This window comes from Ruegeria sp. CF3, from assembly GCF_056537365.1.
The window spans coordinates 509,102-734,959 of record NZ_JBQFRK010000001.1 but is presented as its reverse complement, the minus strand read 5'-3'; the positions used below and the strand labels follow the sequence as shown (position 1 = coordinate 734,959).

General features: G+C 57.5%; 218 protein-coding genes and 7 tRNA genes (2 of these 225 only partly in view). 115 read left to right on the top strand and 110 right to left on the bottom strand.

Annotated features, from left to right (window positions below; all coding sequences use genetic code 11):
* The 3 genes in view from speB (ACR0KC_RS03720) to ACR0KC_RS03710 are tightly spaced (at most 60 nt apart) and all read left to right on the top strand, a layout consistent with a single transcriptional unit that may run on beyond the window.
* A protein-coding gene (gene speB / locus ACR0KC_RS03720) for an agmatinase (RefSeq protein ID WP_170509509.1) crosses the window boundary here: on the top strand, positions 1-527 show its 3' portion. 442 nt of this gene lie to the left of the window's left edge; 527 of the gene's 969 nt are visible here — the last part of the coding sequence; its start codon lies off the left edge, out of view; its stop codon occupies positions 525-527.
* A gap of 60 nt (positions 528-587) precedes the next feature.
* Positions 588-1,535 (top strand): agmatinase, encoded by a 948-nt coding sequence (gene speB, locus ACR0KC_RS03715; protein ID WP_480705014.1) that lies wholly within the window; start codon positions 588-590, stop codon positions 1,533-1,535.
* Between the two features lie 45 nt (positions 1,536-1,580).
* The gene (locus ACR0KC_RS03710; RefSeq protein WP_480438606.1) at positions 1,581-1,994 is read left to right on the top strand and encodes a DUF1499 domain-containing protein; all 414 of its coding nucleotides are present in this window, start codon (positions 1,581-1,583) and stop codon (positions 1,992-1,994) included.
* On the opposite strand, the gene ACR0KC_RS03705 is transcribed toward ACR0KC_RS03710, so the two are convergent.
* Positions 1,920-2,222 (bottom strand): hypothetical protein, encoded by a 303-nt coding sequence (locus ACR0KC_RS03705; protein WP_170406248.1) that lies wholly within the window; start codon positions 2,220-2,222, stop codon positions 1,920-1,922. The genes ACR0KC_RS03710 and ACR0KC_RS03705 overlap by 75 nt on opposite strands.
* Before the next feature lie 62 nt (positions 2,223-2,284).
* Between ACR0KC_RS03705 and prfA the strand changes: the two genes are divergently transcribed.
* The 3 genes from prfA (at position 2,285) to ACR0KC_RS03690 (ending at position 5,003) form a co-directional block, all read left to right on the top strand.
* A complete protein-coding gene (prfA, locus tag ACR0KC_RS03700; protein ID WP_170646597.1) occupies positions 2,285-3,340 on the top strand; it encodes a peptide chain release factor 1 in 1,056 nt (351 codons plus the stop codon).
* Positions 3,337-4,194 (top strand): peptide chain release factor N(5)-glutamine methyltransferase, encoded by an 858-nt coding sequence (gene prmC, locus ACR0KC_RS03695; RefSeq protein WP_480705012.1) that lies wholly within the window; start codon positions 3,337-3,339, stop codon positions 4,192-4,194. The genes prfA and prmC overlap by 4 nt, the downstream gene beginning before the upstream one ends.
* Before the next feature lie 227 nt (positions 4,195-4,421).
* Positions 4,422-5,003: a DUF4167 domain-containing protein gene (locus tag ACR0KC_RS03690; RefSeq protein ID WP_170396747.1), complete on the top strand. Its 582-nt coding sequence runs from the start codon at positions 4,422-4,424 to the stop codon at positions 5,001-5,003.
* Positions 5,004-5,061: 58 nt separating this feature from the next.
* On the opposite strand, the gene rsmA is transcribed toward ACR0KC_RS03690, so the two are convergent.
* The 5 genes from rsmA to lptG all read right to left on the bottom strand — a co-directional run bounded on the left by rsmA (position 5,062) and on the right by lptG (position 11,458).
* Positions 5,062-5,904: a 16S rRNA (adenine(1518)-N(6)/adenine(1519)-N(6))-dimethyltransferase RsmA gene (gene rsmA / locus ACR0KC_RS03685; protein ID WP_170734905.1), complete on the bottom strand. Its 843-nt coding sequence runs from the start codon at positions 5,902-5,904 to the stop codon at positions 5,062-5,064.
* Between the two features lie 82 nt (positions 5,905-5,986).
* Positions 5,987-6,952, bottom strand: a complete 966-nt coding sequence (pdxA, locus tag ACR0KC_RS03680; protein WP_480705010.1) for a 4-hydroxythreonine-4-phosphate dehydrogenase PdxA — start codon at positions 6,950-6,952, stop codon at positions 5,987-5,989.
* On the bottom strand, positions 6,949-8,202 hold the full coding sequence (locus ACR0KC_RS03675) for a peptidylprolyl isomerase (RefSeq protein ID WP_480705008.1): 1,254 nt from the start codon (positions 8,200-8,202) through the stop codon (positions 6,949-6,951). The genes pdxA and ACR0KC_RS03675 overlap by 4 nt, the downstream gene beginning before the upstream one ends.
* Positions 8,193-10,358: an LPS assembly protein LptD gene (locus ACR0KC_RS03670; RefSeq protein WP_170422029.1), complete on the bottom strand. Its 2,166-nt coding sequence runs from the start codon at positions 10,356-10,358 to the stop codon at positions 8,193-8,195. Before ACR0KC_RS03670 ends, ACR0KC_RS03675 begins: the two co-directional genes overlap by 10 nt.
* Entirely contained in the window at positions 10,358-11,458 is a 1,101-nt protein-coding gene (gene lptG / locus ACR0KC_RS03665; protein WP_170646596.1) for an LPS export ABC transporter permease LptG, read from the bottom strand. The genes ACR0KC_RS03670 and lptG overlap by 1 nt, the downstream gene beginning before the upstream one ends.
* Positions 11,459-11,677: 219 nt before the next feature.
* Between lptG and ACR0KC_RS03660 the strand changes: the two genes are divergently transcribed.
* From ACR0KC_RS03660 to ACR0KC_RS03650, 3 genes are read left to right on the top strand one after another with little or no spacing between them, the layout of a single operon-like run.
* A complete protein-coding gene (locus tag ACR0KC_RS03660; RefSeq protein ID WP_480771489.1) occupies positions 11,678-13,144 on the top strand; it encodes a leucyl aminopeptidase in 1,467 nt (488 codons plus the stop codon).
* A 4-nt stretch (positions 13,145-13,148) separates the two neighbouring features.
* A complete protein-coding gene (locus ACR0KC_RS03655; RefSeq protein WP_170567077.1) occupies positions 13,149-13,607 on the top strand; it encodes a DNA polymerase III subunit chi in 459 nt (152 codons plus the stop codon).
* Between the two features lie 31 nt (positions 13,608-13,638).
* Positions 13,639-14,685: an aldo/keto reductase gene (locus ACR0KC_RS03650; RefSeq protein WP_480771488.1), complete on the top strand. Its 1,047-nt coding sequence runs from the start codon at positions 13,639-13,641 to the stop codon at positions 14,683-14,685.
* A gap of 75 nt (positions 14,686-14,760) precedes the next feature.
* On the opposite strand, the gene ACR0KC_RS03645 is transcribed toward ACR0KC_RS03650, so the two are convergent.
* Entirely contained in the window at positions 14,761-15,747 is a 987-nt protein-coding gene (locus tag ACR0KC_RS03645) for a GlxA family transcriptional regulator (protein ID WP_480705003.1), read from the bottom strand.
* A 132-nt stretch (positions 15,748-15,879) separates the two neighbouring features.
* Here ACR0KC_RS03645 and bcoG point away from each other — a divergent pair, with 132 nt between their 5' ends.
* From bcoG to ACR0KC_RS03630, 3 genes are all read left to right on the top strand, one after another.
* Entirely contained in the window at positions 15,880-16,797 is a 918-nt protein-coding gene (gene bcoG, locus ACR0KC_RS03640; protein ID WP_480705001.1) for a 3-dehydrocarnitine:acetyl-CoA trimethylamine transferase BcoG, read from the top strand.
* A gap of 63 nt (positions 16,798-16,860) precedes the next feature.
* On the top strand, positions 16,861-18,342 hold the full coding sequence (locus ACR0KC_RS03635) for a carnitine 3-dehydrogenase (RefSeq protein WP_480704999.1): 1,482 nt from the start codon (positions 16,861-16,863) through the stop codon (positions 18,340-18,342).
* Entirely contained in the window at positions 18,339-19,100 is a 762-nt protein-coding gene (locus tag ACR0KC_RS03630; protein ID WP_480771487.1) for an SDR family oxidoreductase, read from the top strand. The genes ACR0KC_RS03635 and ACR0KC_RS03630 overlap by 4 nt, the downstream gene beginning before the upstream one ends.
* A gap of 1 nt (position 19,101) precedes the next feature.
* Here the strand turns inward: ACR0KC_RS03630 and ACR0KC_RS03625 are convergent, their stop codons facing one another.
* A complete protein-coding gene (locus ACR0KC_RS03625) occupies positions 19,102-19,284 on the bottom strand; it encodes a hypothetical protein (RefSeq protein ID WP_170396771.1) in 183 nt (60 codons plus the stop codon).
* Between the two features lie 76 nt (positions 19,285-19,360).
* The gene (locus tag ACR0KC_RS03620; protein ID WP_170396773.1) at positions 19,361-20,227 is read right to left on the bottom strand and encodes a helix-turn-helix domain-containing protein; all 867 of its coding nucleotides are present in this window, start codon (positions 20,225-20,227) and stop codon (positions 19,361-19,363) included.
* Positions 20,228-20,335: 108 nt separating this feature from the next.
* Here ACR0KC_RS03620 and ACR0KC_RS03615 point away from each other — a divergent pair, with 108 nt between their 5' ends.
* The 3 genes from ACR0KC_RS03615 to ACR0KC_RS03605 are packed head-to-tail and all read left to right on the top strand — an operon-like array spanning position 20,336 to position 22,358.
* The gene (locus ACR0KC_RS03615) at positions 20,336-20,539 is read left to right on the top strand and encodes a DUF2061 domain-containing protein (protein WP_039535902.1); all 204 of its coding nucleotides are present in this window, start codon (positions 20,336-20,338) and stop codon (positions 20,537-20,539) included.
* Positions 20,532-21,434 (top strand): fatty acid desaturase, encoded by a 903-nt coding sequence (locus ACR0KC_RS03610; RefSeq protein WP_480704997.1) that lies wholly within the window; start codon positions 20,532-20,534, stop codon positions 21,432-21,434. Before ACR0KC_RS03615 ends, ACR0KC_RS03610 begins: the two co-directional genes overlap by 8 nt.
* Before the next feature lie 21 nt (positions 21,435-21,455).
* Positions 21,456-22,358: an EamA family transporter gene (locus ACR0KC_RS03605; RefSeq protein WP_480704995.1), complete on the top strand. Its 903-nt coding sequence runs from the start codon at positions 21,456-21,458 to the stop codon at positions 22,356-22,358.
* Here ACR0KC_RS03605 and ACR0KC_RS03600 read toward each other — a convergent pair.
* The 3 genes from ACR0KC_RS03600 to ACR0KC_RS03590 form a co-directional block, all read right to left on the bottom strand.
* Positions 22,355-23,707 carry a DEAD/DEAH box helicase gene (locus ACR0KC_RS03600; RefSeq protein ID WP_480771486.1) on the bottom strand — a complete coding sequence of 451 codons (1,353 nt, stop codon included), beginning with the start codon at positions 23,705-23,707 and terminating at the stop codon, positions 22,355-22,357. The two genes, ACR0KC_RS03605 and ACR0KC_RS03600, sit on opposite strands and share 4 nt — an antisense overlap.
* 183 nt (positions 23,708-23,890) lie before the next feature.
* Positions 23,891-24,796, bottom strand: coding sequence for a glycosyltransferase family 2 protein (locus ACR0KC_RS03595; protein ID WP_170610967.1), 906 nt, complete (start codon positions 24,794-24,796; stop codon positions 23,891-23,893).
* 41 nt (positions 24,797-24,837) lie between these two features.
* Entirely contained in the window at positions 24,838-26,442 is a 1,605-nt protein-coding gene (locus ACR0KC_RS03590; protein ID WP_170396785.1) for a peptide chain release factor 3, read from the bottom strand.
* 109 nt (positions 26,443-26,551) lie between these two features.
* Here ACR0KC_RS03590 and ACR0KC_RS03585 point away from each other — a divergent pair, with 109 nt between their 5' ends.
* The 8 genes from ACR0KC_RS03585 (at position 26,552) to ACR0KC_RS03550 (ending at position 33,960) form a co-directional block, all read left to right on the top strand.
* Entirely contained in the window at positions 26,552-26,914 is a 363-nt protein-coding gene (locus ACR0KC_RS03585; RefSeq protein ID WP_170396787.1) for a SnoaL-like domain-containing protein, read from the top strand.
* A gap of 72 nt (positions 26,915-26,986) precedes the next feature.
* The gene (locus tag ACR0KC_RS03580; protein ID WP_170396789.1) at positions 26,987-27,766 is read left to right on the top strand and encodes an SDR family oxidoreductase; all 780 of its coding nucleotides are present in this window, start codon (positions 26,987-26,989) and stop codon (positions 27,764-27,766) included.
* Between the two features lie 2 nt (positions 27,767-27,768).
* Positions 27,769-28,881: a hypothetical protein gene (locus ACR0KC_RS03575; protein WP_480704991.1), complete on the top strand. Its 1,113-nt coding sequence runs from the start codon at positions 27,769-27,771 to the stop codon at positions 28,879-28,881.
* A 96-nt stretch (positions 28,882-28,977) separates the two neighbouring features.
* The gene (locus tag ACR0KC_RS03570; RefSeq protein WP_480704990.1) at positions 28,978-30,024 is read left to right on the top strand and encodes a methyltransferase domain-containing protein; all 1,047 of its coding nucleotides are present in this window, start codon (positions 28,978-28,980) and stop codon (positions 30,022-30,024) included.
* Positions 30,025-30,104: 80 nt separating this feature from the next.
* A complete protein-coding gene (locus ACR0KC_RS03565; protein WP_170396795.1) occupies positions 30,105-31,190 on the top strand; it encodes an ABC transporter ATP-binding protein in 1,086 nt (361 codons plus the stop codon).
* Between the two features lie 118 nt (positions 31,191-31,308).
* The gene (gene surE / locus ACR0KC_RS03560) at positions 31,309-32,091 is read left to right on the top strand and encodes a 5'/3'-nucleotidase SurE (RefSeq protein WP_170610958.1); all 783 of its coding nucleotides are present in this window, start codon (positions 31,309-31,311) and stop codon (positions 32,089-32,091) included.
* Positions 32,088-32,738: a protein-L-isoaspartate(D-aspartate) O-methyltransferase gene (locus tag ACR0KC_RS03555; RefSeq protein WP_170509978.1), complete on the top strand. Its 651-nt coding sequence runs from the start codon at positions 32,088-32,090 to the stop codon at positions 32,736-32,738. Before surE ends, ACR0KC_RS03555 begins: the two co-directional genes overlap by 4 nt.
* Positions 32,739-32,796: 58 nt before the next feature.
* Positions 32,797-33,960: a peptidoglycan DD-metalloendopeptidase family protein gene (locus ACR0KC_RS03550; RefSeq protein WP_170406164.1), complete on the top strand. Its 1,164-nt coding sequence runs from the start codon at positions 32,797-32,799 to the stop codon at positions 33,958-33,960.
* A gap of 63 nt (positions 33,961-34,023) precedes the next feature.
* Here the strand turns inward: ACR0KC_RS03550 and ACR0KC_RS03545 are convergent, their stop codons facing one another.
* Both ACR0KC_RS03545 and ACR0KC_RS03540 read right to left on the bottom strand, forming a co-directional pair.
* Positions 34,024-34,695, bottom strand: a complete 672-nt coding sequence (locus ACR0KC_RS03545; protein WP_170509576.1) for a helix-turn-helix transcriptional regulator — start codon at positions 34,693-34,695, stop codon at positions 34,024-34,026.
* A gap of 21 nt (positions 34,696-34,716) precedes the next feature.
* Positions 34,717-35,022: a hypothetical protein gene (locus tag ACR0KC_RS03540; RefSeq protein WP_170406158.1), complete on the bottom strand. Its 306-nt coding sequence runs from the start codon at positions 35,020-35,022 to the stop codon at positions 34,717-34,719.
* A 218-nt stretch (positions 35,023-35,240) separates the two neighbouring features.
* Here ACR0KC_RS03540 and ACR0KC_RS03535 point away from each other — a divergent pair, with 218 nt between their 5' ends.
* The 4 genes from ACR0KC_RS03535 (at position 35,241) to ACR0KC_RS03520 (ending at position 37,754) form a co-directional block, all read left to right on the top strand.
* Positions 35,241-35,456, top strand: a complete 216-nt coding sequence (locus ACR0KC_RS03535; protein ID WP_010440381.1) for a twin-arginine translocase TatA/TatE family subunit — start codon at positions 35,241-35,243, stop codon at positions 35,454-35,456.
* A gap of 6 nt (positions 35,457-35,462) precedes the next feature.
* Positions 35,463-35,921 carry a Sec-independent protein translocase protein TatB gene (gene tatB / locus ACR0KC_RS03530; RefSeq protein ID WP_170396807.1) on the top strand — a complete coding sequence of 153 codons (459 nt, stop codon included), beginning with the start codon at positions 35,463-35,465 and terminating at the stop codon, positions 35,919-35,921.
* Entirely contained in the window at positions 35,918-36,796 is an 879-nt protein-coding gene (gene tatC, locus ACR0KC_RS03525; RefSeq protein ID WP_170396809.1) for a twin-arginine translocase subunit TatC, read from the top strand. The genes tatB and tatC overlap by 4 nt, the downstream gene beginning before the upstream one ends.
* 115 nt (positions 36,797-36,911) lie before the next feature.
* The gene (locus ACR0KC_RS03520) at positions 36,912-37,754 is read left to right on the top strand and encodes an ATP-binding protein (protein ID WP_480791084.1); all 843 of its coding nucleotides are present in this window, start codon (positions 36,912-36,914) and stop codon (positions 37,752-37,754) included.
* A gap of 61 nt (positions 37,755-37,815) precedes the next feature.
* On the opposite strand, the gene ACR0KC_RS03515 is transcribed toward ACR0KC_RS03520, so the two are convergent.
* From ACR0KC_RS03515 to ACR0KC_RS03480, 8 genes are all read right to left on the bottom strand, one after another.
* Complete coding sequence (locus ACR0KC_RS03515) at positions 37,816-38,460, bottom strand: SDR family NAD(P)-dependent oxidoreductase (RefSeq protein WP_170396811.1); 645 nt, start codon at positions 38,458-38,460, stop codon at positions 37,816-37,818.
* Positions 38,461-38,502: 42 nt separating this feature from the next.
* The gene (locus ACR0KC_RS03510; protein WP_480771484.1) at positions 38,503-38,751 is read right to left on the bottom strand and encodes a hypothetical protein; all 249 of its coding nucleotides are present in this window, start codon (positions 38,749-38,751) and stop codon (positions 38,503-38,505) included.
* A 238-nt stretch (positions 38,752-38,989) separates the two neighbouring features.
* The gene (gene purF / locus ACR0KC_RS03505) at positions 38,990-40,510 is read right to left on the bottom strand and encodes an amidophosphoribosyltransferase (RefSeq protein WP_170396815.1); all 1,521 of its coding nucleotides are present in this window, start codon (positions 40,508-40,510) and stop codon (positions 38,990-38,992) included.
* Positions 40,511-40,526: 16 nt separating this feature from the next.
* A complete protein-coding gene (locus ACR0KC_RS03500; protein WP_480771483.1) occupies positions 40,527-40,682 on the bottom strand; it encodes a hypothetical protein in 156 nt (51 codons plus the stop codon).
* A 471-nt stretch (positions 40,683-41,153) separates the two neighbouring features.
* Positions 41,154-41,726 carry a CvpA family protein gene (locus tag ACR0KC_RS03495; RefSeq protein ID WP_170595435.1) on the bottom strand — a complete coding sequence of 191 codons (573 nt, stop codon included), beginning with the start codon at positions 41,724-41,726 and terminating at the stop codon, positions 41,154-41,156.
* Positions 41,727-41,766: 40 nt separating this feature from the next.
* On the bottom strand, positions 41,767-43,131 hold the full coding sequence (gene radA / locus ACR0KC_RS03490; protein WP_480771482.1) for a DNA repair protein RadA: 1,365 nt from the start codon (positions 43,129-43,131) through the stop codon (positions 41,767-41,769).
* 121 nt (positions 43,132-43,252) lie between these two features.
* Positions 43,253-44,029, bottom strand: a complete 777-nt coding sequence (locus ACR0KC_RS03485) for a DNA repair protein (RefSeq protein WP_170421961.1) — start codon at positions 44,027-44,029, stop codon at positions 43,253-43,255.
* A gap of 148 nt (positions 44,030-44,177) precedes the next feature.
* The gene (locus ACR0KC_RS03480) at positions 44,178-44,630 is read right to left on the bottom strand and encodes a paraquat-inducible protein A (protein WP_170396825.1); all 453 of its coding nucleotides are present in this window, start codon (positions 44,628-44,630) and stop codon (positions 44,178-44,180) included.
* A 103-nt stretch (positions 44,631-44,733) separates the two neighbouring features.
* Here ACR0KC_RS03480 and ACR0KC_RS03475 point away from each other — a divergent pair, with 103 nt between their 5' ends.
* Positions 44,734-45,162 carry a thioesterase family protein gene (locus ACR0KC_RS03475; RefSeq protein WP_170470693.1) on the top strand — a complete coding sequence of 143 codons (429 nt, stop codon included), beginning with the start codon at positions 44,734-44,736 and terminating at the stop codon, positions 45,160-45,162.
* Here the strand turns inward: ACR0KC_RS03475 and ACR0KC_RS03470 are convergent.
* The 9 genes from ACR0KC_RS03470 to ACR0KC_RS03430 form a co-directional block, all read right to left on the bottom strand.
* Positions 45,159-45,905 (bottom strand): ABC transporter ATP-binding protein, encoded by a 747-nt coding sequence (locus ACR0KC_RS03470; RefSeq protein WP_480590171.1) that lies wholly within the window; start codon positions 45,903-45,905, stop codon positions 45,159-45,161. The genes ACR0KC_RS03475 and ACR0KC_RS03470 overlap by 4 nt on opposite strands.
* Positions 45,902-46,684, bottom strand: coding sequence for an MlaE family ABC transporter permease (locus ACR0KC_RS03465; protein WP_480613397.1), 783 nt, complete (start codon positions 46,682-46,684; stop codon positions 45,902-45,904). The genes ACR0KC_RS03470 and ACR0KC_RS03465 overlap by 4 nt, the downstream gene beginning before the upstream one ends.
* Positions 46,681-47,715, bottom strand: coding sequence for an alanine racemase (gene alr / locus ACR0KC_RS03460; RefSeq protein ID WP_480771481.1), 1,035 nt, complete (start codon positions 47,713-47,715; stop codon positions 46,681-46,683). Before alr ends, ACR0KC_RS03465 begins: the two co-directional genes overlap by 4 nt.
* A 47-nt stretch (positions 47,716-47,762) precedes the next feature.
* Positions 47,763-48,701 (bottom strand): isopenicillin N synthase family dioxygenase, encoded by a 939-nt coding sequence (locus tag ACR0KC_RS03455; RefSeq protein ID WP_480704974.1) that lies wholly within the window; start codon positions 48,699-48,701, stop codon positions 47,763-47,765.
* Positions 48,702-48,874: 173 nt separating this feature from the next.
* Positions 48,875-50,365, bottom strand: coding sequence for a replicative DNA helicase (locus tag ACR0KC_RS03450; RefSeq protein ID WP_170421945.1), 1,491 nt, complete (start codon positions 50,363-50,365; stop codon positions 48,875-48,877).
* Positions 50,366-50,566: 201 nt separating this feature from the next.
* Positions 50,567-51,244 carry an orotate phosphoribosyltransferase gene (locus tag ACR0KC_RS03445; RefSeq protein ID WP_170406124.1) on the bottom strand — a complete coding sequence of 226 codons (678 nt, stop codon included), beginning with the start codon at positions 51,242-51,244 and terminating at the stop codon, positions 50,567-50,569.
* Positions 51,245-51,574: 330 nt separating this feature from the next.
* On the bottom strand, positions 51,575-52,057 hold the full coding sequence (locus ACR0KC_RS03440; protein WP_170662710.1) for a CinA family protein: 483 nt from the start codon (positions 52,055-52,057) through the stop codon (positions 51,575-51,577).
* The gene (locus ACR0KC_RS03435) at positions 52,054-52,551 is read right to left on the bottom strand and encodes a phosphatidylglycerophosphatase A family protein (protein WP_170406118.1); all 498 of its coding nucleotides are present in this window, start codon (positions 52,549-52,551) and stop codon (positions 52,054-52,056) included. The genes ACR0KC_RS03440 and ACR0KC_RS03435 overlap by 4 nt, the downstream gene beginning before the upstream one ends.
* Complete coding sequence (locus ACR0KC_RS03430; protein ID WP_170662706.1) at positions 52,548-53,678, bottom strand: bifunctional 2-C-methyl-D-erythritol 4-phosphate cytidylyltransferase/2-C-methyl-D-erythritol 2,4-cyclodiphosphate synthase; 1,131 nt, start codon at positions 53,676-53,678, stop codon at positions 52,548-52,550. Before ACR0KC_RS03430 ends, ACR0KC_RS03435 begins: the two co-directional genes overlap by 4 nt.
* A 179-nt stretch (positions 53,679-53,857) precedes the next feature.
* Here ACR0KC_RS03430 and dusB point away from each other — a divergent pair, with 179 nt between their 5' ends.
* The 7 genes from dusB (at position 53,858) to ACR0KC_RS03395 (ending at position 62,902) form a co-directional block, all read left to right on the top strand.
* A complete protein-coding gene (gene dusB / locus ACR0KC_RS03425) occupies positions 53,858-54,841 on the top strand; it encodes a tRNA dihydrouridine synthase DusB (RefSeq protein WP_480704971.1) in 984 nt (327 codons plus the stop codon).
* Positions 54,838-55,917 carry a two-component system sensor histidine kinase NtrB gene (locus ACR0KC_RS03420; RefSeq protein WP_480771480.1) on the top strand — a complete coding sequence of 360 codons (1,080 nt, stop codon included), beginning with the start codon at positions 54,838-54,840 and terminating at the stop codon, positions 55,915-55,917. The genes dusB and ACR0KC_RS03420 overlap by 4 nt, the downstream gene beginning before the upstream one ends.
* Positions 55,917-57,284: a sigma-54-dependent transcriptional regulator gene (locus ACR0KC_RS03415; RefSeq protein WP_170396851.1), complete on the top strand. Its 1,368-nt coding sequence runs from the start codon at positions 55,917-55,919 to the stop codon at positions 57,282-57,284. The genes ACR0KC_RS03420 and ACR0KC_RS03415 overlap by 1 nt, the downstream gene beginning before the upstream one ends.
* Before the next feature lie 162 nt (positions 57,285-57,446).
* Positions 57,447-59,672, top strand: coding sequence for a sensor histidine kinase NtrY-like (locus ACR0KC_RS03410; protein WP_480453723.1), 2,226 nt, complete (start codon positions 57,447-57,449; stop codon positions 59,670-59,672).
* Positions 59,669-61,078: a nitrogen assimilation response regulator NtrX gene (ntrX, locus tag ACR0KC_RS03405; protein ID WP_170396856.1), complete on the top strand. Its 1,410-nt coding sequence runs from the start codon at positions 59,669-59,671 to the stop codon at positions 61,076-61,078. The genes ACR0KC_RS03410 and ntrX overlap by 4 nt, the downstream gene beginning before the upstream one ends.
* Positions 61,075-61,665 (top strand): helix-turn-helix transcriptional regulator, encoded by a 591-nt coding sequence (locus ACR0KC_RS03400; RefSeq protein ID WP_255612092.1) that lies wholly within the window; start codon positions 61,075-61,077, stop codon positions 61,663-61,665. Before ntrX ends, ACR0KC_RS03400 begins: the two co-directional genes overlap by 4 nt.
* 43 nt (positions 61,666-61,708) lie before the next feature.
* A complete protein-coding gene (locus ACR0KC_RS03395) occupies positions 61,709-62,902 on the top strand; it encodes an MFS transporter (protein ID WP_480771479.1) in 1,194 nt (397 codons plus the stop codon).
* Here the strand turns inward: ACR0KC_RS03395 and ACR0KC_RS03390 are convergent.
* Positions 62,867-63,346 (bottom strand): hypothetical protein, encoded by a 480-nt coding sequence (locus ACR0KC_RS03390; protein ID WP_170396863.1) that lies wholly within the window; start codon positions 63,344-63,346, stop codon positions 62,867-62,869. The genes ACR0KC_RS03395 and ACR0KC_RS03390 overlap by 36 nt on opposite strands.
* A gap of 96 nt (positions 63,347-63,442) precedes the next feature.
* Between ACR0KC_RS03390 and trkA the strand changes: the two genes are divergently transcribed.
* The 4 genes from trkA to hflX all read left to right on the top strand — a co-directional run bounded on the left by trkA (position 63,443) and on the right by hflX (position 68,002).
* On the top strand, positions 63,443-64,819 hold the full coding sequence (gene trkA, locus ACR0KC_RS03385) for a Trk system potassium transporter TrkA (RefSeq protein WP_170396865.1): 1,377 nt from the start codon (positions 63,443-63,445) through the stop codon (positions 64,817-64,819).
* Positions 64,819-66,360, top strand: a complete 1,542-nt coding sequence (locus tag ACR0KC_RS03380; protein ID WP_170396867.1) for a TrkH family potassium uptake protein — start codon at positions 64,819-64,821, stop codon at positions 66,358-66,360. The genes trkA and ACR0KC_RS03380 overlap by 1 nt, the downstream gene beginning before the upstream one ends.
* A gap of 131 nt (positions 66,361-66,491) precedes the next feature.
* A complete protein-coding gene (gene hfq / locus ACR0KC_RS03375) occupies positions 66,492-66,731 on the top strand; it encodes an RNA chaperone Hfq (protein ID WP_005982826.1) in 240 nt (79 codons plus the stop codon).
* A complete protein-coding gene (hflX, locus tag ACR0KC_RS03370) occupies positions 66,731-68,002 on the top strand; it encodes a GTPase HflX (RefSeq protein WP_170396869.1) in 1,272 nt (423 codons plus the stop codon). Before hfq ends, hflX begins: the two co-directional genes overlap by 1 nt.
* Here hflX and ACR0KC_RS03365 read toward each other — a convergent pair.
* The 4 genes from ACR0KC_RS03365 to hemB all read right to left on the bottom strand — a co-directional run bounded on the left by ACR0KC_RS03365 (position 67,999) and on the right by hemB (position 72,840).
* A complete protein-coding gene (locus tag ACR0KC_RS03365) occupies positions 67,999-68,394 on the bottom strand; it encodes a nuclear transport factor 2 family protein (RefSeq protein ID WP_170567134.1) in 396 nt (131 codons plus the stop codon). The two genes, hflX and ACR0KC_RS03365, sit on opposite strands and share 4 nt — an antisense overlap.
* A gap of 103 nt (positions 68,395-68,497) precedes the next feature.
* Positions 68,498-70,960 (bottom strand): penicillin acylase family protein, encoded by a 2,463-nt coding sequence (locus tag ACR0KC_RS03360; RefSeq protein ID WP_170567136.1) that lies wholly within the window; start codon positions 70,958-70,960, stop codon positions 68,498-68,500.
* A gap of 165 nt (positions 70,961-71,125) precedes the next feature.
* A complete protein-coding gene (locus tag ACR0KC_RS03355; protein WP_170396874.1) occupies positions 71,126-71,698 on the bottom strand; it encodes a lipid-binding SYLF domain-containing protein in 573 nt (190 codons plus the stop codon).
* Between the two features lie 143 nt (positions 71,699-71,841).
* Positions 71,842-72,840 (bottom strand): porphobilinogen synthase, encoded by a 999-nt coding sequence (gene hemB, locus ACR0KC_RS03350; protein WP_480704964.1) that lies wholly within the window; start codon positions 72,838-72,840, stop codon positions 71,842-71,844.
* A 120-nt stretch (positions 72,841-72,960) separates the two neighbouring features.
* Here hemB and ACR0KC_RS03345 point away from each other — a divergent pair, with 120 nt between their 5' ends.
* On the top strand, positions 72,961-73,485 hold the full coding sequence (locus ACR0KC_RS03345) for a component of SufBCD complex (protein WP_170396878.1): 525 nt from the start codon (positions 72,961-72,963) through the stop codon (positions 73,483-73,485).
* Positions 73,486-73,506: 21 nt separating this feature from the next.
* Positions 73,507-76,962, top strand: a complete 3,456-nt coding sequence (mfd, locus tag ACR0KC_RS03340) for a transcription-repair coupling factor (protein WP_480771478.1) — start codon at positions 73,507-73,509, stop codon at positions 76,960-76,962.
* Here the strand turns inward: mfd and ACR0KC_RS03335 are convergent.
* The 5 genes from ACR0KC_RS03335 to ACR0KC_RS03315 all read right to left on the bottom strand — a co-directional run bounded on the left by ACR0KC_RS03335 (position 76,959) and on the right by ACR0KC_RS03315 (position 82,811).
* A complete protein-coding gene (locus ACR0KC_RS03335) occupies positions 76,959-77,636 on the bottom strand; it encodes an SH3 domain-containing protein (RefSeq protein ID WP_480704962.1) in 678 nt (225 codons plus the stop codon). The genes mfd and ACR0KC_RS03335 overlap by 4 nt on opposite strands.
* Positions 77,633-79,297, bottom strand: coding sequence for a hypothetical protein (locus tag ACR0KC_RS03330; protein ID WP_480704960.1), 1,665 nt, complete (start codon positions 79,295-79,297; stop codon positions 77,633-77,635). The genes ACR0KC_RS03335 and ACR0KC_RS03330 overlap by 4 nt, the downstream gene beginning before the upstream one ends.
* A gap of 58 nt (positions 79,298-79,355) precedes the next feature.
* Positions 79,356-80,564, bottom strand: coding sequence for a multidrug effflux MFS transporter (locus ACR0KC_RS03325; protein WP_170406074.1), 1,209 nt, complete (start codon positions 80,562-80,564; stop codon positions 79,356-79,358).
* Between the two features lie 73 nt (positions 80,565-80,637).
* Positions 80,638-81,297, bottom strand: a complete 660-nt coding sequence (locus ACR0KC_RS03320; RefSeq protein ID WP_170406071.1) for a DsbA family oxidoreductase — start codon at positions 81,295-81,297, stop codon at positions 80,638-80,640.
* Entirely contained in the window at positions 81,294-82,811 is a 1,518-nt protein-coding gene (locus ACR0KC_RS03315; protein WP_480771477.1) for a class I adenylate-forming enzyme family protein, read from the bottom strand. The genes ACR0KC_RS03320 and ACR0KC_RS03315 overlap by 4 nt, the downstream gene beginning before the upstream one ends.
* 65 nt (positions 82,812-82,876) lie before the next feature.
* On the opposite strand from ACR0KC_RS03315, the gene ACR0KC_RS03310 reads away from it, so the two are divergent.
* Entirely contained in the window at positions 82,877-83,500 is a 624-nt protein-coding gene (locus tag ACR0KC_RS03310) for a helix-turn-helix domain-containing protein (RefSeq protein ID WP_170646197.1), read from the top strand.
* Here ACR0KC_RS03310 and ACR0KC_RS03305 read toward each other — a convergent pair.
* From ACR0KC_RS03305 to ACR0KC_RS03285, 5 genes are all read right to left on the bottom strand, one after another.
* Positions 83,489-83,725: a hypothetical protein gene (locus ACR0KC_RS03305; protein ID WP_170396893.1), complete on the bottom strand. Its 237-nt coding sequence runs from the start codon at positions 83,723-83,725 to the stop codon at positions 83,489-83,491. The two genes, ACR0KC_RS03310 and ACR0KC_RS03305, sit on opposite strands and share 12 nt — an antisense overlap.
* Before the next feature lie 187 nt (positions 83,726-83,912).
* Positions 83,913-84,572 (bottom strand): MIP/aquaporin family protein, encoded by a 660-nt coding sequence (locus tag ACR0KC_RS03300; RefSeq protein ID WP_170421892.1) that lies wholly within the window; start codon positions 84,570-84,572, stop codon positions 83,913-83,915.
* Positions 84,569-85,045 (bottom strand): arsenate reductase ArsC, encoded by a 477-nt coding sequence (locus ACR0KC_RS03295; RefSeq protein WP_170421889.1) that lies wholly within the window; start codon positions 85,043-85,045, stop codon positions 84,569-84,571. Before ACR0KC_RS03295 ends, ACR0KC_RS03300 begins: the two co-directional genes overlap by 4 nt.
* 26 nt (positions 85,046-85,071) lie before the next feature.
* Positions 85,072-85,896, bottom strand: a complete 825-nt coding sequence (locus ACR0KC_RS03290; RefSeq protein WP_170595469.1) for an arsenate reductase/protein-tyrosine-phosphatase family protein — start codon at positions 85,894-85,896, stop codon at positions 85,072-85,074.
* A 32-nt stretch (positions 85,897-85,928) separates the two neighbouring features.
* Positions 85,929-87,755, bottom strand: coding sequence for an extracellular solute-binding protein (locus ACR0KC_RS03285; protein ID WP_480771476.1), 1,827 nt, complete (start codon positions 87,753-87,755; stop codon positions 85,929-85,931).
* A 296-nt stretch (positions 87,756-88,051) separates the two neighbouring features.
* Here ACR0KC_RS03285 and ACR0KC_RS03280 point away from each other — a divergent pair, with 296 nt between their 5' ends.
* Both ACR0KC_RS03280 and ACR0KC_RS03275 read left to right on the top strand, forming a co-directional pair.
* A complete protein-coding gene (locus ACR0KC_RS03280; protein ID WP_170421879.1) occupies positions 88,052-88,825 on the top strand; it encodes a 3-hydroxybutyrate dehydrogenase in 774 nt (257 codons plus the stop codon).
* A 64-nt stretch (positions 88,826-88,889) separates the two neighbouring features.
* Positions 88,890-89,915 carry a patatin-like phospholipase family protein gene (locus ACR0KC_RS03275; protein ID WP_480585181.1) on the top strand — a complete coding sequence of 342 codons (1,026 nt, stop codon included), beginning with the start codon at positions 88,890-88,892 and terminating at the stop codon, positions 89,913-89,915.
* Here the strand turns inward: ACR0KC_RS03275 and ACR0KC_RS03270 are convergent, their stop codons facing one another.
* The 4 genes from ACR0KC_RS03270 to ACR0KC_RS03255 form a co-directional block, all read right to left on the bottom strand.
* Positions 89,916-90,593 carry a DUF502 domain-containing protein gene (locus ACR0KC_RS03270; RefSeq protein ID WP_170396909.1) on the bottom strand — a complete coding sequence of 226 codons (678 nt, stop codon included), beginning with the start codon at positions 90,591-90,593 and terminating at the stop codon, positions 89,916-89,918.
* 63 nt (positions 90,594-90,656) lie between these two features.
* Positions 90,657-91,571 (bottom strand): pseudouridine-5'-phosphate glycosidase, encoded by a 915-nt coding sequence (locus ACR0KC_RS03265; RefSeq protein ID WP_480585179.1) that lies wholly within the window; start codon positions 91,569-91,571, stop codon positions 90,657-90,659.
* A complete protein-coding gene (locus ACR0KC_RS03260; RefSeq protein WP_170509655.1) occupies positions 91,568-92,461 on the bottom strand; it encodes a PfkB family carbohydrate kinase in 894 nt (297 codons plus the stop codon). Before ACR0KC_RS03260 ends, ACR0KC_RS03265 begins: the two co-directional genes overlap by 4 nt.
* Before the next feature lie 55 nt (positions 92,462-92,516).
* Positions 92,517-93,137 (bottom strand): thiamine phosphate synthase, encoded by a 621-nt coding sequence (locus ACR0KC_RS03255; protein WP_170396915.1) that lies wholly within the window; start codon positions 93,135-93,137, stop codon positions 92,517-92,519.
* 164 nt (positions 93,138-93,301) lie between these two features.
* Between ACR0KC_RS03255 and ACR0KC_RS03250 the strand changes: the two genes are divergently transcribed.
* Genes ACR0KC_RS03250 through ACR0KC_RS03240 form a run of 3 tightly spaced genes read left to right on the top strand, consistent with a single transcriptional unit; the run spans position 93,302 to position 96,724 of the window.
* A complete protein-coding gene (locus ACR0KC_RS03250; protein ID WP_170396917.1) occupies positions 93,302-94,045 on the top strand; it encodes an RNA methyltransferase in 744 nt (247 codons plus the stop codon).
* 59 nt (positions 94,046-94,104) lie between these two features.
* Positions 94,105-95,250, top strand: coding sequence for a heme A synthase (gene ctaA / locus ACR0KC_RS03245; RefSeq protein WP_480771475.1), 1,146 nt, complete (start codon positions 94,105-94,107; stop codon positions 95,248-95,250).
* Positions 95,251-95,254: 4 nt separating this feature from the next.
* Complete coding sequence (locus ACR0KC_RS03240) at positions 95,255-96,724, top strand: carboxypeptidase M32 (protein WP_480704946.1); 1,470 nt, start codon at positions 95,255-95,257, stop codon at positions 96,722-96,724.
* Positions 96,725-96,747: 23 nt separating this feature from the next.
* On the opposite strand, the gene trhA is transcribed toward ACR0KC_RS03240, so the two are convergent.
* Both trhA and gyrA read right to left on the bottom strand, forming a co-directional pair.
* Complete coding sequence (gene trhA, locus ACR0KC_RS03235; protein WP_170406032.1) at positions 96,748-97,416, bottom strand: PAQR family membrane homeostasis protein TrhA; 669 nt, start codon at positions 97,414-97,416, stop codon at positions 96,748-96,750.
* A gap of 126 nt (positions 97,417-97,542) precedes the next feature.
* Positions 97,543-100,266 (bottom strand): DNA gyrase subunit A, encoded by a 2,724-nt coding sequence (gyrA, locus tag ACR0KC_RS03230; protein ID WP_170509667.1) that lies wholly within the window; start codon positions 100,264-100,266, stop codon positions 97,543-97,545.
* A gap of 194 nt (positions 100,267-100,460) precedes the next feature.
* Between gyrA and ACR0KC_RS03225 the strand changes: the two genes are divergently transcribed.
* Positions 100,461-100,730 carry an usg protein gene (locus tag ACR0KC_RS03225; RefSeq protein WP_480771474.1) on the top strand — a complete coding sequence of 90 codons (270 nt, stop codon included), beginning with the start codon at positions 100,461-100,463 and terminating at the stop codon, positions 100,728-100,730.
* Positions 100,731-100,733: 3 nt separating this feature from the next.
* On the opposite strand, the gene ACR0KC_RS03220 is transcribed toward ACR0KC_RS03225, so the two are convergent.
* Positions 100,734-101,687 carry a radical SAM protein gene (locus tag ACR0KC_RS03220; RefSeq protein ID WP_480771473.1) on the bottom strand — a complete coding sequence of 318 codons (954 nt, stop codon included), beginning with the start codon at positions 101,685-101,687 and terminating at the stop codon, positions 100,734-100,736.
* A gap of 163 nt (positions 101,688-101,850) precedes the next feature.
* Between ACR0KC_RS03220 and zwf the strand changes: the two genes are divergently transcribed.
* The 4 genes from zwf to ACR0KC_RS03200 all read left to right on the top strand — a co-directional run bounded on the left by zwf (position 101,851) and on the right by ACR0KC_RS03200 (position 107,315).
* Positions 101,851-103,305, top strand: coding sequence for a glucose-6-phosphate dehydrogenase (gene zwf, locus ACR0KC_RS03215; RefSeq protein WP_170817818.1), 1,455 nt, complete (start codon positions 101,851-101,853; stop codon positions 103,303-103,305).
* On the top strand, positions 103,302-103,973 hold the full coding sequence (gene pgl, locus ACR0KC_RS03210) for a 6-phosphogluconolactonase (RefSeq protein ID WP_480704941.1): 672 nt from the start codon (positions 103,302-103,304) through the stop codon (positions 103,971-103,973). The genes zwf and pgl overlap by 4 nt, the downstream gene beginning before the upstream one ends.
* Before the next feature lie 5 nt (positions 103,974-103,978).
* Positions 103,979-105,589 carry a glucose-6-phosphate isomerase gene (gene pgi, locus ACR0KC_RS03205; protein ID WP_480704939.1) on the top strand — a complete coding sequence of 537 codons (1,611 nt, stop codon included), beginning with the start codon at positions 103,979-103,981 and terminating at the stop codon, positions 105,587-105,589.
* Positions 105,590-105,695: 106 nt separating this feature from the next.
* Positions 105,696-107,315: a long-chain-fatty-acid--CoA ligase gene (locus tag ACR0KC_RS03200; RefSeq protein ID WP_480704937.1), complete on the top strand. Its 1,620-nt coding sequence runs from the start codon at positions 105,696-105,698 to the stop codon at positions 107,313-107,315.
* 18 nt (positions 107,316-107,333) lie between these two features.
* Here ACR0KC_RS03200 and ACR0KC_RS03195 read toward each other — a convergent pair.
* From ACR0KC_RS03195 to ACR0KC_RS03185, 3 genes are all read right to left on the bottom strand, one after another.
* Positions 107,334-107,408 (bottom strand) — tRNA-Asn (locus ACR0KC_RS03195).
* Positions 107,409-107,525: 117 nt separating this feature from the next.
* Positions 107,526-107,600 (bottom strand) — tRNA-Asn (locus tag ACR0KC_RS03190).
* Between the two features lie 73 nt (positions 107,601-107,673).
* A complete protein-coding gene (locus tag ACR0KC_RS03185; RefSeq protein WP_170421846.1) occupies positions 107,674-108,588 on the bottom strand; it encodes an MBL fold metallo-hydrolase in 915 nt (304 codons plus the stop codon).
* A gap of 44 nt (positions 108,589-108,632) precedes the next feature.
* Between ACR0KC_RS03185 and ACR0KC_RS03180 the strand changes: the two genes are divergently transcribed.
* A complete protein-coding gene (locus ACR0KC_RS03180) occupies positions 108,633-109,952 on the top strand; it encodes an ATP-binding protein (protein ID WP_170421844.1) in 1,320 nt (439 codons plus the stop codon).
* 2 nt (positions 109,953-109,954) lie between these two features.
* Here ACR0KC_RS03180 and ACR0KC_RS03175 read toward each other — a convergent pair.
* Positions 109,955-110,031, bottom strand: a tRNA-Ile gene (locus tag ACR0KC_RS03175).
* A 107-nt stretch (positions 110,032-110,138) separates the two neighbouring features.
* Here ACR0KC_RS03175 and purM point away from each other — a divergent pair.
* From purM to rnd, 3 genes are all read left to right on the top strand, one after another.
* Positions 110,139-111,185, top strand: coding sequence for a phosphoribosylformylglycinamidine cyclo-ligase (purM, locus tag ACR0KC_RS03170; RefSeq protein ID WP_480705730.1), 1,047 nt, complete (start codon positions 110,139-110,141; stop codon positions 111,183-111,185).
* Positions 111,182-111,778 (top strand): phosphoribosylglycinamide formyltransferase, encoded by a 597-nt coding sequence (purN, locus tag ACR0KC_RS03165; protein WP_170817811.1) that lies wholly within the window; start codon positions 111,182-111,184, stop codon positions 111,776-111,778. Before purM ends, purN begins: the two co-directional genes overlap by 4 nt.
* Before the next feature lie 110 nt (positions 111,779-111,888).
* Positions 111,889-113,046 (top strand): ribonuclease D, encoded by a 1,158-nt coding sequence (gene rnd, locus ACR0KC_RS03160; protein WP_170406001.1) that lies wholly within the window; start codon positions 111,889-111,891, stop codon positions 113,044-113,046.
* Here rnd and ACR0KC_RS03155 read toward each other — a convergent pair.
* Complete coding sequence (locus ACR0KC_RS03155) at positions 113,043-113,567, bottom strand: hypothetical protein (RefSeq protein ID WP_170392961.1); 525 nt, start codon at positions 113,565-113,567, stop codon at positions 113,043-113,045. The two genes, rnd and ACR0KC_RS03155, sit on opposite strands and share 4 nt — an antisense overlap.
* Before the next feature lie 141 nt (positions 113,568-113,708).
* Between ACR0KC_RS03155 and ACR0KC_RS03150 the strand changes: the two genes are divergently transcribed.
* A complete protein-coding gene (locus tag ACR0KC_RS03150; protein ID WP_170392962.1) occupies positions 113,709-114,119 on the top strand; it encodes a SufE family protein in 411 nt (136 codons plus the stop codon).
* Between the two features lie 3 nt (positions 114,120-114,122).
* On the opposite strand, the gene ACR0KC_RS03145 is transcribed toward ACR0KC_RS03150, so the two are convergent.
* Positions 114,123-114,788 carry a DUF1638 domain-containing protein gene (locus tag ACR0KC_RS03145; protein ID WP_170392963.1) on the bottom strand — a complete coding sequence of 222 codons (666 nt, stop codon included), beginning with the start codon at positions 114,786-114,788 and terminating at the stop codon, positions 114,123-114,125.
* Positions 114,789-114,889: 101 nt separating this feature from the next.
* On the bottom strand, positions 114,890-115,588 hold the full coding sequence (locus tag ACR0KC_RS03140) for a corrinoid protein (protein WP_170392964.1): 699 nt from the start codon (positions 115,586-115,588) through the stop codon (positions 114,890-114,892).
* A 315-nt stretch (positions 115,589-115,903) separates the two neighbouring features.
* Here ACR0KC_RS03140 and ACR0KC_RS03135 point away from each other — a divergent pair, with 315 nt between their 5' ends.
* The gene (locus ACR0KC_RS03135; protein ID WP_170405992.1) at positions 115,904-116,971 is read left to right on the top strand and encodes a PA0069 family radical SAM protein; all 1,068 of its coding nucleotides are present in this window, start codon (positions 115,904-115,906) and stop codon (positions 116,969-116,971) included.
* Between the two features lie 9 nt (positions 116,972-116,980).
* Here the strand turns inward: ACR0KC_RS03135 and ACR0KC_RS03130 are convergent, their stop codons facing one another.
* From ACR0KC_RS03130 to gltX, 3 genes are all read right to left on the bottom strand, one after another.
* Positions 116,981-117,922, bottom strand: a complete 942-nt coding sequence (locus ACR0KC_RS03130) for an autotransporter outer membrane beta-barrel domain-containing protein (RefSeq protein ID WP_480771472.1) — start codon at positions 117,920-117,922, stop codon at positions 116,981-116,983.
* 170 nt (positions 117,923-118,092) lie between these two features.
* Positions 118,093-119,388, bottom strand: a complete 1,296-nt coding sequence (gene gltA / locus ACR0KC_RS03125; protein ID WP_170392967.1) for a citrate synthase — start codon at positions 119,386-119,388, stop codon at positions 118,093-118,095.
* Positions 119,389-119,502: 114 nt separating this feature from the next.
* Positions 119,503-120,909: a glutamate--tRNA ligase gene (gene gltX, locus ACR0KC_RS03120; RefSeq protein WP_480759479.1), complete on the bottom strand. Its 1,407-nt coding sequence runs from the start codon at positions 120,907-120,909 to the stop codon at positions 119,503-119,505.
* 78 nt (positions 120,910-120,987) lie between these two features.
* Here gltX and ACR0KC_RS03115 point away from each other — a divergent pair, with 78 nt between their 5' ends.
* Positions 120,988-123,015 carry a ComEC/Rec2 family competence protein gene (locus ACR0KC_RS03115; RefSeq protein WP_480771471.1) on the top strand — a complete coding sequence of 676 codons (2,028 nt, stop codon included), beginning with the start codon at positions 120,988-120,990 and terminating at the stop codon, positions 123,013-123,015.
* Here the strand turns inward: ACR0KC_RS03115 and lexA are convergent.
* The 6 genes from lexA to ACR0KC_RS03085 all read right to left on the bottom strand — a co-directional run bounded on the left by lexA (position 123,009) and on the right by ACR0KC_RS03085 (position 127,826).
* On the bottom strand, positions 123,009-123,707 hold the full coding sequence (gene lexA / locus ACR0KC_RS03110; protein WP_480771470.1) for a transcriptional repressor LexA: 699 nt from the start codon (positions 123,705-123,707) through the stop codon (positions 123,009-123,011). The two genes, ACR0KC_RS03115 and lexA, sit on opposite strands and share 7 nt — an antisense overlap.
* A 70-nt stretch (positions 123,708-123,777) precedes the next feature.
* Entirely contained in the window at positions 123,778-124,950 is a 1,173-nt protein-coding gene (locus tag ACR0KC_RS03105) for a molybdopterin molybdotransferase MoeA (protein WP_170392971.1), read from the bottom strand.
* Positions 124,947-125,420: a cyclic pyranopterin monophosphate synthase MoaC gene (moaC, locus tag ACR0KC_RS03100; protein ID WP_480704925.1), complete on the bottom strand. Its 474-nt coding sequence runs from the start codon at positions 125,418-125,420 to the stop codon at positions 124,947-124,949. Before moaC ends, ACR0KC_RS03105 begins: the two co-directional genes overlap by 4 nt.
* Positions 125,420-126,232, bottom strand: coding sequence for an indole-3-glycerol phosphate synthase TrpC (gene trpC, locus ACR0KC_RS03095; RefSeq protein ID WP_480704923.1), 813 nt, complete (start codon positions 126,230-126,232; stop codon positions 125,420-125,422). Before trpC ends, moaC begins: the two co-directional genes overlap by 1 nt.
* The gene (trpD, locus tag ACR0KC_RS03090) at positions 126,229-127,248 is read right to left on the bottom strand and encodes an anthranilate phosphoribosyltransferase (RefSeq protein WP_170465332.1); all 1,020 of its coding nucleotides are present in this window, start codon (positions 127,246-127,248) and stop codon (positions 126,229-126,231) included. Before trpD ends, trpC begins: the two co-directional genes overlap by 4 nt.
* On the bottom strand, positions 127,245-127,826 hold the full coding sequence (locus ACR0KC_RS03085) for an anthranilate synthase component II (protein ID WP_170392975.1): 582 nt from the start codon (positions 127,824-127,826) through the stop codon (positions 127,245-127,247). The genes trpD and ACR0KC_RS03085 overlap by 4 nt, the downstream gene beginning before the upstream one ends.
* A 197-nt stretch (positions 127,827-128,023) precedes the next feature.
* Here ACR0KC_RS03085 and ACR0KC_RS03080 point away from each other — a divergent pair, with 197 nt between their 5' ends.
* Positions 128,024-129,505, top strand: a complete 1,482-nt coding sequence (locus ACR0KC_RS03080; RefSeq protein ID WP_480771469.1) for a divergent polysaccharide deacetylase family protein — start codon at positions 128,024-128,026, stop codon at positions 129,503-129,505.
* 24 nt (positions 129,506-129,529) lie between these two features.
* Here ACR0KC_RS03080 and trpE read toward each other — a convergent pair whose 3' ends face one another.
* The 5 genes from trpE to fabI form a co-directional block, all read right to left on the bottom strand.
* Complete coding sequence (gene trpE / locus ACR0KC_RS03075) at positions 129,530-131,041, bottom strand: anthranilate synthase component I (protein WP_480771468.1); 1,512 nt, start codon at positions 131,039-131,041, stop codon at positions 129,530-129,532.
* A 12-nt stretch (positions 131,042-131,053) separates the two neighbouring features.
* Entirely contained in the window at positions 131,054-132,895 is a 1,842-nt protein-coding gene (locus tag ACR0KC_RS03070) for a peptidyl-prolyl cis-trans isomerase (RefSeq protein ID WP_480771467.1), read from the bottom strand.
* Between the two features lie 81 nt (positions 132,896-132,976).
* Positions 132,977-134,152 (bottom strand): aminotransferase, encoded by a 1,176-nt coding sequence (locus ACR0KC_RS03065; protein WP_480771466.1) that lies wholly within the window; start codon positions 134,150-134,152, stop codon positions 132,977-132,979.
* A 39-nt stretch (positions 134,153-134,191) separates the two neighbouring features.
* Positions 134,192-134,701: a xanthine phosphoribosyltransferase gene (gene gpt, locus ACR0KC_RS03060; RefSeq protein WP_170421803.1), complete on the bottom strand. Its 510-nt coding sequence runs from the start codon at positions 134,699-134,701 to the stop codon at positions 134,192-134,194.
* Positions 134,702-134,707: 6 nt separating this feature from the next.
* Positions 134,708-135,514: an enoyl-ACP reductase FabI gene (gene fabI / locus ACR0KC_RS03055; protein WP_170405951.1), complete on the bottom strand. Its 807-nt coding sequence runs from the start codon at positions 135,512-135,514 to the stop codon at positions 134,708-134,710.
* A 134-nt stretch (positions 135,515-135,648) separates the two neighbouring features.
* On the opposite strand from fabI, the gene pdxH reads away from it, so the two are divergent.
* The 4 genes from pdxH (at position 135,649) to ACR0KC_RS03035 (ending at position 137,494) form a co-directional block, all read left to right on the top strand.
* Positions 135,649-136,254: a pyridoxamine 5'-phosphate oxidase gene (gene pdxH / locus ACR0KC_RS03050; protein ID WP_170405948.1), complete on the top strand. Its 606-nt coding sequence runs from the start codon at positions 135,649-135,651 to the stop codon at positions 136,252-136,254.
* Between the two features lie 117 nt (positions 136,255-136,371).
* Positions 136,372-136,899, top strand: a complete 528-nt coding sequence (locus ACR0KC_RS03045) for a cold-shock protein (RefSeq protein WP_170392983.1) — start codon at positions 136,372-136,374, stop codon at positions 136,897-136,899.
* Positions 136,900-136,906: 7 nt separating this feature from the next.
* Complete coding sequence (locus ACR0KC_RS03040) at positions 136,907-137,374, top strand: DUF192 domain-containing protein (RefSeq protein WP_170392984.1); 468 nt, start codon at positions 136,907-136,909, stop codon at positions 137,372-137,374.
* A gap of 43 nt (positions 137,375-137,417) precedes the next feature.
* Positions 137,418-137,494: transfer RNA gene (locus tag ACR0KC_RS03035), tRNA-Pro, on the top strand.
* An 8-nt stretch (positions 137,495-137,502) separates the two neighbouring features.
* Here ACR0KC_RS03035 and ACR0KC_RS03030 read toward each other — a convergent pair.
* On the bottom strand, positions 137,503-137,937 hold the full coding sequence (locus ACR0KC_RS03030) for a hypothetical protein (RefSeq protein ID WP_170392985.1): 435 nt from the start codon (positions 137,935-137,937) through the stop codon (positions 137,503-137,505).
* 544 nt (positions 137,938-138,481) lie between these two features.
* Between ACR0KC_RS03030 and ACR0KC_RS03025 the strand changes: the two genes are divergently transcribed.
* Positions 138,482-142,099 (top strand): vitamin B12-dependent ribonucleotide reductase, encoded by a 3,618-nt coding sequence (locus ACR0KC_RS03025; RefSeq protein WP_480771465.1) that lies wholly within the window; start codon positions 138,482-138,484, stop codon positions 142,097-142,099.
* A 543-nt stretch (positions 142,100-142,642) separates the two neighbouring features.
* Positions 142,643-142,888 carry an EF-hand domain-containing protein gene (locus ACR0KC_RS03020; protein WP_480771464.1) on the top strand — a complete coding sequence of 82 codons (246 nt, stop codon included), beginning with the start codon at positions 142,643-142,645 and terminating at the stop codon, positions 142,886-142,888.
* A gap of 54 nt (positions 142,889-142,942) precedes the next feature.
* Here ACR0KC_RS03020 and ACR0KC_RS03015 read toward each other — a convergent pair whose 3' ends face one another.
* Complete coding sequence (locus ACR0KC_RS03015) at positions 142,943-144,487, bottom strand: trimethylamine methyltransferase family protein (protein ID WP_480704910.1); 1,545 nt, start codon at positions 144,485-144,487, stop codon at positions 142,943-142,945.
* 412 nt (positions 144,488-144,899) lie between these two features.
* On the opposite strand from ACR0KC_RS03015, the gene ACR0KC_RS03010 reads away from it, so the two are divergent.
* A complete protein-coding gene (locus ACR0KC_RS03010; protein ID WP_170510161.1) occupies positions 144,900-145,418 on the top strand; it encodes an outer membrane beta-barrel protein in 519 nt (172 codons plus the stop codon).
* A 17-nt stretch (positions 145,419-145,435) separates the two neighbouring features.
* Here the strand turns inward: ACR0KC_RS03010 and ACR0KC_RS03005 are convergent, their stop codons facing one another.
* Positions 145,436-146,611 (bottom strand): pyridoxal phosphate-dependent aminotransferase, encoded by a 1,176-nt coding sequence (locus tag ACR0KC_RS03005; RefSeq protein WP_480561451.1) that lies wholly within the window; start codon positions 146,609-146,611, stop codon positions 145,436-145,438.
* A gap of 57 nt (positions 146,612-146,668) precedes the next feature.
* The gene (locus ACR0KC_RS03000) at positions 146,669-147,013 is read right to left on the bottom strand and encodes an MmcQ/YjbR family DNA-binding protein (RefSeq protein WP_480771463.1); all 345 of its coding nucleotides are present in this window, start codon (positions 147,011-147,013) and stop codon (positions 146,669-146,671) included.
* Positions 147,014-147,231: 218 nt separating this feature from the next.
* Here ACR0KC_RS03000 and cysS point away from each other — a divergent pair, with 218 nt between their 5' ends.
* Genes cysS through ACR0KC_RS02985 form a run of 3 tightly spaced genes read left to right on the top strand, consistent with a single transcriptional unit; the run spans position 147,232 to position 151,041 of the window.
* On the top strand, positions 147,232-148,632 hold the full coding sequence (cysS, locus tag ACR0KC_RS02995; protein ID WP_480704907.1) for a cysteine--tRNA ligase: 1,401 nt from the start codon (positions 147,232-147,234) through the stop codon (positions 148,630-148,632).
* Positions 148,629-150,263 (top strand): citramalate synthase, encoded by a 1,635-nt coding sequence (gene cimA, locus ACR0KC_RS02990; RefSeq protein WP_480704905.1) that lies wholly within the window; start codon positions 148,629-148,631, stop codon positions 150,261-150,263. The genes cysS and cimA overlap by 4 nt, the downstream gene beginning before the upstream one ends.
* A 1-nt stretch (position 150,264) precedes the next feature.
* Positions 150,265-151,041: a phytoene/squalene synthase family protein gene (locus ACR0KC_RS02985; protein WP_480771462.1), complete on the top strand. Its 777-nt coding sequence runs from the start codon at positions 150,265-150,267 to the stop codon at positions 151,039-151,041.
* 2 nt (positions 151,042-151,043) lie between these two features.
* Here ACR0KC_RS02985 and ACR0KC_RS02980 read toward each other — a convergent pair whose 3' ends face one another.
* Positions 151,044-152,270, bottom strand: a complete 1,227-nt coding sequence (locus tag ACR0KC_RS02980; protein ID WP_480771461.1) for an MFS transporter — start codon at positions 152,268-152,270, stop codon at positions 151,044-151,046.
* 98 nt (positions 152,271-152,368) lie between these two features.
* Here ACR0KC_RS02980 and ACR0KC_RS02975 point away from each other — a divergent pair, with 98 nt between their 5' ends.
* Genes ACR0KC_RS02975 through ACR0KC_RS02965 form a run of 3 tightly spaced genes read left to right on the top strand, consistent with a single transcriptional unit; the run spans position 152,369 to position 153,993 of the window.
* Positions 152,369-153,001: a DNA-3-methyladenine glycosylase family protein gene (locus ACR0KC_RS02975; RefSeq protein WP_480569806.1), complete on the top strand. Its 633-nt coding sequence runs from the start codon at positions 152,369-152,371 to the stop codon at positions 152,999-153,001.
* On the top strand, positions 152,998-153,663 hold the full coding sequence (locus tag ACR0KC_RS02970) for an alpha/beta fold hydrolase (protein WP_170392997.1): 666 nt from the start codon (positions 152,998-153,000) through the stop codon (positions 153,661-153,663). Before ACR0KC_RS02975 ends, ACR0KC_RS02970 begins: the two co-directional genes overlap by 4 nt.
* Positions 153,664-153,690: 27 nt before the next feature.
* Complete coding sequence (locus tag ACR0KC_RS02965; protein WP_170421777.1) at positions 153,691-153,993, top strand: putative quinol monooxygenase; 303 nt, start codon at positions 153,691-153,693, stop codon at positions 153,991-153,993.
* 4 nt (positions 153,994-153,997) lie between these two features.
* On the opposite strand, the gene ACR0KC_RS02960 is transcribed toward ACR0KC_RS02965, so the two are convergent.
* Both ACR0KC_RS02960 and ACR0KC_RS02955 read right to left on the bottom strand, forming a co-directional pair.
* Positions 153,998-154,423 (bottom strand): VOC family protein, encoded by a 426-nt coding sequence (locus ACR0KC_RS02960; RefSeq protein ID WP_480704899.1) that lies wholly within the window; start codon positions 154,421-154,423, stop codon positions 153,998-154,000.
* Between the two features lie 31 nt (positions 154,424-154,454).
* A complete protein-coding gene (locus tag ACR0KC_RS02955) occupies positions 154,455-155,060 on the bottom strand; it encodes an rRNA large subunit pseudouridine synthase E (protein WP_480704897.1) in 606 nt (201 codons plus the stop codon).
* Positions 155,061-155,271: 211 nt separating this feature from the next.
* Here ACR0KC_RS02955 and ACR0KC_RS02950 point away from each other — a divergent pair, with 211 nt between their 5' ends.
* A complete protein-coding gene (locus ACR0KC_RS02950; protein WP_170405905.1) occupies positions 155,272-155,859 on the top strand; it encodes an HNH endonuclease in 588 nt (195 codons plus the stop codon).
* Between the two features lie 3 nt (positions 155,860-155,862).
* On the opposite strand, the gene ACR0KC_RS02945 is transcribed toward ACR0KC_RS02950, so the two are convergent.
* Positions 155,863-156,327 (bottom strand): disulfide bond formation protein B, encoded by a 465-nt coding sequence (locus ACR0KC_RS02945; protein WP_480704895.1) that lies wholly within the window; start codon positions 156,325-156,327, stop codon positions 155,863-155,865.
* A complete protein-coding gene (locus ACR0KC_RS02940; protein WP_170393003.1) occupies positions 156,324-156,902 on the bottom strand; it encodes a YqaA family protein in 579 nt (192 codons plus the stop codon). Before ACR0KC_RS02940 ends, ACR0KC_RS02945 begins: the two co-directional genes overlap by 4 nt.
* Before the next feature lie 145 nt (positions 156,903-157,047).
* On the opposite strand from ACR0KC_RS02940, the gene ACR0KC_RS02935 reads away from it, so the two are divergent.
* Positions 157,048-157,133: transfer RNA gene (locus ACR0KC_RS02935), tRNA-Leu, on the top strand.
* A 33-nt stretch (positions 157,134-157,166) separates the two neighbouring features.
* On the opposite strand, the gene ACR0KC_RS02930 is transcribed toward ACR0KC_RS02935, so the two are convergent.
* From ACR0KC_RS02930 to ACR0KC_RS02920, 3 genes are read right to left on the bottom strand one after another with little or no spacing between them, the layout of a single operon-like run.
* Positions 157,167-158,201, bottom strand: coding sequence for a lipocalin-like domain-containing protein (locus ACR0KC_RS02930; protein ID WP_480704893.1), 1,035 nt, complete (start codon positions 158,199-158,201; stop codon positions 157,167-157,169).
* Positions 158,191-160,605: an ABC transporter permease gene (locus ACR0KC_RS02925; protein ID WP_480771459.1), complete on the bottom strand. Its 2,415-nt coding sequence runs from the start codon at positions 160,603-160,605 to the stop codon at positions 158,191-158,193. Before ACR0KC_RS02925 ends, ACR0KC_RS02930 begins: the two co-directional genes overlap by 11 nt.
* Positions 160,602-161,249, bottom strand: coding sequence for an ABC transporter ATP-binding protein (locus ACR0KC_RS02920; protein WP_480771458.1), 648 nt, complete (start codon positions 161,247-161,249; stop codon positions 160,602-160,604). Before ACR0KC_RS02920 ends, ACR0KC_RS02925 begins: the two co-directional genes overlap by 4 nt.
* Between ACR0KC_RS02920 and ACR0KC_RS02915 the strand changes: the two genes are divergently transcribed.
* A complete protein-coding gene (locus ACR0KC_RS02915) occupies positions 161,248-161,850 on the top strand; it encodes a potassium channel family protein (protein WP_480569791.1) in 603 nt (200 codons plus the stop codon). The two genes, ACR0KC_RS02920 and ACR0KC_RS02915, sit on opposite strands and share 2 nt — an antisense overlap.
* Here the strand turns inward: ACR0KC_RS02915 and cls are convergent.
* From cls to ACR0KC_RS02900, 3 genes are read right to left on the bottom strand one after another with little or no spacing between them, the layout of a single operon-like run.
* Complete coding sequence (gene cls / locus ACR0KC_RS02910) at positions 161,847-163,259, bottom strand: cardiolipin synthase (RefSeq protein WP_480771457.1); 1,413 nt, start codon at positions 163,257-163,259, stop codon at positions 161,847-161,849. The genes ACR0KC_RS02915 and cls overlap by 4 nt on opposite strands.
* Positions 163,260-163,282: 23 nt before the next feature.
* The gene (locus ACR0KC_RS02905; RefSeq protein ID WP_170732262.1) at positions 163,283-164,257 is read right to left on the bottom strand and encodes an HAD family hydrolase; all 975 of its coding nucleotides are present in this window, start codon (positions 164,255-164,257) and stop codon (positions 163,283-163,285) included.
* A gap of 60 nt (positions 164,258-164,317) precedes the next feature.
* On the bottom strand, positions 164,318-165,928 hold the full coding sequence (locus tag ACR0KC_RS02900; RefSeq protein WP_255612093.1) for an arylsulfatase: 1,611 nt from the start codon (positions 165,926-165,928) through the stop codon (positions 164,318-164,320).
* 275 nt (positions 165,929-166,203) lie between these two features.
* Between ACR0KC_RS02900 and ACR0KC_RS02895 the strand changes: the two genes are divergently transcribed.
* The gene (locus ACR0KC_RS02895; protein WP_480613503.1) at positions 166,204-166,800 is read left to right on the top strand and encodes a Crp/Fnr family transcriptional regulator; all 597 of its coding nucleotides are present in this window, start codon (positions 166,204-166,206) and stop codon (positions 166,798-166,800) included.
* A gap of 7 nt (positions 166,801-166,807) precedes the next feature.
* Here the strand turns inward: ACR0KC_RS02895 and ACR0KC_RS02890 are convergent, their stop codons facing one another.
* Entirely contained in the window at positions 166,808-167,899 is a 1,092-nt protein-coding gene (locus ACR0KC_RS02890; RefSeq protein WP_170393011.1) for an AI-2E family transporter, read from the bottom strand.
* Between the two features lie 158 nt (positions 167,900-168,057).
* On the opposite strand from ACR0KC_RS02890, the gene ACR0KC_RS02885 reads away from it, so the two are divergent.
* From ACR0KC_RS02885 to ACR0KC_RS02875, 3 genes are all read left to right on the top strand, one after another.
* Complete coding sequence (locus ACR0KC_RS02885) at positions 168,058-168,915, top strand: YihY/virulence factor BrkB family protein (protein WP_170393012.1); 858 nt, start codon at positions 168,058-168,060, stop codon at positions 168,913-168,915.
* The gene (locus ACR0KC_RS02880) at positions 168,915-170,819 is read left to right on the top strand and encodes a cytochrome c3 family protein (RefSeq protein WP_480705728.1); all 1,905 of its coding nucleotides are present in this window, start codon (positions 168,915-168,917) and stop codon (positions 170,817-170,819) included. The genes ACR0KC_RS02885 and ACR0KC_RS02880 overlap by 1 nt, the downstream gene beginning before the upstream one ends.
* A 91-nt stretch (positions 170,820-170,910) precedes the next feature.
* Positions 170,911-171,105: a hypothetical protein gene (locus ACR0KC_RS02875; protein ID WP_170393013.1), complete on the top strand. Its 195-nt coding sequence runs from the start codon at positions 170,911-170,913 to the stop codon at positions 171,103-171,105.
* 6 nt (positions 171,106-171,111) lie between these two features.
* On the opposite strand, the gene ACR0KC_RS02870 is transcribed toward ACR0KC_RS02875, so the two are convergent.
* On the bottom strand, positions 171,112-171,828 hold the full coding sequence (locus tag ACR0KC_RS02870; protein ID WP_170393014.1) for an RlmE family RNA methyltransferase: 717 nt from the start codon (positions 171,826-171,828) through the stop codon (positions 171,112-171,114).
* A complete protein-coding gene (locus ACR0KC_RS02865; protein ID WP_170393015.1) occupies positions 171,828-172,940 on the bottom strand; it encodes a Ppx/GppA phosphatase family protein in 1,113 nt (370 codons plus the stop codon). The genes ACR0KC_RS02870 and ACR0KC_RS02865 overlap by 1 nt, the downstream gene beginning before the upstream one ends.
* 241 nt (positions 172,941-173,181) lie before the next feature.
* Here ACR0KC_RS02865 and ACR0KC_RS02860 point away from each other — a divergent pair, with 241 nt between their 5' ends.
* The 4 genes from ACR0KC_RS02860 to ACR0KC_RS02845 all read left to right on the top strand — a co-directional run bounded on the left by ACR0KC_RS02860 (position 173,182) and on the right by ACR0KC_RS02845 (position 175,690).
* Positions 173,182-173,478: a virulence factor gene (locus ACR0KC_RS02860; protein WP_170393016.1), complete on the top strand. Its 297-nt coding sequence runs from the start codon at positions 173,182-173,184 to the stop codon at positions 173,476-173,478.
* A 26-nt stretch (positions 173,479-173,504) separates the two neighbouring features.
* Positions 173,505-174,431 carry a methylenetetrahydrofolate reductase gene (locus tag ACR0KC_RS02855; protein WP_170596104.1) on the top strand — a complete coding sequence of 309 codons (927 nt, stop codon included), beginning with the start codon at positions 173,505-173,507 and terminating at the stop codon, positions 174,429-174,431.
* A 9-nt stretch (positions 174,432-174,440) separates the two neighbouring features.
* Positions 174,441-175,505, top strand: a complete 1,065-nt coding sequence (locus ACR0KC_RS02850; RefSeq protein WP_170393018.1) for a methyltetrahydrofolate cobalamin methyltransferase — start codon at positions 174,441-174,443, stop codon at positions 175,503-175,505.
* Positions 175,506-175,616: 111 nt separating this feature from the next.
* A tRNA-Gly gene (locus ACR0KC_RS02845) sits at positions 175,617-175,690 on the top strand.
* Between the two features lies 1 nt (position 175,691).
* On the opposite strand, the gene ACR0KC_RS02840 is transcribed toward ACR0KC_RS02845, so the two are convergent.
* Both ACR0KC_RS02840 and ACR0KC_RS02835 read right to left on the bottom strand, forming a co-directional pair.
* On the bottom strand, positions 175,692-176,549 hold the full coding sequence (locus ACR0KC_RS02840) for a class I SAM-dependent methyltransferase (RefSeq protein ID WP_480771456.1): 858 nt from the start codon (positions 176,547-176,549) through the stop codon (positions 175,692-175,694).
* Between the two features lie 24 nt (positions 176,550-176,573).
* Positions 176,574-178,619, bottom strand: a complete 2,046-nt coding sequence (locus ACR0KC_RS02835; protein ID WP_480771455.1) for an ASKHA domain-containing protein — start codon at positions 178,617-178,619, stop codon at positions 176,574-176,576.
* A 215-nt stretch (positions 178,620-178,834) separates the two neighbouring features.
* Between ACR0KC_RS02835 and guaB the strand changes: the two genes are divergently transcribed.
* The 3 genes from guaB to ACR0KC_RS02820 all read left to right on the top strand — a co-directional run bounded on the left by guaB (position 178,835) and on the right by ACR0KC_RS02820 (position 183,902).
* Positions 178,835-180,283, top strand: a complete 1,449-nt coding sequence (guaB, locus tag ACR0KC_RS02830; protein ID WP_480704881.1) for an IMP dehydrogenase — start codon at positions 178,835-178,837, stop codon at positions 180,281-180,283.
* A 60-nt stretch (positions 180,284-180,343) separates the two neighbouring features.
* Positions 180,344-181,507 (top strand): RsmB/NOP family class I SAM-dependent RNA methyltransferase, encoded by a 1,164-nt coding sequence (locus ACR0KC_RS02825; RefSeq protein WP_480771454.1) that lies wholly within the window; start codon positions 180,344-180,346, stop codon positions 181,505-181,507.
* Positions 181,508-181,610: 103 nt separating this feature from the next.
* Positions 181,611-183,902 carry an ATP-binding protein gene (locus ACR0KC_RS02820; protein ID WP_480771453.1) on the top strand — a complete coding sequence of 764 codons (2,292 nt, stop codon included), beginning with the start codon at positions 181,611-181,613 and terminating at the stop codon, positions 183,900-183,902.
* Positions 183,903-183,907: 5 nt separating this feature from the next.
* Here ACR0KC_RS02820 and ACR0KC_RS02815 read toward each other — a convergent pair whose 3' ends face one another.
* Complete coding sequence (locus tag ACR0KC_RS02815) at positions 183,908-184,501, bottom strand: gamma-glutamyl kinase (protein ID WP_480704877.1); 594 nt, start codon at positions 184,499-184,501, stop codon at positions 183,908-183,910.
* Positions 184,502-184,691: 190 nt separating this feature from the next.
* On the opposite strand from ACR0KC_RS02815, the gene recA reads away from it, so the two are divergent.
* From recA to ACR0KC_RS02795, 4 genes are all read left to right on the top strand, one after another.
* Complete coding sequence (gene recA, locus ACR0KC_RS02810; RefSeq protein ID WP_170393025.1) at positions 184,692-185,756, top strand: recombinase RecA; 1,065 nt, start codon at positions 184,692-184,694, stop codon at positions 185,754-185,756.
* Between the two features lie 180 nt (positions 185,757-185,936).
* A complete protein-coding gene (alaS, locus tag ACR0KC_RS02805; protein WP_480705726.1) occupies positions 185,937-188,609 on the top strand; it encodes an alanine--tRNA ligase in 2,673 nt (890 codons plus the stop codon).
* 1 nt (position 188,610) lies between these two features.
* A complete protein-coding gene (locus ACR0KC_RS02800) occupies positions 188,611-188,898 on the top strand; it encodes a DUF1330 domain-containing protein (protein ID WP_480704875.1) in 288 nt (95 codons plus the stop codon).
* 359 nt (positions 188,899-189,257) lie between these two features.
* Positions 189,258-189,878 (top strand): transglutaminase-like cysteine peptidase, encoded by a 621-nt coding sequence (locus ACR0KC_RS02795; RefSeq protein ID WP_480704873.1) that lies wholly within the window; start codon positions 189,258-189,260, stop codon positions 189,876-189,878.
* 53 nt (positions 189,879-189,931) lie between these two features.
* Here ACR0KC_RS02795 and ACR0KC_RS02790 read toward each other — a convergent pair whose 3' ends face one another.
* The 3 genes from ACR0KC_RS02790 to ACR0KC_RS02780 all read right to left on the bottom strand — a co-directional run bounded on the left by ACR0KC_RS02790 (position 189,932) and on the right by ACR0KC_RS02780 (position 193,133).
* Complete coding sequence (locus ACR0KC_RS02790; RefSeq protein WP_480771452.1) at positions 189,932-190,630, bottom strand: hypothetical protein; 699 nt, start codon at positions 190,628-190,630, stop codon at positions 189,932-189,934.
* Positions 190,631-190,903: 273 nt separating this feature from the next.
* Complete coding sequence (typA, locus tag ACR0KC_RS02785) at positions 190,904-192,721, bottom strand: translational GTPase TypA (RefSeq protein WP_170393029.1); 1,818 nt, start codon at positions 192,719-192,721, stop codon at positions 190,904-190,906.
* 76 nt (positions 192,722-192,797) lie between these two features.
* Complete coding sequence (locus ACR0KC_RS02780; RefSeq protein WP_480438560.1) at positions 192,798-193,133, bottom strand: DMT family transporter; 336 nt, start codon at positions 193,131-193,133, stop codon at positions 192,798-192,800.
* Between the two features lie 186 nt (positions 193,134-193,319).
* On the opposite strand from ACR0KC_RS02780, the gene ACR0KC_RS02775 reads away from it, so the two are divergent.
* Entirely contained in the window at positions 193,320-193,451 is a 132-nt protein-coding gene (locus ACR0KC_RS02775) for a hypothetical protein (protein ID WP_255612097.1), read from the top strand.
* 72 nt (positions 193,452-193,523) lie between these two features.
* On the opposite strand, the gene ACR0KC_RS02770 is transcribed toward ACR0KC_RS02775, so the two are convergent.
* Positions 193,524-193,769, bottom strand: a complete 246-nt coding sequence (locus ACR0KC_RS02770) for a hypothetical protein (RefSeq protein ID WP_170393030.1) — start codon at positions 193,767-193,769, stop codon at positions 193,524-193,526.
* Entirely contained in the window at positions 193,769-194,422 is a 654-nt protein-coding gene (locus tag ACR0KC_RS02765; RefSeq protein ID WP_008758207.1) for an alpha/beta hydrolase, read from the bottom strand. The genes ACR0KC_RS02770 and ACR0KC_RS02765 overlap by 1 nt, the downstream gene beginning before the upstream one ends.
* Positions 194,423-194,600: 178 nt before the next feature.
* Here ACR0KC_RS02765 and iscR point away from each other — a divergent pair, with 178 nt between their 5' ends.
* From iscR to ACR0KC_RS02715, 10 genes are all read left to right on the top strand, one after another.
* A complete protein-coding gene (iscR, locus tag ACR0KC_RS02760) occupies positions 194,601-195,059 on the top strand; it encodes a Fe-S cluster assembly transcriptional regulator IscR (RefSeq protein WP_170393031.1) in 459 nt (152 codons plus the stop codon).
* Positions 195,060-195,113: 54 nt separating this feature from the next.
* Positions 195,114-196,157, top strand: coding sequence for a cysteine desulfurase family protein (locus tag ACR0KC_RS02755; protein WP_480704868.1), 1,044 nt, complete (start codon positions 195,114-195,116; stop codon positions 196,155-196,157).
* Between the two features lie 18 nt (positions 196,158-196,175).
* Positions 196,176-197,696, top strand: a complete 1,521-nt coding sequence (gene sufB / locus ACR0KC_RS02750) for a Fe-S cluster assembly protein SufB (protein WP_170393033.1) — start codon at positions 196,176-196,178, stop codon at positions 197,694-197,696.
* A complete protein-coding gene (locus tag ACR0KC_RS02745) occupies positions 197,696-197,899 on the top strand; it encodes a hypothetical protein (RefSeq protein WP_170405842.1) in 204 nt (67 codons plus the stop codon). Before sufB ends, ACR0KC_RS02745 begins: the two co-directional genes overlap by 1 nt.
* A 51-nt stretch (positions 197,900-197,950) precedes the next feature.
* A complete protein-coding gene (gene sufC, locus ACR0KC_RS02740; RefSeq protein ID WP_170393035.1) occupies positions 197,951-198,706 on the top strand; it encodes a Fe-S cluster assembly ATPase SufC in 756 nt (251 codons plus the stop codon).
* Entirely contained in the window at positions 198,706-199,986 is a 1,281-nt protein-coding gene (gene sufD / locus ACR0KC_RS02735) for a Fe-S cluster assembly protein SufD (RefSeq protein WP_170393036.1), read from the top strand. The genes sufC and sufD overlap by 1 nt, the downstream gene beginning before the upstream one ends.
* A complete protein-coding gene (locus ACR0KC_RS02730; protein ID WP_170393037.1) occupies positions 199,986-200,471 on the top strand; it encodes a YIP1 family protein in 486 nt (161 codons plus the stop codon). The genes sufD and ACR0KC_RS02730 overlap by 1 nt, the downstream gene beginning before the upstream one ends.
* Positions 200,468-201,034: a Yip1 family protein gene (locus ACR0KC_RS02725; RefSeq protein WP_170510265.1), complete on the top strand. Its 567-nt coding sequence runs from the start codon at positions 200,468-200,470 to the stop codon at positions 201,032-201,034. The genes ACR0KC_RS02730 and ACR0KC_RS02725 overlap by 4 nt, the downstream gene beginning before the upstream one ends.
* Before the next feature lie 13 nt (positions 201,035-201,047).
* Positions 201,048-202,268, top strand: a complete 1,221-nt coding sequence (locus ACR0KC_RS02720) for a cysteine desulfurase (RefSeq protein ID WP_480771451.1) — start codon at positions 201,048-201,050, stop codon at positions 202,266-202,268.
* Positions 202,269-202,324: 56 nt separating this feature from the next.
* A tRNA-Arg gene (locus tag ACR0KC_RS02715) sits at positions 202,325-202,401 on the top strand.
* Between the two features lie 129 nt (positions 202,402-202,530).
* On the opposite strand, the gene mepK is transcribed toward ACR0KC_RS02715, so the two are convergent.
* Positions 202,531-203,100: a peptidoglycan L,D-endopeptidase MepK gene (gene mepK / locus ACR0KC_RS02710; RefSeq protein WP_170393040.1), complete on the bottom strand. Its 570-nt coding sequence runs from the start codon at positions 203,098-203,100 to the stop codon at positions 202,531-202,533.
* A 345-nt stretch (positions 203,101-203,445) separates the two neighbouring features.
* Between mepK and ACR0KC_RS02705 the strand changes: the two genes are divergently transcribed.
* The 4 genes from ACR0KC_RS02705 to ACR0KC_RS02690 are packed head-to-tail and all read left to right on the top strand — an operon-like array spanning position 203,446 to position 207,680.
* Complete coding sequence (locus tag ACR0KC_RS02705) at positions 203,446-205,047, top strand: L,D-transpeptidase family protein (protein ID WP_480771450.1); 1,602 nt, start codon at positions 203,446-203,448, stop codon at positions 205,045-205,047.
* A gap of 34 nt (positions 205,048-205,081) precedes the next feature.
* Positions 205,082-206,173, top strand: coding sequence for a UDP-3-O-(3-hydroxymyristoyl)glucosamine N-acyltransferase (lpxD, locus tag ACR0KC_RS02700; RefSeq protein ID WP_480771449.1), 1,092 nt, complete (start codon positions 205,082-205,084; stop codon positions 206,171-206,173).
* A 32-nt stretch (positions 206,174-206,205) separates the two neighbouring features.
* On the top strand, positions 206,206-206,463 hold the full coding sequence (locus ACR0KC_RS02695) for an acyl carrier protein (protein WP_170393043.1): 258 nt from the start codon (positions 206,206-206,208) through the stop codon (positions 206,461-206,463).
* An 8-nt stretch (positions 206,464-206,471) separates the two neighbouring features.
* Positions 206,472-207,680: a beta-ketoacyl-[acyl-carrier-protein] synthase family protein gene (locus ACR0KC_RS02690; RefSeq protein WP_480771448.1), complete on the top strand. Its 1,209-nt coding sequence runs from the start codon at positions 206,472-206,474 to the stop codon at positions 207,678-207,680.
* Between the two features lie 52 nt (positions 207,681-207,732).
* Here ACR0KC_RS02690 and ACR0KC_RS02685 read toward each other — a convergent pair whose 3' ends face one another.
* The gene (locus ACR0KC_RS02685) at positions 207,733-208,332 is read right to left on the bottom strand and encodes an invasion associated locus B family protein (protein ID WP_480704861.1); all 600 of its coding nucleotides are present in this window, start codon (positions 208,330-208,332) and stop codon (positions 207,733-207,735) included.
* 440 nt (positions 208,333-208,772) lie between these two features.
* Here ACR0KC_RS02685 and ACR0KC_RS02680 point away from each other — a divergent pair, with 440 nt between their 5' ends.
* On the top strand, positions 208,773-210,320 hold the full coding sequence (locus ACR0KC_RS02680) for a helicase HerA-like domain-containing protein (protein ID WP_170636120.1): 1,548 nt from the start codon (positions 208,773-208,775) through the stop codon (positions 210,318-210,320).
* 45 nt (positions 210,321-210,365) lie between these two features.
* Here the strand turns inward: ACR0KC_RS02680 and ACR0KC_RS02675 are convergent, their stop codons facing one another.
* The 6 genes from ACR0KC_RS02675 to ACR0KC_RS02650 all read right to left on the bottom strand — a co-directional run bounded on the left by ACR0KC_RS02675 (position 210,366) and on the right by ACR0KC_RS02650 (position 216,134).
* Positions 210,366-210,578 (bottom strand): hypothetical protein, encoded by a 213-nt coding sequence (locus ACR0KC_RS02675; RefSeq protein WP_480438555.1) that lies wholly within the window; start codon positions 210,576-210,578, stop codon positions 210,366-210,368.
* Positions 210,579-210,805: 227 nt separating this feature from the next.
* Entirely contained in the window at positions 210,806-212,119 is a 1,314-nt protein-coding gene (locus tag ACR0KC_RS02670) for a branched-chain amino acid ABC transporter permease (RefSeq protein ID WP_170421678.1), read from the bottom strand.
* Positions 212,116-213,126 (bottom strand): branched-chain amino acid ABC transporter permease, encoded by a 1,011-nt coding sequence (locus ACR0KC_RS02665; protein WP_480771447.1) that lies wholly within the window; start codon positions 213,124-213,126, stop codon positions 212,116-212,118. The genes ACR0KC_RS02670 and ACR0KC_RS02665 overlap by 4 nt, the downstream gene beginning before the upstream one ends.
* 85 nt (positions 213,127-213,211) lie before the next feature.
* Positions 213,212-214,042, bottom strand: coding sequence for an ABC transporter ATP-binding protein (locus ACR0KC_RS02660; protein ID WP_480771446.1), 831 nt, complete (start codon positions 214,040-214,042; stop codon positions 213,212-213,214).
* Positions 214,039-214,827, bottom strand: coding sequence for an ABC transporter ATP-binding protein (locus ACR0KC_RS02655; RefSeq protein WP_170562704.1), 789 nt, complete (start codon positions 214,825-214,827; stop codon positions 214,039-214,041). The genes ACR0KC_RS02660 and ACR0KC_RS02655 overlap by 4 nt, the downstream gene beginning before the upstream one ends.
* A gap of 125 nt (positions 214,828-214,952) precedes the next feature.
* Positions 214,953-216,134, bottom strand: coding sequence for an ABC transporter substrate-binding protein (locus tag ACR0KC_RS02650; RefSeq protein WP_170393052.1), 1,182 nt, complete (start codon positions 216,132-216,134; stop codon positions 214,953-214,955).
* A gap of 170 nt (positions 216,135-216,304) precedes the next feature.
* Here ACR0KC_RS02650 and ACR0KC_RS02645 point away from each other — a divergent pair, with 170 nt between their 5' ends.
* Positions 216,305-217,399, top strand: a complete 1,095-nt coding sequence (locus ACR0KC_RS02645; RefSeq protein ID WP_480771445.1) for a PQQ-dependent sugar dehydrogenase — start codon at positions 216,305-216,307, stop codon at positions 217,397-217,399.
* A gap of 88 nt (positions 217,400-217,487) precedes the next feature.
* Positions 217,488-218,015 (top strand): GNAT family N-acetyltransferase, encoded by a 528-nt coding sequence (locus ACR0KC_RS02640; RefSeq protein WP_480704850.1) that lies wholly within the window; start codon positions 217,488-217,490, stop codon positions 218,013-218,015.
* A gap of 20 nt (positions 218,016-218,035) precedes the next feature.
* Here the strand turns inward: ACR0KC_RS02640 and ACR0KC_RS02635 are convergent, their stop codons facing one another.
* On the bottom strand, positions 218,036-219,040 hold the full coding sequence (locus ACR0KC_RS02635; RefSeq protein WP_170393055.1) for a GlxA family transcriptional regulator: 1,005 nt from the start codon (positions 219,038-219,040) through the stop codon (positions 218,036-218,038).
* A gap of 169 nt (positions 219,041-219,209) precedes the next feature.
* On the opposite strand from ACR0KC_RS02635, the gene ACR0KC_RS02630 reads away from it, so the two are divergent.
* A complete protein-coding gene (locus ACR0KC_RS02630) occupies positions 219,210-220,580 on the top strand; it encodes a class II 3-deoxy-7-phosphoheptulonate synthase (RefSeq protein WP_223118039.1) in 1,371 nt (456 codons plus the stop codon).
* Positions 220,581-220,635: 55 nt separating this feature from the next.
* Here the strand turns inward: ACR0KC_RS02630 and ACR0KC_RS02625 are convergent, their stop codons facing one another.
* Entirely contained in the window at positions 220,636-221,307 is a 672-nt protein-coding gene (locus ACR0KC_RS02625; protein WP_480704848.1) for a PAS domain-containing protein, read from the bottom strand.
* A 232-nt stretch (positions 221,308-221,539) separates the two neighbouring features.
* On the opposite strand from ACR0KC_RS02625, the gene ACR0KC_RS02620 reads away from it, so the two are divergent.
* The 5 genes from ACR0KC_RS02620 to ACR0KC_RS02600 form a co-directional block, all read left to right on the top strand.
* Positions 221,540-222,430 carry a YicC/YloC family endoribonuclease gene (locus ACR0KC_RS02620; protein ID WP_480771444.1) on the top strand — a complete coding sequence of 297 codons (891 nt, stop codon included), beginning with the start codon at positions 221,540-221,542 and terminating at the stop codon, positions 222,428-222,430.
* A gap of 15 nt (positions 222,431-222,445) precedes the next feature.
* On the top strand, positions 222,446-223,087 hold the full coding sequence (gene gmk / locus ACR0KC_RS02615; RefSeq protein ID WP_170421654.1) for a guanylate kinase: 642 nt from the start codon (positions 222,446-222,448) through the stop codon (positions 223,085-223,087).
* Entirely contained in the window at positions 223,084-223,605 is a 522-nt protein-coding gene (locus tag ACR0KC_RS02610) for a gamma carbonic anhydrase family protein (RefSeq protein ID WP_480704845.1), read from the top strand. Before gmk ends, ACR0KC_RS02610 begins: the two co-directional genes overlap by 4 nt.
* Positions 223,606-223,611: 6 nt before the next feature.
* Positions 223,612-224,643: an ATP-binding protein gene (locus ACR0KC_RS02605; RefSeq protein ID WP_170625901.1), complete on the top strand. Its 1,032-nt coding sequence runs from the start codon at positions 223,612-223,614 to the stop codon at positions 224,641-224,643.
* A gap of 181 nt (positions 224,644-224,824) precedes the next feature.
* On the top strand, positions 224,825-225,858 hold the 5' portion of the coding sequence (locus tag ACR0KC_RS02600) for a substrate-binding domain-containing protein (protein WP_170393061.1). The gene runs 7 nt beyond the window's last position; 1,034 of the gene's 1,041 nt are visible here — the first part of the coding sequence; it begins with the start codon at positions 224,825-224,827; its stop codon lies off the right edge, out of view.

The following is a 225,858-nucleotide window of genomic DNA, read 5'->3' as shown; positions in this document are numbered from 1 at the left end:
ATGCCGAGAAATATGGGCCAATGTCACTGCTGCAATTCGATGCGCATACCGACACCTGGGCAGATGACGACATGTCCCGCGTGGACCACGGAACGATGTTCTACAAGGCGGTAAAATCGGGGTTGGTTGATCCGAAACGCTCGGTTCAGGTGGGCATTCGCACCACCAACGAAGACACGTTGGGCGTCAACATCATCGACGCGCGCGAGGTTTACGAATCCGGCCCAGCCGCGGTGGCGCAGAAGATCAGGGGTATTCTGGGCGACAGCCCCGTGTACCTGAGCTTCGACATCGACGGTCTGGACCCTGCTTTTGCGCCCGGTACTGGTACGCCGGTCTGGGGTGGGCTGAGCTCCATCCAGGCGCAAATCATCCTGCGCGACATTGCCGGGATCAACATCAAGGGCGGCGATGTGGTTGAGGTATCTCCGCCATACGATACCTCTGGTGCGACGGCGATTGCGGGGGCTCATGTGGCAACACAGATCATTTGCCTTTTGGGGTGGAACAAGCTGGTGAAGCCTTAACCTTTGGTTAGGCATAATCCCGGTATCTGCTTGGTTAAGGCACCGGATCGGAGACATCACATGACCCAATACAACCAACCGATTGGCGGCAATGATCTGGCACGGTTTTCGGGGCCGAACACGTTTATGCGGTTGCCACAGGCGTCGTCGCTGGACGGGCTGGATGTGGCGATCCTCGGGGTTCCGATGGATATCGGCACTTCGTGGCGGTCGGGCACACGGTTCGGACCCAAGCAGATTCGCAGTGAAAGTGCGATGATCCGGCCCTATAACATGTCCAATGGCGCGGCACCGTTCGACCATTTGCAGATCGCAGATATCGGCGATCTGGCGATCAACACTTTCTCGCTCGCCGATAGTCTTAGGATCATCAAGGAAAGCTATGACGGCATTTTGGCGCAAGGTGTTGTACCAGTGGCGATAGGTGGGGATCACTCGATCACTTTGCCGATCCTGCGGGCGATGGCAGCCAAGCACGGGCCTGTGGCTCTGGTGCACGTGGACGCTCATGCTGACGTGAATGATGAGATGTTCGGTGAAATGGAAACCCACGGCACTGTCTTCCGGCGCGCCTATGAGGAAGGGCTGATTGTCCCTGACAAGACCTTTCAGATCGGCATTCGAGGCTCGGGTTACGCCGCCAGCGACTTTACCGAGGCACAGGGTTGGGGGTTCCGTCAGTACCCGGCGTGGGAGCTGTGGCAACAGAACCTGACCGAAATCGGCTCTTTGATCCGTAAAACTGTTGACGATCACCCGGTCTATATCACCTACGATATCGACAGCCTCGATCCGGCCTATGCACCCGGAACAGGCACGCCCGAGATCGCAGGTCTGACCACTCCGCAGGCGCTGCAGTTGATCCATGCGCTGGCGGGCATGAACGTGGTGGGCTGCGATCTGGTCGAAGTATCTCCACCCTATGATCCGTCGGGCAATACGGCACTGACCGCAGCCAATCTACTGTTCGAGATGCTGTGCATTCTGCCCGGAGTGACGTCACGATAGGGGTGCGACGCCATCCTCTGACCGAGTAAGCAGGGCATAGCGGGAATGAATGGGCAGATGAAAATGGTGCTGTGGCTGTTGATTGCGGTGGGCCTTGCAATGGGTGCCTATATCAGACTTGCGCCTTCAGATCCTGTGCGCTGGCATGTGGCCCCTGAAGACGCGGAACGAGACCTGAAGGGTGGTGTCGTTCGAGTCGTCGAAACCGGTCCTGATGGGCTGGCGCGTCTCGATAAAATTGCGCGCGCAACACCACGCACCAGTGTTCTGGCCGGATCTCTAGAAGAGGGCATGATCACCTATATCACCCGTACCAAGGTATTCGGGTTTCCCGACTACACCACCGTGCAGCAAGACGGTGATACGCTGCGTATCTATGCCAGATTAAGATTTGGCCGGAAAGATTTCGGCGTTAATCGGGACCGGGTCACCCAATGGCTTGCTTTGCTGCAACCCTGACGACAAACAGCCCTCTTGCACCTCGCGCCACATGGGCACGTTCAGCGACATCTGGCATTGGGCCATGAACATGCGGCCGTCGACCTGCAGGCATATCATCTCTCCCAACTCGATGCGGGTGCCGGATTTGTCGGTGCAATAGCAATCTTGCACCTTGCCTCCGGGGCCAACAACATCGGCCATTCCGGGCGTCGCAATGAGTGTCAGGGCTAAGATCAGTCGCTTCATGGCCCAAGCCTAGCACAAGGCAGGGCCTTGACCAAAGCCTCTGGATGATAGACACCGCGCGGATGATCCCCGAAGAACGCCTTGAACAGATAACTCAGCGATTCCAATACCTCGAAGCGGCCATGGCGGATGGTGCCTCGGGCGGGGATATTGCAGTTTTGGCAAAGGAATATTCCGACCTCAAGCCGGTGGTCGATCAGATCATGGCGTGGCGTCAGCTGGTTTCAGATCTGGCCGAGGCCGAGGCAATGCTGTCCGACCCGGACATGAAAGAGCTAGCCGAAGAGGAAATTCCAGAACTGCAGGCGCGTATCCCCGAGGCGGAGCATGCCTTGCAGCTGGCGCTGTTGCCCAAAGATGCGGCTGATGCGCGCCCGGCAATGCTGGAAATTCGCCCCGGCACCGGCGGGGATGAGGCCGCGCTGTTCGCCGGAGACCTGTTGCGCATGTATCAACGCTATGCCGAAGCGCGGGGCTGGCAGTTCGAGATCATCGAGGAACAAGCGTCTGATCTTGGTGGGGTCAAAGAGGTGGTGGCACATATCAAGGGCGACAATGTCTTTGCGCGGATGAAGTACGAATCCGGCGTGCATCGCGTGCAACGCGTGCCCGAAACCGAAAGCGGTGGGCGCATTCATACCTCGGCGGCGACGGTGGCGGTTTTGCCAGAGGCCGAGGATGTGGACATTCAGATCGATGCCAATGACATCCGTATTGACACGATGCGCAGCTCGGGCGCTGGGGGGCAGCACGTGAACACGACGGATTCTGCTGTGCGGATTACCCACTTGCCCAGCGGTATCGTGGTGACCAGTTCCGAGAAATCCCAGCACCGAAACCGTGAGATAGCGATGCAGGTGCTGAAAACGCGCCTTTATGATCTTGAACGGCAGCGGATCGACAGCGAACGCTCGGCGGATCGCGCCAGTCAGGTCGGTTCAGGTGACCGGTCGGAACGGATTAGGACGTATAACTTCCCGCAAGGCCGCATGACGGATCACCGCATCAACCTGACGCTTTATAAGCTGGATCAGGTGATGCAGGGCGATCTTGATGAGGTGATCGACGCGCTGACCGCAGATGATCAGGCTCGGCTTCTGGCCGAAATGGCGCAATGATTGCGGCGCTGACAGCCGCGCAGGCCATGGTCGCTGCAACCGCACGTTTGCGCGCAGCCGGTGTGCCTGATCCAGCGCGGGATGCGCGGGTGCTGCTGGCGCATGCGGCGCGGATCGAGGCCAGCCGGGTGACTCTGATCGCGCCCGAAGAACTGCCTGTCGATATTGCGGAACGCTATGACCAGCTAATTTCGCTGCGGGCCATCCGTGTGCCGGTGTCGCATCTGTTGGGCGAGCGGGAATTCTATGGCCGCCGGTTCCGGGTCAGCCGCGATGTGCTTGATCCACGCCCCGAAACCGAGGCTTTGATCGAGGCGGCGCTGAGTGAGCCGTTTGACCATGTACTCGATTTGGGTGTGGGCTCGGGCTGTATCCTGATCACCTTGCTGGCCGAGCGGGCGAGTGCCTCGGGCGTCGGCGCCGACCTCAGCGAAGCTGCCTGTCTGCAGGCCAGCGCCAATGCGGTTCAGCATAAGGTACAGGCGCGCGCCGAGATTCGGCAATCTGACTGGTTCGAAAACATTGAGGGTCAGTTCGATCTGATTGTTTCGAATCCGCCCTATATTTCAGCGGACGAGATGCATGCGCTTTCCCCTGAAGTGCGCGAACATGAGCCGCGCATGGCGCTGACGGATGAGGGCGACGGTTTGGATGCCTATCGCCGTATTGCGGCGTCGGCCCCGGATTATCTGATGCCCGGCGGGCGTATCCTGGTTGAAATTGGCCCGACACAGGGCGCTTATGTTTCTGCCCTTTTTGATGCCGCTGGTTTGACCGGCGTAAAGGTGATCCCAGATCTGGACGGGCGTGATCGTGTTGTGGGGGCCAGAATGCCGCCTTCTAAGCGAAACTGAGGCCGAAAAATGCCGATTGATGTAAAAAAGCTGCGACATTTTCGAGAATCCCCTTGTCTGAACGCTCAGGACATGTTTACTCAGGATTAGTCGGCGAGGTTGACGCTGTTTCAGCGCACCCCTGACGCCAAGCCCAAAAAGTCGATAGCGCGTAACGGCACAAGCCACTGAGCAGCGTTAGATACGGGTTGATCGACAGTGAATTGATAAGGCTGACGTAAAGTAAGATGAGATCTTCCAAATCCCGCTCGCGGGCCAAGAACAACCGCAATCGTCCTTCTGGCGGAAACGTCGTAAACCGGGTTTTTGACAGCTCGGGCCCCGAAGGCAAGGTGCGTGGCACACCGCAGCAGATCATTGACAAATACAACCAATTGGCGCGCGACGCCCAGTTGTCGAATGACCGCGTGGCGGCTGAGAACTTTCAGCAACACGCCGAGCACTATCTGCGCATGCTAAGCGAAGCGCAGCGCGAGATCGAAGCGCGCCGCGAAGAACAAGAGCGCCAGAACCGCGAACGACAGGCTGAGCGTGATCGTGAACGCGCCGAGCGTCAGGAACGCGAAGCAGCCCGTCAGGCCGATCCGGCCGAGGCTCCGCAGCCGGACGTTGTGGATTTCGGGAATGAGGCGGCTGCGCCCGATACAGGGCTGGTCGAGACGCCGGAAAGCAAGGATGCCGAGCAACCCGAAGCGACCGAGCGTAAGGAAAAGCCGCGCCGCCCGCGCACCCGGAAGCCAAAGGCTGCCACCCCTGCGGCTGAGGATGCACCCGCTGACAAGGGCGACGCACCCGAGGCAGCTGAATAAGCGCTTTTTGATCATGAATTGAATGAAAACCCCGGGCAAAGGCCTGGGGTTTTTTCGTTCAGGGTTTGCGAATTTCGCGCGCGAGCGCGCAGAAGGCTTCGAGCGGGATCTGCTCGGCACGGTCGGTGGGTTTGATACCGGCTGCGATCAGGCGGTCCTCGATATCTGGCGCTGCCCCTTTCAGTGAGGCCCGCAGCATTTTGCGGCGCTGATTGAAGGCTGTGGCAACCACGCGCGACAGGGTTGCGGCGTCAGCGGGATAGCGGGGTTCGGGCAGGGCAGTCAGGTGAACCACGGCGCTTGAGACCTTGGGCGGTGGAGTGAAGGCTCCGGGTGGCAGGGACATTGCAATGCGCGCTTCGGCCCGCCATTGGGCAAGGATGGCGAGGCGGCCATAGGCCTTGCTGCCGGGTTGGGCGACGATCCGCTCGGCCACTTCACGTTGAAACATAAGGGTCAGGCTCTGCCAGAAGGGCGGCCATTCGGGCGGGGTGAGCCAGCGGACCAGAAGCTCGGTCCCGACATTGTAGGGCAGGTTGGCGGCCACCCGGATCGGAGGCGTCAGATGGGCCAGCGGGTCGATTTCCAGCGCGTCGCCGTTGATCACTTCCAGCTGGCCCGGATAGGCGGTGGCGATGTCGTTCAGGGCGGCGATGCAGCGGGTGTCCTTTTCCACGGCCACGACCTTGCGCGCGCCTTCGGACAGAAGCCCGCGAGTCAGACCTCCGGGGCCTGGGCCGATTTCAAGGACATCGCATTGAGTCAGGTCACCCGCCTGCCGCGCGATCTTGGCTGTCAGGTTGAGGTCGAGCAGGAAGTTTTGGCCCAGCGACTTGCGGGCCGAAAGCTGGTGAGTTGCGATAACCTCGCGCAGCGGGGGAAGGGAGTCGATGGCGCTCATGACTTTACCGTCGCGCGGGTTGCGGGGAGAGCGCCAGAGATTTTTTTGCCTCCGGCGGAGGTATTTGGGGCCAGATGAAGCATTAGCGGGACTGCGCCATTCGCTGGGCGAGTTTCAGGGCCTCGATCAGGCTGGTGGCGGTCGCGCGGCTTTGGCCCGCGATGTCCAGAGCGGTGCCGTGATCCGGCGAGGTCCGGACGAAGGGCAGGCCCAAGGTTACGTTCACACCGCGGTCGAAATCCAGTGTCTTGATCGGGATCAGGGCCTGGTCGTGATACATCGCGATCGCGGCATCATATCGCGTGCGCGCCGCGGCGTGGAACATAGTGTCTGCCGGGTGGGGTCCGGTCACGGTGCAATCGACTGGATTGAGGTCTGCGATCAGTGGCGCGATCCAGTCAAGCTCTTCCGTACCCATTTTCCCGCCTTCGCCAGCATGGGGGTTCAGCCCCGCGATGGCGATGCGAGGGTGGGGGATGCCGAATTGGGTGCGCAGGCCTTGGGCGGTGATCTCGATGGTTTCTTGCAGCACTTCTGGGGTGAGTGCGCTTGGGACCTGGGAGAGCGGGATGTGGATGGTGGCCGGAACCACGCGGAGCTGTTCGCTGGCAAGCATCATTACCACGCGCGACCGGCCTGCCAACGCCGCAAGAAATTCGGTATGGCCAGGGAAGGCAAAGCCCGCACCGTCGATCAGCGCCTTTTTGTGGATCGGCGCGGTACAAAGTGCAGAAGCTGCACCGGAACTCACCAACTCAACACCCTTTTCAATAGAATCGATGACCGAAAGTGCGTTAGCCGGATCAGGGTGGCCGGGCGTGTTCGGGGCGGGGAAGTCGAAATGCAGAACCGGGAGGGCCGAGGCGCTGGCCGATATTGCCTCAGACGGGTCGGCGATCCGGGTAATGGGTGTTCCATCGGGCAAATGTGATGCGTCGCCGATGTAGAAGAACGGACAGGTATCGCGCAGGGCTGCCCAAGCTTTGGCTGCGATTTCGGGTCCGATCCCGGCGGGCTCACCACAGCTTAGCGCGATTGGGGCGATCATTGTTCGATGATGACAGCGTCGGCCCTCAGCTGTTCCAGCAGGCTGTTTGCAAGGGCCTGTAACCGTTGCTGGGTCAGTGCGTTTGCCACGTCCACACGGGTGGTATCTTCGCCCAGGTTGCGGGTGCGATTGCACAGCATCAGGAACATCAGCGTCTGCCCGTTGTTGCGCGTCAGCGTGGCCGATGCCTCATTTGGATCAAGCTTGGCCAGCTCAAACACTACGTCGCGTGGAATCGCCGAGGGGCTTTGGGTAAGGCGTTCCAGCACGTCGGGCGATTGATCTTTGGCGATGCCGTAGAGGTCATCGCAGGTGTCGATCTCTTCCTTGAGCTTTTCGGCTTTTGCAAGCGTTTCGGCGCTGCGGCCGCCGGGAAGGTAGTAGATCGCGTAGTCGATCTCGGAATAGGTTGGGGCACCTGCGGCAACTTCGCGGATGCCGCGCATCTGGAACAGAGCCACGGCGTTCGGGAGCGAAAGTGGGTCAGTGATCTCACCGTTTTTCAAGCCCAGAATGACGGGTTGCAGGGCCGGAGGCAGGTTGTTGAGCGACAGCCAATCCAGTCGCCCGCCATTCTCGCGTGTGGCAGCGGCAGAGTATTGCGTAGCAGCCGAAGAAAAGCTGTCTTGATCGGGAAGCTGTGAGATTTCATCGGCCAGGGCTTCAGCCTGCGCCAGGGTCTGCGGTGTTACCGGAATGATAATTTCGGACAACAGAACCTGCAGGCCGCCGCCGCCACCCTGACCCAAAGCACGGTTGATCTCATCTTCCGAGGGGCGAGCCTGCGACAGAAAGCGGGTACTGACAAAGTCGCGCCAGGACAATTGATCGGCGACAAAATCCCGTACGGTTTCCTTTGATACGCCCGCATCGTTGAGCAGTTGCAGAAACTCTTCGCTGCTGAGGTTGCCACGCGAGGCGAATTCATCAATCCCGGTCTGGATATCTTCGGGCGCGGCTTCGATGCCGGCATCGCGCATCGCCTGTTTGCGCAAACGATCCTCGATCAAGGCTTCGCGGACTTCGCGCTCGGAACTGCCCGGAACGCCGAGCAGTTCGAGAAACTGCTGACGTTGTTGAAGCTCATACCAGGTGACAATGTCCTGATTGACCCGGATTGCAGGCGAGAACAGGCTTTGAGCCTGGACCTGTGGTGTGGCCATTGCAACAAGCGCGGCAGCCAGCACCGGCAGCACCGATCTACGGCAGCCAGAGCGGAGAGATTTTGTGAAACCTGAGATCAACTGCATCTTCTCTTAAACTTCTGTCCATCGCCTTCGACGGAATACCCTGTCAGGGCAACGGTAAAGCCGAATTCTGTCGAAGGCTCAATACTTGATGTGGAGGTAAAGCGTCTGTTGACGTTCACATTTACCTGCACACACTCATTTTCGTAGGTCACGCCGAACCCAAGGCGGAGTGGTTCAGATTCGCTGAAATCATAGCGTGCGTTGGCTCGGGTCAACCAATTCTGATCTACGCGGTAGCGACCGCTCACCCGTAATTCCGAGATTTCATCATTATTCGCTTCAGCAGGATCAGGTTCGAGCCAGATGTAACCGCCGGAGATTGCCGTATCTCCACTAGACCAGCCTGCACGAATTTCAGCTTTGGTAAAACTGAAATCGCTGTTTAAAAGCCCACGCGCGGCCAATGTCAGCCCCTTGCCGTTATTCAATTGCCCGGCAAGCAGAATGTCGGACTTGGTACCCTGCAGCCCCGATGTGAGCGTGAAATCCGGATCCGCATCGGACCGGAAGACCTGTCCGATTGTCGCCAGCGCCCGCCAGCCGTCAGCGTTGTACCGAGACCAGTTCAGGCCCACAACGGCTGTTGCACCGTCTTCGCGGCGGTCGGGGGCCGGAAAGCGCGAAAGGGACAAAAGATTGCCCTGATCGAGTTCCTGAAAGGTACTTTCATCGTTGGGAACGTCATTGTTCGAAACATGCGTCCAACCAATTTGCGCGATTGGCTCAAGGATTTGTGTTGCACCGGACTGCTCGCGGCGCAGCATGGGGTAGCGCAGGGTAAAAGCTGCACGCGGGGTCGAGCGGGTTACATTGTTCGGAAACTCGCTGTCATTGCGGATATTGAACGTATCCACTGACGCGCCCACCAATGCTTCTGCACGTAATCCGGTCGCAAAGGTCCAGTTGCGCAGCCATTCCGCATCGAATGTTGCCCTGGCGACGTCGCGACCAATAATATCTTCGTCACTGGTTCGCGTGTGGGTGTGACCATCGAGGCTTAGTTCAACTTCACCTCCTAAGGTGCTGGGGAAGAGTCGCTTTCGATAGTTGATGTCGAAGACACGCGATGGGATTTCATCCTGATTTTCGCTATCCCGAAGGGACTTGTAGTGGATGAAGCTGGTTCTGAACGCCGTATCACGCTTGATCCGCTCAAGTGCAATTTCGCTACGAAGGCGGTCAAAATCGGGCAAGCCGTAATCTGCCAGATACGAGTCATCCGAAGTTGTTTTGATGTCGAATGTCAGCCGGTAGTCATTTCCAAGACCGAACCGGCCATCGGCGAAGAAATACCCCCGATCCTGACCGGGCTGCAGGTCGTCGCGTGTATAAGAGCCCCGCAGCCGAATGCGCCCGCGTTTGAATGCCTGTCGGTAACGAAACCCAAGTGTGCGGGTCTTGGACGACAGATACGGCGTCAGAGTCAGGTCCTTGTGATCTCCGATCTTGAAGAAATACGGCACCTGAACGCCAGTGCCCAGTTGCGAAGTGGTGCGGATCGACGGCACGAGAAAGCCGGTCGCCCGCTCAAGTGTCGGGTCGGGTAGGCGCAGCGTGGGAAAGTAGAAGACCGGGACATCAAGTATTCGGAACTGTGCGCCTTCGAAATAGAGCTGCCGTTCAAGCTGGTCATGGGTCACTTTACGGGCGCGAATTTGCCAGATCGGGGGTCTGCCATTCGCGCAGACATGACATGAGGTTGCGGCGACCTTGCTGAATTGCGTGTAGCGACCTGCCGCACGGGTGGCCTGGACTGAGGCGATCTGCACTTGCTGGTCAAAGACCATGCGCGCACCCATCAAAAGGCCATTTTGTATCCCGCTGTCCAACTGCGCGGAATCGGCCAGCAATGTGCTGTTTCCGCCCTGATCGATCCGGATTGGGCCGGTCAGGGTCAACTCGCCGGTTTCGCGATCATAGGTGACGCTTTGCGCTGTCAGTTTGACGTCGCCTTGGAAGGCCTCGACATTCCCCTCTGCGACCAGTTTGCGATCCGGGGTAATGAATATCTCATCGGCCACCAGTAGGGCGGGTTGATTCTGTTCAGTCGCGTCAGCCTCGCTGGCGGCACCTTCTGGTTCGGACTGTGCGGCAACTGCTGCTGGCAGCGAGAGGATCAGTGCGCTCGACAGCAACAAAGACAGGACGGAGCGCATCAGCCATCCTCCGCATGGAGCAACAGGCCCAGAGACAGTAGAATGCCCGCAAAGGGTGGGGCCCAGGCCGAGACCAGAATAGGTAATTGCCCGTTTTCGCCAAGAATTTGGGCGAAATTCCGGATGAAGTAGATACCGAACCCCAGCAATACAGCGGTCAGCACGGCAACTCCGGTGCCGCCGAACCGGACATGGCGCATTGTGAAGGCGGCCCCGATCAGAACCATCGAAACCAGAAACAGGGGTCGCGCAAGTTGTACTTGCAGCCAGACCTCATATTGCTTGGTTGAAAATCCCGCCTCGCCCAGATCACGAATCAACTGCGGCAGATCATAGACCGAAACTGAATCCTTTTGCCCGAGAGTGTCCAGAATCCGGTCTCTGGTCAGCGTTGTGGGTAGGTTCAGGATCTCATGGCTGGTGGCATTTGCTTCGGGATTGAGGTCGTCCTGAATGGGCCAGATTTTGGCCTGATGCAAGGTCCAGAATCCATCCTCCAGATCAGCTTTCTGGGCCGAGATTTGCTGGTTCGGCTTGCCGTCGGATGAGAACGTTGTGATGGTCACGTTCCGCAGGGCGAACCGGTCGCCATTGACAGTGCCGGTTGCGTGAATCACCGACTGACCGTTGGCTGAGCTCTGGCGCAACCACAACCCCTCGCGGCTGATGGACAGGGCTGAACCACCCTGGTTGCGATAGCCATCGGACAAACGTTGGAACTCTTCCGACGTCGCGGCCGCGATGGGATTCAGCAAAGTCACAGCAAGTGCGCCGATGGTCAGCGCAAGCAACACGGGCGCTAGCAGGGCTCGGATACCGGATCGCCCGATTGCGCGGGTCACCACCAGTTCGGAGCTGCGGGCGAGGCCGACAAACAGCGCGATGGTGGCCAGGATCATCAGCAGGGGTAACATCTCGCTGATCGCGGCCGGTGTGTTCAGCAACGTCAGTTGCAGCAACTGGCCAAAGGATAGGTCAACACCATCGAACCGCCGCACCTGTTCGATCAGATCGATCAGGATCATCAAGGTCAGAAAAATACCGCCGATAACAAGAAAGCTTTGAATAAAGCGGCGGGCAAAATAGCGGTCGAGGATCACGTGGGCATCCCCGTCAGACCCCGGCATCCAAGAATCACAATCGGGCATGGAATCATGCGCGACGGCCTGTAACTGCCGATTGGTGTCACGTTCTCTCCCCCGAGCCTGCCGTTATTTTCGCGCGACCATAATGCAATTGCCCGGCGGGGAAAACTGCTATCTGGTCAACGGTGGCTGCGCGGGCTAGGTCTTGGGCAACGCATTTTTCAGGAGAATGATATGAGCAGTCTTGTGCCCGTCCGATTCACCCCCTTTGACCTTGATGCGATAGCGCAAACCGAAGGGCGCGTGGCCATTCTCATTCCCGCCGATGGCAAGATGAGCCCCGCCGCGCGTCGAGCCAATCGCCTGACCAAAGGCGCGGTTGCGCGGCTGGTCGAAAGCGAGCGGTTCAGCAAGGTCAAATCGGGTAATGTTATTTCGCTGGCCTGGCCTGCCGGAATGGTGGCCGAGGCGCTGGATATTCTGGTGTTGCCGCGTCGCCCCGACTCTGACGAGGCACGCAAGGCCGGGGCCAATCTGGCGAAAGCTGTAGCGGGCAAACCCGTGCTGGTCATGGCCGCCAATCACGCGCGTATCGAAGAGGTAGCCTTGGGCATGGTACTGCGTGCCTACGATTTCGATGTCCACAAATCCAAGGACTCAGACCCGGCGGGTGAGATCACCATCGGTCACTCCAAGCCGGAGGAGACCGAAGCTGACTTTGCGCCGCTCTATGCCGTCGCAGACGGTGTGCGCATGACACGAGATCTGACAAATGAACCCGCGAATGTGCTGACGACAACTGAGTTCGCGGACAGATTGGTCGAGATGGAATCGCTGGGCCTGAAGGTCGAGGTTCTGGAAGAGGACAAGCTGGCCGAACTGGGCATGTGTACGCTGCTGAGCGTCGGGCAGGGCTCGGTCAGCCCCTCAAAAGTTGTGGTGATGCAATGGGACGGCGGCGACAAGGATGACGCGCCGCTGGCCTTGGTCGGTAAGGGCGTCGTGTTCGATACCGGCGGTATCTCGCTTAAGCCGGCCGGAGGCATGGAAGACATGACCATGGACATGGGCGGCGCGGGTGTTGTTGCCGGAACCATGCGAGCGTTGGCCAAGCGCAACGCCAAAGCCAATGTCGTGGGGCTGGTCGGGTTGGTCGAAAACATGCCCTCGGGCAATGCCTCTCGCCCGGGCGATGTGGTCACTTCGATGAAAGGCGACACTGTCGAGATCATCAACACCGATGCCGAGGGTCGTTTGGTTCTGTGTGACGTCATGTGGTACGCGCAGGATCGGTTCCAGCCGGTGGGCATGATCGATCTGGCCACACTGACGGGCGCGGTCATCATTGGTCTTGGGCATGAGAATGCCGGTGTGTTTTCAAACAATGACACCTTCTGCGACGCCTTCCTGAAGTCGGCCAAGGCCGAGGACGAGGGCGCATGGCGGCTGCCCTTGGGTGAAGGCTACGACAAACAACTTAAATCGCGCATTGCGGATATGAAGAACGTGGGCGGGCGGCCCGCAGGTTCGATCACCGCAGCGCAGTTCCTGCAGCGTTTCGTCAAGGAAGAGACGCCGTGGATTCACTTGGATATCGCAGGTGTGGCCTCTGTCTCTTCCGAGACCTCTTATGCGCCGAAAGGGGCCACGGGCTGGGGCGTCCGCGCGCTAAGCCGGTTCGTGCAGGACAATTTCGAGTAAGCGCATGGGTGCCGTCTATTTCTACCACCTGACCCGTCAGCCGTTGGAGCACACATTGCCTGTGCTGCTCGACAAGGCACGGCAGGCCGGATGGCGGATTGCCGTGCGGGGTGTCGACCCTGCGCGGATGGACTGGCTGGATGAGAAGTTGTGGCTGGGACCTGAGGACGGGTTCCTGCCGCATGGCCGCGAAGGTGGCCCGCACGACGCGGCACAGCCCGTTCTGCTGACGACCGGCCAAGGGGCAGCAAATGGCGCGACCTGTGTAATGGCTGTCGATGGGGCAACGGTTGAGGCGGAGGAAGTTTCGACCATGGAGCGTGTCTGCATTCTGTTCGACGGGAATGATCCGGAGGCGGTTCAACATGCGCGCGGGCAGTGGAAGGCTCTGACCGGGGCGGGGTGTTCGGCACAGTATTGGTCCGAGGAATCCGGACGATGGGAGAAAAAGGCCGAGGCTTGATCGGCCACAAATATATTTTAGGAGATTTCAAATGGATATGAAGCCTTTGGGCCGCACCGGGATCATGGTGTCGGATTTATGTCTTGGGACAATGACCTTTGGTACTCAGACCTCGGAAACTGAGGCGCACCGCCAGATGGACATGGCGCTTGCGGGTGGGATCAACTTTGTCGACGCGGCTGAGATGTATCCGGTGAACCCGATCTCGGCAGAGACGGTCGGGCGGACCGAAGAGATTCTTGGCAATTGGAATGCCGCCAATCCTTCGCGGCGCGGGGACTATGTGCTGGCCACGAAACACTCTGGTGAAGGGTTCGTGCATGCGCGCAATGGCGCCCCAATCTCGAAAGAGACCATACCTGAGGCGATAGAGGGTTCACTGCGTCGTCTACAGACTGACTGTATAGATCTCTATCAGTTCCACTGGCCAAATCGTGGCAGCTACATGTTCCGACAGAACTGGGACTATGCACCCTCGGGTCACAACCGGGACGAGATTATGGACGAGATGCGCGAAAGCCTGATCGCTCTGCAGGCGCAGGTGGACAAGGGCAATATCCGCGCCTTTGGTCTGTCGAATGAAAGCGCTTGGGGTACCGCTCAGTGGTTGCGGGCATCGGATGAGGTTAGTGGACCTCGGGTCGCGTCGATCCAGAACGAATATTCTTTGCTCTGCCGGTTATTCGATACCGACCTGGCTGAATTGTGTCTTCTGGAAGATGTCGGGTTACTATCATTCTCACCGTTGGCGGCAGGTTTCCTGACTGGGAAATATCAAGGTGGTGCTGTTCCAGAAGGATCACGCATGGCGCTGGTGCCGAATATGGGCGGGCGCAAAACAGATCGCGTTTTTGATGCAGTGGCGGCTTATCTGGATGTCGCCGCGCGGCATGGGCTGGACCCGATCCACATGTCACTGGCGTGGTGTTGCAGCCGTCCGTCCATGGCCTCAACCATCTTTGGCGCGACAAATGTAGCGCAGCTAGAACATATTCTGGCGGGTAAGGATTTGAAGCTGTCGTCCGAAGTGATGGCCGAGATCAGTGCGGCGCATCGGGCGTTTCCGATGCCATATTGAAGGGATGGGGGCTCTGCCCCCGTCGCCTTTGGCGACTCCCCCGAGGTATTTTATGCCAGATGAAGTTGGATCGTGTCAGTGATGGGTTGGTTGCGTACGGTCTTGCCTGAGGTCGCGAGCCGTGAGGCCGTGGGCGGTTCGGAACGCGCGGGCGAAGCTGGATTGCGAGGCGAAGCCGGTGGCCAGCGCCACGTCCATCAGCGGCAGGTCGGTATCGGTAACCAGACGGCGGGCCTCGGCCAGTCTGAGTTGCAGGTAATGATCCTGTGGAGTTGTATTCAGGCGCAGGCGGAACTGCTGCTGCAGGGTGCGCGTACTAGTGCCGAGTCTATCGGCGATGTGCGCAAGGGACAGGGGGTCGTCCAGTGAGGATTCCATCAATGAGTTGGCTTTGGCAGTGAGCGCGGTGTGACGGTGCGGCGCACCGGTGCGGCTTTGTGGTTTTGAGGGCTGAGACGTACCTTCATAGAGGAATAGCCCGGACACGCGGGCGGCAAAGCCCGCGCCATGACGTGCAGCAATAATATGGAGCATCATATCGATCGCCGGGACGGCGCCGCCGGAGGTTAGGCGTGTATCGGAGACGGTAAATCGGTCAGGGCGCACATCGACATTGGGAAAGCGCGCAGCGAAGTTCTCCAAATCCTCCCAATGGGTCGTCGCCGCGTGACCGTCGAGCAATCCAGCCTCAGCCAGTAACCAGGGGCCGCCATCTATCCCGGCGATTGTTGCACCGGTGGCCGCGATCCTGCGGAGCCCGGCGAGCAGGCTGGGCGTCGCATGACGGGCCAATTGGAATCCGGCAACTACGATCAAGAGATCGCAGCCCTGCAACCGGGCCAGGGGAATGCCCTGCACATTCAGAGCGCTGGTCAGCAACGCGGGTTCTGCGGTTGCCGTGACGTAGTCCCAATCAAAAGCGGGCCGATCCGCCAGTCGGTTGGCAGCACGCATCGGATCGACGGCGGCCGCGAAGCTGAGTGTGTTGCATTCGTCCAGCACCAGCACCGCCGTTTTCAGGGCGCGATGTTCGGGCTGCAGTATGTTTTTTGCGGATTTCATCAAGTCTGATTCGCATTTTGCTAAGTGGTTCCCTCAAGGCTGCGTCAGAGTTGGCGTTGACGCAAATCGGAATCCGGGGAGAAGCCTGGGGAAAACCCACGGTAAAACCGGGTATAAGCTGGGGATAACGCCATGCCTTTGGAAATGAACCGCGAAGTCTTTATCACCTGTGCCGTCACCGGCTCGGGCGGGACACAGGATCGCAGCCCACATGTGCCGCGTTCGCCGAAGCAGATTGCCGATAGTGCAATTGCTGCAGCGAAAGCCGGTGCGGCCGTGGTGCACTGCCATGTGCGCGACCCCGAGAGCGGTGCGCCTTCACGTGATCTGGCGCTGTACCGTGAAGTCACGGACCGCATTCGCGACGCCGAAGTAGACGCGGTTCTGAACCTGACGGCGGGCATGGGCGGAGACATGGTGTTCGGCGGGATCGAAAATCCGCTGCCTTTGGCAGAGGCCGGAACAGATTTGGTCGGCGCGACTGAACGTGTTGCACATGTAGCGGAGTGCTTGCCTGAAATCTGTACTCTGGATTGTGGCACGATGAACTTTGCCGAGGCCGATTATGTGATGACCAATACGCCCGGCGCCTTACGGGCGATGGGGCAGATGATGACCGATCTGGGCGTGAAGCCCGAGATCGAGGCCTTCGACACCGGCCATCTGTGGTTCGCCAAGCAGCTGGTGAAAGAGGGGGTTCTGGAACCGAACGCTCTGGTCCAGCTATGTATGGGGGTGCCGTGGGGGGCTCCGGATGATCTCAACACCTTTATGGCGATGGTGAACAATGTGCCGGAGGACTGGACGTTCAGCGCGTTTTCGCTGGGGCGCAATGAGATGGCGTATGTCGCGGCCTCGGTTCTGGCGGGCGGTAATGTGCGCGTCGGGCTGGAGGACAACCTGTGGCTGGAAAAGGGTGTTCTGGCCGAAAACTGGCAGTTGGTCGAGCGTGCAGGCAGCATCATCGAAAACATGGGCGCGCGGGTGATCGGGCCGCAGGAAGTACGTGAAAAGCTGGGGCTTACTAAGCGGGCTCCGGTTGCGAAGTAGTCGCGGATTGGGGGCCAGCCCCCAAACCCCCGAGATATTTTTGGCCAGATGAAGAGGCGGATCGTGGGCAAAGAACAGCAAGCAAAAGCAGCAGCAATCATCGGAGGCGGAGTGATCGGTGGCGGGTGGGCTGCCCGGTTCCTGCTGAACGGATGGGATGTTCGGGTATACGATCCCGACCCTGAAGCCGAGAGGAAGATCGGTGAGGTGTTAGATAACGCGCGTCGTTCTTTGCCGGGGTTGAGCGATGTACCTCTGCCTCTCGAAGGGACGCTGAGCTTTCATGACGATCTCAGTGAGGCAGTTCAGGGTGCGATCTGGATTCAGGAGAGCGTACCGGAAAGGCTCGATCTGAAGCTGAAGGTTTACAAGAGCTTGCAGGGGGCTTGTGATCCAGATGCGATCATCGGGTCCTCGACCAGCGGGTTCAAGCCCTCGGAGTTACAGGAAGGCGCGTTGCGACCCGAGCAGATCGTGGTGACCCACCCGTTCAACCCGGTCTACCTGCTACCACTGATCGAACTGGTTCCGACCGACAAGAATTCACCTGACTTGATCGCGCGGGCCAAAGATCTTTTGACTTCGGTGGGGTTCTTCCCGCTGCACATCAAGAAGGAAATCGACGCGCATATTGCTGACCGGTTCCTCGAGGCGGTGTGGCGCGAGGCGCTTTGGCTGGTGAAAGACGGCATCGCAACGACCGAAGAGATCGATGAATCCATCCGCATGGGTTTTGGTATCCGTTGGGCCCAGATGGGACTGTTCGAAACCTATCGCGTGGCCGGTGGAGAGGCCGGGATGCGGCATTTCATGGCTCAGTTCGGCCCGGCGCTGAAATGGCCCTGGACCAAGCTCATGGACGTGCCTGAGTTCACCGACGAACTGGTCGACTTGATTGCGGATCAGTCGGATGCGCAGTCTGGCAAGCACTCGATTCGCGAGTTGGAGCGTATCCGGGACAATAACCTCGTTGGTATGATGCGGGCGCTGAAGGCCCAGAACTATGGTGCAGGGGCGGTATTGAACCAGCATGATGCGGCCTTGAAGCCAGGAGCGCTGCCGACGCTGGACGAGGCGGATCTGAGCCAGCCGATCCTCACGCTGTCGCGCGCCGTTCCGCTGGATTGGACCGACTACAATGGCCACATGAATGAAGCTAAATATCTGGAGGCCTTTGCAGCAGCCACGGATCGTTTCATGGAAATCATTGGCTGCGATATGGAGTATATCGCGACAGGCGGCAGCTATTTCACTGCCGAAAATCACATCCGTTACATGCAGGAGTCCCATGCGGGGTCGCGGATCGAATGCCGTACGCAGATGCTGTTAGGGCAGGGCAAGAAGCTGCATGTCTTCCACAGCATGTACGAGGGTGAAACGCTGTTGGCCACAGGCGAAAGCTTTCTTTTGCATGTCAGCCTTGAGACCCGACGCCCCAGCCCACCTTCACCAGAGATCGAGGCCGCGATGGCACGGGTTGCCGAGGCGCAGGCCGGGTTGCCTTATCCCGAAGGCGCGGGCGCGGCGATCCGCAAGCCCGCATGAGCAGCCGGGTCTTGATTACCGCAGGCGCCTCTGGCGTCGGCAGGGCCATGGCTGAAGCGTTTGATGCTGCCGGGGCTCAGGTCTGGGTTGCGGATGTTGATGCGGATGCGTTGGCGGATTGCCCGGCGCATTGGAAGCAAAGCCAGCTTGATGTGTCGGATGAGGATGCTGTCGCGGCTGCGTTTACTGACCTTGAGACCGAATGGGACGGGCTTGATGTGCTCTGTGCGAATGCAGGGATAGCGGGTCCCACCGCAGCGGTTGAGGACGTTTCCCTGACGGATTGGAGGTCATGCCTTTCCATCAATCTAGAGGGGTCATTTTTGTGCTCTAAATACGCCGCACCTCTGATGAAACAGCAACGCAGCGGCGCGATCTTGATCACTTCATCGACTGCAGGCCAGTACGGATACCCCAACCGCGCGCCGTATGCGGCGGCCAAGTGGGGCATGGTGGGATTAGGCAAAACGCTGGCGATGGAGCTTGGGCCGCACGGTATCCGCTGCAATGTGATCTGCCCGGGTTCGGTTGAAGGACCACGCATGGAGGGCGTGTTGCAGCGCGAGGCCGATGCCAAGGGCATGACTCGGGATCAGGTTTACAACGGCTATGCCTCGGGCACGTCCATGGGCCGCTTTGTAGAGGCGCAGGACATTGCGAACATGGCTGTATTCCTGGCTTCAGATGCAGCGAGGCTGGTGTCGGGTCAGGTAATCGCGGTGGATGGTCATACGGTCAATCCTGACCCGAAACTGTGAATCAGCCCTGATTTGGCCCCCGAATCTGGCGGATGGCGCTGCGGACGGCTTGCCAGTCCTGCGCCTCCTGCTGGTTTCCGGCGGCTTCACATTCGCGCATTTTCTGCGCAGCTTCGGCTTCGGCCCGATCGCCATGGGCCGTATAAAGGGCACGTGCGTATTCAGCGGTTTTGAGTGCGTCCATTCCCGTCATCCTCCATCTCAGATCGGAATGTCTGTAGTTTCGCGCCAAGTGACTATACTACAGCTTTCAGCCCAGGTCATGTCTGAGAGATTTCTGAGCGCAATTGCTGCAGATGGTCCGGAAAATCACGCGCGGTCATATCCGCCTCTCGAACCAGCCGGTCGAAATGGAGCGTAAAGACCTCAATCCGGTCGCGGTCTCGGAAAGCCATGTAGTGGCTTCCGGCATAGAACACGCAAAGAAGTGGGCCGAATATCGTGACGGGGGCAGAGTAAAGACGTTTTGCATCAAATAGATAGATGCGCAGACGTGGATAAAGCTGCTCGCACACCGACAGCAGGTGATCGATCTGATCCAATCGGACCTGAAGCGGTAGTCCCTCGTAGTAACCGGTGGCATAGGCAAAGCTGTGAAGCTCGTACAACGGCATGGCAATCTCATAATCGGACTGGGCGCTGCGCATCCATGCCAGCCGGTCTGCCGAGGCGCCAATGGCTTGATCTGCAGTACGGCCGAGATGCGGAGCGTATTCCCATTCAAGCACGGCGCGGGTCTTGAGCATGTCGGGCAGGGTAGCCGGAACGTAGCGTATCTTGTAGCCGGCGGCCTCTTGATGCCATTCAAAAATGCGCTCATCAACCAATGCCCGGGCGGCCTCGGTTAGGGTGAGGGAACTGGCCAATAGTTCTGCCGCGCTTTCGGGTCGGTTGGAAAGCCCAAGAAGCCAATCGGCGGAAACCCCAAGCGCCGAGGCGCAGCTGCCGACGACATGAGCATTCGGAAGGCGTGCCCCCGCCCCGGTCAGCAATTGCGAAACGGTAGATCGGTCAACCCCGATGCTGCGTGCCAGGGCGCTTTGGCTGACATTGCGCTCTTGCATCGCTCGGGCCAGGCGCTGGCGAAAATGCAGGGCGCGATCCCGTTTGTCGATTTTATCAATCATGTGATGATTAATATCACCTTTGGTGAGAATTGTTAATCATATTCAGAATTCACGACCCTTGGCTCTGTCTGTAACGCTGGTGTTACAAAAATAAGAATGGGGTCTGGAATGGAAACGCGACGCAGGTCGGTCGTGAAGGCGCTGGTGTGGAATGCGATGGGGCTGGCGATGATGACGCTGGTTGGTTTGATCGCCACGGGTTCAGCAGCACTTGGAGGGATGGTTGCACTGGTCAATACGGCCATTGGTTTGACCATGTATGTGATTTACGAGCGTATCTGGGCCGGAATTTCGTGGGGCCGCAATGGCTGAGCCGGTCACACCCAAATCGCCCGAATGGGCGACATTTGCCCTAATTATCGCGTGTTATTCCGCTTGGCTTGCTGCGATTTTCTGGCTGGCAGGCATATTATTGTGGCTGGCGATCCTCTTCATGGGGCTGGTAGCCGCTCTGCATTCCTCGCTGACGCATGAGGCGCTGCACGGGCACCCCTTTCGCCAGAAATGGCTGAATGAGGCACTGATGGCGCTGCCGCTGACTTTGTTCATTCCTTACAATCGGTTTCGGGACCTGCATCTGGCGCATCACTGTGACGCGAACCTAACCGATCCCTATGATGACCCTGAGACCAACTATCTCGACCCGCAGGTCTGGGCGTCTCTGGCTCGATGGCAAAGACGGATGTATCAAGTGAACAATACTTTGCTGGGGCGGATGGTTCTGGGGCCTGCGATCGGGCAGGTTGCGTTCTTGCGGGATGAACTGCGTGGTGCACTTCGCGGAGATCGGGCGATTTTGTTGGCATGGGCGCTGCATATGCCAGGCGTTGTCGCGACTCTTTGGATCGTCGCGCTTTCGCAAATGCCGATCTGGGCCTTCGCCCTTTCAGCATATATCGGGCTGGGACTGGTCAAGATCCGCACATTCCTGGAACACCGCGCGCATGAGAAATCGCGCGCGCGCACAGTGATCGTAGAAGACCGTGGCATCCTTGCATTTCTGTTTTTGAACAATAACTTGCACGTCGTTCATCATATGAACCCATCAGCACCTTGGTACCGATTGCCTGCACTCTACCGCACGGGCAAGGAAAGATACTTGGCCTGTAACGAGGCTTATGTCTACCGTTCGTACGGGCAGATATTCCGAGAGTACTTCTGGCGCGCCAAGGATCCGGTGGCGCATCCGCTCTGGCCAAAGCCTTGATTTAACGACAGAAGGGAAGCCATGAGTTTATGGATTCCCGTCACCATCGCGGCCGCATCGTTCCAGACGGTGCGGTTCATGCTGCAGAAATCCCTGAGCAGCGTGAAGCTTTCGGCAGCCGGGGCGACATTTGCACGATTCGCCTATTCCATGCCATTGGCCTTGCTGGGGCTTTTCATTGCTTTGGCCGCGACGGGGTACGAACTGCCAGCGCTGACGGCGAAGTTCTGGATATTTGCTGTCATCGGCGGGACCACACAGATATTGGCCACGATCTGCGTTGTGGCATTGTTCAAGCAGCGCAACTTTGCGGTAGGGATTACGTTTAAGAAAACTGAGGTGATTCAAACCGCTATTGTGGGGTTCCTTGTCCTCGGCGATCAGGTCTCTACCGGGGCGCTGGGGGCAATACTGCTTGGGTTGCTGGCCGTCCTGTTGTTGTCAAAAACGCCCGGAGGCAGCGGCGCTTGGTGGCAACATCTGACAAACAAAGCCTCGCGTCTTGGACTGGGGTCAGGCGTGTTATTCGCATTCTCCTCGGTCAGCTATCGCGGTGCCTCTTTGCAATTGGGCGACATCGATGCGTGGTTCCGAGCACTTGTGACGCTGGCCGTCGTGGTAACGTTCCAATTTCTCAGTATGTGGCTGTGGCTGCTTTGGCGAGACAGGGCCGAGCTGCGCGCGGTGTGGGAGACTCGCCGGACCGGTGTTTTTGTCGGCCTGACCAGCCTCTGTGGTTCGTTTTGCTGGTTCTTCGCCTTCACGTTGCAGAACGCAGCCTATGTAAAGGCCTTGGGTCAGATCGAACTGATCCTCAGCCTGATCGCATCGCTGCTGTTTTTCCGTGAAACCATCACCCGTCGCGAGATCGCCGGGATGACGTTGCTTGGCTTGTCGATATTGGCGCTTGTGCTGACAATCTAGCCAGCGCGACGCTCATCAAAGCTGAGAGCGATAAAGCTGGGGAGGTGATCCCCCATGCCTACAACTGCTGGCCCGCCATCGTCGCGACGCCCACGACCACGGGTTTTGGGCTCTCGCTCTTTGCGGCTCTCGCTCTTTTTGTATTCCGACGCTTTGGCCTTCTTCTCTGGCTTTGGCGCCTCGGGCTTGGGCTCATCGGCCTTGACCGGATTGTCGATGCGCGGAATGTCCTTCTGGATCAGGCTCTCGATCGCGGCCAGCGCCTTTTCATCGCGGCCCGAGCAGATCGTGATTGCCTTGCCTTCGCGCCCGGCACGGCCCGTGCGGCCGATGCGGTGGACATAATCTTCGGCATGGCCGGGAACATCGAAGTTGAACACGTGGCTGACCGAGGGGATATCCAGACCCCGCGCAGCAACGTCCGAAGCCACCAGCAGCCGCAGTGATCCATCGCGGAATCCGTCCAGTGTTTTCATCCGCTGCGACTGATCCAGATCGCCATGGATCGCGGCGGCGTTATAGCCGTATTTCTTCAGCGACTTGGCGCAGATATCTACATCGGTCTTGCGGTTGCAGAAGATGATCGCGTTGGTGCATTTGTCGCCCTCGGCATCGATCAATGCGCGCAGGGTCTTGCGTTTCTGGCTGGCCTCACGATCCCGGCGACCACCTTTGAACATCACTACGCCTTGTTCGATGGTTTCCGAAGCGGTGGCCTGACGCGCAACTTCGACCCGGGTGGGGGCCGACAGGAAAGTATCGGTGATCCGTTCGATCTCGGGCGCCATGGTGGCTGAGAAGAACAGCGTCTGGCGGGTGAATGGCGTCAGCGAGAAGATGCGCTCGATATCAGGAATGAAGCCCATGTCGAGCATCCGGTCAGCTTCGTCCACCACCATGATCTGAACGCCTGTCAGAAGAAGCTTCCCGCGTTCGAAATGATCCAGCAGACGGCCCGGAGTGGCAATCAGCACGTCAACACCGCGGTCAATCAGAGCATCCTGTTCCTTGAAGGAAACGCCGCCGATCAACAGTGCTTTGGTCAGCTTGAGGTGCTTGGCGTAGGTGTCGAAATTCTCGGCCACCTGCGCTGCCAGTTCCCGCGTCGGGCACAAGACCAGCGAGCGTGGCATGCGTGCGCGTGCGCGCCCACGGGCCAGCAATGTGATCATCGGCAGGGTGAAGCTGGCAGTTTTGCCGGTGCCGGTTTGGGCGATCCCCAGAACATCGCGCCCTTCCAGCGCGGCTGGAATTGCGCCTTCCTGGATCGGGGTCGGAGTTTCGTATCCGGCTTCCTCAACTGCTTTGAGGACCTTCGGGTTCAGGTTCAGTTCGTTAAACTTTGTCATGTATGTCCGGTTCAAGCGGACACTAGACCTGGCCCGCGCGTCTGAAAATGCCGGGCCCGGATGGCCATGCGCCCCATGCGCGTTTCGGCTGTGGCGCGGGCATAACAAAAACGTGGGGCAGGGTCAAATGAAGTCGGTTTAATCCGTGGCAAATCTGCTGGTAACAAGGATTTCCGCAACAATTCAGATGGTTCCGGGAAAGTGTTTCGCGACTTTTTGGTCCAGATCAAGCGGCCGGTGACGGATCATGTCGTTATCCTCAAGCCGTTCCAGCACTTCCGGGTCAGCAGCGCTGATTTCATCGTAAAATTCCCGCAGGCCATCGAGCCCGTATTCGGTTTCCAGAAGGGTGATCAATTCGTACCTGTCTAGCGCACCGATCTTTCGCGGGCGATCCGGGCTGGCCTGGTACGAGCCGCGTTCGAGGCGGAAACGATAATGCGCCAGCCAATGCTCCCAATCCGGGGCGTGGCGATGACACAGATCGATCTGAGGAAGCTCGGTTCTGACTGGCAGAAACTCACCGTGCTGATAGAGGTTGTGGATACGGTCGCTCAGTTTTTTCAAACCGCCGCGTACGAACAGTTTGCCCTGAATGTGGCTCATGAAACCAGCCAGAACGTAAGTGCCGAAATTGGGATAGAGCGCTTCGACCAGCGCTTGTCGATTCTGACCTTCGGGAATGAACGCTTTGTAGAGGTCCTGGCCACCCGCCAGCGCCTCAATCGGGCGGACGCGGACGGCGGGGATGTCATCGGGAATGTCGCGCAGCAGGTCGGGGATCGGGGACATTGGCCACAAAAACTCATCGACATCGATATGTGCGACCCAGTCCAGATCAGTCCTGTTGTAGATCAAATTCGCATTCGAGGATTGGCGAACCTGATGTTTGTCCGGCCTCTCACGCCTGCGGCGCTTCCAGAACGCCGCATCGCAGGTACGCACCCGGATCCGGGGATGGTCGCGCAGGGCTGAGATGTCCCCCTGGACCGGCTCGTCCAGAAAGATGTGAATCCGGTCCGCGCCGATATCGAGGTGGTGGGCGGCAAAGCGCAAAATATCCTCACGCGGGGCGCGGATCGTGGACACAATCCCCCATGTGGACACTTCTGGATTGCGCTGAGAGTCCGTCAGGTCATCATTTCCTTCGTCGCGGTCAGGCTCAGCTCGGGATAATCGCGGACGACCCGGTCGATGTCCCACTGCAGCCGCGTCAGATAGACGATATCTCCATCGTGATCATGGGCAATATGCTGCTTGTTGGCGTTGACGAATTTGTCGATCTCAACCTTGTTGCCACTGACCCAACGGGCCGAGGTGAACTGAGACGCCTCAAACCGCACAGGCAGGCCGTATTCCATCTCAATCCGGCTGGCGAGCACCTCGAATTGCAGCGCACCGACGACTCCGACGATGAAGCCCGACCCAATCGAAGGTTTGAATACCTTCGCGGCACCTTCCTCGGCGAACTGCATCAGGGCCTTTTCCAGATGCTTGGCCTTCAATGGGTCACCCGCGCGCACCGTTTGCAGCAATTCCGGTGCGAAGGAGGGGATGCCGGTTACCCGGATCGCCTCACCTTCGGTCAGCGTGTCGCCGATGCGCAACTGACCGTGGTTGGGAATGCCGATGATGTCTCCGGCCCAGGCTTCCTCGGCCAGTTCCCGGTCAGAGGCGAGGAACAGCACGGGGTTCGATATTGCCATCGGTTTCTTCGATCGCACATGCGTTAGCTTCATGCCACGTTTGAAATGGCCCGAGGCCATGCGGACAAAGGCCACCCGGTCGCGGTGTTTGGGGTCCATATTGGCCTGCACCTTGAACACGAAACCGGCGACCTTCTTTTCATCGGGCGCGATCTGACGGGGCTCAGCCGACTGAACCTGCGGCTGCGGACCATAGGCGCCGATACCCTCCATCAGTTCCTTGACGCCAAACGAGTTGATGGCCGAACCAAACCAGATCGGCGTCATGTGCCCCTCAAGCACCGCCTGAGGGTCGAGTTTGGGCAGCAATTCGCGCGCCATCTCAACCTCTTCCAGCAGCTTGTCGAGCAATTCAGCGGGCACATGCTCGGCCAGCTTAGGGTCATCCAGACCATTGATTTGGATGCTTTCGGCCACCTTGTTGCGGTCGGCGCGGTCCATCAGCTCAAGCCGGTCGCGCAGCATATCGTAGCAGCCGATGAAATCGCGACCCACGCCGATAGGCCACGCGGCTGGCGTGACGTCGATCGCCAGCATTTCCTGAATTTCGTCGATGATCTCGAACGTATCCCGGCTTTCGCGGTCCATCTTGTTACAGAAGGTCAGGATCGGCAGATCGCGCAGGCGGCAGACCTCGAACAGTTTCTGCGTCTGGCTTTCCACACCTTTCGCACCGTCAATGACCATGACGGCGGCGTCTACGGCTGTCAGGGTGCGATAGGTGTCTTCGGAGAAATCCGAGTGGCCGGGTGTGTCCACAAGATTGAACCGGAAGTTCCCGTAGTCGAATGACATGGCCGAGGCTGAGACCGAGATACCGCGATCTTTCTCCATCTGCATGAAGTCCGACCGCGTCCGCCGTGCCTCACCCTTGGCCCGTACCTGTCCAGCCATCTGGATCGCGCCGCCGTACAGCAGAAACTTTTCCGTCAGCGTCGTCTTGCCCGCATCCGGGTGCGAGATGATAGCGAATGTCCGGCGACGAGCGATCTCGGGCGGCAGGGTGGGTTGGTTCGAAGTATCAAGCATAAGCGCGCGTATAGGCGGGGAATCCAACTGAGGCAAGACAAAGGGGGTGGTTCGAATCATGTGGCTGTGGCAATAAGAACATATAGTGAACAAAATATGGAGTGGTCCAATGAATTTGAAAGAAATCGCAGACGAACTGGTTGCTGGATGCCGCGAGAACCGGGCCAAGGAGAACCTCGAGAAGCTTTATGCCTCGGATGCTGTTTCTGTTGAGGGACAGGATTTTGCGGGCATGGGGCGCGAGACACACGGATTGGAAGCCATTCGTGGCAAGCACGAATGGTGGGAAGGCGCTCATGAAGTATCGGGCGCGTCGGTCAGTGGTCCTTATCCGCATGGTGACGACCGCTTTGCCGTGATCTTTGAAGTGCAGGGCAAGGTGAAAGAAACCGGTGAAAGCTTTGATATGCGTGAGGTCGGTGTCTATCACGTCGCCGATGGCAAGATCGTGCGTGAAGAGTTCTTTTATTAATCCGCGAGATCCCATTCTGGCCTTCTTTGCCGGGCCGATGTTAGATGTGTGCCGAAGATAGGGAGGGCCAGAATGGACTTGGGAATTCGCGGAAAACGTGCGCTGGTTTGTGCCAGCAGCAAAGGCTTGGGATTGGGCTGTGCCGAGGCGTTGGCCGAAGCCGGCGTTGATCTTGTGATGAACGCGCGCGGAGCCGAAACGTTGGAGGCTGAAGCCACGCGTTTGCGATCATCATATGGCGTTGCCGTGCAGACAGTGGCTTGTGATGTTACCACACCAGAGGGTCAGGCCGAGGTGATAAGTGCTGCGCAGGGTGCTGATATCCTTGTCACAAACGCGGGTGGCCCTCCGCCCGGCATGTGGTCGGACTGGGAGCGTGATGATTTCATCAAAGCACTGGATGCCAATATGCTGACACCCATAGCTTTCATGAAGGCTCTGCTGCCGGGCATGATGGATAAGGGCTGGGGTCGCGTGGTGAATATCACCTCGCAGTCGGTACGCGCGCCGATTGCGGTGCTGGGCCTGTCAAATGCGGCGCGAACTGGATTAACCGGCTATGTTGCGGGCACATCGCGCCAGGTGGCACCACATGGCGTGACGATCAATAATCTGCTGCCAGGTATCCACGCCACCGACCGCGCGAACGCGCTGGATGGCGGGGTGTCAGAGCAGAAAGGTATTTCGATGGCCGAGGCACGGGCTGAACGCGCTGCAACCATCCCAGCGAGACGCTATGGCACGAGGGAAGAGTTTGGGGCGACCTGCGCGTTTCTATGCTCGCAACACGCCGGGTTCATTGTCGGGCAGAACATTTTGCTGGACGGTGGTGGCACCAATCTGACGATGTAGGTATGGCACAGAACTTTTCTCTGAAAGATCAGTTGTTCAACGCGGAAAAGGTGAGCTTTCTTGCGGGCTTGTTCGCCAATGCTGTTTCCGATTTCAAAGAAGAAGCATTCGCGGCGAAAGTGATGTCGCGTTTGCCCGAGCTTGAACTGAAAGAGCGTATGGCGTGGATTGCAGAGTGTCTGCAAGAATCGGTGCCTGGCGATTTGCCGGCAGTGGCACCGATCATTCTGCGGGCGCTGCCGCCTCCGCTGGACCCCGCCAAAAGTGATGATGACTTCGGAGACTTTATCTTTGCGCCCTTGGGCGATTGGGTTTGTGCAATCGGCCTGGATCATCCCGCTTTGGCGCTGGATGTATTCGAAGAGCTGACCCAGAGATTTTCGATGGAATGGGCGATCCGCCCGTTCCTTAATCACCACTCCGAACTGGTCATGGCGCGGATGCAGGGCTGGTGCACCCATCCCAGCTATCACGTGCGTCGTCTGGTCAGCGAGGGCACGCGGCCGCGTTTACCGTGGGGGCAGGCCGTTGGCTTGGCAATGTCAGACCCATTGCCGTTATTGGACCGGTTGCACGGGGATCGGACGCGCTATGTGACGCGCTCGGTCGCCAATCATCTGAATGATATCACCAAGAAAGACCCCGATCTGGTGCTGGAACGTCTGCGGGATTGGGGCAAGGCAGCGCGGCAGGACAAGGACGAACTGAACTGGATGACATCTCATGCATTACGAGGCCTTGTGAAATCTGGGCATCCCAAGGCGATGAAGATGCTTGGATACGATCCCGATGCAGATATTGCGGTTGAGATTCAGGTAAACGGTCCGGCCCGGATTGGTGAAGCGCTGGAGTTTGAAACCCGCCTAAGCGGCGCAGAAGATCAGCCAGTCTTGGTCGACTATATCGTTCATTTCCAACGGCCTGGCGGAAAGATCTCACCCAAGGTTCACAAGTTGAAACAGGCCGAGCTTACAGGTGGTCAGTTGACACTTAGAAAGCGGCACAAGCTGAAGGGCAATGCAACAACATTCAAGTTGGTTCCTGGGCCGCATCGGTTGGAGATTCAAGTGAACGGCCGCGTGCACGCAGGCGTCGATTTCGACCTGCTCGCCTGAGCCCAGTCACGGTTTCGTCAGATCGGGCGCTGGTGGATTGCGTGGTGTGGATTGCTGCACTAGCTGCAAAAGACCAGTGACAAAAGGATTGCCCCGATGAAGCACGAGGCTGTGCAGAACTACTATGGTGAGGTGTTGCAAGGCAGCGCGGATTTGCAAACAAATGCCTGCTGTACTCCGGATGATATGCCGGATCACTTCAAGAAAATTCTGTCGCAAATTCATGATGATGTGCTGACACGTTACTATGGATGCGGGCTGATTGCTCCGTTGGATCTGGAGGGAATGCGTATCCTGGATCTGGGCTGTGGTGCGGGGCGCGATGTGTATGCTTTATCCGCGATGGTCGGTGAAAAGGGCCGTGTCGTCGGCGTTGACATGACGCCTGAGCAGCTCGACGTGGCGCGTGCGCATAAGGACTATCACGCGATGGCATTCGGACATTCGGCCAGCAATGTCGAGTTTCACCACGGCTATATCGAAAAGCTGGATGAGCTGGACCTCGAACCGGGATCGTTCGATATCATCGTCTCAAACTGCGTGATCAATCTGGCGACCGACAAGGCTGCTGTGCTGCGCGGTGCGCATCGGCTGCTGAAAGAGGGTGGCGAGATGTATTTCTCGGACGTCTATGCCGACCGCCGGGTGCCCAAGGCGATGGCCGAGGATGAGATCCTGTATGGCGAATGCCTGTCGGGTGCGCTCTATTGGAACGATTTTCTGTCGATGTCGCGTGCTGCCGGATTTGGCGATCCCCGTCGGGTGACGCATCGGCCTTTGACCATCGAGAACCCAATTCTGGAAGAACGGATCGCACCGCTGAGCTTTATTTCGGCCACCTACCGTCTGTTCAAGCTGCCGGAGTTGGAACCTGCATGCGAGGATTACGGTCAGGCTGTGATCTACAAGGGCACAGTGCCGCATGCGCCGCATGAATTTGTGCTGGATGACCACCATACGATCGAGGCCGGCAAAGTATTCCCGGTCTGTGGCAACACGTGGATGATGCTGCAAGACACCCGTTTTGAACGACATTTCGAGTTTATCGGCGATTTCTCGACACATTACGGGATTTTCGAAGGCTGCGGCGGGGATAGCCCGTTTGTTGTACAGGGCGAAGCTGCCTCGACCGGGTGCTGCTGATCCCTTGCGCCTGATGGGCGGGGTTGTTATCCCCGCCTAAGCCCGATGGATTTGATCGGGAAAGGCAATGGGGTCCATCGGTGACAGTGACGACAACTCCTCCTCGATTGGAAATCCGCAATCTGATTGCGCGCTTTGGCGGGCGGACGGTCGTGGATGATGTATCGTTGACCGTACACGCGGGGCAGGTGACTTGCCTGCTGGGGCCTTCGGGCTGCGGAAAGTCGACCACATTGCGGATGATCGCGGGGGTCGAAATGCAGACCTCGGGCGAGATTTACGTCGATGGCAAGCTGATCTGTGACACGGTATTCCGCGTACCGCCCGAACGGCGCGAGATTGGGCTGATGTTTCAGGATTTTGCGCTGTTTCCACATCTCAGCGTAGCGGATAACGTCGCGTTCGGCCTGAAAGGCAGCAAAGAGCAGAAACGCGCGCGGGTCGAGGAACTGCTGACCAAGGTCGATCTGATGCGGTTCATCGATGGATTTCCGCATCAGTTATCTGGGGGTGAGCAGCAGCGGGTTGCTCTGGCCCGTGCTTTGGCCCCACGTCCGCGGATCATGCTGATGGATGAGCCGTTCTCGGGCCTCGATAACCGTCTGCGCGACGGCATTCGGGACGAAACGCTCGCAGTCCTCAAAGAAGAGGACGCTGCTGTTCTGTTGGTCACGCATGAGCCGGACGAGGCGATGCGAATGGCTGATGAAATCGCGCTGATGCGGCGCGGCAAGATTGTGCAGCAGGGGGCGCCATACAATGTCTATACCCGGCCTGCAGACAAGGCAGCAGTTTCGTTTTTTAGTGATATCAATGTGTTGAAGGCTCAAGTTAATGGTGCGTTGGCGCATACTCCGTTTGGCCGTTTTCTTGCGCCCGGTGTGCCGGACGCGACCGATGTTGAAATCGTGTTTCGACCCCAGCACGTCAAGCTGGACTTCGACCGCAATGGCAAAGGGCCTGCGCCGACGCCGACAGACGGCATTGCCGCCCGAGGCGTGGTTGAGCGTGCTCGGTTTTTGGGAAATGAAAGCCTTGTCGAGTTTCGCATGGACTATGATGGCTCGATCCTGAAGGCGACGGTCCCGAACGTCTTTGTGCCCAAAGAGGGCCGTGTCATGTGGCTGACCATTCGCCGCGACCGGTGTTTTGTATTCCCGGCCTGACGCTCAAATCCTGCATTTTCATCCAAGTGGTGCGTGAAAGCCTCAGATTGCGCATGTGCATTGCTTGTCGCAGCGCTGAGGCGGGTCTATCAAGGGCAAAACGAGGGGTGGACCGGGCATGCGAATTCTTCTGACCAATGATGACGGCATCAATGCGCCGGGACTGATTGTACTTGAAGCGATCGCGGCTGAACTGGCCGGTCCCGATGGCGAGGTCTGGGTCGTCGCGCCTGCATTTGAACAGTCGGGCGTGGGCCATTGCATCAGCTATACCCACCCGATGATGGTCGCCAAACTGGGCGAGCGTCGCTATGCCGCCGAAGGGTCTCCGGCGGATTGCGTGTTGGCCGGTTTGCACGACGTTATGAAGGACGCGCCGCCCGATCTGGTGTTGTCAGGGGTGAACCGGGGCAACAATTCGGCTGAGAACACGCTGTATTCGGGTACTATCGGCGGCGCGATGGAGGCGGCGTTGCAGGGTGTGCCCGCGATTGCCTTGTCTCAGTATTTCGGGCCGCGCAATCTGGGGCTGGACGATCCGTTTGAGGCGGCTGCCAAATTTGGGGCCGATCTGGTGCGCCGCATTCTTGATGCGACACCCGAGCAGCAGGGCGACTATCGTCTGTTCTATAATGTGAATTTCCCTCCGGTTCCCGCAGGTGAGGTGCTGGGTACGCGCGTGGCCCCGCAGGGGTACCGACGCGATACACATTTCTCTGTCGAGCCGCACAGCTCGCCCTCGGGTCGCCGGTTCCTTTGGATTAAGGGCGGGTATCAACATAACCCGACTGCTCCGGGCACGGATGCGGCGGTCAATCTGGAAGGATATATCTCGGTCACTCCGATGCGCGCTGATCTGACAGCATATGACACGCTCGAGGCGCTAAAGGTCATCGAATGACTGGACCAAGCGCAGAAACCATAATGCAGTTCCTGTTTGCCTTGCGCTCGCGCGGGGTGACGGATGCACGTGTGCTGGCGGCGATGGAACAGGTTGACCGGGGGCAGTTTGTCAAAGGCCTGTTCGCGGACCGGGCCTATGAGGACACTCCACTGCCTATTGCCTGTGGCCAGACCATCAGCCAGCCTTCGGTTGTGGGGCTGATGACGCAGGCGCTGCAGGTGCGTCCGCGTGATACGGTTCTAGAGGTCGGCACCGGCTCGGGCTATCAGGCGGCGATCCTGTCCAAGCTGGCGCGCCGGGTCTACACGGTTGAGCGGCACAAGAGGCTGGTGCGCGAAACGGGAGAACTGTTCCGTGAGCTGGGGCTGACGAATGTGACCGCGATGCTGTCGGATGGATCGTTTGGCCTGTCCGAACAGGCCCCGTTTGACCGTATCATTGTGACCGCGGCCGCCGAAGATCCTCCGGGGCCGCTCTTGGCGCAGTTGAAAATCGGCGGTATCATGGTGTTACCCGTGGGCCAGTCGGACGCGGTGCAGACCCTAATCCGGGTCACGCGCACTGAAACCGGTCTGGACTATGACGAATTGTTGCCGGTCCGTTTTGTGCCCTTGCTTGAGGGGCTGGGAAAAGACGGAGCGTAAAGGTATATTAGAGGCGCCAGAACCCCGGAGAACAGGGGCAGGTGTTGAGGACAGTAAAATGAGAGCAGTTTCCAAATCAGCAATGCGCCGCTATGCGACAGGTGTTGCCGCGCTGGCAATTCTGGCCGGGTGTGAAGGGCCATATGACTATGACCTTCGCGGCAATGTCGGCGGGTTCTCCACTGCAGATGCCGCCCTTGCAGCGACCGCCAACCGCCCGACGCCGGATGCGCGTGGCGTGATCACCTATCCGAACTATCAGGTCGCGGTAGCCCGCCGTGGGGATACAGTTGGCGATGTCGCCACCCGGATCGGCATGCCGGTGGCCGAATTGGCCCGGTTTAACGGATTGCAGCCAAATGACAGCCTGCGTGACGGTGAAGTTCTGGCCTTGCCGCGCTCGGTCGGTGGGACGAGCAATGTTGATATTGCGACCATTGCCGGAACCGCGATTGACGAGGCACCGGACACAGGATCTGTACAGACATCGACATTGGAGCCCGCGCAACCTGCTGCGGCTCCGGCACCGGTTGCTACGGGGCCTGAGCCGATCCGGCACAAGGTCAAGCGGGGTGAGACAGCCTATACAATTTCGCGCCTCTATCAGGTGCCTGTGGAGTCTCTGGCAGAATGGAACGGTTTGGGACCAGACTTTATGGTGCGCGAAGACCAGTACCTGTTGATCCCGGTCAAGAATCAACCGGCACCTCGGGCAGCAGCGCCGGCCGCCACGGCAACTGCGGTAACCCAACCGGGGGAAGGCTCACCAACTCCTACGCCGCCGAGCGCGACGCAGCCATTGCCGGATGAGAAAGTTGCCGCGGCAACGCCTGCGCCGGATATCACAGCCGAGGCCCCGACCAATTCGGGAAGCTCGGCGCTGGCAAGCCCGGTGAGCGGCACCATCATTCGGACCTACAAGAAGGGTAAGAATGAGGGGATAGATATCGCCGCAGCGCCAGGCGCGTCGGTCAGTGCGGCCGAGGCAGGCACGGTCGCCGCGATCACCGCGGATGCGGATCAGGTTCCGATCATCGTTGTGAAACACAACAATGACTTGCTGACTGTTTATGCCAATGTCGACAATATCACCATCAAGAAAGGTGATCGGGTGCGACGGGGACAAAAGATCGCCTCGCTTCGCGGGGGCGACAATGCATATGTGCACTTCGAAGTGCGCAAAGGGTTCGAGTCGGTTGATCCCGAGCCTTACCTGAAGTGACCGAAATGGCCCGTTCCGGGCCATGCCTCCGGCGGAGGTATTTGGGGCCAGATGAAGGACGGATCACGCATTGGGATCGTAGTCGCTGAGCCGTTTACCTGGTTCGTCGATAAAGAGTTCCGGCAGAGGCGTGACGTTTTCTATCAGGTCGATGCGGAAGACCCGGAAGTCATCGCGCAGTTCGCACCAGGCGGTCAGTGTCCAGACACGGCCCCAGTATTCCATATGTAGCGGTCGGATGGTGCGTTCGGTCAGCGCGCCGTCAATGCGACGGTAGCTGAGCTGCAATTTCTGGCGCGATTTGATCGCGGCGCGGATCGGGGCCATATGTGCCATTCCGCGTACGACATCAGCGAAGGGATAGACCGCGAATTTCCAGCTGTCGGCCTCGGCAATGACCTGCGTGGGCAAGACGGCGTCGATTTTCTCGGCCAGAGATTCCGCGGCGGATTTAAGATCGGGATCGGCGGCCTCGGCAACGATCGCCATGCCGAGGTTCAGAGCCTCAAGCTCGGCGGGTGTCAGGTTTAGCGGGGGCAGCGTGATCTGTTCACGCACCATGTAACCTACGCCGCGTTCGCCTTCTACAGGAACGCCCGAGGCCACCAACGTGTCCATATCGCGATAGATCGTACGGACCGACACCTCAAGTCGGTCCGCGATGTCCTGCGCGCGGTGCAAGTTACCATCGCGCAGGATCTGTATGATGTCGAACAGGCGGTCAGTGCGGCGCATGACACGCCGTCTGAGCCGCCCTTAGGCGGTCATGTTCCATAGCACGGTCTCGTGACGCATCTGGGCGCTGTCGGGGTTGATTGCCGCCATCAGAGCGGGTGCAAAATCCTGTTGCATGAATGCAGCAGCGGCGTCCTTTGCGGATTTCATATCGGTCCAGACGACATAGTCGGTCCAGCGGCCATCTTCGCCATGGCTTAGCTGGCGGTGGGTAAAGCCGGGAGCCGCGCGGACGAAGGCTTCGGAGGCTTGGCTTAGCCTGACGAACTGTTCGGGCTTTGTGCCGTCGGCAAGGGTAAAGGTGACGATTTCTGCGACATGGGTCATGTGGTTCTCCGTAGACCAGGTTTCGATATCGTCCTTCTAGGTGATATCAACTGACATAAACCTGTCAGTTGAGAAATGCGAGTCCGCAAAAAACGCATGATCCGTTCAATTTTGCGCGCGGATTTGATCTGTCGCACTTTTGCTGATGCCCGTACGGGCGTAGACACGGGGCCAGACATATTCACGGCGCGCTGCGCCGACGTAGAAGGAGACAAGTCATGCTCAACAATATTGGCCTTCCGGGTATCCTGCTGATTGCTGTTGTGGTTCTCGTCCTGTTTGGACGCGGCAAGATCAGCTCGCTGATGGGTGAAGTGGGTAAAGGCATTACCTCGTTTAAAAAAGGCATCAAGGAAGGTTCGGAAGAGCTGGAACAAGACGCGTCTGAGCTGGCCAAAGACGTCACGCCTGAGACTGACAAAGACAAGGTCTGAGCCTAGATGTTTGATCTGGGCTGGACCGAGCTTCTGGTCATCGGCATCGTCGCGTTGATCGTGGTGGGGCCAAAGGACCTGCCTGTGCTGTTCCGCAATGTCGGACGGTTCGTCGGCAAGGCGCGCGGCATGGCGCGCGAATTCAGCACTGCAATGAACGAGGCTGCGGACGAAGCAGGCGTCAATGAGATCAAGAAGGGCCTGAACGCGGCGACCAACCCGGTTAGTACAGCGATGGACGGGATCAACGAAGCCGCGCGCGACGTGGCCAAATCTATCGACCCAACCAAGTTCGACCCTGACAGCGAGACCGGCAAGCTGGCCACCGAGCGAGCAGAGCAAGCCAAGAAGATCCAAGCCACAACGGCCCGCGCTGCCGCTGAACGCAAGGCCAAGGAAGCCGCAGATGCGCTGGCCAAGGCGGAAGAGGCCGAAGCAGCGCTGAAAACCGAAAGCAAAACATGACCAAGACCGACGAGATCGAGGACAGCTCGGCACCCCTGATCGAGCACCTGGCCGAGCTACGTACGCGGCTGATCCACTGCGTTGTGGCGTTTCTGATCGGTATGATCATCTGTTTCACCGTGGCCACGCCACTGTTCAACTTCCTCACGCAACCGCTATGTGAGGTGCTGACCGAGCGTGGACAGGATTGCGGGCTGATCTTCATCTCGCCGCAGGAAGGGTTCTTTGTCGCCATCAAGGTTTCGCTGCTGGGCGGGTTCATTCTGGCCTTTCCCTATATCGGGATGCAGATGTGGAGGTTCGTGGCGCCGGGCCTGTATAAATCGGAAAAGAACGCGTTTCTGCCGTTCATGCTGGCCTCTCCCTTCATGTTCCTGCTGGGCGCAAGCTTCGCTTTTTATGTGGTCACGCCATTGGCCTATGACTTCTTCCTCGGTTTCCAGCAATTTGGAGCGGAAGGGGAAGCTGTAGCAGAAGGCGCAACCGCACCTTTGAGCGTGGTGTTTCAGGGTTCGGCGCAGGAATATCTCAACCTGACCATCAAGTTCATCGTGGCCTTTGGCCTGTGCTTTCAATTGCCCGTATTGCTGACACTGATGGGTAAGGCCGGACTTGTCAGTGCCGAAGGTCTGGGGGCAGTGCGTAAATATGCGGTGGTAGGCATTCTGGTGTTGGCTGCGATTGTCACACCGCCGGACGTGATCACCCAGATCATCCTCTTTGTCGTAGTTTACGGGCTCTATGAAATTTCAATATTCCTGGTCGCCCGTGTCGAGAAGAAGCGCGAAGAACAGTTGCGCGCCGATGGATACTACGACGATGAAGAGGCCGAAGCCGACGCAGACGTGATGCAGGATTACGAAGAGAACAAGTAACCTGTTCCAATAGCTTTAAAGGCGCGCCCAAGGTAGGCGGGCCTTTTTCAATTGCTACTCTTGTTGTGTTGATCGGAACATGGTTGAACTCCGCCAGAACATCCCGGAGGAGCCGATGGACGACCAAGCCCTGAATCGCATTGCGGACGCGTTGGAACGCATGGCGCCCGCGCCGCTGGCGACACCTGATTTCAATGCGGCCCCGGCTTTCGTCTGGCATGTCGAGCCTGACCGGCTGGAACCCGTCACAGAGGTCAGTCGGGTCGACCTTGATCTATTGGTGGGGATCAACCGCTCCCGCGATACGTTGCTGGACAACACGCGCCGCTTTGCTGCGGGTTACAAGGCTAATAACGCGCTCTTGTGGGGCGCGCGCGGAATGGGGAAATCCAGCCTCGTCAAAGCGGTGCACGGTACGTTGCAGGATGAGCATCCTGACCTGAAACTGGTCGAATTGCAGCGCGAGGATATGGGCTCGGTCGCGCGTTTGCTGAACCACCTGCGTGCCGCGCCGCACAGGTTCATCCTGTTTTGCGATGATTTGTCGTTCAGCCACGATGACCAGCATTACAAATCGCTCAAGGCCGTGCTGGATGGCGGTATCGAAGGTCGCCCGGAAAACGTTGTGTTCTACGCCACATCAAACCGCCGCCACCTGATGCCGCGCGACATGATCGAAAACGAACGCTCCAGCGCCATTAATCCGTCCGAGGCGGTCGAGGAGAAGGTCTCACTCTCTGACCGTTTCGGCCTGTGGCTGGGGTTCCACCCCTGCGATCAGGACGAATACCTAGCGATGATCGATCGTTACTGCGCCGCTCATGGCGTCAAGGTTGATCCAAAAACTCTGCGCGCGGAAGCCATCGAGTGGCAAGCCACCCGGGGGGCACGCTCGGGCCGCGTCGCCTGGCAATTCTTCGTCGACCTCGCCGGGCGAAACGGCGTCCATATCGGTTAGTCCGCCCGCTTCATCTGGCCAGAAATACCTCCGCCGGAGGCATGGCCCGTCAGGGCCATTCTCACAACAGTGCTATAATCCGCGCCGCCTCATCCGCAGTGCTGGTTAATACATCCCGATCCTCACCGGGATGGAAACGTGCACGGACAGCGGTCGGCATCGGTGCAGGCTCAACAATCGATACGCGCGGTCCCGTCCGTGCGGTCTCGGTCGCCCAACTGCGAGCCAGCGCCATCTGTGCCGCTTTGGTGGCGCCGTAGATGCCATAGAACTTCTCGCCTGCCTTCGGGTCATCGAAGAACACGGCATGGCCAGTTTCGCCCAACAAAGGCGAGACATACGGGATCAGAACCGAGGTGGCGTTTGCATTGATGCTGACTGCCTTGTTCCATTCCTTCGGATCAACGAAATGCACTGGCGTCAGGGCTGAGGTATGGATTGCGGTATGCAACCACAAATCGATCTTGCCCCAGCGATCGTGAATGCCCCGGCACAGGGTCGCCATCGCATTGGGATCGGTGATGTCCATGGGGGCCAGAGTGGCCGAGCCACCCTTTGCCTGGATGCGGTCATCCAGCTCTTCCAGCCCGCCCTGAGTGCGAGCGACAGCGACGATGTGATAGTCGGGGGCCAGCGCTTCAGCCAGCGCCGCGCCCAACCCGCGAGAAGCCCCGGTGATAAGGGCGATTTTGGTCTGATCGGTCATGAGGGGGGTTTGAACCCGTCCGCGCAAAGCGTCAAGTCAGGATCAACCGCCCGGAATGTCGATCCGGCGGTTCTGGCCGCTTTGTCGCAGCACAACGCCATTTTCATCAATGGCGACCACCTTACCCGGGCCGACACGACTGCCGGGTTTCACTTTCTTAATGCGCCCCGACGACATGCGGACCAGGGCTTGCAGGTCCGCCTTGGGTCCAAAAATACCCAATACCGAGACCGCGTTCTTCTTGAGCGCCCCCGCCTGTGTGGCGGCGCTTTTCACCGTTGCGTTTGCCATGATCTGTGGCCGAGCTGCGCGCCCGGACCCCGTTTTGTGAGTGGTTTTCGGCATTCGGGTAACACGGGATTTGCCGGACCAAAAGGCCGGCAGCACTCGGTTCGGAGCGGTTCGTATGCCGCATACCGAACCCTTTGCAAATGCAGCCTGTTCAGCAATAGGTTGTCGGCGGATTCTGACCTATGGCGGCTAGCGCAAGTCTCTAGGCCGACGCCTCAGGACAAAGCGATTCGCCCGATCACCCCGAGGCAAGTTTCGCCGCGTTCCACGAACTGCCGACCACCTGCATATCTTCACGCTTCTTGCTGACCCGACTGCTGTTTTCCAGACTGCCCAGATATTCCTCGTCGACGCCGGTGACGTAGTTGCCGTCAAAGCAGGAACAGTCAAAAGCTTCGATCTCGGGGTTGCCTTCCTTGGCAGCCCAGATCAGATCGTCGAGATGTTGGTAGAACAGCGCATCCGCACCCAGTTCTTCGCGAATCTCCTCGATCTCTTTGCCATTCGCGACAAGCTCGTGTCGGGTGGGCATATCGATGCCATAGACATTGGGGTATTTCACCGGGGGCGAGGCGCTGGCGATATAGACCTTTTTTGCCCCGGCCTCACGGCACATCTGGACGATCTTTTTGATTGTATTGCCGCGCACGATCGAATCGTCGATCAGCAGTACGTTATGACCGTCAAACTCCAAAGGCACCGCGTTCAGTTTGCGACGCACGGATTTCTGCCGTTCTTCCTGGCCTGGCATGATGAAGGTGCGGCCAACATAACGGTTCTTAACAAGCCCCTCGCGATAGGGAATGCCTGTGATCTTTGCGGCCTCAAGCGCGACAGGGCGGGCGCTATCTGGCACAGGGATGATCCGGTCGATCTCAAGTCCCGAGTCCTGAATTTGTTTGGCCAGCGTCTGCCCCATTCGCATCTGGGTTTTGTAAACCGACACCCCATCCAGCAGCGAATCCGGTCGGGCTAGATAGACATACTCGAAGATGCAGGGTGTCAGTTTACCTTCAACGGCCTGGAACTCGTGCATATTGCCGTCGAGGTCGATAAGGATCGCCTCGCCGGGACCTAGGTCGCGCAGCTTGTCAAAACCGTTGATGCCAAATGCCACATCTTCGGAAGCAAAGGCATAATCATCGCCGTCACCAGTTGCAGCACGCTTGGCAACAGACAAAGGTCGGATGCCGTAAGGATCGCGGAAGGCCAGCATCCCGACGCCCGCGACGAGGCAGATCACCGAATACGCCCCCTGAACCCGCTCCATCGTCATTTTGACACCGGCAAACAGGTTGCGGATCGGATCAGCATTACCATTGACCTTGATCGCATCCGCAACCTTGTCGGCCAGTACGTTCAGAAGGACCTCGGAATCCGAGGTGGTGCGCAGGTGACGGCTGTATTTCGCGGTAACCTTTTCGCGCTGTTCTTCGGTATTGGTGATGTTGCCGTTGTGAACCAGATAGATGCCATAAGGCGCGTTCACGAAAAATGGTTGCGCCTCGGCCGCGCTGAGCGAGCCAGCGGTTGGATAACGGACATGGCCCATGCCGACCTTTCCCAACAGGGTTTCGGCGTCACTGGCATTGAACACGTCTTTGACGAGACCATTTGCTTTCTTCTCACGGAAGAACTCGCCGTTATAGGTGACGATCCCCGAGGCGTCCTGACCTCGGTGCTGAAGCATCAGCAAGCCGTCATAGATTTCCGCAAAGACATCATGTGTCCGGCTTGCGATCCCCAAAATCCCACACATACACGGGCTCCAATTTCTATGACTTGCTTAGGATGGTGTTCAGGTCGGATCGGGTGCGGACGGGTATCTGAATGGTGTGTTTTGGTCCGTTTGCACGGGACTCAGGCACAAGCACGAAAGCGGCTAGCGCATAAGAAAACAGATACAGCAAGGTCGGCAGCTCCGATTCCATGTCGGTATGGCCTCCACATAATGCCAAACGATGCGTGTGTCATCAAAGGATCACATTCGCGATTTGACGCAGGTGCGAATTGTACACGCCGCGGGTTTAGGATGACAAATGTACAGACCTATGCTGTCATATCATTACGAAGGTTTTTTGCATGCAGTCCGGCAATACCTGGTGGAGCAGACGCCATGTGGCAACACAAGCAAAACACACCGAAGGACAAACCTGTCAAGCGGCGTTGCCACCGATGTCGTGGGGCAGGGCGCGCACCCTGCGAGATCTGCAAGGGAACCGGTGAAGTGATCAAGAGCCGAGACCAGTATGGAAAGCCGATCTCAAGCCGATGTGACGGATGCTTTGGCCTGAAGACCATCCGGTGCAATATTTGTGGTGGCGAAGGGTTTATCTGATTTTTCCGAACCAAACGCAAAAAAGCCCGGCTGAAACCGGGCTTTTCTTTGGAATTTGGTTTGATTAACCCTCAGAGGCGTTGTCGGCGGTGCAGCTTGCGACCAGCTCTTCGTACTGGGCGGTAACCCAACCCAACGCCGCCTCGGGGTTTTGTTCCTCGATCCTGCTGCTGAACTGTTCGAACACCTTGGCCGAGCGGCTTTCATCGACCATCGTGTAGGATTGACCGGTCATCACGGTGTCGTAGACGAAGAACGCAATCGCAACCAGCAATATGCCGCGTGCGATTCCAAAGAAGAAGCCAAGCGCCTGATCCAGGCCGCCAAGCGCAGAACGCTGCACCAGTGAAGAGAATAGCGGCGTGAAGATGCTGACCACGATCAGTGCAATGGCGAAGACGGCGGCAAAGCCGGTAATCACCGAAAGCTCACAACTGTCGCGCAGGAATTCACCGACCACTGGCACTTCTTTGACCAGTGGCACAGCCTGCGGGGCAAAGATGAATGCCAGAACTGCCGCGGCGACCCAACCTGCGATGGCCAAAACCTCGCGCATGAAACCGCGCGAATAGGCTAGCAAGCCCGACAGCACGATGATCAGGGCCACAACCCCGTCAATTATTGTAAAACCTTCCATGGCCCTCGCCTGTTCGTTTTCTGCCCCTCAAGGCGCGACTTTACCCTGCTCCGAAGGTTTCGCCAACAAACCCCACCAAATCAGAGGGTCGGGTGAGTGTCAGACCTGCCACAGTGCCAGTTTTGCCACCTGCCGGAGCAATTGCCGCTGTGAAACCAAGTTTTTGCGCTTCTTTCAACCTGTTTTCGGTCTGCGGGGCTGGTCTAAGTGCCCCGGATAGCGAGATTTCTCCGAAAACGACCGTATCGGCAGGCAGGGCGGTGTCTTCACGAGCGCTAAGCAGTGCAGCAGCAACGGCGAGGTCAGCGGCGGGTTCGCTGACTTTCAGCCCTCCGGCGACGTTTAGATAGACATCGAGCCCGGCAAAGGGGATGCCGCAGCGTGCTTCGAGCACTGCAAGGATCATGGCGAGCCGCCCGCTATCCCATCCGACAACCGTGCGGCGGGGCTGGGAATGGGGGGACGGCGCCACCAGTGCTTGCAATTCGACCAGCACGGGGCGGGTGCCTTCGATACCTGCGAATACGGCGGAACCTGGGCTGGGCTTACCGCGTTCCGATAGGAACAGGGCCGAGGGGTTGGTGACTTGCGCCAGCCCTTTGCCGGTCATTTCGAAGACGCCAATCTCATCCGCTGGGCCAAAGCGGTTCTTAACGGCGCGCAGGATGCGGAACTGGTGCCCGCGTTCGCCTTCGAAGTAAAGCACGGTGTCGACCATATGTTCGACTACACGGGGTCCAGCGATCTGGCCTTCTTTGGTGACGTGGCCAACCATGATGATCGATACGCCGTGGCGTTTTGCAAATGTCGTCAGCTCATGCGCTGCGGCGCGCACCTGCGACACCGAGCCCGGCGCGCTGTCGACATTGTCGGCCCACATCGTCTGGATCGAGTCGATGATGGCGAGGCCGGGTTTTTCTGCCTCTAGCGTCGTGAGGATGTCCCGAAGGTTGGTTTCAGCGGCCAATTGCACCGGCGATTCTTCTAGACCTAAGCGGCGCGCGCGCATCCTAACCTGCGCGCTGGCCTCTTCGCCCGAGACGTAGATGGTTTTGATTCCATTGCGCGCGAAACGTGCGGCAGCCTGAAGCAGAAGGGTCGATTTGCCGATGCCGGGGTCACCGCCCACCAGCAGCGCCGATGCAGGGACAAGGCCGCCGCCGAGGACACGGTCCAATTCTTCAACACCGCAGAGGGTGCGGGGCGGGGGTGTTTCCTCGGTCGAGAGGTCGGTGAGTGCGATGGATTGACCGCGCTTGCCCCCGAGCGACTTCTTGACTGGTCCTGCCGAGAGCGGGGCTTCCTGAACGATGGTGTTCCATTCGCCGCAGCCGTCGCAGCGGCCTGACCATCGTGTATGTGAGGCACCGCAGGCGGAGCAGGTGAAGGATTGTGTCTTTGCCATGTCGCCCTTGGTGCCCGAGGAAGGGCGGTTCTTCAAGCCCTTGCGGGCTTTCCTCACCGCCGGTGGCGCGCCACGTCCTCAGGCCCTTCGGGCCATCGTCCGCTGCGGGCGCTAGACGCGCCTATTCCGCGGCACGCGGCGGGGTCATCGCGACCACGCTGCCCGGTGTTTGATCGTCCGTGGGGGATTGCAATTGCGCCGACAGTTCCGGAAGCAGATCGAACAGCTCATCCCTGAGGCGCGCGAGTTGCGATTTGGCGATGGATTCCTCGATCTCGATGTCTCGGGTCCATTGGCGCAGCTCGTGCTGGATGATTTGGGCTTCCTCGATGCGCTGCTGGAATTGTTCGACCTCTTCCTGACGTTGCCGCAGGAAGGCACGGGCGCGTTCGACCTTTGTGTCCCCATAGGTCTCGGCCAGTTCCTGGCTGATCTGGCTCATCTGAGCAGCCAGTTCCAGCACCTGCGGTTCGAGCCCCTGCAAATCGGGGTGATCGCGCAGGAAGGCCATGCGCTCTTTCACCGCGTCGAATTCGGAGGCCAGCGCAAAGGCTCCGCTGCGGTCGGCGGCATGGGCGACCTGATAGGCCCCGGCCACGTCCTGCATATTCATTGTGAACTTACGATGGGTGTTTTCAAGCGCCATCATGCGGGCGTTCGATGGCAGATAGAAGACCAGCATCAGGATCAGGGCGGTCAATCCGGCCTGAACATATACGCCTGCGTCAATCGTTGCACCGTTGCTGAGACCGGCCTGCAACGAGAGCCAGGGCAGGATGCCAATCGCGGATAAAATGGTGGTCGTCACCGCGAACAATGCTGCGGCGCAGATCAGGAAAAAAGTGAGCCTTAATAAGGTATTCTGAAATTGCAATGTTATTGTGTGGAGGGCGGCCATGATCGTCGTTCTCCTTCTTCAACCGGTACAAAAACCGGGCCGAAGCGGAAGGTTAAACAGACGCGAAGTGATCCGCTACGGACCCATAAACTACAAAATTTACTGCTCGAAATATTAAGATGATACTCAGAAATCTGTTTTCAATCAATTAGGTCTGAGGTTTTCGTGATCCAAATGTCATCTCTGTAATATGGCCCAGTGCAAGTGAAGCCAGAATGCAGCCGGTAAACAGGTAGAGACCCCATGCGGTTTCGATGGTTGCGTATGAGATGCCTTTGGCCAGTGTGATGTAAAGCGCGATGAGGAAGATATCGGCCATCGCCAACTTGCCGAGGATGTTGAGCGCGGGTTGGACGCGCGGGTCCAGCAGGTTCCATTGGATCAGCGCGGTCCCGATGGTTTTGACGTAGGGCGCGAAGAGGGCGAAGACGGTAACGATCAACGCGAGGAAGATGTCGGACTTCCACAAGGACTGGAGCCCGGTGATGACGCTTATTTCGCTGAGACCGAAGATCGGCAAGAGCCCTGCGCGCATCAGCGGGGCGAACCACGCGATGGGGTAGAGGATCAGGAGTGAGAGAGTGGCGAGGCGGAGGGTCATATGTACTTATTAGGTGTTCCGCCGCCTATCGGGCGACGCGTTTCAGTTATGTGTTAGCTTAATTCAAGAATTCAAACTCGTTTTTGTCATTGGGAGACGTCAGATGCCAGCTTTTGTGGCTTTCAAGTCAATTGTTGATCCTTCGGATTGCGATTTTCTGGGGCATATGAATGTCTCGCGGTACTTTGCGGCTTGCTCAGATTCGGTGTTTGCTATCCAATCGGAGATGGGATTGAACGCAGACGATATGCGTTCGGGACGGAAGCTATCATTTGCGGTGGTACATGCGGAGAGTAGTTTCCTCGCCGAACTTCGAGCGGGGGAGGCTATTCAGATGGAGAGTGAGGTACTCGAGATAGGCGGGAAGTCGGTCACCTTCCGACACAGATTGCTGCGCTCTGCTGACAGAAAAACTGTATTCTCAACAGTGTTCAAATGCGTCTTGTTGAATCTCGAATCTCGAAAAGCCGAATTGCTTCCAGATGAGGTTGTCGCAAGCGCGAAAAACTGGCTAGTGAGTGAGAAAGATTAGCGCACTGCCTCAATCGGCCCCTCTGCACTCCCGCTGATGAACTGCTCCACATAGGGATCGCCCGAGGCGTCCATCTGGCTGACCGGGCCGGTCCACTGGATCACGCCTCCGTGCAGCATGGCCACGTTGTCGGCAATGGCGCGGACCGAGCTCATGTCGTGGGTGATGGTCATCGCGGTGGCGCCCATCTCGGTCACGATTTCGCGGATCAGGTCGTTGATGACGCCGGACATGATCGGGTCAAGGCCGGTGGTGGGTTCATCGAAAAAGATGATCTCGGGCTCGGCGGCGATGGCGCGGGCGAGGCCGACGCGTTTTTGCATTCCGCCCGACAGCTCGGCCGGGAACCTATCGGCGACGTTGGATTTCAGGCCCACACGGCGCAGTTTCTCGATGGCGATCTCGCGCGCCTCATCCGCCGGGCGCTTCAGTGAACCGCGCAGCAGGCGGAAGGCGACGTTTTGCCAGACGGGCAGGGAGTCAAACAGCGCGGCGCCCTGAAACAACATGCCGAAACGCGCCAGAAACGCATCCCGGTCACCTTTCTGGGCGTCCTTGCCGTCGACATAGATCATGCCGCTGTCAGGCTTGATCAGGCCGAGTATGCATTTCAACGCCACGGATTTACCCGTGCCAGAACCGCCGATGATGACCATCGAGGTGCCCTGGGGAATATCAAGGTTCATGCCTTGCAGGACGTGGTTGTCGTCAAAGGCCTTATGTACGTTCTCCATCCGGATCATAGCGAGAAGAACACCCCTGTAAGAACGAAATTGGCGGCGAGGATCAGCACGGCTGCAGCCTCGACCGAGCCTTTGGTGGCCCGGCCCACACCCTGCGCACCGCGGCCTGAGGACATGCCGTAGTAGCAGCCCATGATGGCGGCGATAACGCCGAAGGCGGCGCCTTTCACCAGTGACGAGACGATGTCGCGGGTTTCAAGGAAATCGACGGTGTTTTTCAGATAGGCTGCCGGGTTGAAGCCCAGATTTTGCGTCGCGACGGTGTAACCGCCTGCGATGCCGATGATATCTCCGACCCCGACCAGCGCTGGAACCGTGATCAGGGCGGCCAGCACGCGTGGGGCGGTGAGGTATTTCATCGGATGGGTGGACAATGTGACCAGAGCGTCGATCTGCTCGGTCACTTTCATCGTCGCAATCTCGGCGGCGATCGAAGACGTCACGCGGGCGGCGATCATCAGGCCGACCAGCACCGGGCCAAGCTCTCGCACCATGCCTATGGCGACGATCTGGGGCACCACGGCCTCGGCGTTGAAACGCGCGCCGCCTGCGTAGATCTGCAGCGCCAACGCGCCGCCGGTGAAGATGGCGGTCAGGCCGACCACGGGCAGGGACAACCAGCCGATATTCAGCAGGGCGATTCCGAACTCGCGCGGATAAAACGGTGGTCGAAAAATGTGCGAAACCGCGTCGAGCGCGAACAGCGCGACGCGGCCAAACGCGGCGAGCATGGTCAGGATAGAACGCCCCAGCTCACCCAGCAATGAAACGGGATTCATTCCACGTAGCCCCGCGAAAAGCGACTGCCGAGCGAGGTCAGAATTTCATAGCCGATGGTGCCAGCGGCTTCGGCTAGATCATCGACGGTTTGGTGCCCGTTCAGGATACGCAGGCGATCAGGTTTGTACGGCAAGTCAGTCACATCCACGGTGATCAGGTCCATCGAGATACGTCCTACCACCGGGCAGGGCTGATCACCAGCGAATGTATCGATGCCGCCCCCAATGGCGCGATGCAGCCCATCGGCATAACCGGCCGCAACGGTCGCAATCTTCGACGGGCGGCGCGCGCTCCAGCTGTTGCCGTAGCCGACGGTCTCGCCCACGGCGACGTCGCGCACTTGAATCACCGGCATATCGACGGTGACGACCGGCTTGGCCCCGGCAAAGGGCATCCCGCCGTACAGGCCAATCCCTGGGCGGCAAAAGTCAAAGTGGAATTCCGGCCCCATCAGAGTACCACCCGTCGCCGCAAGCGAGCGCGGCGCGTCGACGCCATCGGTCATCTGTTTGAACGTGTTCAACTGTTGGCGGTTCATAGGGTGTTCAGGCTCATCCCCGCAGGCCAAATGCGACATCACGACCAGCGGGTCCAGGGCAAGAGCTTCGTGCCGCAGTTCGGCCCAGTCCGCAGGCTCAAGCCCAAGGCGATTCATACCGCTGTCGAGCTGGATACCAAAGCCATGATTGGGCAGGGCCTGACGATGACGCTTGAATTGTTCGGGCGAGTTGATCAACGGCGTCAGATCATGCTGGCGCAGCAGATCCGTGTCGCCCTCCATATGTCCGGAAAACACCGCAACCAGCGGGCCGGGGCCCACAGCCTCACGCACGGCCACGCCTTCCTCGGCAACGGCGACGAAGAATTTTGCAACGCCTTCCTCAGCCAGCGCAGAGGCGACCGGACCGGCACCTAACCCGTAAGCGTCAGCTTTGACCACTGCGCCGGTTTCAACCTGGGTCTTTGCGTCAAGCGCCTGCCAGTTCTGGGCGAGCGCGTGCAGATTTATCGTCAGATGTGCGGTACTCATAAACGCCGTTCATCACATAGGATTGGCCCAGGTCAAGGGGGAGCACCTTAATTCTTGGCGGGTTTATGCGCCTCATAGGCCGCTTCCAGCTCGGAACGCAGGAAATCCGCAAATAATAAGGGGCTAAACTGAGGTTGGCCGGTCCCGGGTAGAGGTTCGATGATTGTGCTGACATGAGGATCAAAGAAGAACGGAACGCTATATCGTTCACGGCCAGAATGGTTGATGACCCGATGCGGCGTCGAAAGCAGGCGGCCGTTCGACATCCGGTGCAGCATATCCCCGACATTGACGACAAAGGCGTCGGGACGGGACGGAACGTCAACCCAATGCCCTGACGATGTTTTGACCTGCAAGCCGCCCACCTGATCTTGAGCAAGCAGCGTTAGGCATCCGAAATCAGTGTGCGGGGCCGAGCCGAACAGATCATCGGGGCTGGTCTTTGCTTGCGGAGGATAGTGAAGCAGACGCAGCCAGAATGTAGGCTCGTCAAACGCGGAAAGGACCGAGAAATCCTGCGCCTCGCAAGCGATCAGAGCGATATGCATCAATCTACGTCCAAGGGCCGACATAGCCTTAACGTAGGTTTCCAGGGTGTCGCGAAAATCCGGTAGATCAGGCCATCGGTTTGGACCCGAGAGGTAGATATCGGGATCAACGCCAGCATCCTCGCGCATCATCATGAAGCTGGCGGATTGGTTGGGTTTTTTTACATCGGCCAGTGTTGAGTTCACATCTGTCGATGTGTTGATGGCGATGTATCCGCGATGCGTGTGGTCGACTGCGATTGCCAGCTTTTGATCCAGCGGCAGCGCGTGAAACTGTTTTGAGGCTTCGAACACATCGCGCATCAGCTGCGGGTCTATTCCGTGATCTTCGATATAGCCGAAACCAGTCGTGCCGTAGGCCGAACGAAACTCGGCCGCGATTTCCTCATCAGGGCGTGCACCCAGACGAATAACGGGGATCTCTGTGAATTCAGTCATGTCTCTCTCGCTTATATTGGGAAGATTGCAGGGGCAAAAATGCCCCCGGTCTATCCCGCAAAGCGTTTGCGGCGATGCCCGAAATGACGCGCCAGAATCACGCGCCGGGGTAGGGGATTGAGACAAGCTTGCATAGCCCGATCCGTACACATCGGACCGGGCTGGTCAAGGGATCAATAGCCCTCGATCTGGCTGTCCTGTTGCCAAGGTTTGACCAGATTGCCAAATCGGGTGAACTGAGCTTCGAACGACAGCTCGACCGTGCCGATGGGGCCGTGGCGCTGCTTGCCGACGATGACCTCGGCCTTGCCATGCAGGCGCTCCATGGCCTGTTTCCACTCTTCCATCTTTTCCAACTCGTGATCGCCGGGTTTTTCGCGTTCCTTATAGTATTCCTCGCGGAACACGAACATCACAACGTCGGCATCCTGTTCGATCGAGCCCGATTCCCGCAGGTCAGACAGCTGCGGGCGTTTGTCGTCACGGCTTTCTACCTGTCGGCTGAGCTGTGACAGTGCGATGACCGGGATGTTGAGTTCCTTGGCGATGGCTTTCATGCCCATCGAAATCTCGGCGATTTCGTTGACGCGGTTGTCGGCCATTCCGCGGCAGAGCTGAAGGTAGTCGATCACCAGCAAATCCAGCCCGTGCGTCCGCTTCAGCCGCCGTGCACGGGCAGCGAGTTGCGAGATCGGCAGGGCGGGGGTGTCATCGATGAATAGCGGGCAGGCTTCCAGTTCTTTCGCGGCGTCAACGAAGCGGCGGAACTCGGACTCGGTCATGTCGCCCTGGCGGATTTTGTGACTGGAGATCTCGGAAGCCTCGGCCAGAACCCGGCCCGCAAGCTGTTCGGCGCTCATTTCGAGTGAAAAGAACCCAACCACACCGCCGTCGATCGCACCTTCAGAGCCGTCCGGCTTGGTGCCGCGCTTGTAGGCCTTGGCCACGTTAAATGCGACGTTTGTTGCCAGCGATGTCTTACCCATCGACGGACGCCCGGCCAAAATGATCAGGTCGGACGGGTGCAGGCCACCCAATTGCTTGTCGAGATCGGCCAGACCGGTGGAAATCCCCGCCATGCCGCCACCGCGTTGGTACGCCTCGTTGGTGACGTTGACGGCTTCTGTGACCGCCTTGAGGAAGGATTGAAAACCCTGTTCGGTCTGGCCCTGCTCGGATAACTGATAAAGCTGTTGCTCGGCCTCGACGATTTGTTCTTTGGGCTCGCTGCTGACATCGACCCTCGCAGCCTTGTCTGAAATGTCCCGGCCCAGCCGGATCAGCTCGCGCCGAATGGCGAGGTCATAGATCATTTGGGCGTAGTCATGCACCGCAAAGGCACTGATCGATGCACCGGCAAGCTTGACCAGATAGGCCGGACCACCCAGTTCCTTCAGGCCCTCATCCTCGGCCATGAAAGACTTCAGCGTGACGGGTGAAGCCAGCGCATTTTTAGCGATACGGGTCGACGCGACTTCGTAGATGCGCGCATGAACCGGATCATAGAAATGCTCGGCCCCAATAATCGATGCGACCCGATCATACAGATCGTTATTCGTCAGAATAGCACCCAGAAGCTGCTGCTCGGCCTCGATGGAGTGCGGCATTGTTTCTGGGTTCTGAATCTGTGCGGCGGCCTGCTCGATACTGCTGATCTCGTTCATTGCTGTTCTCTTTGTCCCCTGGACAGAGGCCATAGCGCGGCCCTGTGAGTCGGCGCAAATTGTATGTTTTCTGGGGATATGCTGTGCATATCTCTCTGCCCCATCATATTGAAGGATGAGGCAGGGTTGCGTCAACATCTTGTGGATGAAGCGATCGACGCAGCGGTCAGTGTTTCCATTCTGAAAACAGTTTGCGCAACGTCAGCTTTTATGTGCGTCCTGCCAACCGCGCGGGTCGTTCAGGAAGGCCTCGACGCCATCAAGCGTCTCTTCGTCAAAGGCCTTTTGCGCTTTGGCTTCCGCCAAAACATCCCACCAAGTACAAAGCGAGTGCAATTTTACGCCGTGATCGCCCAGCGTTTTCTCGGTTTCGGGGAAAATACCATAATAGAAGATCACAGCCGTATGCCCACAGGTCGCACCGGTTTCGCGGATCGCGTCGACAAAGGACAGTTTTGAGCCTCCATCGGTGGTCAGGTCTTCAACCAGCAGTACCCGCTCACCCTCGCTCATCGCGCCTTCGATGCGGGCGTTCCGGCCGTAGCCTTTGGGTTTCTTCCGCACATAGGTCATTGGCAGTGCCATGCGCTCGGCGACCATTGCAGCGAAGGGAATACCCGCTGTTTCGCCACCGGCGATATTGTCAAACGCTTCGAACCCCGCGTCGCGCATCACGGTAACCGTCAGGAAGTCCATCAGAGTTGAGCGGATGCGCGGGTACGAGATCAGCTTGCGGCAATCGATATAGGTCGGGCTTGGTAGACCGCTGGCCAGCGTGAAAGGTTCGCGGGAATTAAAGTGTACGGCTTTGATCTCCAGCAGCATCCGCGCGGTCAGGCGGGCGATTTCGGTGCTGTCGGGGAAGGAACTGGGGATCATGGCGCAAACCTCTGGGCTGAAAGGGTGTCGCAGGCTGATAGCCTGACCCCCGGCCCAGAGTCGAGAGGGCACGCCAAAAGAAAAGCGGACCCCCAAGAGGTCCGCTTGATGCCCTTGCGGGCAGAGCAGCCAAGGTGGGCTTGACTGCTCATTTCTCGGGCTCGCTTTCCGCAATCGGCAAGACCGTGCCTTCAATCTCGGTTTCGACGTGTATGCGAGGCGAGGTAAGAAGCGCAACCACCATTGCCGTCACAAATGTGTAGGCTGCCGCGCAGTAACTGTATTCAGCGCCCAGTATTCGAATTGATGCGCTGTAGGTTGCACGTTTTCTTAGGTCTGAGCCAGATCAGCAAGAGCGTCGCTCAAAAGGGTCAAAGCGTGGTCCCGTGCAGCGCGACGTACGTTATCCCGTCCCTGGGCTCCGAATTCCACGGTCTCGGTTCGGGTCGGTTGACCCTGTGCAGCGAGGCCAAAGCAAACGCGGCCTTCGGGTTTGTGTTCGGACCCGCCGGGGCCCGCGATGCCGGTGATCGAGACCGCCAGCTGCGCCCGCGAATTCAGCAGGGCGCCATTGGCCATTTCTTGGGCGACTTCTTCTGAAACTGCGCCATACGTCTCAAGCGTATCGGCGCGCACGCCCAGCATCTCTTGCTTTGCGGTGTTGGTGTAGGTGACAAAGCCGCGCTCAACCACGGCAGAGCTGCCGGGGATGTCAGTCAGTGCAGCGGCGACCATACCACCGGTACAGCTTTCAGCAGTGGCGATCATCATGCCCTGCGCCTTGGCGCGATCCAGCAGGTCGACAACGATCATTGACCCATGACTCCATGTGAGATACCGGCGAGGACGACCACACCGATGGCCGCAAAGACGCCAGCGATCACATCATCCAGCATGACACCCATCGGATCTCCACGCCGGTCGGCCCAGCCAATGGGACCGGGTTTGGTAATGTCGAAGAGGCGGAACAAGAGAAAACCCGCGATCCAGCCGGGCCAGAGCGCTGTGATGTCGATCCCATGCGCCCAAGACGGGTAGGAAATCGCCCATATCGCGATGAATTGGCCCGCGACTTCATCAATGACAATTTCGGACGGGTCGTGGTCATCTTGTCCAGCTGTCATCACTTGCGTAGCCCACAGGCCCCCGAAGAAAACCGCGAGTGTTGAGATGACCAGCAAGGGGAAGCCACCCAGCGTATGCAGAACCCACGCCAGCGGCAAAGCAGCCAGCGATCCCCAGGTGCCGGGGGCAGGGCGGAGGTAACCGACGCCGCAGACGGTTCCGATTAGACGAGCCGCTGTCATGACTTCACCAGACAGGCAGTTGCGAGCGAGGCAATGCCTTCGCTGCGACCGGTAAAGCCCAGCCGTTCGGATGTGGTGGCCTTGACCGAGACCTGATCGGTGCGCAAGCCCATGATCCGTGCCATTTCGGCACGCATGGTATCGGCATGAGGGCCGATCTTGGGAAATTCGCAGACCAGTGTGCAGTCGACATTCGAGATCTCATAGCCCAACTGCCCAGCCAATTCGACTGCGTGGCGCAGGAAAATTTCACTTGCTGCACCTTTCCACTGCGGATCGGAGGGCGGAAAATGCTGTCCGATATCACCCCGCGCCAGGGCGCCATAGATCGCGTCGGTGACCGCGTGCATCCCCACATCTGCATCGGAGTGACCTTGGAGCCCACGATTGTGCGGCACCTTCACACCGCAGAGGATCACGTGATCTCCGTCACCAAAGCGGTGCACGTCGTAGCCGTTGCCCAGCCTTACATCCATATTCATACCCATTGTACGTTCGGCCCGTGCGAAATCCTCGGGCCGTGTGATTTTCAGGTTATCCGCATCGCCCGGAATAATCGCGACTTCGATTCCCGCAGCGCGCGCGACTTCTACATCATCCGCTGCACCTCCGGGATGGGCTGAATGGGCGGCGGTGATTGTGCCATAATGAAATCCCTGCGGTGTCTGCGCAGCGTAAAGGCCGGATCGATCCTGCGTTCCTGTGACCACTGAACCGTCGCCTGTCCAGAGCGCATCCGTGACGGCCAAGCCCGGAGCAGCTGCCGCATGCGTGTCGAGTGCTTTCAGAACATCGCCGATTATCCGAGCGCTGACGCAGGGTCGGGCGACATCATGTATCAAAACCTTTTCAACGCTGTACGCTTCCAAAGCCTGCAACCCGTTGCGCACTGATCTGGCGCGGTCTGCACCGCCGGGTGCAAGGATCAGGTTTGTCGCGCTGAATTCTTCCCAAACGGCTGTGTCCTCTTCGGCCAGCACCAAAACGACGTGATCAACCAACCCTTCGAAGCGGTCAATCGCCCAATCGGCCACGCGCCGCCCAGCCAAGGCACGCCACTGTTTGGGCACTCCGCCTCCGGCGCGCTGGCCGCGCCCGGCGGCGACGATGATGGCGGCTGTGGTCATCTGAAAGGTCTCCTGATTGGGGCATTGTTTAGGGGGCGGTGAATGCAGAGGCAATCACCCGCGTCAATTTGCTTAAAAAATAAGCATATGATGATTTTGCGGGCTTGAACGCTCCCGTTTTATTGTTCATATGCCGCAATTTCGATATCAAATGCGCAACTGCTCAAGGATTAAGCACATTGGCCCTGCGTCTTGCTGAAAAGGATCTGACCCCTCCGGTGCTGTTGGCGCCAATGGCCGGAATCACCGACCGGCCTTTTAGGGACCTTGTGATGCGCTTCGGCGCGGGGATGGTTGTCAGCGAAATGGTCGCCAGCCAAGAGATGGTACAGGCCAAACCAGGCGTACGTGAACGGGCCGAGCTGTCGGCGGATGTGGAAAACACCGCTGTGCAACTGGCCGGACGCGAGGCGCATTGGATGGCCGAGGCCGCCCGGCAAGTCGCTGACCGGGGCGCGCGCGTGATCGATATCAATATGGGTTGCCCAGCAAAGAAGGTAACCAATGGCTATTCCGGTTCGGCTTTGTTGAAAACTCCGGACCATGCACTGACGCTGATCGAGGCCGTTGTGGGTGCAGTTGATGTGCCTGTTACGCTGAAAACGCGGCTAGGCTGGGATGACAATCTGTTGAACGCACCGGATGTGGCGCGGCGGGCGCAGGACGCAGGCATCCGGATGGTGACCATCCATGGGCGTACGCGCTGTCAATTCTATAAAGGCCGGGCAGATTGGCGGGCGATCCGGGCGGTGAAAGAAGCCGTCTCGATCCCTGTCATCGCAAACGGTGACATCGTCGATACCGAGGCCGCGCAAATCGCGCTGAATCAGTCCGGGGCCGATGGCGTCATGATAGGTCGTGGGGCGCAGGGCAAGCCCTGGCTGCTGGCGCAGATTTGCCATGATCTCTATGGCGCTGCTTCGCCAACCATTCCCACGGGCACTGAACTGATCGAGATGGTGCGTGGCCACTATCTGGCGATGCTGGAGTTCTACGGTACCGATCTGGGCCTGCGCGTCGCACGCAAACATCTCGGTTGGTACATGGATGAGGCCGGAACACCCGCCACCTTGCGGCGGGCTGTCCTGACATCCCGCGACACCAATGAGGTGTTACGGCTTTTGGCAGATGCGCTTAGTGGCACGGCGGAGGCAGCAGCATGACCTCTGACCAGAGCATCTGGACCTCGCTTCCGGTTCCGGCGTTCATTATCGATGCCGAAGATCGGATATCGGACGTCAACTCCTCGGGTGAGGGGTTTCTGAACGCCTCCCGCAAGGCAGTGATTGGACTCCCGGTCTGGGATCAACTCGCGGTTGACGCGCCGTTGGAAGAGGCGTTTCTGCGCGCGCGTCAACAAGGTACACCGCTGTTCGTGAACGATGTGGACGTTGGGTCGGGCAATCGCGCGCCGCTGCAATGTGCGCTGCAAATCGCACCGCTTATGGGGCATCCCGGTTCAATGATCATGATCATCTCGCCGCGCGAACTGGCCGGTCGGATGACCCGTGGCAACACTGTGAAATCGGCAGCGCAGTCTGCGATTGGTATGGCCGAGATGCTGGCGCATGAGATCAAGAACCCTTTGGCAGGGATCACCGGTGCGGCGCAATTGCTCAGCATGAATATTTCGCAGCAAGATCTTGAGCTCACTGACCTTATCGTTGAGGAAAGCCGCCGCATCGTGAAGTTGTTGGAGCAGGTAGAACAGTTCGGCAACCTGTCTCAACCCGATTTCAAACCGGTCAATATCCACGATGTACTGGATCGCGCGCGCAGGTCAGCGCTGTTGGGTTTTGGCGCGCATATGACGATTATCGAGGATTACGACCCCTCGCTGCCCTTGGCCTATGGGGACCCGGATCAGTTCCTGCAGGTGGTTCTGAACTTGCTCAAAAACGCTTCGGAAGCTGCTGATGGCAACGGTACAATCCGGCTGCGTACCTATTTTGAGCATTCATTCCGACTGCGGCGCAGCGACGGTTCGGGTCATTCGCTGCCTCTGCAGATCGAGATTATTGATGATGGGCCGGGCCTGCCGGAAAATATTCGCAGGGATATTTTCGACCCCTTCGTGTCGGGCAAGGAGAACGGCACCGGGCTTGGGCTGGCGCTGGTCAGCAAGATCGTTTCCGACCACGACGGCTGGATTTCGGCTGAATCTGTGCCCGGACGCACTAGTTTTCGACTGTCCCTGCGGCGTGCACCGAACGACGCGTATGAAAAGGAGAGCATCTGATGGATGGCACAGTTCTGGTTGCCGATGACGACCGCACGATCCGCACGGTTCTTACACAGGCCCTGACGCGGGCGGGGTGCAAGGTTCACGCGACATCTTCGCTGACCACGCTGATGCGCTGGGTAGCCGAAGGCAAGGGCGACGTTGTGATCTCGGATGTGGTAATGCCGGATGGAAACGGGTTGGAGATGCTGCCAAAGATCGCGCAGGACCGTCCCGGTTTGCCGGTCATCGTGATCTCGGCCCAGAACACCATCATGACAGCCATTCAGGCGGCTGAGGCGGAAGCTTACGATTATCTGCCAAAGCCTTTCGATTTGCCCGATCTGATGAAGCGCACCGCGAGGGCGCTGGATCAAAAGCAGCGGGTACAGGCTGAGCCGGTGATGGCCAGCGAAGACCGACCTGATGAACTGCCGCTTGTCGGGCGCACCCCGGTGATGCAGGCGCTTTATCGTCTGGTCGCTCGGGTGATGAACACGGATCTGTCTGTAATGATTTCTGGTGAAAGTGGGACGGGTAAATCTCTGATAGCACGCGCTATTCACGATTTCTCTGACCGAAGGACACTGCCCTTTGTCACCGTGACTGCTGCCGATCTGAGCGATTTGGAAGGCCCGGCACGGGTTATGGCGCGCGTACGTGGTGGTACGCTGCTGATCGATGAAATTGCCGATATTGATGATGAGATTCAGGCCCGTATCGTGCGCATGATGGACACGCCGGGCGATCACGTGCCGCGTTTCATGGCCACAAGTCAATCAGATCTGACCGACGCGATGGAAAGCGGTCGCGTGCGGCAAGATCTCTATTACCGTCTCTGCGGTGCGACGATCCACGTGCCTGCGTTGCGCGAACGGGTTGATGATATTACCTTGCTGACCGATCACTTTCTGGCGCGGGAGGAGCGGGAAAGCGGCGCGCAGCGTCGCCTCAGCCCCGAAGCGGTCGAGTTGGTGCGCCGGTATTCCTGGCCCGGCAATGTCCGACAGCTTGAAAATGCGATCCGGCGTCTTGGTCTAACCAGCCGATCTGATGAAATCTCGCGCACCGAAGTTGAGATGGTGCTGGGTAGCCAGCCCGAGGCCGAACCAGTTCTGGGTGATGGCGAGCGTGAGAAGCTGTCATCTTCTGTTGGTCGTCACCTGCGCCGGTATTTTGATCTGCACGGAAACATCCTGCCGCCTCCCGGCCTCTATCAACGTATTCTACGCGAAGTCGAGGCACCGTTGATCGAAATCGCGCTGGATGCGACTGGTGGAAATCAGGCAAAATGTGCTGATCTCCTGGGGATTAACCGGAATACGCTGCGGAAAAAGATTACTGACCTCGATATTCAGGTGACACGCCGTCGCAAACTGATGTAATATCGCCACACAAACAGTGGCATTCGGGTTCGACCCCGGGAACGACCACGATATATGGCGGTAAGCCGCGCAAGCGGCACATCAGAATGAGGGCAGACGGTGGCAACCCGGGCACAGAACGGGCCGATCCTATCGATCAACCGGTGGCGCAAGTCCCGGAGGATGCGCAATTTCAGTACATTGGGATTGGTTATGCTGGGCCCGGTTCTGGCGCTTGCAACCTATCTCGTCATTGGCCCTTTTGATCTTGGCGCGGCGGCACCGACACTGCGGCTGATTTTGTTGGCTGATCTGGTCTACGTGCTGGTCGTAGCTGCGCTGGTGTTGGGCCAATTGTTCAGTCTGATCGCCGCGCGTCGCGCAAAATCTGCGGGCTCCCGTCTTCACCTGCGCCTGATCGGCGCTTTCACGCTGTTGGCTCTGGTACCGACGGTCACCGTGGCGATTTTCGCCGGGCTGACGGTGAATATCGGCCTTGAAGGTTGGTTCTCGGACCGTGTGCGGCAGGTGGTTGGGTCGTCACTGACTGCGGCCGAAGCTTACGAACAGGAACACCGCGAGGGCCTGACGCAGGATGCGGTTGTTCTGGCGCGTTTCCTCGATAACGCGCGATCGTTGGATTATTTTGTCTCAGACGCCGAATTGCGAGAGGTTCTGGCCCAGGGGCAGGCCCAGATACAACGCGGTTTGCGCGAGGCCTATGTGATCGATGGCAGCGCCGAAATCCGATCGCGCGGTGATCGGTCCTACCTGTTCGACTACGAGGCACCAACTCCCGAAGAGATGATCGAGGCCAATGATCAGGGCGTGGCCATCATTGCCGATTGGGAGAACAGCGAATTCCGCGCGCTTGTTCCTTTGCATGCCTATCTTGACCGGTATCTTTATGTCAGTCGCGAGGTTGATGGGCAGCTTCTGACCCTGCTTGATGAAACCAAAGAGACAGCACAGTTCTACAGCCAACTGGAAAGCGAGCGGGGCAGGGTCCTGTTCGAATTCGGCCTTCTGTATCTCGGCTTTGCTGTGATCCTGATTCTGGCCGCGATGTCGCTGGGCATGTGGTTCGCCGAACGTCTTTCTCGCCCTGTCGGACGGCTGACAACGGCGGCGCAACGCGTTGGTGCTGGTGATCTTAGTGTTCAGGTCATCGAAGAGGCCAGCGACGACGAAATCGCGATGCTGGGCCGCTACTTCAACCAGATGACTCGTCAGTTGAAGGGGCAGCGCGACACGCTGTTGGAAAACACACGCCATATCGAACGTCGAAGGCGGCTATTTGATTCAGTTCTAAGCTCGGTGACATCCGGTGTCGTTGGCGTTGATTCAGAGGGTTGTGTGACCTTCGTGAACCGATCCGCTGAACGTCTTCTGGGCTGGTCTGGTGGAGAGCAAAACCTGGCTATCGGTATCGCTGTTCCCGAATTTTTGCCTTTGTTCGAAGCCCTTAAGGACAGCGGGCAAGAGGCGGTTCAGGGGGAGATCAAGGTAACCCGCAAAGGCCGGTTGGAGAACTTACTGGTACGCATGGCGACGCGGCGTGGCGAGGATGGAAGGCTGGAAGGCTACGTTGTGGCCTTTGATGACGTGACCGATCTGGTAAGCGCGCAGCGCATGGCGGCGTGGGGTGATGTGGCCCGTCGCATTGCGCATGAGATCAAGAATCCGCTGACACCGATCCAACTGAGCGCCGAGCGAATCAAACGCAAATTCTCGCGCAAGCTGGATGAGGACGATTGCGATAGCCTGGAATCGATGACCGACGTGATCGTGCGGCAGACCAATGATCTGCGGCGGATTGTTGACGAGTTCTCGAAATTCGCACGCATGCCCGAACCGGAACGGCGCGAAGAGAATATCGTGACGCTAGTGCGTGAGGCGGTTCTGTTGCAGCAGGCGGGTCAGCCTGATGTTCAGATCGATGCGGACTTACCTGAACAGCCCATTTTGGCGGATGTGGATTCGACCATGTTGAGCCAAGCGTTGACGAACCTGATCAAGAACGCGGGCGAGGCTATTGAAACGCTGAAAGAAAAAGGCGCACCGGACAATCTGAAACCTCAGATCAAAGTTGTAGTCTCCACTGACGATGCAGGAACGCAGATCACCATTGCGGACAATGGCATCGGTCTGCCCGAGGACAGGGCACGGCTGTTCGAACCTTATGTGACCACGCGTGACGAAGGCACCGGCCTTGGCCTGCCCATCGTAAAGAAGATCATCGAAGAACATGGCGGAGCGCTGACATTGGAAGACGCGCCCACATTCGACGGACAGGACCATTTCGGCGCAATGGCTGTCATTCGTCTACCCGGGGCCTCAGGCGGCCCGACAAATGCGCCGGAAAAACAGGCGATTAAAACAAACAAACTGAAAGCAGGCCAAAGATGAGCGACATTCTGATCGTAGATGACGAACGCGATATTCGCGAATTGGTGTCCGACATTCTGGAGGACGAAGGCTATTCCACCCGGCTGGCTGCAAACTCGGATGAGTGCATGTCGTCGATCAATGCCGAACCTCCGGGGCTGTTGATCTTGGATATCTGGCTGAAAGATAGCCGGATGGACGGGATCGACATCCTGAAAGCTGTAAAACGGGACAACCCGGATGTTCCGGTGGTGATCATTTCCGGACATGGCAATATCGAGATTGCGGTGGCGGCTATCAAGCAGGGGGCTTACGACTTTATCGAAAAGCCCTTTAACATTGACCAGTTGATGGTGGTGATCCGCCGTGCGATGGAAACCTCGCGCCTGCGTCGCGAGAATGCCTCGCTGAAGCGGCAGGAAGTCAGCTGTTCAGACATGATTGGCAATTCTGCGTCGTTCCGAGCGATGCAGGGGCAGTTGGACAAGGTAACAAAGTCGAATGGCCGGGTTATGCTCAGCGGGCCGGCTGGGTCGGGCAAGGAAATTGCCGCGCGCTATATCCATGCCCATTCCAACCGGGCGAATGCCCCATTTGTGACGGTCAATTGTGCGGGGATTGAACCTGAGAGGGTTGAAGAGGTTCTGTTCGGACGAGAATCGTCTGAGCGCGGAATCGAGTCAGGCCTGTTGGAAGAGGCGCATGGCGGCGTTGTCTACTTCGACGAAGTCGCTGACATGCCGCTGGGGACGCAGTCCAAGATTCTTCGCGTGTTGGTTGATCAGCAATTCCAGCGTGTTGGTGGCTCTGACAAGGTGCGGGTTGATCTGCGGGTCATCTCCTCGACCAACCGCGATCTGGAAGAAGAGATCGCCGCCGAACGATTCCGCGAAGAACTGTATCACCGGCTGAATGTGGTGCCGATTGCGGTTCCCTCGCTGGAGGAACGGCGAGAGGACATCCCGGTTCTGGCGCAACATTTCATCGAGATGTGCAACGATACACAGGGTCTGCCGATGCGCGAGCTGTCGGATGAGGCTATTGCTTTGCTACAAACGATGACATGGCCGGGCAATGTGCGTCAGCTGAAGAACCTGATCGAGCGGGTGCTGATCCTAGGCGACAGCACTGGCCCGATCGAGGCCCGCGAGTTGCCCAACGAAGAAGAGAAATCCGACGAGTCCGGGCGCGTGGTACTGTCTGGCGCACTGGCGACGCTGCCGCTGCGTGAGGCGCGCGAAGCGTTCGAGCGTGAATATTTGCTGACCCAGATCAATCGGTTTGGTGGCAACATAAGCCGCACGGCCAGTTTTGTCGGCATGGAGCGCAGCGCCTTGCACCGCAAGCTCAAGTCGCTGGGCGTCGTGACCTCGAACAAATCCGGTGCGCGGGTGGCTCAAATTGACGAGCCCGAACCAGCCGAGTGATTGCCGCGCCGAATAAGAAGACCGCAGCCGTTTCCATCGGTTTTCCCGCCTTTGGTAAACGGTTGAAGCGGTTGCGGCGGTCGGTTGGACTTAAGCAATCCGCCCTCGCAGATCTGATTGAAGTCGACCAAACCACGATTTCCCGGTGGGAAAACGGGGGTCAAACGCCATCGCCGCATATTCAACAGTCCGTTTTTGCAGCGTTGGGGCCGGTTCGGGTGCAGGATTCTGCGCTGAAACGTCTGGTCGTTCATTCGGCAGAGTGCTTGCACCTTGTCGAAGAGGCCAGCCATATCTGCCTTGCTTATTCGGGCAGCCGGGCGCGGGATTGGAAGACCTCACAGCGCGCCTTGCTGGGCGTGTCGCTTTGGCAATTTGCAACGGATGAGATCCGACAAGCCGAAGCAGAACTGCAGAAAGATGGCTGGTGGGATTTGCATTCGCCTTCACCCAAAGCGTTTCTGACTTCCGAGGCTGTGCATGATCAAATCAGGATCAGCGCCGGGCAAATCGTGTGGGAGCGGTTGTATCTGGGTGATGGCACTCCGGTCCGTCTGGTCAGCGGGCGGCGCGAAGTCACCGCATAATTTATGCGTTCCGCTGTCAGGTTAGGCGCGATAGACCGGCTGCATGAGTGACTCTTTTCGCACATTCTTGCAGGTCATGCTGATCTGGTTTGCTGGCCTCGGTGCGGCAACCCAATTTGCAAAGATTGCCGTACCATTTTCTGATGTGGGGCTGTTGTACCCGGACAATGCTGCCGTGATCGGCTGGTTGCTGTCCATTATCAGTCTAATGGGGGCTGCTTTGGGCGCGATATCCGGAGCGATCACAGCGCGTATTGGGCCAAATCGTCTATTGCTATCAGGGCTTGTGCTCGGCGGCGCGTTATCTTTGCTGCAAGCAAGCTTGCCGGTTTTTCAACTGATGCTGCTCAGCCGGGTGATCGAGGGGCTGTCCCATCTTGCGATTGTGGTGGCGGCACCGACGCTGATTGCTCAGATCACATCCGGTCGGGCGCGGTATAATTCCATGGTGCTGTGGAGTACATTCTTTGGCGTTGCATTCGCATTAAACGCTTGGGTTGGGCGGCCCATCGTCGATCGTTTCGGACTGCCCACATACTTTGCCATGCACGGGGGTCTGATGCTGCTGATCGCCGCGCTGATCGCGCTTAGCAATCTGAAAACCGACATGGGCCAGACGGAGGGTACCGGGTGGGGGCTCTCCGCCTTCCTTGATGTGCATATCAGGACCTACCGCTCACCCTTTATTTCGGCCCCGGCAATTGGCTGGTTCTTTTACACGCTGACATTTGTTTCTCTGTTAGCGATCCTGCCGGGTCGTTTACCCGAAGGGCAGGGTGCATCGATTGCAGCACTTATGCCCTTGGCAGGGATTGTACTGTCATGGCTGCTGGTGCCCTTGCTGTTGACCGTCCTGTCCTGCGTCAGCGTCGTCAATCTGGGCTTTGTGCTGGGGATCGCGACGATCATCGCATTGTTTCTGGGGGCGCCCCTTACGTTCGGATGTATCGCCTTGTTTGCCGTGCTCGGGCTTGTACAGGGCGGCAGCTTCGCCGCAGTGCCAGAGTTAAACGATACCACCGAAGCCCAAGCCCTGAGTTATGGTGCGATGGCGCAGATGGGCAATGCCGGAAACCTGCTTGGAACCCCGGTATTGCTGGCGATATTGCTGGGCGTCGATGAGGCTGGCATGTTTGTAGCCGTCGCCGCGTTCTATAGCATCGCGATCATAGCGCATCTGCTGCTGGCGCGGCGTCGCAAATCAGCTGGCTTGTCCCGGAGTGATGATCTGAAATGACCCGTCGTCGAATTTCACGAAACAGGACGCGCTGTTCAGCGGCGGGAGCGTCGTGGTGCGCGTGGGCGTGACCCGCGATTTGACACCTTGTTTGCAAGGCGGAAGGCTGACCGGGCGATAGCCCTTTTGGGCCATGCACTGCGCCTCGACCTTGTTTCTCAGCCCCTGATTCACGTCGACGGTATAGACCCGCCCAGGCTCCCACCATCCGGGGTTGCGATAACAGCGTCCTCGGCCATCGCAATAGGTGCGCCCGGGCCAATAGACTGGCGGGCTCTGCCGGACCTGATTGGCGACAGGGGCGTCCTTGAGCGCCTGCACCTGGCAGTTCGTGGTCTCGGTCTGCATCCGCGAGACGCTCTCACCTTCGCGATAATACAAAGAAAGCGGACCACAGGCGGACAGCGTCAGCAGGCAAATCAGAGCAGGCAGAATGGTTTTCATATGCTTACTTTGGCGCAGCTTAGGAGGCATGACAATTCAATTGACCGCTTTGGGGGCATCTGTCATTCAAAGATTTCAGGCAGAAAGGCCAAGAGCATGAAGGTCATCATATGCGGTGCCGGTCAAGTCGGCTGGCAGATTGCGCGTCACCTTTCGGGCGAACTGAACGATGTGACGGTGGTCGACAACAATCCCGATCTGGTACGTCGCGCGACCGAGACGCTGGACGTGCAGGGGATCGCGGGGTTCGCCAGTTATCCGGATGTGCTGGATCGTGCAGGGGCCCGCGACGCCGATATGATCATCGCCGCGACCCATTCGGATGAGGTGAATATGGTCACCTGCCAGATGGCGCATTCGGTTTTTTCGATCCAGCGCAAGATCGCGCGTTTGCGGTCGAAATCCTATCTTGAAGCAATCCATTCCGATCTCTACCGCCGCGATCATCTGCCCATTGATGTAGTGATCAGCCCGGAACGCGAAGTTGCCGCCGCAGCGATGCGCCGTCTTTCGGCACCTTCTGCTTTCGATACCGAGATATTCATGGATGGAAAGGCGCAGCTGCTGGGCATTCGGGTCGAGGAAGACTGCCCAATCGTCAACACACCGCTGCGACAATTGACCGACCTGTTTTCCACGCTCAGCTCGATTGTGGTTGGTGTGCGCCGCGAAGGGACGCTGTTTGCGCCGGAATCCGAGGATCAGCTTTTTGTAGGCGACGAATGCTACGTCTTCACTAGCGTAAAAGACGTTGAACGTACGATGGAGGTGTTCGGCAAGGCTCAGCGTAAGCAAGATCGTGTGGTGATCGTCGGCGGCGGTAATGTCGGGTTGGAAGTGGCCCGCACACTGGAAGAGCGCGAAAGCCGGGTGCGTGCCAAGATTATCGAGCGTGACCGCAAATGCGCCGAAATCGCTGCCGAAGCATTGGAGCGGACGATTGTTCTGAACGGCGACGGCCTAGATTCATCTTTGCTGAGCGAAGCAGGGATTGAGCGCGCCGACGCGATGTTGGCGGTCACGGATGACGATCGCACCAACATGCTGGCCGCGGTACGCGCCAAGGGAGAGGGTTGTCCACTGGCCATCGCCCTGATCAACGACCCCAGCATGGTCGCCTTGATGGGACCGCTGGGGATTGACGCATATATTAACCCGCGCGCCACCACTGTCAGTTCGATCCTGCGTCACATTCGGCACGGGCGCGTGCGTCAGGTGTATTCCATTGGTGATGCCGAGGCCGAGGTAATCGAGGCCGAAGTGCTATCAACCTCGCCCATGGCTGGACAAAAACTGCGCGACATCGATTTCCCAGAAGGCGTTCTGGTCGGCGCAGTACGCAAAGGTGACGAGGTTCTGCGCCCGACCGGCAGCCTGCGCATCGACGAGAAAGACGTGGTGGCGATCTTTGCAATGGCCAAAGACGTGCCCGAGGTTGAGCGTCTGATGCAGGTTTCAATCGATTTCTTCTGATGTTGCAAGCACGCGGACAGCAACGGATCGGAGTATTGCGGCGATTGCCGCTGCTGCTGATGATCTGGGGTATCGTGTCGCTGGCAATGTGGATACCCGCAGTTTATGCGCTGGCGCTGGATGATCACGCCACCTCACGGTCATTCTTCTATTCCGGATTGCTGGGTGTTTTTGCGGTGTCGATCATAGCTCTGGCCATGTCGAACCGACGACCACGGCGGGGAACGCTTGGTCAATTGGCGGTTCTGCTGGCCGCCTTTACCGTACTGCCGATATTTCTTGCTATTCCGTTTCATGATGCGCTGGGGACAACCAGCTTCCTGAACGCCTATTTCGATATGGTCAGCGCGCTGACCACAACCGGCGCCGATCTGTTCCCCGATCCCGCACGCCTTTCGGCGCCGTTGCACTTGTGGCGCGCGTTGGTCGGTTGGATGGGCGGATTGCTGATGTGGATCTCGGCGGCCGCGATTCTGGCGCCCTTGTCGTTGGGCGGTTTCGAAGTCACAGCCCGGGGGCAACCGGGGCGTCCCGTCTCGGGCGTGGCACAGAGCGAGAAGTCCGATCCACGCGGCCATCTGATCCGCGTGTCGCGCACATTGGCACCCGTCTATGCGGGTTTGACAGCTGTGATCTGGATCCTGCTGTTGATCGCAGGTGAGCAAGGGCTTACTGCCGTGAGCCACGCGATGTCAGTGATTGCGACTTCCGGCATATCACCTGTCGGTGGATTGGAAGGATCGACCGCAGGAATCACTGGCGAGGCGATCCTGTTCCTGTTCCTGTTCTTTGCCCTGTCGCGGCTGACCTTTTCGACCGATACAGCGACCTCAGGGTATTCGCGGCTGGACAAAGACCCAGAATTTCGGATTGGCATCTTCATCGTGCTGGCGGTCGCTGTGCTGCTGTTCATCCGGTTTTTGGCTGGAACGGCCGAACTGAACATTGCCGTCGAAGTGCGGCAAGCACTTGGCGTTTTTTGGGGGTTCATGTTTACGGCGATGTCGTTTCTGACCACGGCCGGATTTGAAAGCGCCAACTGGAACGACGCGCAGCAATTGTCGGGCTTGAGCACACCGGGCCTGATTCTGATGGGGCTAGCCCTGGTCGGAGGAGGCGTGGCGACGACTGCGGGTGGGGTAAAGCTGTTGCGGGTTTTTGCGCTCTATCTGAATGGCAAGCGCGAGATTGACCGACTGATCTATCCTTCTTCGGTCAGCGGAGAGGGTGGCGGCAACCGCCGCATTCAAAGCGACGGTGCCTTCATCGCCTGGATCTTCCTGATGATGTTCGCCCTGACGTTGGCCTTGTTCGATTTGTTGCTGGCCGTCATGGGCGTAGGTTTTGAACAGGCCATGCTGCTCAGCGTTGCCGCACTCAGCACCACGGGGCCGTTGATTGAATTGGCAACGGATGTGCCCATACGTCTGATTGATCTTTCCAGCGGGGCCAAGTTGACGGTCTGCGCGGCGATGGTGATCGGGCGGTTGGAAACTCTGGCGATCGTGGCACTGATTACGCCAACGCTGTGGCGCGATTGACCCTGCGTCAGGCACCTGGTGTTACTGCCTGATTTTTCATCTGGAATATCTGTGCGCGGCACTCCATACTCTGCCGGAGGGAGCGCGTTGGTCCGCAGCGCGTAGCAAGAACAATGGCGAGATAACAAAATATGGCTTCGGACAGACAGAATCTGCAGGACGCGTTCCTGAACAATGTACGGAAAGCAAAGGTCCCGGTCACAATATTCCTGATCAACGGTGTGAAATTGCAGGGTGTAATCACCTGGTTCGATAACTTCTGCGTGCTGCTGCGCCGCGACGGACAGTCGCAGTTGGTGTACAAGCATGCGATTTCGACCATCATGCCGTCACAGCCGATCAACCTTTATGAGGGCGAAGACGCCTCTTGATGGAACATGAGAGGGCGCGCACCCGGGCTTGGGTGCTGCATCCCGAAATCAAATCAGATGAACAGCGCCGTGTGCCCGAACCAGCGCTGGAAGAGGCGGTGGCACTAGCTGCCGCTTTGCCCGATCTGGATGTGGTCGGTTCCGAAATAGTGCGCCTACCGCGCGCGCAGGCTGGTTTTCTGTTCGGCAGCGGCAAGATCGAGGAACTGGCCGAACGCCTCCACGACAATGAGATCGAGCTGGTTCTGATCGACGGGCCAGTGACTCCGGTTCAGCAGCGCAATCTGGAAAAAGCGTGGAAGGTCAAAATCCTCGACCGGACCGGTTTGATTCTGGAAATATTCAGCGACCGTGCGCGTACCCGTGAAGGTGTACTGCAAGTTGAGATGGCCGCGCTTAGCTATCAGCGTACGCGACTGGTTCGGGCCTGGACCCACCTGGAACGTCAGCGCGGTGGCCTTGGGTTTGTGGGTGGTCCCGGTGAAACTCAGATCGAGGCCGACCGGCGTGCCATTGATGAACAACTGGTCCGCCTGCGCCGCCAATTGCAAAAAGTGGTGAAGACCCGCACCTTACACCGCGCAGCGCGCGCGAAGGTTCCATATCCGATTGTTGCACTTGTTGGCTATACAAACGCCGGGAAATCCACGCTGTTCAACAGCCTAACCGGGGCCGAGGTGATGGCAAAAGACATGCTGTTCGCCACGCTGGACCCAACCATGCGGCGGGTTGAGCTGCCGGATGGCCCCGAGGTGATCCTGTCCGATACCGTGGGTTTCATCTCGAACTTGCCCACGGAACTGGTTGCGGCCTTCCGCGCCACGCTGGAAGAGGTTCTGGGGGCTGATCTGGTCGTGCATGTCCGCGATATCAGCCATGAAGAAACCGAGGCACAGGCACGGGATGTTGAGGCGATCCTGAACTCTTTGGGTGTCGAGGACAGTCGCCCCCGGTTGGAGGTTTGGAACAAGATCGATCTGCTGAGCCCGGAAGACCGCGAAGCCGCGCTTGCCCGGGCCGAGCGTGATCCGGCGATCTTTGCCATATCGGCCGTAACGGGCGAAGGTGTTGATCCGCTGCTGTCTGAAATCGCCACGATCCTGCAGGGTGCGCGGCATGAGACTATCCTGAAACTGGGCTTTGCCGATGGTGACAAACGCGCGTGGCTCTATCGTCAGGATGTGGTCAGGTCTGAAGATCAGACCGAAGAGGGGTTCGAGATCACGGTGCTCTGGACTGACAAGCAGGCGTCCCGCTTCGCGGCGTTCTAGGTACCGTCTATCTGACGCTGGTAATCCTCTGCATCGAACCACCCAAGCGAAGATAGCACCTTGTTGTCCTTTGAAAGCTCCCACTCTTCCCAGCCGCGTGTAACGACACGGTTGCCGGTCTCGGCGTGATGGCCTTCGAGGGTCCAGACAAAAATGGCATGCCCTCCGGCCCAACGCATCATATCGCAACGCACCTCAAGATCGGGGAATTCTGCATAGAACCCGCGAGCCATTTCGGCGATTGCGGCATGGCCACGCAGGGGCTCACCGCGATTGATGCTGATCTGACCTTCGGGGGCGAAAAAACTGGCGACCAAGTCGGGATCGCCCGAGCTCCAGGCGATCGCATAATCGCGTGCGAGATTGTTTAAGGTGTCTCGAAAGCTGCCCATGCATTTTCCCCCTTCGTGCAATGCGACGGCCAGACGAGTTTAGGCGATAACGAAGGGGTGCGCCACGCGAGGTTCAAAAAGGGGCGGGGATTTGCCGATCAGATCAGCGCGGGTTCAGGACGGTCACACCAACTGCCGCTGCTCGGGCAAGCCCGATATCCAGCGACATGGGGATGTATTCCCCGCGCCGCCATAGTTGGGCCTGATCGTCATAATAGCGAGATAGGAAATGGCCTGACTGGCCAGTTGCGGTGATGAAAACCGAACTATCGGGGTCCGCAAAATCGTAGACGCCACGATAACCTGCGCCATGCACATTCTGGAACGGGTCCGGTCCTTCGCCTGACGTGCGCCCGCGCAGCAGGGTGTTATCGCCACCGCTGGTGGATTGGCGGATGTTGACGAAAAACCGCAGCACCGGAACCTGGCCCAGCGCAGGGTGGTCCTGGGTGGCCTGATGCGCATCGCCCCAGCGTAAAGATTCGAGTGCGGGGCCATAGCGCTCGGAAATCCAAATGATCGCGTCATCCAGGGCCAGTCGTGCCATGTCGGTGCAATTTTCAACGGGAGCGCTCTGAACCACGTCGCACCAGACCGAGGCACCGTCGATATCGCGATACACCCGTTCGATAAACAGCGGCTCGACATGCTTGTATTCGGCAGCCAGCGGGCCAAGTTCGTCCGAGATCAGGCGGATTTGCAGCGCGCGCAACCATGCGGCGTAGATCAGGGGTTCCGGCAGATGCTCGTTCATCTCACCGTTCCAGTTGGCCAGCAGATCCAGCGCGATCTGACGCTGCCGTTCGGGCGTGCCTTCGGGTGCCGACTCACCGGTAAACCAGAGGTCGGCGCCGATCAGAGGAAGCAGTGATCGCGCTGTAAAGCTAACCGTGTCCAACTGCGCTTCGATAAAACTGTCACGCGTATGTACCTCGCGCGATTGCATCAGGCGTTCCCAGCGATTGACCCGCTGGGTGTCGCCCCACTCGTACGACACATGGCGCGGGAACGGCCGGTCGATAATCTTGTTGTTGGTGTTACCCAGAACTCCGCCGACCGGGGCCACGAATTCAGGATTGTCTGAATAGGGCAGGCGGCCCTGCCAACGGTTCCGTTCCAGCCAGCCGGGGGTGGGAATGCGGCCTCGGCTTTGATTGTTCAGATCGCGCCGGGGCATTGCGCCGACCAGTTTCATGCCGATCGTGTCTTTATCGACAAGCGACAAGTTTTGCGAAGGGGCAATATAGTCCTCGGCCGCGTCAATGGCGTCTCGAACTGAATCGGCATTCATCAGCGCCAAAGAGGCGCTCATGGATGTATCGCGGGGGCTTAGCGCGCTCCACGAGAGAGACGCGACATGGCCCGGTGGTGTGATGGTTTCCAGATCATAATGCGTGCCCGGCAGAACCGGTCCATTCTCGGTCCAGCGCAGGGTCAGGGTGATTGGGGCGGCGTCTTTGATCTCGATAATCGAAGGGCGGGTCTGAAAGCGTTTGTAGCCGTCTGGAGTAAGGTATTCTTCGGGATTGTCGGGGTTCAGTTGTTCGATGTGAACGTCCTGATCGTCCAGATAGGATGAGGTAAGGCCCCAGCCCAAGCGCTCACTCCGTCCGGCTGAGATTGCCGGTACGCCTGGAATGGTTGCACCGATAACGCCGCCTTTGGCCAGTTCCAGCCGCGCCAGATACCAGATACCCGGGGCAGTGAGGCCCAGATGCGGATCGTTTGCCAGCAACGTGCCACCGCTGGCCGAGCGGGACGGCGCGGCGGTCCACGCATTTGACGCACCTGCCAGCCCGCGCTGCGGGAAAGGCGACAGCGGCGTGTCGGGCATCGGAGTGCCTTGGGCATAGCGTGGAAGGTCTGGAAACAGATCAGCATACTCGGGCAGCGCGGCAATACCGGGACCGGGGACGTCGGGCAGAATGTCGGCCAGCCGTGCGGGATTATCCAGCATCAGCGATGTGCGTGCGCGTAACACTTCATCAGCAAGGTGGCCGGAAAGCTGCAGGCTCATCAGCTTGATAATCGCTACGCTGTCGCCCGGCTGCCATGGGGGAACGGGGGCGTTGAACAGGAACATCTCGGGGGCGCCACGTCCAAGCGCCTGTTCGTTGATCTCGGTAAGCCGGGCGTTGATCCCTGCGGAATAAGCGCGAAGCGCGGCCTTGGTATAGTCGTCCTGAAACTCGACTGAGCGATGGGCGAGTCCGTAAAGATCGAAACGACGCAGTAATTTGTCGATGGCTACCGTGCGCTGGCCGAACACTTCGGACAAGCGGCCCTGTGCGGTCCGACGCAGAATGGTCATCTGCCACAGCCTGTCTTGTGCATGGGCATAGCCCAGACCAAAGAACACGTCCGGGTCGGACTGGCCCAGTATATGCGGCACATTTGCAGTGTCGCGAACGATCTCGACAGGGGCAGTTATTCCTTCAACTTCAAGGGTTTGATTGTATTCAGGCAGGGATTGGCTGGCCAGAAAGTAGACCAACCCCACAGCAGCGATTGCCAGCAGGATCAGGCCTGTCGTAAGTCTCACCAGCCAGCGAAAAACCAGACCCATCTGTCCCCCGAGAATTCTATGCGGTCATTTGCGCCAAGGTTACTGGAACCTCCGCCCGACCGAAAGAGGAATGCCACTGGAATTTGTGGAAATCCGCGAAAACTCGGAGCCCCGCCACAAGATGTAGCGGGGCTCGTCAGAGGGGGGAGGGTGGTATCTTGGGTCTTAGGGGATGATGCGCGTATATTTGGTGCCTTCGACCGTCGCGCCGAACTTCAGACCCGCTTGTCCAAAGACTGCGGCCAGCACGGGTTTGCGCAACTGAGTGGTGTCGGTCGACAAGGATTCTCCGGTCGCGTCGACGACGTATCCGATATCTGCACCGGCCGTCCAACCGCTGGAGCGGCGGAAATCGTTCAAGGCCTCTTCGGTCATAAAGAACAGAACATGCGCATATTGCTGTGCGCCGATCTGCAGGCCCGCAGTACCGGAGATGGCGGAATAATAGTCGACCGTCGCGCCCTGAATACGCAGTGCACCCTGACCATATGCGCCACCAAAGATAAATCCGGCATCTGTAATCAGTGGCATGACCAACATTCCGTTGGCCTTGTTGGCAATCTCAACGGTGTTGGGATACTTGCTGTACATCTCGTTCAGCGTCGCGTCGACGCGCGCGTCGAGTGTGACTGCGTTGGAGTTGCCAACGCCGTTGCCGCAGGCGGCGGTCAGCGTCAGTCCGGCCATGCCAAAAGCAAAACCGCGACGGCTAAGTCGGGGGGAGTTTGAACTGCTCATGTTTCTCTGTCTCTGTGTATGTGCCTGAAATGTCGGGTGTTCCCGATCTTGTCTGCAAGAATACGCCGATTGCACCGGCCTGTCACGGGAAAGCTGTGCTGCGCACGCAGCAAATCGGCGAAAAATTGCGACAATCTGAGGTGTTAGCCCTGCAGGATGCGCGCGGCTTCGGGTGCAAAATAGGTCAGGATGCCGTCACACCCTGCGCGCTTGAAGGCCAGTAGGCTTTCCAGCATCACCCTTTCGCCGTCGATCCAACCGTTTTGTGCAGCGGCTTGGATCATCGCATATTCGCCAGACACCTGATAGGCATAGGTCGGCGCACCGAAGCTGTCTTTGACCCGTCGGCAGATGTCCAAGTATGGCATCCCCGGTTTGATCATGACCATATCTGCACCCTCGGTCAGATCGCGCTCGATCAGACGCAGGGCCTCGTCCGAGTTGGCAGGATCCATCTGATAGGTCTTCTTGTCACCGGTCAGCGCGCCTGATGCCCCAACGGCGTCGCGGAAAGGGCCGTAGAAAGCGCTGGCATATTTGGCGGCATAACTCAGGATCATGACATTGTGGTGACCCGCCGACTCAAGTGCGCTGCGCATGGCGCCGATACGGCCATCCATCATGTCGGACGGGCCGATGATGTCAGCTCCGGCTTCGGCCTGCGCCAGCGTCATTTTCACCAGCGCCTCAACAGTCTGGTCATTCACAATCTCGCCATCGACCACATAGCCGTCATGGCCGTTGATGTTGTAGGGGTCCAGGGCCACATCCGTCATCACCGCGATTTCGGGCGCAGCAGTCTTAATTGCACGAATGGCGCGGTTGGACAGGTTGTCGGGGTTCCAGGCCTCGGCACAATCTTCGGTTTTCAGGCTCGGATCGGTGTACGGGAAAATACATATTGCAGGAATACCAAGGGCTTGCGCTTCCACCGCGGCTTTGGTGATCAGGTCGACCGAGCGTCGCACGACCCCGGGCATCGACGGCACGGGTTCTTCGATATTTTCACCGTCGCGCACAAAAACAGGCCAGATAAAGTCATTCACGGTCAAGGTGTTCTCGCGCACCAGACCCCGGATCGCCTCGGATTGGCGGGCCCGGCGGAAACGGGTCCGGGGATATGGGGCGATGGTCGGTTTCATGGCGCACTCTCCTTGAACAATTGCGCATTGGGTGGCATGAATTCCCGGTGGTCTCAAGGGTAACAATGGACGCATCGCTGCGATGACGGTCCCTGCGGACGTTGAACAAAGGGCAGACGCTTGGACATATACTCTTCGATTTTCGAACTCATCGACATGCGGAGCTTTTCGAATCTGTGGTACTGGATCGGTCTGGCCGTTCTTTGGTCATCTGCCAGCCACTGGACGATGGGGGTGCCCTATGATCTTGTGATGCGCGCCCGTCGTGTAGGTGGTCAATCAGAACAAGACCTTCTGGATGTCGCGCGGATCAACTCGAACAGAGTGTTGTATATCGTCGAAACCTCGGGTCTGGTATTGATGGCAATTTGCTGTTTTGTTTTGACAGGCCTTGCAACGTTGGGATTCTTCTACGACGTGGAATTCGCACAGGCCGTATTTCTGCTTCTGCTCCCGATGTGTTTTGTCATGATGATCAGTATTGCGGCAGCGCGTCGATTGCAGACTCAAGAAGCGACCGTAGAAAACGTTTCCAAAACGCTGACGCGCAGTCGGACCTTTACTCAGATCATTGGTATGTTCTCGATCTTGATCACTGCGTTCTGGGGAATGTATCAGAACATTTCGATTGGTGTCCTGGGTTAGTAGTCCCTGAAAGGCAAGGTAATGACGGCTCCGAACCACGTAACAGTCGGCGGCGGCCCCGAGGGGTTTGATGCACAGCTTGTGCTGAATGAGATCGCGCGCTCGGGCGGTCCAGTCTGCCATATCGCCCGCGATGACAAACGGATGGAGGCGATGCGGGCAGCGTTGGCATTCTTTGCGCCGGACATGCCCGTATTTGTATTCCCCGGATGGGACTGCTTGCCCTATGATCGGGTGTCGCCCAATGCCGACATTTCTGCTGCCCGCGTGGCAACACTGGCTGCTTTGGTGCATCAGATGCCGCAGCGGTTCGTGCTGCTGACCACGCTCAATGCCGCGACCCAACGGGTACCCGCGCGTGCAGTGTTGCGAGAGGCCGCAGTCACCGCTCGCGTAGATCAGCGCATCGACGAAGATGCCCTACGCAACTTTCTGGTGCGCATGGGCTTTACCCAAAGCCCCACGGTGATGGAGCCCGGAGACTACGCTATCCGAGGCGGTATCATCGACATCTTCCCACCCGGTGAGAGCGGTCCCGTGCGGCTGGACTTGTTCGGGGATGTTCTGGATGGTGCACGCCGGTTTGATCCTGTCTCGCAGCGAACGACTGAAAAACTTGAGGTGGTCGAGCTTGCCCCGGTGTCCGAGGTTATACTGGATGAAGCCGCCATCACCCGATTCCGTCAGAACTATCGCATCGAATTCGGCGCGGCGGGTACGGATGATCCCTTATACGAAGCTGTCAGCGCAGGTCGCAAGCATCAGGGGATCGAGCATTGGTTGCCGTTTTTCCATGAAAAACTGGAAACCCTGTTCGACTATCTTCCGGGGGCCTCAATCTCGCTTGACGATCAGGTCACGCCTGCTCGGCTGGCGCGCTGGGATACGATTGCGGATCAGTTTGAGACGCGAAAGCTCGCTTTGGAAAACCGCTCGCGCATGGATACGGTTTATAAACCGACGCCTCCCGGTCTGCTCTATATGGACGATGCTGCATGGGAAGATGCAGTGGGCGATCGTCGCGTTTTGCAGTTCAGCCCGCTGCCGCAGGCGAGTGGTCCGGGCGTGATCGATGCGGGCGGACGGATCGGGCGCAACTTTGCACCCGAACGTCAGCAGGAAAGCATCAGCCTGTTTGGCGCTCTGGCGGCGCATATCACCGAAAAGATGGACACGGGGCCGGTCCTCATTGCCTCTTACTCCGAAGGCGCTCGTGAACGACTGACCGGCTTGATCGAAGATGAAGGCCTGGCCGAGGCGATCCCGGTGACCGACGGAACCCGGGTTGGAAAGCGCGGCCTGCATCTTGCGGTTTGGGCATTGGAACACGGGTTTGAAGCGCCCAATCTGACCGTGATCTCGGAACAGGACGTTCTGGGCGACCGTCTGATCCGCCAACCCAAAAAACGCCGCAAGGCCGAGAACTTCCTGACTGAAACGCAGTCGCTTAGCCCCGGTGATCTGGTGGTGCATGTTGACCACGGGATCGGGCGGTATCAGGGGATGGAGGTCGTTACGGCTGCTGGCGCCGCCCATGAATGCCTGCTGCTGGAATATGCCGAACAGTCCAAACTCTACCTGCCGGTCGAAAACATCGAGCTGCTGTCGAAATATGGCCATGACGAGGGGCTGTTGGACCGTCTGGGTGGCGGCGCATGGCAGGCCAAGAAGGCCAAGCTGAAAGAGCGCATCCGCGAGATGGCGGATAAATTGATCCGCATCGCCGCTGAGCGTGCCTTGCGCAAGGCTCCGGTCATGGACCCACCACCCCATGCGTGGGAAGAGTTCAGCGCGCGTTTCCCATATCAGGAGACCGACGATCAGTTGCGTGCCATCTCTGAGGTGATGGAGGATATGCATTCCGGTGCGCCGATGGATCGTCTGATCTGTGGCGATGTAGGCTTTGGCAAGACCGAGGTCGCCATGCGCGCAGCCTTTGTCGCCGCGATGTCGGGCGTACAGGTTGCCATTGTGGCACCGACCACGTTGCTCGCGCGGCAACACGCGGCGTCCTTCAAGGATCGCTTCCGGGGTTTCCCACTTGAAGTCCGACAACTGTCGCGCTTTGTCTCGGCCAAAGAGGCGCAGCAAACCCGCGATGGGTTGGCGCGAGGCACGGTGGATATCGTGATCGGCACCCATGCGCTGTTGGCCAAAGGGATACGGTTCAATAATCTGGGTCTGCTGATCATCGACGAGGAACAGCATTTCGGCGTGGGCCACAAGGAACGGCTGAAACAGCTGCGCTCGGACGTGCACGTCCTGACCCTGACAGCGACACCGATCCCACGAACTCTGCAACTGTCCCTAACAGGCGTGCGTGATCTGTCGATCATAGGCACGCCCCCCATCGACCGGCTTGCGATCCGCACCTATGTTAGCGAATTCGACGCGGTAACAATCCGTGAGGCGCTGCTGCGCGAGCATTATCGTGGCGGGCAGAGCTTCTATGTGGTGCCGCGCATCTCTGACCTGCCTGAGATCGAGGAATTCCTGAATGAGCAGTTGCCTGAATTATCCTACGTGGTCGCACACGGACAGATGGCTGCGGGTGAGCTTGATGACCGGATGAACGCGTTCTACGACGGTAAATACGACGTTCTGCTGGCCACGACGATCGTAGAAAGCGGGCTGGATATCCCGACTGCCAACACGATGGTCGTGCATCGGGCGGATATGTTTGGCCTAGCGCAGCTCTATCAGATCCGGGGGCGGGTGGGGCGCTCAAAAACCCGCGCCTATGCCTATCTGACCACCAAACCGCGCCAGCGCCTGACGGCGACGGCTGAGAAACGGCTGCGGGTTCTGGGCTCGCTGGATACGCTCGGGGCCGGGTTCACACTGGCATCGCAAGATCTCGACATTCGTGGTGCGGGCAACCTGCTGGGTGAGGAACAGTCCGGCCAGATGCGTGATGTGGGCTACGAACTCTACCAATCGATGCTGGAAGAGGCGATTGCCAAGATCAAAGCCGGCGAGATGGAGGGGCTATCGGATGCCGATGACCAATGGGCGCCACAGATCAATCTGGGTGTCCCGGTTCTGATCCCCGAGGATTATGTGCCTGATCTGGACGTGCGTCTGGGCCTCTACCGCCGCCTGTCGTCACTGTCGACGAAAGTGGAACTGGAAGGATTCGCTGCCGAGTTGATCGACCGCTTCGGCAGCCTGCCGAAAGAGGTGAATACCCTGATGCTTGTCGTGCGCATCAAGGCGATGTGCAAACGCGCCGGGATCGCCAAGCTGGACGGCGGGCCAAAGGGCGCAACGATACAGTTCCACAATGACAAGTTCGCCTCACCCGAGGGGTTGGTCGAGTTCATCCAGAACCAACGCGGGCTGGCCAAGGTCAAGGACAACAAGATCGTTGTGCGGCGCGACTGGAAGAAGGACAGCGACAAGATCAAAGGTGCGTTTGCCATCGCCCGTGATCTGGCCGAAAAGGTCGTGGCTGTGAAGAAAAAGGCGAAAGCCTAGTCCCCTGTCACAAAAGTGCAGAGCTGCCAGTCACCCGCTTCGGATCTTACAAGCGCAGCGCGGTAACCGACCATTGATGCCAGAAAATCGCTGAGTAAGTAGCCCGATGTCCCATCGGTCAGTCTGATTTTCTGGTACTCCTCATCAGGTTGATAGTCAGGGACGATCACGATTTCATGACTGATCAGCGCAAGGATGGGCGCGCCACGAGACGGTGCCTGACGCAGTGTGATGCTTTCGCCCGAAACATAGAAGGCGGTGAAAGGGTCTACTGTAGCGGGAAGAATGATCCGCCAATAGTGCGGCATCCAGAATTCACCCTGATCGTCAAAATATCCCGGTTGGGAAACCGTTTGCTGCAATTGCGACCAGTAAAAATCACGTAGCTCCGCAGCCTCGTCCTTAAACTCTTCACCAAGCGTTTCCGGAGGCACAGTCAAGTTGGTGCGAAACTCTTCCGGTCCACCTGCTGTGCCGTGACTGAGATAGATGTCGGGACAAGCGGCGGCGACAACTGCATTGGTATCGCGTGCCTCGATTTTCGCCAGCAAGTCAGCTCGGAATGCGACCAGTGATGGATTTTGACCTGCCTCGTCGATAGGTGGAAAGGTCTGGCGCTGTGCCAGCGCTGGACTGGCAAGCAGCAGGCCTGCCACCAAAAGGAATAGCTTCATTCCGCAGCCCTCATGGCGGCTTGGGCACAGAAGCACGACGCGCCGACGGTGCGGTCCGCGCGCGCCAAGGCAAGATCAAGGCGTTGCTTGATTTGGCGGATTTCTACTGTCTCGCCGCGTGCTTTCAGGCAATCATGCAAACCCTTCAAACTCCAGACATTGTCAGGGTGGATCGAGGCGCGGCTGAGCATGCCACCCAAGCCTAGATCTTCACGATAGACTGCCTCGGCCTCGTTCACATGCCCTTGTTCGAACAACAACGCACCAAGCGCATGGCGTGTTGGTTGCATCCAACCCCATGGCTCGTCATAGGGCAGCGTGTCATCCAACTCGACCGAGCGGCGTAGATGTGCATAGGCAATCTCGTAGTTGCCTTTGCGATACTCGATTTCTCCGCGCAGCATTTCCGCTGCGATCTCCAGAAGGTCGATGACCCGATTGTTGTGCAGGCGGCGCGTCTCGGGCACGCAGGTTTTTGCGGCAAGGAACAACTGCTCTTCGGCCTCGGCCTGCGCCACCTCATCAGTGGCTGCATGGGCGATGGCGCGAGCATAATGTGTTGTTGCTGTCAAAGTGCGATAGAGGTCAGGGTCGTCTGGCAAATTCAGTGCCTTGGCCTCTTCCCAGCGGCCAAAGCGGATCAGTATATGCGGGCCCATGGACATGTAGCTTTCAAAGTAATCCGCCATCGGCGGGCTTTCGATCCGAAGCATATCTTCGGGGGTGGTATCCCACAGGCCCTGATTGGCACGCAGGGCTGGTTCCATCTGACCGAGAAACAGAGCGCCATAGATGGTGAAGTGATAGTTGTGCTGACGATAGCCGGTATAAATGTTGAACGCGCCTTCACGCTCATAATATTTCAGATCGGCCTCGGTAGCCTTTTCGTTCCAGTAGGCAACATTGTGGTAATGGCCGCACAGCACATCGATATGGGTTGGCATATGCACCAGATGCCCGGCATCGGGCACAAGTGTGCGCAGGATGTCTCCGGCCTGCAGCGCCTTTTCTGGCGTCGGCGACATCTCCATCAGGTGCACATATAGGTGAAGTAGACCGGGATGAGACATCGACGCCGGGTCATTGACCATAGCGCTCTCCAAAGCGTCTTGCGCTTCAAGGGTCGCGGCACCCTCGGCCGGTTGACCCGTTTTCAGGTCCCACATCTGCCACGGGGTGAGGTTCATCAGCGCCTCAACATGGATCGTGCGCAGGTCCAGATCATCAGGCTGTTCGGCAAATGCGGCGCGCATCGCATCCGCATAGTCATAGTCCCACTGGTGCATGTTTTCGATGGGGTCACGCTGAGGGTATCGGGAGGGTAGGGCGCGGATCAACGCTTGCTCAACCGCTGTGCACCCGTTGAGCAGCGACAGCGCCTTCTGTGTTGCATCATAGGCGATGGCCAGTGATTTGGCCTGGCCCTGATCGTCCCGCAATTCCCACGGCAGGTTATAGTTTGGGCCTGCTGCATAGGCGACGCCCCAATGGGCCATGGCGCAATCCGGGTCAATTTCGGCAGCTTTCTGAAAGCACGTGACCGCTTCGTCGTGGTTGTAGCCATACGTCCAGACCAATCCGCGATCGAACCAAAGCTGTGCTTCGGGAGATGCTGTGGTGACGGCACAGGAATACGTGCCCAGATCATAATAGTCGCTCATGGCGCCCCCTCCCCACGATTTGCGGGAAGGTTAGCGTGTTTCAGCGGCTCTGCACAGATCAGGCGGGCAGTCTGTTTTCAATCCGGCCCATATGTAGCATCAGGCCGAAGCCAAGGATGCACATCGTCAGCACGCCGGTCGTCAGCGGTGTGATCGACCCGTCAAATAACAGCCCAATAGGGGCCGCGATGGCAGCCGCCAGAATTGTGGCGATCGAGCCGATGACCGAGGCAGCCATTCCCGCGATATGACCCATAGGTTCCATGGCAATGGCGTTCAGGTTGCCCATGGTTACACCGGCCATAAAGAAGATCGAGGTCTGCCATGCCACGAACACAGCAAAGGATGCGCCCGGTGAAAGCGGTGTCATGTTCAGGATGATGACGGCGCTTGTGATCAGAATCTGCGCGCCCAAGGCCCAGGTCACCATACGGCGCATGCCGACGCGTACGACCACGGCGGCGTTCAAAAGGCTGGCCGAACCCGAGATCAGCGCCACGAAGGCGAACCAGAAGGGAAAGCTGTCTGCCCGATCATGGATGACGTCAAAAACCGGCTGAACCATCGTTAGCATGGTGAACAGCAACCCCATGCAAAGGGTCTGCACCAGGATCGAGAGGCGCACAGTGGGGTGTGCGAACATCTCATGCACTGCCGCAATCATCAGGGGCAGGCGGAAGGGGCGTCGGTTTTCGGGCGCCAGAGATTCAGGCAGGCGCGTGGCCATCCAGATCACGATGATCGTGGCGAATATGATGAAGGACACAAAGATGCCGCGCCAGCCGACCAGTGCAATAACGCCTGCGCCTAGCAGCGGTGCCACGGCGGGGACCAGAGTAAAGATCATCATCGCAATCGAGATGATGCGCGCCATCTCGCGCCCTGAAAACAAGTCGCGAATGATCGCCATAGCCACAACGCGCGGCCCGGCCGCCCCGAGGCCCTGCGCGATGCGCGCAGCCAGCACCAGTTCAAGCGATGAGCTGGACCACGCAACAGCGCAGGCCAGTATATAGAGAGCGGCACCACCATAAATCACCGGCTTGCGCCCGACCGCATCGGAAATTGGCCCAGTAAAGAATGTGCCGATCCCCATGCCCAGCACAAAAGAGGTCAGGATCAACTGTGCTTTGTTCAGATCGTAGGGGCTGAGCTCTGCGCCGATCTCGGGCAGGGCTGGCAGCATTGAATCGATCGAAAAGGCTATCGTGGCGAACATCATCGCGATCAACGCAATGAATTCGCCCCGGGACATGCGGTCGGCCATGGGGAACTCCTTCCCGAATGCGCTATCACGGCGTTTCGGGTTGGACTAGATCAGAAATGCACAGGGGTATGTGCTATTCTGCAGGGGAAGCCTCAATCTGAGACATGATCTCAGCGATCACTTTTGCCCACAATTCAGGAGGTTGCGCGCCCGGAACAGCGTGCTGGTTTGCAACGATATATGTGGGAACCGAATTTACGCCCATTTCGCGTGAATGGCTGTCGCGGTTACGGATATCCTCGCGGTCGGCGTCTGACTGCAGCAGTTTCAGTACGACCGCTGCGTCCATGCCGACGCTGTCGGCGACATCAGCCAACACCTCATGATCACCAATATCACGCGCCTCGACGAAGTAAGCATTAAAGAGTGCATCGACCACGGATTCCTGCTTGCCCTCAATCCCCGCCCAGTGGATCAGGCGGTGGGCATCCAGCGTGTTGGGCGTGCGTTTCATGCCTTCGAAATCGATATTCAAACCTGCGTTTTCGGCATGTTCGACAACGGGAGCGTATGCGCGAACTGCTCCGTCCTTGCCGCCGAACTTCCGTTCAAGGTATTCGCGCCGATCCATGCCCTCGTCGGGCATATCGGGGTTCAGCTGAAAGGGGTGCCACTCGATCACAAAGGGGTGGTCTGGCACTTCGGCCAGCGCCTTGTCCAGATGGGTCTTGCCGATATAGCACCAGGGGCAAATCGGATCGGACATGATGTCGAGCTTTACAGTGTGTGTCATTCGGACGTCGCCTTGAAATAGGCCGGCAGGGCGCGGCGCAGAAGTTTGCCGTTGCCTCCGGTGGGTAAGGCGGGCAGATGGACAAAGGCACGCGGCTGTTTGTAGCGCGCCAACTTGTCAGACACATAGGCGTGCAGGTCCGCCGCGTCCAGTTCTTCGGGGCCAGTGTAGAAGGCAACGATGATCGAACTGTCCTGTTTTACCTCAACCGTAGCCGCCCCGACCTGGGTGATCTCGGGATGGGTGGATAAGGCCGCCTCGACTTCGACCGGGGAAACGCGATATCCGCCCGCATTCATCATGTCGTCATCTCGACCCAGATAGGTGATTTGCCCATCAACCGCCATCGCGCCTTGATCACCGGTCAGGAACCAATCCCCCTGCATCCGAGCAGCGGCCTCGTCGGGGGCATTCAGATAGGTCAGCATCAGGCCCGGATCTTCGCGATGTACGGCTATTGTACCTTCCTGACCTTGTGGCACAGGGCCATCCGGCCCGAGGATGGCAATCCGACGCCCGGGCTGCGGCTGCCCCAACGCTGTGCCGCGTGCCGGGTGGCTTGGGCTGGATGAGATGAAGGTCGAGCATTCGGACATGCCGTAAGCCTCATAAAGCTCGGTGCCGGTGAACTGCACCCATTTTTCATGCAGGTGTCGCGACAGCTTTTCCCCGGCGCAAAGGCCGTGGCGCAGATCGGGAAGGCCGGGCTGCGTGTCACTTTGCATCATCTTCCGAAAGACCCCCGGTGCGGCTGCAAAGATGGTGGCACGATGTTGTTTCAACAGGGCAGGCAGATCGCGTATGTCTGTCCCGGGTTCAGGGATCAGAGCCGTTGCACCAATGGCCCAAGGGTCCATCAAGCCGGTGCCCAGCGTGTAGGTCCAATTGAATGCCCCCGCATGGCACAGCCGGTCCGAGGATTTCAGGCCATACCAGCCGTCGACCATCATCTGCCGAGCCCAGATGGCGCGGTGTGCATGCGCAACCGCACGGGGTTTGCCCGAAGTACCCGAAGTGTAGACCACGTAGGCAAGCCGCTCGGGATCACCCATGGCAAAACTTGCAGGCGGCAGTGATCGCATCCGGGCCAGTTCAGGCAGCATGATCTGATCCGGGTGCGCCGCGCAGGCGACCTGGGGATCTCGCAAAATGGCGGCGGGTTTCAGATCGTCGACGATCTTTGCGGTCTCTTGCTCGGTCAGTTGTGATGAGGTGGGCACGGGGACCAGCCCCACGGCGATTGCGCCCAGATAGGCGATCGGAAAATCGACGGTATTGCCCAATCGCATGAGAACAATGTCTTGGGCGCGAAGGCCGCTCTGCAGCAATCCTGAACCGGTGCCCATTATCGCCGAATGCAGATCGCCATAGGTCCAGACTGTTGCACCATCCGATCCCAGCACCGAAAGTGCGGTCTTCTCAGCTGAACTTTGCGCATGGCGCAGCACATGCGCGGCAAGATTGAATGGGCGCGGGCAGGGCGTAGGCGGCCCCTGATCAAAGATCGACAACATGAGAACTGGCTATCCCCGTGCGAGGCGCGTTGCAAGCAGGGCATGCTCGCCCTATAGAAAGACCCATGGCCACCAATGATCATAAATCTATCGTCAGAATTGCCCGCGACAATGGTATCAACACCGAGTTGGAGCCGGTCGATCTGGGCGCGCGCGTGCGCGAACTGCGTAAAGCCCGCAACTGGACGCTGGAACAGGCGGCGAGTCAGGCGGGTCTGGCCCGGTCGACACTCAGCAAGATCGAAAATGGTCAGATGTCTCCGACCTATGATGCTTTGAAAAAGCTGGCGACCGGATTGGAGATTTCGGTGCCTCAGCTTTTTACGCCGCCACAACGCGATCAGGTGATCGGTCGAATGGCAGTGACCAAGATGGGCGGGGGGGCGGCCCATGCGACCACCACCTACGAACATGAGTTGCTGGCAGAAACGCTGACCAAAAAGCAGATGCTGCCCTATCGCGCCCGTGTACGTGCACGCTCGATGGAAGAATTTGACGGCTGGGTGCGTCACGATGGTGAGGAATTTCTGTATGTCCTGACCGGAGTGGTGCGATTGTTTACCGAGTTCTATGAGCCGGTCGAAATGCGCCGCGGCGACAGCGCTTATTACGACGGCAGCATGGGGCATAACGTCATTTCGGTCAGTGATGAGGATGCGACGATCCTGTGGGTGACGTCACTTGCTTAGGGCTTGGGCCGCTTCGCGGTTCAATGCTTCGGTGAACAGGAAATCCTCAAGCTCTTCGCGCGCCTCGTTTACGGTCAGGTGGTGACGCTCGGCCAGGTAAGCTTCGAACTGTTTGCGATCTTCGCCAACGCGCGCCATATCCCTATCCCGCAGGTTCGGAAACCTACGTTTTGCACGCGCATATGACGCGTCCCAGTCTTGCGTCAGATCAGCCCAGTTTAGCATCTGCGAGCCTTCCTTAGTTGGTGTTTCAGGATTGCTCTCCCCCAAGACAGCCTACGGAGCGCCGTGCGTTGCTGCAGACATGACAAAATGTCGCAGCCGGAGTCGGGAGATAAGATGCAAAAAACCCGCTGCGGAGATACCGCAACGGGCCCACGGACCTGCTGTAAAGTGAGTGGCGGCCGGTCCGTTATTCTGCTTGTTCGAATAACCAGTTCAGTATTTTGTGTCCGATAAATACAGCAATTAACTGCATAATTATGAACATCGGAATGTGCGCAGGGTATATCCCCGCAAAGGTATCCGTAAAGCCCCTTGCGATGGTAACGGCCGGATTAGCAAAACTTGTGGAAGACGTATACCAGTAGGCGCCGGTAATATAGAGGCCCACAAGGGCTGGTACCGTGTCCGGCTTGTGCCGAATTCCGCCGAAAATCACAAAGAGCAAACCCAAAGTGGCGACAATCTCCGAAAACCACTGATGTGCCCCGGTACGATGCATCGTTTCCGAAGTTTGCAGAATCGGCAGGTCAAACATGTAATGGCTGGCCCAGACCCCCGCGATACCTCCGGCAATCTGAACAAGCATGTAAGGGGTGACCGCACGCCAGGGATGTTCACCGCGCAGCGCAAAGGCCAATGTCACTGCAGGGTTGAAGTGAGCGCCCGAGACAGGGCCGAGCGTAGTGATGATAGCGTAAAGGATGCAGCCGGTCGCAATTGCATTGGCCAGCAACGCCAGCGCGATGTTCCCGTCGGACAAGGTTTGCGCCATGATGCCTGATCCGACAACGCCGATCAGCAGGAAGGCGGTTCCGAGGAATTCGGCAAAGTATTGGCGGGCGCTCACAGCAGGGCTCCTATACGTTTGAGATGGGCCGAGAGTTCAACGCTGTCCATGGTTTCAATGGGCAGCTCCAGAAGTGCTTCGGCGCGGCGCCCAAGAATGTCATATGCGGTCCTAAAGGCGGTTTCCCAGTCTGACTGAGACGCGGCAGCCGGGTCCTCGACACCCCAATGCGCGCGTACAGGGGCGCCGGGCCAGACGGGACATGTCTCTTCGGCGGCTGAGCCGCAAACCGTGATCACTATGTCCATTTCCGGAGCATTTTCTGCTGCAAACTCATCCCAGCTTTTAGAGCGGGAATCGCGGACGTCATGGCCTTCGGCACCAAGCAGCGTCAAGGATTGCGGATGCACCTTGCCGGTCGGGTTGGAGCCTGCTGAATAGGCGCGTACACGCCCTTCGCCGGTGTGATTGAAGAGCGACTCCAGCAGAATCGATCGAGCCGAGTTGCCGGTGCATAGAACCAGTATGTTCATGGGGGTATCCTTGGATTGATCGAGGACTACTCGGCCATTCGACCGATGTCATCCACCTTGTGTTGTAGTGAGATGCGGTCGAGCGTTTCGAACGGGAGGCTGGCAAAGGCGGTGATACGGTTGCGCAGCAATCCGTAGGCCTGCTGGAATGCCAGCTGCTTTTGCGCGTCGGTTCCTTCAACTTTGACCGGATCGTGCAGACCCCAATGCGCGCTTATCGGTTGTCCTGGCCAAGCGGGGCAGGCCTCGTTCGCTGCGTGGTCGCAGACGGTAAAGACAAAATCCATCTTTGGGGCATCAGCAGCGGCAAATTCTTCCAGTGATTTTGAGCGGAGTGAGGTCGTGTCGTAGTCTTTTTGCTTCAAGAGTTCCAAAACGATTGAATTTGGTCCGTCCGATGGTGCCGTTCCTGCCGAATAAGCACGAAACAAGCCGTTACCTTCATTGTTCAGGATGGCTTCCGCCATGATCGAACGGGCCGAGTTTCCGGTGCAGAGGAAAAGCGCATTCATAACGCGGCCAGGGGACGCCATAACGGGGTCATCCGAGGGTTGCATGCATAAATCAGGACGATTTTGACAGCAACCGCCCAGCAACTCATCAAACAGCCCGCGCACCGCTGGTAAGTTGGCGGCATATTGCAATGATGTCCCGCTGCGCGACTGCTGGATCAGCCCGGCGGATTTCAATGCATTCAGGTAGGTTGACGCAGTATTGGGTTTCAGCGCTAAAGCCTCGGCAATCTGACCCGCAGCTACGGAATCTGGATAGCGACGCATCAACAGCCGGAACAGATCCAGCCGCTTGGGATGTGCGAGTGCGTTCAGCCTGTCATGAATCTCTATTTCCATAATTCATGAAATATGGAAATAGAAAGGACTCGTCAATCCTGAAACCACCAGACCTGTGGCATATATTCTGGCCCATCGCCATAAATTGGCAGAGTGTCGGGTTGTTTCAGCTCTTTGACATGGGCGATACGGCCGACATCAAAGCTCCAGATAGGAATAACATAGCGACCCGCTGTCAGAACACGATCCAGCGCGCGCGTTGCCGCAACAAAATCCTCGTGGCTTTCCGAGGCCAGCATCGCGTCGATCAGCCCGTCCACGGCGGGCGAGGTCAGACCCATGACATTCCGCGTCCCGGGAGCGTTGGCGTTTTCGCTGCCCCAATACAGGCGTTGTTCGTTGCCTGGCGAGAGCGACAGCGCACGACGGAACGGGGTCATGTCAAAATCTTGCGCATCGATGCGTGAAGTATATTGCGCGTCATCTACTTTCTCGACTGTCAACTGGATACCCAGGCGTTCGAGGGCGCGGGCGTAGATTTCCGCGATCACGCCGACATCCTGGACCACGTTCAGGCTGCCCTGGCTGATGACCAGATCAATCACAAACGGCTCACCGCTGGCGTTGCGAAGCTGGCCGTCCTGAATGATCCATCCGGCCTCTTCCAGCAGTTTAAGCGCTTTGCGGATATTTCGGCGGTTGCGTTCGGTTCCATCGCTTTGAGGCAATTCATATCCATCCAGCGTGCCCGGTGCCAACTCGGCGGCATAAGGTTGAAGCAATTCCTCGACACGACCAGTGGCCGGTCCGGGTTGCATCCCCAATTCCGAACCCGAGAAATATGAGATGATCCTGGGCTGCGCCCCGCCTGTAATGGTGTCGTTGATGAACTCGAAGTTGAAGGCCAGCGTTAGTGCCTCGCGTACGCGCCAGTCATCGAATGGGGCCTTGCGTGTGTTCATGACAAAGCCGGTCATGCCTGACGGCTTTTGATGGGGAATTTCCGTCTTCACAACATCACCGCGCTGAACCGCTGGGAAGTTGTACTGCGTGTTCCATTTATCCGCGTTGAATTCACGAACGGCCGAAAGCTCGCCAGCTTTGAACGCTTCAAACGCGACTGTGCCGTCTCCGTAGAACTCAATCCGCATGTCATCCAGATTCATCGTGCCCTTGCGGTAGGGGATGTCGGCACCCCAATAGTCAGGATTGCGACGCAGGTTCACATAGCGGCCAGCCTCATAGTCATCGATTACGTATGGTCCGGAACCGATGGGTATATCGTGTAGTTGAGCGTCAGCGAACGACTTTCCCTCCCACTGCGCTCTTTGCAGGATCGGGCGCATTCCGGCGATCAGGGCCAGTTCGCGATCCGGTTCGTTAAAGGTGATCCGAACGCTGCGCGGTCCAGTCTGTTCAATGCTATCAATCTTGCCCCACAGCCCGCGATATCGCAGGTGGCCTTCGGTGCCCAGTGTCTCATACGACCAGATCACGTCATCGACAGTGACCGGCGATCCATCCGAGAATTCAGCATTTTCGCGCAGCGTGAATTCGACCCAAGTTCGGTCCGAATCTGTCTCAACTGATTCGGCTAACAACCCGTAAAGAGTGAAAGGTTCGTCCCAGGAGCGGCCCATCAGGCTTTCATGCGTCCAAAATCGCAACTGCCACGGCGCGGTGCCTTTTTGCACAAACGGGTTCAGACTGTTATAGCCGCCGGTATTGCCAAATACGACCTTGCCGCCCTTGGGCGCGTCAGGATTTGCGTAGGGTAGCGACACAAAATCCGGTGGTAGGGCCGGGTCACCATACATAGCTATGCCATGGGCCGATTCTGCTGACGCCATTGAGGCGGCGAAAATACAGGTGATTCCCACAATCGCGGGATGAAGGGGGCGGAGATAATCGGGGCTCATTTTGGAAACAATCCTGCTCTGGCCTTATTTTGTTTGGGATTCACCGTAGCCATGATTTTTCTTATTATCAAACTTTTAGCTTGGACGAGGGCGTGGAATTGCTTATAAAGGTTCTACTGCTCGATAGGTTTCTTGCCTGTATGAAACCTGCCTCAATAACTTAACGCCCGCTTCGTGCGGGCGTTTTTTTTTTGGCAAAACTCGTGCGGGTGCGCGGATCAGATCATTCCCCGTTTTCTTTGCAGGTGCAGCATGGCACTGTGTTTGAGAAACAAAAAACTCATAAGGAGAGTGCCATGAGTCTGTCGGGCAAAACAGCCGTCGTCACGGGGTCGAATTCGGGGATTGGGCTGGGCATCGCGCGTGAGCTGGCGAAGGCCGGGGCGGATGTGGTGCTGAATTCGTTCACCGACCGTGATGAAGATCATGCGCTGGCCACCGAGATTGGCAAAGAGACGGGAACCAACGCGCGCTACATCAAGGCAGATATGTCCAAGGGCGATGAATGCCGTGCACTGATCGAACAGGCAGGTGCTTGTGACATTCTGGTGAACAACGCCGGCATTCAGCATGTGGCCCCGATCGATCAGTTTCCGTCGGACAAATGGGATGCGATCATCGCGATCAACATGAATTCGGTCTTTCATACGATGGCGGCAGCGCTTCCGATGATGCGCGCGGCGGGCTGGGGGCGGATCGTGAATATTGCCTCGGCTCACGGTCTGACGGCCTCGCCCTACAAGGCGGCTTACATCGCGGCAAAGCATGGTGTCGTCGGGATGAGCAAGACCGTGGCGCTGGAGACTGCGCAGGAGCCGATTACCTGCAATGCTATTTGTCCGGGATACGTACTGACTCCATTGGTTGAGGCGCAAATTCCCAACACGATGAAAGAGTACAATATGAGCCGTGAGGATGTGGTGAAGAACATCCTGCTGGAGCGGCAGCCGTCGAAGGAGTTTGCCACGGTCGAGCAGCTGGGCGGAACTACGATCTTCTTGTGCTCGGATGCAGCGGCACAGATCACAGGAACGACGATATCCGTGGATGGGGGATGGACGGCATTGTGAGGGACCATGGGGGCTCTGCCCCCATACCCCCGAGGTATTTCTGGCCATATGAAGAGGCGGAACCATGAAACGGATCAATCTGGCATTGCAGGGCGGTGGGGCGCATGGCGCGTTTACCTGGGGTGTACTGGATCGATTGCTGGATGAAGAGGATATCGAGGTTGCCGCGATCACTGGGACTTCGGCCGGCGCGCTGAACGGGGCAGCGTTCAAATCAGGGATGGTGCATGCAGGGCGCGACGGGGCGCGGGCGTGTCTGGATGGGCTTTGGAAACGCATGGGTGCCGTCGGCGATATGCGAATCGCCCATTGGATGCGGGGCATTGAGCCTGCTCATGTTGCACAAGCGTTGGAGTACTCCGTTCCGTTCTCGATGGCCGAAGCATGGTCGCGGCTGGTATCGCCTTACGCCTATGGGCCGTTTTATCGCAATCCGCTCACCCCGGTTGTGGATCGGTTCAACTTTGATGAGATTTGTGCAGACGAAGGGCCCGCGCTGTTTGTCTGCGCCACCTGTGTGCGCAGCGGCAAGATTCGCGTGTTCACAGGCGAGGAGATTTCGACCGATGCGATTCTGGCCTCGGCCTGCTTGCCGAACCTGTTTCAGGCGGTTGAAATCTATGACCCGAAATCCGAGCGGACCGAAGCGTATTGGGATGGCGGCTATACCGGAAACCCGGCGCTTTATCCGTTGTTCGGTGGGGATTTGCCAGATGATGTGGTGATTGTGAACATCAACCCGCTGGAACGCGATGAGGTGCCTAAAACGCCGCAGCAGATTCAGAACCGGATCAATGAGATCAGCTTTAACTCATCGTTGTTTCGCGAGCTGCGTGCGATCAATTTCGTTCAACGGCTTCTGGCCGAAGGCAAGCTGAAGGCTGGTGAGATGAGCCGGGTGCTGGTGCATATGATCGCTGATGACGCCTTGATGAACGACCTTTCAGCGGCCACCAAGATCGTGCCAAACCCGGTTGTGCTGAACCGGTTGAAACAGTCCGGCCGCGATGCGGCGGAGCAGTTTCTGAGCGTGCATAAGGACGATCTGGGTCAGCGGAGCACGGTCGATTTGCCGGCAATGTTTGGTTGATTATTCAGGCGGTTGGGTTGGGTCTTTGTCATTCGGGTAAACCAGACCTGCTGAGATCACCAGCTTGGCTGCATCCTCGATGGACATATCCAGCAGGATCACATCCTCTGCGGGGAAAAACAACAGGAACCCGGATGTGGGGTTTGGAGTTGTCGGGACAAACACGCTTAGCAACTCGCCCCCGGTTTCGGCGCGATCGCTCACTTCACCGCGCGCTGTTGTCGAGACGAAGCCGATTGCCCAGATGCCCCGGCGCGGATACTGGATCAGGCAGGCTTTTTCGAAAGACCGCTCGGTCTGGGCGAACACAGTTTCCGAGATTTGTTTAATCCCAGAATAAACTGAACGGACCACGGGCATGCGGTCGACGACGCTTTCGGCGAAATGAATCAATGAACGACCCAGGATACCTTTGGCGATCCAGCCAACGATGATCGTGAACAGCAAGAATATGACTACGCCGACGCCGCGCAGGTTGATGCCGACATATTCGGACGGCTGGAACCGCTGCGGGATCAGCGGCAAGACTGCGCTGTCAATCCAACCCACTACAGACCAGATCAACCAGATGGTCAGCCACACCGGAGCAATGACGACGATACCAGTCAGAAAGGACGCGCGTAGCCGGGAGAACAGGCCGGGGCGTCGGTGGGGTTCTTCGTCAAACGGAGTGTTCATTGCGGTCCTGAGTGGTTTGCGGAATTAGGTAAGCAGTCCGGGCGCTTGGTGCAATAGCTGGGGTCAGTGGGCTGATTCCGTCAGCGCACGCGCGATGACCGCTGCCAGTCGGGCGTTGTTGCGTACCAATGCGATGTTGGCGGTAAGCGAACGGCCTTCGGTCTGTTCATAGATACGCTGTAGCAGATAAGGTGTGACGCCTTTGCCAGTGATCCGGTGAGTTTCTGCATCGGCCTGTGCGGACGCGATGATCGGGGCCAGTTCCTCGGACGGGATCTGGTCGGCTTGCGGGATCGGGTTAGCGACCAACTGACCACCCGGCAGCCCCAACGCACGCCGTGTTGCGTGGGCTTTTGCTATGTCAGCGGCATCATCCATGCGCAGCGGGGCTGCCAAGGGTGATTTTGCGGACCAGAAGGCCGGGAACTCGTCCTGTCTGTGGGCGATGACGGGGACGCCGAGCGTTTCCAAAACTTCAAGCGTTTTGGCGAGGTCGAGGATGGCTTTGGCCCCGGCCGCGACCACAGTCACCGGGGTCTGCGCGAGCTCGTGCAGGTCAGCGGAGATGTCGAAGGAGGTTTCGGCCCCCTGATGCACCCCACCGATGCCTCCGGTGGCGAAGACCTCGATGCCTGCATAATGTGCGGCGATCATTGTTGCGGCGACGGTGGTGGCCCCGGTGCCGCCTGTGGCGAGGCAGGCGGCCATGTCAGCGCGTGACAGTTTGGCGACGCCTTGCGCTTGACCCAGTGCGCTCAGCTGGTCGGCTTCGAGGCCGACGTGCAAAACTCCGTCAATAACGGCAATCGTTGCTGGAACGGCGCCCGCATCGCGGATGTCTTGTTCAACCTGTGCCGCGACCTCGATGTTCTGGGGGTAGGGCATGCCATGGGTGATGATGGTGCTTTCCAATGCCACGATTGGTTGGCCCGCATCCTTGGCGGCGCGGACCTCTGCGGAATAGTGAATGGTGATCACAGTGGGGTTTCTCCGGAAACATAGGTTGCAGCGGCGCGCAGCGCGCGGCTGAGTGCCGCGTCGCTGTCGGCACCATTCGCCTCGGCGGCGATATGGGCGGCCATGAAAGTGTCGCCCGCGCCGGTCACGCGGGTGACCAGAACGGACGGGGGTGTTTGGGTCAAGACAGCATCAGCATCCCCGACGGTGGCCGAGTTGCCGCCATCGGTCACAAGAACCCGCAACGCGCCACGGTCCAGCAGGCCTTTGGCGGCGCTCTCGGAATCGGTGAACTCGCGTTGGCAAAGCAGTCCGGCCTCTTCGAGATTCACATAGAGCGTTGCACGGGCGTGTTTGAGGAAGGGCAGCAGCCGTTCTGCCTTGCCGGGCGAGGCCGGGGCGACGCGCAGGTCGGCTTTGGCAAAGGCGGGGCTTTGGGCGATCTCTTCAAGCAAGGTCAGCGTGAGGTTACCGTCCAGCGCGATGGGCCCTTCGAATGGTGTATTTTCATAACCCAGCGGACCATGCATCAAGGGACGCAGGATTTTGGCCCCGGCAGCTTCAAGCGAATGCGCATCGGCAATGGCGGCGATCAGCCCGTTGGCCCCTTCGACCGCCATGTAACGGTCGGTGGGCAGGTCTTGCGAGCGATAGATGTGATCGGTGACCATCCCTAAACGCGCGCAGGACCGGACCAGTTCATCCCCTTCAGCGTCGCGGCCAATTGCGGTCAGCAAAGTCGGGGTCATTCCGAACCGCACCAGCGTCATGGCGATGTTCATGGCGACGCCACCCGGCAGGCGAGTAATGCGGCCGGGTACATCCGAGCCCTGTCGCATGGCGCTGGCCGAGCGTCCGATCACGTCCCAAAGGACCGAGCCGATGCACAAAATTTCGCTGTTCTTGTTCATGCCTTGTGTCATGCCGCAGCCCCGACGCGGGTGCAAGGGTTAACGCTCGCATCCCTCAGCGCATTGCGGCAATCAGAGAGTTCAGCGCCTCCAACGGGTTATCTTGCGACCAGATTTCCTCTCCGATGCCGAAGAAATCGGTGCAGGGGGTGAGGTCTCGGATCAGATCGGACGTCAGGCCGCCCTCGGCCACGACGGGAACCTCGATCATTTCGGACCACCATTGGAACAGGTCCTTTTCGGCCTGAGTACCATCGCCCAGCGTGGCGGAACCAACCGGGCCAAAGGCCACGTAATCCGCGCCACTTTCACCAGCAGTCATCCCGTCATGGCTGGAAGACCCGCAAAAACTGCCGACAATCGCATCCGCGCCCAGCTCCTTACGGGCTGCCCTGACAGACCGCGCGCCGTCATCCAGATGCACCCCGTCCAGACCCAACCGCTGCGCCAGCAATACATGGTTGGAAATCACGATGGCTACATCGCGCGCATGCGCAACTTCGCGGCAAGCATCGGCGGCGCGCGCGATGGTATCTTCGTCGCTTCCAGCCAAGGCGAGGCGGATACATGCAATTTCAGCCCCGTCCAATACGTGACCCAATTGATCAGGGAATGTACTCAGCGCGATGGTCGGAGGCGTGATCAGGTAAATCTGCGGCTGCTCGGGGGTGTCCATGGCGCGTCCTTCGGGTTTGTCATCTTTGGCGCGGTTTAGCGGATTGCGCGGGGGAAGCAAACTTTTATGCCGGCTACGTACCCTTTTGCGAACAGAAGACGCCGGGCCGACTTGCCCTCGACCCATGCGGCCATTAGAGCAAGCGGAGTTTTTCGGAGTTAGCCATGCCCAGCGATACATCACAGCCGTCTTTTGTTCTGGTGCGCCCTCAGATGGGTGAGAACATCGGTGCTGCCGCGCGGGCGATGTGGAACTTTGGGCTGGATCGGATGCGGATCGTGGCACCGCGCGACGGCTGGCCCAACCCCAAGGCGGTGGCGATGTCCAGCGGGGCCGGGCGGCTTTTGGATGAGGCGCAGTTATTTGACGATCTGGCGGGCGCGCTGGAGGACACCACCTTTGTCTTCGCCACCACAGCGCGGCAACGTGGGTTGACCAAGCCTGTCTATAGCCCGGAGCGCGCAATGCAGCTTGCATCGCAGAAAGTGGCGGCGGGCGAAAAGGTCGCTGTTCTGTTTGGCCCGGAACGGGCAGGGCTTGAGAATGAGGATATCGCCAAGGCCAATGCGATTATCTCGGTGCCAGTGAATCCGGAATATGCGTCGTTGAACCTCGGGCAGTGCGTTCTGCTGACCGCCTATGAATGGATGCGCCAGACCGGGGATGTCGTGCATGAGGCAACAGATCTGGGCAAGGGCGATTGGGCGACCGGGATCGAGGTTGAAAAGTTGGTCGAGCATTATGAGGACCGTCTGGAACAGGCCGGGTTCTTTTATCCGCCGGAAAAAGCCGAAGGAATGAAGGTGAACCTGCGCAATCTGTGGTCGCGGATGCGGATGACACGGGCCGATGTACAGATGCTTCACGGGATCATGCGGCAGATGGTCCGCTGGAAAGACAAAAGCTGAGGCTGGACCTATCTTCCGCCAAACCATAGCTTGCGACGAAATCAGGACATGAGGACAGCATGAGCGGTAAGCGCAGCATCTTCGAAGAGGTCTCGGACAGCGAAAAACAACAGGCCGTCCAACCCGGTTTGATCGACCGGGGGCGTGGCGGTGCGCGGGCCGCGATCCGGGTTTGGCTGATGATCCTGTTCGCGCTGGTCGTGATCATGATTGCCGTGGGCGGGCTCACGCGGCTGACCGACAGTGGACTATCGATCACCGAATGGCGACCTATTACGGGTGCGATCCCACCGATGAACGCCGCCGACTGGCAAGCCGAATTCGATAAATACAAGCAGATTGACCAGTGGCGCATTCAGAACCAATGGATGGAGCTGGATGATTTCAAAACCATCTATTGGTGGGAATGGGGCCATCGCCAGTTGGGCCGCGTGATAGGATTGGTTTGGGCCGTTGGATTTATCGGTTTCCTTGTGGCTCGCAAAATTCCGACAGGATGGGCTGGTAAGCTGCTGATCCCCGGCCTGCTTGGCGGTGTTCAGGGTGCTGTAGGCTGGTGGATGGTCGCCTCGGGCGTCACACAGGGTGAAGGCATGACCGCCGTTGCCAGCTATCGTCTGGCAACGCATCTTGGCTTGGCCTTCGTGATCCTCGGCTTTCTTGCCTGGTACATCTTAGAACTTGGCCGTGACGAACGTGACCTGATGCAGGCCCGCCGCGCGAAAGAGGCTAAGCTTTTCTCGATATCGACCGGACTGCTGCACTTCACCTTCCTGCAAATCCTCATCGGTGCGCTGGTGGCCGGGATCGACGCGGGGAGGTCCTACACTGACTGGCCCCTGATTGGCGGTCAGTTGCTGCCGCCCGATGCGGCCATGCTGGAACCGATGTGGCGTAACTTCTTTGAAAGTCCCGGTCTGGTGCAGTTTATCCACCGTTGCGTCGGCTATCTGCTGTTTATTTTCGCCATCATAGTCTGGCGGCGCGGTGGCAGCAGCGCGCACCCACAGACCCGCTTTGCCTTCAACGCCATGTTCGCGGCTTTGTCACTGCAAGTGGTCGTGGGCATCATCACAGTCGTCTATGCGGCACCTTGGCAGATTGCCATTTTCCACCAGTTCATGGCCGTGGTCGTCTGGACACTGATCCTGCGCGCCCGCTTCCTGACAGCTTACCCTATCGCAACATCTGTGCGCGGAGCATGATCCCATGACAGCATACAATGACCTGATGTCCTTTCAGCGCGAAACCTCGGCCCTGGGCCAGATTGCCGGTAGGCTCGGCTGGGACCAGGAAACGGTGATGCCGCGCGGTGCCGCGCCGCAACGGGCCGAGGAAATGGCAGCGATCGAGGCTGTATTGCATGCTCGCCGCTCTGACCCTCGCGTTGCCGAATGGTTGGAGCAGGCCGCACCGCAAGATGAGATCGGCAAGGCACAACTGCGTGAGATACGCCGCGCCTATGACCGCGCGGTGAAGGTGCCCGCCGATCTGGCGACGGCGATTGCCCGCGTGACATCCGCCGCGCAGGGCACATGGGCCCAGGCGCGAGCGGACGAAGATGTCTCAGCCTTCCTGCCGGTGCTGGAAGAAGTTGTCTCGCTGAAACGGCAAGAAGGTGAAGCGCTGGCACAGGGTGGCGACGTTTATGACGCGATGGTCGAGGATTACGAGCCCTACACAACCGGCACTCAGATCGCTGCGATCTTTGACGAAATGCGCCCACGTCTGGTGGCTCTTCGCGCCGCCGTTCTGGATCGCCCGGAACCTGTCGCGCTGACCGGCAGCTTTGACGAACTGACCCAGATGCGCCTGACGCAGAAACTGGCCACGACATTCGGCTATGACCTCAACAATGGCCGCGTCGACAAAGCGGTGCATCCGTTCAGCTCGGGCAGTGGGCTGGACGTTCGGATCACCACCCGCACCAGCGAGACCGATCCGTTCAACTGCTTTTACTCGACCATTCACGAGGTTGGACACGCCGCCTATGAGCAGGGCATCGACCGCGATTACCTGCTGACCCCGCTGGGACGTGGTGTGTCGATGGGTGTGCATGAAAGCCAAAGCCGGATTTACGAAAACCAGCTGGGCCGCTCGCGCGCCTTTACCGGATGGCTGTTTGACCAGATGAAAGAGGCGTTCGGTGATTTTGGCATCGCCGATGCAGATGCGTTCTATGCCACCGTCAACCGCGTCCACAACGGCTATATCCGGACCGAGGCGGATGAGGTGCAGTACAATCTGCACATCATGCTGCGGTTTGATTTGGAACGCGCACTGATGGCCGGTGACTTGCAGGTCGGCGACCTTGAAGCCGCCTGGAACAACCGCTTCAAAGCAGATTTTGGTTATGCGGTCGACAAGCCCTCGAATGGATGCTTGCAGGACGTACACTGGTCGGTTGGCCTGTTTGGCTATTTCCCGACCTATTCGCTGGGTAATGTCTATGCGGGATGCCTGTATCAAACACTGCGCGCGGCAATTCCCGGACTTGAGGGGCAGTTGGCAGCTGGTGATACTTCCGGGGCGACCGGTTGGCTTCGAGAGCATGTGCAGCAGCATGGCGGCCTGTACGCGCCCCGCGAAATCATTCAGCGCGCCAGTGGGGTGGAACCAGGGCCGGAGCCGCTGTTGGCTTATCTGGAGCAGAAGTTCAGGGCGTTGTACGGGCTTTGAGGCGTGTTCGTGGCGCTCCGGCGTTACACTGGCCCTGACGGTACCATTTCGATACGCAAGGCAACAGCGGCGAAGAAAAGGCCGCTTCCTGCCAATACAAATACGTGCCAGATGGTGTTGTGGTAGGGCAGCCAGTCCAGAAGGTAGAATACCACGCCTGCGGTATAGATGAGGCCTCCGGCGATCATCAAAGTAAGGGTAAGGGGTGAAAGTTCGGCCAACATGGATTGTCCGGCCCAAACCGCGGCCCATCCCATCAGAAGATACAGCGCCAGCCCGAACCAGCGGAAGCGGTTCGGGTCGATCATCTTCAGAACAGAGCCCAGCGTCGCAGAAGACCACAGCCCCAGCAAAAGCCCCGGAGGTTGCGAAGCCGAGAGCAGCAGGAACGGCGTATAAGTTCCTGCGATCTTCACGTAGATACCCGAGTGATCAAGGCGGCGCAGAAACTCTGCCCACTCATCATGCTCGATCATGTTGTAGAGCGCCGAGAACGTCAGCATCAAAACCAGAGTTATTCCATAGATCGAGGCGCCCAAAACCGCCGCCGGGTCTGACCGATAGAAGACTGTCATGATGATCAGCATAGGCGCTGCGATCACCGCCGAAGAAACACCCAGCACATGAACAACACCGTCACTTATTCGCTCAGCACGGCTATAGGCAGGTCGGATATGGGCGAATGACCACATATCGAAATGCTAGGCGCGCCGGGTCTGCTGGGGCAAGCCCACCCTCGTGCCGTTGGCAGGAACGTGACCCTGAGTAACAAAAACGCCCGCAATACGAGCGTTTTGTTACACTTCTGTAGTGCTTTGTTATTCCTCGGCTTCTTCGTCACCCTGGTCGGCGATCCAGGCCACACTAACGACTTCTTCGCCTTTACCGGTGTTGAATACCCGCACACCACCCGCGCTGCGGGAGCGGAACGAGATGCCCTCGACCGGCACCCGGATTGATTGGCCTTTCGAGGTAGCCAGCATGATCTGATCGTCGATTTCTACGGGGAAGGAGGCAACCAGCTCGCCGCCGCGCATGGCTTTGTCCATCGCCGCCACACCCATGCCGCCGCGACCGCGGACCGGGTAATCATGACTGGAGCTCAGCTTGCCCGCACCGCCCGACGTGATGGTCAAGATCAGGTTCTCGGCTGCCGACATCTCGGCATAGCGTTCCTGCGTGATACTGCCAGGCGCGGCTTCGTCCTCGTCCATTTCGCCGTCATCCGCAATGCCCGCGACTGCGCGGCGCATCTTGAGGTAGGCGGCGCGCTCGTCCGGGTCGGCCTCGAAATGGCGAATTACGGACATCGAGACGACACGGTCGCCATTGCTCAGCCTGATGCCGCGCACACCGGTAGATTCGCGTGAGTTGAAGACACGTACATCAGTGGTGCGGAATCGGATCGCACGGCCCGAATTGGTGACCAGCATCACGTCTTCATCTTCTGAACAGATGCGGGCGTTTACCAGTTCCACATCCTCGGGCAGTTTCATCGCGATCTTGCCATTGCGGCGGACGTTCGTGAAATCTGACAGACGATTGCGACGCACGTCACCCGCGCTGGTGGCGAAGACGATTTGCAGGTTCTCCCACTCTTCATCCGGCACATCCACGGGCATGATCGCCGCGATCGAGACACCGGTCGGGATCGGCAGGATGTTGACGATCGCCTTGCCCTTACCGGTCCGGCTGGATTGCGGCAGACGCCAGGTCTTGAGCTTGTACACCATGCCTTCGGTGGTGAAGAACAGCAGTTGCGTATGCGTGTTCGCCACGAAGAGATTGGTGACAACATCCTCTTCCTTGGTCTGCATACCCGACAGGCCTTTGCCGCCACGCTTTTGCGCCCGGAAATCGGCCAGCGGGGTGCGTTTGATGTAGCCGCCTGAGGTGACAGTCACGACCATATCTTCGCGTTCGATCAGGTCTTCGTCTTCCATATCACCGGACCAGTCAACGATCTCGGTGCGGCGGTCGACGGCGAACTGCTCGCGCACGCTGCGTAGCTCATCGGCGATGATGCCCATGATGCGCTCACGCGAAGACAGAATATCCAAGTATTCCTTGATCTTGTCGGCCAGTTCTTCCAGTTCGTCCGTGACTTCCTTGACACCCAGTTGGGTCAGACGCTGCAGCCGCAGCTCGAGAATGGCGCGGGCCTGTACCTCGGTCAGGTTATAGGTGCCGTCGTCATTCATCTTGGACAGCGGATCGTCGATCAGGCGCAGATAGCCTTCGATCTCGGATGCAGGCCAGCGGCGGGTCATTAGTTTCTCGCGCGCTTCAGCAGCGTCTGCCGACGAGCGGATCGTGGCAACCACTTCGTCAACATTCGAAACGGCCACGGCCAGACCACACAGGATGTGACTGCGCTCACGCGCCTTGCGCAAGTCATAGGCTGTGCGGCGGGCAACAACATCTTCGCGGAAGTCGATGAACGAGGTTAGGAAGCGGCGCAGGGTCAGCTGTTCAGGCCGACCGCCGTTCAACGCCAGCATGTTGCAACCAAATGAGGTCTGCATCGGCGAGAAGCGGTAGAGCTGGTTCAGCACCACTTCGGGCGTTGCATCGCGTTTCAGTTCGACCACGACACGCACACCATTGCGGTCGGATTCGTCCTGTACGTGGCTGACGCCTTCGATGCGTTTTTCACGCACGGCTTCGGCGATCTTTTCGATCATCGAGGCTTTGTTCACCTGATAGGGGATCTCGTCGACAACGATGGCGTACCGATCCTTGCGCAGCTCTTCTACGCGGGTCTTGGCGCGGATGATAACGCTGCCGCGGCCTTCAAGGTAGGCTTTGCGCGCACCTGAGCGGCCCAGCATCACACCGCCAGTCGGGAAGTCGGGGCCGGGCACATATTCGATCAGTTGTTCGGATGTCAGATCCGGGTCGTCGATCAGCGCCAGCGTAGCGTCGACCACTTCGCCTAAGTTATGCGGTGGGATGTTGGTTGCCATACCCACAGCGATACCACCGGCACCATTGACCAACATGTTCGGGAAACGGGCGGGCAGGACGGTCGGCTCTTTGTCTTTGCCGTCATAGTTGTCCTGAAAATCGACGGTCTCTTTTTCGATATCGGCCAATAGGGACGCGGCGGGCTTGTCCATCCGTACTTCGGTGTAACGCATCGCCGCTGGGTTATCGCCGTCCATTGAGCCAAAGTTGCCCTGACCATCAAGCAGCGGTAGCGACATCGAGAAATCCTGCGCCATCCGCACCAGCGCGTCATAGATCGCACTATCACCATGCGGGTGGTACTTACCCATCACGTCGCCAACCGGACGGGCCGACTTGCGATAGGACTTGTCATGAGTGTTCCCGGTCTCATGCATCGCGTAGAGAATACGCCGATGCACCGGTTTCAGCCCATCGCGCAGATCGGGGATCGCACGGCTGACAATGACCGACATCGCATAGTCCAGATAGGACGTGCGCATTTCGGATTCGATGGATACCGTCGGGCCGTCATAAACGGGGCGCTCGGGCGGGGTTTCGTCCATGTTTTCAGGGATTTCTGGCGTATCGCTCACGTAGGCTGCCCGTGTCTTGTTCTTGATCTATATCTTGTGGATACACTTTATCAGACCCGGCATATAAGGTGCAAGCAAGCAACCGTTCCCCGGCCAAATTAGGTCGGTAACACCTGAGTAACATATTGTTATCTAAGTATTAGGACAGTTCCGTGTTACTCTGAGTAGACCTTGTAACAAGATTGGAGGTCTGCATGGCGCAAAGTGAAACTGAACTCATGCTTAAGGGGTACGGGCTGACCACTGCGGAATTTTTCTACCACATGCCCGACTATATTCACGTACTGAACACGTTTATTTGGCAGGATTACGACCTTGCTCCGGACCATCCGAAGCTGTTCGAATTCGTAGAATTCTGGCAGAAAGAGATTGAAGGTCCGCTGCACTCGGTCAGGTTCACGCACCGTAAATTGATCGCGCCTGGGGAATGGCGCAACATGGTGGGTGAGTTTCGGGTGAACTAGCCCTCAGGCCGAACAACTCGCGCCGCCCAATACACAGAATTTGGCGCAGTGCGGGTGGCTCAGATGCACGTCGGCCTCGGCCTCTTCAAGGGTTTCGCCCAATTCAAACTCCGGTGAATAAGGCAGCAGCGTACAGGCCAGCACTACCGGGCGCTCGGCGCCTTTGCGTTTGACGACCATACGCGAGCTGGCGCACATCACCGCATCGGGGGATTTGTCCAGGATGCCCCAGCAAGCGGCTGTAATTTCAGGAACTTCAACTGTTTCGTCCATCTCGGGAAACAAAACTGTTTGGCCCGGATTTTGCGCATCAATGTCAAAGCCGTGCTTGGCAAAGAATGCTGCATACCCCGCGCGGCTTTCTGCGTCGCTATCTCCCCAGACTGTGCGCCCGGCAATGGCCATCCTAAAGCCGTTATCCCGCAACCACTCCATCCCCGTCAGAGTTTTGGCAAAACTGCCTTTGCCGCGTTCTTCGTCATGCAGATCGGGGCAGTAGTGGTCGACGGAGACACGCAACGTCAGTTTTTCTGCGTAGTCGTGCTGTAATTCCAGCAAACCCTCGCGCATTTTGCGGCGCATCATCGGCCGCATTGCATTGGTCAGGATCAAAACTTCGTACCCGCGCTCTAGCGCGACGCGCGTCATCTCGATCATCTCGGGGTTCATGAAGGGCTCACCACCTGTAAAGCCTATCTCGCGGACCGGCCATTGGCGCTGTTCGATCTGATCCAGATAGTCGCGGACTTCGTCGGCGGTGATGTAAACCAGAGCATCGTTGGTTGGGCTGCTGGCGATATAGCAGTTTACGCACTCGATGTTGCACAGCGTTCCGGTGTTGAACCAAAGGGTTTCGGGATGAGTCAGCGCGACGGACGCGCGCGTTTGCCCGTCTGCTGTCACTAAACTGTTCTGAAACTTCCCGATATTCGCAGCCTGTAGGGCGTTGTCTTTCATTCCGGCATCCGGTTCTGTGCTTGTGCCAAACCGACTTAACCGTTTGTGCCGGTTTAGTTAAGAGTATCTACCCCTCGCTGACAGAGTTTTGATGTGGGAAGAAAGTTGCTGATTGGTTGCGCTAACATTGGACATGCCCCAAGCGGCAAGGTAAGGAAAAGCCATGGTTTCTCGTGTCATACCTGTTGACCCATTTGATCTGGTCATATTCGGCGGAACCGGCGATCTGGCACAGCGCAAGATCGTTCCGGCCCTGTTTCGGCGTTACTGCGCCGGGCAGTGGCCCGAGGCCACCCGGATCATCGGCGCAGCGCGGGGCGCTCTGACCGTTGATGGCTTTCGCGAGATGGTGGCCGAATCGTTGCGCCAGCACGCACCGAAGCGGGCAAAAGATCAGGAGGCTGTGAACGGTTTTCTTCAGCGCGTGGAGTATGTCCCGCTTGACGCTTTGTCCGAAGATGGTTGGGCCCAGTTGGCCGAAATGCTGAATGCGGATCGTATCAGGGCCTTCTATTTCTCGGTAGGCCCCCGTTTGTTTGGCCCGCTGGCAGAACAAATCAGGACGCACAATCTCGCCACCCCGCAAACCCGTATCGTCGTCGAAAAGCCTTTTGGGCACGATCTGGAAAGTGCACGCGCGTTGAATGCGACACTGGCGGCGCATTTTGACGAAGGGCAAATCTATCGGATCGATCATTATCTGGGTAAGGAAACCGTTCAGAATCTGATGGCCGTTCGGTTCGGCAACATGCTGTTCGAACCGCTTTGGAACAGCCAGTATGTCGATCACATTCAGATCACTGTGGCCGAGACCGTCGGCATTGACGGTCGTGAAGAGTATTACGAGCGCGCCGGCGCCATGCGCGACATGATGCAGAACCATCTGATGCAGCTTTTGTGTCTGATCGCGATGGAACCACCCGCAAAATTTGATCCGGACGCGGTGCGCGATGAGAAACTCAAGGTCATACGCGCGTTGGATTCGGTTGAGCCGCACCATATCGTACGAGGTCAGTTTGCAGGCGGTGCCGATGGCCGGGGGTATCGTGAAGTTGTCGGCAATCAAAGGTCGACGACGGAAAGCTACATCGCATTGCGCGCGCATATCAGCAATTGGCGTTGGGCGGGCACACCGTTCTATCTGCGCACGGGCAAAGAGCTGGTGGCGCGGTCCTCGGTCATCAATGTGATGTTCAAGGATGCTCCGCATTCGATTTTTGGCGAAGAGGCCGGGCGTCATGCGAATGCCCTGTCGATCCGGTTGCAACCCAATGAAGGCATCACTTTGAAAGTGACAATTAAAGAGCCGGGGCAGGGAGGCATGCGTCTGGTTGACGTTCCGCTGGACATGAGCTTTGCCGAAGCGCTTGGGCCTGAAAACCAGGATCCACCCGACGCTTATGAGCGGCTGGTGATGGATGTCATTCGCGGCAACCAAACCCTGTTCATGCGCGGCGATGAAGTAGAAGCCGCATGGGCCTGGACCGATCCGATTATCGCGGGCTGGGAGGCACGCGGTGATGTTCCCAAACCCTATGAAAACGGCAGCACCGGCCCGGGCGACGCCGAGCTGCTGATGAAACGAGACCACCGCCGCTGGCAAGGAATAAATCCATGAATATCAAAGAATACGCCGATCGCGACATGCTGGCGATTGATGTCGCGAATGCATTGGCCGGAGACCTTGAGGCTTCATTGCTGCATCATGATACTGTCTCGTTGGCCGTTCCGGGCGGAACCACACCGGGGCCGATCTTTGATGGATTGTGCGCTGCTGATCTGGAATGGGATCGTGTGCACATACTGCCGACCGATGAAAGATGCGTGCCGGGTGATCACGAGCGTTCGAACGAGAGGTTGATCCGGGAACGGTTGCTGACCAGTCGCGCATCCATTGCACAATACATGCCGCTCTATGTTGCGGAACATGAGCCTGAGGCGGTTTTGCCCGAGATCGAAAGCCTGATTAACCCGCATCTGCCGCTATCGGTTCTGGTGCTAGGTATGGGTGAGGACATGCATACCGCCTCGCTCTTTCCGGGGATGCAGGGCTTGTCTGCTGCTCTGAACAACAACGCCCCGACACTGGCGGTAGCGCGGACCGACGTGCAGCCCGAAGCGCGTATCACGCTGACGGGTCCGGTTCTGGACGGCGCTCTGTCCAAGCATCTCGTCATATTCGGAGAAACTAAACGGAACGCCCTGGATCGTGCCATGTCACTGCCACCCGAGGAAGCTCCGATCGCGGCCGTGCTCAGCGGCATGACCGTACATTGGGCGGAGTAATCACGATGCAGCTGGATCAATTGAACTCACTCGCAGCCACACAGATGGGCCGTCGGATACTCGATCTGTTTGACGCCGATCCAAACCGGGCGCAGGGTTTCTCTGCTTCGGCCGGAGATCTGCTGTTTGACTATTCGAAGACACAAATCGACGAAGATATCCGCGCGGCACTGATCCAGCTTTGCGATCAAGTCGAATTGGCAGAGCGTCGGGCCGCGATGTTCTCCGGAGAAAAGATCAACGAAACCGAAGGCCGGGCTGTATTGCATACCGCGCTACGCAATCTCGACGGAGGCCCGGTCGAGGTCGATGGTCAGGATGTAATGCCGGACGTACTGGGCACTTTGCAGCGAATGCGCGTCTTTGCAGAAGAAGTGCGTGGCGGGGCGATCAAAGGGGCAGGGGGCGGCTTTACGGATGTGGTCAATATTGGCATCGGCGGCTCGGACCTTGGGCCGGTGATGGCGACGCATGCCTTGGCACCTTATCATGACGGGCCAAGGCTGCATTATGTCTCAAACGTGGATGGTGCGCATATTGCGGATACGCTGCGCCCGCTTGATCCGACACGGACTCTGGTGATTGTCGCTTCGAAGACCTTTACGACCATCGAGACGATGACCAATGCACGCACGGCGCGGGCTTGGATGGTCGATGGTGGTGGTGATCCGGCGCGGCAATTCGCAGCGGTCTCCAGCGCTGTTGACAAAACTCAGGCCTTCGGGATTCCCGAGTCGCGGGTGTTTGGCTTCGCGGATTGGGTCGGCGGGCGGTACTCGGTCTGGGGGCCGGTCGGACTGCCGGTAATGATCGCCGTTGGCTCGAACGCGTTTGACGCGTTTCTACGGGGCGGTCAGGCGATGGATCTGCACTTTCAATCCGCCGAATGGGCAGAAAACCTGCCAGCTATGCTGGCGCTTGTGGGGGTCTGGCATCGTCAGGTGCTTGGGCATGCCAGCCGCGCAGTTCTGCCATATGATCAGCGTCTGCTGCGCCTGCCTGCCTATTTCCAACAGCTTGAGATGGAATCGAACGGTAAATCCGTCGCGATGGATGGCAGCGCGCTGACCATACCTTCAGGTCCGGTTGTCTGGGGCGAACCCGGCACAAATGGGCAGCATGCGTTTTATCAGTTGATCCATCAGGGCACCGATGTGATTCCTTGCGAATTCATGGTTGCAGCAAACGGGCATGAGCCGGAACTGGCCCATCATCATCGCCTTCTATTGGCTAATTGCTTGGCCCAGTCCGAAGCGCTAATGCGGGGTCGGTCGCTGGATGTTGCACGCGCACGCATGGCCGAAAAGGGCCTGACAGGCGACGAGTTGGAGCGTCAGGCACGCCATCGTGTGTTTTCGGGCGACCGCCCGTCAACCACGCTGATCTATCCGCAGCTTACCCCGTTTGTGCTGGGTCAAATCATTGCGCTTTATGAACACCGTGTGTTTGTCGAAGGCGTGCTGCTTGGAATCAACTCGTTCGATCAGTGGGGTGTTGAGCTGGGCAAGGAATTGGCAACGTCACTTGGGCCGATCGTGGACGGTGAGGTCAGCGCCGAAGGCAAAGATGGCTCGACCTCGGCGCTGGTTGGATACGCCTTGCGACATCGCGGTTGACGCGGCACCCTGCCGCACTCTCTTATTGTCAGACAATTGAATTCTTGGCAGGGTTGTTGCCAAGACATAACGGCGCGGCCAAGCGCTGACGATGGGAGGAATGTCCATGCTGGGACAGATGATGACGCAGCCTTTGCTGATTTCGTCGCTTATTGAACATGCTGAACGTTATCACGGGCAGACCGAGATTATCTCGGTCGAGACGGACGGAACCGTTACCGAGACCAATTGGTCCGGGATCGCGCAGAACGCCCGACGGATGGCTTCGGCGTTGGAAAAGCTGGGGCTGCAACCGCAGGATCGCGTGGGCACGCTGGCCTGGAATAACCGCCGCCACCTTGAGATCTACTATGCGGTGTCCGGCGCGGGCTTTGTCTGCCACACGATCAACCCGCGTCTGTTTCCCGAACAACTAACCTATATCATCAACCACGCGCAGGACCGGGTCCTGTTTTTCGATGCGACCTTCCTGCCTTTGGTCGCCGCGCTGCAAGAGCATCTGACTGAGGTGCAGTACTATGTGCTGATGGGTGCGCGGGACGAGGCTGCGCTGTCTCAGGTGCCGGGGTTGGTTTTTTATGACGAGATGATTGAAACCGGTGATACAGACTACGCGTGGCCCAGCTTTGATGAAAACACTGCCTCCAGCCTCTGTTATACTTCGGGTACCACTGGGAACCCCAAAGGCGTTCTCTATTCCCACCGCTCTACAGTTCTGCATAGCTTCGCGTCGAACACGCGCGACGTAATCGGCTATTCCGCCATGGATGTGGTGATGCCGGTGGTGCCAATGTTCCACGTCAACGCTTGGGGCTCGCCCTATGCCAGCGCTATGTCTGGTTCGCGAATGGTGATGCCGGGGCCGGGATTGCATGGCGAGGCATTGGTCAATCTGATCGACACATATGGTGTCACGCTGGCGATGGGCGTACCGACCATTTGGCAAGGTCTGCTGGCCCATGCCGCGACATGCGGGACCAAGTTGAAAAGCCTCAATCGTACTGTAATCGGTGGTGCGGCATGCCCGCCCTCAATGATTGAAACGTTCCGCGAAACTTATGGCGTCGATACCGTCCACGCCTGGGGCATGAGCGAAATGAGCCCGCTGGGCACGACGAACTATCCGATGGCCAAACATCTGGACATGCCCATGGAGGCACAGCACAAGCTGCGCGAAAACCAAGGCCGCCCGCCCTTTGGGGTTGAACTAAAAATCGTCGATGATGATGGCAGAGATCTTCCCCATGACGGTGAAACGCAGGGCGATCTGATGGTGCGCGGCCATTGGGTGCTGGACAGCTACTTCCACATGCAGGATGAGGCCTTGTTGCAGGATGGCTGGTTCGCGACTGGCGACGTTGCCACACTGGACCCGGATGGGTACATGACCATCCGCGACCGATCGAAGGACATCATCAAATCGGGGGGTGAATGGATCAGCTCTGTCGAGTTGGAGAATATCGCGGTCGCACACCCTCAACTAGCGACGGCTGCCGTTGTGGGCGTGCCGCATCCGAAATGGGACGAACGCCCGCTTTTGGTAGCAGTGAAGGCCGAGGGCGAAGAACCGACCGAGCAGGATTTGTTGGCATTCTTCGACGGCAAAATCGCAAAATGGCAGGTACCCGACAAGGTCGTGTTCGTTGATGCCTTGCCCCTTAACGCGACCGGAAAGGTCCTGAAACGCACGTTGCGCTCGGATTTCAGTGATGCGCTGATGGGATAAGTGCCAGTCTGGGAAGAATGGCTCCGGCGGTAGGGATCGAACCTACGACCAATTGATTAACAGTCAACTGCTCTACCGCTGAGCTACGCCGGAACGGTCCGCGCCGTATAGCAACCTCAAATTGCGGCGTCCAGTGGGGTAGTGGAGTTTTTTCTGCGAAAAAACTTCGCCGTGGCTCACGTAGCTAATTATGAAGAATTTGGTGTGATTTGGCTCCGGCGGTAGGGATCGAACCTACGACCAATTGATTAACAGTCAACTGCTCTACCGCTGAGCTACGCCGGAACTGAGGGGCGTATAACAACCCGTATTTTCGGCGTCCAGAGGGGAAGCGCACGGGCCGTCAATTTTTTCCGATTCACGCGATGCGCTTGAAACGAGACGCAACTGACAGATCCCCCAAGGGCGCTACACGGGATCTGCCGGTCAGATCAACCAGATGGGCGAAGACATTACGCTCGGCCGCGGGAAGCAGCGCGGCGGGGGTTTCGATATAGATTCGCTGGGCAAGCTGTTGGGCCGTTTCTGGGCCATTTTCCAGGGCGTCGAGTATCTGTGATTCCCGCTGCAATCGGTGGTCTATCAGCCAATCCAGGCGCTTGGCAGGATTCGTGATAGGGGCACCATGGCCCGGATGAAAAACCGACCACTCGCGCGCACGCAGGCGGCGACAGGCTGCCATGAAATCCGTCAAGTCTCCGTCCGGGGGCGAGACCAGAGAGCTGGCCCAGCCCATGACGTGATCAGCCGTAAAGCAGACATCCCCCCAGGCCAACGCGATATGGTTGCCCAGATGGCCGGGTGTGTGGATCACTTCGAGTTGCCAGCCTTCTGCCGCGACGCGTTCACCGTCTTCAAGCTCGATATCAGGGCGGAAATCGGCATCGATTCCCTCACCACCTCCGGCAAGCCCGTTCTGGGCCAACTCGGTCATGACTTCGCTGCGTCCAGCTTGCGGACCACCAAAAGCCAGAACCGGAGCGCCGGTGCGGGATGCGAGCGGGGCGGCCAAAGGCGAGTGATCCAGATGGGTGTGCGTAACAAATATGTGGCTGATCCGCTGCCCGGGTTCCAGCGCATCAACTATGGCTTGCATATGGGTATCACTCAATGGCCCAGGGTCGATGACAGCAATGTCCTCATCGCCCAGAAGGTAGGTATTCGTACCACGATAAGTCATTGGCGAGGGATTGGGCGCAAGAATGCGCCTAAGTCCCGGGGTGAGCACGGCAACCTGTCCAGGGAGAGGGTTGAAATCGTCGGGGGCTTGCATTCTGACCTCTTCCTCTTGCCCGGGCAGCCCGCTAGGTTTAGCGCATGTCGACCCAATGGCTCAAACCCTATATGCCGCGTAGCCTATATGCGCGTGCCGCACTCATTCTGGTACTGCCGGTCATTGTCGTGCTTTTGGTGGTGGCGATTGCCTTTTTGCAAAAACATCTTGAAGAAGTGACCGCCCAGATGACCCGCACGGCGGCGCGCGAGGTGACACTGGTGCTGGACGTGATGGAGGGTGCGGAAACCCAGCAGCAGGCATTGGCAGCTGCGCGGCAGGACTTGTCGGTCTTGAACATGACCGCCCGCTTTCTGCCGCCGAATGAAGAGCCGAAAAACAGTCCGCGTCGATGGTACGATTTCATTGCCCCGCAGGTGGATGCGGAAATGCGCAGCTTGTTGCCTGAAACCCAGTATGTGGCTCTGCCAAATGGACAGGAAGTGAGTCTTTTTCTGGCAACCAATCTGGGCATGCTTGAGCTAGAGTTTGATCGCCGACGCCTGTCGCCGACTGCACCGCATCAGCTGATTGTGACGATGGTGTTCTTTGCGGCTCTGATGACAACGATCTCGTTTCTCTACATGCGCAATCAGTTGCGCCCGATCACGCGCCTTGCGGACGCGGCGCAGGCCTTTGGTCGCGGGCGGGTCGTGCCTTATTCACCCGGTGGTGCAATTGAGGTACGCGCTGCGGGCAATGCCTTCGTTGACATGCGCGCCCGAATCGAGCGGCAGATTGAGCAGCGCACGCTCATGTTGTCGGGGGTCAGCCACGATCTGCGCACACCTCTGACGCGTCTGAAACTTGGATTAGCTATGTTGCCCGAGGACGAGGCCGCACCGTTGTTGCAAGACGTGGACGAGATGCAATCGCTGCTGGATGCATTCTTGGACTTCTCGCGTGGCGCTGCAGAGAGCGCACCCGAAGAGATTGAACCCGAAAACTGGCTGAGCCAAATCGTTGACGATGCACAGCGCGCGGGCCAGCACGTTGAACTAATCTCGGTCGAGGGGCGTGGAACGGCAATGCTGCGCCCATCGGCCATGCGCAGGGCAGTAGAGAATCTGATTGGAAACGCGAATCGCTATGGTTCACGCGCCGAGGTCAGCCTTTCGATGACGCCAAAGTCACTACGCATTCGGGTTGAAGATGACGGCCCCGGTATCCCGATCGAACAACGCACCGAGGCCGTCAAACCCTTCACGCGACTTGATCCGGCGCGAAACCAGAATCAGGGCACCGGCGTGGGTTTGGGCCTTGCGATTGTTGCCGATATCGCCCGCGTACATGGTGGTATTCTGCGACTGGGCAGCAGCGAAAGGCTGGGCGGATTATGCGCGGATATCGTGATTGGACGGTGAATTGGTAGGCCCGGAGGGACTCGAACCCCCAACCAAAGCGTTATGAGCGCTCTGCTCTAACCAATTGAGCTACAGGCCCACCGTGCCGCCTTGGGTATCACGATGGCAGCCCGCGTCAAGCCTGACCGTTGCAACATGGCCCACAATCGAATAACCCGCGCGCAAAGCACTCATGAGGGATTGGCCATGACAGCGGGCAAGAACGGAATCACCTACGCAGACGCAGGTGTGGATATCGATGCAGGCAACGCTCTGGTCGATCGGATCAAGCCTGCGGCCAAGCGCACCAACCGTTCGGGCGTGATGAGTGGGCTAGGCGGATTTGGCGCTCTGTTCGACCTGAAAGCGGCTGGCTATCAAGACCCGGTTCTGGTGGGCGCAACCGATGGTGTGGGCACCAAGCTGCGGATCGCAATTGATACCGGCGTTGTCGATGGCGTGGGAATCGATCTGGTGGCGATGTGCGTCAACGATCTGATCTGCCAAGGTGCTGAGCCGCTGTTTTTCCTGGATTATTTTGCCACCGGTAAGCTGGACACCGATACTGCCGCGCGGATTATCGAAGGAATTGCCGAGGGGTGTGTCCAATCTGGCTGCGCCCTGATTGGTGGTGAAACCGCCGAGATGCCGGGTATGTACCCTGACGGCGATTTCGATCTGGCCGGTTTCTCGGTTGGCGCCATGGAACGCGGGACCGCATTGCCCGAGGGCGTTGAACAGGGTGATGTCCTGCTGGGGCTGGCTTCGAACGGGGTGCATTCCAACGGCTATTCGCTGGTGCGCAAGCTGGTCGAGATCTCGGGCTTGGGCTGGGAGGAAGAGTCGCCTTTCGGTGGCGGAACCTTGGGTGAGGCTCTACTGACCCCCACGCGGCTGTATGTGAAACCAGCGCTGCAGGCGATCCGGGCTGGCGGCGTTCGCGCGCTTGCCCATATAACCGGCGGCGGCCTCACCGAAAATCTGCCGCGCGTATTGCCCGAAGGGCTCGGGGCCGAGATTGATTTGAGTGCTTGGGACTTGCCGCCTGTGTTCAAATGGATGGCCGAGACCGGTGGCATCGCCGAGTCCGAGATGTTGAAGACCTTCAACTGCGGCATCGGCATGATTGTTGTCTGCGCTGCAGATCAGGCAGATGATCTTACAACACTGCTTGCAGAGGCAGGCGAATCCGTTGCGCGCATCGGAACGGTCACCGCAGCGCCGGGTGTGGCCTATTCAGGCAAATTGCTGTGAGCCACAAGCGCGTCGCGATCCTGATCTCTGGGGGCGGATCGAACATGCTGTCGCTGGTCGACAGCATGAATGGCGATCATCCCGGTCGGCCATGTCTGGTATTGTCGAACGATGCAAATGCCGGAGGGCTGAAGAAAGCTGCACAGCGCGGAATTCCGACCGCAGCCGTCGACCACAAGCCCTTTGGCAAAGATCGCGCTGCGTTTGAGGCAGAACTGCTTAAACCGCTTATGGCAGCCCAGCCGGATGTTGTCTGTCTGGCCGGTTTCATGCGTGTATTGACGGGTGAATTTGTATCGCGTTTCCAGGGCCGGATGCTGAACATCCACCCATCGCTTTTGCCTAAGTACAAGGGTTTGAACACCCATGCCCGCGCCATTGAAGCAGGCGACGCCGAACATGGCTGCACCGTTCACGAAGTTACTGCCGCGTTGGATGACGGACCGATTCTGGGTCAGGCGCGCGTGGGTGTACGGGTAGGGGACACGCCTGAGGAGCTCGCCGCCCGCGTGTTGACCTGGGAGCACAAACTCTACCCTGCCGTGCTTCGCCGTTATTGTATGGGCAACAAAGACCCAGTTCTTCTGCCCTAACGCGGCGGGGTGATTTACACGCAAAGGTTATTCGTCTTATGGTCGCATATCGCTCGGGACGAGGACGGCACGGGCAGTCACAATAACCAAAAGCAAGAACAGCACCGCGCATGAAAACCCTGACGACGACGCAAGAGCTGGCCGCATTCTGCTCGGCTGCTGCACAATATCCTTATGTCACTGTAGATACCGAATTTCTGCGCGAACGGACCTATTATTCGAAACTCTGTCTGGTGCAGCTTGCGGTGCCATCGGAAGATGAAGACAGCGCCGTTCTGGTTGATCCATTGGCTGACGGCATGTCGCTGGAGCCTTTGTACCAGCTGTTCAGCGACGAAAGCGTGGTCAAGGTTTTCCACGCCGCGCGGCAGGATCTTGAAATTTTTTGGGTCGACGCGGGCGTCTTTCCGACTCCGTTGTTTGATACTCAGGTCGCTGCGATGGTCTGCGGTTTTGGTGAACAGGTTGGCTATGAGACTCTGGTCCGGAAGATTTGCAAGGAAGGGGTCGATAAAACTTCTCGCTTCACCGATTGGTCACGGCGCCCTCTGACGGATGCGCAGAAAACATACGCACTGGCAGATGTAACCCATCTTCGGAAAATCTATGAGCATCTGGCTGCAGAACTTAAGAAGTCGCGCCGGGATCACTGGGTCGCAGAAGAGCTTCGCATACTGACCCGACCCGAGACATATGACATTCGCCCGGAAGAGGCGTGGCGGCGGGTCAAAACGCGGACCAACTCTGCCAAGTTTCTGGCCGTGGTTCGAGAGCTGGCGCAGTTCCGTGAGGCCTATGCGCAAGAGAACAATGTGCCACGAAGCCGTGTGTTCAAAGACGATGCGTTGATCGAGATGGCCTCGACCAAGCCCAAGACGCCCTCTGATCTGGGCGGGTCGCGCTTGTTGCTGCGCGAAGCGCGCAAAGGGGCGATCGCAGAAGGCATTCTGGAGGCGGTAAAACGGGGCGTAGGTTGCCCGCAAGACCGATTGCCGAAAATTGACAACAGCCGCGACAAACTGAAGGTCAACCCGGCACTTGCAGATTTGCTGCGCGTTCTTTTGAAATCAAAGACCGAAAGCGCAGGCGTTGCCGCAAAATTGATCGCCTCCAGCGCGGAATTGGATCAGATCGCTGCAGGCGAACGAGAAGTTCCCGCCATGTCCGGTTGGCGGTTCGAGGTTTTTGGCGAGGACGCGCTGAAGCTTTGCGAAGGCAAGATTGCTTTGGCCGCCAAGGGACAGGCCGTGCAAGTTGTCTCGCTTTAACGGCGACGAGATTCCAACGCGTTCTGCTGGCCCTTGACCCGAACTAAACGAATGCCTTCCAGTTCTTTCCGGCTTACATTGACGGCCTCTGAAACCATCCGCGACCGTTCGGTGCCCTGCGCAGTGGCGTAGTCCGGGTAATCCACGCGGAAGGTGAACTCCATAACGCCATTTTTGCTGAGTTCTTCAGATCTTACGCGCGCGAGCTGTGCGTTGAACGCACCCTGTCGAATGGCTGTGCCAGCCGCATAGATGATTGCGCCCGTCGAGGTTGGGTCGATCCGCAATTCGTTGATCACGGCGATTGGAACGCTGTTATCCTCGGCGTCCGGACGCTCGAACAGGCCTTTTTTGTCGGCATTTTCGGGAACCAATGCATTGGCGTCATCGGCTGATACTTCGGATGGGCTGGGTGTGCTGCTGCCAAACCAGTTCGATGGATTCGCGCTTGAGTTGCTCCAGTTGCTACAAGCGGACAGAGCCATTGTGAAGATCATCAGAACAGGCAGAGTTTTGTGCATGGACCCAGTACTTTGTGCAACTTTACCTGCATCGGGTTAACGCAAATTCGATCGTTTGAAAAGCCACGCTGGGGACTGGACAGTCGGTAGCGCTGAGCATAGTTCACAATTGTGAATGCGTAACGCAAGGACGGACCCGATATGGCAACGCCAGCCTTCGAAGAGATAGTCGAGGATTTCGAGTTCCTGGAGGACTGGGAAGACCGCTATCGCCATGTGATCGAGCAGGGCAAAGCGATGGAGCCTCTGGATGATGCATTCAAAGTCCCTGCGACCAAGGTGAATGGTTGCGCCAGTCAGGTCTGGCTGCATCCAACCATTGAGGGCGGTCAATTCCGCTTTGACGGTGACAGCGATGCCCTGATTGTTCGGGGCTTGATTGCGGTTCTGCGTAGCCTGTATAACGGCTTGCCGGTGGCCGAGGTGCCCAGTGTTGATGCCGGTGGAGAACTCGCGCGACTGGGGTTGCAGGATCATTTGTCTGCCCAACGTTCAAACGGGTTACGCGCTATGATAGAACGTATTCGCGAAGTGGCATTGGCCAGCGCCTGACTTTTAGGTGGATTTGCGCGCTGCCCAGTCAGCAAGCGTGGTTTCCAAATCGCCATAGCCGGTTTGCCGACGCTCGAACTCCAGCCCCATCCGATCAGCGCACTCCTGCGCGCGACGAGTCAAGTCGGGATCATCGGTTTGCGCCTGATAAACGAGCTTGGTGTAATTTCCGAAATACATCTCTCGCAATTCAGGATGACGGTCCAGACCCAGCGGTTTCCAGACAAACGCATCAAACTGCCGCGCAAGGAAATCTGTCAGATAAAAAGCGGTGGTTTCATCGTCGCCATGCGCTGCAAAGGCCAGATTGCCCTCGAAGAAGGAATAGCAATGGGGCCCTTGGATCATCTCGACCCCCAGTCGCTTGCACGCTGCCTGTAGCAACCCACCGGTTCCGCAATCGGCATAGACAACGTAGATGCGGTCGTATGAGTCTCGATGCTTGGCAACCGCATCCTCGACCGCCTGTGTGATCTTTTCCGGGTGCACATGCAAAATGGCGGGCAGGCAAGTCAGGGCCATGTGATCCCAGCCGTTCCGTTCTTTCAGGTCCAGAATCTCGCGGGCCAGTGCACCACATGCGATCAGAAGAATCGACTCGGCGCTGTGCGCTGCGACATAGCCCTGACGGGTCAGGCTGTCATCGTCTGGGATCTGTGAGTCGGTCATCTGATCTCTCTGGCTGGTCTTTAGCTATATATGTGCCCGAGGTTCGGACAAAAAAGGCCGCCCCAAAAAGGACGGCCTGTCTCACGATATGATCTCGCGCCTTAGCCGGCCAGTTGGTTGTGCTTGCGCGACATGAAGTCCTTGGCCATTTCCACCGCCACGGCTGCGTCGCGGCAATAGCCGTCAGCGCCGATCGCCTTGCCGAACTCTTCGTTCAGCGGAGCGCCGCCAACCAGAACGGTGTACTCATCACGCAGGCCTTGTTCGACCAACGTGTCGATTACGACCTTCATATAAGGCATCGTCGTCGTCAGCAGAGCGGACATGCCCAGAATGTCGGGCTGTTCGTTTTCCAGCGCTTCGAGGTAGTTCTCGACCGGGTTGTTGATGCCGATATCGACAACTTCGAACCCGGCGCCTTCCATCATCATCGCAACAAGGTTCTTGCCGATGTCATGGATGTCGCCCTTGACGGTGCCGATCACCATCTTACCAACGCGCGGAGCACCAGTTTCAGCCAGCAGAGGCTTCAGGATCGCCATACCGCCTTTCATGGCGTTGGCCGCCAGCAGAACCTCAGGCACGAACAGGATGCCGTCGCGGAAGTCATGGCCGACAATTGTCATGCCGCCAACCAGCGCTTTGGTCAGGATGTCATAGGGTTGCCATCCGCGCTCGAGCAGGATGTTCACACCTTCTTCGATCTCTTCCTTCAGGCCGTCATAAAGGTCATCGAACATCTGTTCGACGAGTTCGTCGTCATTCAGTTCGGACAGGACGATGTCTTCTTCATCAGACATGGGTATTTCCCTGAGCTGTGCGGGCCTGCGGCCCGTGGTGGCATTTTCACCGTTTTGGCCATTTCGTCGCAGGTCTACTGTGACGATTGCGACCTAGGTCGTTCTGAGACCGACCTATAGGCCGAATATTCGCACTCAGCGACATCGAATTTTGCAAGATCATCCTGCATTGGTTTCATTAGCCACGGTAAATTCACCTGCAGTCTAATGCGTCGCCGGTTTCGAGCATCTGATGATTTTTGGGAATCGAAACATGAATCTTGCCAGTGAAACTGGTTTTAATTACATCTAGTGACAGGAACAAAAGGCGAGCAAATGACTGCTGCCATCAAAAGCCCTGGGCGCGGAGCAACCTCAAACGAAGCAGGTCGATTCGAGAGGTTTACAACCGAGTTGACCGAAGATGGCTGGGATTTGCCAGACGAACTGCCCCCGTTGCGGACCGAAGTTCGGGAAGAAATGGCGCGCAATCTGATCACCTATAACAAGTCGCCAGACCTACCTTTTGACAGATCCATAAACCCATATCGGGGCTGCGAGCATGGATGCGTGTATTGCTTTGCTCGGCCAACGCATGCGTATCTCGGGCTGTCTCCGGGCTTGGATTTCGAAACCCGCCTTGTTGCGCGACCAAATGCGGCTGAGCTATTGCGTCGCGAACTCTCGGCACGTTCTTACAAGGTGGCCACGATTGCACTGGGAACCAACACCGATCCCTATCAACCGATCGAAAAAAACCGCAAGATAACAAGAAGCTGTCTAAAGGTTCTGAGAGATTTTCAACATCCGGTCGGTATTGTGACCAAGGGGACTCTGATCGAGCGTGATCTTGATATTCTGGCACCGATGGCCAGCAATGGTCTTGTCCGGGTTGGCATTTCGCTGACCACATTGGACCGGGATCTTTCCCGGCGGATGGAACCACGAGCACCTTCGCCGCAGCGCAGGCTCGGAATGATCCGAAACCTGACCGAGGCTGGCGTGCCTGTGCGCGTTATGACGTCTCCAATCGTGCCCGGATTAACCGATCATGAGCTGGAAAATCTGCTGGAGGCCGGAAAGCAGGCCGGCGCAGATTCCGCGAGCTGGATCATGCTGCGGCTACCGCGTGAAGTATCCGGGCTTTGGCGCGAATGGCTGAGTGAACATCAGCCAGGCAGAGCAGAGAAGGTGATGGCACGGCTGCGCGAAATGCATGGGGGTAGGGAATATGACCCCCGGTGGGGCCACCGCATGCGGGGCGAGGGGACCTATGCCGAGATGATTGCGCAACGGTTCAAGGCCGCAGTCAAACGTCTCGGGCTGTCGACAGACATGCCGCCTCTGAACTGTGCGGCGTTTGCACCTCCACCCCAGCCCGGTGATCAACTGGCTTTGTTTTGAAGCCTTGGTTCAGAAACTAATGCCAATACCGGCCGAGAAGCCGTTGACGGTATCGCTGCCGTAGTAGCGGACCATAAACCGTGTCGTTGATACCCAAGGCACCCATGTGTCAGACAGATCGACCTCGATCCCACCACCTACGCGGGCCAGCCAGTCGGTGCCCAATACAAGTGACTGATCCCCGATCAGATAGGACAGGGACAGATCGCCCACCCAGCGGACCGGGCGACCGAACATGCGTTTTCCAGTTGGAAAGCGGTAGCGTGACCACAGAACTGCATTTGCGGCAGTTGATTCAACCAACAAGTCCTCGTTGTCTCCGAGAGGCCAGTATTCGATATGGGTATAGCGCAGGCTCGCCTCGAATTCCCGATCGTTGGACAGAGCTTTTTCGTACGAGACCGTCATCGATCCGCCTGCGCCACCAGCCCAGATGCCGCCGCTTTCGAGAAAGTCTCGATCAAGCCCCAGGCGGTTGGCGATGGCTTGCGCACCGACAGATGCGTCGGATTGCGTACGTCCGACCGAGATATGGGCCATCGGGGTCATTTTCCAATACTCGCCGATGTCGAACTGATAGCCGACACCGCCGGTCAGGGCGAGGCTGGTCCATTTCAGTGGAATACGCGTGGTATCTCCGGTGCCGCTGAAGGTCAGAACGGGGTCATAGCGCGCGTAGCCTATATACCCCTCAAGATAGATCGGCACGCCCTCAGCAAGGCGAAACCCGCCGCCCAGCTGGGCGGATTTGAAATCGTAATCGCGATTGTCAGTATTTGATTGCAGTGAGATTGCGCTGGCAGAATCGTCCGGGATGCCTGCCAACCCCAAGATTGCCAACGACCCGGCGGCGTTTTCCTGCTGCTGCTTCTCAAAAGCACGCTCCAGCACGCTTTGAGCGGATGCCGATTGCGCAAGTAGCAACATAATGAACAAGAAGATGAAACGCATGAGAACCAAACACTATTCGCCGGACGCGGCAACATTAGGCGGACTAACGCAGTGCGGAAAGATGCATCGAAACAGTCATTTACGTTTGGTTTCGAACGGTCTCATTTTGGTGACGCTACGGAAAAAAGACCCCGGATAACCGGGGTCTTAACATCGATATTGTGTGTGGATCAGCGGTTTTCGATGTCCACGTAATCGCGGTTGGTCGCGCCCAGATATAGCTGACGTGGGCGTCCGATCTTATTCTGTGGATCGGCAATCATTTCTTTCCACTGGCTAACCCAGCCAACGGTACGTGACAACGCGAAGATTGGCGTGAACATCGAGGTCGGGAAGCCCATCGCTTCCATCACGATGCCCGAATAGAAGTCGACATTCGGGAACAGTTTCTTCTCGATGAAATACGGATCTTCCAGAGCCTGTTTTTCCAGCGCCTTCGCGACCTGTAGTTTGGGATTGTTTTCCACGCCCAGCAGGTCAAGCACTTCGTCTGCCGATTGCTTCATCACTTTCGCGCGTGGATCGAAGTTCTTGTAGACGCGGTGGCCAAAGCCCATCAGACGGAACGGGTCATCTTTGTCTTTGGCGCGCTCGATAAACTCGGGGATGCGGTCGACGCTGCCGATCTCTTCCAGCATTTCAAGGCAAGCCTGGTTCGCACCACCATGGGCCGGACCCCATAGACAGGCGATACCGGCCGCGATACAGGCGAATGGGTTTGCACCCGAAGAAGATGCCAGACGCACCGTCGAAGTCGAGGCGTTCTGTTCGTGATCCGCCTGCAGCATGAAGATACGATCCATGGCGCGTGCCAGAATCGGGTTCACCTCGTAATCTTCGGCAGGAACGGCAAAACACATGCGCAGGAAGTTTGACGCATAGTCCAGGTCGTTGCGCGGATACACGAAGGGCTGACCAATATGGTATTTGTAGGCCCAGGCCGCGATGGTCGGCATTTTTGCGATCAAACGGTGCGAAGCTACTTCACGCTGACGCGGGTCCGCGATGTCGGTCGAATCGTGATAGAACGCGGACATGGCACCAACCACACCCACCATGATGGCCATCGGATGCGCATCCCGGCGGAATCCGCGATAGAAATACTGCATCTGCTCGTGCAGCATCGTGTGGCGGGTGATTGTGGTCTCGAAGTTCTCCAGATCCTTCGCCGAAGGCAGCTCGCCATACAGCAGCAGATAGCTGAGTTCGAGGAAATGCGACTTCGAGGCGATCTGTTCGATCGGATAACCGCGATGCAGCAACTCGCCCTTGTCACCGTCGATGAATGTAATGGTGCTGTCACAGCTTGCGGTGGAAGTGAAACCCGGATCATAAGTAAAGACGCCAGCCTGACCATAGAGCTTGCGGATATCGATCACATCGGGCCCAGCGGTCGGAGAAAACACCGGCAGATCATAGCTTTCGCCGTGGACAGTCAGTTTGGCTGATTTTTTGCTCTCGGTCATGTTTGTCCCTTCTTCATTCGTGCGCATGCCGGATCGCTGTCCGACAAAGCAGGCAACGACTGCGTTCCGTCGCGCAGTCCGTTCTTAACGGAGCAGCGTTACCCTTATGTGAAATCAGGCCGGGTTCGCTGCATCAGAAAGCCGCGCCAGGGTTTCATCGCGCCCAAGCACAAGCATCATGTCAAATACCGAAGGTGTAACTGCCCGGCCCGCTAGTGCCGCCCGCAGCGGACCAGCCAATTTGCCGAACTTAACCCCATTCGCCTCTGCGAACGAATTCAGGGTCTCCTCCAGTTCGTTCCGGGACCAGCTAGCATTTTGCAGCTGCGGCGTCAATTCTTTCAGTATACCGTCGGATACAGATGCCAGCGCCTTTGCGGCCTTTTCATCTGGCTGGATAGGTCGCGACGTAAGCACAAAATGAGCTTTTTCAATGAGTTCCGGGAACGTGCGTGCGCGGTCCTTGAGGCAATACATCGCACGGACCAAATCACTGGATTGTGTTTCAGAAAGCGGCGGCAAACCAGCTGACTTCAGATATCCCTGAATTTCATGCTGCAGCGCGGCATCTTCCCCGACGGCAATATGTTGTCCACAAAGGTTTTCAAGCTTCTTCACATCAAACCGCGCCGGGCTTTTGCCAATGCCATCCAGATCGAACCACTCTTTAGCTTGGGCATCGGTAAAGAACTCATCATCCCCATGGCTCCAGCCCAGCCGAGCCAGATAGTTGCGCATTCCGGATGCCGGATATCCCATGGCCTGATATTCTTGCGCCCCCAACGCACCGTGACGTTTGCTGAGCTTTTTCCCATCGGGTCCATGGATCAAAGGGATATGCGCCCAGACTGGTACATCCCAACCCATCGCCTCGTAGATCATCATCTGACGGGCGGCGTTGTTGAGGTGATCGTCGCCCCGGATCACATGGGTTACGCCCATATCGTGATCATCAACCACAACAGCCAGCATATAGACCGGAGTCCCATCCGAACGCAGCAGGATCATGTCGTCCAATTGCTCATTTCGAATAGTCACATCGCCCTGCACTTGATCACGGATCACGGTGGTGCCGTCTTGCGGGGCCTTGATGCGGATCACGTAAGGGGCGTCCGGATGGGTGGCCGGGTCGGCCTCGCGCCATGGGCTGCGGAACAGGGTCGATTTCCCTTCGGCCCGGGCCTGTTCGCGGAACGCAGCGATTTCTTCCTGCGTCGAAAAGCACTTGTATGCCTTGCCGTCGGACAGCAACTGATGCGCGACCTCTGCATGTCGAGGGGCACCCTCGAATTGGCTGACGACCTCACCGTCATGATCAAGCCCTAGCCAGTCCATGCCTTGCAGTATGGCCGCTGTTGCTTCCGGCGTGGAACGTTCCCGATCGGTATCCTCGATCCGCAACAGGAACTTGCCGCCGCGACCCCGCGCATAAAGCCAGTTGAACAGCGCAGTGCGGGCGCCACCGATATGCAGAAATCCGGTGGGAGAGGGGGCAAAACGGGTGACGACCTGATCGGACATGGTGTGGATTAACCTTTTGGTAACCTTAGCGGGCATAGTTTGGCGACTATCTACCCAGCCCGAAGGACGGGGGCAACCATGCGTGTTCTGACACGGGTCGAGACCGCATTGCTGACCCAGCGGGGACACTTGTTTCCGTGGTCCCCGATCTGCCTGGCGGTCGGGATTGGTTGGTATTTCAGCCTCAGGTTCGAACCCGAGGTTGAGCTCTATGTCGGCGTTCTGGCGCTTGCCTTGCTGGCGCTTGCCTCCACCCGTTGGATGGGGGCCGCGTGGTCACCGCTGGCCACTGGCTTAGCCCTGATCGCGATGGGGTTCGCTCTGGCCGGGACGCGGGCACATATGGTTGCGGAGCCGGTCCTGCAATGGCGTTACTATGGCCCGGTCGAGGGGAGGGTCGTAGCGCTGGACCGCTCTGCGTCGGATGCGCTGAGGGTGACATTGGATCAGGTGCGGATCGGGGACGTTCCTGCTGATCAAAGACCCCGGCGCATCCGGCTTTCTATTCACGGTGAGTCAGTTGCGCTGTCCCCGGGTCAGCGGATTATGACCACAGCACATCTTTCGCCGCCGCAAGGGCCAGTTGAACCCGGAGGTTTTGATTTTCGCCGCCACGCCTGGTTCCAGCAACTCGGCGCTGTTGGATACACTCGGGTTCCGGTCCTGACGTCGGCTGCGGCGCAAGATGGTTTGGACGGAGTGCGTATCACGGCCTGGCGCATGGAGATCTCGGATCGGGTGCGCACGATCCTGCCGGGCGAAGTCGGGGGCTTTGCCGCCGCTGTAACTACCGGTGATCGCAGCGGGATGGGGCAGGCCTCGTTAGAGGCGTTGCGCGCGTCCAACCTGGCTCATCTTCTGGCGATTTCGGGCCTTCACATGGGTTTGTTGACCGGTTTCGTTTTTGTGGCATGCCGCATGGGGTTCTCAATGGTACCTGTCATCGCGCTTCGCATGCCCGTACGCAAGGTGGCCGCGCTCTGCGCGTTATTCGCGTCGACAATCTACCTGCTTCTGTCTGGTGGGAACGTCGCGACTGAGCGCGCCTTTGTGATGGTCTGCGTTATGCTGGGGGCCGTATTGTTGGACCGGCGCGCGATTTCGTTGCGGGCGGTGGCCGTGGCTGCGCTGATTGTTCTTACCTTTCGTCCAGAAACTCTTTTGAGCCCCGGATTTCAGATGTCTTTTGCAGCCACAACCGCCTTGGTCGCAGGGTTTGGCGCGTTGCGGGACTATGGCCCAATGCCAGGCCCAAAATGGCTGCGGCCTGTGCTGGCCTTGTTGACATCCTCGGCGATCGCGGGGATCGCGACAGCTCCGATCGGGGCGGCGCATTTCAACGCCATTTCGCACTACGGGTTGCTGGCAAATCTCGTCTCCGTGCCCGTCATGGGAACGCTGGTCGTTCCAAGTGCGGTGGTCGCCGCCCTTCTTGCACCTTTTGGGCTTGAAGCGATTGCATTGCACGTAATGGGTCTTGGGCTGAGATGGATCCTTACCGTTGCCAATTGGGTCGCGGGACTGGAGGGCGCGCGCGGGTACGTAGTAAGCCCAGACTATTTCGTATTGCCTGTTCTGGCTCTGTCTCTTCTGTGGCTAATGCTGTGGCAAGGGCACGCACGGTGGCTCGGTATCGCCCCGGCGGCATTGGCGATAGCGCTGTGGGGTCAGGGAAGCCGCCCAGACGTGCTGATCGCCGATACCGGCGGGCTGGTCGGAGTGATGACTGAACACGGGCGCGCGCTGAGCAAACCGAAAGGCAGCGGATTTGTCGCGTCGGTGTGGCTGGAAAATGACGGGGACGGGGCAGATCAACCAAAGGCCGCTTTGCGATGGCCAGAGGCATCATCGGGAATTCAACGTTTTCTGCTGGGAGACAAAGAGCTTGTCCACTTGACTGGCAAGCGGGCTGCGAGCGCCTTTCAGGAATGCAGGAAAGATCAGATCATTGTCGCCCCGGTGTCGTTGACTTTGACCGGTGAATGCAGCGTTTACGATACGGAATTTCTGCAGAAGACAGACAGTCTTGCGTTGTCCAAGGGGCGTTTGTTCGCGAGTTCTGATATCTCAGGCCGCCGCCTCTGGTCCCCCAAGCTGCCTCAATAGCTTCGGATCAAGCCTACCAGGCGGCCCTGAACTTTCACCTTGTCCTCTGGCAGCACGCGGGTCTCATAGGCCGGATTCGCCGCTTCCAGCGCAATGGCCTGACCTCGGCGGAAAAACCGTTTCAGCGTGGCTTCCTGATCTTCCACCAATGCCACCACGATGTCACCGTTGTCAGCGGCTGTGGTTTCGCGGATTATCACGACATCGCCATCGTTGATACCGGCGTCGATCATCGAGTCGCCACGAACCTCAAGCGCATAATGTTCACCACGGCCCGAAACCATCGAGCCCGGTACCGCAACGCGGTGCGAAACATGGCTGATCGCTTCGATCGGTACACCGGCAGCAATCCGGCCCATAACAGGCAATTCCATCGCATCAACTGTGACGGGTTCAAAGTTCGCGGGGCGTGGACCTTCAGGACGATCGCCTTCAATCACACGCGGTTTGAAACCTGCCGTGGGCTCTCCCCCAAGGCTTTCTGGCAGCTTGACAATTTCGATGGCACGAGCCCGATGGGCAAGGCGGCGGATAAAGCCACGTTCTTCCAGCGCGGTGATCAGTCGATGAATCCCGGATTTTGACCGTAGATCCAACGCGGCCTTCATCTCATCAAAACTGGGCGGAACACCGTCCGCTTGCACGCGTTTGTGGATGAATTCCAGCAAATCCAATTGCTTCTTGGTCAGCATTGCTCATACCTCGTCGCTCATGCGTTTTCTTTTGTTCTACGCATGTTCACGTTTTGTGTCAACGGATTTGCTAGATCGGCAGGTAAAGGACCTCATCCCCGGCCTCGCGCGCGGGATCGTGGGGTTGGCGTACCAATAGTGCATTGGCTTGCGCCAAAACACTTAGCAGCGAGCTGTCCTGATCATCACAGGCGCGGATGCCGCCGTTGTCCAACACCGCCCGCATATAATGCTCACGCGGGCCATTTTTTCCGAGCGGGGCAGAAAGGCGGGCGCGTTGGAATGGCTGTAGGGCCTGTTCAATCCCCAACATGCGGCGCACCATTGGGATGAGGAACAGGTAACCGCACACCATGGCACTGACCGGGTTTCCGGGTAGACCGACCATCGCAGCATCCCCAAGCCGCCCGGCCATCAGTGGTTTACCCGGTCGCATGCGAATCTTGTAGAACGATTGCTTCAGCCCAAGACCTTCCGAGACATCCGCAACCAGGTCGTACTCGCCAACCGACGCCCCTCCGATGGTCACCACGAGGTCAGCGCCCTGTGCCAAGCCAAAAGCTGTTTCTAATGACGCTAAGGTATCTTGTGCGATAGGAAGTACACGAACTTGTGCGCCAGCATCTTCCAGTAACGCCTTAAGACCAAAGGTATTTGAGGCGATGATCTGATCGGGGCCGGGTGTTTCTCCGGGCATCACCAGTTCGTCACCGGTTGAGATTAGTGCAACCACGGGTTTGCGGGTCACAGGGACCGAAGCGATGTTCATCGCTGCCATTAATGCGACATCTTCGGGTCTGAGCTGGCGCGGGGCCGTGATCTGCGTACCGATGCTGAAATCGATCCCCGCAGGGCGGATATTGGTCTTTTCACCGGGGGCGTCGATTATGGTGATCAAATCACCGCGTCGGTCGACATCTTCCTGTATGACGACGAAATCTGCACCATCCGGCACAGGCGCACCAGTGAATATCCGCACAGCTTGGCCGGGTCCGACGCTTCCAGCAAAGCGACGTCCGGCCGCTGCTTCGCCAACCACTTTGAACATTGCATGCAGTTCGACTTCGGCCGCCTTGACGGCGTACCCATCCATCGATGACGCAGCAAAGGGCGGCTGATCACGCGTTGCTGCAACGTTTTCTGCCAGGATACGACCGGCAGCCTCGGCAAGGGCAACCGTTTCTGCGGGCAGCGGTGAGACCAGATCGAACAGCAGAGCCCGCGCTTCTTCAACCGAGATCATGATGCCTCGTAACGCCCTGATTTTCCGCCGTCTTTCAGTAGAACACGAATGCCGCCGATCTCCATCGTTTTGTCCACGGCCTTCGCCATATCGTAAACCGTCAGTGCGGCTGTCGAGACTGCTGTCAGCGCTTCCATCTCTACGCCGGTCTGGCCGGAAGTCTTTACAGTCGCTTCAATCTGAACGCCGGGAAGGTCCGTGTCTAAGCTCAGTTCAATGGCGACTTTGGTCACGGGTAGCGGATGACACAGAGGTATCAGGTCAGGCGTTTTCTTGGCGCCCATTATGCCCGCAAGTCGGGCAACACCAAGAACATCGCCTTTCTTAGCGCGTCCTTCTGAAATGATATCAAAGGTTTCCTTCGCCATCTTGATGTATCCAGATGCAACCGCAACCCGGTCGGTGACAGCCTTGTCGGACACGTCCACCATATGGGCCTCACCTTTGGCATCAAAATGGGTCAGCGGCATCACATCACTCCGGGAATGAGCGGGTTGGCGAGCAGTGCTCGAGTTGCCGAAGCTACATCATCCTGACGCATCAGGCTTTCACCAATAAGGAAACAGCGCGCACCGTAGCGGGCGATATCTGCGAGGTCCGCCGGAGTGCTAAGGCCGCTCTCGCAGACGATCGTGCGATCCGCTGGAACCAGCTTTGACAGATGACGAGTTGTATCAAGAGTCGTCTCGAAGGTCTTGAGATTGCGGTTGTTTATCCCGATCAGCGGGCTTTTCAGCTGCGATGCGCGCGCAAGCTCGTCTGCGTCGTGAACTTCGATCAGAACATCCATGCCCCAGTCAAACGCGGTTTGCTCAAGCTCGGCGGCCTGCGCATCGCTGACCGAGGCCATGATGATGAGGATACAATCTGCGCCCAATGCGCGGGCTTCGACCACCTGATAGGGGTCATACATGAAGTCCTTCCGCAAAGCGGGCAACGAACAGGCCGCGCGCGCTTCGGTCAGAAAGGATTTGTCACCCTGAAAGCTGGGCGTGTCCGTCAGAACAGACAAGCAAGCCGCGCCGCCCTCTTCATACGCTTGGGCAAGCGCGGGCGGATCGAAATCAGCGCGGATCAGGCCCTTGGACGGGCTTGCCTTCTTGACCTCGGCGATCAAGCCATACCCTTTGCGCATCGCTGTATGCAGCGCCTCGGCAAAGCCCCGGACCTCGGGCGCGTTCCGAGCCTCGGATTCCAGTGTTTCCAGAGATTTATGCTCTTTGTCCGAAGCGATCTCTTCCAGCTTGTACGCTTTGATCTTGTCCAGAACGGTCTCGGTCATGCGGCTTCCTGTGTAATGCGCGCCAGCGCGGTGATCTTTTCACGGGCCTTGCCGCTGTCGATGCTTTCTGTGGCCATTGCTACGCCTTCACGCAAATCGCTTGCCGCATCTGCAACGACCAGCGCCGCGGCAGAGTTCAGCAGCACCGCGTCGCGGTAGGCTGAAGGTGCCCCATCCAGCAGGGCGCGGAAGGCAACCGCGTTCTCTTCGGGGGTGCCGCCGATGATATCTTCGAACGGATGCACCGGAAGGCCCGCGTCTTCAGGGTGAAGCTCGACCTCTTTGACAACGCCGTCCTCAACCGACGCGACCCAGCTGACCCCGGTGATCGTAAGCTCATCCGTACCGTCTGAGCCGTGGACTAGCCAGGCATGTTCAGCCCCAAGCAGACCCAGAGTTTCGGCCATCGGGCGAATCAGGTCGCGGCTGAACGCACCGGTCAGTTGGCGCTTCACTCCGGCGGGGTTGGTCAGGGGGCCCAGAATGTTGAAAATCGTGCGCGTCCCCAGTTCTTGCCGCGAAGGCATGACATGAGCGATCGCCGGGTGGTGCATTGGGGCCATCATAAAGCCGATACCGACCTCTTTCAGCGCTTTTTCAACGACTTCCGGGCCGACCATTACGTTGATACCTAGCTGCCCAAGAGCATCTGCTGCGCCGGATTTCGAGCTCAGATTCCGATTACCGTGTTTTGCAACGGTGACACCGGCGCCAGCCGTCACAAAAGCCGTGGCTGTCGAGATATTGAGTGTTCCTTTGCCGTCGCCCCCCGTGCCAACGATGTCCATCGCGCCAGCGGGAGCTTTCACTGCATTGCATTTCGCGCGCATTACGGCAGCGGCGGCGGCGTATTCCTCGACCGTCTCGCCGCGCGTGCGCATTGCCATCAGCAACCCGCCGATCTGGCTGGGCGTGGCGGCCCCATCAAAGAGTATGCCAAAGGCCTGTTCAGCCTCGGCACGGGTCAAAGGTCGATCGGCCGCAGCACCGATCAGCGGTTTCAGAGCGTCGCTCATGCGGGGACTTTCATTTCGTTCAGGAAGTTCTTGAGCAGGGCGTGACCATGCTCGGACGCGATGGATTCCGGGTGAAACTGGACGCCGTGGATCGGCAGTTCTTTGTGCTGCAGACCCATAATCGTGCCATCCTCAAGCTCGGCCGTGATCTCAAGGCAATCGGGCAGGCTTTCGCGTTCTACGACAAGCGAATGATACCGGGTGGCCTCGAAGGGCGAGGGCAGGCCAGCGAATACACCTTTGCCGGTGTGTTTCATCGTGCCCATTTTCCCGTGCACGATCTCATGACAGCGCACAACCTTGCCGCCAAATGCCTGACCGATGGTTTGATGCCCCAGACAGACCCCCATCAGCGGTGTTTGCGTCTCGGCCGCGGCTTCGGTCAAGGCCAGACAGATGCCCGCCTGATCGGGATCACAAGGGCCGGGGCTGAGCAGAATACCAGCCGGGTTCATCGCCATTGCTTCCTGCACATCCAGCGCGTCATTCCGGCGCACGACCATCTCAGCCCCGAGCTCACCCAGATAATGAACGAGGTTGTAGGTAAACGAGTCATAGTTGTCGATCAGCAGCAGCATTTGGGCACTTATCTTCCTATGGGCATTTCGGGCTGGCGATGCAGTCCCTGAGCGCGGTATAATGTCGGGACATACATGCTCAGGCTTGTGCGGCAGCGTCAAGAGGACATACCCAACTTGACACCGTACAGGTGAGCGTCGCGGAAGATGGCGTCTGGGCAGATGAGGCACGAAACAACGCGAGAGGCGAGATTTCGATGAGCGGATTTTACGGTGGAGTGATCGCCGGGGCGGTCTCGGTATTGGCACTGGGCGCGGTTCTTTCGCTGACAACTCCTTTGTCACGTAAACCAGATGTGACGGCAACAGCGCCCGAAGTGGCTGATACTCCGCAGCCCCTGGAGGCTGCGAAAGTTGAAGAAAGCAATGCAGATGCTGATCTGGTTGAGTTGCCACCATCCGGCCCTGAAACCCCCGATCTATCATCAGATTCGCTGGATGGCTTGGCAGGTATCGAGCTTGAGCCCGGTGCCCGTCCTGAGGCGGGTGGAGCACCGACCGTAGCCGAGGCACCTGCAGCGATCTCATCTTCTGACGTGACCGTTCAAACCGAAGCGCCCGCGGCACCGCCAAATCCACTTGCCGAACCAACCTCGCCACAACAGGAAGCCGAACCGGCAGCGCTCGCGGATGCTCCAGCAGCGCCTGCGCCCGAGGAAGCCCCGGAACCGCAGGTTGCGGAAGAAACGCCCAAGGAGGCCCCTCAGGTCGCTGCCTTGCAGCCTGAGATCGCGGATGTGCCGGATGCAGCTCCAGAGGCTCAGGAAGCGGAACCCGTGCCTGATGAAAATCCAATCGCGGTTGAGGGTGAAGAAGATACCCGCCCTGTACGTCAGCCGCGCGTATTGACCCTGCCGCAAATTGGCGGAGAGGGGGCCACAGGTTCCGGTTCGTTGATCGGCAAGCGTGTCGTGCCCCTAACCGAAAGGGATGACCCGCCCGTCGAACAAGCCGTGATTACTCCAGAAGTGGTGGCTAAGCCCATCGAAGCACATGCTGCCACCTTCGAAAATCCAGAATCCAAGCCATTGATGTCGATCATTCTGATCGATGATGAAGGGGCTTTTGGGGCCGAGGCGTTGCAGGATTTCCCATACCCGCTAAGTTTTGCCGTCAGCCCGTCTGACCCGAATGCAGCGGAAAAAATGGCCCGTCATCGCGAGGCTGGATTTGAAGTATTGGCCTTGGTTGACATGCACGAAGCCGCCAGTGCTCAGGACGCTGAGGTGTCGTTGTCGGTGTGGTTGGATCAATTGCCTCAAACCGTTGGCATTCTGGAAGGTGTCGGAAGCGGCATTCAGGGCAATCGAAAGCTGGCTGATCAGGTTGCGGCGATTGCCGGAGATACCGGGCGCGGGCTGGTGACGCAGGACAATGGTCTAAACACTGCGCAAAAGCTTGCAGCGCGCAACGGCATTCCATCCAGCGTAGTGTTCCGCGATTTCGATGGTGCCAAACAGGACCCCAAGATCATGCGGCGTTTTCTGGATCAGGCAGCCTTCCGCGCCGGACAGGAAGGTGCTGTGGTGATGCTGGGTCGTCTGCGTCCCGAGACGATCTCGGCCCTGTTGCTGTGGGGGCTTGAGGATCGCGGCAGCCGCGTGGCGATGGCCCCAATTTCTGCCGTGATGATGAAAGAAGTCCAGCAGGACGTTGCGGGATCGCTGACGGACGGGTGACGGCAGCGACCATCCGCCGCCCTACTAGATGTTTCCGCTGCCTGTAAACCGCGCCGCATCCGCAGCCGCGCGGCGAATGGCGTTCGATTTATGGACGGTCTCCATGTATTCCGCTTCGGGGTCGCTGTCATAGACAACGCCGCCTCCAGCTTGGATATACAGTTTGTGGTCCTTCACAATGGCCGTCCGCAGCGCGATGCACATATCCATGTCGCCGCCTGCGCTGAAATACCCGACACCGCCACCGTAGATGCCGCGCTTTTCAGGCTCCAACTCGTCGATGATCTCCATCGCGCGCACTTTGGGCGCGCCTGATACCGTGCCTGCAGGCATCCCGGCAAAGAACGCGTCCAATGCGTCCTTGTCTTCGGCCAGTTCACCGACCACGTTTGATACGATGTGCATCACGTGGCTGTAGCGCTCGATGATGAACTCTTCGGTAGGACGCACGGTTCCAATCTTAGAAACACGCCCGGTGTCATTGCGGCCCAGGTCCAGCAACATGAGGTGCTCGGCGAGTTCTTTTTTGTCGGCCAGCAGGTCGATTTCGTTGGCCTTGTCTTCTTCGGGCGTCGCGCCACGCGGGCGGGTACCCGCGATAGGGCGGATCGTGACCTCATTGCCGAAGACACGCACCAGAATTTCTGGGCTTGCACCTACGACCTGAAAGCCGCCGAAGTTGAAATAGAACATGAATGGCGACGGGTTGGTGCGCCGCAGCGAGCGGTAGAGGGCAAATGGCGGTTGTGGAAAATCCTGTGTCCAGCGTTGGGCCGGGACGACCTGAAAGATATCACCCGCACGGATATATTCCTTGGCCTTTTCAACGGCTTCCATATAGCCCGATTTGGTGAAGTTAGAGACAGGAGCCCCAACTTCAATTGCGTCACCCAGATCGCGCGTCTCGGCCGGCATGGCACGCTCAAGATCACGCACGGCATCCATCACACGCTCAGCGGCCTGCGCATAGGCGGCTTTGGCGCTTTGGCCCTCGCTGGCCCATGCGGGCGACACTACGGTAACCTCGCCTTTGACGCCGTCCAACACAGCAATGACCGAGGGGCGCAGCATGATCGCATCGGGCAGGCCCAACGGGTCAGGGTTCACATCCGGCAGGTATTCCACCAACCGGACCATGTCGTAGCCCAGATAGCCAAACAGGCCAGCGGCGGCCTGCGGCAGGTCATCGGGAAGCGCGATGCGGCTTTCAGCCAACAAGGCGCGCAAGTTGTCCATCGGGTTGCCATCCTGTGGCTCGAACGCCTCGGCATCGAAGCGGGCTGATCGGTTCAAGGCCGATGTCTCGCCCTGGCAGCGCCAGACCAGATCGGGCTTCATTCCGATGATCGAATAGCGCCCGCGCACTTCACCCCCAGTCACCGACTCGAGCATGAAGGCGTCTTTCTGAGCGCCTGTCAGTTTCAGCATCAGTGAAACCGGCGTATCCAGATCAGCGGCGAGGCGGGTATAGACGACCTGATTTTCGCCCGCATCATAAGCGCGCGCGAAACTCTCGAAATCCGGGGTCAGGGCCATGTTCTGTCTCTTTTAGTAACTGGCCCGTACCGCGTTCAGCGCTTGCTGATCCAGCACAGGGCGTGCGCGTGTCTGGGCATTGCGCACATAGATGTCAAAGATGTTCTGCGCCAGCGCCTGGTTCAACTGCGCAGCCAGTGCATCCTGCATCTGGCGTTGCTCATCGGTTTCCGCCGGAGGCAGCTCTTCATCCAGACGCACGATCAGGGCGTTACCGTTTCCGGGAATGACACGCAGCTCACCAGGGTCCATTTCAAACACCTGAGTCATGAAGTCCACGGGAACATCTTCGAGGAATGCGGTACGTGTCAGCGCATTTTCGACGCGGAAGGGCAGGCCAGTGGCGGTAAAGTCGCCATCTGTTGCCAGCTGGGTCAGAACCGTGTTGCCCTGATTTTGCAGCGCTTTCGCAGTTTCTACCTGCAGCCATGCCTCGGCGACACGGTCACGGGCGCTTTCCAGAGGTTCCGGGCGCGGTTCCAGCACTTCATTCAAGCGCAGCGCAAAGATCGAACCATCTTCAAGGAACGCGACCTCTGGGAAATCACCTTCTTGCACAGCCTCAGCCACTGCGCGGAAGCCGTCATACGCGGCAACGCCATCGTCGCTTTGCTGGGTCCAGTCGATCTGACCCAGTTCCATCTCGGTCTCACCGGCCAGTTCTTCCAGTGTTGCGCCGCCTGCAAGCAGGTCGTTGATGTCTTCGGCCTGTGCTTCGATCTGACGGCGCGCTCGGTCGGCGGCGAGTTCTGCACGAAGTTCGGGTTCGGCGTCTTCGAAACTGACATTGTTCTCGGCCAGCGATCCATTGATCCGGAACAGGGCAGGGCCGAACACCGTGGGAAGCGGGCCGACCACATCGTCGATCTCGGCGGCAAACACGGCGTCGGCTGCATCGCCCAGATCTTCACGGGTGACATCGCCCAGATCAACATCGCTCAGCTCAAGCTGACGTTCGCGGACCAACTGTTCGAAATCGGCCCCGCCAACTTCAAGTTGTGCCAGCGCCTCGGTTGCGGATTCTTCGCTGGGATAGGGCAGACGCTCGACCAAGCGGCGCTCGGGTTGGAAAAATTCGTCAGCGCGTTGGTCGTATAGACGGCGCAGAGAATCTTCGTCCACTTCGATCGTATCGAGCAGCATGTCGGGCGACAGAATGGCGTAGGTCAGTTGCTTGGTGCGGGGCAGGGTGAACTGATCGGTATTCTCATCGTAATATGTCTGAATCTGCGCGTCTGTGGGTTGGGCCACGGGCGTTTCGAGAAGGTCGGCTGACAGGGTCGCCACGGTAAAGCTGCGGCGGGCCAGCACATAGTTCGACAAAGCCTCGGTCAGCGTACGGGGCATTTCAACACCGCTCATGACCGCACCTTGCACGATGGTGCGTGAAGATTCTTTGCGCAGATCCGATTCGAATTCGGAATCGGTCATTCCGACCTGTTCCAGCTGAAAGCGATAGGCTTCGCGGTCGAATGTACCGTTTACACCTTGGAACGCCGGTATCTGTACAATCTCGTCCTGCAGGTTCTCGTCACCGATCGAAATGCCAAGCTGTCCGACCTCGTTATCGATTGCGGCCAGCGCGATCAGGCGCGAAAGGGCAAGTTGATCAAGGCCAAGATCATGTGCCTGCGAAATCTGCATTGCCTGTCCGGTTTGCGCTTCGACGGCCCGGATCTCGCGCTGAAGCTCACGAAAATACGCGTCGACCGAAACGCTTTCATCACCGACCTGCGCAACCGTACGAACGGTTCCGGTCAGGCTGGTGGCGCCAAAGCCAGCAAGGCCCAGCATCAAAAGACCCATGAGAATCCAGACAAAGGTTTTGGATAGGTTTTTCATGCCTGCGGCCATGGTGCCCTCTTGGTTTTGTCGGCAAATGTCTGCCCAGTCGGTTGCGGCCCTGAATACGATGCGTGCAGCCGGGGGGCAAGCTTAGAAGGACAAGCCCTGCAATCGGTCGAACAATTGCGCGATACCGGCGCGGTCGAGGTTGGCAAATGCTACGCGAACCTGCCGCTTTCCCGCGGAATCGCCCTCTGGCATGAACATGGTACCCGGCAAAAGCAGTATACCTGCCTCGGGTACCAGCCGTCGGGCCAATTCGTCGGAAGCGATGCCAAAGGGATGTTCGAGGTAGGCAAAGTAAGCGCCAAGTCCCAAAAGACGCCAGCCTTTGTCTTCAAGGCGTGGCATTCCTTCTGCAATGGCGGCTCTTCGGTCGAGAATTTCATCTCGTTCACCCGCAACCCATTGGGTCAAGTTCCGCATGCCCCAAAGCGCGGCAAACTGGCCGATCTGGCCGGGGCAGATTGCGACCGTGTCCAGAAATTTCTCGATCTCCGCCAACAGGGCGGGGCTGGTTGAAATCGCGCCGACACGGTGACCGGTCAGGCGGTAGGCTTTTGAGAACGAGTAGAGATGGACAAACGTATCGTCCCAACCCGATTGCTGGAACAGGTCATGAGGCGCGCCTGATCGACTGTCGAAATCGCGATAGGTTTCGTCAACCAAAAGACGAAGCCCCGTTTCCCGCGCAAGATCATAGAAGCGGCGCACCAAGTCCGCAGGGTATTCGACACCACCGGGATTGTTCGGCGTCACCAACGAAATCGCCCGTGTCTTTTCGGTGATAAGGGCGCGGGCGCGTTCCGGATCGGGAAGCAAATCATCGTCTGTGGGCAAATCAACGGTTTTTACCCCAGCCATATCCAGCCACATCTTGTGATTGAAATACCAAGGGGTCGGAAGGATCACCTCATCACCCTGATCGGTAATTGCCGAAATCACGGCTGAAAAGGCCTGATTGCAGCCCGAGGTGATTGCGATCTGATTCGCCGTTACCTCAGCCACATAATGTGCGCTGATCTGAGCCGCGAGTTCGGACCGCAGGTCATCGTTGCCCAGAACCGGGCCGTATAGATGCGCGCTGTCCTGCTCGACCGCGAATTCGGCCATTGCTTGCCGCAGCGCTAACGGGGGCGGATCGACCGGAGCCGCCTGACTGACATTGATCAACGGACGGTCAATTGCGAACTCGACCCCGTCCAGCCAACGGCGTGCCTCCATCACCGGAGGGGCAAAGGTGGCGGCAGTGCGGGTCATTGTCATGGTGAGTCCGTGATTTCAGCGCTTAGTTGAAACGCTTGATTAATCGGTTCCCCGATAGGGTTCGACATATTGCAGGGCCATGTCCCATGGGAAGAAAATCCATGTGTCCTGACTGACCTCGGTAATGAAGGTGTCTACCATCGGACGGCCTTTAGGCTTGGCGTATACGGTCGCGAAATGCGCTTTGGGGAACATATCGCGCACCAGTTCCAGCGTTTTGCCGCTATCGACCAGATCGTCGATGATCAGAATACCGGTGCCATCACCCATCAGATCAGCATTGGGCGCTTTGAGAATTTCTGCTTCGCCCTGCGCCTGATGATGATAGGATTTCACGCTAACAGTATCGACCGTACGGATATCCAGTTCGCGGCTGACGATCATCGCGGGGGCCATGCCGCCACGTGTAATTGCCACGACCGCACGCCAAGCGCCATCATCTGGTCCTTGCCCATCCAGACGCCACGCAAGAGCGCGCGAGTCGCGATGAATCTGATCCCAGCTGATGTGGAAGCCTTTTTCGTGTGGCAGGCGGTCCTTGGCGCTCATGGTCTGTTATCCTTTTTCAACGTCCGGCGCGTCGACGGCCTTCATTCCGACGATGTGATAGCCTGAATCCACGTGCAGATTCTCACCTGTCACTCCGCTGCTGAGATCAGACAGCAGATACAGGGCCGATTTACCAACATCATCGATGGTCACATTCCGGCGCAGGGGCGAGTTATACTCGTTCCACTTCATGATGTAACGGAAATCGCCGATGCCGCTGGCCGCGAGCGTTTTGATCGGGCCTGCCGAGATCGAATTCACGCGAATGCCGTCTTTGCCCAAATCCTCGGCCAGATACTTTACGGATGCCTCAAGGGCGGCTTTTGCAACACCCATTACATTGTAGTGTGGCATGACCTGTTCAGCGCCGTAATAGGTGAGGGTGATCGCACTGCCGCCTTCGTTCATCATTTTCTCCGCGCGCTGCATAACGGCGGTGAAAGAGTAGACCGAAACATCCATCGTCAGGTTAAAGTTCGCGCGCGATGTGTCGACGTAGCGCCCGCGCAATTCGTTCTTGTCAGAAAAGCCAATGGCGTGGACGACGAAATCAAGTTTACCCCATTTCTTTTCGAGCGCGCTGAAGAGTTCATTAATTGATTCTTCGTCGCTGACGTCACAGGGCAAAACGATCTCGCTGCCCAACTGCGCCGCCAATGGATCGACGCGTTTTTTCAGGGCGTCCCCCTGATAGGAAAAGGCCAGCTCGGCCCCGGCGTCGGACAAGGCGCGGGCGATACCCCATGCGATTGATTTGTCATTGGCCAGTCCCATGATGAGGCCGCGTTTTCCGGCCATCAACTGATTTGACATCTTCGGTTCTCCGCCTGTCGTCGCATTGTGTTCGGTTGGTTTATGCCATTGATTGTCCTGCTTCAAGGCCATGCGCTCTTGCCCGCAGCGGGTTCTCGCCTTAGGGTCATGTTAATTGTTTCCTGGGGATGGAAATGAACGAGCATAATGGCATCTTCGCCGGGGCTGATCCGTTTGAAATCGCGGATCGGTGGCTGGCCGAGGCAGAAAAGACCGAACCGAATGATCCTAATGCGATTGCTTTGGCAACCGTGGACCCGGAAGGTTTGCCGAATGCCCGTATGGTTCTGCTGAAGGAAATCGAGAAGGACGCGTTTGTTTTCTATACGAACTATCACAGCGCCAAGGCTCAGGAGTTGGACAGCGCCCACAAAGCGGCTTTTGTGATGCATTGGAAATCTTTGCGGCGACAAATCCGTGTTCGTGGTACAATCACCAAGGAAGATGGGCCGCAGGCGGACGCATACTACGCCTCGCGCTCGCTCAAAAGCCGCTTGGGTGCTTGGGCGTCACACCAGTCGCAACCGCTGGAAAGTCGTGCATCCCTGATGGCCGAAGTGGCTAAAGTGACCGCAAAGTTGGGTACCAACCCGCCTCGCCCTGAATTTTGGGGGGGATACCGTGTAACACCTGTCGAAGTCGAGTTCTGGGCCGATGGTGCCTTCAGGTTGCATGACAGGTTTCAGTGGAAGCGACAAAATGTCGATTCCGACTGGCAAGTGCTGAGGTTAAATCCATGACGTTCGCGTTGCGTGAAATGCAACTGTTTGCAGACAATAGCTTTTTTCAGCTTGAATTTGCGAGCCAAAACATAAACAAGAAACCCTTAACGACTTGCCTATCGTAATGGGAAAACAGTGCCAGAAGATCTGAACAGCATGTACCGCGTCCGTGGACACGTAAAATGGTTCGATCCCGCCAAGGGATACGGATTTGTTGTGTCTGACGAAGGCGGCCCGGACATTCTGTTGCACGTCAACGTGCTGCGAAACTTCGGGCAAAGCTCGGTCGCGGATGGCGCCGGCATCGAGATCATGACCCACAAAACTGATCGCGGTGTTCAAGCGGTCGAAGTGATCAGTGTTGACCCGCCTGTTCGCGCGGAAACCATGATGTTGGCCGATTTTGCCGAGCTTGATCCAACCGTGATCGGCAGCGCTCCGCTTGAGGCTGCGCGCGTCAAATGGTTCGACAAGGGCAAAGGGTTTGGCTTTGCCAATGTTTTCGGCAGCAGTGAAGACGTATTCCTGCATATCGAGGTGCTACGTCGTTCTGGGTTGGCAGATCTGCAACCGGGCGAAGCGCTGGCCATGCGGGTCATTGATGGCAAGCGCGGAAGAATGGCCGCGCAGGTTCTGGCCTGGGAAGCGGCCCTGAACGACTAGGTTCTGAATGATGAGAACGGCTTTCGTACTGGCGCTCCTGAGTTTTTTGATTGGCGGGATCGCGCGGGCTGAATGCCGTCCGGATCGTGTCGAGCTTCGAAATGATCTGGCAGAGGTTCGCTTCGACGTTGAGCTGGCCATCACACCGAAAGAGCGATCGCGCGGATTGATGTTTCGCGAAAGCATGCCGAACAGATCTGGAATGTTGTTTGTTTTTGATCCGCCGCAACCTGTTGCGTTCTGGATGAAGAATACCCTGATTCCGCTTGATATGATCTTTGTTGATCGCGCGGGCACGGTGACGCGTGTGCACGAAGGTGCAATTCCGGGGGATCTGAGCCCAATCGAAGGCGGCGATTCGGTTTATGCGGTCCTGGAAATCAACGCTGGCCTAGCCGAGCGTTACGCCATTCGGCCTGGATCGCAGATGCGCCACGAAGTTTTTTCGCAAGGTCCTGCAATTTGGCCCTGTTAGGGCTTTTCAAATCAGATCGGCACGTTTAGGAAGGCGCACGGTCCGGGGCGTGGCGCAGTCTGGTAGCGCACCTGTTTTGGGTACAGGGGGTCGTAGGTTCGAATCCTGCCGCCCCGACCATTTTTCCTCTACACTGGCGTTCCGCCATAATCGGTGTAGAGCTTGGAAAAATCCCTGTCCAAATCTTTGCTTTCAATAGGTATTCTAAGAGTTGAACCATCTTTCTGCGGAACCAGAAAGTACAACTCTGCGTCCACGCGATACCCGGCCTGATTCTTGGTCGAGCTCAGCCGCGTTACGATCTGCGGCAAGTTCTGCGGATAACCGTTGAAGCTGAGAATCAAATACGCCGTTGCCTCGGGCGGCAAGGTCTCGCGGCATTCAAAGATGCTTGCGGTGGTCTTGATATACTTGTCGCCCGGCCCCGCGCAGTCGGTCCTGAAGGAATTGAAAAGGTTCTGCGGATAACCGTCGAATTGCGCGCTGCGAGATGCAGGTGGTGCTTCCTGTGATGTGCAGGACACGATTAGCGCCACAATAGTTAACAATGAAATCAAACGCATGTAGAGTAGATTTCCCATCCAGAAATGTCGTGTGATTTCAAGTATGGCACGCGCTGCGATGTCGTGACGATGATTCTCTGAACATGTCCTTAACGCGGGATCGGTTGATCAATGACCTCTAACTGTGGCGGAAAACACGAGAAATCACTCTGACACATCAAGGCGGAATGGGCTGGTCGTCCGGGACATGTCTGTGGAGGAATCGCGATGCGGCGAAATTCCGCCGGTTCAGCAAAACAGGTCAAGCTAAAAGATTCCAAAAATGACCGAAAAAGCCCGTTGACCAACTATGGGAATATACGTCAGATTGTATGGGCCGAAAGACGAGCCACTAAATCTGGTAGGCAATGACCAGAAAAGGCATCGGGCGAGGGACGGAAAGCAAACCACTATGACGTAGACCGGATTCGCGGTTCTGCGCTGTTCTAGGCAGCGTCCGGTCCCTTGCGTCTCAAATTCGTCGGTAGTGCGGGCGGCACCCCGCAGCATCAAGATTTAGTGCCGGGACTTGAAATTTGGACAGATCGAAGCTGGGGCAGCGGACATGAAGATTGAAAGAAAATTCACCAAACCGGGACAGGATGCATATGCCGATCTGGATTTTGTGTCCGCAACATCCGAGATTCGCAATCCGGATGGCACAATCGTGTTCCGTCTGGACGAGATTGAAGTGCCTGCAAAATGGAGCCAGGTGGCCAGCGATGTCATCGCACAGAAGTACTTCCGCAAGGCCGGCGTTCCTTCCAAGCTGAAGAAGGTTAAGGAAAAGGACGTTCCCGAATTCCTGTGGCGATCGGTTGCTGCGGAAGATGCTGAATTTGATGGCGAAACCTCATCGAAACAGGTTTTTGATCGTCTGGCCGGCGCGTGGGCTTATTGGGGCTGGAAGGGCGGCTATTTCTCGACTGAAGAGGACGCGAGCGCCTATTTTGACGAGATGCGCTATATGCTGGCGACCCAGCGTGCAGCTCCGAACTCGCCGCAGTGGTTCAACACCGGTCTGCACTGGGCATATGGGATCGATGGCCCGGCGCAGGGGCACCACTATGTTGACTACAAAACCGGCAAGCTAACCAAATCGAAATCCGCTTATGAGCATCCGCAACCGCATGCGTGCTTCATCCAGTCGGTCGACGATGATCTGGTCAACGAAGGCGGCATCATGGACTTGTGGGTGCGTGAGGCGCGCCTGTTTAAGTATGGCTCGGGCACCGGAACCAACTTCAGCCATCTGCGTGCAGAGGGTGAAGCGCTTTCGGGTGGCGGCAAGTCTTCGGGCCTCATGGGATTTCTCAAGATCGGCGACCGCGCCGCTGGCGCGATCAAATCAGGCGGTACAACCCGTCGAGCAGCAAAGATGGTAATCGTCGATGCAGATCACCCGGACATCGAGCAATTCATCGAATGGAAAGTGATCGAAGAGCAGAAGGTGGCCTCGATCGTTGCCGGATCGAAGATGCACGAGAAGATGCTGAACGGCATTTTCGAGGCCATCCGGTCTTGGGACGGCTCTGCCGATGATGCCTATGATCCAAACGCAAACGACGCCCTGAAAAATGCGGTTCGCGAAGCGAAAAAGGTCGCGATCCCAGAAACTTACATCAAGCGCGTTCTGGACTACGCCAAGCAGGGCCACGATAGCATTGAATTCCCGACCTATGATACGGACTGGGATTCAGAGGCTTATAGCTCGGTCTCGGGCCAAAACTCGAACAACTCGATCCGGGTGACCAATGCGTTCCTGACCGCAGTTGAAAAAGACGCGGATTGGGAACTGATCAACCGCACCGACGGCAAGGTTGCTCGTACAGTCAAAGCTCGTGATTTGTGGGAAAAGGTCGGCCACGCCGCATGGGCCTGTGCCGATCCTGGCATCCAGTTCCATGATACTGTCAACGAATGGCACACTTGCCCCGAAGACGGTGAAATCCGCGGTTCGAACCCGTGTTCGGAATACATGTTCCTCGATGACACTGCCTGTAACCTAGCGTCGATGAACTTGCTGACCTTTTTCAAGGACGGTGAGTTCCAGGCGGCGGACTATATGCACGCCTCGCGGCTTTGGACGCTGACGCTGGAAATCTCGGTGACCATGGCGCAGTTCCCGTCTAAGGAAATTGCGAAACTCTCTTACGACTTCCGCACCTTGGGTCTGGGATACGCCAACATCGGCGGCCTGTTGATGAACATGGGTTACAGCTACGACTCGGATGAGGGGCGTTCGATCTGTGGCGCGCTGACCGCGATCATGACCGGTGTGGCCTATGCGACCTCGGCAGAGATTGCAGGCGAGCTTGGCCCGTTCAAAGGTTATGAGCGCAACGCAGACCACATGTTGCGCGTCATCCGCAACCACCGTCGTGCGTCGCAAGGAGTGACCGATGGTTATGAAAAACTGGCTGTTAAGCCGGTGCCTCTGGATCACGACAATTGCCCGGATAAGCGTTTGATCGATCTGGCCATGTCAGCTTGGGATGAAGCGCTGAGCCTCGGCGAAAAGAACGGTTATCGTAATGCGCAGGCGACCGTGATCGCGCCCACCGGCACCATCGGTCTGGTGATGGATTGCGACACGACCGGGATCGAGCCGGATTTTGCGCTGGTCAAGTTCAAGAAGCTTGCGGGAGGCGGTTACTTCAAGATCATCAACCGCTCGGTGCCTTCAGCGCTTGAGAAACTGGGCTATTCCTCGGCTCAGATCGAAGAGATTGTGGGTTATGCGGTTGGTCATGGCACCATCGGCAACGCGCCGGGGATCAACCACACCTCGCTGACCGGTCATGGTTTTGGCCCGAACGAGTTGGCAAAAGTAGATGCCGCACTGGAAAGCGCGTTCGATATCCGGTTCGTCTTCAACCAGTGGACGCTGGGCGAGGACTTCTGCACCGGTGTTCTGGGCATCCCGGCGACCAAGCTGAATGACCCGACCTTCGATCTGCTGCGCCATCTGGGCTTTACCAAGGCGGATATCGACGCGGCAAACGACCATGTTTGCGGAACCATGACGCTGGAAGGTGCGCCGCATCTGAAGGAAGAGCACTATTCGATCTTCGACTGCGCCAACCCGTGCGGCAAGAAAGGCAAGCGTTTCCTTGGGGTTGATAGCCACATTACCATGATGGCTGCAGCGCAAAGCTTTATCTCGGGCGCGATCTCGAAGACGATCAACATGCCCAATGACGCGACCATCGAGGACTGCCAGAAGGCATACGAACTCAGCTGGTCGCTGGGTGTGAAGGCGAACGCGCTGTACCGCGACGGCTCGAAACTGTCGCAGCCTCTGGCGGCGGCGCTGGTCGAAGATGACGATGAGGCAGCCGAAGTACTAGAAAGCGGTTCGACGCAAGAAAAAGCCGTCGTTCTGGCCGAGAAGGTGATCGAGAAGGTTGTGGTCAAGGAAATGATCCGCAGCCACCGCGAGAAACTGCCGCATCGCCGCAAGGGCTATACCCAAAAGGCGATCGTTGGCGGCCACAAGGTCTATCTGCGGACTGGCGAGTTCGAAGACGGCAAACTGGGCGAGATTTTCATCGACATGCATAAGGAAGGCGCTGGCTTCCGGGCGATGATGAACAACTTTGCCATCGCTGTGTCGGTTGGCCTGCAATACGGCGTGCCGCTGGAGGAGTTCGTCGACGCTTTCACCTTCACCAAGTTCGAACCGGCCGGGATGGTGCAGGGCAACGACTCGATCAAAAACGCGACGTCGATCCTTGATTACATCTTCCGCGAACTGGCTGTGTCCTATCTGGACCGCACCGATCTGGCGCATGTCAAACCCGAAGGCGCAACCTTCGACGATCTGGGTCGCGGCGAAGAGGATGGTCTGTCCAACGTATCGGAAATCAGTGAAAGCGCGGCAACCAAATCTCTGGAAGTGCTGAAACAAATCAGCTCGACTGGGTATCTGCGCAAGCGGCTACCGCAGGATCTGATGGTCTTCAATGGTGGTCAAGCCGACGTGTCCGGTATGGCCGAAACCGCAGCGACATTCGAAGCACCCGCTGAGACGGCGGTTGCGACCGGAATGGACGCCCGTACCAAAGCCAAGATGCAAGGGTACGAGGGCGATCCATGCGGCGAATGCGGAAACTACACGCTGGTGCGCAACGGCACCTGCATGAAATGCAACACCTGCGGCGCAACTAGCGGGTGTAGCTGAGTTTAGCGCCCCGGCAACCCGGGGTGCAGGGGTCGGATGCTGCCACAGTAACCGGCCCCGACGAATACGAAGCAAGGCGCTGAGACTTACCATCGATGCCTTGTTTCACTCGGCCGACATGCCCGTGTCGGCCGGGAACAGGGTGGGGCGGAATATTTGCTCCCTCCCACTCTCTCACGGGACGGGTGCGCTCGTCCCATGCGCAGTCCAGGCCGCAGGCAAAAAAACACCGGGCGGTCAACGAAATGAGCCTGGAAGGCGAAACTGACAGGGGGCTTCGGCCCCCTTTCTTTTTTCAACCCCGAGTCGCGGATCTGAGCAGGGCTTCGCCGGATCATCCTGTTTGGATCGGGCAAGAGTTGCCGAAGCCACGACTGGCCATTTCGTCCGGCAATCGTCCGCAAATGCGACTCAGTCAAACACGCAGAGATTGGCTTGAATGCGACCATATCAATCTGAGCGGGTGACATGCCTTCAGGATGGGCTTTTTTTGGCGCTTGTCCGGACGCAAACACTCAAGAAAACGCAATCAGGAGGCATAACATGAAACCGCAAATTCTGGCCCTTATCTCAACCTTCGCACTTGGCCTGCCGACATTGGCCGTCGGCCAAAGCGCCGCCGATACCAACGGCGACGGAGTACTGACGATCGATGAAGTTCAGGCCGTCGTGCCTGAAGTTGATGCCGAAGGCTTTGCGCAGATGGACGCAAACGGCGACGGTGCGCTAGATCAGGATGAGATCACCATCGCTGAACAAGCGGGCCTGCTGCCGCCGTCCAACGGCTGATAAAGCAGGAGTACTGGCGGCCCGGAAGCTCCGGGCCGCTTATTTTTCAGTGTCTTACGCGGGTAAGTAAATGTTGAATTTGCCGCGAATTTCCGCGTCCAGAAGCCGGTCGAATCTGGCCGGGGAAGGCACGGCAAGGATTTCTTCCTTCCGCTTCACTGCCTTTTCGATCAGATCTGGTTTGCCAAGCTCAACCCATTCCTTCGGAGATGATCGGTCACCAAAGGTAGGATAGACGTAATCTGCCTGCATACGGCCTAGCGTCGCATCGGTGCCAAGATAATGCCCAGGACCACCCATGCAGACTTCGGCCATCTGATCCAGTGCCAGTGTCTCGTCCGTCACCTCGATCCCGCGCACACAGCGCTGTGCCTGTCCGATCAGGTCATCGCTCAGGATCAGGCTCTCGTGGCAGAAGCCCAGCAACGAGGCATGCATGCCTGCCGCTTCATACACCATGTTCAGGCCCGACAGCCCAGCCATGACGTTCGAACACATTTGTTCCCAACCGGCCTGCATGTCGGGCAATTTCGCGTCCGATGCACCAGCTGCGGCACCACCGGGCAGATCGTAGAACTGGTGCATTTGCGCGCAGCCAGCGGTTAGCAGAGCTTGTTCACCCGAGCCGATGGACATTGCACCCGTGCGCAGGTCCAGACCAAAAGGCCAAGTGCCAAAAATCGCGGGTGCACCGGGCTTTACGGCGTTTACATAAACCAAACCCGCCAGACATTCGGCGGTGGCTTGTGTGATCGCTCCGGCAACGGTCGAGGGTGCGGTAGCTCCTGCCATGCCCGCAGAAAGCAACAAAACCGGCATTCCGGCCTTGATGCATTCTTCCATCACCTCGCAGCTTTCGGTGGCGAATTTCATCGGGGGCACAACGAAGCAGTTGGAGTTGGACATGAAGGGCCGCTCGCGCCACTTGTCCTCTCCGCCCGCGATCATGTGCAGCATCTCGATGGCGGGGGCCACATGGCTGGGCTCCGTGAACGACGTACCGATATGTTTGAACGTGCCTGAGGTGGTGGCGTAGACCGTGTTCAGATCCATCTCAAGGTTGTCGGCGATATCTCGGCACACCATGGGGCGTTGAACAAAGTGAATGTTTTCAAGCTGTTCACAGATGCGAGTCGCGTCATGCAGGTCCTGCAGGGTCGAGTCGCGATATTCCTGTCCATGCACGTCGACCATGCTGACCGCTGCGCCTGCGGTGCCATAATGGACACGCGTTCCCGACAGCTCCAGATCCGATTTGCCGTCCCGGCTGTGCAGAGTGATCGAGCGATTGGCCTTGGCGATTGTGTCCTCGACCAATGCGCGCGGAAAGCGGATGCGGCCATCGTCGCCCAAGGTGCATCCCGCAGCCACGAGATAGTCGATCCCACTTTGTGGCGCATCAGCAAGGCCGATGGTTTCCAGTGCGGTCAGAGCGGCCTCGTGGATGCGTTCGATCTGTGCTTGGGTCAGAACCTTCAGGGTTCCGCCCTCCATACCAGGCCGAATCGGGCGAAGATGTTCCGGAAGAGCTGACGCACGGGCGGCACGACGCGCGGCGCGGCCACCGCTGCGGGATGAGTTTCGGGTTTGTTCGTTCATGTGTGTGTCCGGTCAAAAAAGTACGATGTGGGTGAGTGTACCTAGACCAGTGCTGGCCGTCCTCGTGCCGCACGACCGCGATCCGCACCAATGGTGCGGCTGACCAGCTGAATTTTCCAAACTTCGTTATGCATCAACTTCCTCAGTCTGATGCGCCCATTGTTTCAATGCACTTTTGGACAATCTGTTCTGTTTGCGACTTTGGCTAATTTTATTGGGCCATCAGTCAAAATGAACTGGGCGCAAATCCTCGTGACTAAATGTTTTTTTCCAATTGCGGTAAGAATCTGTTAATCTGCACGTAGTTATTTGGATTTGTACCTTAGGTTTAAGTAAATACTGGGGTTGGCTGATCAGCAGATCACTGCCTCGGGGATGCGCCCAAACCGGCAACGGATGTTTGGAGGTCTGCATGAAGTCATTACTGGCCGCACTCGCCGCAGCACTGATAACAGGTGCAGGGCAGGTTGTGGCAGAAGACTGGACAGGCGCGTACGCTGGTTTCAGCTTTGGTTATGCAGATGTTGATGGGTCCGGAGGGGCAGGCGGAAGCGGGGGCAGTTTTGGCCCGCTGATCGGATACGACTATGATTTTGGAAATTTCGTGCTTGGCGGTGAGCTGGAATATAACCGCCTGAATCTTGATCTGGGACAATCCGAAGGAAGCCTTGATAGTATGTCGCGATTGAAGTTGCGCGGCGGCTACGATTTTGGATCAGCCCTTGGCTATGTTGTCTTGGGAACCGCGCGGGCCAGTACGTCGGGTGACAGTGATACGGCAGCCGTTTACGGGATCGGTGTTGCCTATCCGCTTGGCGAACGGTTTGTAATCAGTGGCGAAGCGCTGCGGCAGAACTTCGATGATATACCGGAGTCTGGTCGAAGCCTCGACGCAAATGTGTTCAACTTGCGCACCACATTCCGCTTCTGAAACTCGGTGGTCGATTGTCATCCATCTGCCAATTGAGCGGCAAATTCGCATAGGGTCTGTAGCGATGTGACGAATTTCTCGTCATCGATTGTCATGGCCACGCGGATGTGACCTGCGGCGGCAGAACCAAAGCTCTCACCGGGCATCACAGCGATGGCATGCGTGTCCAGCAGCGCATTTGCGAACACATCGCCGCTAAGACCCGTAGCCCGGATATCCAGCATCAGATACATCGCGCCTTGCGCCGGTATTAAGGTGACGACCTGCTGCGCAGCCAGCACTTCAATCGCCAGAGCGCGGCGGCGGCGAAACGGCGCGGCGATTTTGTCTTCGAGAGGTTGTCCCACGCTCAGCGCATAGTTGGCCGCATCCTGTATAAAGCCGGGCACACCATAGGTTGTATGTGTTGCCAAGTTGATCAGGTGGTCGATCACGCCTTCCGGAGCAACGATCCACCCACAACGCGAGCCAGTCATGGCATGAGATTTCGACATTGAACCCACGACCAGAGTGCGCTCAGCCATGCCGGGTAGGGCGCGCGGTGACAGGTGTTCACCCTCCCAAACCTGCGTATCGTAGACTTCATCGGAAATCAGCCATAGATCGCGGCGCTGACAAACCTCGGCGATGGCAGAAAGTGTTTCGGCGGAATAGACCACACCAGTTGGATTGTTTGGGGAGTTTATCAGCAGCGACACCGCCCCGCCTGCCGCGCCATCGATATCGGAAGCGCGAGGTTGGAACAAATCTTCGGCGCGTGTTTCTATGCGTTTGGCTACCGCTCCAACGCCACGGATCGTGCCGGGGTAGGTGGCATAATACGGATCCAGGTAGAGCGCGATATCGCCCGGATCGCAAAGCGCGGTGTGCGCCGCAAACAACGCGGCCTGACCGCCGGGGGTTATGATGACATTGTTGCGAGTGGTCGCTACACCTGTTCGCATTTGGACACGGGCGGCCACAGTATCACGCAGCAGATCAGTGCCCGGAACCATCGCGTATCCTGTGTGCCCGCTGCGGGCCGAACTTTCCATGGCCGACAATATTGACTGATCGGTCCGAATGTCATGCTCGCCGATCGTCAACTCGGTAACGGCATGGCCTTCGGCAATCATCCGACGCGCGCGGATGAACACCTCCCAGCCGTCTGATCCACCCTCGGTCAGATGCGTAATGCGATGCGATAGTTTCAAGGGATTCTCCCGACCGGCTATGACGCCGAATGGGGCAAAGCACAGCAATTTTGTCAATCAGCTTCGCGGCGGCAAACTCGCCTGTATCTTCTTGGTCAGCGATGCACGGACGATAACGTATGAGGTGATCAGGCGATGTTGCATCTCGTCGGCGGCGGTTTCCCACGGCAGTCGAACCCAGCTGCGGTGAAAATACGGGGCCTTGGTGCCAATCCCTGCGTCGATCAACATCTGCGCGGTCTCAATGTCGGGTGTCTTGACCGATACACCATCCCCGACCGAACCGACGCAGGCGAACATCTTGCCGCCAACTTTCCATGCGTCGTGGCCGCCACCCCAAGGGTCCGAAAGTTCGGCACCGGGCAGGTCTGCGCATACGGAATTGACGTAATCACGGGTCATGGTGGGCAGACTGCCTCTGTGGAGGTTAAAACTCAAGGCTTGGCTCAGCATCAATCCCGTGCTAGGCAAAGCGCATGAACCGGAAAACTTGCATCATTATCTGCTGCATTACCTGCTGATTTCTCAAGCGGGCCGGTTTCTTTCGTTTTCATCTCTGAGACAAGTTGCTAAGCCCGCGCCAACGCGTGACGTATATGCTGTTTCAGGAGCACGACCCGATGACGACGATCAAACTGCACAATACAAGGACTCGGACGAAAGAGGATTTCGTGCCGATCGATCCCGATAATGTGCGGATGTATGTCTGTGGTCCGACGGTCTATGATCGGGCGCATCTGGGGAACGCACGGCCTGTGGTTGTGTTCGACGTGCTCTATCGTTTGTTGCGGCATGTATACGGTGCTGATCACGTGACCTATGTGCGCAATTTCACCGACGTGGATGACAAGATCAACGCCACCGCACTGTCGCGCAAGAAGGCTGGGGCTGACGGGTCTTTGGAACAGTTGGTGCAGGAACGTTCGGACGAAACCATCGGCTGGTATCTGCACGACATGGGCGCGCTGGGGGCGTTGGAACCCAACGCGATGCCGCGCGCCACAGAGTATATCGCGCAGATGATTGCGATGATCGAAGACCTGATGGCCAAGGGGCACGCTTATGCTGCCGAGGGTCACGTGTTGTTCGCGGTGGACAGCTGGAAGGAACACTATGGTGCGCTGTCGGGGCGGTCGGTTGATGACATGATCGCCGGGGCGCGGGTCGAGGTCGCGCCTTACAAGAAGAACCCGATGGATTTTGTGCTGTGGAAGCCGTCGACCGATGAGTTGCCCGGCTGGGACAGCCCATGGGGCCGGGGGCGTCCGGGGTGGCATATCGAATGCTCGGCCATGAGCTATGAATTGCTGGGCGAGAGCTTTGATATTCACGGTGGCGGCAACGATCTGATGTTCCCGCACCACGAGAACGAGATTGCTCAGAGCAAATGTGCCCACCCGCATGGCGAATTCGCGCGTGTCTGGATGCATAATGAAATGCTACAGGTCGAGGGCAAGAAAATGTCCAAATCGCTGGGCAATTTCTTCACCGTTCATGATCTGCTTGAGCAGGGTGTGCCGGGTGAAGTGATCCGGTTTGTGTTCTTGCAGACCCATTATCGCAAGCCGATGGACTGGACCGAGAAGAAGGCGCGCGAAGCCGAGGCAACGTTGCGCAAGTGGCGGGCGCTGACAGCGGGCATCGAGCCCGCTGCCGCCGCGGCACCTGCGGTCATTGATGCGCTTGCCGATGACATGAACACGGCAGGTGCCATCGCTGAACTTCATCGTTTGGCTGCTGACGGCAACGCTGCTTTATTGCTGGCGAGTTCACAGGTGGTCGGGCTGTTGACGGATGAAATGGCAGCTTGGGCGCAAACCGCCGTGGCTGATCTGTCATCCCACGCAGAAAAACTGGCCGATGCCCGCGCTCTTGCGATGCAGAACAAGGATTTCTCTGAGGTCGATCGCCTGAAGGCGGCCTATGTCGCCGCAGGGCTGGAGGTTCGGATGAGCAAGGACGGTGTGGAGTTGGTGCCAGGTGCTGGCTTTGATGCCGCGAAGTTGGAGGCGGTCGAATGACCAAAGAGCGCCTTTACCTCTATGACACCACCCTGCGCGACGGGCAGCAAACTCAGGGTGTGCAGTTCTCGACAGCCGAGAAGGTGCAGATCGCGCAGGCGTTGGATTCGCTGGGGATTGATTACATCGAAGGGGGTTGGCCCGGAGCGAACCCGACCGACAGTGCGTTTTTTGAGAGCGCGCCTGAGACGTCGGCCTGTATGACGGCGTTTGGAATGACCAAACGCTCGGGCAGGTCGGCTGAGAATGATGACGTTCTGGCGGCTGTAATGAACGCGGGAACACCAGCCGTTTGTCTGGTTGGGAAATCGCACGATTACCACGTGACCCACGCACTTGGTATCACGCTGGAGGAAAACACCGAGAACGTTCGCGCCTCGGTCGCGCATATCGTGGCGCAGGGGCAGGAGGCTCTGTTTGATGCCGAGCATTTTTTTGATGGCTACAAGGACAACCCGGAATATGCGGTTGAAGTCTGCCGCGCTGCGCTCGATGCAGGGGCACGGTGGGTGGTTCTGTGTGACACCAATGGCGGAGCATTGCCGGCAGAGGTCGGGCGGATCGTATCCGAGGTGATTGCGGCCGGTCTGCCGGGGGATCGGCTGGGCATTCATACGCATAACGACACCGAGAACGCAGTGGCGTGCTCGCTGGCTGCAGTCGATGCGGGGGCGCGGCAGATTCAAGGTACGTTGAATGGGTTGGGAGAGCGCTGTGGCAATGCCAACCTGACCGCTTTGATCCCAACGCTGATGCTGAAAGAACCCTATGCCTCGCGCTATGAGATCGGAGTGATGCCCGAGGCGCTGGCCGGGCTGACGCGCATCAGTCGGATGCTGGATGATATCCTGAACCGAGTGCCCAGCAAGCAGAGCGCCTATGTGGGCGCGTCGGCTTTTGCGCATAAGGCCGGGCTGCATGCCAGCGCGATCCTCAAGGACCCGACAACCTATGAGCATATCAATCCGGCAAGTGTTGGAAATGCGCGCATCATTCCGATGTCGAACCAGGCTGGGCAATCGAACCTGCGTAAACGTCTGACCGATGCGGGATTGGCCGTAGAAGCGGGCGATCCGGCGTTGGGACGTATCCTTGAGCGGATAAAACTGCGCGAGGCCGAGGGGTATTCCTACGACACCGCGCAGGCTAGTTTTGAGCTGCTGGCGCGGGATGAATTGGGGCAGTTACCCGAGTTCTTTGAGGTCAAGCGCTATAAGGTGACCGTTGAACGCCGGAAAAACAAATACAACAAGATGGTCAGCCTGTCCGAAGCGGTTGTTGTTGTGAAAGTGGATGGCGAGAAGAAGCTGTCGGTAAGTGAGTCGCTGGATGAAAGCGGTAGCGATCGCGGTCCGGTGAACGCGCTCGCCAAAGCTCTGGCCAAGGATTTGGGGCAGTATTCGCAGATACTGTCGGATATGCGGCTGGTCGACTTCAAGGTGCGCATCACTCAGGGCGGGACCGAGGCGGTCACGCGCGTGATCATCGACAGCGAAGACGGGCAAGGGCGGCGCTGGTCTACGGTTGGGGTGAGTGCGAACATAATTGATGCCTCGTTCGAAGCGCTGCTGGATGCGATTCAGTGGAAACTGGTGAGCGATTGCGCCCCGCAGTCAGCGGCCGCCGAATAAGGTGGAGTTCGACGACGACATCAAGGCTTGTGCTGCGCTGGTTCATCGGGCCGATCCCGATCGCTTTATGGCTGCCATGGCCGCGCCAGTTGAGGCACGGGCAGTTTTGTTCCCGATTTATGCGCTGAACGTCGAGGTGGCCCGTGCCCCGTGGGTGACGCAAGAGAGCATGATCGCCGAGATGCGGCTGCAATGGTGGCGCGATGCCTTGCAAGAGATTGCCGAAGGTCCATCTGTTCGTCGGCACGAGGTTGTTACGCCATTGTCGCGCGTGATTTATCCGCATCTGGCAGCGCTGTTGGATGAATATGTGGCCGTAAGGCGTTGGGATATCTATCGTGATCCGTTCGAGGATGAGGCGCATTTTGACGCCTATATTGCCCATAGCGCTGGAACATTAATGGTGGTGTCGGCGCAGGCTTTGGGTTCGGCGGATGAAACTGTTCTGCGTGATTTCGGATATGCAGCGGGGATCGCGAATTGGCTGCGCGCAATTCCCGAGCTTGAGGCACGTGGGCGCATTCCTTTGCTGGACGGAACCCATGACGGGGTTCGGGCGCTGGCGCAGAAGGCTTTGGACCGATTGGCGCAGGCGCGGTCCGCCCGCAACGAGGTCTCGGCACAAGCACGGCCTGCGCTCTATGCGGGGTGGCAGACGGAATGGGTGTTGCGGACTGCATTGGCCAGACCGGACCGGGTGGCCGCAGGTGCGTTGGCTCAGGGTGAAATCCGACGTCGGTTTACCCTGATGAAAACCGCAGCGACCGGGCGCTGGTAACGTCAGACGGTTTGTGGGTCCGAAGGCCTCAGAACCAGCCACAGCAGCGCGCCACCTGCAAGGGTCAGCAGCGGGATCATGGCGAGGTTTACGGCCGTCCAACCCTCGACCGCTGAACCGCCCGAGCAGTTCATCAATCCGCCAGAGGCAAGCGAAGCAAAGGTCACGCCGCCAAACACCAGCAAGTCATTCAGGCCCTGCATTCGCCCGCGTTCGTGCACTTCATGCGAGTCTGCCAACATGCTGGTGGCGCCAATGAAGCCAAAGTTCCATCCGATGCCAAGCAGGATCAGGGCGACGAAAAAGTTACCTAGATCAATACCTTGCAAGGCGACAATGCCTGCGCCGCCAAGGATTGCCAAACCGAGAGCTACGATCTTTTCGACCCCAAACCGCGCGATCAGGTGGCCGGTGAAGAAGCTGGGAATGTACATCGCCAGTACGTGGCTGGTGACGATATCCGCGGCATCACCTTCGGTATATCCGCACCCGACGACGGCCAAAGGTGTAGACGTCATTACAAGGTTCATCAGCGCATAGGAAACCATTGCGCAGATGATCGCTACTGCGATGCGTGGGGTTTTCAGCAACTCCAGCCGTGTGCGACCTTTGGGTTCATCTTCGGTCGGTTTCGGCGGAGTAGGGATGTCGAGAAAGAAGAACAGGGCTGAGCCGATTACGTTGATCGCGATCACCGCCAGATAAGTGCCCAAAAACGGGACCACATACGCCTGCGAGGTCAGCTTGACGATCTGAGGGCCGATGATCGCCGCCGCAAGCCCTCCGGCCATGACGTATGAGATCGCCTTGGGCCGAAATGCATCGGAGGCGGTGTCGGCAGCAGCAAAGCGATAAAAGCCATGTGCGCTCATGTATATGCCGGTCAGGAAGCTGCCGATCAGGAAGATCGGGAACGAGCCGAGATAAAGGCCGTAAGCCCCGATAACGCCCCCTGCGGCACCTGCGGTTGATCCCACAAGAAACCCGGCACGGCGTCCCCAGCTTTGCATGATGGCTGAAATCGGCGTGGCCGCCAGCATTGAACCCAGAACGATTAGTGAAATCGGCAGCGTCGCAAGGCAAGCGTTGCTGGCCAGCGATTGGCCTGCCAGCCCGCCGACGATGAACATCATCGGCATCTGTGCACCCAGGATTGCCTGTGCTGCCACCAAAACGGCGACGTTGCGTTTGGCCTGACTGTCGTCAGGGGTGGCAGCGATCATTGTCATGGGCGAATGGTTATCTACGATTGAGACTTGGCACAAGCGGGTTGCATATGCGGCACATCCGCCTAACGTGCGGACAAGGATCACTTATTGGAGAGCGCATGTCCGTCGGACGCATCATCGAAACATCGGACTGCGTTACCGAAGGGGCCGAGTGGCTGGCTGAGGCCTGCCCCCGGATGGCTTATGCGATAGAGCAAACCGGACCCCTGCCACTCAGGCGCAAGCCTGACGGGTTCGCCCAGTTGCTCAGCGCGATTGTCAGTCAGCAGGTCAGCGTGGCCTCGGCAAACGCAATCTGGAAGAGGCTGCAGGACGCAAAACTGACCGGTCCGCGCAAGATTATGTGGGCCACTGATGATGATCTGCGCGCTGTGGGTCTCAGCCGTCAGAAAATTCGCTATGCCCGCGCCTTGGCCGAGGCGCGGATCGATTACAAAGCACTGCGCGATGCCCCGGATGACGAGGTGGTCGCGATTCTGACCGAGGTGCCGGGAATCGGTGTCTGGACCGCCGAGATTTATGCGATGTTTTCGCTGGGTCGCGCCGATGTGATTGCACCGGGCGATCTGGCCTTACAGGAAGCTGCACGCATCCTCTATGAATTGCCAGAACGACCAAAAGACAAAGAGTTACGCCAGATGGCTGAAGCATGGTCGCCGTGGCGATCGGTTGCGGCGCGGGTGCTGTGGGCCTATTACCGGGTCGCAAAAGACAGAGAAGGGATCAGATGACACGGGTTTTGAACGCGCTCAGGAAAGAGCCGGTTTCAGGCGACACACGCTCGGTCGTGGTGTTTGTGCATGGTTATGGTGCAAACGGGGCCGATCTTTTGGGGCTGGCTGATCCGTTGGGCGAGCATCTCCCGGATACGTTGTTTGTAGCTCCGGACGCGCCTGAACAGATCATCGGTATGCCCAACGGTTTCCAGTGGTTCCCGATCCCGTGGATTGATGGCTCATCCGAGGAGGAAGCCCGACGGGGTATGGAAATGGCGGTTGAGGATTTCAACGCGTTCCTTGATGCGCTGATGGTGGATGAGGATGTCCTGCCAGAGCAGGTAGTGCTGTTCGGTTTCAGCCAGGGCACGATGATGAGCTTACATGTAGCCCCGCGCCGCGAGGACCCAGTGGCCGGGATCGTAGCGTTCTCGGGCCGTTTGCTGGAACCTGATTTGCTGCCAGACGAAACCGTAAGTCGCATGCCGATCCTGCTGGTGCATGGCGATGCTGATGACGTTGTACCGCCGCAATCGTTGCCAGAAGCAGCTGAGGCACTTCAGGCGGCCGGGTTCAAAGAGGTTTATGCCCATATAATGAAGGGCACTGGCCACGGGATTGCTCCGGATGGCTTGAGTGTTGCGCTGGCCTTCATGCGGGATAAGCTGAGCCTCTGACTTGCGGGACGATCTAAGGAGAGCATGATGCTGATCGTGACAGGAGTGGTCGAAGTTTCAGATGCAGCGGTCGAGAAAGCCATTGCTGCTGCGCAGGAAATGGTTGCGGAAACTCTGAAAGAACCCGGATGCCTGATCTATGAATTCAGTCAAATCCTGGGTCAGGCGACCCGCTTTCGGGTCTATGAGGAATGGCAGGATCAGGCCGCGCTTGAGGCCCATTTCGCGACCCCTCATATGGCTGCTTTTCAGGCGGCGCTTGGCGAGGTCGGCGTTGTCTCTAGCGAAATCTACCGTGTGATCGGGGGCGAGAAGCAGCCGCTTCGCTGATCGATCACTCCCAAAGCTTTCCTTCCGAGAATTCGACCGAATTGCCTGCAGGGTCTCGTACATAGAGCGACCGGGCTCCGTTGGGCCAGTCGAACTCGGCATCGACAGGGATGTTCCAGTCCAACAGATGCTTGCGCATCACGGTGATTTCATCGCGGCTCAGGACAAGGCAAACATGGCTGGGACCGCGCGCCCCATGCGGTGGGACCGGCAGATCGGGGTTTCCTGGCGGTTTCTCGGTTTCGCTGGCATTGAACAGCAACAGGACGGACCCGCCGATCCGATAGAACACATGGCGATCGGTGACACGCTGGATTTTATCTAGTCCCAATATCTGACCATAGAAATCCTCGGCCGCATCCAGGTCGTCGACATACAGCGCGGCTTCCAGGATGGCAGACGGGGCAGGGATATCCGGTGTGACCTTCATGCCCTAAGCCTATCACATCACGCAGTTTTTGTCACCGGCGCGGGCGGCGGTCCCGCTTGCGCGACGGTGCTGAGTCAACAGCTGGCATCGGCAGGCTTTCCCACTGACCGGGGTCAAGGCCGTCCAAAGACCAATCTCCAACACGGGCTCGGATCAGGCGCAGAGTTGGGTGCCCGACTGCGGCTGTCATCCGGCGAACCTGACGGTTGCGGCCCTCTTTAATCGTCAGTTCAACCCAACTGTCGGGCACCGTTTGGCGAACCCGGATCGGCGGGGTGCGTGGCCACAGCCATTCGGGTTCGTCAATCAGACGCGCCTTGGCGAGGCGCGTCAAACCATCCTTAAGTTCAACACCTTCCCGCAACGCCTTTAGTGCCGCTGTATCGGGAATGCCTTCGACCTGAACCCAGTATGTCTTAGGCATCTTGTGCTTGGGGTCTGATATCTGCGCCTGCAATCGCCCATTATCAGTCAGCAGCATCAAACCCTCGCTATCCCGGTCCAAGCGTCCCGCAGGATAGACACCGGGCAGGTCGATGAATTCCGAGAGCGTGCTGCGGGGCGAGTCAGAATTGGCGCGGTCGGTGAACTGCGGCAATACATCGTAAGGTTTGTTGAAACGGATGAACCAGGACATGCCCCGCCATAGCTTGCAGACCACATCTGCGCAACCTGTGGATAAGTGTCACTTATCTGTTACGTATTCGGCCTAACCAATACCCGAGATGTTGTGTGAACTCGGCACTTGTCAGAGATTTAACACGATATATAGTTAACTTAAGGCCGGGGCGGGTGTTCCCCGCTCTGATGTCACAAACGGGCAGTACAGAGCGAGGAGCGATTCTGTTATGGACGGAGACTTCAGGACCGAATTTGTCAGGGAAACCGGTGCTCTCAAGCATCATCCGGCATTGGTTTTGAACGCCGATTACAGACCTCTTTCCTACTACCCGTTGTCTTTATGGCCGTGGCAGGAGGCGATCAAAGCTGCCTGGCTGGACAGGGTGGATATTGTTGCGGAATATGACGAGGTTGTCCGCAGTCCCAGTACCGAGATCCGAATACCCTCGGTCGTTGTCCTGAAAGACTATGTAAAACCCAGAAAGCGCGTGGCCTTCACGCGCTTTAATTTATTCTTGCGGGATGAATTCAAATGCCAGTACTGCGGCAGCCGTGAAAACCTGACCTTTGATCATGTTGTACCGCGCGCTGCGGGCGGGGTCACAAGTTGGCAGAATGTCGTTGCAGCGTGCAGCCCGTGCAATCTGCGCAAAGGCTCAAAATCCCTGCGACAAGCCAGAATGTCTCTGAATAAACCGCCGCGTCAGCCGGATGCTGAGGCTTTGCGCAATATCGGTCGGAAGTTCCCCCCGAACCATCTGCACGAAAGCTGGATCGACTTCCTCTACTGGGATGCCGAACTGGATCAGCTATAAACCCTAGCGCGCGTGCCAGGCTGCGATCCAGATCAGGACCAGACCCGTCGAAATCAATCCATTCCAGCCCGCCATGGAAATCCCGAACATCTCCCACGGGATGTCATCGCAACGCACGAGCGGGGCGGACATGATCTGATCCATTAACTCTTCTGCACTCAGGCCGCCGATATCACCAGATGTGCAGGTCGATGGGCCCTCCCACCAGCCTTGCTCGACCCCAGCATGGTAAAACCCTATTCCCGCCGTTGTGGCCGCGGCCAGAGCGCCTAGTAGGGGCAGGGGGCGGACGCCCGGGAAGGCAAAGGCTAGAGCACCAAGAATCACTGCGACACCATGAGGATACCGCTGCCAGATGCACATTTTGCACGGCGCGAGCCCACCGATGTACTGAAAGCCCCAAGCCCCAAGTAGCAACGCGGCCGAGCCGGATGCGGCAACCAGAACCAGAAGTCTTTTGCGCGTCATAAGTATTTCACCACAAGAAAGCCGCCAAACAGCAGGATTATGAATAGGGTAAACATCAAACCCAACCGTTTTTCGATGAAGTCACGGATTGGTTCCCCAAATTTCCACAGCAGCCCGGCCACAAGAAAGAAGCGCAAGGCGCGCGCCAGGATCGAGGTGGCTATGAACGTCCCAATCGGCATCCCGGTCCAGCCCGACATGATGGTGATGACCTTATATGGGAAAGGCGTCACACCAGCCGCCAGCACGGCCCAGAAGCCGAAATCATTGAAGCGGGTATTGAATTCTTCCATTGCGTGGGCTTTGCCCATGGCTTCCAGAACAGGCTGCCCAAGGCTTTCGTAAAAGAATGCCCCAATTGCATAACCCAATATCCCACCCAGCACCGAGGCAACCAAGGCGACTGTCGCGATCAGCCAGGCCCTCGACGGACGTGCAAGGATCATGGGAATCATCAAAACATCGGGTGGGATCGGAAAAAACGAACTTTCAACAAAAGCCACAACAGCCAGCGCCCAGAGCGCATGAGGATGTTCGGCCAGACGAATGGTCCAGTCATAAAGGGATCGCAACATGAAGAATAAGTATCCTGGTAACCGCTGCGGCAAGCCAAACCATGCACCCGACTGACCGTCAACCTCCTTCGATGAAACATTCAGAGCAGTGGTTGTTTTTTGCCTCTGGACCTTCTCTCGGTAGGGCGCTAATCCAGTGTTCGTGGCCCAAGTGGCGGAATGGTAGACGCAGGGGATTCAAAATCCCCCGCCTTCACGGGCGTGAGAGTTCGAGTCTCTCCTTGGGCACCACAGCGACTCTGAATATATTGCTGAAGTTCGGCTTCAATACCCCGTCATCTCAAGATATCCGCGCCCTGTGTGGCTGCCTGTGATGGTGATTGGGCCTTCCCAGTATTCGAACCGGGTTCCCATCCAGGCTTTCGGGCTTATGGCATCGACTTCAACATCGATCCCGCGATCCGGCAACGACACCTGCCATTTGATCGGAACGTCACGTTGTGCCACGCGGGCGGTTTCAAGGGGTTCTAGCAGGACTGAGCCGTCAGGTAGGGGGGTCGTTTGCCCATCGGCCTCAATCCACGTAGCGGCCGTGAAATCCCCTCGATCCCCGCGCAGGCGGAAGGCCATCAGCTTGTCACCGTCGTCAAAGCTGAGCGAGAACCAGTCCCAGCCGCTTTGATCTTCGGCCAAGGGTTGCGAAGACCATTCGCGATCCAGCCAACCCTGGCCGGCGACTTCGACATCTTCGTTGGGCAGGTGGAGCGTGCCCTCGACCGAGTAGAAGGGTTGTGAATAGTAGTAGCTTGCCTGACCATCGGCGGATTTCACCGAATACCCCTCGGCCCCGTGAAACACCAATGGGCCTTGGGCCTTCAGAGTCAGATCATACCCAAAGTCTGATCCGTTTGCTGTCAGGCTGAGGGTTTCCAAATCATCGCCGCGCATGTGCCATTCATCGATCCATGCCTCAAACGGATGGGCCGTTACGCCAGCCTGTCCGACACCGCCGCGAGAGAGTCGTTCGGCGAAATAGTGTGTTTCTGGCGTTGTGAGCGCGGCATGGCCCATCCAGATCTGCGGGCTTTGCCAGCCGTCAGCCTCGGACGGTTTCAGGGCCGATCGGAACAGGGTCCATTGTATGCCATAGTCGCGACCCTCTGCGTCTTTGAGGTTTGCCGTCAGATACCACCATTCAATCCGATAATCCGGATGGGCGCCGTGATCTTGCGGAAACTGAAAGCTGTAGCCCGGTTCAGGACGCGTAAAGCCATCCGCATTGCCGCCCAACCCGGCATAACCCTGCGCCCAACCGGGAATTGGAAGGAGGATGAACAGAATGAAGGCTTTAACGTTCATTGGCAAAAACCCTCAACAGCGCAGCAGGTGGTAGGCGGAGCAATCGTAATGCGGGTAGGGCCGCTGCGAGCACGGCGGCAACCAGAGTCAGCAGGAATAAGCTCAGCCAATCAGTTGGGAACAAATACATGGGCAAGCGCCATCCGAAGGCCTGCACGTTGATCACGGCCAGCAGCACCCATGCCAATACAAGGCCCAATGGAAGGGCAAGACAAGCGGTCATCACCGCAAGCAGGACACTGCGCAGAAGCTCTAGCTTGGCCAGTTGCGCGCGCGTAAGGCCCAGCGCCCAGACCGGTGCGACCTGAGGCAGGCGCTGGGTCCACAATGTCAGCAAACTGGTGAGTATCGCGAACCCCGCAACGCCCAGTGTCAGGACATTCAGCGCTGAGGTGACGACGAAAGTTTTCTCAAAAACAGCCATCGATTGCGCTTTCATAGCGGCCTGCTGCACAACTGCCGATGGAGGCAGGTCAAATTGGTTACGCAACGCCTGTGCCAGTTCCGAGGCCTGATCCGGTGCGATGCGAATGCCAAAGCGGCGTGTATCCGTATCCGGGGCAATCTGATCCAGCATCGGCATTGCGACGATGGCCTGACCTGTCGGGTTCCCGTAGTCGGAATAGACACCTGCAATCGGCAAGCTGTGCTCGGGTGTGATCGCGACGGTATCTCCGGGCCACAGATCCGCGCGTCGTGCGAGTTGCTCGTTGATGAGTACGGCGCCGCGATACAGGACGTTGTCCCAGACGTCGGGATCCTTGGCGATCAGTGGCCAGTTGTTGCGATAGCTATCGTGATCAACAATCCCGTACAGAAACAACGGCCCGGTCTCGTGCGGCAATTCGGTGCTGCGAATGGGTAGGACAGCTGACGCCCTTGGGTCGAGCCAATCGATAAGGGCTGCGCCTTGTGCATTGTCGGCTGCGGTCACGTAAAGTTCGGAGGTCAACCGTTGATCGAGCCAGCCAGTAAAGGTGAGGCGGAAGCTTGAAACCATTGTGCCGACGCCGATATTCGCGGCGAGCGCCAGCAGCAATGCCATCAGCGCAAGTGACAGACCGGGCAATTGCGCCCGCATGTCCGCGAGCACCCATTGACCAACAGGCGTGCGGGCCCGGCGCAGGCACAAGGTCAATATCCCTGACAGTGCGAGCGGCAGCAACAAGGCCGCTCCGGTCAGCATCCCGGCAAGCAAGGCAAATCCTGCGATAAGTCCGCCGATTGTGAAATATGCGATAAAGCCCACTGCTAGCAGGGCTAGGCCACATGCGCCTGTAATCTGGGCCGAGGCTTTACTGCCACGCCAAGCTTGTAAGCCCGGCCCTGCGAGGATGGGCATGCGCGAAAGTCGCCAAAGAGCGTGGCCACTGGCCGCCAACGTGCCGCCTGTTGCCATCGCAAGACCTGCGGCGACCCATTGGGGGCGTAATGACATCTGCCCGTCGATTGTTGCCCCGTAGAGGCCGCGCAACGTGGCGGCGACATCAGGCAACAAGGCTCCAGCCAGAAAATACCCCAGGATTAACCCGAACAGGCCACCGATCAGGGCCAAGAGAAGTAATTCACCCAGAACAATCCAGATCAGGCCCCGCATGGGAAGGCCCAAAGCCCTTAATGTACGGATAGTGCCACGCCTCTGCGCGAAGGCGAGGCCGACCGTTCCGTGAACGATGAACAGGCCGACGGCGAAAGACAGCAAGCCGAAGGCTGAGAGGTTCAGGTGAAAGCTGTCGGTAAGTTGCGCGGTATCCAATTGGGCCGAGGGGCTAATGCGTTGAAGTTCAGGCGCAATTTCTGACAGAGACGGGACACCACGGGGCTGATTGGGCAAGATCACCAGACGGGAAATCTGACCGGGACGGTTCAGAAGACGCTCGGCCACTCCAATATCGGTGAGCACCAGATCAGGTGGCAGCGCGGTGCTGGAAAGCACCGGTGGGAAGTCGTCGCTAGATTGAAACAGCGGGGCCAGGGCGGGTGACATCAGCAGCCGCCCCGGAGCTGTCAGCATATCAGCTGGGTCGGGGGCATCCGCGCCTTGCTCGATCTGGGTGATCGCGGGCAGGACAGGGTAGGCCACCAAATCCACCCCCATCAGACGTACGGAACGGCCCTTGATGCGCAGCGTGCCTTCTAAGACGGCCGCCACTTGCCAACCTGCGCGCCTGAGCTCGGCGTAGCGGGAAAGAGGGATCGTGGAACCGGAGGCGCGCAGTTCGTCGAATTGTCCGATGGCAAGCTGGGCGCTGGCGCGTTCATAGCTGGCGCGCGCTTCGGCATTGATGGCTTGCACGGCCGACCACAGACAAGTTGCCAGCGCGATACCCGTCAGAAGCGTCATCAATTGCAATGGGTGTATCCGCCAATGGGACACCAGCGCCAGGACCGCAGCGCGTGTCATGCGATATGCCCGCCCGTCAGGTGGGCACGCCGGTCGAGACGGCTGGCGATGTCATTCGAGTGGGTGACCAGCAGGAGCGCAGCGCCGGTATCGGCAACCAATGAAAGCATCAGGTCCAGCACCACCGCACTTGCTGTTTCGTCCAGATTGCCCGTCGGCTCATCCGCTAGCAGCAATCGTGGTCGGATCGCCATGGCGCGTCCGATGGCAACCCGCTGCTGCTGTCCGCCCGAAAGGTTCTCGGGGTAACGGTCTTGCAATTCTCTCAGGCCAAGGCGCTCGGTCAGGTGGACAACCCAATCCGGGTCGTTCCGACCCGCAAGTCGCGCATGGATCGAGAGGTTCTGGGCAACGGTCAGCGACGGGATCAGGTTGAACTGCTGAAAGACCAGAGACAGGGTGCCGCGACGCAATTCGGCGCGTTCCGCATCATTCAGGGCCGACATGGCGCGCCCGTCCAGAGTAATCTCTCCGCCATCAAACCCATCCAGCGCCGCCACCAGATGCAATAATGTGCTTTTGCCACTGCCACTTTCTCCGGTCAGCGCCAAGGTCTGTCCCTGTTCCAGCGTCAATGAAACATCAATCAGGACAGGTCGCCCACCGGGATAGGATTTTCGAACGTGATCAATTGATAGCAACATGCAAACTCTCATCTGGTCCCGTCACAATGTGCAACGCGGCGCGCCAGTGTCCAGAGCCGAGATCGGTTCTATTCGCCGCAGCCTTACGCATCGCATGGGGTTGTCGGCAACGCGCGAAACCCCCATGCTGGCACAGTTTTCAGCGATCAGAACAAAGGCCGTTTACATGACATTGTCGCAACAAATCATTTGGGGCAGCTTCTATCTGGGTATTTGTTTTCTGATTGAAATCATGCTGCTGACATGGTGCGTTCTGGTCATCCGAAAACTGGTTGCGAAATGGGAGACGCACAGCACTATCCTTGCAACCGCAGGCCCGATCAGCGTGGCGCTGGTGTTTATCGTGCTGACCCATACGGTTCAGGTCTGGATCTGGGCGATTGTATGGGTGTGGGGTGATGTGCTGCCGGACTGGAATTCGGCCCTCTATTTCTCATTGGTGACGTTCACGACGCTGGGTTACGGCGACATCGTCTTGGGCGAAGGGCTGCGCATCTTCGGAGCGTTTGCATCGGTCACGGGCCTACTGGCCTTTGGGCTGTCGACCGCGTTCCTGGTGGCCCTCATGACGCGGGTCTTTGAAGAACGGTTCCTGAACTAGAGGATCGGTGCAAACAACCGAGCAAGCGGCGCACCAAAACGGATGTGGAACGGTTGCTGGGGCAAATCGCGGGTCAGTTCGTAACTTGCTTCAAAATCAGTTTCCAGCATCGCAGCCACTGCGTTTGCTGCGCGACGATCAAAGAACAGGGCCATCGCCTCAAAGTTCAGACGGAAAGATCGGTTGTCCAGATTGGTGGTGCCAACGGCGGCCAAGGTATCGTCTACAACAAACGCTTTTTGATGCATGAAGCCGTCGGTATAGCGAAACACACGGGCGCCACAGTCTCGGATTTCGTCGAAATAGGCAAAAGCGGCCAGCCAGGGCAGACGATGGTCGATGACATCCGGCACGAGTATTCGTACATCCACACCACGCAACGCCGCGTGCTGTAGCGCGGTCATGATGTCGATGTCGGGCACAAAATAGGGCGAGGCGATCCAAAGCCGTTCTTTCGCCTCAGAAATGGCCGCAAAGAACATCATTGCGCCGGTTTCTGTTTCGTCGCCCGGGCCCGTTGCCACCAGCAGCGCATTCATGTCCTGATCAGATTCATTTCCAGCCCAATCGAGTTGGTCGATCAGATCTTCGTTGCGCGCCCAGTGCCAGTCTTCCGTGAAGATCAGTTGCAATTGACGGACCACGTGACCGGTCATCTTGATGTGTGTGTCCCGCCAACGACCGAACCGAGGGCTTTGTCCCAGATACTCGACCCCGATGTTGTGACCACCGATAAAGCCGACATCGCCATCCACGATCACAGTTTTTCGGTGGTTGCGATAGTTCAGTTGAAACCGGAAATTGGGCCCGCGTTGTTCGCGGGGATCTGCAACATCCACACCGGCCTGGCGCAGCGTCTCAAAATAGCTGGACGGCAAGCCATAGCTACCCACTGCATCGGTCATGAACCGAACATGTACGCCACGCTTGACCGCGGCGATCAGCCGGTCCCGCACCCTTCGCCCAAGATCATCATCCCGGACGATGTAGAACTGGATCAGAACGTAATTCTCGGCCTTATCTATGGCGTCGAGAATGGCATCAAACGTAGCTTTGCCGTCGATCAGCAGCTCGGCTCCATTCCCACGTGAGACGGGCAAATGGGCCAGCGCTTCAAACGCGCGAGGATTGACTCGCATCGTCTGAGGGTCGGGTTTCGAGAAATCGGCAAAGGTCTTGATCCCTTCGACGACGCGCTCACTTTCTTGCCGAGCGATCCGGTATCCTCTGAACCGATGGTGACCGAGGAATAGATACAGCGGCACGCCAAACATCGGGGCCGACAGCAGGAACACAACCCAGCCAACCGCTCCTTGTGGTGTGCGTGCAGTCTGCGCAGCGCGAACTGCAAAGACGACCGCTACGCAATAGAGTGAAAACAGAAAAAACGAGACGAGTAATGTCCACATCGGGGCGCAGCGATCCGGGTTGCTTAGTTTGCCCCAGTGTAGATGCGGGACCAGTCGTTGGCCATATCAACAATGACCCATCCCATATCCGGGCCTTTGTCCAACCCATCGACCAGCCGTCCAATCGGGCTTTCGCGGTCGTAGGCCCATTCACGATCCGCATCAGTGTGATGGATCAAAACGCCCAGCCGTGGCCCGTCGCCTGCGGTGGTCCATTCAAGCATGGCAAAATCCCCGTCCGAGTTTCCCCCGGCAAATATGGGGCGCTTGCCGATGGTGCGCTCGATATTGATAGGTTTGCCTTCTTTATCATCGATGAAGGCGATGCCGGGGGCCTTGTTGATTACAGGCGTGCCGTCCACATTGTCATACGTGGTCTCACCATAGGTGCCCAGAATCTGTTCGGGCGGGATGCCATAGGCCTGTTCGGCGAAGACACGCATGAAATGCAGGCCTCCGCCTGAAACGATATAAGTTTTGAAATCCTCATCCCGCAGATAGCGCAACAGCTCGACCATCGGCTGATAGGTCATCTGGTCGTAGGGCAGATCGGTCTCGGGATGTCGTGCAGTGTCCAGCCAATCGGCCACCGACGCCTGAAATACTTCAACGCTGCTGCCGGAATGCGATGCGTTGACCACTTCGATCAGAGCGTCGTGCCCGCCTTCCAGAATGGTTTTCAGATCACCTTCAGCAGCCGCTTTCAACGCTGGGGTCGATAAGATCGATGGGTCTTGTTTAGCAAGCTCTGCCAGTTGGTCCATGGCAAATATGAACTGAAAATAGACCGGTTGTTCGGCCCAGAGCGTGCCGTCATTGTCAAACACCGCAATCCGGTCGACGGGAGTGACATAGAGTTCATTCGCCGGGTCGCTGACCGCGTCAACAAAGTCGATGATCTGCTGTTTTGATGCCGAGTCGGTCCAGCTGGGCAGGGGGTCTGCGAACGCCACTAAGGGGACGGTGGCTATAAACGCCGTGAGTTTGAGAAATCTCATTTAATAGCCTCTGATACTGGAAAAAGGGGCCGCGCTTTACGGCGGCCCCTGTCTTGTTTTCTAGTTCGAAGTCGGTGTGGCCAATTTCTGCATTACCTGATCCAGACTGAAGCTTGCCGCCTTCTGACGTGGTGGGAATTCTTGGAAAGTACTCAGGAAACTCGCCACATATTGCTGCGCCGGTACTAGGAAATACACCCGGTCGATCATCCAGTCGTAGTATGTGTTGGATGTCCGGTATCCACGCTCATAAGGGTCGCGGCGCAAATTCACGATGATCGGCACGCGCAGTTCCGTGAATGGTTCCATCCATGCGCGCAGGGTGGCCCATGCTTTTTGCTCCAAAAAGATCAGCTTCCAGTCGTCAAAACGCAAAGCGGACAGGTCGCCGTCATCCGTGAAATAAAAGATTTCACGGCGGGGGCTTTCAGTGGTCTCACCGGTCAGCAACGGCAAGATGTTGTAGCCATCCAGATGCACTTTGTAGTCGCGACCCATGGCAGGTGAGGAATAGCCGGCTTTCAGCTTTTCCTTGATTTCGGGGTCGCCAGCGACCGCCAGATAGGTGGGTAGCCAATCCATGTGATGCACGATTTCGTTCGAGATCGAACCCGCTTCGATCTTACCGGGCCAACGCACCATGGATGGTACGCGCCAGCCGCCTTCCCAGTTGGTATTCTTTTCGCCCCAGAACGGTGTCGAAGCGGCATCCGGCCATGTGTTGTAATGCGGGCCGTTATCGGTGGAATAATGAACGATCGTGTTGTCGGCGATGCCGAGTTCGTCCAGCAGATCAAGCAGTTGGCCGACCTGAATGTCATGTTCGATCATGCCCGCCGTGTATTCATCGGCCGGACTACCTAGGATTTCGTTGGCTGTTTCGCGCATTTCTTCCCCGACATGAGTGCGGAAATGCATCCGTGTGCCATTCCACCAGACATAGAATGGTGTGCCGTTCTGGTTGGCCTCACGAATGAACTCAACGGCAGCTTCCAGGGTTTCCTGATCCACCGTTTCCATGCGTTTGCGTGTCAGTGGACCGGTGTCTTCGATGGGGCCGCCTGCGCTGGACTTGATCACACCGCGCGGACCATAGGCCTCGCGGAACGTGCGCCCGTCGGGCAGAACCGCGTCCCCGGGATAATCTTCATGCTCGGGTTCTTCTTCGGCATTGAGGTGATAGAGATTCCCAAAAAACTCATCAAATCCGTGATTTGTCGGTAGATGCTCATCCCTGTCGCCCAGGTGGTTCTTGCCAAACTGGCCGGTCACGTACCCATGATCCTTAAGCAACCCTGCAATCGTGGGGTCTTCGATCTGCATCCCTTCTTTAGCGCCAGGCAAGCCAACCTTGGACAGTCCAGTCCGGAACACCGATTGGCCCATGATGTAAGATGAGCGGCCAGCTGTGCAGGATTGCTCGCCATAATAATCGGTGAAGATCATGCCTTCATCGGCGACCCTGTCGATATTGGGGGTCTGGTATCCCATAAGGCCCATTGTGTAGGCCGAAATGTTGGATTGGCCGATGTCATCGCCCCAAATGACCAGAATGTTGGGTTTTTGATCCTGCGCCCATGCGGGCAGTGCGACCAGAACGGCAATCGACGCTGCTGCGGTACGGCGCAGTCCGATACGCCAGCTTTCCAAGAACCGGGTTGTAGTTAACATGTTTTACTCCTGAACTTGTGGACAATTTGTCCCTGTGAACTATCTGAGACTTGTGTCCAGAATAGGATTAGTTGCAGTCGTTAAGCATTGGATATCCCGCGAAAATAGCCAGATTGCGGGATTCGTGTGTAAGTAATGTAGGCCAGTGAGCCTGATTGAAATTTATCATATGATGAAGTTTAAATATATAGATGGCATTAATTGAAACTGATCTAGACGCGCTGCAGGAAAGTTCCTGGTTCAAAACCAGATCTCCCGCCTTTCAGGATGCTCTGATGCGCAGCGCCGTGCGCCGAACTTACGGTGCTGACGAAGCTTTGTTTGTCCAGGGTGATCCCGCCAACGGGATCCACGCTGTATTGGATGGTAGTGTTAAGATCACCGTCCCCGCAGATGACGGTCAGGAATTTGTCATACACCAAGAGGGACGTGGCTTTTGGATCGGCGATCTCGCGTTGTTTGCGACTGCGCATCGGCTGATCAGCGTGGTAGCGACTCGTCCAACCGAGACGCTTTTCTTTCCGGCCCCGCGGTTAGAACGCTTGGTGCAGGATTCTCCTGACTTTGTTCGGGATTTCTACGCCTTAAGTCATGAAAACATGCAAAAAGCCCTGCGTATCGTTGCCAATCTTGCGGTGACCGGCACCGAGAAACGGCTGGTTTTGAGGCTGCTGCATCTGGATGAGGTGACATCCGATGCAGAGGGTTGGATACCGGTTTCGCAGGAAGAGCTGGCGGCTATGATTGCAGTCTCTGCGCCAACGCTTCACCGAGCATTACACAGGCTTATCGAATTGGACTTGATCGAAGGCGGGTATGGTCGGCTGAGGTTGAAAGATCGACGCGCCCTCGTCGCTAGCTGTCAAAGTTGACGGACGTTCAAGCCGAATGTTCGGTTGACGACCGATCATCCTCGCCAAGCCTTCCATCCAAAGACATCAAGATCGCGACAGGGCGCAGCGCGGGGATGTGGCTGAAGATGATCAGGATGCAGACGGTCAAAGGCACACTCAGGAACGCTCCGATCAGACCCCAGACCGTAGTCCAGAAGGTCAACGCCAAAATCACTAGGAAGGTCGACATGTTCAGCGATCGGCCAAGCATAGCCGGATCCAGAAAGTTGCCGATTAGAAACTGTAGTGTGCCGCACCCCAGAACGATCACGAGAAATGGCCCGATCGTCTCAAACTGAACCAGAGCGATCATTGCGGGAAAGATGACGGCGATGATCGAACCGATTGACGGGATGAAATTCAGGGCGAAAGTCAGCACGGCCCAGGTCTCGGCATATTCCAGACCCAGCGCTTTGAATACAGCGTAGCTGATGGTGGCGGTGATCAGACTGATAAAGGTTTTCACGCCGACATATCGCTGCAGGCTGTACGAAATCGCATCCAGAACCAAGGCCAGGTCAGCCCCCAGCCGCGGGTTGCCGGCGGCAAGCTGGATTTTCTTGCGAAAGGCCAACCGCTCGGCCATCAGAAAGGCGACATAAAGGCTGATAAGGAAGAACTGGTTAAGCAGTGATGTGGCGCTGCCCAGCAATATCCGAGCGACATAGGACATATCGATGCTGACCAGATTGTCTCGGATGAAACTTGTGACATCGTTGCCGACCAACCCGGTAATTCTATGAACAGCCCCGTCAAACTGGCTTTCGTAGGTGTTGATCGAGCGTGCAAACTGCGTGGCCTGACTGCCCAGAATGTACATGATCATGAACAAACCGGCCAATACAACCGTTACTCCCGCGACATTCGCCAACCATATTGGCACCCGCGTCACTGCAATGACCCGGTCGCTAAGGGCCAGGATCAGCACGTTGACCAGTAACGCCATGGTCAACGGCACCAGAAAGTTTGCCCCTGCATAGAGGCCAAGCACCATTAGCGTGGCCACGATCGCAACATCCCGCAATACGCTCAGTTGCGGACGCGCACGGGATGGGCTGTTTTCTGGGTCAGAGGTCATAAGATGGCCTTGGTCTGAGTGCTGCCTGGATGCGTTTTGATTGATCCTGCACAGCCTGGCGGGTTTATGCAATCCATACAGAAGGTTATACGCATGAAATCGGTGGTCTGATCCGATTGGCGGTTCTGCCAAAGGAAAAGGCAGGCTAGGCTAGCGCAATGCCAACTGTTTTGATTCCCTCGTTCGGCCAATTCCTGCGTGCGCTCTGGCTTGCTGTGCGCCGATTTAATGACAAAAACGGCTTCGTCATGAGCAGCCACGTCGCCATGTCGTTGATGATGGCCCTTTTTCCATTCGTTCTATTCACGGTCGCGTTGGCAGGGGCCTTGTCACAGGGCTATGTGACCGATGAACTGATCGAACTGATATTTGGTGCCTGGCCCAAAGACGTGGCCGATCCCATCGTTTCAGAACTGCGTGCTGTTCTGGCCGGTGCGGGCTCGGGCGTGATCACTTTGGGTGGCTTGTTGGCGATCTACTTTGCCTCGAACGGAGTCGCCGCTGTGCGAAAGGCGATGGCGCAGGCCTATCACGACACGGACAATTGGCCGTTCTGGAAGACCCGACTGCTGTGCTTTGTGCTGGTCATAATCGGCGGTGCTGCCATTCTGGCCATCGCGGCGGTCGAAGTCGTTCTGCCGGTCTATACCCGTTTGGTTTCGGAAAAGACGGCAGTGGATGTGGACAACTGGCTGTCGGTGGATCGTCTGCGATGGACCTTTACCGTGGCTGTCCCCGCTGGCACCGTTCTTTTGGCCCATCTGATCTTGCCCACCCGACGGCACAGCCTACTACAAATCTTGCCGGGCGTAATCCTGACATTGGCTTTGTGGGCTGCAGGTGGATGGGGCTTTTCAATCTACATCGCCAAGTTTGCGACCTATAGCGCGACGTATGCCGGGCTTGCAGGGGCAATGGCAGCGCTGATTTTCCTGTACTTATGCTCGGCCATGCTGATCCTCGGGGCCGAATACAACGGTGCGCTGATCGATTTGCAAAACGAAGAGGGGCAATGATGTATCTCCGCGCTATCGTGATGACCGCGATCCTTTGGGCGACCGCGCAGCAGTCGCAGGCGCAGGACTATGTTGGATCAGACGCGTGCTCGGATTGTCATAAGGAAGAAACCGAAGCCTGGGAAGGCTCATACCATGCGCTTGCCTGGACCGAGGTGGAGGACGGCCATGTTCAGGCTGATTTCGATGGAACACGATTCTCGCATGATGGAATGAGCGTGGCCTTTGCGGATCAAGATGGAGCTCTTACGGCGCAGGTCACCGAAAAAGACGGCGTTACAACGACCTATCCGGTACATTCAGTGGTTGGTATCGCGCCGCTACAGCAATATCTTTTCGAAACCGAACCCGGCCGGTTGCAGAGTTTCGACGTTGTTTGGGACGTCGAAAAGGGCCGTTGGTTTCACCTTTATCCAGATCAGGATCTGCCTCCGAATGATGGGCTGCACTGGACCGGTCCGTACAAAAGCTGGAACGCCCGCTGTGCCGAGTGTCACGCGACCGGTTATGTGAAGAACTACGACTCTGAGGAAAGGCGCTATGCCTCGACACAGGTCGAAATTGGTGTCGGGTGCGAGGCTTGCCACGGGCCGGGTTCTGCGCATTTGGAGTGGACGACCGGAAAAGTGTTGCAAGACGGTTTGAGCGAGTTCGGATTCTCTACGACATGGGGCAGGGGGCAGACAGAAGCGGAAATTCAGCAATGCGCCGGCTGTCATTCCCGGCGCGAGGCGTTGGAAGATGGTAATCCGCTTCCCGGCAAGCCGTATCACGACGCCTATAACCTGGCGTTGCTGCGACCGGGTTTGTATCACCCAGATGGCCAGATTTTGGACGAGGTCTATGTTTATGGCTCATTCCTGCAGTCGCGCATGTATGCAGAAGGGGTGGGTTGTATGAATTGCCATGATCCGCACCGGGCTGAGGTAAAAGCCGAGGGTAATGGGTTGTGTACCCAATGCCACTCCCCCGCTGGCAACCCGGATTTCCCGACCCTTCGGAAAGCCGACTATGACACGCCCGCGCATCACCAACATGCTGAAAATTCTGCGGGTGCCCAATGCAAGAATTGCCACATGATCGAGCGTGTCTATATGGGGGTAGATGGCAGGCGCGATCACAGCTTCCGCATTCCCCGCCCTGATCTGGGGCTCGGAACTGATGCCTGCACCGATTGCCATGCGGATGAAGATCAGTCTTGGGCGGCGCAGCAGATTGAACTCTGGTTCCCGGAATCATCCTATAGAGTGGCGCATTATGGCACGACATTTGCAGCAGCAGGCAGTGGTCAATTGGACGACCCTGAAACGCTGGTCGCGATCGCTCTGGATGAAGGGCAGGCAGGTATCGTTCGCGCAACCGCTCTGTATTTGTTGCAACCTTTTGCAACGCCTGATCTTGCCGAGCGTCTAGCACCGTTGTTGGCCGATCCGGACCCACTGATACGGGCCAATGGACCGGTACTGCAGCGTCAGGTTCCTGCCCAGTTGCGCGCTTCGCGGTTAGAGCCGTTGTTATCCGACCCCATGCGCAATGTACGCATCTCGGCTGCGAAAGAGTTCTTATCGATCCCAGCGCAGGCCATGACGCAAGACCAACGCGCAAGCGCGCAGCAGGGCATGGCGGATTGGCAACGTAGCATTTCCAATCGTTTGGACTTTCCTGAGACCCATTTGGTGTTGGGTGGTTGGGCGCTTACGCTCAGAAACGCGCCGGCTGCAGAACGTGCATTCCGCGAGGTTGTAACGCTCGACCCGCAGCGCGTTGAGGCTTGGCCGATGCTGGTTCAACTTGCCCACATCAATCGCGGTGTTCAGGCTGCGTTGGCGACATTGGACGAGGCCTTGTTAGTTCTTCCCGATGATCCAAACTTAATGCAACTGGCGCAGGAACTCGGGAGATAACTGGCATGGAACTGGCAGATTTGCGCCATCTTCACGGCGCATTCTGCGGTTAGCCAACCGGTATAAGCACTCGGATTGCTACAGGTGATGTATGCCGGATCGCACCGCAACCCTCGCAAAGCCGCTGACGGCGGCCCGTAAAACGACGCTTGACCAGCGTATTGAAGAGCTGCGCGCGCGCAAGCCTGTCGATATCAATCATGGCGAAGCACTATTGCTGCAAGGCATAGCTGCAGCGTCTCTGCGGAAACAGAGTATAGCGCCGGGAAAGATCGATCTGGATTAACGCCGCTTAACCCCGGAAGCCGGTGGCGACAACAAACTTCTCGGAACTATCAGAACGTGAGGCCGGAGGCTTCACATTGGCAACCTTGTTGAATTTCTGCTTGAGCAGTTTCTGAAGGTCCCCCTCAGCCCCGCCAGCAAGCACCTTGGCAACGAAGGTGCCGCCCTCTTCCAGCACGTCGAACGCGAAATAAGCCGCCGTTTCGCACAGGGCCATGATCCGCAGGTGGTCAGTCTGTTTGTGGCCCGAGGATGCAGCCGCCATATCAGACATGACCACGTCCGCTTTGCCACCCAGCCAGTCCTTGACCTTCTGATCGGCGTCATCTTCCATGAAATCAAGGACATGCGCGGTGGCACCGGCGACGGGCTCAACCTCTTGAAGGTCAACCCCCAGAACGGTGCCGATGCGCTTGCCGCTTTTCTCGCCGAGTGCATTTACACGTTTCACGGCGACTTGCAGCCAGCCACCGGGCGCACAACCCAGATCGACCACGCGCGCGCCGGGTACGAGAAACCGGAACTTGTCGTCCAACTCAAGTATCTTGAATGCCGCGCGTCCGCGATAGCCTTCGACCTGCGCGCGTTTGACATAGGGGTCGTTCAACTGCCGTTCTAACCAGCGGGTCGAGCTGAGCTTGCGCCCGCGCGCTGTCTTGACCTTCACCTTCAGGTCGCGTTGCCCGCGACCCGAGTTGCTTTTGCCAGTTGGTGTCTTCGCCATCAGAACGGTCCGTCTTCCAATACACCGTCCGCACTCATTTGCGCATAAAGCAAACCCTCGCGCAGCCCACGGTCCGCCACAGAAAGGCGATCGGTGGGCCAGCAGCGCAACAGCGCCTGCAAGATGGCCGAGCCGGACATGATCAGGGCCTGCCGATCTTCTCCGATCCGGGGATCACGGCGGCGCCCACGAGGGCCGAGTTCTAGATAGCCTCGTATCACCTTGTCAATCTGATCGCTGGTCATCCGCAATCCGTCCACCTTCGTCCGGTCATAGCGCTTGAGGCCAAGGTGTGAGGCGGCGACAGTGGTCACCGTTCCGCTGGTGCCCACAATCTGAAACCCTTCGCGGGCCTGTTCATCCTTGTAAGGTGCGAAATCGGCCAGATTTTCTTCGAAAAACCAGCTCATTAGCGCAAAACGCGCGGCATCGTCTTCGACGTCGTTGAACTGATCACGCAATGTTGCCACGCCCAGCGGGACGCTGATCCAATCGACCACCTTGGCCGCAGGGAAAGGGCTTTCAGGCGTGTGGAACCCGTTATGCAATCTCATAATCGCGGCAGGCCGATCCCGACGAGGAACAGAGGAGATGTCGATCCAGACCAATTCGGTTGAGCCGCCGCCGATATCGACGACCAACAATTGCTCGGTCTTGGTCGACACCAGCGGTGCACAGGAAATCACAGCCAGACGTGCTTCTTCCTCGGGCTGGATGATGTCGAGCGTCAGGCCGGTTTCGCGTTTAACTTGCCGGATGAAATCGCGTGAATTCTTGGCGCGACGGCAAGCCTCGGTTGCGATCAAGCGCATGCGCTTGACCTTGTTACGCTTGAGTTTTTGCTGACAAATCCGCAACGCCTGTACGGTACGTGCCATGGACGCCCGCGACAATCGCCCGGTGCGTTCCAGACCGGCACCCAACTGCACCGATTTGGAGAAGCTGTCCACCACATGAAATCCACTGCCCTTGGGCTGGGCGATCAACATGCGGCAGCTATTTGTCCCCAAATCCAGTGCCGCATATAACGCATCTGGATCGGGTCTTGCCGGCGCGGGGCTTTCGACCGCTTTCGGGAACGCGCCCGCACCTCTGGGACGCTTGGGCGCCATCTTAAACGCCCTCCGATTTTCGAGTTACCCCGACCATAGGTCGCGCAATTGGATCACGCAAGACGCTCATTAAAGTCATTAGGATTTTGATGTTCGGTTTTGGCCACCAAGGCATTAAAAGCTGCGGTATGCAGCCGTGGGCAAAAAGGTCGCTGCAAATACGCCGTATGTCGAAAATCGACCGACTTGGACCCACATTGAAGTTTAGAACCGGTCCATCTGGTTAGGAGGAATCACGGTAATGCCTGACGTCACCATCGTATATTGGCGCGATATTCCCGCCCAAGTCATCGTCGGAAAGGGCCGTCGTGGCGCTAAGCGGCAGTTGGAAGAGCGGTTTGAACAAGCCATCGACCGGGCCGCAATGAAGGTGAACGCCAAGGATAGTGATGCCTATCTGGCCGAGTGGCGCAAAGCCGAGCCTTTCGCAGTTGAGGGCGACCCGTCCGAAATAGCCGAAGCCGAGGCCGCGCGTTTGGAAACAGAGTACGATCAGGACCGTATCAAGACCCTGATCGCCAATGACGGTTGGGCATGAGCCCCAGATCTTTATGGGAGGCCGCTATGGCTTTGCTGAACTTCAAGAAACGTGATGCGGTCGAAAACGGCCCTGTGAACCCGACCGTCGAAGCCTTTTTGCAGGGCTACTCGATCGAGGTGATGCCGCGCACTGCGGAAAAGGTCGAAGATTTCCGCGCGCTGCTGCCAGAAGGCACCCGTGTCTACATCGCCCATATCGAGGGCACGCCAATCGAAGACATGGTCAAAACCGCCAAGCGCATCGCGGCCGAAGGTTACCCTGTCATGCCGCATTTCCCGGCACGGATCATCAAGGATGCCGCGACGCTGGAAAACTGGATTTCCATGTATCAGGGTGAAGCGGGTGTCGAGCAGGCGCTTCTGCTGGCTGGTGGTGTCGCCAAACCGCATGGTGATTTCGACAGCTCGATGCAGCTGCTGGAAACCGGACTGTTCGACAGGGCGGGGTTCAAGCGACTGCACGTAGCCGGTCACCCCGAAGGTAACAAGGATATCGATCCCGACGGCTCGACCAAGAATGTCGATGACGCGCTGCGCTGGAAGCAGAAGTTTTCGGAAACCACCGACGCCGAAATGGCGCTGGCCACTCAGTTTGCGTTCGACGCCAAGCCGATCATTGCTTGGGCAGATAGCCTGAAAGAAGCGGGTATTGATCTGCCGATCCATATCGGTATCGCGGGCCCGGCGAAGCTGCAGACGCTGATCAAATTCGCTATCGCCTGCGGCGTTGGTCCATCGCTGAAAGTCCTGCAGAAGCGCGCCATGGACGTGTCCAAGCTGCTGTTGCCTTACGAGCCAACCGATGTGGTCACCGAACTGGCCAATCACAAGGCAGCCAACCCGGATTTCAATATCACCAAGGTACACTTCTTCCCGCTGGGCGGGATCAAGACCAACGCCAACTGGGCGATCAACAACGGCGGCGCTTCGGCAAAGCCGGTTAACTCCTAAGGAACGGACATGACCCGTACAGTCGTAGAATCAAAAACAAAAACTGCCGTTCTGGGCTTTGACGAACCGTTCTGCGTTATCGGTGAGCGGATCAACCCAACGGGCCGTAAGAAACTGGCTGCCGAATTGGAAGCAGGCGATTTCTCGACAGTCGAAAAGGATGCTCTGGCGCAGGTCGCTGCAGGCGCGACCGTTCTGGATATCAACGCAGGTGTCGTCTACAACTCGAACCCCAACCCGAACGAGACCGAGCCGCCGCTGATGACCAAGATCGTCGAGCTGGTGCAGGGGCTTGTTGATGTACCGCTTTGCATCGATTCCTCGGTTCCGGGCGCTTTGGAAGCCGGTCTTGAGGCGGCGGAAGGTCGTCCGCTGTTGAACTCGGTCACCGGTGAAGAAGAGCGTCTGGAACTGGTTCTGCCACTGGTCAAGAAATACAACGTACCCGTTGTGGCGATCTCGAACGATGACACCGGAATCTCGGAAGACCCTGATGTGCGTTTTGCCGTCGCCAAAACCATCGTTGAGCGTGCAGCCGATCACGGCATCCCGGCTCATGACATCGTGGTCGATCCGCTGGTCATGCCGATTGGTGCGATGGCAACAGCTGGCCAGCAGGTGTTTGCTCTGGTCCGTCGTCTGCGGGAAGAGCTGGGCGTGAACACCACATGCGGTGCGTCCAACATCTCGTTCGGCCTGCCGAACCGTCACGGTATCAACAACGCCTTCCTGCCGATGGCAATGGGTGCCGGAATGACTTCAGCGATCATGAACCCGGTGGCTCTGCCGGTTACGCAGAAGAAGATTGCTGAAAAGAAAGAGGCCGTTGCTGCCGCCGGTATCATTCTGCCCGAGGATATGGACGACGAAACCTTTGTACAGATGTTCGGTCTGGGTTCGACCCTTCCGCGTGCGGGCAAAGAGATGGAGGCCATCCGCGCCGCCAACCTGCTGACCAACAACGACGCACATGGCGGTGAGTGGATCAGGTTCAACAAACCACCCGCTGAGGCCGGAGCCGAAGGCGAGGGTGCACGCGGACGTCGTGGCGGTGGTCGTCGTCGCCGCGCTTAAGGTAAATAAAACAATGGATTGGGCCGGATTTATTGATCCGGCCTTTTCGATTCGTCAGCGTTTGTTGACCCTTGAACCCCAGTAAAGAGCAGTGCTAATCAATGCCCAGCGGCGGGTATGATGTAATGGTAGCCTGTCAGCTTCCCAAGCTGAACGCGCGGGTTCGATTCCCGCTACCCGCTCCAATCATTCTGCGCGTCGGGCCTGATAGAGGTTGATCATCGCTGGGATGAGGATCTCCGCACCAGACTTATACTGTCGGAACTCTTTTGCGACCGCTTCTTGAATAGCGTCAGTATCAGCCTCACTCCCTTCGAAATGGGCAACAACACGGCCCGCAGGACCAACACGTGTCACCAGCCTCGCCGTGCCTTCAACGCCGCCAAAACCCGTCAGGTTCACTGTGATCGCGTCGCCGGCTATTTCAGACAGCCCCGCTTGGGTCATCAGTCCTTTGACATGGTCGATGTCGTGGAACGCCAGCGGCCCGGGCGCATAGCGGTCTACGCGGGGCGGTTGACCCATTCGCCGAACGGCGGCGACATGGGGTATCTTGAACCACGGGTTGACGTCCAATGGCCCCCAGGAAGCGAACGTCATTTGCCCACCGGGTTTCAGTGCCGAGGCGATGTTTCGGAATGCTGCGATCGAGTCGCTAAAGAACATGACACCAAACCGGGAGATTGCGGCATCCATTTGTCCGGGTTCAAACGCGTAGGTTTGCGCATCCGCGTGCTGAAAAGTGATAGTCTGTATCCCGTTGCTTTCAGCACGTTTGGCTGCGCGGTCCAGAAACGGCTGCGATATATCGGCCGCCAATACGTGTCCTTCGGCCCCAACCGCGCGCGCCGCTGCGATTGCACTGACGCCTGTGCCGCATCCGATATCCAGCACTTGCATACCCGCCGACAGGGCGGCCCGGTCCAGAACGAGATCAAGAACGGGCGCGAAGGCGTGGTCAAGCTGATCCTCATAGGTCAGCCATTTGGTGCCTTGTTCCGAGTTTCCCCAGAATTCCGCCTGTTCCTCGTTCACTGATGTCATATTCGCCTCCTGTGGATGGGGCGACTATGACCTCCGGCGGCGTCGGCGGCCAGATTTTTCCTCATCCCCGCCACCGGTATTGAAGGACGGAGCGGGCAGGGTGACGACCTGGGCCAATTCAGGGAACGGATCGGTTTTGTGTGGGATCGCATTGGCGGCGACGAAATGGTCCTGAAACTTGGGCTCGATTGCCGTTTCGACCTTGGTGATCTCGCGCACCACGCGTTCGATCTCGGCCCGCGATCCGATGTTACACAGCGCGATCCGGGCACCGGTTCCAGCGGCATTACCCGCGCTGGAGACCTTCTCCAGCGGTGCATCAGGGATCATACCCAGCACCATCGCGTGTTTGGTCGAAATATGCGCGCCGAAAGCTCCGGCCAGTACCACGCGGTCCACGCGGTCGACCTCCATCTCGTCCATCAGAAGACGCGCACCGGCATAAAGCGCGGATTTAGCCAACTGGATGGCACGGATATCACCTTGAGTTACCGTGATACGCGGACCGCCCTCGGCGCTGGCGTCGTGGATCAGATAAGAGTTGGTGCGGCCTTCGGGAACGCAACGCGATGTGCCCGTCTGCGCGGCCGAGCCGATCAGCCCGCTTTCGTCCAGAAGACCTGCAATGCGCATCTCGGCCACGGCCTCGATAATGCCTGAGCCGCAGATACCGGTGATGCCCGTGGTGGCAATGTCCTGATCAAAGCCTTCGTCATTAGACCATTTCTCGGACCCGATCACGCGGAAACGCGGTTCTTTGGTGACAGGATCGATTTCGATCCGTTCAATCGCACCGGGCGCGGCTCTCTGGCCCGAGCTGATCTGGGCACCCTCAAATGCGGGGCCGGTGGGTGACGAACAGGCCAGAACGCGGTGGGTGTTGCCCAGCAAGATTTCCGCATTGGTACCCACATCCACGATCAGTACCAGATCGTCGGACTTGCCGGGTTCCTCGGATAGGGCAACGGCAGCGCAGTCCGCACCCACATGGCCCGCAATACACGGCAGGATGTAGACCTGCGCGCGCGGATTCATCGTGGTCAGGTCCATCTCATGCGCAGGCAGGGACATGCTTTCAGACGTCGCGAGCGCAAATGGCGCCTGACCCAGTTCGACTGGGTCCAGACCCAGCAAAAGATGGTGCATGACCGGATTGCAGACGAACACTGTTTCGACGATCAGAGCGGCATCGATCTCCGCTTCGTCAGCAATATAAGTGGTCAGGTCATTGATCGCTTCGCGAACGGCCCGGGTCATTTCCTTGTCGCCACCGGGATTCATCATGGCGTAAGACACGCGGCTCATCAGGTCTTCGCCGAAACGAATTTGCGGGTTCATCAGGCCGGAAGAAGCCTTGACTTCACCTGTTTCCAGATCGGTCAGGTGCGCAGCGATGGTGGTCGAGCCGAGGTCGATAGCCAGACCGTAAAGCCCATGTTCGTGCAGGCCGGGCCAAATTTCGACGATACGGGCCACGTTGTCCTTGTGGCCTTTGTGGACGGCGACCGTGACCCCCCATTTCCCTTTGCGAAGCACTGGCTGCAGCTTGGACATCAGGGACAGGTCGGCGGTTATTGCGTCGATCTTCCACTGCTCGCGCAAGGCGCGCTCTAACCGTTCCAGATCGCCTGTGGGCGAGTGCATGTCGGGTTCTTCCACCACCACGAAATACAGGCGTGTAGCAGGGTCCATGGTGATGGCGCGGGCGGCGGCGGCCTTGCGGACCACCTGACGGTGAACCTGGCTTTCAGGAGGCACGTCGATCACCACGTCACCCTGAACCGAGGCCTGACAGCCCAAACGGCGCCCGGGTTTCAAGCCTCGCTTGTCGTCATAACGCTGTTCAACCGCGTTCCATTCGCTCAGCGCGTCCTCCGAGACGGTCACGCCATGTTTGGGAAACTCGCCATAGCTGGGGGTGATCTGACATTTCGAACAAATACCGCGTCCACCGCAGACTGAATCAAGATCGACACCCAACTGGCGCGCTGCCGTCAGGATTGGCGTGCCAACAGGAAAGTGTCCGCGTTTGCCGGACGGGGTGAAAACGACAAGAGGATCGGTGGTCATGAATGGCTTGCCTTTGTATTCGCGCGTATGCCGGCGAACATATGGGTTTGAACGCAAAGGGAAAGGGCATTCAGCGGCACGTTTTGCATTGCTTGCGTCGTTTTCGGGCGTGGCAGAAGCCCGCAGGGGAAAACAACTTGGGTTCGGGGCTTTCCCTCGGGTGAAATCCATGCAATAGGGTCACCGTCAAACGGGCTTTTGCATGGGGTTATCAAATGCAGATTCGTGAGGCACTCACCTTCGACGACGTTCTTCTGGTTCCGGGCGCATCTTCTGTGCTGCCGGCAACCGCTGATACCACCACGCGCGTGACGCGTGAGATTACGATGAACATCCCGCTGCTAAGCTCGGCGATGGACACGGTGACCGAGGCGCGTATGGCTATCGCCATGGCGCAGGCTGGAGGCATCGGCGTGGTGCACAAAAACCTCTCGGTCGAGGAACAGGCCCGCGAAGTGCGTCGGGTTAAGCGGTTCGAATCCGGTATCGTCTATAACCCGGTCACGCTGCGCGCGGATCAAACATTGGCAGATGCTCAGGCTTTGGTAGAGCGCTACAACTTCACCGGCTTCCCGGTCGTTGAAGAAAGCGGTCGTGTCGTCGGCATTGTCACCAACCGAGATATGCGCTTTGCGACCTCGGATGACACGCCGATCAAAGCGATGATGACCTCTGACAATCTGGCGATGCTGCAAGAGCCCGCCGATCTGGAAGAGGCCAAAAGCCTTATGCGTGCGCGTCGGATCGAAAAGTTGCTGGTCGTCGATGGCAAGGGCAAGCTGACAGGCTTACTGACGCTGAAAGATACCGAACAGGCCGTGCTGAACCCTACGGCCTGTAAAGACCGGTTGGGCCGTCTGCGTGTGGCTGCTGCAACCTCGGTCGGAGACGCGGGGTTCGAGCGGTCAGAGCAGTTGGTCGATTCCGGGGTCGATATCATTGTTGTGGATACTGCACATGGTCATTCGCAAGGGGTTCTGGACGCGGTGAAACGTGCCAAGACGCTGTCGAACGAGGTTCAGATCATCGCCGGTAACGTCGCCACTGCCGAAGCCACCAAAGCGCTGATCGATGCAGGTGCAGACGCGATCAAAGTGGGCATCGGGCCCGGCTCGATCTGTACCACACGGATGGTCGCGGGTGTTGGCGTCCCTCAGTTGACGGCCATCATGGATTGTGCCGCTGCGGCGGGGGAAGTTCCGGTCATTGCTGATGGTGGCATCAAATTCTCGGGCGATTTCGCCAAGGCGATTGCGGCAGGGGCATCTTGCGCCATGGTGGGTTCGATGATTGCGGGCACGGATGAAAGCCCGGGCGAGGTGATCCTCTATCAAGGCCGCTCGTTCAAATCGTATCGCGGCATGGGAAGTCTGGGTGCGATGGCGCGCGGCTCGGCGGATCGCTATTTCCAGAAGGACGCCGCGAATGACAAGCTGGTGCCCGAAGGGATCGAAGGCCAGGTGCCGTACAAAGGGTCCGCAAGCGCTGTTGTGCACCAACTGGTTGGAGGTTTGCGGGCGGCGATGGGCTATACCGGTTGTGCCACCGTCGATGAGATGCGCCAGAACTGCAACTTTGTCAAAATCACTGGCGCAGGTTTGAAGGAAAGCCATGTGCATGACGTTCAGATCACACGGGAAAGCCCCAATTATCGCGTGATGTAAGTTTGTGAGACCCTTCAGGGGGGCTCTCGAAATTGATCGTGTAGACGAACGGAAAACGCGATGACACCTGCTGCTCGGGTACAGGCCTCGATCGAGATCCTCGATGACATTCTTGCCGGTGCACCGGTCGAGAAGGCGTTGACCGGCTGGGCTCGACGCAGTCGGTTCGCGGGATCTAAGGATCGCGCTGCGATCCGGGATCATGTGTTTGATGCATTGCGGTGCAAGCGATCCTTCTCGGCGCTCGGTGGGTCCGAGACGGGGCGCGGCCTGATGATCGGTGCCGCCCGATCCTTGGGCTCAGACCTAACGTCAGTATTTTCGGGCGCGCGATATGCACCTGCAGAGGTAACCGAGGCTGACCAACCCAGGTCATTTCAGAGCGACGCAGAACGTCTGGATATCCCCGAATGGTTGTGGCCCCAATTTCAGGCCGCGTTGAAGGACGAAGCTGAACTTGCCGCAGCCGCGCTACAATCGCGCGCTCCGATTCATCTGAGGGTCAACCTGCTGAAAACTGACCTGCCCACAGCCATTCAACGACTGGCTGCCGAGGAGATCACGGCGCATCCACATCCGGCCTGCGATACTGCATTGGAAGTTACCGAGGGCGCACGCAAGATATCTCAGAGCGGTCCGTATACAGATGGGCTGGTTGAGTTGCAGGATGCCGCAAGCCAGGCGGTTGTTGCCGCGCTTGATTTACAGCCAGGCATGCGTGTCCTGGACTATTGTGCGGGTGGCGGAGGCAAGTCCCTTGCTTTAGCGGCTACGGATATGGGTGTTCAGGTCATTGCCCATGATGCCAATCCCAACCGTATGCGCGACTTGCCAGCGCGCGCGGCAAGGGCGGGCGCGGATGTCAAGATCCTGACCACAGGCCAAATCACCGGTCAGGCCCCGTTCGATGTGGTTTTGACAGATGTGCCATGTTCCGGCAGCGGATCGTGGCGCCGCGCACCGGCAGGGAAATGGGCGCTTACACCGGAGCGCTTGGACGAGCTGACGCAGATTCAGGCCGCTATTCTACGAGACGTATCACCTCTCGTTGCGCCCAAAGGCGTGCTTGCCTATGCGACCTGCTCGATGCTGACGATTGAAAACGACGGCATTATTGATGGATTCTTTGCCAGCAATCCCGAATGGCAGAGCGGATACCGCAAAACGTGGCTGGTTTCACACGGGACCGATGGATTTTTTACAGCACACTTGACGCGAATATAAACTTTAAAACACAACCTTAAGAAGTTTATGTCACTGATCATTAAGCAGCAATTAACCATTGCAGGCAGATATTGATCAGAAATTGTAATAATCCGGGCTGTTTATGTCTATTCAATCTGAATTTACCCCCTCTCGATCAAGTGGATGGGGCATTGATCGTGGGCGCTATGCCTCACTGGCATTGATCGCCATTTTATTGAGCGTACTTTCCTTCTTTGACGTCTTGCCGCCACGGTTAAGTGCTGGGGTCGCAGCCGTTGGCTTGTCCTTCCTGGTAGTAGTGGTCTTTGCCTTGGCGCGCGCTTGGATATTGAATCAGATCGAAGCGCAAACATACGCTGCGATGACGGGTTTTCTAGAGCAAGAAACCGATGCCTGTGTCATTTCGGATGCGACGGGCGAGGTGCTAGTTGCGAACGCTCAGGCCAATGCGCGTCTTATTCGGAACGCGGGTACGCGACTAGATGAGTCTCTGCGTACCGTATTTGCAAACCCGTCGGCGGCGCTGTTGCGTTTGCAGTCTCATGCCCTGAAACGGGGTTTTTGGGAAGAAGATGTTGTCACGCGCGGACAAACAATACCGGTGTCTGTTTCAAAGCTGGGTGAAAATCGGTTTTGCTGGCGTTTTAGAATAGATGCACCCCAGATCTGGCGCAGCGTGCAGCGGCCGGTTCTGACGATCGGACGAAATGACGTGGTGCTAGATGCCAATGATGCGGCTATCGAGCTTTTTGGTCAAATTCCCACATGCCTCAAGCCGATGGTTCAAGCTGGCGGTGCAGTTGATGGTAGCATCATACAGATTAAAACCGGGGAAACCGAAGCACCATTCACTGTCACAACGCTAAGGCACAGCGGTATTGTGCGTGAGTTGCTTTTAACGCCGCTGCAGCACGCCGAAGGACCGCAGCACACGACATCATTTGCAGATTTGCCAGTTGCGATCATGTGCATGTCTCCCGATGGAGATGTTAGCGAAGCAAACCACCTCGCGGTTGAATTGGTCGGTGAGATCCAACCGGGGCGGACGAATATCGAAAGCATGATGCAGGGGCTCGGCTATCCGATCAGGGACTGGCTGGCGAGTGCTGCCGAACAAGGCGCAGCACCGCGGTCTGAATTCCTGCGTTTGGTGCGCAAGGACAAAGAGGTATTTGTGCAAGTTACGCTGTCACGGATTCTCAGGGATGGTCAGGTCTGTCTTATTGCGGTTCTGAACGATGCCACCGAACTGAAAACGATGGAGGCGCAGTTTGTTCAAGGCCAGAAGATGCAAGCCGTTGGGCAATTGGCTGGCGGGGTCGCACATGATTTCAATAACTTGCTGACGGCGATTTCGGGGCATTGTGATCTGTTGCTGTTGCGCCATGACCAAGATGACCCGAATTACGGCGATCTTGTACAGATCAATCAGAACGCCAACCGTGCTGCAGCGTTGGTCAGCCAGCTTCTGGCCTTTTCGCGCAAACAAACGCTCCGGCCCGAGGTGCTGGATCTGCGAGATACGATTTCAGACCTTATCCATTTGCTAAACCGTCTTGTGGGCGAGAAGGTCCGCCTGACGCTCAGTCATGACCCGGTGCTCAAATCCGTCTGCGCGGACAAGCGCCAGTTAGAGCAGGTCTTGATGAACCTGGTCGTCAATGCGCGTGATGCGATGCCTGAGGGTGGGGAGATTCGGATCGAGACCGAAGTAGTGACATTGGATCAATCGATCACGCGCGATCGGGCTACGGTACAGCCGGGGGAATATGTTACGGTCAAAGTCATCGATAGCGGCATCGGGATTCCTGCAGACAAACTGCAAAAGGTGTTTGAGCCATTTTATACGACCAAACGCACAGGCGAAGGGACGGGGCTGGGGCTATCGACTGTTTACGGGATCGTAAAACAGACTGGTGGTTTCATATTTGTCGACAGTGTGCAGGACCGGGGAACGGAATTCACCGTGCTCTTGCCTGTGAGTTCCCGGGTCCAAGAATCGGAGCCTGAGGTACCCGATACGTCAGAGGTGCAAAGTTCCCGATTGGGTGAAGGCGTGGTTTTGTTGGTCGAAGACGAAGCCCCGGTGCGCGCCTTCGCGACGCGGGCGCTTCGCTTGAAAGGCTACACTGTGCTTGAAGCTGAATCAGCCGAAGATGCGCTGCAATTGTTGGACGACCCCAATTTGCTGGTGGATGTTTTTGTCACCGATGTCGTCATGCCCGGAATGGACGGCCCGACCTGGGTGCGCGAGGCCATGAAAACACGGCCTGAAGTGCGGGTGGTCTTCATGTCAGGCTATACTGAGGGGGCGTTCGGCGAATCTGGTCCTCAGATCGAAAATTCCACCTTCCTGCCCAAGCCGTTTTCGTTGACCCAGCTGACCGAAGCGGTGTTTCAGCAAATGAACTGAAAACCTTATTCGGCAGCACGATACAATGCGTATTCTGCGGCGTGCAATGATTGGAACCGGAGTTCAGTTTGTTTTGAGAAGTCCATTGGGCAAGCGGGCGAGACGTTCTCACGCGGTAGATCGATTTTACATTCCAGCCGATTCTGAAGGAAATCCAGTATCTTTTGCTGGCTGTCATATTTGAAGATATGCGCAACACCTTTACCGTTACTGCGGGGTTGCAAAAAATCGGTTTGGCATCCCACATCTGCGTAGGCCGGGCGGGGGTTTTGCATATAGGCGTCAAGGAATGCCTCGAAGCTTAAACCATTTGTGGAATGCGGATGACCTGCCAATTCGGCGCGCGTTCGATATCGATACCAACTTCCCAACCAATCGACAGGTTCGCGCACAATGGCCATGACGTCCATTTCTGCATCAAACATCTTGCGAAACATGGTCTGGAAGAAGCGATCATAGCGACGCATGTTCGCATGTTTCAGGTCTGTTGGTCCGGACACGACGATATCGGCCCGATCGCGCAAAGCTGATTGATACGCGGTGGAGCCGGTCTTTGGAACAGACAGAAGCGCAAGCCGCTTTTCATAGAAAACAAGCATTTATCTTTTCTCTTCAATGCCTTTCATGTCTCAGATTGTCGTAAACGACTCTTTAACACAATTGCTGAAGAGTAGTTTTCATAAGTTTTAGTTGAAATGTTCTCTTTTTGGTCCCATAAGGAACAAGAGGCGAACAAAGCAGCGATTGCCGCCCGATCAAGGGTGTGACAAAAGAGAAGGCGACAGGACAATGGCGGATCTTCTGACGATGAGCGACAAGAAAAACGCAGACAAGCAAAAGGCGCTCGACAGCGCATTGGCCCAGATCGAACGGCAGTTCGGCAAAGGCTCGATCATGAAGTTGGGCGAAGATTCCAAGCAGGATATCGATGCGAGCTCGACCGGGTCGCTGGGCTTGGATATCGCGCTGGGGATCGGCGGCCTGCCGATGGGGCGGATCGTCGAGATTTATGGCCCGGAAAGCTCGGGTAAGACCACGCTGACGCTGCACTGCATCGCTGAACAGCAAAAACGCGGCGGAGTCTGCGCGTTCGTCGACGCAGAACATGCGCTGGACCCTCAATATGCGCGCAAGCTGGGTGTGGATCTGGATGAATTGCTGATCTCTCAGCCCGACACTGGCGAGCAGGCACTTGAGATCACCGACACCTTGGTGCGGTCGGGAGCCGTGAACATGGTCGTGGTCGACTCGGTTGCGGCGCTGACGCCGAAATCCGAGTTGGAAGGCGACATGGGTGACAGCAGCGTGGGTGTTCAGGCCCGGCTGATGAGCCAGGCGATGCGCAAGCTGACCGGCTCGATCAATCGCTCGAACTGCATGGTGATCTTCATAAACCAGATCAGGATGAAGATCGGTGTGATGTTTGGCAGCCCGGAAACCACTACCGGTGGTAATGCGTTGAAATTCTACAGCTCGGTCCGCTTGGATATTCGCCGTATCGGTGCGATCAAGGATCGGGACGAAGTTGTGGGCAACCAGACCCGCGTCAAGGTCGTCAAGAACAAGGTGGCACCGCCGTTCAAGCAGGTGGAATTCGACATCATGTATGGCGAAGGCATCAGCAAAATGGGTGAGCTTCTGGATCTGGGCGTCAAGGCCGGTGTGGTCGAAAAGTCGGGTTCGTGGTTCAGCTACGGTGATGAGAGGATCGGGCAGGGCCGTGAGAATGCCAAGCAATATCTGCGTGACAATTCCCGTGCGGCGCTCGAGATCGAAGACAAAATACGTGCCGCGCATGGGTTAGACTTTGAAATGCCACCCGAGGCGGAAGAGGATGACATCCTCGAAGCTTAAAGCGTGCCTGAGGGGGAACCGAAGAAATCCCCCGGCACCCCGGCAGTGCTAAAATATCTGGAACAGGGTGGCTCCTCGGGGCCGCCTTGTTTCGTTTCGGATGGGCCAATGCTGTGGACACTCTCGGGGGGTGGGGCTAAACCTTTGCTGACCATAACGACTGCGCGCCGAGAGAGCCTTATGCCAACGCTGAACGACATTCGATCTACCTTCCTGAACTACTTTGCCAAGCAGGGGCACGAAGTGGTTGCGTCCAGCCCGCTGGTTCCGCGCAATGATCCGACACTGATGTTCGTCAACTCGGGTATGGTTCAGTTCAAGAATCTGTTTACTGGCGTCGAAACCCGCGACTACAGCCGTGCTACCACTGCACAGAAATGCGTGCGTGCAGGCGGCAAACACAACGATCTGGACAATGTGGGCTATACCGCTCGCCACCATACGTTCTTTGAAATGCTGGGGAATTTCTCATTCGGGGATTACTTTAAGCATGAGGCGATACCGTTCGCTTGGGAACTGATCACCAAAGAGTTTGGTATCGATAAGAACCGTCTGTTGGCCACTGTCTATCACACCGATGATGAGGCATTTGAAATCTGGAAAAAGGTTGGTGTCCCTGAAGACCGGATCATCCGCATCGCTACCAATGACAATTTCTGGCAAATGGGCCCTACCGGCCCCTGCGGCCCGTGCACCGAGATTTTCTATGACCACGGTGATCACATCTGGGGTGGGCCTCCGGGTTCGGCTGAGGAAGATGGTGATCGGTTCATCGAAATCTGGAACATCGTTTTCATGCAGAACGAACAGTTCGAAGACGGCTCGATGGTCGAACTAGACATGCAGTCGATCGACACCGGCATGGGATTGGAACGCATTGGAGCGTTGCTGCAAGGCAGCCACGACAATTATGACACCGATCTGTTCAAAACGCTGATCGAAGCCTCCGCGGATGCGACCGGTGTTGATCCTTATGGGGATCAAAACGTGCATCATCGCGTGATTGCGGACCACTTGCGTTCAACTTCGTTCCTGATCGCGGATGGTGTGATGCCGTCAAATGATGGGCGAGGGTATGTTCTGCGCCGTATCATGCGCCGCGCGATGCGCCATGCGCATCTGTTGGGGGCCAAAGATCCGGTGATGCACCGCCTGGTACCCACGCTGGTGCAATTGATGGGTGCGCAATATTCAGAGCTTGGTCAGGCGCAGCCACTGATCGAAGAGACACTGCTGCTTGAGGAAACTCGGTTCAAGCAAACTTTGGATCGCGGTTTGAAGCTGTTGGATGAGGAAGTCTCGGGCCTACCTGAAGGCGATCCACTACCCGGAGACGCGGCGTTCAAACTGTATGATACCTATGGTTTCCCGCTTGATCTGACGCAGGATGCGCTGCGCGAGAAAGGTCGAACCGTCGACACCGATGGATTTGACGTGGCCATGGCCGAACAAAAAGCCAAGGCTCGCGCGGCGTGGGCCGGGTCTGGCGAATCTGCCGATCAGGTGGTTTGGTTCGATGTGCTGGATGCGGCCGGTGCGACCGATTTCCTTGGCTACGATACTGAAAAGGCCGAAGGGCAGGTCGCTGCGTTGGTGGTCGATGGTGTATTGGTCGACAAGATCGAGAAGGGTGGTACCGGCTGGGTCGTAGTCAACCAGACACCGTTCTATGGCGAGGCCGGCGGCCAGGTCGGCGACACCGGTGAAATTCGCAGGCTGGATGAGCGCGACGATATCGCCCGCGTTGAAGACACCAAAAAGTTTGCTGATGGCAAAGTCTATGCTCACAAGGTCGCGATTGATCATGGGGCGATCTCAAAAGGTGACGCAGTTGAGATGGAAGTCGATCACGCGCGCCGCACGGCCATTCGTGCCAACCACTCCGCGACGCACCTTCTGCATGAAGCTCTGCGCGAGACATTGGGTGACCACGTGGCGCAGCGCGGGTCGCTCAACGCATCAGATCGTTTGCGGTTCGATTTCAGCCATTCCAAGGCTCTGACACTGGAAGAAGTGCAGAAAGTTGAGCGAGAGGTGAACGCATTCATCCGGCAAAACTCAACCGTGGAAACCAGGATTATGACACCTGATGACGCCCGTGAACTGGGTGCTCAAGCTCTGTTCGGTGAGAAATACGGGGATGAGGTTCGCGTGGTTTCGATGGGCAAAGCACCCACCGGCAAAGGCCAGGATGGTGAGACATGGTCGATTGAACTGTGTGGCGGCACCCATGTGCGCCAGACCGGTGATATCGGAACCTTCGTCGTACTGGGCGACAGTGCCAGCAGCGCGGGCGTGCGGCGGATCGAGGCTTTGACCGGTGATGACGCATTTAAGTATCTGTCGAAACAGGATCATCGCCTTTCAGCGATTGCGCTTGAGTTGAAAGCCCAGCCGGATGACGTTGTGGCGCGTGTGAAGACTCTGTTGGACGAGCGTAAATCGCTGCAGAACGAAGTTGCGCAGTTGCGCCGCGATCTGGCGATGGCCGGAGGTGCGGGACAGGGCAGTGGCGCTGAAGCGCGCGATGTGAACGGTGTGGCGTTCTTTGCGCAGTCGCTCGCGGGTGTTTCCGGAAAGGACCTGCCTGCGTTGATTGATGAGCACAAAAGCCGTCTGGGTACGGGCGCAGTATTATTGATTGCTGATACCGGCGGCAAAGCGGCTGTCGCAGCGGGTGTCACTTCGGACCTGACAGACACGGTATCTGCGGTGGATCTGGTCCGCGCGGCGGTGACTGAACTTGGCGGCAAGGGCGGTGGTGGACGGCCTGATATGGCACAGGGTGGGGGCAAGGATGCCTCGAATGCAGAGGCTGCAATCAAGGCCGCTGAACAGGTTTTGGGAGGATAAGATGCCAGCACTTTGGATCGCACACGTCACTGTGACAGACGCCGATGCTTATGGAAAATACGCCGAGCTTGCAGGGCCGGCAATTGCGGCGCATGGGGGTGAATTCATCGCCCGCGCGGCACGTTACGTGCAGTTAGAGGGCAAAGAGCGACCACGCAATGTGGTCGCCCGCTTCCCAACCGTCGAGGCTGCGGTAGAGTGCTACAATTCTCCTGCATATCAGCAGGCATTGGATCATGCCCGTGGCGCCAGCGAGCGAGAGCTGGTGGTCGTTGAAATTACCTACTGAGAATCAGGCTAAATCTACCTTCGCATGAAATTTGCAAATTCTGCCCGGCCCCGAGCCGTGCGACCTGCCATGCATTTTAGCGTGGGCGGCTCTTCACGATCGCTCTGAATTTATACACATTATTACAATGGGTTGTGCGTACTTCCTGTTGATTTTGAACATATTTCTCTGTCCGATTGTGGCACTTCGCGCCACTTTCTTGCGCGGAAATGGTCACGAAATGTGACGAATTTCCGCCGTTTTTTCCGCTCAATCTCGGATTTGATTGCGTGACAACCACGGTTTGCGGATATGGTCCGGTATACAGATGGGTTCTGATCCACGCAGTTTGCAGGGATTAATAGGACTCGAGGGACAGCATGAAATTCTTTGGTACGACCATAGATGCCCACTTAAAGAGCGCTGCCAAGCTTGGCGGGCTGTTTGGTTTGGCTATCCTGATTAACGGTTCGCTGTTGTTTGGGACTGAAGCATCGGCGAAAGATGCCGCGTTTATCCCGAGTATCGCTGCCTCGCCACCACCCTCCGGTGCGCGTCAGCTTTGCGGTAAGTATTCCTGGGCATGTGCGCAAAAAGGTATCGGTTCCTTATCTACCAGCCAAGAATTGAAGCTTGTCAAAGAGATCAACCGCCGCGTTAATCGATCCACGCGAGAGGTCACGGATCAGTCGCAATACAAAACCAGTGAACTTTGGGCGCTTCCAACGTCGCGCGGTGGTGACTGCGAAGATTTTGCGCTTCTAAAGAAAAGAGATTTGATCCAGGCTGGTTTCGACCCTCGTAAGCTACTGCTCGCGACAGTGTTGGATACGCGCAGAAACTCTCATGCTGTTTTGGTCTATCGGTCAAGCGACGGCGATCTGGTTCTGGATAATTTGACCAATCAGATCAAGCCTTGGAAGGCGACGCGCTATCTGTTCCTGAGGATGCAAGATCCTAAACAGCCACGAAATTGGGTCGGAGTTTACGGAAAGAGCTAGAAATCCGAGAAACAAAAAAGGGCGCCTGTAATGAGCAGCGCCCTTTTTCAGCATTAGTTATCAAATATACTAGTATTAACTTTGTTTTTCGACTTTTTGTTTTTCGACTTTTTGTTTTTCGACTTTTTGTTTTTTGACTTTTTGTTTTTTGACTTTTTGTCTTTGGACTTTTTGTCTTTGGACTTTTTGTTCTTCATTTTTTTGTCTTTGGACTTTTTGCCCTTGGATTTCTTGTCATTAGACTTTAGTTCCTTCAACTTTCCGTCGTCCGAATTGTCGTCATCAGGCTCATTGTCATCGGGCTGGTTGTCATCAGGATCATTGTCATCAGGATCGTTGTCATTTCCGTTGTTGTTACCTCCCGGCGTCGACGAACCGGGGTCGTTGTCCGGAGAAGAATCACCGCTAGGGCCGGAACTTGAACTTTCCCGCTCAGATTCATCTGATGGACCGTCGCCAGATCTTTGGTCGGCGAAGCCGATGCTTGCAGTTGGCAGGTCGGTCAAAACAGCTGCAAATCGCGGGCAATCAAGAATGGTACTTTCCAAGATAGACTCGAAGTCGGCGCGTCGCTGGATATACCGGAGCATGCCCGAAGTAACCACGTCACACGCACAAAGAGTGTTCGAAGAAACAGACTGTTTGGCCGTGCTCACAGTGCACGTACCAGCTGCCTGAGCGGAATTTCCGAAGGTGAAGGGTAAGATTGCAGAAGCAAAAGCAATCGATAACAGTTTGGATCTAATGCGCATCGCACGCTCCTTAAGCACTCGTTAACTAAATTGCCGTATACTCAAACGGCGTCACACTTTGAACACAAAGTCCTCTTTCTATCGCCTATTTTCAAGCAAACTTTCTGTTGGATTTCTGTGATCCAGCTCACTCAAACACGATTAATCCATAAAAAACAAAAAGAAGACCTGCTGTTGCACCAGGTCTTCTTTTTCTGTGTTGTTTCTAGCCTGACGCAAAAATGTCACGAATGTGGCAATGTTTCCAAAACGTGAACAAGTTCACAGCATTGATCAGGCTGATTTTGACATCCGTTTACGCTCGTGCGGATCCAGATAACGTTTGCGAAGCCGGATCGCATTGGGTGTAACCTCGACCAGTTCATCGTCGTCGATATAGGCGATTGCCTCTTCAAGCGAGAACTGAATATGAGGGGTCAGCCTTACTGCGTCGTCCGAGCCGCTGGCACGCACGTTTGTCAGCTTCTTACCTTTCAGCGGATTCACTTCCAGATCATTGTCTCGCGAATGCTCGCCGATCACCATGCCTTGATAGACATCAGTTTGCGGGCCAACAAACATGCGGCCACGCTCTTCCAAATTCCACAGCGCATAGGCGACCGCCTGACCGTTTTCCATCGAGATCAGAACACCCGCACGTCGACCAGGAATCTGCCCTTTGTGGGCTGCCCAGCCGTGGAAGACCCGGTTCAAGACACCAGTTCCGCGTGTATCGGTCAGGAACTCTCCGTGATAGCCGATCAGGCCACGAGACGGCACGTGGGCGATGATCCGGGTTTTGCCTGCCCCTGCAGGGCGCATTTCAGCCAGTTCACCTTTGCGCGCACCCGTGATTTTCTCGATCACCGCGCCAGAATATTCATCATCCACATCGATCGTGACTTCTTCGATAGGTTCAAGGCGCTGGCCGTCCTCCTCGCGGAACAAAACCTGTGGGCGCGAGATGCTGAGCTCGAATCCTTCGCGGCGCATGTTTTCGATCAGAACACCCATCTGCAATTCGCCGCGACCAGCAACCTCGAAGGCCTCGCCGCCGGGCGTGTCGCTGATGCGGATGGCTACGTTCGATTCGGCTTCTTTCATCAGGCGATCACGAATGACCCGAGACTGAACCTTTTTGCCGTCACGACCGGCCAGCGGGGAATCGTTTATGCCGAAGGTCACTGTGATGGTTGGCGGATCGATAGGCTGGGCAGGCAGGGCCTCGTCGACTTGCGGGGCTACAAGGGAATCTGCCACGGTGGCTTTGCTCATACCCGCAATCGTGACAATGTCGCCTGCTTCAGCGACGTCGATGGGTTGTTGAGCTAATCCACGGAATGCAAGGATTTTCGACGCGCGGAAGCTTTCAATCTGGGTGCCGTCTCGGCTGAGTGCTTTGAGGCTGTCACCCGCTTTCAGAGTTCCACTTTCCACACGACCGGTCAGAATGCGACCGATGAATGGATCGCTGCCCAAAGTGGTGGCGAGCATCCTGAACGGTTCGTCCTTTTTCTCGATCTGCTTGGGGGCGGGGACGTGATCAACGATCAGATCGAACAGGGCGGTCAAGTCCTTGCGCGGACCGTCAAGCTCCATATCGGCCCAGCCGGCCCGGCCCGAAGCATACATGGCCGGGAAGTCCAGCTGATCGTCATCGGCGCCCAAGTTGGCGAAAAGGTCGAAACATTCGTCCAGAGCGCGATCAGGCTCGGCATCGGGTTTGTCGACTTTGTTCAGCACGACGATCGGGCGCAGGCCCAAAGCCAGCGCCTTTGAGGTCACGAATTTGGTTTGCGGCATCGGGCCTTCGGCGGCGTCGACCAGCAGTACAACGCCGTCGACCATGCTGAGAATACGTTCGACTTCCCCACCGAAATCAGCGTGGCCGGGGGTGTCGACGATGTTGATGCGGGTATCCTTCCACTCAACGCTGGTGGCTTTGGCCAGGATGGTAATGCCGCGTTCGCGTTCCAGGTCGTTGCTGTCCATGGCGCGTTCTGCCACGGCCTGGTTTTCCCGGAACGCGCCGGATTGTTTGAGCAGCTCATCCACCAGGGTCGTCTTGCCGTGGTCCACGTGAGCGATGATTGCGATATTGCGCAGGTCCATGAGAGGTCAGCCTTTGAACGGGAAGTTGCCGCGCGCATAACGCGGCGCGACAAAATATACCAGCCCTAACCGGCGGTCAGTGGCCCGCTGTGGCTGAAAACAGGTGGATGATCAGAATGCCACTCAAAATCATGCCCAAACCCAAGACTGCGGGCCAATCGAGTTTTTGGCCAAAAACCAGAAATCCAATCAGTGCGATCAGGGCAATACCGAGGCCCGACCAGATTGCATAGACAATGCCCACGGGCATGACCTTTAACGTGAGGGCCATAAGATAAAAGGCTGCCCCATAGCCAACCACGACAAGAGCCGACGGCCAAAATCGCGTAAACTGATGGCTAGCCTGCAACGCAGTCGTGCCGATGGTTTCCGCGATAACAGCCAACATTAGGATTAGGTAGGTCTTTGGCACGAGCGATGCCTCTCTGAATTATCGCGAAAGGTTGAGCATACTTGCGATTATTTGGGCAAGGGGATTCAGATGCAGATGATCAAAACCCTAACTTTACCAAAGGTCAGGTAAACCCGACTATTCGGGCTTTTGCATTCGTGCTAAACACTCGATTGTTTTTAGTGTGTTTTTAATGAGTTTGATAAGATGACGACTTTTGCAAAATCGGTCATTATCGCTTCGGTTTTGATTGTGGCGTTGGGATGGCTTGCAGACGGGGGGTCCGTCGACATTGATGCAGCCCAGAATGTTGAGCGGTTCACAGGTTTTCCGGTTTAGGCGCCCACCGAGCGATATCCTCGAAAAGGAGCTTTCGGGCTCCTTTTCTTTTCTTCAGACGCTAAGCAATCTTTACTGCTTTTCGATCGCTTTCAGCTTGGATCGATGTTCAGACAGTCTTTTCACCACGAATTGACGCGCCTTGCGTTCCGCCAGCCTAACCCGGATTTCGGTCAAGAACGCTTCTTCCAGAGATTGCGAGGCTGCGCCGAGAACGTCTCCAACCTCCACAAAGAATCGATCCTCGCCCGTCTCGTCCATAACCTTCATCGTGTCCTCGGCCAATCTGGCGGCGAGGGTAGTGATGGTATCGGACATCAGCGCGTATTCTCTGTCAGGCGGCGTTTCACGTAATCCGTCACATCTGTCATCAGCGTGTCCATGTGGCGGTCTTGGAAGAAGTGATCGGCACCTTCCACCTCATTATGGGTGATGGTGATACCCTTTTGTTCATGCAGCTTTCCGACCAGAGACGCAGTGTCTGCAGGTGGCGCGACACGGTCCGCCAATCCGTTGATGATCAAGCCAGAAGACGGGCAGGGTGCCAAGAACGAAAAGTCGTACATGTTTGCGGGCGGCGATACACTGATGAAGCCAGTGATCTCGGGGCGGCGCATCAGAAGCTGCATTCCGATCCATGCACCGAACGAGAACCCAGCGACCCAGCAATGCTTGGAGTTGTTGTTCATCGACTGAAGGTAATCCAGCGCTGATGCTGCATCGCTCAGCTCACCTACACCCTGGTCATACTCACCCTGGCTGCGACCAACGCCGCGAAAGTTAAAACGCAGAACCGTGAAGCCCATGTTGTAAAAGGCGTAATGCAGGTTATAGACCACCTTGTTGTTCATGGTCCCGCCAAATTGTGGATGCGGGTGAAGCACGATAGCGATCGGTGCGTCTTTTTCCTTTTGCGGGTGGTAGCGGCCTTCCAGGCGGCCTTCGGGTCCGGGAAAAATCACCTCGGGCATGTGTGCTTTGGTCCTGTTTTTTGACGCGTCGGCCCCGAGATTATCTTGACGGTAATCCTCAGGTACCTTAGAACGGTTCTAATTACATTGTGTCGCGTGAAAACGCTGTCAGTGGGAGATACGCACTGGCTCGGGCGACGTCAATGTTTTCGCGCAGTTCTTGCCTGAAGGAAACAAAATGAAGCTGTCGACCAAAGGCCGCTATGCGATGGTTGCGCTGGCGGATATCGCCCTTCAGTCCTCGGACAAACTTGTCACGTTGGGCGAGATTTCCGAACGTCAGGATATTTCACTACCGTATTTGGAGCAGCTTTTCGTGAAACTGCGCCGAGCTGATCTGGTCAGTTCAGTACGCGGACCGGGTGGGGGCTATCGCCTGGCGCGACCTGCCTCGGAAATCCGTGTGGTCGAGATACTGGCCGCGGTTGATGAGACGGTGGATGCGATGCACAAGGGGGCAGGTGCCTCGGGCGCGTCTTCGGGCAGCCGGGCGCAGTCACTGACCAATCGGTTGTGGGAAAGCCTGAGCGCGAATGTTTACGTATTCCTGCATCAAACGCGGCTGTCGGATGTAATTCGGAATGATCTTGCACCGTGTCCCGCTGTTCCTAGCTTGTTCGCAGTCGTGGACGATTGATCTGATGACGTTTTTCTGTGTTCCGTCAAAACCCATCTTGGAAAAGATACATCTATGAAACGGGTTTATCTCGACCATAACGCAACCGCCGCTCTGAGGCCCGAGGCCCGCGATGCAATGATCGCGGCGATGGATTTGGTGGGCAATCCGTCCTCGGTCCATGCCGAAGGGCGCGCCGCAAAAGCGGTGGTCGAGAAAGCGCGCGCTCAAATCGCAACAGCGTTTGGGGCCGATGGTGCCGACATCGTGTTTACATCCGGCGCGACGGAGGCAGCGGCTTTGGCCATGGCGGGGCGCGATCTTCAAGGCGCAACGATTGAACATGACGCGGTAAGGGCCTGGATTGATGAGGTTTTGCCTGTGGCCCAGAGTGGGCACGTTGACGTTCTGGAGGCGTCCCGATCCACGCTGCAACTGGCCAATTCGGAAACCGGGATTGTTCAGTCTTTGCCTGCCGGTCTTGCGGTCACTGACGCGACTCAGGCTTTTGGTAAGTTGCCGATAGCCTTCAACTGGCTGGGGGCTGAGATGGCGCTGATTTCAGCCCACAAACTTGGCGGGCCAAAAGGGATCGGGGCGTTGGTGATGAAGCGCGGCACCGATCTTGCTGCGCAAATCAAGGGCGGCGGGCAGGAGATGGGGCGTCGCTCGGGTACAGAAAATGTCACTGGAATTGCGGGGTTCGGAGCAGCAACTGAAGCCGCGTCCCGTGATTTAGCAAATGGCGTTTGGGAAAACGTTGCAGAACTTAGAAATATTCTAGAAAACGCTCTTGAGGCTGGTACGAAAGCTACTATTTTTGTCGGGAAAGACCAAGGGCGACTCCCCAACACTCTGTGCTTCGCCACACCAGGCTGGAAGGGTGAGACCCAGGTCATGCAGATGGATTTGTCGGGATTTGCGGTCAGCGCAGGCTCGGCCTGTTCCAGCGGCAAGGTTCGTGCAAGCGCCGTACTGACGGCCATGGGATTTGATGAGATGACCGCCTCCAGCGCAATCCGCGTATCGCTGGGGCCAGAGACGGCAGAAGAAGATGTGCTGCGTTTCGCGGAAACGTGGCTTGAAAAAGAGAAAAAGCATCGCGCGCGGGCCGCGTGATCTGACGGAGGGTGAATTATGGCCGCTTTGGACCAGACCCAGGTGAAAGAGGGTGTCGATCAGGAAACCGTAGACGCGGTTCGCGAGGTCAGCACTTATAAATACGGCTGGGAAACTGATATCGAGATGGAGTATGCGCCAAAAGGCGTGAATCCCGATATCGTTCGTCTGATCTCGGACAAAAATGATGAACCTGAGTGGATGACCGAATGGCGTCTGGCCGCGTTCGAGCGCTGGACCCAGATGGAAGAGCCTAAATGGGCGATGGTGCACTACCCGCCGATCGACTTTCAGGACCAGTATTATTATGCCCGTCCGAAATCGATGGAAGATAAACCCAAATCTCTTGATGAGGTCGATCCCAAACTTCTGGCGACTTACGAAAAGCTGGGTATCCCTCTGAAAGAACAGATGATCCTGGCAGGTGTCGAGGGCGCTGAGAATGCACCGGCAGAAGGCCGTAAGGTTGCTGTTGATGCAGTATTTGACTCGGTTTCGGTCGGGACGACTTTTCAGGAAGAGTTGAAGAAAGCCGGCGTTATCTTCTGCTCGATTTCCGAGGCGATCAAAGAGCATCCGGAACTGGTCAAGAAATACCTGGGGACGGTCGTACCGGTCTCGGACAATTTCTATGCCACGCTCAACTCGGCTGTATTCTCGGATGGTTCATTCGTCTACGTCCCGCCGGGCGTACGCTGCCCGATGGAACTGAGCACATATTTCCGCATCAATGCTGAAAATACCGGCCAGTTTGAGCGCACGCTGATCATCGCCGACAAGGGCTCTTACGTCTCATATCTGGAAGGCTGCACCGCGCCCCAGCGCGACACCGCTCAGTTGCACGCGGCGGTTGTCGAGATCATCGTCGAAGAAGATGCCGAGGTGAAATACTCGACCGTTCAGAACTGGTTCCCCGGAGATGAGAATGGCAAGGGCGGTATCTACAACTTCGTGACCAAGCGCGCCGATTGTCGGGGTGATCGCTCCAAGGTGATGTGGACGCAGGTCGAAACCGGCTCAGCCGTAACCTGGAAATACCCGTCTTGCATCCTGCGTGGCGACGATAGCCAGGGTGAGTTCTACTCGATCGCGATCACCAACAACATGCAGCAGGCCGATACCGGCACCAAGATGGTTCATCTGGGCAAGAACACCAAGTCGCGGATCGTATCGAAAGGGATCAGTGCCGGTAAGGCGCAGAACACCTATCGTGGTTTGGTGTCGATGCATCCAAAGGCCAAGGATAGCCGCAACTATACGCAGTGCGACAGCTTGCTTATTGGCGACAAATGCGGGGCGCATACGGTTCCGTATATCGAGGTGAAGAACAACTCATCTCGGGTCGAGCACGAGGCGACGACATCAAAAGTGGATGACGATCAGCTGTTCTATTGCCGTCAGCGTGGCATGGACGAGGAAGAAGCCGTGGCCTTGGTCGTCAACGGGTTCTGCAAGGACGTTCTGCAGGCGCTGCCGATGGAATTTGCGATGGAAGCGCAACAGCTTGTGGCAATCAGCCTTGAGGGATCAGTCGGCTGATGACACCAAAACCCCAACAGCGAATCCGAAAGGACGATGTCCTGACCGTGCTTGGCTATGCGTTGCCGGTGCTCGGCGGCCTGTTGGGGGTTGCTTACGTCAATACCAAGTACATGGACTTCATAAACCCGGTTTGGGCAGTGGGCGCAGGCGCGTTGCTTGGATGGATCATCGCCCGCGTGATCCGCAAGGTGCTGGGATAAGAACTTATCGGGGTCGCAATGCGCCCCTTGCGAGATGCTAAAGGACAGAAAATGCTGGAAATCAATAACCTGCACGTCAAACTTGAGGAAGAAGACAAGCAAATTCTGAAAGGGGTCGACCTGACGGTCGAGCCTGGCAAGGTGCATGCGATCATGGGGCCCAATGGCTCGGGCAAATCAACGCTCAGCTACGTGTTGTCTGGTCGTGATGGCTATGAGGTGACCGAGGGCGGCGCGACGCTTGATGGCGAGGATCTGCTTGAAATGGAACCGGAAGAACGTGCAGCCGCAGGTGTGTTTCTGGCGTTCCAGTACCCGGTCGAGATTCCCGGTGTGGGCAACATGACCTTCCTGCGCACCGCCGTGAATGCGCAGCGCAAAGCACGTGGCGAGGAAGAGCTATCGGCGACGGATTTTTTGAAAGAGGTTCGTGCCAAGGCCAAGGCGCTGAAAATCGACGCTGAAATGTTGAAACGTCCGGTCAATGTTGGCTTTTCGGGTGGTGAGAAAAAGCGCAACGAAATCCTGCAAATGGCGATGCTTGAGCCGAAGATGTGCATCCTGGATGAGACAGACTCGGGCCTTGACGTGGACGCGATGAAGCTGGTGGCCGAGGGAGTGAACGCCCTGCGCGATGAAGGGCGGGGTTTCCTTGTTATCACGCACTATCAGCGGCTTCTCGATCACATCAAACCTGACGTGGTTCACATCATGGCGGATGGTCGTATCGTGAAATCCGGTGGCCCCGAACTCGCGCTGGAAGTGGAAAACAACGGCTATGCCGACATCCTGGCCGAGGTGAACTGATGGCATTACCCCAAGCGAAACAAACGGCGACCGAGGAACGGCTGGCAGCGCTGACCATGCCGGATGCGGGATGCACACGCAAAGCGCGCGAAGCCGCAATTGCACGTGTACGCGCGATGGGTTTGCCCAGTCGTCGAGATGAATACTGGAAATATACCCGTCCAGACACTCTGGTCTCTGCGGAAGCTCCCAGTGCTGCTTTGTTCAAAACGGATGAACCGGCTCTGTTCCACGCGCTCGACCGACTGAAGATCGTTTTCATTGATGGCGTATTCAGCCCGGAAGAGTCTGATGATCTGTCTCTGGAGGGTGTAACGATCGATCGGCTGGAAGATATCTGTTGCAAAGATATCCATTGGGCCAAAGAGTTATACGGCGTTCTTGAAGCAAAAGGCCAAGATCCAGTGGCGCGTCCCTTGGCGGCGCTGAACACGGCCTATGCGTCAGATGGAGTTGCCATTCATGTATCCGGCAAGCCGAGCAAACCGATTAACCTGATTTATCGCCATGAATCTGAAACGTCGGATGCGATCCTGCATCACGTCGTTCGGGTTGAAAGCGGTGCCGAAGTCACGATCCTTGAAAACGGACCCGCAGCTTCGCGCTTCAACAAATGTATGGAGATCGATATCGCCGACAATGGCACATTGCATCATATCCGTGCGCAGGGCAGGGATCATCAACGCCGTGCGGCGACTCATATGTTCTCGCGGCTTGGCAAAGAATCCGTCTATAAATCCTTCACGCTGACCGTGAACGGAGTTTTAACGCGAAACGAGCAAGTCGTCGAACTGACGGGTGATGATGCGGTCGCGCACGTGGCGGGTGCGTGTGTTGGAGACGGTGATTTTCTCCATGATGACACGGTCTTTGTCACCCATGATGCGGTGAATTGCGAGAGCCGCCAAGTGTTCAAGAAGGTGCTTCGCAACGGTGCGACGGGTGTTTTTCAGGGCAAGATCTTGGTGAAGGAAGGTGCTCAGAAAACCGACGGTTACCAGATCAGCCAGTCGCTGCTTCTGGACGATGACAGTCAGTTCCTCGCAAAGCCCGAGCTCGAGATTTACGCCGATGACGTTGCGTGTTCGCATGGTTCGACCTCGGGCGCCATTGATGAAACGGCTTTGTTCTACCTGCGCTCGCGTGGAGTACCAACTGCGGAAGCAACCGACATGTTGACACTGGCCTTCCTGGCTGAAGCCGTCGATGAAATCGAGGACGAGGATCTGGCAGCTGATATCGTGTCCCGATTGCAAGATTGGCTGGCACGCCGACGCTGATGCCTGTCACAACCGATATCGTGGCCACGTATCGCGGACCGGGGCGTGTGGTGCGTCGGCTGCTTGATATGGGGCCGCGCGAAGATCGCGCATTGGCGTTTGTGATGGCGTTCTGTGTAATAGGCTTTATCGCACAATTGCCCGGCCTTGCACGGAGAGCTCATCTGGAAGGAATAGAGCTGAACATGCTGATGGGCGGGGCCCTGTTGGGCTCGGTCTTTATTCTGCCATTGTGCTTTTATCTTCTTGCTTGGCTCACCCATTTCATCGCGCGAATGATGGGGGGCGTTGGCACCAGCTATGGTGCGCGGCTAGCCTTGTTCTGGGCGCTTCTCGCGTCAGCGCCTTTGGTGTTGCTGAATGGGCTGGTGTCCGGTTTCATCGGCCCCGGGTCAGCGCAAACACTTGTGGGGCTGTTATGGGTTGCGGTTTTTCTCTGGTTCTGGTTGTCGGGCCTCAAGCAATCGCAAAAGGCTGCTAAATGAATTCCACCGCACTGCTCAACCTGGTCGTTCTGACCCTGTCCAATCCAGCCGAAGCCGCAAGACGATTGCTCGCGTTGCGGCTGGGTACGGATGTACTGTGGCTCGCCTTCTCTCTCGCGGTGATCCTGAACGCTCTGGTCCAGTCTGCGTCCAGCTTCGTCCTGCCGCTTATCAGTCCGGATGTTCAGCAACTGGCTGAGCCACTATCGAGGACGCTTTTTGTTTCCGTCGCGGCAATCATGATCAGCGTCGTGACGTTCCTATTAGTGGGCCGCGTCTTGGGTGGAACGGGAACGTTCAATGACTTCATGACGCTGATTGTCTGGTTGCAAATCCTGCAAATTGCGGGGCAAGCAATCATTCTAGCGCTGGTTGCAGCGCTGCCGTTTCTATTCTTACCGGCCAGTCTGGCGATGCTGGGTCTTAGCCTTTACATCACCTTGCATTTTCTCAACGAGGCGCATCGATTTCAGTCGTTGGGAAAATCGTTTGTGGTGATCCTGATCTCTGGTCTTGTGGCCGTCCCGTTTGTTCTTTGGCTGATCCCCGCCGGGTCTGTATAGGGAAGTCCTGTCTATGTATGACGTACAAAAAATCCGCGCAGATTTTCCGATCCTGTCACGTCAGGTCAACGGAAAGCCGCTGACTTATCTAGACAACGGGGCCTCCGCGCAGAAACCCCAGGTAGTGATCGACGCGATCACGCAGGCCTATGCGCACGAATATTCGAACGTGCATCGAGGGCTTCACTATCTGTCAAATCTCGCGACCGAGAAATATGAGGCCGTCCGTGGCACGGTTGCGCGGTTTCTGGGCGTATCAAACGAGAATGAGATTGTCCTGAATTCGGGTACGACCGAGGGAATCAATTTGGTCGCCTACGGTTGGGCAATGCCACGCCTGCAGGCGGGGGACGAGATTGTCCTCAGCGTGATGGAACATCACGCCAACATCGTGCCGTGGCACTTCCTGCGCGAACGGCAGGGCGTGGTGCTGAAATGGATCGACATCGATGCGACCGGCCATCTTGACCCTCAGGCGGTAATCGACGCCATTGGCCCCAAGACAAAGCTGGTTGCGGTGACCCAGTGCTCGAACGTGCTGGGCTCTGTGGTTGATGTCAAAGCAATCACGCAAGCCGCCCACGTCAAAGGCGTTCCGGTTCTGGTGGATGGCAGCCAGGGCGCGGTTCATATGCCCGTCAATGTCGATGACATCGGATGTGACTTCTATGCCATCACGGGTCATAAACTGTACGGCCCATCCGGTTCTGGCGCAATTTTTATCAAATCGGACCGCATGGCTGAAATGCGCCCCTTTATAGGTGGCGGTGACATGATCAAAGAGGTTTCAAAGGATCAGGTGATCTACAACGATCCACCAATGAAGTTCGAGGCCGGAACCCCCGGCATCGTGCAGACCATCGGGTTGGGTGTGGCGCTTGACTATATGATGGACCTTGGCATGGAGAGCATTGCATCGCATGAGGCCGGCTTGCGCGACTATGCGATGCAACGGTTGAATGGATTGAACTGGCTGCAGGTTCAAGGCACCACAGCGAACAAAGCCGCGATATTCAGCTTTACTCTGGATGGGGCAGGGCATGCCCATGATGTTTCTACCATTCTGGACAAAAAGGGTGTCGCAGTGCGCGCAGGGCACCATTGCGCCGGGCCGCTGATGGACCATTTGGGGGTCACTGCTACCTGTCGTGCCAGCTTTGGGCTTTATAACACGACGGATGAGGTCGACACCCTGATCGATGCGTTGGAGCTTGCCCACGATCTGTTTGCCTGACGTACTGCGGATTTGCAGTTGCACCCGGATTGGAACGAGGGTAGCTAACGGCCAAGGCACCTGTAGCTCAGCTGGATAGAGCGCTGCCCTCCGAAGGCAGAGGCCAGAGGTTCGAATCCTCTCAGGTGCGCCATTTCACCCTTGCTAGTCGTCATATTACGCAGAACTGACGGTGCACGAACCTGTTCTTTCCAGGCAAAACAAAACCCCCGCCAGAACTATCTGATGGGGGTTGTGCAAAAGCGAAAGATGAAATGCTCGATTAGCCGCGCCACGAGCGGATGACACCGCAATCCATGTGAACGAAATTCGAACGATAATACTGTCCAACGCCACCGGCACGGCAGGCCATCGCTGCTTTGCCCATTTGCGAGACAGAGCGTGATGACAGTCGCAGATCAGCAGCCTGACCCTTCATATGAAGCGAATTCTTGGCAACACCCCGCGAGCGGCGGCGCAGCATTGCGTTGGTTTGCGGCGAGCGGTAACCGGACAACAGCATGTAGGGTTCGCTGACATCCAGAAGATTGTGGGTGGCCGCCATGATGTCGATGGTCCTCAGGTCCACTGACTTGACTTGATCGCTGCGCCAGTCGCGCATGAAGTGATTGACCTCTTTCACCGCGTCTTTGATGTATTTGCCATCAACCCAATAGACCATATCGATACGTTCACCGGTACGGCCGGAATACATGCGGATACGGCGAATATCACCTCCGCCGCGAAGGAAACCTGCTGCGTTGGAATATGTGGGGGCTGCAACAACTGCTGTTGCGGCGAATGCGCCCAATAGGGCACGCCGGGTCAGGCCCGAGGTACTGCTCTTGGTCATTTTTTGTTTCGTCCCGTACTGTTCCTGCCTGCACACGATGTTACGCGCGCCGTATTAATTTTTTCCCATCCCAGATGCGGGATTTATGGCACAGTAGGATTCAACAGCCAAGAAATCTTTGGTCGCAGTCAAATCAAGGGGGAAATTTCGGCAGTTTTTTGCGCAACTGATGCAAGTATGCTTGCTTTTGGCGCAGTTCGCGCGTCGGCGATGCAAACGCGCACCAGGGGTCAAAGAAGCGGTCTGGTGATGAATTTGTGAATAGACATCAGGCGCTCAGCAAAACATTATTTTCAGACGCCGCTTATAGGGCGTGACAAGTCATTGAAGAAACAGGGCCATCCTATGTCATTTGTTACCCGTGCTCGTTCAAGTGTTTTTATCGCCGCTTTCCTTGTGGCTTCGGCCTCAGTCGCGCAGGCGGGGACGGATGGCACAGCGTTTCAAATGGCCGTTGCGGAAAGTGCGTCCAACAGCCCGGCAATTGCTGAGTTTTATCGCACAAACGGGTTTGATCCGGTTTGGGTTGGCGATACGCCCGAACATGCTGCACGACGCAAAGCCCTTATCGAAGCGCTTTCGACGACCGATCTGCATGGATTGCCTGGGGCACGTTACGACGTCCAGACTTTGAAGACAAAGATGCAGGACGCGCGTAACACCCGTGATCTGGGCGTGCTCGAGGCCGAGCTGACTCGGGTTTTTGTCAAATATGCCAGAGACTTGCACTCTGGTTCTGTAACGCCTTCACAGATTGATCCCGGCCTAGTGCGGGCGGTGGAACGACGCAGCGCCGCAGAGCATCTTGAACTGCTCGTTTCCAGCCAGGGTGATACCTATTTCAGGGATATGATGCCTCAATCGCGCCAGTATCTTGCGCTGTTGAAACAAAAGAAGGCGCTGGAAGCGCTGATGACACAAGGTGGCTGGGGCGAGACCGTTCCTGTCTCCAAGCTTGAGCTTGGGGACACAGGGAACAGTGTCATCAGGCTGCGCAATCGACTTGTCGCGATGGGTTATCTGAAGCCTACTGCCAGCCCAAACTATGATGATGCGCTGTTTGCGGCGGTGCAATCATTTCAGGCTGCTCATGGTCTAGAGGCGGATGGCGTAGCTGGCAAAGGCACTATTTCCGAGATCAATCGCCCAGTTTCAGACCGCTTGAAAGCTGTTTACGTTGCGCTTGAACGGGAGCGCTGGTTACCCAAAGACCGTGGTGAGCGGCATATTCTGGTGAATCTGGCCGATTTTTCTGCCAAGATCGTCGATGACGGGCAGGTCACGTTTGAGACTCGTGCCGTGATCGGCAAAAACACACATGATCGCCGTAGCCCAGAGTTCTCGGATGAGATGGAGCATATGGTGATCAACCCAAGTTGGTATGTGCCACGCTCGATCATCACGAAGGAATATCTGCCGCAATTACGGGCCAATCCAAATGCTGTCGGCCATATCCAGATCACCGATCGCCGTGGCCGTCAGGTGAATCGTGGAGCGGTTGACTTTACCCAATTCACTGCGCGTAATTTCCCGTTTTCCATGCGTCAGCCCCCCAGTAAAAGCAACGCACTGGGGCTAGTGAAGTTCATGTTCCCTAATAAGTACAACATCTATCTGCATGATACGCCTCAGAAATCTCTGTTCGCACGCGAGGTTCGGGCATTCTCGCATGGATGCATCCGTTTGGCGCAACCGTTCGAGTTTGCCTATAAGCTGCTGGCCAAGCAGGAAGAGGATCCAAAGGCGTTTTTCCACCGCGTTCTGAACACGGGCAAAGAAACGAAGGTTGAACTGGGTAAAAAAATTCCGGTGCATCTGATTTATCGCACGGCCTATATTGGCCCCAAAGGCGAGGTGCAGTATCGCCGCGACGTGTATGACCGGGATCGCAAAATCTGGGAAGCGCTGCAAAAGGCAGGGGTGGTCCTGCCGGACGTTCAAGGGTAATCACGAGGCAAATCCCGCCACGAGGACGCCCGACATGCAGTTTACCGTTCAACAAATCGCCGATTCCCTGGGGGTCGTCGCAGAAGGCCAGACTGGCCTGACCATCTTGCGGGCAGCCGAGCCAGGAGATGCCGGGCCAACCGATCTGGCCATGGCGATGTCGCCAAAATATGCTGAAGCTTTGGGGACCGGTTCAGCACGGGCCGCGGTTTTGTGGGATGGCGCGGACTGGAAAGCACTGGGGCTTGAGGCCGCCATTTTTGTGCAACGCCCCCGCATGGCGATGGCAGGGATCACCGCGATGCTGGATCGCGGGCAGGGGATTGCGCCGGGAATTCATCCATCGGCTGTCATTGATGAAACCGCCGAGATCGGGGTCGACGTATCGGTCGGCCCGCTTGCTGTTATCGGTGCGCGCGCGCGCGTCGGCGCGGGTTCGGTTATCGGCGCGCATTGCGTGATCGGTATGGATGCGTCGCTTGGTGAAAACGCGCTGCTGCGCGAAATGGTCAGCATCGGTGCGCGGGCTCAAATCGGTGATCGCTTTATCGCGCAGCCGGGTGCCCGTATCGGCGGGGACGGTTTCAGCTATGTCACACCAGAAGTCTCGGGTGCCGAAAATGCGCGGAAAACTCTGGGTGATCAGGGGGATGCAAAGGCGCAAAGCTGGTTGCGCATCCATTCGCTGGGTGCGGTCGAGATTGGCGATGACGTCGAGGTCGGCTCGAACTGCACTGTCGACAACGGGACCATACGCAATACTGTAATCGGTAGTGGATCGAAACTGGATAATCTTGTCCACGTGGGACACAACACCCGAGTCGGGCAGGATTGTTTGTTATGTGGGCAAACCGGCGTTTCTGGTTCGGTCGAGATTGGTAATAACGTAGTACTGGGTGGTCAGACTGGTGTTGTCGATAATATTTTCATCGGTGATGGCGTGATTGCCGGTGGCGGCACCAAGATTCTGTCAAATGTTCCTGCTGGTCGTGTGATCATGGGCTACCCGGGCATTAAAATGGAAAGCCATACCGAGATATATAAAGCCCAACGTCGTCTGCCCCGATTGTCGCGCGACGTCGAGGCGTTGAAAAAGGCTGTTTTCAAACAGCCTTCAAGTGATTAAATCATCCCCAAGGCGAAAATCAGGGGATCGAGATGAGCATCAGCGACCGCGTCATAGCAATCATTGCCGAACAGGCCGTGCTTGAGCCTTCGGATGTGACGCCCGACAGTACGCTCGAAGAATTGGGCATCGATAGCCTGGGTCTTGTTGAGAGTATCTTTGCCATCGAGGAAGAGTTCGATATCACCGTGCCCTTCAACGCAAACGAGCCCACATCCGGCGATTTCGACATTTCGAATGTGACAGCGATCATTGCGGGTATCGAAAAACTCGTGTCTGAAAAGGTCTGACCGCTGGTATGAAACGCGTCGTCATTACGGGTGCTGGCACCATTAACGCGTTGGGCCATTCCGTCCCCGACACTCTGGAAGCCATGCGCGAGGGTCGTTGTGGTATCTCCGAGCTTGAGTTTCGTGATGTGGATCGCCTGTCGATCAAGATCGGCGGTCAAGTCCGGGGTTTTGAGGCCGAGGGCCGTTTCAACCGCCAACAGATGACGCTGTATGATCGGTTCACGCAGTTCACGTTAACCGCCGCTAAAGAAGCGATCGATCAATCCGGTATCGTATTCTCGGGTGACACAGCCGCGCGGTCGGGGGTGGTGCTGGGAACGGCCGGTGGTGGCGTCTCCACCTGGGATGACAACTACCGCTCGGTTTACGAGGATGGTAAAAATCGCGTGCATCCTTTTGTCGTGCCCAAGCTGATGAACAATGCGGCGGCCAGCCACGTTTCGATGGAGCACAACCTCAAAGGCCCTAGCTTTACAGTATCAACAGCGTGTGCGTCTTCGAACCATGCGATGGCGCAGGCATTTCAGATGGTGCGCAGCGGGGCAGCGCCCGCAATGGTGACCGGTGGCTCGGAGTCGATGCTGTGCTTTGGGGGCGTCAAGGCATGGGAAGGGCTTCGCGTCATGTCAAAAGATGCCTGTCGGCCCTTTAGCGCAAACCGAAACGGGATGGTGCAAGGCGAAGGTGCGGGTGTTTTTGTGTTCGAAGAATACGATCACGCGCGCGCGCGCGGAGCAGATATCCTGTGCGAGGTCGTGGGCTTTGCCATGTCCTCGGACGCGGCCGACATAGTTATGCCCAGCAAACAAGGGGCAGCACGGGCCATGGCCGGGGCGTTATCGGATGCACGGCTGAATGCAAGCGATGTGGGTTACATAAATGCCCATGGGACCGGCACGGCTGCAAATGACAAAACCGAATGTGCAGCCGTTGCTGGTGTGTTTGGTCCGCACGCCGACGATCTGATGATTTCGTCAACAAAGTCCATGCACGGACACCTGATCGGCGGTACCGGCGCAGTTGAGCTATTAGCCTGTATCATGGCCCTGCGCGACGGGGTGATCGCCCCGACCATTGGCTATGAAGAGCCCGACCCCGAATGCGCGCTGGATGTGGTGCCAAACGAGTCGCGTGAGGCGAAAGTTAATGTCGCCCTTAGCAATGCTTTCGCCTTTGGTGGGCTGAATGCCGTTCTCGCGTTGAAGCGTATATGAAGAAACCGCCGTGTTATCACGGCGGCTTTCTTATTCGATGTTTTTGCGGGGCTTAGTTTATGGAAACATTCAGCCCGTCAAAGCCTGCTGTGAAGCCAGACAAAGACATGTCCATATTCAGAACCTGATCTGGCAGGCGCGCAGGAACCAGCGACAGCACCGCCTTTTGGCCTGATTTCATCGCGTCGATATCACCCTGAGTCAAACCCAGTTGCGCCACGCAGCCAACCGGAATGCAGTGGTGATAATTGTAAAGCTTGCGCGGTGCCCCATCGATCGACATAGCCAATTGCGCCTGCAGCAGGGTTTCGAGCGGTACAACAACATTCGCCCAAGCAACAGCGGCACCGCCTTCGGGCAGTTTTCCGATCGAAACTTCGGCAATCGGATCACCCTGTTGGTTATTGAGGATCTGAACCATCGCGCAGGGATCGTCTTCGCCTTCGGTTTTGATGCAGGAAATATTCCATTCACCCGTTTGTTCTTTGACGTATTGCTCGCCAACACGGGGACCGGATTCACCCAGATCCAGATCGCTGCCAACTTCGGCTTCAGCACCGGCTTCAGGTTGCTGTGTGGTTTCCTGCGCAAATACTGTTCCGCACAACAGTGCTGCGGCCGCCACATTAAAAGGGACAAGTTTCCTGATCATGAATGCCTCATCTAACTGATCCAGTTTTTTGTTTCCTCTATCACCGCAATTCAGTGGTGTCAGGGTAAATCCGAATTCCAGACCGTGAATTGATCGTTTTTTGCCGAAATGCGTGGGAAACACCGCGATCTGCAACGAAAAAGGGAGCCGGTGGAGCGGCTCCCTTCCTGAATATTTTCTCCCCGTCGGACTGGCCGACTTAGTTATGCGCAGACGTTACGAAAGGGGAACCCGTTGGTCAACTCCTAACCCTAAAAAACTATTCTTGCGTCTTTCGGTTTTCGTAGAATTTAAAAAAAGCCGTGCCCAAAGGCACGGCCAGTCGACAGGGAGGAAGTTTGCCACCGCAGCCAGGCCACGAGAAGCAACATTTACTCTCGCAGCGAAAGGTTAACTTTGTATGCTTGCAGCAGATCGGTAGAATTCGGGACAGATTTTCAATGGACAACAAGATCTTCGTAGGCGGTGGTGGCGACAGCTATTCAGTGGCACAGGGGCTGTCGCTGAAATATGCGAACCGCCATGGCCTGATTGCTGGTGCGACCGGTACGGGCAAAACGGTTACGCTGCAAATTCTGGCTGAAGGCTTCTCACAGGCAGGGGTTCCAGTGTTTCTGGCCGATGTGAAAGGGGACTTGTCGGGGCTGGCGCTGCCTGGAAGCGAAACCCACAAATTACACCAGGCTTTTTTGGATCGGGCCGCGAAGATCGGGTTCGGCACATTCTCTTACGCCGCGTGTCCAGTCACGTTCTGGGATCTGTTTGGCGAGCAGGGGCATCCGGTCCGGACCACAGTGACCGAGATGGGCCCACTGCTACTATCGCGACTGATGGAGCTGAGCGAGGCGCAGGAAGGCATTCTGAACATCGCCTTTCGGGTCGCAGACGAAGAAGGCATGCCGCTGCTCGACTTGAAAGACCTGCAGGCATTGCTGGTCTGGATAGGCGAGAATCGCGCCCAACTATCGCTGCGCTATGGCAATGTCTCGACATCTTCGATCGGTGCTATTCAACGCCGCTTGCTGGTTCTGGAAAACCAGGGCGGTACCAATCTGTTTGGCGAGCCTGCGTTGGACCTGGCCGACCTGATGCGGACAGATGCGAACGGGCAGGGGATGGTGAACATTCTGGCCTCTGACAAGCTGATGGGCTCTCCGCGCCTATACGCGACTTTCCTGTTGTGGCTGCTTAGTGAATTGTTTGAAGAACTGCCCGAAGTGGGGGACCCTGAAAAACCGAAGCTGGTGTTCTTCTTTGACGAAGCGCACTTGCTGTTCGAGGACGCCCCCAAGGTGCTGGTGGACAAGGTCGAGCAGGTGGCGCGCCTGATCCGATCAAAGGGCGTTGGCGTTTATTTCATCTCGCAGAATCCGGCAGACATCCCGGAAGATATTTTGGGTCAGCTGGGCAACCGGGTCCAACATGCGCTGCGGGCCTTCACAGCGCGCGACCGCAAGAATCTGCGACTTGCTGCTGAGACCTATCGTGAAAACCCAGCTTTCGATACTGAGACCGCAATCCGAGAGGTGGGCGTGGGCGAGGCCGTGACCTCGATGTTGCAAAAGAAAGGTGTTCCGGGCGTGGTCGAGCGCACTTTGATCCGGCCACCGGGCTCTCAACTTGGTCCGATTACCAAAGCTGAGCGTCAGTCGGTGATCAAAGCTTCGCCGATGGATGCAAAATACGGCAAGCGTATCGACCGCAAATCGGCGTTTGAGATTCTGCAGGCGCGCGCGGATGCCGCTGCGAATGCGGCGGAACAGGCGGAATCCGACGAAGTTCTGGAACAGCAGAGCCCGGCAGAACGCGAATACGCCTCGGCCCGAAGGTATTCGGGCAATCGCGTTGGGCGATCGTCTTCTCGTCTTTCGCGCAAAAAGGATACCTTCGCCACAGCCATGAGCGAGGCCGTGATCAAAGAGCTGAAAGGAACAACTGGCCGCCGCATCGTCAGGGGCATACTGGGCGGCTTGTTCCGCAATCGCTAGAATCCGGAGTGCGGCGCGCGCCGAACCAGTCGCGCGCCCATATTGTTATCGATTAAGCCGGCGCAGGCCTTCCTGTCTGCAATAATTATCCGCCTCGGGCACCGACATTTTGGTGGCCGGAAAATCGATTGCGCGGTCCCAGGTGACGCGGTCCTGGCGGTAAAGCTGACAGGTCACAACACCTTTGGGCGTCTGGACCTTGACCGGGGTGGTCTCCAATTGTTCGGGTGAGGGAATACACGCTGATAGCGTTGCCATCAGCGGGATCCCGATTGCGAAAACTCTGAGTGGTTTAATCATTGCGACTACGGTGCTCTCATCTTGGTTAACTGTCAGATCGTTACAACTCCGCACCAAACAAACATGGTATGGGGCACAGCGCGATGTGGTGGATCACGATACACCGATTTAGAGCGTTCTGACTCGCCGCACAATAAAACGCACCGATTAACGGTGCGTTAGGGGAATTTCGCAAGAAATTTTGCTTATTTCTCGGGGATCAACCCTCTTGGACTGAATCTGAGAACAATCAAAAGAATCAGTCCCATGGTGAACAGGCGCATATGTGCGGCGCTATCGATCAGATGCGTCTTAAGTGCGCTGCCGTCAGGCATGCCTGAGGTTATCAGGTTCATCAGCCACAGGCCCATGGGTTCAACCTGAACCCACAGGAACCAGATCAGGAACGCTCCCAGTACGGCTCCGAAATTGTTGCCCGACCCGCCGACGATCACCATGACCCAGACAAGGAAGGTAAAGCGGAGCGGGTTGTAAGTGCCCGGCGTCAGCTGCCCGTCCAAAGTGGTCATCATCGCACCGGCGATGCCGCAGATGGCCGAGCCCAGCACGAAGATCTGTAGATGGCGGCGGGTGACATCCTTGCCCATCGCCTCGGCGGCAACCTCGTTGTCGCGGATGGCGCGCATCATGCGGCCCCAAGGGCTTTTCAACGCCATCTGAGCCATCCACAGCAGCACCAGGAGCACGATCAGGAACAGCAAAGAGTAGCCTAGCTTGACGGAAAGCGTCGAGGCAGTAACCGGATCCAGCCCGAACCACTCGGCCCTTGCAAGGAAAGTTGGGTCTTGCTGCAATTCAACTTCGTAGCCAACCACCGGTGAGGGGCGTGGAATGCCGTAGACGTTCTTGACCCCACGTGCCAGCCAGTCCTCGTTTTTCATGACGGCGATGATGATCTCGGCGATACCAAGTGTGGCGATTGCCAAATAGTCCGAGCGCAGGCCCAGCGCTGTTTTTCCGATCAGCCATGCTGCGCCCGCCGCCAAAAGTCCCCCGGCAGGCCAAGCGAATAGGACAGGAAGGTTCAAACCGCCGATATTACCAGCGACAGCAGGATCAATCGCTTCGATCGCAGCTACGTTGGGATCAAAAATTGCGCGGTAAACAAAAAAACCTACGACCAGAATACCGATGATTGCAAAGGTTTGTGTGCGTCCCTTGGGCATTTTTTGGGCCACCATCACAGCTGCAACCACGGTTGCCGCACCCATCAAAAGCGACAGGATGACGCCATACCCGCCACCAGACCAGGCGCCGGGGGTTGGGGGTGTCGAGACCAGCACAACCGCCAGCCCGCCCAGCGCGACAAAGCCCATGACACCAACGTTGAAGAGGCCAGCAAAGCCCCATTGCAGATTCACGCCAATCGACATGATGGCCGAGATCAAGCCCATGTTCAGGATCAGGATTGCGGCGTTCCAGCTTTGGGTGAATCCGGTCAACAGGATGAGTGCGCCGACGACCACAAAAAGCAGCGTGTTTTTGACGGGCTCGCTCATATCACTTTTCCTTTGAACAAGCCGGTTGGCTTAAACAGAAGTACGATCAGCAAAATGGCAAAGCTGACAGCGAATTTGTAATCGGTGGACAGGAACTGCACCAAACCTGACGGCTCCAGATTTTCAGGTGCCAGATAAGTCAGCACTTTCTTCCACGCGTAGGTGATCGTCACCTCAGAAAACGCGATGATGAAACCGCCCGCGATAGCTCCCAGAGGGTTTCCGAGGCCACCCACGATAGCCGCGGCGAAAATCGGCAGCAAAAGCTGGAAATAGACAAATGGCTTGAAGCTTTTGTCGAGGCCGTAAAGCACGCCCGCAGTGGTCGCCAGCGCGGCAACGATGATCCATGTGATCATCACCACGCGCTCGGGGTTGATACCGGACAGCAACGCAAGATCCTCATTGTCAGAATAGGCCCGCATTGATTTGCCGGTGCGCGTTTTGTTCAGGAACCAGAACAACAGCGCCACGGCGACAACCGCCACGATCACCGTGATGCCCTGGGAGGTCTTGATAGCCAGCCCTTCACGCAGCCCAGTCATCGCCTTGAAATCTCGCGCCGAGACGATGAAACGCGCTCCGTCCGAGAACCTTTGGTCATCCGGACCGATGATGAAACGAACCAGCCCGTTCATGATGAACATCACGCCCATCGAGACGATCACCAGAATGACCGGTTTGGCCTTCTGTTCCCGATAGAACCGATAGACCAACCGGTCGGTGATCAGCACCAGAACGATACAGCCCAGAATGGCAAAGGGCAGGGCCAGCAGAGCGGTCGGTAACGGCCCGAAGCTGACCCCAGCGGCCTGCAGACCCCATGTAACCAGCACGGCGATCATCGCGCCAAAGGCCATCGTATCGCCATGGGCAAAGTTCGAAAACCGCAGGATGCCGTAGATCAGCGTCACCCCCAAAGCGCCCAGCGCCAACTGGCTGCCATAGGCGATTGCGGGAACAAGAACGAAGTTGGAGAGCGCCACAAGGGCGTTGAGGAAGTCCATTAGTTCGTTACCTCATTTTCCAAGTTCGTACGTCTTTTCGACCTGATTTCAGAGTGATCAAACACGAGAGTAGCTGTCACTGGCGTCATCCCCCCAAGAAACTCTTGCGAACTTCTGGATCGGCCAACAGCTCCTTGCCTGTCCCGGTATAGGCATTGCGACCCTGGACCAGTACATATCCCTTGTCCGCAATCTCCAGCGCCTGACGGGCATTCTGTTCGACCATAAGGATCGGCAGGCCGGTGCGCGAAACCTCGATGATCCGGTCGAACAGCTCATCCATCACGATTGGTGAGACACCGGCGGTGGGTTCGTCCAGCATCAACACCTTGGGCTGAGTCATCAGCGCACGGCCCACAGCGATCTGTTGACGTTGACCACCTGACAGCTCTCCGGCGGCCTGGTTGCGCTTGTCGCGCAGGATGGGGAAGAGGTCATAGACCTGTTCCATCGTCTGGCTGATGTCGTCGCGCCGGATGAAGGCACCCATCTCAAGGTTCTCTTCCACTGTCATCGACGTAAAAATGTTCGAGGTCTGCGGGACAAAGCCCATGCCGCGTACCACGCGGTCTTGCGGGTTGAGATTGGTGATATCTTCGCCATCCAGCCGCACAGACCCTTGGCGTACGTCCAGCATGCCAAACACAGCTTTCATTGCGGTGGATTTGCCCGCGCCGTTGGGGCCGACGATCACCGCGATCTCGCCCTTATCAACGGCGATGGTGCAGTCATGCAGGATGTCTGGCCCTTTGCCATAGCCACCAGTCATAGTGTCGCCAATCAGGAAAGGACCGCCCTCGACCCGATGCGTTTCACCGCTTTTGCGATGTGCTGGAGTCATGGTGCCGACACCATGCGTATTGGTGATCGAAGCGTCCTTGTTGCCCTTGTCGTCCTGGTAGGGGTTGTCGCTCATACGCCCGCCTCCAGCTTGTCTTTGTTCTTCAGGCCGGTGCCTAGGTAAGCTTCGATCACGTGTTCATTGGCCTTGATCTCGTCCAGAGTGCCTTCGGCCAGCACCTTTCCCTCGGCCATACAGATGACCGGGTCGCAAATCTTGCCGATGAAATCCATGTCGTGCTCGATAACGACGAAGGTATAGCCGCGTTCCTTGTTCAGGCGCAGGATCGTGTCGGCGATGGTCATCAGAAGGGTGCGGTTCACACCAGCGCCGACCTCGTCCAAAAACACGATCTTGGCGTCGACCATCATGGTACGGCCAAGTTCCAGCAGCTTCTTCTGACCGCCCGAGACCTGACCGGCCTTGTGATCGGCGAGATGTTCGATTGTCAGGAACTCCAGCACCTCATCGGCTTTCGCCCTAAGTGCGCGTTCCTCATCCGCGATACGCTTACGCCCGAACCACGTGTTCCACAGCGATTCCCCGGATTGTGCGCCGGGCACCATCATCAGGTTTTCACGGCAGCTCATCGACGAAAACTCATGCGCGATCTGGAAGGTGCGCAGCAGGCCCTTATGAAACAGCTCATGCGGGGGCAGGCCAGTGATATCCTCACCGTCCATGTGTACCTTACCGCTGGTCGGTGGAAGTACGCCCGCGATCACGTTGAATAGCGTGGTTTTTCCGGCCCCGTTCGGTCCGATCAGACCGGTGATCGAGCCCTTTTGGATTTCCAGCGATGCCCCGTCCACCGCATGAAACCCGCCGAAATGCTTGTGCACGTCATCGACGACGATCATCTTTTCCCCTAGCCGCCGTTTTCGGCGTTTTTACCATCCCCGTTAACCGGAGTGCGGCCTTTTTTCATTGAAACAGCCCGGACACAAGGGCCGGGCTGCTTGTTTTTATGACTTTTAACCTTGGATCAACGGAAGTTGACGGTCTTGTTTTCGCCGTCGGTCACCTCGATCTCGCGATAGGAACCTGCGCTTTCACCAGGGCCGATCAGCTCAACGCCCGATGCGCCGACATAATCGATGTCCTGACCGGCAGCCAACAGCTCCAGACCTTTAGCCAGTTCTCCGGGGAAGATTTGCTCACCCGGAGCGTTGGCGACATCCATGATTTTCGCGCCGTATTCAGCGGGGTTGGTCGAACCTGCGGCCTGCATCGCCAGCATGAATAGCGCGGCGGCGTCATAGCTTTCCGGCGAGTAGGGCGACGAACCGTCAAAGCCCGCAGCTTCAGCCATGGCAAAGTACTTCTCGGCACCTTCACCGCCCGAGCCAGCGATCTGACCGAACGAGCCGTTCAGGTCGGGACCAACGTTTGCCGGCAGCGAGTCACCGATCATGCCGCCGGGCAGACCGAATGTATCAAACGCGCCGCTGTCCAGCGCCGACTGGATGATGCCCAGACCACCCTGATCCAGATAGCCGGCAACGACCAGAATATCGCCACCGGCCGAGGCCAGCGCGCCAACTTCGGCCGAATAGTCGGCCTTGCCGTCTTCGTGCGCGGCAACGATGGTGACTTCGCCACCCGAAGCCTCGAACGAGGACTGGATCGCGTCCGCCAGACCCTTGCCGTAGTCGTTGTTGGTGTATGTCAGAGCAATCGAGCTGATGCCACGGTCATTCAGGATGTCTGCCATTACTTGACCTTCACGCGCATCCGACGGCGCGGTGCGGAAGAACAGGCCGTTGTCTTCCATGGTCGACAGACCCGGAGACGTGGCCGACGGCGAGATCATGACCATGCCGTTCGGGATCGCGACGTTCTGCAGGATCGCGCCAGTGACGCCCGAGCAGTCGCCGCCGATGATACCGGCGACGCCATCGGCGATCATACGTTCGCCGTTCGATGTGGCCAGACCATTGTCGATACAGCCGGTATCGGCGCGGGTTCCGGTCACGCTTGCGCCGTCCAGCAGTTTGCCGGATTCGGTGACCTCGGCCATCGCCATTTCTGCGCCCGAACCCATGGCCGGGGCCAGCGATTCAATCGGGCCTGTAAAGCCGAACAGCACGCCCAGCTTCACGTCCTCGGCCATAGCGGTACCCGCCAGCAGAGCGGTTGCTGCAGTAGCGGTAAGCAGCTTTTTCATTAGGTTACTCCCTATTTATCGTTTGAACGTCGTCGTTCTGGGCATGACCCTAGGCAAGCTGTCCGAAAAAGAAAAGTCCTAACAAAAAAGTGCTTTTGAAAGCAGCAATCCTATCTGTTTTGTTAGGCTAGGTCAGTTTGTTGCGGTGCACCACTAGGGATTGGGTCGATATGATCAGGACTTTTGCGATTCTCATTCTGTCGTGCTGGTCGATTGCAGGCTGGTCCGATGTCATCAACACAACCGGCGGGCCGGTTCAGGTTACTCAGGTGGTCAGAGGCCTTGATACACCTTGGGCGATTGGCATTCTTCCGGATGGCAGCTTTGTTGTCACTGAGCGAGATGGCGAGCTTTTGTACGTTGCCGGAGGTGAGGCGAAGCGCATCAAGGGTCTGCCAAAAGTGGTCGCGAACGGGCAGGGCGGTTTGCTAGATGTCACCATCGCGCGTGACTTTAATCAGACCCGCGAGCTTTTTCTGACTTTCTCCAAATCGCAACGAGGCGGTGCAGGCACCGCTGTCGCTGTCGCTCGTTTATCGGAAAACGGAGAACGTCTAACCAATCTGCGCGTGATATTCGAGGCCTCTCCCGGTGGCTCAGGCGGGCGCCACTTTGGTTCTCGCGTCGTTGAAGCGAATGATGGCACGTTGTTCGTCACTATCGGTGACCGAGGTGATCGCCCGGCTGCGCAGGATCGAACGAACCACATGGGTACGGTCATTCGGATCAACCGTGATGGTTCAGTTCCCAGTGATAACCCGTTTGTGGGCAATCCCGGTGTCCGCCCCGAGATCTGGTCGTTTGGTCACAGAAACCCTCAGGGTGCCAATTTGGATCTGCAGGGTCGGCTTTGGATTTCGGAACACGGGGCAAAAGGCGGGGATGAGGTTAATCTGATCAGACCCGGTGCCAATTATGGCTGGCCAGTGATTTCGTATGGCGTTCATTATTCGGGTCAGAAGATCGGTGAAGGCACGTCGAAGCAAGGAATGGAACAGCCCGAGCTTTATTGGGATCCTTCCATCGCACCCTCTGGCTTGATGGTCTATTCCGGGAAACTTTGGCCGGAATGGAAGGGGAATCTATTCGTTGGCTCTTTGAAATTCGACTACATTGCACGTTTGGCGGGCGATCCACTGCGTGAGGTTGAGCAGATCGAAGGCCCCGAGACCGAACGTGTTCGCGACATCGCCGAAGCACCAGATGGGTCGATCTGGTTCATTTCCGTCGGGCAAGGCGCGGTTTACCGAATGACGCCCCTTTGACGGTATTAAACGGGGTTAGGGCGTTTGCTTCTATGCCATTCGGTCACGGTGTATCTGTTCCGGGCTTCAGGGTGATCAGGAGATTTGAATGAGTGATTTTGTAATCGAGCTTTGTGAAACAATGCCGCCAAAGCGCGAACTGAATACGATCCTGGCACAATATTACGCGCTTATCGTGCAACGAATGCAGGATATGGGCTTTGAGATTGATCTAGCGGCCCCCGAAAGCGCATTGGCGGAGTTTTGGGCGCATACAGAGGATTACCTACCCCCGAATGGATGTCTTGTGGTGGCGCGAAACGATGCCGGAAACATCATTGGATGTGGGATGCTGAAACGATTTGATCACCAAACCGGTGAACTTAAACGGGTTTTTGTGACCGAGGAGGCACGAGGGACCGGTGCCGGGCGTGCCTTGATCGAAGCCCGGGAACAGGCCGCGCGTGATATGGGTTTGAAACGCCTCATCGCCGATACGCTTACACCGAATGTCGAAATGCGCGACCTGTACCCCAAACTTGGTTTTGTTGAACTGGACTCACCAATCGAAACCACGACCTATCTGGATCAACCGATGTTACGGCCGCACCTGCACTACTTTGCGAAAGATTTGTAAGGTTTCCCTGCGGCTTTGGATTAAACAGACAACCGACCGCTCTGTGCACCGCGTTCGCGATAAGGCGTGGTGTTGTAATGCGCCCGGTAGCATTTGGAGAAATGCGACGGGCTGGCAAAGCCGCAAGCCAGCGCCACATTGATGACGCTCATATCGGTCTGCATCAGCAAGTTCCGCGCTTTATGCAGGCGCAGTTCCATGTAGTAGCGCTTGGGCGAGCGGCTAAGATAGCGGCGGAACAGACGTTCTAGCTGGCGCGTCGACATGCCTACGTCCTTGGCTAGAATAGAGGGCGAGATTGGCTCTTCTATGTTCTTTTCCATCATCAGGATAACCTGACTGAGCTTGGGGTGGCGTACGCCGATCCGTGTAGGTGTCGACAAACGTTGCGTGTCCTGATCCGTACGTATCGAAGAATAGATCATCTGATCAGCGACCGCGTTGGCCAGATCTTCTCCGTAATCTTCGGCAATCAGCTTGAGCATCAGGTCAATCGAGGATGTGCCGCCAGCAGTTGTCATTCGGTTGCCATCAACCAAAAACACCGACTTGGTCAGTTCTACTGTGTCGAATTCTTCGGCAAAACTGTCTGAGTTTTCCCAATGGATCGTTGCGCGCTTGCCTTCCAGCAAACCGGCTTTGGCCAGCGTATAGGCCGCGGTGCAAAGACCGCCGATTTTCAACCCTTTACGCGCTTCGCGGCGTACCCAGTTCAGGATGCGTTTGGTGGTTGCCGCTTGTACATCGACCCCCCCGCAGATCAGGACGACGTCGTCACGCTGCAATTCGGTCAGATCAGAATCAAGATTGAAAGAAGTACCGGCTGAACAAGTCACTGTCTCACCGCCTTCGCCCGTCAAGGTCCAGGTATAAAGCTCTCGGTTGGCCATTCGATTGGCGATCCGCAGACTGTCCAAAGCCGAAGCGAATGACAAAAGGGAAAACTTGTCCAAAAGCACAAATACAAAGTTATGCGGCTTGCCTGTGCTATGATCCACAGTGACAACTTGGCGTTGCTCTTGCATGGCGAACTGTCCTTGATTCGGCGCGCACCGGGATTTCCACGGTGGCGGATATGCCAGTCACCATGCTCAAAGCTTGATTATGGCGTCAAGAGGCGCAAAAGGGATATGGCCTCTCATTCATGCATTTTGTATAGAGGCCACCTGAAATACTTCAGCGGAGATAAAAGCTATGACTGAATGGCAAAAAACGAACTGGCGCAACAAGCCCCGGGTTCAGATGCCAGACTATACCGACGCGGCCGCGCTGGCCAAAGTCGAGGCGCAGCTTTCGCAGTATCCCCCGCTGGTTTTTGCGGGTGAAGCGCGACGGCTGAAGCAGCATCTGGGAGCCGCGGGTCGTGGCGAAGCGTTCCTGTTGCAAGGCGGGGATTGCGCTGAAAGCTTTGAGCAGTTCAGCGCGGATGCGATCCGTGACACGTTCAAGGTGATGCTGCAGATGGCAATGGTGCTAACCTACGGCGCCAAGGTTCCCGTGGTTAAAGTTGGCCGCATGGCGGGCCAGTTTGCAAAACCGCGCAGTGCACCGACAGAGGTTGTGGACGGTGTGGAACTGCCCAGCTACCGCGGTGACATCATCAATGAGCTGGCCTTTACACCCGAGGCACGTATTCCGAATCCCGACAAGATGCTTCAGGCCTATACACAGGCGGCGGCAACACTGAATCTGCTGCGGGCGTTCTCGACCGGTGGTTTTGCGGATATGAGCCACGTGCATTCGTGGACGCTGGGTTTTGCCGACGGGCAAGACGTTCAGAAATACTCTGAGATCGCCGACCGCATTCAGGATTCGATTGACTTCATGGGGGCTGCGGGCATCACCGCAGATACCACACACGAATTCTCGTCGGTGGAATTCTACACCAGCCACGAAGGCCTGCTGCTTGAGTACGAAGAGGCGCTGACGCGTCTGGATTCGACATCTGGCAATTGGTTGGCTGGCTCGGGTCACATGATCTGGATCGGCGATCGGACCCGTCAGCCCGACGGTGCGCATGTCGAGTTCTGCCGGGGTGTTCTGAACCCGATTGGTCTGAAATGTGGCCCGACAACCAGTGCCGAAGACCTCAAGGTTCTGATGTCCAAGTTGAATCCAGAAAACGAAGAGGGGCGTCTGACTCTGATCGCGCGCTTTGGTGCAGGTAAAGCGGGTGAGCATCTGCCGCGTCTGGTCAAAGCCGTGAAGGAAGAGGGCGCACAGGTTACTTGGGTCTGCGATCCGATGCATGGCAACACGATCAAATCCGCGACCGGCTACAAGACCCGGCCGTTTGATTCCGTGCTGCGCGAAGTACGCGATTTCTTTGGCGTACATCAGGCTGAAGGCACGATCCCCGGTGGTGTTCATTTCGAGATGACAGGGCTGGATGTCACCGAATGCACCGGAGGTGTGCGCGCGGTGACAGAAGAGGATCTTTCGGATCGCTATCACACAGCTTGCGACCCGCGCCTGAACGCCTCGCAGTCGCTGGAACTTGCATTCCTTGTCGCGGAAGAACTGACCAACCTACGTCGTGACCGCAGCAAGCGCGCTGCAAGCTGACTTCGAATACATCCTGAATTAGTAAGACGGCGGGCCTCATGCCCGCCGTTTTCATTTAGTCGTCACGTGATGATACCAACCTTAGGTGCGGTGCCCCTTTGAACGTGGTCTGGTCTTCAGCGAACCCCTCTGTTTGCTGTTGGACAGGCCTCGGAGGCTGTTGCAGTTCAGAGATCGGGTTGACGCGGCGATCCGAGACAATGAAGCGACGCGGTGTTGCCCCGATGGTTCCATCGCTGACCATGACCCCAAGAATGCGGCTGACGTCGCCCAGATCGCTTTTAAGCGGCAGCAGGATCATGCGGGCCTGAAGGCTGGTTCGTCCGAGCTTGCCTTTCGAAAGCAAGCCCAGTTCGGCAACCGCGGGGCCGGTGAGGACTTGGTCCAGAATGGATTTGACATCATCGCGGGCGCTCGGTTCGAAAAAAGCCGTTAGAGGCATACCGCGAACTTCCATGCCCGCCAGATTGTTCAGGTGACTTCCCGCCAGCCGAAACCGGGCCAAACCCGGCGCGATGCGTTCCAGTATGAATGTGTATTCGAGAATATTCTCCAGGCCGCGCGGATCGATCTGCGAGCGCATCGGAACGCCTTCACCTGTCAGCAAGGCGGTCCAATAGGCTTCGGCCTGACGGATGGGAGAAAGGCTTCGCCCGCTGTCAAATCGGTCCATTGCGATGATCTTTCCAAGTTCTGAGCCGGAACCAGTCCCGAAAAAGGTTTTCATTTCATCACCCTACCGTCAATCACTCGCGATTTTCCTAAAATGCCATCTAATGGGCAAAGCTGCGATCCGCCAGCTTTTCTGACTGTCAGATTGACACGGGTTAATACAATTTTGGAGCAATTCTTTAACGAATGGTTAACCTCTTGGCATTGATTGGGGAATGAGCAAGGTCTTGCCCCTTGCTGGTCAATGGCATTAGGTGCGACCAGTGAATTTGACGGAAAGGGCAGGCATGATCAAATCCATGACCGGTTTCGCCTCGGGCAAGGGGGCGTTTGGTCCCCATAGCTGGACTTGGGAATTGCGCAGCGTCAATGGCAAGGGGCTGGATTTACGTCTGCGGCTTCCCGATTGGTTGACAGGGTTAGAGGCCGCGCTGAGAGGCGATCTGTCGAAGCAGGTCAACCGAGGGAACATCACGCTGTCCCTTCGGATGGGACGGGAAGAAACCGCCGCGGATGTCCGGTTGAATACCCCAGCGATGGAAGCTGCGCTGGATGCACTGGCCCAGACCGAAGCGCTTGCAGGCGCGCGGGGCGTATTGTTGGCTCCCTCCAAAGCCAGTGATCTTCTTGCGTTGAAAGGGATGTTGGAAGCCGGAGCTGACGCGGATGATCCAGCCCAACTTGTCGAGCACCTGAAATCTGAGTTCGGTGGCTTGCTTGCTTCATTCATTGAGATGCGCGGTTCCGAAGGTGAAGCACTGTCAGGCATTCTTACGGGACGACTCGACCAAGTCGCAAAGCTGACGGATCAGGCCGCTGATCTGGCCGAGCGTCGCCGCGAGGAAATGGCGCAAAACATGCGCGAAAATCTGACACGCGTTCTCGACAATACGCAAGGTGCGGACCCTGATCGCGTTGCACAAGAACTGGCCCTGATCGCGGTCAAGGCCGATATCACCGAAGAAATCGATCGTTTGAAGGCCCATGTCACTGCTGCGCGTGCCCTATTGACGCAAGTCGGCCCGGTCGGGCGTAAGCTGGATTTCCTGATGCAGGAGTTCAACCGTGAGGCCAACACGCTCTGCTCGAAATCGCAGAATGCTGAACTGACGGCGGTTGGTTTGGAGCTAAAGGCGGTCATCGATCAGATGCGCGAGCAAGTGCAGAACGTGGAATAAGGACGGGAACATCACATGGCGGATCGCCGCGGTCTATTAATCATACTGTCCTCGCCTTCGGGTGCAGGTAAATCCACTCTGGCCCGCCGTTTGATGCGGTGGGATGTCGGTTTGGAATTCTCGATCTCGGCCACCACCCGCGCTCCGCGCCCGGGTGAGGAGCATGGCCGGGAGTACTACTTCCTATCCGAGGACGAGTTCAAACAGCAGGTGGCGGATGGGCAGATGCTGGAACACGCGCATGTGTTCGGCAACTTCTACGGCTCTCCTGCTGGACCGGTCCGCGAGTCCATCACACAGGGGCGTGATGTGCTTTTTGATGTCGATTGGCAGGGAGAAGTGCAGATCCGCAATTCGGATCTGGGCAAGCATGCGTTGTCGATTTTCATCCTCCCGCCCTCGATCCGTGAACTACGCCGCAGGCTGGAAGGGCGTGGGCAGGACAGTGAGGATGTGATCGCCAAGCGCATGTTGAAAAGCTGGGATGAGATCAGCCATTGGGGCTACTACGACTATGTTCTGATCAACGATGATTTGGATACCACCGAGGAAAAGCTGAAGACCATCGTCAGCGCAGAACGCATGCGTCGCATCCAACAGCCCAGCCTGCAGAACCACATCCGCTCGTTGCAGACCGAGTTCGAGGGCTTGTCATGACCATCTATGCTTTGGGTGATCACTCGCCGCAAATTCACGAAGACACCTGGGTAGCCCCCGACGCCAACCTGATCGGCAAAGTAGTCCTGGAACAAGGCGCTTCGGTCTGGTTCGGGTGCACCATCCGGGCCGATCACGAAGAAGTCCGTGTGGGCGCAGGCAGCAATGTGCAGGAAGACTGCGTGATGCACATCGATGCGGGCTATCCGCTGACCATTGGGAAGAACTGCACAATTGGTCACAAGGTCATGCTGCATGGTTGCACGATCGGAGACAATACGCTGATCGGTATGGGGGCTATCGTTCTAAACGGGGCGAATATCGGAAAGAACTGTCTGATCGGGGCGGGGGCGCTGATCACCGAAGGCAAAGAGGTTCCCGATAATTCGTTGGTCATGGGCTCGCCGGGCAAAGTTGTGCGGCAGCTTGATGAGGCGGCGGCCCAGAAACTAACGCTGAGTGCGCTGCACTATCAGGACAACATGCGCAAGTTTCGCCAAACATTGCGTCCGGTCTAAACGCGCATGACGGATACCCTGCTTGCCGAATTGGTTTCAGCCATTCCGATGCCCGCCGTGCTGGTTGGTCAGACCGAGCGTATTGTCGCCGCAAATAGCGAGGCGCGGACGCTTTTGGGACACGCAATCGAAGGCAGGCATTTTGCCACAATCCTGCGCCAGCCTCAGGTCATCGATGCCGTCGAACAATGCCTGCGCTCGAAGCAGCCCGGCAAAGCGCGGCATCTGTCCAATGATGGTGCTCAGGATACGACGTTTGAGGTGCAGTGCAGATTCGTCGGCGGGACCGAAGCGGTATTGGCGGTATTTCAGGATATCACGCATCTGGAACAGGCCGGTCAGATGCGGCGCGATTTCGTGGCCAATGTCAGCCATGAATTGCGCACGCCGCTAACGGCCTTGATGGGGTTTATCGAAACATTGCAAGGCCCCGCTCGCGACGACACGGCCGCCCGCGACCGCTTTCTTCAGATCATGGCGGATGAGGCCAATCGGATGAACCGGCTTGTGGGGGATTTGCTGTCGCTCAATCGGGTGGAAAGTGAAGAGCGGGTCAGACCCAAAGAGCCATTGGAACTGACAGGCTTGATTCAATCGACCTTAAACACTCTGCGACCGCTGACGGATGATGCCAGTGTTGTTGTTTCGTTGGATGCCCCAAACGAGTCGATCGAGATGGTCGGAGACAGCGATCAGCTTCGCCAGGTGATAACCAATCTCGTTGAAAACGCGATCAAATACGGGGGCAGCGGTGGCAAGGTCGGTGTGGTCGTAACCCTGTCTGAGCGGGATACGGCGATGCGCGGTCCTGCGGTACGGATCAAGATCATTGATCAAGGGCCCGGTATTGATGCCAAACACCTGCCCAGGTTGACCGAACGGTTCTATCGCGCAGACAGTCACCGCTCGCGCGAGTTGGGCGGAACCGGACTGGGGCTTGCGATCGTGAAGCATATCGTCAATCGCCATCGGGGCAGGTTGCGTGTGGAAAGTGAACCGGGGCAGGGAGCGACGTTTACGGTCATTCTACCACGCTAAGGTCGTGCCAAACGCAGGCTTTACTGGGGTGACGCATCGTCAAGTTAAGAATTTCTGAGAAATTCATGAGTTGTCATGAAACCGTTACATACCTGTCACAAAAGGCTTACGCAGGCGTCATAGTGCTGCGCTCAGATCATCATGGGGATGATCAGTACCCATCCTTTTCAAGGAGACTGAAATGTCCTTTGTAAAACTGTCGGCTTCTGCGCTGGCTATCGCTGCCGTCTCGGCAACCACTGCTGCTGCGCGTGACAACGTTCAAGTTGCTGGCTCTTCCACCGTTCTGCCTTATGCGTCAATCGTTGCAGAACTGTTCGGTGAAAATACCGACTTCCCCACACCGGTTGTTGAATCAGGCGGCTCGTCCGCCGGTCTGAAACGCTTCTGCGAAGGCGTCGGTGAAAACACGATCGACGTTGCAAACGCATCGCGTGCCATCCGTGAAAAAGAGATTAAAGCATGCGCCGAAAACGGTGTGACCGACATCATGGAAGTCCGCATCGGTTATGACGGCATCGTATTTGCAAGCCAGCAGTCGGGTCCTGCCTTCACGGCGTTTGAGCCTGCGGATATTTACAATGCCATCGGATCGAAAGTGATGAAAGATGGCGCGCTGGTCGACAACAGCTTCAACAGCTGGGCCGAGTTCAACGCTGACCTGCCGGATGTGGAAATCGCAATGTTCATCCCGGGCACCAAGCACGGCACCCGCGAAGTGTTCGAAGACAAAGTTCTGCTGGCAGGTTGTGAAGCGACGGGCGCGATGGAAGCCATGGTCGCGGGCGGCCTAAGCGAAGATGACGCCGAAGATGCATGCCTGGACGTGCGCACCGACGGCAAATCGGTCGATATCGACGGTGACTACACCGAAACTCTGGCCCGCATCGATACCAACACCAATGGTATCGGCGTGTTTGGTCTGGCGTTCTACGAGAACAACACCGACAAGCTGAAAGTGGCTACGATGGGTGGTATCGCACCGTCGACCGAGAGCATCGCGTCGGGTGAATACCCCGTCTCACGCCCGCTGTTTTTCTACGTCAAGAAAGCGCATATCGGCGTGATCCCCGGTCTGAAAGAATACGCCCAGTTCTTCACTCATGAAGAAATTGCTGGTCCCTCGGGCCCGCTGGCCAACTACGGTCTGGTTGCCGATCCTGAACTGGCAAAAACGCAGGACGCGATTGCCAACGAAGTAACCTTGGGTTCGGG

Bases quoted from the DNA above. Each gene is read 5' to 3' on its own strand.
- speB (WP_480705014.1), top strand. From the start codon at position 588: ATGACCCAATACAACCAACCGATTGGCGGCAATGATCTGGCACGGTTT.
- ACR0KC_RS03710 (WP_480438606.1), top strand. From the start codon at position 1,581: ATGAATGGGCAGATGAAAATGGTGCTGTGGCTGTTGATTGCGGTGGGC.
- ACR0KC_RS03705 (WP_170406248.1), bottom strand. From the start codon at position 2,222: ATGAAGCGACTGATCTTAGCCCTGACACTCATTGCGACGCCCGGAATG.
- prfA (WP_170646597.1), top strand. From the start codon at position 2,285: ATGATCCCCGAAGAACGCCTTGAACAGATAACTCAGCGATTCCAATAC.
- prmC (WP_480705012.1), top strand. From the start codon at position 3,337: ATGATTGCGGCGCTGACAGCCGCGCAGGCCATGGTCGCTGCAACCGCA.
- ACR0KC_RS03690 (WP_170396747.1), top strand. From the start codon at position 4,422: ATGAGATCTTCCAAATCCCGCTCGCGGGCCAAGAACAACCGCAATCGT.
- rsmA (WP_170734905.1), bottom strand. From the start codon at position 5,904: ATGAGCGCCATCGACTCCCTTCCCCCGCTGCGCGAGGTTATCGCAACT.
- pdxA (WP_480705010.1), bottom strand. From the start codon at position 6,952: ATGATCGCCCCAATCGCGCTAAGCTGTGGTGAGCCCGCCGGGATCGGA.
- ACR0KC_RS03675 (WP_480705008.1), bottom strand. From the start codon at position 8,202: ATGCAGTTGATCTCAGGTTTCACAAAATCTCTCCGCTCTGGCTGCCGT.
- ACR0KC_RS03670 (WP_170422029.1), bottom strand. From the start codon at position 10,358: ATGCGCTCCGTCCTGTCTTTGTTGCTGTCGAGCGCACTGATCCTCTCG.
- ACR0KC_RS03660 (WP_480771489.1), top strand. From the start codon at position 11,678: ATGAGCAGTCTTGTGCCCGTCCGATTCACCCCCTTTGACCTTGATGCG.
- ACR0KC_RS03655 (WP_170567077.1), top strand. From the start codon at position 13,149: ATGGGTGCCGTCTATTTCTACCACCTGACCCGTCAGCCGTTGGAGCAC.
- ACR0KC_RS03650 (WP_480771488.1), top strand. From the start codon at position 13,639: ATGGATATGAAGCCTTTGGGCCGCACCGGGATCATGGTGTCGGATTTA.
- ACR0KC_RS03645 (WP_480705003.1), bottom strand. From the start codon at position 15,747: ATGAAATCCGCAAAAAACATACTGCAGCCCGAACATCGCGCCCTGAAA.
- bcoG (WP_480705001.1), top strand. From the start codon at position 15,880: ATGCCTTTGGAAATGAACCGCGAAGTCTTTATCACCTGTGCCGTCACC.
- ACR0KC_RS03630 (WP_480771487.1), top strand. From the start codon at position 18,339: ATGAGCAGCCGGGTCTTGATTACCGCAGGCGCCTCTGGCGTCGGCAGG.
- ACR0KC_RS03625 (WP_170396771.1), bottom strand. From the start codon at position 19,284: ATGGACGCACTCAAAACCGCTGAATACGCACGTGCCCTTTATACGGCC.
- ACR0KC_RS03620 (WP_170396773.1), bottom strand. From the start codon at position 20,227: ATGATTGATAAAATCGACAAACGGGATCGCGCCCTGCATTTTCGCCAG.
- ACR0KC_RS03615 (WP_039535902.1), top strand. From the start codon at position 20,336: ATGGAAACGCGACGCAGGTCGGTCGTGAAGGCGCTGGTGTGGAATGCG.
- ACR0KC_RS03610 (WP_480704997.1), top strand. From the start codon at position 20,532: ATGGCTGAGCCGGTCACACCCAAATCGCCCGAATGGGCGACATTTGCC.
- ACR0KC_RS03605 (WP_480704995.1), top strand. From the start codon at position 21,456: ATGAGTTTATGGATTCCCGTCACCATCGCGGCCGCATCGTTCCAGACG.
- ACR0KC_RS03600 (WP_480771486.1), bottom strand. From the start codon at position 23,707: ATGACAAAGTTTAACGAACTGAACCTGAACCCGAAGGTCCTCAAAGCA.
- ACR0KC_RS03590 (WP_170396785.1), bottom strand. From the start codon at position 26,442: ATGCTTGATACTTCGAACCAACCCACCCTGCCGCCCGAGATCGCTCGT.
- ACR0KC_RS03585 (WP_170396787.1), top strand. From the start codon at position 26,552: ATGAATTTGAAAGAAATCGCAGACGAACTGGTTGCTGGATGCCGCGAG.
- ACR0KC_RS03580 (WP_170396789.1), top strand. From the start codon at position 26,987: ATGGACTTGGGAATTCGCGGAAAACGTGCGCTGGTTTGTGCCAGCAGC.
- ACR0KC_RS03575 (WP_480704991.1), top strand. From the start codon at position 27,769: ATGGCACAGAACTTTTCTCTGAAAGATCAGTTGTTCAACGCGGAAAAG.
- ACR0KC_RS03570 (WP_480704990.1), top strand. From the start codon at position 28,978: ATGAAGCACGAGGCTGTGCAGAACTACTATGGTGAGGTGTTGCAAGGC.
- surE (WP_170610958.1), top strand. From the start codon at position 31,309: ATGCGAATTCTTCTGACCAATGATGACGGCATCAATGCGCCGGGACTG.
- ACR0KC_RS03555 (WP_170509978.1), top strand. From the start codon at position 32,088: ATGACTGGACCAAGCGCAGAAACCATAATGCAGTTCCTGTTTGCCTTG.
- ACR0KC_RS03550 (WP_170406164.1), top strand. From the start codon at position 32,797: ATGAGAGCAGTTTCCAAATCAGCAATGCGCCGCTATGCGACAGGTGTT.
- ACR0KC_RS03545 (WP_170509576.1), bottom strand. From the start codon at position 34,695: ATGCGCCGCACTGACCGCCTGTTCGACATCATACAGATCCTGCGCGAT.
- ACR0KC_RS03540 (WP_170406158.1), bottom strand. From the start codon at position 35,022: ATGACCCATGTCGCAGAAATCGTCACCTTTACCCTTGCCGACGGCACA.
- ACR0KC_RS03535 (WP_010440381.1), top strand. From the start codon at position 35,241: ATGCTCAACAATATTGGCCTTCCGGGTATCCTGCTGATTGCTGTTGTG.
- tatB (WP_170396807.1), top strand. From the start codon at position 35,463: ATGTTTGATCTGGGCTGGACCGAGCTTCTGGTCATCGGCATCGTCGCG.
- tatC (WP_170396809.1), top strand. From the start codon at position 35,918: ATGACCAAGACCGACGAGATCGAGGACAGCTCGGCACCCCTGATCGAG.
- ACR0KC_RS03520 (WP_480791084.1), top strand. From the start codon at position 36,912: ATGGACGACCAAGCCCTGAATCGCATTGCGGACGCGTTGGAACGCATG.
- ACR0KC_RS03515 (WP_170396811.1), bottom strand. From the start codon at position 38,460: ATGACCGATCAGACCAAAATCGCCCTTATCACCGGGGCTTCTCGCGGG.
- ACR0KC_RS03510 (WP_480771484.1), bottom strand. From the start codon at position 38,751: ATGGCAAACGCAACGGTGAAAAGCGCCGCCACACAGGCGGGGGCGCTC.
- purF (WP_170396815.1), bottom strand. From the start codon at position 40,510: ATGTGTGGGATTTTGGGGATCGCAAGCCGGACACATGATGTCTTTGCG.
- ACR0KC_RS03500 (WP_480771483.1), bottom strand. From the start codon at position 40,682: ATGGAATCGGAGCTGCCGACCTTGCTGTATCTGTTTTCTTATGCGCTA.
- ACR0KC_RS03495 (WP_170595435.1), bottom strand. From the start codon at position 41,726: ATGGAAGGTTTTACAATAATTGACGGGGTTGTGGCCCTGATCATCGTG.
- radA (WP_480771482.1), bottom strand. From the start codon at position 43,131: ATGGCAAAGACACAATCCTTCACCTGCTCCGCCTGCGGTGCCTCACAT.
- ACR0KC_RS03485 (WP_170421961.1), bottom strand. From the start codon at position 44,029: ATGGCCGCCCTCCACACAATAACATTGCAATTTCAGAATACCTTATTA.
- ACR0KC_RS03480 (WP_170396825.1), bottom strand. From the start codon at position 44,630: ATGACCCTCCGCCTCGCCACTCTCTCACTCCTGATCCTCTACCCCATC.
- ACR0KC_RS03475 (WP_170470693.1), top strand. From the start codon at position 44,734: ATGCCAGCTTTTGTGGCTTTCAAGTCAATTGTTGATCCTTCGGATTGC.
- ACR0KC_RS03470 (WP_480590171.1), bottom strand. From the start codon at position 45,905: ATGATCCGGATGGAGAACGTACATAAGGCCTTTGACGACAACCACGTC.
- ACR0KC_RS03465 (WP_480613397.1), bottom strand. From the start codon at position 46,684: ATGAATCCCGTTTCATTGCTGGGTGAGCTGGGGCGTTCTATCCTGACC.
- alr (WP_480771481.1), bottom strand. From the start codon at position 47,715: ATGAGTACCGCACATCTGACGATAAATCTGCACGCGCTCGCCCAGAAC.
- ACR0KC_RS03455 (WP_480704974.1), bottom strand. From the start codon at position 48,701: ATGACTGAATTCACAGAGATCCCCGTTATTCGTCTGGGTGCACGCCCT.
- ACR0KC_RS03450 (WP_170421945.1), bottom strand. From the start codon at position 50,365: ATGAACGAGATCAGCAGTATCGAGCAGGCCGCCGCACAGATTCAGAAC.
- ACR0KC_RS03445 (WP_170406124.1), bottom strand. From the start codon at position 51,244: ATGATCCCCAGTTCCTTCCCCGACAGCACCGAAATCGCCCGCCTGACC.
- ACR0KC_RS03440 (WP_170662710.1), bottom strand. From the start codon at position 52,057: ATGATCGTTGTCGACCTGCTGGATCGCGCCAAGGCGCAGGGCATGATG.
- ACR0KC_RS03435 (WP_170406118.1), bottom strand. From the start codon at position 52,551: ATGACAGCGGCTCGTCTAATCGGAACCGTCTGCGGCGTCGGTTACCTC.
- ACR0KC_RS03430 (WP_170662706.1), bottom strand. From the start codon at position 53,678: ATGACCACAGCCGCCATCATCGTCGCCGCCGGGCGCGGCCAGCGCGCC.
- ACR0KC_RS03420 (WP_480771480.1), top strand. From the start codon at position 54,838: ATGACCTCTGACCAGAGCATCTGGACCTCGCTTCCGGTTCCGGCGTTC.
- ACR0KC_RS03415 (WP_170396851.1), top strand. From the start codon at position 55,917: ATGGATGGCACAGTTCTGGTTGCCGATGACGACCGCACGATCCGCACG.
- ACR0KC_RS03410 (WP_480453723.1), top strand. From the start codon at position 57,447: ATGCGCAATTTCAGTACATTGGGATTGGTTATGCTGGGCCCGGTTCTG.
- ntrX (WP_170396856.1), top strand. From the start codon at position 59,669: ATGAGCGACATTCTGATCGTAGATGACGAACGCGATATTCGCGAATTG.
- ACR0KC_RS03395 (WP_480771479.1), top strand. From the start codon at position 61,709: ATGAGTGACTCTTTTCGCACATTCTTGCAGGTCATGCTGATCTGGTTT.
- ACR0KC_RS03390 (WP_170396863.1), bottom strand. From the start codon at position 63,346: ATGAAAACCATTCTGCCTGCTCTGATTTGCCTGCTGACGCTGTCCGCC.
- trkA (WP_170396865.1), top strand. From the start codon at position 63,443: ATGAAGGTCATCATATGCGGTGCCGGTCAAGTCGGCTGGCAGATTGCG.
- ACR0KC_RS03380 (WP_170396867.1), top strand. From the start codon at position 64,819: ATGTTGCAAGCACGCGGACAGCAACGGATCGGAGTATTGCGGCGATTG.
- hfq (WP_005982826.1), top strand. From the start codon at position 66,492: ATGGCTTCGGACAGACAGAATCTGCAGGACGCGTTCCTGAACAATGTA.
- hflX (WP_170396869.1), top strand. From the start codon at position 66,731: ATGGAACATGAGAGGGCGCGCACCCGGGCTTGGGTGCTGCATCCCGAA.
- ACR0KC_RS03365 (WP_170567134.1), bottom strand. From the start codon at position 68,394: ATGGGCAGCTTTCGAGACACCTTAAACAATCTCGCACGCGATTATGCG.
- ACR0KC_RS03360 (WP_170567136.1), bottom strand. From the start codon at position 70,960: ATGGGTCTGGTTTTTCGCTGGCTGGTGAGACTTACGACAGGCCTGATC.
- ACR0KC_RS03355 (WP_170396874.1), bottom strand. From the start codon at position 71,698: ATGAGCAGTTCAAACTCCCCCCGACTTAGCCGTCGCGGTTTTGCTTTT.
- hemB (WP_480704964.1), bottom strand. From the start codon at position 72,840: ATGAAACCGACCATCGCCCCATATCCCCGGACCCGTTTCCGCCGGGCC.
- mfd (WP_480771478.1), top strand. From the start codon at position 73,507: ATGACGGCTCCGAACCACGTAACAGTCGGCGGCGGCCCCGAGGGGTTT.
- ACR0KC_RS03335 (WP_480704962.1), bottom strand. From the start codon at position 77,636: ATGAAGCTATTCCTTTTGGTGGCAGGCCTGCTGCTTGCCAGTCCAGCG.
- ACR0KC_RS03330 (WP_480704960.1), bottom strand. From the start codon at position 79,297: ATGAGCGACTATTATGATCTGGGCACGTATTCCTGTGCCGTCACCACA.
- ACR0KC_RS03325 (WP_170406074.1), bottom strand. From the start codon at position 80,564: ATGGCCGACCGCATGTCCCGGGGCGAATTCATTGCGTTGATCGCGATG.
- ACR0KC_RS03320 (WP_170406071.1), bottom strand. From the start codon at position 81,297: ATGACACACACTGTAAAGCTCGACATCATGTCCGATCCGATTTGCCCC.
- ACR0KC_RS03315 (WP_480771477.1), bottom strand. From the start codon at position 82,811: ATGTTGTCGATCTTTGATCAGGGGCCGCCTACGCCCTGCCCGCGCCCA.
- ACR0KC_RS03310 (WP_170646197.1), top strand. From the start codon at position 82,877: ATGGCCACCAATGATCATAAATCTATCGTCAGAATTGCCCGCGACAAT.
- ACR0KC_RS03305 (WP_170396893.1), bottom strand. From the start codon at position 83,725: ATGCTAAACTGGGCTGATCTGACGCAAGACTGGGACGCGTCATATGCG.
- ACR0KC_RS03295 (WP_170421889.1), bottom strand. From the start codon at position 85,045: ATGAACATACTGGTTCTATGCACCGGCAACTCGGCTCGATCGATTCTG.
- ACR0KC_RS03290 (WP_170595469.1), bottom strand. From the start codon at position 85,896: ATGGAAATAGAGATTCATGACAGGCTGAACGCACTCGCACATCCCAAG.
- ACR0KC_RS03285 (WP_480771476.1), bottom strand. From the start codon at position 87,755: ATGAGCCCCGATTATCTCCGCCCCCTTCATCCCGCGATTGTGGGAATC.
- ACR0KC_RS03280 (WP_170421879.1), top strand. From the start codon at position 88,052: ATGAGTCTGTCGGGCAAAACAGCCGTCGTCACGGGGTCGAATTCGGGG.
- ACR0KC_RS03275 (WP_480585181.1), top strand. From the start codon at position 88,890: ATGAAACGGATCAATCTGGCATTGCAGGGCGGTGGGGCGCATGGCGCG.
- ACR0KC_RS03270 (WP_170396909.1), bottom strand. From the start codon at position 90,593: ATGAACACTCCGTTTGACGAAGAACCCCACCGACGCCCCGGCCTGTTC.
- ACR0KC_RS03260 (WP_170509655.1), bottom strand. From the start codon at position 92,461: ATGAACAAGAACAGCGAAATTTTGTGCATCGGCTCGGTCCTTTGGGAC.
- ACR0KC_RS03255 (WP_170396915.1), bottom strand. From the start codon at position 93,137: ATGGACACCCCCGAGCAGCCGCAGATTTACCTGATCACGCCTCCGACC.
- ACR0KC_RS03250 (WP_170396917.1), top strand. From the start codon at position 93,302: ATGCCCAGCGATACATCACAGCCGTCTTTTGTTCTGGTGCGCCCTCAG.
- ctaA (WP_480771475.1), top strand. From the start codon at position 94,105: ATGAGCGGTAAGCGCAGCATCTTCGAAGAGGTCTCGGACAGCGAAAAA.
- ACR0KC_RS03240 (WP_480704946.1), top strand. From the start codon at position 95,255: ATGACAGCATACAATGACCTGATGTCCTTTCAGCGCGAAACCTCGGCC.
- trhA (WP_170406032.1), bottom strand. From the start codon at position 97,416: ATGTGGTCATTCGCCCATATCCGACCTGCCTATAGCCGTGCTGAGCGA.
- ACR0KC_RS03225 (WP_480771474.1), top strand. From the start codon at position 100,461: ATGGCGCAAAGTGAAACTGAACTCATGCTTAAGGGGTACGGGCTGACC.
- ACR0KC_RS03220 (WP_480771473.1), bottom strand. From the start codon at position 101,687: ATGAAAGACAACGCCCTACAGGCTGCGAATATCGGGAAGTTTCAGAAC.
- zwf (WP_170817818.1), top strand. From the start codon at position 101,851: ATGGTTTCTCGTGTCATACCTGTTGACCCATTTGATCTGGTCATATTC.
- pgl (WP_480704941.1), top strand. From the start codon at position 103,302: ATGAATATCAAAGAATACGCCGATCGCGACATGCTGGCGATTGATGTC.
- pgi (WP_480704939.1), top strand. From the start codon at position 103,979: ATGCAGCTGGATCAATTGAACTCACTCGCAGCCACACAGATGGGCCGT.
- ACR0KC_RS03200 (WP_480704937.1), top strand. From the start codon at position 105,696: ATGCTGGGACAGATGATGACGCAGCCTTTGCTGATTTCGTCGCTTATT.
- ACR0KC_RS03185 (WP_170421846.1), bottom strand. From the start codon at position 108,588: ATGCAAGCCCCCGACGATTTCAACCCTCTCCCTGGACAGGTTGCCGTG.
- ACR0KC_RS03180 (WP_170421844.1), top strand. From the start codon at position 108,633: ATGTCGACCCAATGGCTCAAACCCTATATGCCGCGTAGCCTATATGCG.
- purM (WP_480705730.1), top strand. From the start codon at position 110,139: ATGACAGCGGGCAAGAACGGAATCACCTACGCAGACGCAGGTGTGGAT.
- rnd (WP_170406001.1), top strand. From the start codon at position 111,889: ATGAAAACCCTGACGACGACGCAAGAGCTGGCCGCATTCTGCTCGGCT.
- ACR0KC_RS03155 (WP_170392961.1), bottom strand. From the start codon at position 113,567: ATGCACAAAACTCTGCCTGTTCTGATGATCTTCACAATGGCTCTGTCC.
- ACR0KC_RS03150 (WP_170392962.1), top strand. From the start codon at position 113,709: ATGGCAACGCCAGCCTTCGAAGAGATAGTCGAGGATTTCGAGTTCCTG.
- ACR0KC_RS03145 (WP_170392963.1), bottom strand. From the start codon at position 114,788: ATGACCGACTCACAGATCCCAGACGATGACAGCCTGACCCGTCAGGGC.
- ACR0KC_RS03140 (WP_170392964.1), bottom strand. From the start codon at position 115,588: ATGTCTGATGAAGAAGACATCGTCCTGTCCGAACTGAATGACGACGAA.
- ACR0KC_RS03135 (WP_170405992.1), top strand. From the start codon at position 115,904: ATGACTGCTGCCATCAAAAGCCCTGGGCGCGGAGCAACCTCAAACGAA.
- ACR0KC_RS03130 (WP_480771472.1), bottom strand. From the start codon at position 117,922: ATGCGTTTCATCTTCTTGTTCATTATGTTGCTACTTGCGCAATCGGCA.
- gltA (WP_170392967.1), bottom strand. From the start codon at position 119,388: ATGACCGAGAGCAAAAAATCAGCCAAACTGACTGTCCACGGCGAAAGC.
- gltX (WP_480759479.1), bottom strand. From the start codon at position 120,909: ATGTCCGATCAGGTCGTCACCCGTTTTGCCCCCTCTCCCACCGGATTT.
- ACR0KC_RS03115 (WP_480771471.1), top strand. From the start codon at position 120,988: ATGCGTGTTCTGACACGGGTCGAGACCGCATTGCTGACCCAGCGGGGA.
- lexA (WP_480771470.1), bottom strand. From the start codon at position 123,707: ATGCTGACCAAGAAGCAATTGGATTTGCTGGAATTCATCCACAAACGC.
- ACR0KC_RS03105 (WP_170392971.1), bottom strand. From the start codon at position 124,950: ATGATCTCGGTTGAAGAAGCGCGGGCTCTGCTGTTCGATCTGGTCTCA.
- moaC (WP_480704925.1), bottom strand. From the start codon at position 125,420: ATGCCGCTGACCCATTTTGATGCCAAAGGTGAGGCCCATATGGTGGAC.
- trpC (WP_480704923.1), bottom strand. From the start codon at position 126,232: ATGACCGAGACCGTTCTGGACAAGATCAAAGCGTACAAGCTGGAAGAG.
- trpD (WP_170465332.1), bottom strand. From the start codon at position 127,248: ATGAGCGACGCTCTGAAACCGCTGATCGGTGCTGCGGCCGATCGACCT.
- ACR0KC_RS03085 (WP_170392975.1), bottom strand. From the start codon at position 127,826: ATGCTGCTGCTGATCGACAACTATGACTCGTTTACCTACAACCTCGTT.
- ACR0KC_RS03080 (WP_480771469.1), top strand. From the start codon at position 128,024: ATGAGCGGATTTTACGGTGGAGTGATCGCCGGGGCGGTCTCGGTATTG.
- trpE (WP_480771468.1), bottom strand. From the start codon at position 131,041: ATGGCCCTGACCCCGGATTTCGAGAGTTTCGCGCGCGCTTATGATGCG.
- ACR0KC_RS03070 (WP_480771467.1), bottom strand. From the start codon at position 132,895: ATGGCCGCAGGCATGAAAAACCTATCCAAAACCTTTGTCTGGATTCTC.
- ACR0KC_RS03065 (WP_480771466.1), bottom strand. From the start codon at position 134,152: ATGACAATGACCCGCACTGCCGCCACCTTTGCCCCTCCGGTGATGGAG.
- gpt (WP_170421803.1), bottom strand. From the start codon at position 134,701: ATGAGCGCCAAGGACCGCCTGCCACACGAAAAAGGCTTCCACATCAGC.
- fabI (WP_170405951.1), bottom strand. From the start codon at position 135,514: ATGTCAAATCAGTTGATGGCCGGAAAACGCGGCCTCATCATGGGACTG.
- pdxH (WP_170405948.1), top strand. From the start codon at position 135,649: ATGAACGAGCATAATGGCATCTTCGCCGGGGCTGATCCGTTTGAAATC.
- ACR0KC_RS03040 (WP_170392984.1), top strand. From the start codon at position 136,907: ATGATGAGAACGGCTTTCGTACTGGCGCTCCTGAGTTTTTTGATTGGC.
- ACR0KC_RS03030 (WP_170392985.1), bottom strand. From the start codon at position 137,937: ATGCGTTTGATTTCATTGTTAACTATTGTGGCGCTAATCGTGTCCTGC.
- ACR0KC_RS03025 (WP_480771465.1), top strand. From the start codon at position 138,482: ATGAAGATTGAAAGAAAATTCACCAAACCGGGACAGGATGCATATGCC.
- ACR0KC_RS03020 (WP_480771464.1), top strand. From the start codon at position 142,643: ATGAAACCGCAAATTCTGGCCCTTATCTCAACCTTCGCACTTGGCCTG.
- ACR0KC_RS03015 (WP_480704910.1), bottom strand. From the start codon at position 144,487: ATGAACGAACAAACCCGAAACTCATCCCGCAGCGGTGGCCGCGCCGCG.
- ACR0KC_RS03010 (WP_170510161.1), top strand. From the start codon at position 144,900: ATGAAGTCATTACTGGCCGCACTCGCCGCAGCACTGATAACAGGTGCA.
- ACR0KC_RS03000 (WP_480771463.1), bottom strand. From the start codon at position 147,013: ATGACCCGTGATTACGTCAATTCCGTATGCGCAGACCTGCCCGGTGCC.
- cysS (WP_480704907.1), top strand. From the start codon at position 147,232: ATGACGACGATCAAACTGCACAATACAAGGACTCGGACGAAAGAGGAT.
- cimA (WP_480704905.1), top strand. From the start codon at position 148,629: ATGACCAAAGAGCGCCTTTACCTCTATGACACCACCCTGCGCGACGGG.
- ACR0KC_RS02980 (WP_480771461.1), bottom strand. From the start codon at position 152,270: ATGACAATGATCGCTGCCACCCCTGACGACAGTCAGGCCAAACGCAAC.
- ACR0KC_RS02975 (WP_480569806.1), top strand. From the start codon at position 152,369: ATGTCCGTCGGACGCATCATCGAAACATCGGACTGCGTTACCGAAGGG.
- ACR0KC_RS02970 (WP_170392997.1), top strand. From the start codon at position 152,998: ATGACACGGGTTTTGAACGCGCTCAGGAAAGAGCCGGTTTCAGGCGAC.
- ACR0KC_RS02965 (WP_170421777.1), top strand. From the start codon at position 153,691: ATGCTGATCGTGACAGGAGTGGTCGAAGTTTCAGATGCAGCGGTCGAG.
- ACR0KC_RS02960 (WP_480704899.1), bottom strand. From the start codon at position 154,423: ATGAAGGTCACACCGGATATCCCTGCCCCGTCTGCCATCCTGGAAGCC.
- ACR0KC_RS02955 (WP_480704897.1), bottom strand. From the start codon at position 155,060: ATGTCCTGGTTCATCCGTTTCAACAAACCTTACGATGTATTGCCGCAG.
- ACR0KC_RS02950 (WP_170405905.1), top strand. From the start codon at position 155,272: ATGGACGGAGACTTCAGGACCGAATTTGTCAGGGAAACCGGTGCTCTC.
- ACR0KC_RS02945 (WP_480704895.1), bottom strand. From the start codon at position 156,327: ATGACGCGCAAAAGACTTCTGGTTCTGGTTGCCGCATCCGGCTCGGCC.
- ACR0KC_RS02940 (WP_170393003.1), bottom strand. From the start codon at position 156,902: ATGTTGCGATCCCTTTATGACTGGACCATTCGTCTGGCCGAACATCCT.
- ACR0KC_RS02930 (WP_480704893.1), bottom strand. From the start codon at position 158,201: ATGAACGTTAAAGCCTTCATTCTGTTCATCCTCCTTCCAATTCCCGGT.
- ACR0KC_RS02925 (WP_480771459.1), bottom strand. From the start codon at position 160,605: ATGACACGCGCTGCGGTCCTGGCGCTGGTGTCCCATTGGCGGATACAC.
- ACR0KC_RS02915 (WP_480569791.1), top strand. From the start codon at position 161,248: ATGCAAACTCTCATCTGGTCCCGTCACAATGTGCAACGCGGCGCGCCA.
- ACR0KC_RS02920 (WP_480771458.1), bottom strand. From the start codon at position 161,249: ATGTTGCTATCAATTGATCACGTTCGAAAATCCTATCCCGGTGGGCGA.
- cls (WP_480771457.1), bottom strand. From the start codon at position 163,259: ATGTGGACATTACTCGTCTCGTTTTTTCTGTTTTCACTCTATTGCGTA.
- ACR0KC_RS02905 (WP_170732262.1), bottom strand. From the start codon at position 164,257: ATGAGATTTCTCAAACTCACGGCGTTTATAGCCACCGTCCCCTTAGTG.
- ACR0KC_RS02900 (WP_255612093.1), bottom strand. From the start codon at position 165,928: ATGTTAACTACAACCCGGTTCTTGGAAAGCTGGCGTATCGGACTGCGC.
- ACR0KC_RS02895 (WP_480613503.1), top strand. From the start codon at position 166,204: ATGCGCAGCGCCGTGCGCCGAACTTACGGTGCTGACGAAGCTTTGTTT.
- ACR0KC_RS02890 (WP_170393011.1), bottom strand. From the start codon at position 167,899: ATGACCTCTGACCCAGAAAACAGCCCATCCCGTGCGCGTCCGCAACTG.
- ACR0KC_RS02885 (WP_170393012.1), top strand. From the start codon at position 168,058: ATGCCAACTGTTTTGATTCCCTCGTTCGGCCAATTCCTGCGTGCGCTC.
- ACR0KC_RS02880 (WP_480705728.1), top strand. From the start codon at position 168,915: ATGTATCTCCGCGCTATCGTGATGACCGCGATCCTTTGGGCGACCGCG.
- ACR0KC_RS02875 (WP_170393013.1), top strand. From the start codon at position 170,911: ATGCCGGATCGCACCGCAACCCTCGCAAAGCCGCTGACGGCGGCCCGT.
- ACR0KC_RS02870 (WP_170393014.1), bottom strand. From the start codon at position 171,828: ATGGCGAAGACACCAACTGGCAAAAGCAACTCGGGTCGCGGGCAACGC.
- ACR0KC_RS02865 (WP_170393015.1), bottom strand. From the start codon at position 172,940: ATGGCGCCCAAGCGTCCCAGAGGTGCGGGCGCGTTCCCGAAAGCGGTC.
- ACR0KC_RS02860 (WP_170393016.1), top strand. From the start codon at position 173,182: ATGCCTGACGTCACCATCGTATATTGGCGCGATATTCCCGCCCAAGTC.
- ACR0KC_RS02855 (WP_170596104.1), top strand. From the start codon at position 173,505: ATGGCTTTGCTGAACTTCAAGAAACGTGATGCGGTCGAAAACGGCCCT.
- ACR0KC_RS02850 (WP_170393018.1), top strand. From the start codon at position 174,441: ATGACCCGTACAGTCGTAGAATCAAAAACAAAAACTGCCGTTCTGGGC.
- ACR0KC_RS02840 (WP_480771456.1), bottom strand. From the start codon at position 176,549: ATGACATCAGTGAACGAGGAACAGGCGGAATTCTGGGGAAACTCGGAA.
- ACR0KC_RS02835 (WP_480771455.1), bottom strand. From the start codon at position 178,619: ATGACCACCGATCCTCTTGTCGTTTTCACCCCGTCCGGCAAACGCGGA.
- guaB (WP_480704881.1), top strand. From the start codon at position 178,835: ATGCAGATTCGTGAGGCACTCACCTTCGACGACGTTCTTCTGGTTCCG.
- ACR0KC_RS02825 (WP_480771454.1), top strand. From the start codon at position 180,344: ATGACACCTGCTGCTCGGGTACAGGCCTCGATCGAGATCCTCGATGAC.
- ACR0KC_RS02820 (WP_480771453.1), top strand. From the start codon at position 181,611: ATGTCTATTCAATCTGAATTTACCCCCTCTCGATCAAGTGGATGGGGC.
- ACR0KC_RS02815 (WP_480704877.1), bottom strand. From the start codon at position 184,501: ATGCTTGTTTTCTATGAAAAGCGGCTTGCGCTTCTGTCTGTTCCAAAG.
- recA (WP_170393025.1), top strand. From the start codon at position 184,692: ATGGCGGATCTTCTGACGATGAGCGACAAGAAAAACGCAGACAAGCAA.
- alaS (WP_480705726.1), top strand. From the start codon at position 185,937: ATGCCAACGCTGAACGACATTCGATCTACCTTCCTGAACTACTTTGCC.
- ACR0KC_RS02800 (WP_480704875.1), top strand. From the start codon at position 188,611: ATGCCAGCACTTTGGATCGCACACGTCACTGTGACAGACGCCGATGCT.
- ACR0KC_RS02795 (WP_480704873.1), top strand. From the start codon at position 189,258: ATGAAATTCTTTGGTACGACCATAGATGCCCACTTAAAGAGCGCTGCC.
- ACR0KC_RS02790 (WP_480771452.1), bottom strand. From the start codon at position 190,630: ATGCGCATTAGATCCAAACTGTTATCGATTGCTTTTGCTTCTGCAATC.
- typA (WP_170393029.1), bottom strand. From the start codon at position 192,721: ATGGACCTGCGCAATATCGCAATCATCGCTCACGTGGACCACGGCAAG.
- ACR0KC_RS02775 (WP_255612097.1), top strand. From the start codon at position 193,320: ATGACGACTTTTGCAAAATCGGTCATTATCGCTTCGGTTTTGATTGTG.
- ACR0KC_RS02770 (WP_170393030.1), bottom strand. From the start codon at position 193,769: ATGTCCGATACCATCACTACCCTCGCCGCCAGATTGGCCGAGGACACG.
- ACR0KC_RS02765 (WP_008758207.1), bottom strand. From the start codon at position 194,422: ATGCCCGAGGTGATTTTTCCCGGACCCGAAGGCCGCCTGGAAGGCCGC.
- iscR (WP_170393031.1), top strand. From the start codon at position 194,601: ATGAAGCTGTCGACCAAAGGCCGCTATGCGATGGTTGCGCTGGCGGAT.
- ACR0KC_RS02755 (WP_480704868.1), top strand. From the start codon at position 195,114: ATGAAACGGGTTTATCTCGACCATAACGCAACCGCCGCTCTGAGGCCC.
- sufB (WP_170393033.1), top strand. From the start codon at position 196,176: ATGGCCGCTTTGGACCAGACCCAGGTGAAAGAGGGTGTCGATCAGGAA.
- ACR0KC_RS02745 (WP_170405842.1), top strand. From the start codon at position 197,696: ATGACACCAAAACCCCAACAGCGAATCCGAAAGGACGATGTCCTGACC.
- sufC (WP_170393035.1), top strand. From the start codon at position 197,951: ATGCTGGAAATCAATAACCTGCACGTCAAACTTGAGGAAGAAGACAAG.
- sufD (WP_170393036.1), top strand. From the start codon at position 198,706: ATGGCATTACCCCAAGCGAAACAAACGGCGACCGAGGAACGGCTGGCA.
- ACR0KC_RS02730 (WP_170393037.1), top strand. From the start codon at position 199,986: ATGCCTGTCACAACCGATATCGTGGCCACGTATCGCGGACCGGGGCGT.
- ACR0KC_RS02725 (WP_170510265.1), top strand. From the start codon at position 200,468: ATGAATTCCACCGCACTGCTCAACCTGGTCGTTCTGACCCTGTCCAAT.
- ACR0KC_RS02720 (WP_480771451.1), top strand. From the start codon at position 201,048: ATGTATGACGTACAAAAAATCCGCGCAGATTTTCCGATCCTGTCACGT.
- mepK (WP_170393040.1), bottom strand. From the start codon at position 203,100: ATGACCAAGAGCAGTACCTCGGGCCTGACCCGGCGTGCCCTATTGGGC.
- ACR0KC_RS02705 (WP_480771450.1), top strand. From the start codon at position 203,446: ATGTCATTTGTTACCCGTGCTCGTTCAAGTGTTTTTATCGCCGCTTTC.
- lpxD (WP_480771449.1), top strand. From the start codon at position 205,082: ATGCAGTTTACCGTTCAACAAATCGCCGATTCCCTGGGGGTCGTCGCA.
- ACR0KC_RS02695 (WP_170393043.1), top strand. From the start codon at position 206,206: ATGAGCATCAGCGACCGCGTCATAGCAATCATTGCCGAACAGGCCGTG.
- ACR0KC_RS02690 (WP_480771448.1), top strand. From the start codon at position 206,472: ATGAAACGCGTCGTCATTACGGGTGCTGGCACCATTAACGCGTTGGGC.
- ACR0KC_RS02685 (WP_480704861.1), bottom strand. From the start codon at position 208,332: ATGATCAGGAAACTTGTCCCTTTTAATGTGGCGGCCGCAGCACTGTTG.
- ACR0KC_RS02680 (WP_170636120.1), top strand. From the start codon at position 208,773: ATGGACAACAAGATCTTCGTAGGCGGTGGTGGCGACAGCTATTCAGTG.
- ACR0KC_RS02675 (WP_480438555.1), bottom strand. From the start codon at position 210,578: ATGGCAACGCTATCAGCGTGTATTCCCTCACCCGAACAATTGGAGACC.
- ACR0KC_RS02670 (WP_170421678.1), bottom strand. From the start codon at position 212,119: ATGAGCGAGCCCGTCAAAAACACGCTGCTTTTTGTGGTCGTCGGCGCA.
- ACR0KC_RS02665 (WP_480771447.1), bottom strand. From the start codon at position 213,126: ATGGACTTCCTCAACGCCCTTGTGGCGCTCTCCAACTTCGTTCTTGTT.
- ACR0KC_RS02660 (WP_480771446.1), bottom strand. From the start codon at position 214,042: ATGAGCGACAACCCCTACCAGGACGACAAGGGCAACAAGGACGCTTCG.
- ACR0KC_RS02655 (WP_170562704.1), bottom strand. From the start codon at position 214,827: ATGATCGTCGTCGATGACGTGCACAAGCATTTCGGCGGGTTTCATGCG.
- ACR0KC_RS02650 (WP_170393052.1), bottom strand. From the start codon at position 216,134: ATGAAAAAGCTGCTTACCGCTACTGCAGCAACCGCTCTGCTGGCGGGT.
- ACR0KC_RS02645 (WP_480771445.1), top strand. From the start codon at position 216,305: ATGATCAGGACTTTTGCGATTCTCATTCTGTCGTGCTGGTCGATTGCA.
- ACR0KC_RS02640 (WP_480704850.1), top strand. From the start codon at position 217,488: ATGAGTGATTTTGTAATCGAGCTTTGTGAAACAATGCCGCCAAAGCGC.
- ACR0KC_RS02635 (WP_170393055.1), bottom strand. From the start codon at position 219,040: ATGCAAGAGCAACGCCAAGTTGTCACTGTGGATCATAGCACAGGCAAG.
- ACR0KC_RS02630 (WP_223118039.1), top strand. From the start codon at position 219,210: ATGACTGAATGGCAAAAAACGAACTGGCGCAACAAGCCCCGGGTTCAG.
- ACR0KC_RS02625 (WP_480704848.1), bottom strand. From the start codon at position 221,307: ATGAAAACCTTTTTCGGGACTGGTTCCGGCTCAGAACTTGGAAAGATC.
- ACR0KC_RS02620 (WP_480771444.1), top strand. From the start codon at position 221,540: ATGATCAAATCCATGACCGGTTTCGCCTCGGGCAAGGGGGCGTTTGGT.
- gmk (WP_170421654.1), top strand. From the start codon at position 222,446: ATGGCGGATCGCCGCGGTCTATTAATCATACTGTCCTCGCCTTCGGGT.
- ACR0KC_RS02610 (WP_480704845.1), top strand. From the start codon at position 223,084: ATGACCATCTATGCTTTGGGTGATCACTCGCCGCAAATTCACGAAGAC.
- ACR0KC_RS02605 (WP_170625901.1), top strand. From the start codon at position 223,612: ATGACGGATACCCTGCTTGCCGAATTGGTTTCAGCCATTCCGATGCCC.